Genomic DNA, 230,686 nt, shown 5'->3' on the forward strand with positions numbered 1-230,686 from the left:
AAAATCAGCGGCGAGATCCGCCTTCGAAAGCGCAAAACAGCGGTTCTTCGGTCATCTCCTGACTTCGATGAAGACGCCCTCGCTGATCCGCTCGATCGAGCGCGATATCGAGGCCGGCCATGCCGCCGTGATCCAGATCGTATCGACGGGCGAAGCGCTGATGGAGCGCCGGCTCGCCGAGATCCCGACCGAGGAATGGGGCGACGTCCAGGTCGACATCACCCCGCGCGAGTATGTGCTCGACTATCTCGCCCATTCCTTTCCGGTCCAGCTCTACGAACCGTTCACCGACTCTGAGGGCAACCTCTGCTCTCGGCCTGTCTATCGCGATGGCCAGCCGGTTGAGAGCCGGGAAGCCGTAGCACGACGCTGCCGCCTCATCGAGAAACTCGCCTCGCTGCCTCCGGTGCCTGGCGCGCTGGATCAAATCGTGCAGCGCTTCGGCACCGATATGGTCGCCGAAGTGACCGGCCGCTCGCGCCGTATCATTCGTAAGGGCGACCGGCTGCTGGTCGAAAACCGCGCCGCTTCGGCCAACCTCGCCGAGACCTCGGCTTTCATGGACGACGTCAAGCGGATCCTCGTGTTCTCCGATGCTGGCGGTACGGGGAGGAGCTATCACGCCGAACTGTCGGCCCGGAATCGCCGTCTGCGCGTCCATTACCTGCTCGAGCCCGGCTGGAAGGCCGACGCTGCGATCCAGGGGCTCGGCCGGACAAACCGGACCAATCAGGCGCAGCCGCCGCTGTTTCGTCCGATTGCAACTGACGTGAAGGCCGAAAAGCGCTTTCTCAGCACCATCGCCGGGCGGCTCGACACATTGGGGGCCATTACGCGCGGCCAGCGCCAGACCGGAGGGCAGGGCCTGTTCCGGGCCGAGGACAATCTCGAAAGCCAGTACGGGCGCGATGCGTTGCGTCAACTCTACACGCTGCTGGTGCGAGGCAAGGTCGAGGGATGCTCGCTCGAGAGGTTCGAGGATGCGACCGGCCTGAAGCTGACGGACGCCAATGGGCTCAGGGATGATCTGCCGCCGATCACGACCTTCCTGAACAGATTACTCGCACTCACCATCGACCTACAGAATGTCCTATTCACCGCCTTCGAGCAGCTCTTGACCGCTCGGATCGAGGGCGCTGTCGCGTCGGGCACGTACGACCTCGGGCTGGAAACGCTCCGCGCCGAAAGTTTTGTCGTCGCCGAGCGGCGGACGATCTATGTCCATCCGCGCTCGGGCGCCGAGACACGGCTGTTCACCATCGTCCAGCGCCAGCGTAACCATCCTGTTGGTTTGGATGACGCCCTTGCTCGTCTTTCCAATCATGCTGTCCTGCTCATCAATGAGCGCTCGGGACGGGCCGCCGTACAGGTCCCGGCCGCGAGCGTTATGCTGGACGATGGCGAGATCGAGCGGCGCGTCCGCCTGATCCGTCCGATGGAGCAGCACACGGTCTGTCTGACCATGATGGCGGACAGCCATTGGGCCGAGGCGGACCGCGAGCGCTTCGCCGGGGCCTGGCTGGCAGAGCTTGCCGAGATCCCCGAGTTCACGGAAAGCACGATCCATGTCGTGGCGGGCTTGCTGCTCCCGATCTGGAAGCGGTTGCCGAACGAATCGACCCGCGTCTATCGGCTTCAGACCGATGCGGGCGAGCGCATCATCGGCCGAAAGGTGTCTGCAACCTGGGTCGCAAGCGTCCTTGCGGTGGACGCGCCCGCGCTGACGCCGGACGCTGCCTTTGCCGCGCTGATGGAAGGACGCACCGCCCTGGACCTGGCGGAGGGGCTCCAGCTTCGCCGTGCCCGGGTGATGGGCGCATACCGCATCGAGCTGTCGGGATTCAATGACACGATGCGCGATCGCCTCCGCGCTTACGGGCTCTTTGGGGAGATCATCTCCTGGAAGCTGCGCATGTTCGTGCCAACGGACGCAAGTGGCGTCGGAATCCTGACAAAGGTGCTCGACAGCTATCCGGTTGCGAGCATCAGTGAGCGGGAGGCAGCGTGATGTCCCGCGATGCTTCCGAATTGGCACGCCGCCTCGCGCGCGAGGCCGAGGCGGTGTGCCGACATTATCTCTCCCATGGCAAGCGGGCCGGGCGGTACTGGGTGGTCGGCGACGTTCATAACACCCCGGGCCGCTCGCTGTTCGTGCGGCTCCAGGAGTCGCCGAAGGGGCCCGCCGGCAAGTGGACTGACGCTGCGACCGGCGAGCATGGCGACCTCCTCGACATTATCCGCGAATGCCGGGGTTTGCGCGACTTCAACGGGGCCGCCGAGGAAGCGAGGCGGTTTCTGAAGCTGCCTCGTCCTGAGCCGCAGTTGCCCTCGAAACCCGTTCGTTCGGTGGCGCCGGCTGGATCGCAGGAAGCCGCCCGTCGGCTCTTTGCGATATCCAGCCCGATCGAAGGGACGGTGGTCGAGACGTATTTGCAACGTCGCGGAATAGCCAACATCCACCATAGTGGCAGCCTCCGCTTCCACCCTCGTTGCTACTATCGTCCAGACGAGCATTTGCCGACCGAAACCTGGCCGGCGATGATTGCCTGCGTCACGGACCTTGAAGGGCGGATCACCGGCGCACACCGAACCTGGCTCGATCCAGACGGCTTTGATCGCATTCGTCTCGGCAAGGCTCCTGTCGACACGCCACGACGGGCCATGGGCGACCTGCTCGGCAACGCCGTTCGCTTCGGCGTGGTGGGCGACGTGCTCGCTGCCGGCGAGGGAATCGAGACCATGCTTTCATTGCGTTACGTCCTGCCGACTATGCCTATGGCCGCGGCGCTCTCGGCCAATCACCTCTCAGCGATGTTGCTGCCGTCTGGTCTGCGTCGGCTCTACATCGCCCGCGACGCCGATGCCGCCGGCGATGCCGTGCGGGCTACTCTCACCCAACGAGCGGAAAACGCCGGCGTTGAAGCGATTGCGTTGTCGCCCCGGCTGGGCGATTTCAACGAAGACATGCACATCTTCGGTCTCGAGACCCTCCTAGCAGCGTTGCGGCTTCAACTCGTACCAGAGGACGTCGTCCGCTTCCTGCATTCGTCGACGCTAGCCGCAGAATAGGCCAGTGCTTCGATCGACGTTGATAGGCCGGTCGCGGAAAGCATGTGCCGGAAGAGGACGCGACCACGGCCTTCTAGAGGGCGATCGGACGGCAAGCGGGTGCGGCCCGGCAATGGCTGCGTCCGGCTATTTTCCGCCGCGCGCCGGCGGTGAAAACACATCAGCGATCAGACCGGCGCGCTTTGCATCGCGAAGCAAAATAGCCGGCCTCCGCCATCCTCCGCTGCCGCTTCGGCCCTCCGCTGCGCTCCGGGTTCTGGCCCGCTCCGCCCGCCGTCTGAGTGATCGCCACGAAGGCCGCGATGGGCGCGGCCGATCCGGCAAAGGACCTCTTCCATGACCGACCACAACGACCTCGAACCGCCACACGCGTCTTCTCCAACGGATCACCTTCTCACCGAATTGCAGCTCTACGGTTATCGCCCCTTCAACGACCAGCCCGATCCACGGCCGCTTCCCGAGGGCAGGGTCGTCGCCGGCGCCGTCGCCGATATCTTCGACGCACTGGTCGCGACATTGAGCGATACGCGGCTCGAACCCGATCTTGACGATCTGCTCTGGTCGACCGTCAACCTGTTCCATCGCGCCGTCGACCGCATCGGACGCCAACTCGACGACAATGAGCAGGCGCAGCAGAAGAGCCAGCGCGAGCAGAACGGCTCCGAGGTACGATCGGTCGAACTCGAGCGCTTGACGGCCGAGGGCATCACTTTGATCGAGCGCCGCAACTGCCTGGAGCTCTTCCGCGACCAGGCCATCGAGCGCTTCGAGGCGCACACCAGTTCAACCTGGCGCCCTCGATCGGGATCATTGGTGAACCACCGCACATTGACCGCAGCGATGATCGACTCCCGCGACTTCATCGCAGCCAGGCGTCGCGCCGAGACCGAGGTCTTGCTGCCGGCAGGACCGAAGATCGCGCTCACCGGTGGGCTCGACTTCAATGACCACCACCTCATCTGGGACCGCCTCGACAAGGTTCACGCCAAGCATCCCGACATGGTTCTGCTCCACGGCGGCTCCCCAAAGGGTGCCGAACTGATCGCCTCGAAATGGGCGACCAACCGCAAAGTGGCTCAGATCGACTTCAAGCCCGACTGGACGAAGCACGCAAAGGCAGCACCGTTCAAGCGCAACGATGCCATGCTCGAACTCCTGCCGATCGGCGTCATGCACTTCCCGGGCACGGGCATCCAGGATAACCTCGCTGACAAGGCGAAGCGGCTCGGCATCCCCGTCTGGAGGTTCGGCGGCGCGTGAGGGCCGCCTTCTCGACTGAAGTCTTCGAGGCGAAATTGTTCACGCCGCAACTCCGCCTCGTTTCAGTCTCATATCCAGAGTTGCGCCGTGGTGGTGGTGGAAGGCGCGACTGGTAGATCTATGCACATGGAGCCACCACATGCTTGCCCTTGGGCTTGTTCTCAACACACTCGGAATCGGTTTGCTCTGCTGGGCGATCTTCGCGCTAGCGGTGTATGCATTGCCGTTTTTCGTCGCGCTGAGCATCGGGATGACGGCGTTTCAGAACGGCACCGGTGTGCTCGGTGCGCTGCTTATCGGAACGGCTTGTGGCGCGTTCACGCTTGCCGTCGGTCAGGCCGCCGTCGCCAATACTCGGTCCTTGACCTTGCGCATCGCCATCGCGACCGCATTTGCTGTCCCCGCTACCGTCGCGGGCTATCAAGTGGCGTTAGCCGTGTCCCAGATCGGGGTGCCGTCGCTGGCTTGGCGTGAGGCCTTCGCTTGCCTGGGCGCGGTTTGCATTGGCGTCACGGCGTTCACGCGCTTGACCGTTTTTGCGGAGACCCGCCCGTTCGAGCCGGGTGGGGTGGTGGAGAATCCGTCCTAGCCAGTTCTTACGGCCGCAAGGCCCGAGGCATGACCGTTTACCGCTGTCATCGTCGAACAGCTTCGCGTAGATCGGCGCACTGGATGGGCGATGATCGAAACCTAAGCGCGGGAAAGGCAGTCCTCCGCGTAACTTCTCGATCAAGCCGCCGCCATTCGGTCTGGCCCGCGGAGCCGCGGCAGAGCGATGTTACCCCGATCGGCTCTTGGGAGACGATACCGCCCTTTGCAGGAGATTGTTTCTCTTTCTGCGCTGAATCGTTCCGATCTCTTGTTCATCAAAACCGAGATAGCCACGCTTCTCCTGAGATTGTGGTTCAGCACGCGGACGCACGCGGCCTCGTTGATGGCTTGATCTGGCCGAAGACCGGCTTCGCCTCGATCGTCTGAGCCGCAACGCCGTTGATGCGACTTTCTTCCCCTGGGCTTCGCCCATTCCTCGCGAGACAAGAAAGTCGCCACAACGACGTCCTCCGCTGCGCTCCGGCCCGAGCGGGTGCGTCGCCGATCGTCCTCGGCCCTAGATCGCCATCGAGGCCGCGGTGGTCGCGGGCTCGAAACACAACAGGAGAAGTGACATGGCTAACATCGGTTCTTTCAAGAAGGTCGGCAACGATTTCCAGGGCGAGATCGTCACCCTGAGCCTGCAAGCCAAGGGCGTCCGCATCGTCGCCGAGACGAACCGATCCAACGACAACGCTCCCAGCCACCGGGTCTACGTAGGCCGGGCCGAGATCGGAGCCGCCTGGTCGAAGCGTTCCGGAGAGGGCCGGGACTACCTCTCGCTCAAGCTCGACGATCCCTCGTTCACCGCACCGATCTACGCGAACTTGTTCGACGACGAAGGTGGTGAGGGCTACACCCTCCTGTGGTCGCGGCCCCGCAAGGACGGCGAGTAAGAGCGCCCCACCGAGCCCCGTCCGGTCCGCCGGGCGGGGCGCTTCGCGGCAGGCCTGAGGCGGCTTACGATTTGCTAAGCCGCGCAACCCTTTTGAGCAGGTCTCCGGGTTCGACCCCTAATGCTTCAGCAATTTGCCCAAGCACGGTGACGCTTGCTGATACGTCGCCACGCTCGATGGCGCCGACATAACGGGCGCTTAAACCCGCACGCTCGGCCAGCTCCTCCTGCGTCATTTGTAGATCATGGCGTTTCCGACGCAGGTTCACAGCCATGATCTCTTTGAGATCCATGGCGATATGGGAACTGAGCCGGAACGATCGTTCTAGGAACGATCGTTCCTATTCGCATCCAAATGTGCTAATGATGGTGTCGCTATGCGCGGCCGATCTTCGTTGCGTACTTACCGGACGGATTCACAAGAAATCCGGGATTCTACCGGGCAACGCGGGTCTAGCTTGCGACCAGACCATGGCGTAGGTTCCTGGCATTCCAAAAGCGGGTATGATGCAGAAGCCATCCCTCGATCCAAACGTGGCGGACAGTGCGCCGAATGAGCCGGCGCTAACGGCCTATGACGAACAGCACGTCGTCACGTACATTCGGCTTCTGCAAGCGGAGGGTGAGGGCGCGGACTGGCGCGAAGTTGCTCGAGTGGTCTTGCATATGGACCCAGAGCGAGAGCCCGATCGTGCGCGGCGCGCATATCAGAGTCATCTCGCGCGCGCCAAATGGATGACCGAGCAAGGGCGCCTCTTGCGCGGCACCGGCTCGAGATAGAAGAAAATTGCCGGCTGGCGACTTGCAAGCAGAACTATTTTCTTTTGCTAACCAATGGTCATTCCGGAGCACCACGTGGTGCCAAACTAGGGGCTTCCTACAACCGCATCGTTCATACCTATTGCGCCGCAATCCTTGTTAGCTGCGTGCAATGGGACGGAAGCAATGCCTGAATTCGACTGGCGGTCGCCGGATTCCTACAAGAGCCTACTAGACGCGGAAGTCACCGACATCGCCTGGGAATGTCTCCGCCGCAACGCCGACTATCGGCGTGAGTACGAGGTGATGATTGCCAACAGTCCGAACGGCGAAGTGACTGACGAATTCAGGAGGAAATGGGGTATCTGCTTTCGCCCATGACCCGCAGAGGTCGTTCGACGAGCAGACGATCTTTTGGGCGCCTGAGGTTCTAGCGGCGGTCGTTCCGGTCAAGGTTGCTTGGGCCGCCGATCGCAGTTCAGCGTCTCAACCGTTGCTTGACCTTGCAGCAGGTCAAGTGCGGCGCGCCGCCGACGGCTGGCACGCCGTGCTGCACATCGGTTCGGCGGACCACCGTGTCTGGTCCATGGACCCGCCGGTGCTAGGCGCGTCATATGCAGCCGAACTGCCGTTTGACGGCTATTTCGAAGCGCGCGCGTATGCAGCCCGGCGGCTCTGGCGTGCGATCAATGGGCGCGCGCCAGGTCCGGCATTTCACACACTATCCAAACAGCGGCGCGCACGCCTGAGCGCCGCGATCCGCGCGCTCGATGCGCATAGCGCCGGCGGCAGTTATCGCGTTATCGCCGAAGCGCTGTTCGGCAGGAAGCGCATCCCAGATCGGGCCTGGAAGACGCATGACCTGCGCAATCGGACGGTCCGGTTGGTGCAAGGCGGCCTCGCGTTGATGCGCGGTGGTTACCGCAAACTCCTGCGGCCAGGGCGCAGGGACGAGTAGTGCAGTCCCCCGAGGGGTGCCGAAAATCATTCCCCCGATATTCGGCATCCCCCTTCGAGATCTTGCTCCTCCACGATGACCGCACACACGCCGGCCTAGCCAAGCGTAGTGCGCTGTCCTCTTGGAGTGCTCAAATGCCCGATCCGATGGCCGGTCTTCCTCCGCGATTCCTGCGTACACCTGAGGCCGCGCGCTATCTTGGCCTGTCCGGTCGCACACTCGAGAAGCACCGCACGTACGGTACTGGACCGACGTATCGGAAGATCGGTGGACGTGTCGTCTACGCCGTCGATGACTTGAAAGCGTGGGCCGACCGGGGCGCCAAGACGTCGACGTCCGATCCGGGGAAGGGGACCGTGCTGCCTGCCAAGAAGCATCCGACCCTGCGCCCGTATGCGGGCCAGGAACGCCGCTGATCGCCCGAAGAGAGCACTGGCGATGCGGCGCAAATACCATTCCGAGCGCGAACAGCTTGAACTCTTTCGGGCGCTACCCGGTGATCTTGCACCACGCGACGCACAGGATCTAATGGCTTATCCGTTCTTCTCCCTCGCAAAGACTAAGCGGACCGTACCGATCGATTTCCGTGCCGGTGCGATCGCAGTTCGGGTCGAGGCGGTGCCGGAACACGGCATGGCGACCATCTGGGATGCAGACGTTCTGATTTGGGCCGCGTCCCAGATCGTCGAAGCCCGTGACGCAGGCTTGAAGACCTCGCGCCTGATGGCTGCAACGCCTTACGAGATCCTGACGTTCGTCGGCCGCGGCACGAGCGCACGTGACTATGACCGCCTGAAGGCTGGTCTTGACAGACTTCAGTCAACGACCGTGCTGACGTCGATCCGCCAGCCGGCAGAGCGGCGACGACACCGCTTCTCCTGGATCAACGAATGGAAGGAGACGGCCGATGCAAACGGTAGTCCATTTGGACTCGAATTGATCCTGCCTGATTGGTTCTATGCCGGCGTCATCGACGACGCGCTCGTGCTGACGATCGACCGCGCTTATTTCGATCTCACGGGCGGACTTGAGCGCTGGCTGTACCGTCTCGTGCGCAAACACGGCGGCCGCCAGGACGGCGGCTGGAGTTTTGATCTTGTGCACCTCCATGCCAAGTCAGGCATCCTCTCGCCGCTCAAGCACTTTGCTTACGATGTACGCCAGATCGTCCAGCGCCAGACATTGCCCGGCTATCAGCTCGTGCTCACGCGCGACCCGAACGGTACCGAGCGGCTGAACTTCGCGCCTACGCCCGTGGATCCCTTAACGGTACGCCTGCGCCGGCGCGGTCTCATTCCAAATTCGGAGGATGGCCTGTGAATCAGCTCGTGCTATCGGGGACCGCAACCCTCGTGCTATCGGGGACCGGATCCTCGTGCTATCGAGGACCGAAATCGAGCCTAAGTGCTTGTTTATCGGCGCTTTCCAGCCGCTCTAACTTTACTAACCAGAAATCCTTCGGATTTCTTCTAACGGACCAAGCTGGAAACCGCATCGCAGGCGACAGGCAACCGCGGGCAGTCAACCCTCCTTCTCGGCAGAAGCTGCACAGGTGCTTCACCGCCGCCAATGCTTACGGCTCCCCAATCCCGTCTGCGGGAGCGCCGGCATGAGCGATCTCACCAAAGTGGAGGTGCTGTGGCTCGAGAAGCGTATCGAAAACCGCATTCGGTTCGGCCGCATCGTCGAGGAACGGAAGGTTGATCGTCACCGGCGCGTCATGTCATTCGCACCGGGCAGCATCTTTGCCTTCGTCCGATGGACCTCCAACGACTTTGGCACGGTCATTTCGCGGATCGATATCCTGCGGGCGGTCGCGCCGGGACAGCGCTGCTCCACCGTCCCTTATGTGACGCCGGGCGGGGAGATCCTGTTGCGTCTGTCCGGCTGGCCGAAGGTGGAGCGCGTGCTGCAGATGACTGATGCCGTTGAGGCACTCGGAATCGATCCAGCTGATGTCGCGCCTGATCATTGGCATCACGTTCATAACCGCCTGTCCGTCAACGAAAACCCGCGTCCATATACGAAAGCGCGCCATCAGGCCTGGCTACACCGGCAGAGGGTAATGCGATGACGGGACGCCTGAAGACGCTGGCCGGGACGTTCGGGGTCGCTGCTGCGCTGGTCGCGACGATCGTCCTGGAGCCGCTTCCGCTTTACATCTGGAACGCATCCGCGAGCGTGCCGATCGGTCTCTATCGCCTTCGACCAGCTGAACGCTTCCACGTTACTGAACTGGTCGCCGTGCAGCCGCCGGAGCCACTCGCGACCTTCCTCGACCTTAACGGCTATTTGCCCATCGGCGTCCCCATGCTCAAGCGGGTCCTTGCGCTGCCCGGGCAGACGGTCTGCAGAAGCGGGCTCACGATTTCGGTCGATGACAATGCAATGGGCGAGGCGCGGGATCGCGACGGGCGCGGCCGGCCGCTGCCGAAATGGCAGGGCTGCCGCGTTGTCGGCGACGGCGAGCTGTTTCTGATGAACTGGCAGTCGGACGACTCTCTGGACGGCCGATATTTTGGATTTCTTCCGGCATCTAGCGTGATCGGCGGTGCGGTCCCGGTGTGGACGTCGGAGGAGTGATCGTGCGCATTCGGCGTGTTCTCCTTGCCATGCCCCTGTCCGATCGATTGCGGGATCCGTCCTCCGTCTCGATCGATGTCTGCAAGGCTGGTGCGAGCCCGACCGCGTGCTTGAGCCGGTCGGGCATGCGCGTTTGTGCTGTCGTTCCCCTGATGCTTCTTCTGACCGCGTTCGACAGCGCTGCTTTGGCCCAGAGCGGATCAGCCGCCCAGCCAGCGATCAGTCAGACCGCTCACGCATTGGCCGGCTTCATCAATGAAGCCTCACGACGCTTTGCGATTGCGCCGAACTGGATCCGATCAGTCCAAAGCATCGAGAGTGCCGGTGACGTGCACGCCAGATCGCCAAAAGGCGCAATGGGCCTGATGCAAATCATGCCGGCAACCTGGGCGGAACTGCGTGAGCGCTACAATCTCGGGAACGACCCCTATGAGCCGCACGACAACATTCTCGCCGGCACGGCCTATCTGCGCGAATTGCTCGATCGGTATGGCTCGCCTGGCGTGTTTGCCGCATACAACGCGGGACCATCTCGCTATGAAGAGCATCTCGCAGGCGGCTCTTTGCCAGACGAGACGCGAGCATACGTCGCAAAGCTTGCAAATCTGCTTGCTATCGAACTGCCGCCGACGTGGACGTCCAGCGGACAGTCATCAGCAGCTGCGACGCTATTCGTCACGCGATCCGATCTCATGAAAGCGCACGATGGGTTGCGGGTGCTCATGCCGTCGAGCGGTGCCACCACCGCAATCTCGGCTCCCCATGTTTCGCCCATGGTCCCCCGGTCTATTGGCGTTTTCGTTCCTCGATCGGATTCGGGAGTATCGCAATGACCAAGTGTGCGGGTTCGCAAGCCATGGCGTGCTTCACCGAGCAAGTGGCACGTGCTGATGGCGTACGGGCGATGCCTTCGGCCCGCGCTCTACTCGTCGCTTCGCTCCTCACCGAGCCACCCTTCGGGTGTCTCGGCTCTTCGGGTAACGATCGCTATCGCAAGCGTTCGGAAGCATTGGGGGCTTCGCGAGTTGGCTGCCAAGTCGCGGCGGCTCTTTCGAGAACCGGCGACCGGGAGACAACTACGGCAGGACGGCTCTTCAAATCGGGCTTCGAGAAACCGGTGCACGACGATAGTCGCCGTGTGGCCGAATCCGGAGCCTGGTGCAACGACTTAGGTGGTCGTTGCCACACAGGAGAGCTCAGATGAAACTTTACCTTGGGTTGGACGTGGGTCTTGAAGAAACCAGTCTCTGCATCGTCGATGGCGAGGGTCTCACCGTTCGCGAGGTCAAGGTTATGACCGAGCCAGCGGCGATCCGCTCCGCAGGGCTACGCGGATCGCCTGGAGAGAGTGGGAGTCGAGGCGTCATCGCTTGGCATCTGGCTGTATCGCGAACTGCTGCCAGCGGGTCTCCCGATCATTGTCGTCGAAGCGCGTCACATGCGCGTTTCGCTGTCGACAATGCGTAACAAGACCGACCGGAATGACGCGCGCGGCATCGCGCAGATGATGCGACTGGGCTGGTACCGCGCCGTCCATGTCAAGAATATCGACATGCAGAAGATGCGTACGCTGCTGACCAGCCGGAAGCTGCTCAAGCGCAAACTGATCGACCTCGAAAACCACATTCGTGGTGCACTGCGGGCCTATGGATTGCTCGTCGGAGCCGTCGCCCGATGTGCCTACCAAGCACGCGTACGCGAGCTGATCGAGCGCAGCGATCCGATCTTCGTGATCACCATCGAGGCCATGTTGGATGTGCGCCGCGCCATCCTCGAGGGCTACGATCGGCTCCATCGTGTGCTGCTGCAAGTGGTCCAGCATGATGCTGTCTGCCGGCGGCTGATGACGGTTCCAGGCGTCGGTCCCGTTGCGGCCCTGTCGTTCAAGGTCGGCGTCGATGATCCCCGGCGCTTTGCCAGATCGCGAACGGTAGGCGCGCATTTTGGCTTGGCGCCGAGGCGGCACCAGTCCGGCACGTCGATCGATTACGAAGGGCGCATCAGCAAACAGGGCGACGCAGCAGTGCGCGAGGCGCTTTGCGAGGCGGCCGCAAGCCTGCTGCTGCGAGTCAGGAAATGGTCGGCACTGCGGGCGTGGGGCCTGCGGATCGCCAAACGGTCGAGCATGCTGTGCGCGATCACCGCGGTCGCGCGGAAGCTCGCGAGCATTCTGCACCGGATGTGGGTCAGCGAGACCGACTTCCACGTCGGATTCGGCGCCAAGATCACGCAACGGCTTCGGTTGAAACCTGCACGGTAGCCGCGAGGCAGATGATGACGGATTAGCGCTGGGTTCGCGCCCGGCATGTTGAGGAGGAGCGAAATTAGAGATCCGCGCGCGCGGTGAGCGTCCCCTGGCGGGGCCGCGAAACGGGGAATGTCCGCTATCTCTTGCCTGCTGCCGCCCTTCGGGGACGAGAGCGCCGGACTGCTTGGACAGCCCTGTTTACGAACCTGATGAAGAGCATGCGACGGCCGAAGTGCTGAACGCGAAGGAACGCATGGACCCCGCCTGGTGAATGCACGTCGCGTACGCGGCTGTGGTGAAGTTGCGCGTTGTTGATGCAGGGAGTCGGTAATGGCTGAAGTTCGAAGAGTCGAAGAAAAGCGTAGGAATGAGTTGACTTTGCCCGCCCGATTAGGAAGGCGAGATAAAAGGGGCTCGCCGGTCGAACCGCAAGCCATTGTCATGGCTTGGGTTCTGGCGTGCCGGTCGGTCGGGGCGCGTGCCGCGCCTTGGATTTTGCCGAATGCAATCAAAGACATTTTCGGCACTGTAGCTGCTTTAGCGCTGTTCGAGGCCCGGCCATGACCGTGGGCGACAGCGACCTGCGTATTCGGCCCGGGCGCATCCGCAGCACCCGCGTGCCGAAGCCGAAGAGTTTTATCAACCAGGTGCTACGCGCCGCGAAGAAGGCCGGCCACACCCCGGGTCAGACCGCGCCGGGCAAGCGTTCTGCGGCGTATGGGCGCTCGACCTTTGGCCGCGGCCGGCTCGCGTTCAGCCGGGGCCGGCTCTTCAGTTCGGCACGGCGCGTTGTGGTGAAGGCGCGTGTCGTGCGTCACAAGGGACGTTCGTTCCGCTCGGCGCCGCTGACAGCCCATCTTTCTTACCTAAAGCGCGATGGGGTGACCCGAAGCGGCGAGAGGGCCGAGATGTTCGACGCTGGCAGCGATCGTGCCGATGGTGCGGCCTTCGCCGAGCGGTGTCAGGACGATCGCCATCATTTTCGGTTCATTGTCTCGCCCGAGGACGCCGGCGACATGACCGACCTCAGGGCCTTTACCCGCGATCTCGCCAACCAGATGGCGACCGATCTCGGCACGCAGCTCGATTGGGTCGCCGTCGATCACTGGAACACGGATAACCCTCACGTCCATCTTCTCGTTCGGGGCGTTGTCGAAGACGGCGCCGACCTCGTGATCTCACGGGACTACATCAGCCGAGGTTTGCGCTCACGTGCCGAGGAGCTGGTTGGCATCGAGCTCGGTCCGAAACCGGAGCACGAAATCCGCAACTCGCTGGAGAGGGAAGTCACGGCAGAGCGATGGACTCGGCTTGATCGGGAGATCCGGCTGGCAGCCGACGAAACCGGCCATATCGATCTTCGCCCCGAGAAGCCCGGCAGCTCATATACCGAAATCCGGCGCCTGATGGTCGGCCGCCTTCAGCATTTGGAGAAGATGGGCCTGGCGGCATCTGCCGCGCCCGGGGAATGGATGGTGGGCCTCGAGGCCGAGCGTAGCTTGCGCGACCTCGGTATGCGCGGCGACATCATCAAGACCATGCACCGCGCCTTTACCGAGCGTGGAGAGGCGCGCGGCATCTCTGACTACGTGATCGAAGGTAGACAGCCGGCGTCCCAGATCATCGGGCGACTGGTCGATCGGGGTTTGCATGACGAACTGACGGGTGAGGCCTACGCCCTGATCGACGGAGCAGACGGACTTGTGCATCACGTCCGCTTCCGCGGAATCGAGGCCTTCGAACAAGCTCCGCCGGCGGGCGGCATCGTCGAAGTCCGACGCTTCGGCCAAGCCGGCGATCCACGCCCCACCTTGGTGCTCGCGACCCGTTCCGATCTCGATCTTGGTGAGCAGGTCACCGCGAAAGGTGCGACCTGGCTCGACCACCGGCTGGTCGAACGCGATCAGATGCCGCTCGCCATGGGCGGGTTCGGCCGCGAGACCCGTGACGCCATGGAAGCCCGCGCCGAGCATCTGATCCAGGAAGGTCTGGCGCGGCGGCAGGGTCAGCGCATCATCCTGCAGCGCGACCTCCTGAATACCTTGCGTCGACGCGAGCTGGACGAGGTGGCGGCAAAAGTCTCGGCCAACACCGGCCTGCCTCATGTGAAGTCGGCCTCCGGTGAACATATAGCGGGCACCTATCGCCAGCGCCTGACGCTCGTCTCGGGACGATTCGCCATGATTGACAACGGGCTTGGCTTCCAGCTCGTGCCTTGGTCGCGCGAGCTCGAACAGAGGCTCGGCCAACACGTCACCGGTGTCGTGAAGGACGGCGGTGGCATCGAGTGGGGTTTTGGTCGCAAGCGCGACCTGGGCCTCTAGCAATCTCGTTAACTCAGTTGCGGAAGGGCGTTCGGCATGTCCGGAACCAAGATCCTCTGGGGGCAGGTGATCGTTGTCGGCCTGATCGTTTTGCTCGCCATCTGGGGAGCAACCGAGTGGACGGCCTGGCGGCTCGCCTGGCAACCGGAGCTTGGGCGGCCCTGGTTCGAATTGTCAGGTTTCAAAATCTATGACCCCCCGATCTTCTTCTGGTGGTGGTTCGTCTACGACGCCTATGCGCCGCAGGTTTTTGTCGAGGGTGCCTTCATCGCGGCGTCGGGCACCTTCATTTCGATTGCGGTGGCGATCGGCATGTCGGTCTGGCGAGCACGTGAGGCGAAGAACGTCGAGACCTATGGTTCGGCGCGCTGGGCCAATCCTGAGGAGGTGAGAGCGGCTGGGCTTCTCAGTCCGGATGGCGTGGTGCTCGGCAAGCTTGACCATGACTACCTTCGCCATGACGGACCGGAACACGTGTTGTGTTTCGCACCCACCCGGTCCGGCAAAGGCGTCGGTCTTGTCGTGCCCTCGCTGCTGGCCTGGCCGGGTTCGGCCATCGTTCACGACATCAAGGGCGAGAACTGGCAACTGACTGCCGGCTTCCGCTCGCGGCATGGCCGCGTCCTGTTGTTCGATCCGACCAACCCAAAGTCCTCAGCTTACAATCCGCTCCTCGAGGTCCGGCGCGGGGAATGGGAGGTTCGCGACGTCCAGAACGTCGCCGACGTCCTGGTCGACCCCGAAGGCTCGCTGGACAAACGGAACCACTGGGAGAAGACCAGTCATTCGCTCCTGGTCGGCGCCATCCTCCACGTCCTCTATGCTGAGACCGACAAGACCCTGGGTGGCGTAGCCGCCTTTCTCTCCGATCCGAGGCGGCCGATCGAGGCGACGCTAAAGGCAATGATGACCACGCCACACCTTGGCGAACAGGGCGCCCATCCCGTGGTCGCCTCGACCGCGCGCGAGCTCCTGAACAAATCGGAGAATGAGCGCTCCGGCGTCCTGTCCACCGCCATGTCGTTCCTCGGACTCTACCGCGATCCCGTGGTGGCCCAGGTGACCTCCCGTTGCGACTGGCGGATCGCCGACCTGATCGCCGATCGCCGTCCGACCTCGCTTTACCTTGTGGTGCCGCCCTCCGATATCTCGCGGACCAAACCGTTGATCCGCCTGGTGCTAAACCAGATCGGCCGACGGCTGACCGAGGACTTGCACGCCCGTGATCGCCGGCATCGAGTCCTGATGATGCTCGACGAATTCCCGGCGCTGGGGCGGCTCGATTTCTTCGAGTCCGCGCTCGCCTTCATGGCGGGTTACGGCATCAAGAGTTTTTTGATCGCCCAATCGCTCAATCAGATCGAGAAGGCTTACGGGCCGAACAACGCGATCCTCGACAACTGCCACGTCCGCGTCAGCTTCGCGACCAACGACGAGCGGACGGCCAAGCGGGTGTCCGACGCTTTGGGTACGGCGACCGAGATGAGGGCGATGAAGAACTATGCGGGGCACAGGTTGAACCCCTGGCTGGGGCACCTCATGGTCTCGCGCCAGGAGACGGCGAGGCCGCTGCTAACCCCGGGAGAAGTCATGCAACTCCCGCCAATGGATGAGATCGTCATGGTGGCGGGCACGCCGCCGATCCGAGCCAAGAAAGCCCGCTACTATGAGGATCGGCGGTTTACCGAGCGGGTCTTGCCTCCCCCCGATCCGGCGTCGTCGGGGCGATCATCGCGTACGGATGGATGGTCAACGCAGGGAATGCTGACGCCGGCGACGGGGCCTACCGACAAATCCGCGCGAGCAGGGGAAGACACGGCGAACGGTGGTCTTCGCCGAGAGCCCGAACTGCCCGATCACGTTGCGATCGTCAAGGAGACGACCGAGCCGACGCCGGCAGAGGAGTTTGCGGTCGTTCTTGACGACGACGAGGACGCGGTCCGTCAGTCCCGGCTCATACGTCAACAAATGCGGGGTGTCGCCCGCCAAGTCGCGCTCGACCCGAATGACGGCATGGAGTTGTGAGAACTACCATGCGCGACCGGATGAACGTGTATTTCCCGCCGGAGCTTCTGAAGCAGATCTCGGATCTCGCCGATCGCAAGAAGCTCTCCCGGTCAGCGATCGTGGAAGCGGCCGTTGCTTCCTTTCTGTCACCGGATGGCGCCGACATGCGGGAGGCCGCGTTCACCCGTCGCCTCGATCGGCTATCGCGTCAGATGCAGAGGTTGGAGCGTGACGTTGGTTTGACGGCCGAGACCTTGGCCCTCTTCATCCGGTTCTGGCTGACGATTACCCCACCGTTGCCCAACGACGCGCAGGCGGCCGCGCAGATAAAGGGCAGGGAGCGCTTTGAAGGATTCGTCGAAGCCCTCGGGCGCCGTTTGCAAAAGGGGCAAAGCTTTCTGCGCGAGATTCCAGAAGATATCGTCCGTCAGGAGACGGGCGGCGAAACCTGACTGAGCCTTGTAAGCAAGCTGTCTCGCCGGTCCTTCTTTTTCTACGCCAGCCCACGATCGCAGCAATTTGGCCAAGCCGACGAAAGCCGGCTGCGCTATCGCCTCGAAAGAACTGAGCGCGGGGGAAGGGACAGCATGCAGATTTCAAATGAGCTGGCCGAGCGGCTAGAAACTGTTGCCCGTCTCAACGGAGTGGATCAAGCCGAAATCATTGAGCAGGCGCTCGATGGGCTTCTCGCCCTGAAAGGCGGCCCTGGCAACGCAAACCCGCTTCGGGGGCGCCTGAATTCGATTGAGGACCAACTCAATCGGATTGAGCGCAATCTCAAGATCGTGAATGAAGTTGCGGCGCTGCACGTCCGATATCATCTCACCGTTACGCCGTCCTTGCCTCAATCAGAGCAGCGAGCAGCCTGTCAGCTCGGCTTCGAGCGGTTTGAAGTGCTTGCTGAACGGGTGAGCAGGCGAGTTGAGCAGGATCAGCCGCTCTTACAGGAGACGATTAGTCGACTTGGCGCGACCAAGTTCGAGAGCTCTGAAGATGACGTTGAAATCCGCGTTACTTCCGTTGTCGCAGAAGACGAGCGCGTCACCGTAAAAGCAGAGTCCGAGCTAGCCGCTGTCGCCCAGGAGGGCGACGGCAATGGTAACTTTCGCACCGGGTTACAAAACCCGTTCTGCTGATCGATCCAAGGATACAGCAAGCTCTGGAGTTCACAGAGCGCCGGAGAGTTCCGCGCCAGCCAAAAATGGGCACGCTTCGACGCGGCAGCCGGCAGAAACGTGGCGCCTCATCGCGTACGTTTTCCTTCCGTTTGCCGCCGGATACTATCTTTCCTATCTGTTCCGAACGATCAACGCTCTGATCTCTGACCGTCTCACCTTGGAAACCGGGATTGGTACCGCCGACCTCGGATTGCTTACGTCCGTCTATTTCCTGATCTTCGCGGCTGCCCAAATCCCCATAGGCATAATGTTGGACCGCTTTGGTCCACGTCGCGTCCAGAGTGCGCTGCTGCTGGTCGCTGCTGCCGGTGCAGGACTATTTGCGATGTCAACAGGATTGCTGTCGCTCTTGATTGCACGAACAATGATCGGGCTCGGTGTGGCGGCGGCGTTGACAGCTGGCTTGAAGTCGATCGTCCTCTGGTTCCCTACGGAACGAGTGGCCCTGCTTAACGGCTATATGATCATGCTGGGGTCGCTCGGTGCGGTGACCGCAACGGCGCCCGCCGAGTACCTACTCGCCTGGATGGGGTGGCGAGAGCTCTTTGTAATCCTGGCGACCGCGACCGCTGCCACGGCCATGCTCATCTATGTTGTGGTTCCTGAGCGAGTTACCCTTCCATCAGCAGCATCAATGTCCGTCACCCTTAGCTCCGTTTTCGGCGATAAGCGGTTCTGGCGGATTGCCCCGTTATCGGCGACCTGCGTTGGGTCGGCTTGGTCTCTGCAGGGATTGTGGGCATCGCCGTGGCTGACGGACGTGGAGGGCTTTGATCGGGCAAGTCTCGTTGGACATATGTTCATAATGTCGGTCGTGCTGAGCGGCGGTGCCTGGTTGTTCGGTACGACGGTCCACTACTTCAGACGAAGAGGAGTCGGAGCGGAGACAATATTGGCGATGGTCGCAGTGCTGTTCATTGCAGCCGAGTTGGCCTTAATCCTGCGCGCGCCTCTCCCGTCCATCTTGCCGTGGTCCATTGTCGCAATTGTCGGCACGGCAACCGTGGTCAGCTTCGCGGTTATAGCTAATTACTTTCCGCCGGAGCTTACGGGTCGTGCGAATGGCGCCTTGAACGTTCTGCACTTCGGTTGGGCGTTTTTGGCTCAATACGCGACGGGCCTGATTCTGGAGCAGTGGTCCTGCGGGGACGACCATAGGTCCATCCTGGCGTATCAAGTCGCGTTTGGTCTCAACGTAGCACTGCAGATCGCAGCATTGGCCTGGTTTGCGCTACCTTGGTTCCGCTACTTCACCCGGTGGATCCGTTCATGTCCCTTCATTATGGCAGTGAACACTTCCGATGTAATCGGACCTGATCATTTGTCCGAGCAAACGGTCGGACAAATGCTCGTGGATGACGATGCGGAGTGGTGAGTAGCGACTCGTCAACGTGCTCAAGAAATTATGTTCCCGTCCGCTTGGTCCGAAGGCGAAGGAATTGCCCCGCAGCAGCGAAATATCGCGAAGGGCCAAAGGCCGGAAGCCTTCAATGGCTCGGGCCCTGTTCCGCGGGAGCGCGCCAAGGCCACGTGATCAAGGCGACCTGGCGGCGCTTTGCAAAGAATTCACGACTGTGAGCCGCTGCTCCCAAATTTATTCGCGGCCAGACGGGAATAGGACGCGCCCGCGCCACGTCACCTCCTCAACGCAACGCCCTACGGTGTTGCCGAAGTCGGCGCCGCGGTCGCCCTGTTTCCCATGAATGGAGAATCGAAATGCCCGTTGAAAAATCACGACGCACTGCTCTCGTACTCGCAACCTTGGTCAGCGCCATCGCACTTGGCGCCCAGCCCCCCCGCCGCATACGCAAAACCTATTCTTGACGCCCACGAGAGTATCGCCCGGTCTGGTGCGCAAGCACATCGAGATGGTTATGCCTTCTTTCACGCGCCTCGAGTCAGATCATTTACACCAGCGCCATGTATCAGGATGTCCTGAACAAGCTCGCAAGACTTCCCGGAGACCAGCGTGCCGTACTGCTGCTTGTTGCGGTCGAGGACCTCTCTTATGCGGATGCCGCCAACGTGCTCGACATTCCCGTGGGCACGGTGATGTCGCGGCTTTCCCGGGCGCGCGAAAGACTGCAACAGGAGATCGAGGGGATTACGGACAATATATCGGACCAACGTCGTATCACTATGGAGCGGGAAATGAGCCATCGGCCGATCACGGAAGATGATCTCCACGCCTATGTGGATCGTGTCCTCGAGCCGGAGCGCCAGGCAGAAGTCGTCGACTATCTGGGCGAGCATCCGGACGTCGCCAAACGCGTCGCCGCGTTCACTGGTCAGCGGGACCTGTTGCGCGCAGCACTCGCGCCGGTCGCCGAAGAACCGCTGCCGCCGGAGCTCAATCTGTCGCGAATCATCGAGAACCGCGCGCGACGGCCTTCGGTGATCCCTTGGGCGATGGCGGCAATGCTGTTGCTGAGCATCGGCGGTCTGGGCGGCTGGGCCGTACGCGGCGCGCTGCAGGCGTCTCCGGGCGGATTGGTTGCGCTCGCTCAGGAGGCGGCTGTTTCGTATAACGTCTACGCACCGGACCACGTCCGACCCGTCGAGATTCGCGCATCCGACTCTGGCCAACTCGTACAGTGGGTCTCCGACCGGCTGCATCGGCCTGTCAAGGTGCCGGATCTGACCACCTCGGGCTACCGGCTGATGGGAGGGCGCCTTGTCGCCACCTCGCACGGGCCCGCTGCGATGTTCATGTATGATGATGACCGCGGCAGTCGGATGGTCGTGCTGACTCGACCGATGAGCAGTGCGGACCAGAATGCGCCAATGACGTCCCAATCGCAGGGCGATGTTGGAGGCCTTGCCTGGTAGACGACGGCGTCGGCTATAGTCTAGTCGGCCACGCCGCCTCGGAGTCCTTGCGACCAATCGCGAACGAGGTGCGCAAGCAGGTTCGCGCGCTCTAAGCTTCGACTGACCCTTCCGAATCAGATGGCATGGCGCGGCATGGACCGGCAGGACCGACGTGACACGCGTTGCCGCAAGCACCCGATGGAGGCCGGACTTGAGCCGAGGCGGGATTGTTAAGGCCGATGCAACGGTATGCCTGGCGACGGTAGAATTTCGATTGGCTACTCCTAGAGAGCCGGGCCAGTTGCGGCGCGTCCGGACTTGGGTTTTTCGTTACTTTGGGGTTTTTCCTTACTTTCGTGGCATTTGGCGGGGGTTCGGAGCTGGCGCCGACAGCGCGATGCATTATAATATGGCTTATGCATTTTTGCGGGGAGGCGCAGGCGCGACATGGTCACGAAGGCCGGGCAACAAAGAGGTCGGACGGATGCGATGGACGTGTACGGTCTTGTGCGGGGAGAGATCCTCGCGTGCCGTATCCGTCCCGGAACGCGCCTAAAGATACAGGACCTATGTGCGCAGCACGACGTGAGCAATGGCGCAGTCCGGGAGGCGCTATCGCGGCTGGCGTCGGAGGGTCTCGTGTTGTTTGAGCCTCAAAAAGGCTACAGCGCGATGCCCGTCTCCAAACAGGAACTGCTGGATTTGACCGAGGCGCGGATCCAAATCGAAAGCCTTTGCATCCAGCTCGCTCTCAAGAACCGCACGGTAGATTGGGAATCAGCGATCGTGGCGGCATTCTACCGCTTGAGCAAAATTCCGGAGCGGAGTCCTGGCGACAACTCGCAATTGAACGAGCAATGGTCGATAGCCCATTCCGCTTTCCACCATTCTCTCGTGGCCGCCTGTCCCGTCATGCACCTGCTGCGCGTTCGAAGGCATTTGTTTGAGCAGTCCGAAAGATACCGGAGATTTTCGGTCCCGCTGCGACGGTCCGACCGCGACGTCGAGCAGGAACACTTGGAGATCAAGGACGCAGTGCTCGCTGGCGATGTCGGCCTCTCGACCGGACTGATACGCGATCATCTGTCCCGGACGACCCAAATCTTGCTCGATTCCGGGCAATTGGACGAGGAGGAATCGAGTCGCGCATTCGTGTTGGAAAGCGCAGGGGCCACCTAAGGGAGGGGTTGGTCCCGGCCGCCAGACGCCGAGATGGAACGATGCAAAAAAGACCCGACCTCTGATGAGGTCGGGTCAGAGGTGCGGCAGGTCGGGGAGGAATACTGCCGCGTGCGGCGTTGCTTGCGGGTCGGCTTGGATGTTCTTGGGCTGAGCGAGCGTCCTTACGCGACTTCGCTTAATTCCTCACTTTCTCCCACCGGCGCGAATTGTGGGACGCTAAGCAAGCATCAACGAGGGCGACGATGCGTTTTGCGTCGGCGAACGTCGGCCATTTCGGCTCCCCGTTAGCTACCGACCTGATGACCTCGCCGACCTCCAGCGATTTCACTTCGTTGAAGCCGATGCCGAAATTGGGAAGCGGCAAGAACCGCGCGTAGTCCGGCCACTCCGGGCCGACGTCGATCGCTCTGAAGCCTTGGCGGCCTCTTGCATCGGAGGAACTGAAGACGTTTAACCGAGCGATCTGGTCGTAGTCGTACGTGATCGAGCCTTTCGTTCCATAGATCTCGTAACGTTGGAGGAAGCGCCGCCCGCTTGCAATCCGGCTGAAGTCGACCGTGCCGACCGCGCCATTGGCGAACCGACAAATGACCATGCCGACGTCCGGGTTTGTGACCGCCCTTGTAGCATTCGTGGCATTTGCCTGGACCGGGTCTCCGTACCTTGCGCCGGCGAGGTGCGGTCGCTTCGAGTGGATAATCGGGCAATGCGCAATGACCTCGTCGACCGTTCCCACGAGATAGTCCATGAAGCTGAATATGTGGGAGCCTGTGTCGCCGACCACGCCTGTGGGAGCACGGTTTGCATCGAGGCGCCAGATAAAAGGAGCGAGCGGATCTGCCAGGCTGTCCACGTGCTGGGCGGCTTTGAATAATGTGACCTCGCCGATCTCCCCCGATGCCATGATGTCCTTTGCCAGGGCATGCACGGGATTGACGGGGAAGTTGTGCCCAACCCGTGTGACTACACCCTTAACAGCGGCGAGCGAGACCAACTCCTCAGCCTCGTCGAGCGTGTTGGTAAAGGGCTTCTCGCAATAGACATGCTTGCCTGCTTCCAGCGAGGCCTTCGCCACCTCGTAGTGAAGGGCGTCCGGAAGGCAGATGTCCACCAGATCGACCTGAGGATCCTCGATGGCCGCGCGCCAGTCGACGCCACGGCATTCTGCGCCGAATTGTTGTGCTACGTGCCGTGTACCTTGTTCTGAGTTGCCTACCAGCCAGCGAAGCGTGACTTCGACCGGGAGGTCGGGGAAGATCCGCGTTAGGTCCGCATAGACGCTGCAATGCGAACGTCCCATCCATCCGTAGGCACCGAGCACAGCAACCCCGATCCTCTTCATCTCCCTCTCCGTCGACCCGGATAGACATTGCGCCTTGGGCCAGAGCAAAAACGCCAGTGGTGGGGTCTGAGCCCTGATGCCTTCGTGCGCGGCGTAGTAGAGCGGAATCGAAGGAATGTGCCACGTCGATGCTCGGGTTCGTTGCCGGTCACGCCATCAACGGACATGTGGAACTGATCACAAACGCTTTCCGCGCTGCTGACGCTGGGCGCGATCATGATGACGACCTCGATATCGCCGCCGCGCGACCGCTTCGTAGTTGGTGTGAGTCTAGTGCTGAGCAATTCATCTCCACGGACGTCGCCGGATCCACCCTTATCGTCTGATCGAGCATGACCACCCCAAATTGTGCACTATCTTCTTTTTGATCTGCTTACAATTGAAAAACGCACTATTGACAACAAAATGCATTTCAGCGATTCTGCGTCCTGTCGGGGCTCGTTGCTGCGAGGCCGAATGGAGGCGACGACCAGTGCCAGGCCACGCGAAAACTGGAGGAAACCGTGATTTTCAGATCGGGCGATTTGGATGGCACGGTATCGACTGCCGCCGCGGACGCGGAGGGCGGAGTGCGAGCTGATGCTGCGGCCGCCAGGTTCGGGGGCGATCCAAGCGGGTCCGCGCTCACGACGGCCCGCGGCAGTAGCGCCGTGGGCCGTTCTCCTCGGCGTAGGCCAGATGTCGGCCGGGGAAGATCGACCGAGGAAACGGCGCGATGCTCTGGTTGTCGATCCCGTCAACTCCGATCAACCGATTCTTTTTCGGCTCGGGGTGACGAGACCGCTATGCGGCTAAAATCTTCGTCGGCTGACGGTCCGGCGCGGCGGAGGGGACGCACCTTTATGACGCGTCAGCTGCATAGCTGGTCACTTGCACAACCGCCGCCTCAAGACGGGCGGAAAAAGCAATGTAGGACCCGGCCCATGCAAGCATGGAAGACATGAGAGAGCAACGGAGGAACCATTCTATGCAGACAAAGCACGAGATGGAGGCGCTGCAGATTACAGCGCCCAACAAGATCTTGCACACCAAGCTCGCGGTGCCAGAGCCGAAGGACGGCGAAATTCTAATCAAGACAGCCTTCGTCGGCATCTGCGGAACCGACGTGCACCTGTGGCTAGGCAAGAGCTTCTACTATGACTATGGCTTTCTGAAATTTCCATTCGTCTTCGGTCATGAATACACCGGCACTGTAATCGCCTCGCGAGGCGTCAACGGCTTTCGCGAAGGCGACCGCGTCGTTGGGCACTGCATGGTGGAGTGCCATCTCTGCGACAATTGCCGGAAGGGAAGGCGGCATCTCTGTCGGAACCTGAAGGAAGTCGGGTTGCGCTACATTCCCGGAGCCGCCAGCGAATATCTTTGCGTTCCGGCCTACGCCGTTACGAGGGTCCCAGACAATCTTCCGCTCAAGGCAGCTACGCTGGTCGAACCGACCGTCACTGCCTATCACGCCGTTGAACGTGCGCAGGTCCGTACCGACGACAAGGTGGCCGTGATCGGTACCGGAACACTCGGTTTACTTGCTCTCATGATTGCGAAGCTGACGGCAGAGAGTGTCGACGTTATCGGCCTCGAACAAAGTGAGCTCGAATACGCAAAGGTGCTTGGCGCCGATCGCGCTCTTCGGCCCGAAGAGGCCCCAGAGAACGGCTACTCGGTCGTGATCGAAGCCTCCGGCGCAGCACCTACCCTCGGTCTCGCCGCGCGCATCCTCGATCTTGGAGGGCGCTGTTCGCTCATCGGCGTCATAAACAGGCCAGCGGTGGAGTTCATTCCATCTCTCGTGACGCTAAAAGATCAAACGTTCCATGGGATTCTTCATGGCTTGGATTACTATCCCCAGACTGTGCAACTCTTCGCATCGGGCCGGTTGGATCCTACCAAGCTGATCGCGGACGTGCGCCGGCCCACCGCCGCGCCGGGAATGTTCCAAGCAATGGTTTCGCCGAACCGCAGCAAGCCGAAGTACGTCATCGAATTCGCGGGAGAGAAGGTATGAGGCTTGCGGACAAAGTCGCGATTGTCACCGGCGCGGCTAGCGGGATCGGCAGAGCGGTCGCGGACCTCTTTGCCGAGCACGGAGCGACTGTTTACGCGACGGACCTCGATGAACGCGACGGGTCCGAACGCATAGTTTCGGTTCGGCAGGACGTCAGCGTGGAATCTGAGTGGTCCGCTCTCATCGCTCGGATCGAGCGCGAGCAAGGTCGCCTCGATGTGCTGGTCAACAACGCGGGCATCGTCGGCAGTTACGATTCGATTACTGACGTCGCGATGGCCGACTACCACCGCATTATCGCGGTCAACCAGACCGGCTTCTTTCTGGGCATGAGGTGCGCGATCCCGCTAATGCAACGCGGAGGGAAGGGCTCGATCGTCAACGTTTCGAGCATCTGGGGCCTCATCGGGGCCGTCGGTGTGGCGGCCTATCAGGCGAGCAAGGGCGCGGTGACTACGCTTACCAAGAATGCCGCCCTAACCTATGCACCGGTGATCCGGGCGAACTCGCTTCATCCCGGCGCGATCCTGACCCGCATCATAGAAAAGCAAGACCATGCGCTGAACCAGCAACTCATCGCCGACACACCACTCGGTCGCATGGCCGAACCTCGAGAAGTCGCTTACGCGGCCCTCTATTTGGCCAGTGACGAGTCCGCGTTCGTAACGGGAGCCGAACTCGTTATCGATGGCGGCTACACGATCCGATAATTGAACGAAATCGTAGGTGAAAAATGAAAAAGATTTCCGTCTCTGCCGCTCCGGCGTTGACTGACCTTCATCCGGACTTGACCGGCGCAGCAGTCCGTATGCTCATAAATGCGGACACGGTCGGTTCGCATCGCGGAATGTTGTCAATCGCGGAATTCCAGCCGGGCGGTCAGCACAAGCTTCACCGCCACCCCAACGCTGATCAGATATCCTATTTGTTAAGTGGCGAAGGCGAGCACCTGACCGCGAACGGACCGGTGCCGGTCAAAGCGGGAGATACGACACATGCGTCCCGTAACGAGTGGCACGGGTTTCGGAACACGGGAAGTGGTAACGCCGTGCTTGTGTCCGTCTATAGCCCTGCCGCAACGTCGGGCGATACCGGGTACGAGAGCTATGCTGGCGAAATCGACCGCTCACGCGAGCCGCAGGTTGCAAAGACGAGTCTTTCGAAGTTGCAAGGTGACGCGGCGCTTGACGCAGACGCGGGCTTTATTGGGCTCGGAGTGTTTTGGCTCGCCACGAAGGATACGATTGGATCGAAAGGCTTCCTACTGGGGGCCAGCACGTTCGAGCCCGGCGGCCTCCACGAGCATCATCGTCATCCCAACGGTGACGAATTTCTTTTCATCCTGGAGGGAGGCGGAGAGCACTTGACGCCCGACGGAGCTGTGCCGCTCGTCGCCGGCGAGATCGCATACATTCCGGCCGGCGAGTATCATGGCTACAAGAATAAGGAAGGCGTTTTGACAAAAACGCTGTTTGGATACTTCGGCCCGGGAAACCTGGAAGAAGCCGGGTATGAGGTTCGCGATGAGGGCGCACGATGACGCCCGTTGCTGTTGTAACCGGAGGTAGTTCCGGGATCGGCCGGGCCACGGCCGCAAAGCTCGCGAGCCGCGGTTACGACGTGGCGTTCACGTACAACAGAGGGCGGGAGCGAGCGTCGACGCTCGCCGAGGAGATTGGTCGCATCGGCAGGCGAGCCCTGCCGATCAATCTTGACGTGCGCCGCCCGGAACAGGCTGCTTCCGTCTTCGACGAGATTGCGACCAAGCTCGGTCATGTTGACGTGCTTGTTAACAACGCGGGCGTCAACCACAGGCGGAACTTCCTCGACCTTCCGCTTGGGGAGTGGCAAGAGGTCATCACGACGAACCTGACCGGCGCATTTGCATGCGCCCAGGCCGCTGCCAAACTCATGGTTTCCCAGAAGCGTGGCGGTGCGATCGTGAACGTCACAAGCATCCTGGAGCGTGAACCCCTCGAAGGCGGCGTCGCCTACTGCGTCTCCAAAGGTGGGCTCCGCCAGTTGACGCGTGTCATGGCTCTCGAACTCGCCCAATACGGCATCCGCGTGAACGGAGTTGCGCCAGGGGAGACGGCAACCCCCATGAACTTTGCGACCGCCGTGGACGCCTCGGAGATCCGACGGCCGGTTATTCCACTCGGCCGGCCAGCATACTCGGATGAGATCGCGTCCGTCATCGAGTTCTTGGTGTCTGACGCGGCCAAGTACGTCACGGGCGACGTTATCTTGGTCGACGGGGGGCTGGCGCTTCATTCAGGGCCGCAATCCTTGCAGAAGGCCGTTGGCCGTCCCGAATCCGCCGACGGCGGATTCAGCGGATCGGGTGTCTAGAAAAAGAGGGTTTCCAGGATGCGATTCGCAATCTTTAGGCGTGGAGACGTTCGAGGGACGGCGCTCATTGAGGCGGGCGTTTGGCGCGGACTTCTGGCAACGGATGCTCGGTATCCGGGCGATCTGGACGATCTCATGCGCGAAGGTGAAAGTGCTTGGGGCCGAGCCGCCGCAGTCCTCCGCGAGGCGCCCAAGATGACCGACGAGGGCGTCGTCTATGAGCCGCCGTTCTCGCGACCCGGCAAGATTATCTGCGTCGGGCTCAACTACAGCGACCACACGGCGGAAACCCACTACGAGCAGCCGAACTATCCGACGCTCTTCGCTCGCTTCACAACGAGTTTGATCGGACACGGCGTGCCGATCGTCCGCCCGCGCGTATCGCACGCGTTGGATTTCGAAGGTGAACTGGTGGCCGTCGTCGGCAAAGCTGGGCGCCATGTCGCCAAGAGCGACGCGCTCTCAGTCATTGCCGGCTATTCGATCTTTAATGACGGTTCGCTGCGAGATTTCCAGCATAAGACGCCACAATGGACGGTCGGTAAGAATTTCGACGGCACGGGAGCTTTCGGCCCCATATTCGTCACCGCCGATGAGTTGCCGCCTGGTGCGACAGGGCTAAAGCTGGAGACCCGGCTGAATGGCATGGTTGTCCAGTCCTCCAACACCGATCGGCTCATATTCGACGTTGCCACTCTCGTTGCCACCATCAGTGAAGCAGTCACACTGGAACCGGGCGATCTCATAGTGACCGGCACGCCCTCGGGTATCGGCCATTCGCGCAATCCCAAGCTCTACATGTGCCCGGGCGACGTCATCGAGGTCGAAATCGAGAGCATTGGCTTGCTTCGAAACGGGGTCGTTGATGAGATGCCCAGTCGCGCGCAAGTTGCCTCGGCTTGAGCCGGTGAGGAGGTTCGGATGACACAGATCAAGCGACAATATGGTCCCGCCCGGCGCCCGGGCGAACTCGGCGTCCATTCACTCGATCACTTCGCACTGACCGTCCCCGACATGGAAAAGGCCCGCGCGTTTTACGAGGCGTTCGGCCTAGACGCTCGATCCGAAGGAAATGCGCTGGGTCTTCAAACCTTCAACGGTTTGCAACGCTGGGGTTTGTTGATCGAAGGTCCGACGAAACGAATGCATCATCTGTCGTTCGGGGTCTTCGAGGACGAACTCGACCTTTTCAAGCGGCACGTCGAGAGCGTGGGCGTCGCATTGCTCGATCCACCCGCCGGCATACCGTCAAATGGCTTGTGGTTCCGCGACCACGATGGGATGTTGATCGAACTGCGGGCTGCGCCGAAGACATCCCCTGACGCGAAAAGCTCAGGTCAGTTTCAATCTTCGCCGCCAGGTGTTGCGGGAGCCCCGAAGCGGAGCCAATCGCCGTTCATCAGGCCCACGCGCTTGGCGCATTGCCTTTTGTTCACACGGGACGTTCCGAGTGCCGTCTCGTTCTACAGCCGGGTTCTCGGCCTGCGGCTGTCCGATCGCTCCGGCGACGATATTGCGTTCATGCATGGGATCCATGGCAGCGATCACCATCTGATCGCCTTCGCCCGATCGAACGCTCCGGGTCTTCATCATTGCAGCTGGGATGTACGGTCCCTTGACGAGATCGGCTTGGGCGCCATGCAAATGGTCGGCAAAGGGTATCGGGATGGATGGGGGCTGGGGCGCCACGTGTTGGGATCCAATTACTTCCATTACGTCCGGGATCCTTGGGGCAGCTATTCTGAATACTCCTGCGATATGGATTACATTCCGGTCGACCAGAATTGGATAGCCGGCAATCACGACGCGGAAGACGCGTTCTATGTTTGGGGTCCGAACCCGCCGCAGGATTGGACTCACAATCACGAAGCCGATCAGCAGAAGAGATGAAGGCCATGCTTGGCCCATCGTCGGGGCGATCGGCAGCCCCATTCGACATGCGACCATCGGCTCGACCGTTATCGGGTATGACCATCCTGGTCACCGGTGCCTCTAGCGGTATCGGTCGTGCGGTGTCCGCATCTGTTGCGGCCGCCGGCGGTGATCTCGTTCTGGTGGCGCGAAGCGAGGCGCAACTTCTCGAACTCAAGCGGGAGGTCGAGACCGAGTATGGAACTACGGCGGATACGTCGGTCGTCGACATCACCGACGTTAATGAACTGTCGCGCCGCCTAGCGGCGGTCCCTTCGCTCCACGGCCTTGTGAACTGCGCCGGCTGCAACATTCCTCAGGCGATCGAGTCGGTGACCGAAGACAGCTTCGACCAGATTTTCTCGTTGAATGTGAGGGCTGCTTTCTTCGCCGTTCAGGGCTGCCTAGATAAGTTTAAGGCGGCGGGCGGCGGCGCAGTGGTGAACGTATCGTCCCAGATGGGGCACGTCGGCGCTGCTCGCCGAACCGTCTACTGCGCGTCTAAACATGCAGTTGAAGGGATGACGAAGGCCATGGCGGTCGAACTTGCGCCTCACGGCATTCGGGTCAACTCGGTGTGCCCGACATTCGTGTCGACGCCGATGACGGAGTCCATGTTCAAAGATCCGCAGTTTTTGCGGGAGGTCACCTCAAAGATCCCCTTGGGGAGGATCGGCACGGCTGCCGAGGTGGCTGCCGCGGTGGTCTTTCTGCTTTCGCCTGCAGCAAGCTTGATCACGGGTGCCAGCCTTCTCTTGGATGGCGGGTGGACGGCTCAGTAACACGTCACTTGAAGCGAGCACCGCTCAAAAAGAAGGAGAGAACGTATGATCCGTGTCCTCAAACACGGCCGGGATCCATCGGCTGCCGCGAACGATGACGCTCGCGTAAAGGCCGCCGTAGAACAGATCCTCGCCGATATCGCCACACGGGGCGATGCGGCGGTCTGCGAGTACTCGAAGAAGTTCGACGACTGGTCGCCCGCATCATTTCGACTATCATCTGGCGAGATCGAAGCATGCATCGCCCAGGTGGAGCGTCGCGACCTCGACGATATCGCGTTCGCTCAAAAGCAGATACGCAACTTCGCAGAGGTCCAAAAGGCGGCTTTGAAGGACGTCGAGGTCGAGACCCTGCCCGGCGTAGTCCTTGGCCACAAAAACATCCCCATGAATTCTGTGGGCTGCTACATCCCAGGCGGGAAATACCCGCTGTTGGCCTCCGCCCATATGGGCGTGCTCACTGCCAAGGTAGCAGGCGTAAAGCGGGTTGTCGCGATGACTCCGCCGTTCAAGGGTAAGCCGGCTCCGGCCGTCATCGCGGCGATGGCCATGGCGGGGGCGGACGAAATCCACGTACTCGGGGGGATTCAAGCCGTTGCGGCTATGGCGCTCGGAACCGAGACGATCGGCAAGGTCGATTTCCTCGTCGGGCCGGGTAACGCCTACGTGGCCGAAGCCAAACGGCAGCTCTATGGACGCGTCGGGATTGACCTATTTGCGGGACCTACCGAAACGCTGGTCATCGCCGACGACAGTGTCGACGGCGAGATCTGCGCTACCGACCTGCTCGGCCAAGCCGAACATGGTCCAAACTCGCCGGCGATTCTACTGACAAATTCCGAGGCGCTTGCGCGCGCAACAATGGAGGAGATTGAGCGGTTGCTCGGGCTCCTCCCAACGGCGCCCATCGCTCGACAAGCATGGCACGACTACGGTCGCGTCATTGTATGCGACTCGATCGACGAGATGGTCCAGGAAGCCGATCGGATCGCTTCCGAGCATGTCCAGGTCATGACGAGGGATCCCAACTATTTCCTCGAGCGCATGACGAACTATGGCGCTTTGTTTCTCGGCTCACGCACCAACGTCGCCTATGGGGACAAGGTCATAGGTACGAACCACACACTGCCCACCCAAGGCGCCGCGCGATACACTGGCGGACTTTGGGTTGGCAAGTTCCTCAAGACCTGCACCTATCAGAAGGTTCTCACTGACGAAGCCTCTGCGCATATCGGCGAATACTGCTCCCGTCTGTGCATGTTGGAGGGCTTCGTGGGCCACGCGGAGCAGGCCAATGTAAGGGTACGACGTTTCGGACGGCGGAACGTCGGTTACGGCGAGGCAGCCGGCTACTAGAACGCTGCGACATCGATCTCCGCCGCCTGTCCGTCATCCGGTGGGTAGAGCTTAAGCTCCTGGCTTCGACGACGACGTCGAAGCCAAGGCCGGCCACGCAATGACGTGGCTACCACCCGCGGTTCGTTCCGCACTGTTCCGAGCATTCATCGATTTTCCAGGGCGCCCGTGCCCTTATTGCCCAGTCAAGGCAGTCAAACTCCCTTGAGAGAGGGTAACGCAATCGACCAAGCCTGCACTCGCGCGCCCGCGACCTACAATGTATAAAAAAGCTGCGCGATGAGGAGAACAGGCGTGAATGCGGTGCGGATTGGTCCAGTCACGCCGCGCAGAGAATCTTCGGAGCGTTTCGTGCGGCGTCTAGTCGTAGTCTGTTGGCAAATCCGGCGATCGGAGGTGTGTGAACATGCGTTCGATCTGGTAGTCAAGTACCCGATCGACTGATAGAGGCGGCAACTTGTCAGGATCAAAGAAGGCAGCGGACTCGGTCTCCGCACCAGGCGCCGTCGTCCCTCCGACAATCTCGCAAATGAAGAACATTTTGTAGATGTGAAAAGCATAGGGCGGGACATGAGGATGCCTCGCGCGATCATACACCGCCGCGAGCTTTCTAGGCACTACTTCCAACCCAGCCTCATCGAGCACTTCAGCAATCACACATTCTCGCGGAGACTGATTGACATCCGCCCATCCGCCAGGAAGTGCCCATCGGCCCGCGTCGGCGCGCTCCTGCACGAGAAGAATCTGCCCATTCTTGAAAACTGCGCCTCTGACATCGACTTTAGGTGTGGCGTAGCCAATCTGTTCACTGAACAGCCTATCCAAAAATTCCGGCTCGATACCGGCAGACTCCCCTATCATTCGCGCTGCGAGTTGGCGAAGGCGCTCGTAACGTTGATGATCGTGCGCGTCTTTCGCGTAAGCGAGCCCGATCTGCGCAATAGCTTGAATTTCTCGCCCCCAAACAAGCCACTTAGGCTCCATTTTTGCACTCCTCGTCGTAACGGATCCTACCGAGTCCCAACGTTCGCCTAGGGCTTCGACAATGGGCCCATCAGAGCTCCACGTTTAAAGGCACCATTGCATAGCTTGTCAATTTGATTTAGATCTCGACGGCTAACCGAAAGGGGCCCCTACTAGCCGCAAATCTTCGGAAATAAAGCACCAAATGGGCTACTCAGGGGAATGAACACCGTGCGGAATGGCGTCATTTTTTCCTTGCATAGGAATGCAAGGTGCCCTGGCGCTTGCCCGGCGCCTCGAAGTTTAAGGAGCCGTTCCATGGCGATTGAAGCAATTCGTTTCGGCATCATCGGATCGGGCTATATGCTCAAAGCGCACAGCCTTGCGCTTCGTAATATCGAGGGGTTTCTTTGGCCGAATGCACCCCGCATCCAGATGATGCGTGTGGTGGATATCAATACCAGAGCAGCAGAGGAGGCGGCGAAGCGTTGGGGGTGGCGCGAGTGGGCAACGGACCCGGAGGCGATCACGCGAGCAGACGACATTGATGTCGTTATCATCATCACCCCCAACGGTGCTCATGCCGAGGCGGCAGTGGATGCTCTCAAGCACGGCAAGCACGTCCTTTGCGAGAAGCCGCTCGCCGATACGGTCAAAGCGGCGGAACGCATGGTAGAAGCCGCTGCAGAAGCAGGCAAAGCCAACGTGGTGAACTTTGGATATCGAACGTGGCCGGCAATCGAGTTGGCAAAAAAGCTCATCGCCGACGGCGAGATCGGCGATATCGTTCATTTTCAAGGTCATTACTTTCAGGATTATGCGCGCGATCCGAAGATGCCGTTTAGTTGGCGGTTCGACAGGAGTGTCGCTGGCGCAGGTGCGTTCGGGGATATCGGTTCGCACATTATGGATATTGCCGTCGCCCTGGTCGGTCCCGTGTGGAGGATTTCAGCGAAGACGCGGCGCATCTTTGCTCGGCGTCCGGTCACCGAGAGTGGCCAAATCGTAACTGTCGACGATATGACCTGCACGCTCGTGGAGTTCGCGAATGGAGCTGTTGGATCCGTTCATGCGTCGTGGGCGGCGACCGGACATAAGTGCGACCTCGGATTTACCGTTATTGGCACCAAGGGGTCGATCAAATTCACTTGGGAGCGCAGCAACGAACTGCATTTCTTTTCGGATAAGGATGCCGCTGAAATCGGCGGATTTCGTCGTATTGTGATCGGCGGAATCCATCCTGAGGCGGCGCCGTTTTGGTTTGCCCAAGGCCAGGGGCTTGGTTACGGCGAGGCCTTTGTCATTATCTTGCGCCGACTGATCGATGCGATCACGACGGGAAAGCCAAGCACCTCTCCGAACTTTGCCGAGGCGTTGCATGTCAATCGTATAGTCGAAGCCGCATTGCGTGCGGCCGAAAGCGGCAATTGGGAGAATGTCTAATCCGGAGGTGCTATTTCCTAATGCAGGCCGTGCTATTTCTCTCGACGAGTTGCGAGGCAACGGTTCTGAGAGAGCCGCGTGCCTCGGGCGATCCTTCAATCATCGCATCGAGCATGCGCCAAGCTTCATCTACCATCTTGGGCGCATCCTGCTGGATCGTTGTCAGGCTGTGGCTCGGCCATTGGGCTGCGGGAATATCGTCGAAGCCCGCGATCTGGACGTCTTCAGGCACCCTCAATCTGAATTCATGCCGCGCGACTTCGATGGCGGCAATGCCCATAAGATCATTGGCGCAGAAGATCGCATCCGGCCGTTCCCTCGAGCTGAAGAACTCTCGCGCTATCCTTTGGCCGCCTTCATATCGAAAATCGCCATAACCGAAGCGGACGTTGCTAATGCCATCTTCGGCCAGGCGCCCCATATAGCCGGCGAGGCGATCGTCGTTCGCCAAGTTGCCCTTCGTGCCACCGATAAAGGCGAACTTCCTACAGCCGTGGCGTATGAACAGATCCGCAATCTCTCGTCCGCCGCCGACATTGTCGCAGCAGACCGAGCTCACCCAAGCGTTCCGGATTCGGCCGTTGAAGAGGACCACCGGAATTTGCATCTTGGCGCAAGCTTCTGCGGCTTCCTGCGACACAATCGAAAGTGCGGTTATAATTCCGTCCACGCGATAAGCTGAAATCTGGGGTACGATCTCGTCGATGTATTCGCCATGATCAACGGAGAAAAGAATAACGGAGCTTCCGGCCTCCTGAATTTTCTTCGCGAACCGATCGACGATATCGGTATAGTATGGATTGTACATTCCACCAATCACGATCGCGACGAGTGCCGATCGGTGCGTCAGCATGATGCGAGGAATGATGCTTGGTTGGTATCCAAGCTCCGCAGCCGCCGCAAGAACTTTTCGCTTTGTCTTCGCAGAGACGCTCGCACCGGGCGTGAACGTTCTCGATACCGCCGACTGCGAGACGCCGGCGAGCCGAGCTACGTCGATCGATGACGCATACTTCCGTTTCACCCGGAGGTCCATTTCACAGTCCTTTCGAGCATTGCATAGCATATGCAACGACCGAAGCCCCATAGAAAGCGGAGTTGGCTCACAGATTACTTGCCGAAGTTTCCAGCCTCACCCACATCTCATGCATGAAATACGACGGCATTTATCGGCAGTTAACGTTTCGCCATCGAGACGCTTCGATTCTTCGCATATCCATTTGTCTTCCGAAGACCGCCTCAGCGGTTGTCTAAGGCCCTTGCATTATGAATGCATCCTCTCGGTACCGGCTTTCCATCGGCGGTGGTCGACAAAAGTGCAATAATAATAGATAGTTATAACAAAGCTCAGCGGCGCGCGGCAAATAGACTAGCAATGCAAATTTCCGTTGCAGGCCACTCTTGACCACGCTAATATGCATTTAGAAACAAAAAATGCGAAATGAGGGATGGGCGCCATGGCTAGCTTTTCATACAGATTCGAAGCGCCCTGCCCGACCTGCGCAGTTCCTCTCAGCACGTCCGGCCTTGAGCGCGTGTGATGGGACTCGAGATCACTTGAGTAGCCTAGATGCGCGTGGAGGCACTGGCGCCGCGCGAAGGCTAGGGATGCGGGCAAGGAGAAGCGCGTCATGAAAAGGCACGTTGTTATAACTGGCGGTGGAGGCGAGATCGGTTTCGCCATGGCTCGGGAATTTGCGGCGGCGGGCGCGGCGGTGACGCTTCTGGATAAGGTTCTCCCCAGCGAGCTGAACCCTGAAGTGGAGGCGATCGGCGCGACCTTTAGGCAGGTGGACGTAACTGATGCAGACTCGGTTAATGCAGTAGTCGGCGGTCTCGACGAGATCGACGTTGCAGTGGCCAACGCAGGCGTGCATCGGGGCGCGCGCTTCCTAGATCTTTCGCCGGAGGCTTGGCGATTGATGTTTGATGTCAATGCCGGCGGAGTTTTTCTTTTCTGTCAAGCTGTCGCGAGACGTATGGTCCGAAGGGCGCGCGGTGGAAATATTGTTGTAACTGGTTCTTGGGTCCAAGACGTGCCGCACGTGGACAACACCGCCTATTGCGCTTCCAAAGCCGCCGCGGCGATGGTTGCGCGGTGTATGGCTTTGGAGCTGGCCGAGCATGGCATCCGCGTAAATGTCGTTGCTCCGGGCATCGTGAACGCTGGGATGGCTGCACGACAACTCAAAATCGATCCCGTATTCGCGGCTACCGCGACCCAAGGCATTCCGCTTGGCCGGTTGCAAACAGCTGAGCAGGTTGCGCGCGCCACGGCTTTTCTTTGTTCTGATGAGGCGGAGTCCATCACTGGCATGACCATGCTGGTGGATGGAGGATTATCCCTGTTTAAACGCTAAGCGGATTGCCAAAATGACCTCTTCTGCAGAAGAAGTAGTGATGCTCGTCGACAAGGGTGGCTCGCCGCGCAGTCAAGCTCGTTGGTCGATACCGCTTCTTAATCTTCTCGGTTTTGCTATCTGCTTCGCCGTCTGGTGGTTAGTCACTTCACTGCATCTGATAAGCCTTCCTACTCCGCTACAAGTCGGCGAAAAGGCCATCGAGCTCATTCGTAGCGGGCAGTTGCCCTCGGATGTCCTGGCCAGCATTCGTCGTGTTCTTATCGGTTTCGCGCTTGGTGTTGTGCTGGCTGTGCCTGTCGGTTTTCTGGTCGGGTGGTATCGGGTGGCGCGAGGACTTATTGAGCCGCCCTTGCAATTCCTCAGAATGATCCCCCCCCTCGCCATAATCCCGCTTGCCATCGTGACTCTGGGCATCGACGAGATACCCAAGATCTTTGTGATATTTTTGGCCAGCTTTCTCGCGACCGTCGTTGCGACGTACCAGGGCGTCATTACGGTCGACGCGACATTGATCAATGCGGCCCGTGTACTGGGTGCGAAGGATTTCACGATCTTCATTCGTGTCCTAATCCCAGCGTCAATCCCATTCATATTTGTCGGAGTCAGAATAGGAATGGGGTCGGCATGGGCAACGTTGGTGGCGTCTGAACTGATTGCGGCCCAGTCCGGGCTCGGCTTTAGAATGCAGCAAGCTCAGCTGTTTTACGACTTGCCGACGATCTTCGTCTGCCTGTTCGCGATTGGCTTCATTGGCCTCATCATGGACCGGGTCATCCTGGCGATAGAGCGCAAGCAGACAGCCTGGCAGGAGCGCGCATGAATCCGAAAATTTCCTTCCGGAACGTCACTCGCAGCTTCGGCTCGTTGCTTGCCTTGGATCGACTAAATCTGGACATCGCCGATGGGGAGTTTGTCACGGTAGTCGGTCCGTCTGGCTGTGGAAAGTCGACCGCTCTCAATGTCGCTGCAGGTCTGGTGCCAACGTCATCGGGGCAGGTTCTTGTTGACGGCGCGCCCGTTATCGGGCCTGGGCCCGACCGCGGCGTGATCTTTCAACAATACGCGTTGTTTCCCTGGCTAACGGTTCGTCAGAATGTTGAGTTTGGATTGCGATTGAAGGCCTTGCCAGCCAAGGAGCGCCGTTCGATTGTCCAGCGCTGTATCGCTCTCGTTGGTTTAACAGACTTTGCAGATGCACTTCCGAAGACCCTCTCTGGAGGGATGAAGCAACGGTGCGCAATCGCTCGAGCTTATGCCGTGGATCCGAAGGTCCTACTCATGGATGAGCCGTTCGGCGCCCTGGACGCCCTTACGCGAGTTAACATGCAGGATCAGCTTCTGCTCACTTGGAGCGGAGATCGAAGGACGGTCCTTTTTATTACTCACGATGTTGACGAAGCCGTTTATTTGGCCAACCGGGTTGTGGTTATGGCCGCACGACCTGGACGTCTACAGGAGGTCATACCAGTAGATCTTCCATACCCCCGCACTGAGGCTATTCGGCTCTCGGCTGAATTCACCGCAATTCGTAACCACGTCTGGCGCGCTGTCTACCACCAGGGCGAAGCGCACTAGAGATACTTAGGAGAGCAACTGTGAGCATTACTCGAAGAACCGTCTTGGCCGTTGGCGGCGCAACACTGGCAGCAGGATTCGTTTCAACCGCTCATGCTCAGAATAAGAGAGTCCGCATGGGCTACAACGTGGACTTTCATAGTGCAAGTCTGCCGATGATCGCTGACAGTTTGGGACTGTGGAAAAAAAACGGTGTCGACATAGAGCTGCTGAAGTTCACTAACGGCCCGCTTCAGGTTCAGGCGCTCGAAGCTGGAAGTCTTGAGTTTGGATATATCGGCCCAGGTGCGCTGTGGCTCCCCATGGCCGGCAGATCAAAAATAATTGCGCTCAACGCGCTCTCGTTCTCGGATCGCATCATCGCTCAGCCACCCCTCAAGAGTTTGAGCGCGCTCAAAGGCAAGAAAGTTGGCGTGCCAAGTGGAAGTACCGGCGAGATGATCTTGCGGCTCGCCTTAGAAAGCGAAGGAATGGCACTCACTGATGTCAATGTGCTCGCGATGGATCCGAGCACGATTGTTGCGGCATTCTCTTCCGGTCAGATAGATGCTGCCGGGATTTGGTATCCGCTTGCTGGCACGATTAAGAAGGCCGTTCCGGAGCTAAACGAATTGGCGAAGGACGCCGATTTTGCAAGCAAAGTGTCGTTTCCAAGCGCCTTCGTTACTCGGGACGTTATCATCCAGAAGGACTCCGAAATGGTCGCGAAAGTCGTTGGCGTGCTTAAGGAGGCGCAAGATTTTCGCGCAAATAACGTCCAGCGAGCAGTCGAGATCACTGGCGAGCGTCTTGGAATAGCGCCGGAGACTCTCAAATTGGAGGCGACCGGCCTTCTCACGTCGAAAGAATTGGAGAAGTTGACGAAGGACGGCACGGTTGAAAAATGGCTTAATGTGCTGGAAGCAATGTTTAGATCGTTTGGGCACTCAGAGAAGTTTTTGCCAGTGTCGGATTACTACAAGCGGCAGTTCTACGCCGAGTAGAGTACGGCTCGAATAGTAGTGCCGTTTTAACTTGCACGACCGAATGCGGAAAGTCCTATGAACATTATCTACTTCGATGTCGATAGCTTGAGGCCGGATCACTTGGGTTGCTATGGCTACCATCGGGAAACTTCTCCCATAATAGACGGTATCGCAGCTCAAGGGATGAGGTTCGACAATGTCTATGCGTCGGATGTGCCATGCCATCCCTCCCGAACAGCACTGTGGAGTGGCAGACATGGTATCAGGACGGGCGTCGTCGATCACGGAGGAACAGCGAGCGAACCGTTTCGAGAAGGACCTAGCCGCGTTTGGGCTGGCACTTTCTATGAAGATGGTTGGATGCGAGCGCTGAGGGGTCTGGATTTCTATACCGCGACAATAAGCAGTTTCGGTGAGCGCCACGGATGTTGGCATTGGTATGCGGGCTTTAATGAAATCATTAATCCTGGAAAAGTTGGCATGGAAAGTGCCGAGGAAATAACGCCACTCACGCTTGAATGGTTAAAACGCAATGGTTCGCGTGGAAACTGGTTTCTTCACGTGAATCTATGGGACGCTCATACCCCTTACCGGGCACCGGCTTCGTTTGGAGATCCGTTCGCCGATCGACCACTGCCGAACTGGATGACAAAAGAGGTGTTCGAGGCGTGTTACTCTGGCTTTGGTCCACACTGCCCTCAAGAACCATCCGGCTATACCGAGAATGCGTCGACCAAGTATCCGCGCGCGCCCTCGCGAATCGACAGCATGCAAAAAGTCGAGGCTTGGTTCAACGGCTACGATACGGGCATTCGATATGCTGATCATCACATCGGGCTGATATTGAAAGCCCTCGGCGATATGCATCTTCTCGACAAGACGATCGTCGTAGTAAGTGCTGACCACGGCGAAAACCAGGGCGAGCTCAATGTTTGGGGAGATCACCAGACAGCAGATCAGTTCACCTGCAATGTGCCTCTTATCATTCGTTGGCCCAGCAATCCGAATCTGAAGGGGGTGAATCGAGGATTGCATTATCACTTTGACTGGGCTGCAACGATTGTTGACATGCTCGGAGGCGCGGTTTCTAGCGCTTGGGATGGTCGTTCGTTCGCCGAAGACTTGGCGGCCGGTAGAGACGGAGGCCGTGATCATCTCGTTCTAAGTCAGGGAGCGTGGTCCGTTCAACGTTCGGTCAGGTTCAGAAGGGATGGTGGCGATTGGCTCATGATTCGCACCTTGCATGATGGCTACAAGAACTTCGAACCGTACGAGCTCTACGAGTTGACGAGTGATCCTCACGAGCAGAGAAATCTGGCGTCGGCTAAGCGAGAAATCGTGGCGGAGGCAAGTCGTCTCCTTGACGGTTGGTGGTCGGATTCAGTCGCACGAAGTGGTGTCGACGTGGATCCTTTGATGACCGTGCTGCGTGAGGGTGGGCCGTATCACTGTAGAGGTCGGCTGGCAGCGTATCTCGATCGCCTCGAAGCGACCGGACGTCCGCAACATGCTGCGCGTCTTCGAAGCCGCCATCCGCAACAGGAGAAATCCGAGAACTCCATTTTCAAGATATTGGGGTAAGGAAGTGGAATGATTGCCTGAATGTCAATACCGCGATGCCGTGCGATCTTGCGAGCTTGCTCGACTTGGGGAGACTCTGATCTTAGACGCACGGCGGGTATCCCAGTATCCCTCGCGTTCGCCAACGCTAGAAATACCTGAATGTTCGAGCGGATCAGGTACATTGTCGATCGCAAGGGAGCGAACAAGGGATCGAACCGGCTCCTGGTCCGCGTTCGCGCGCTGCTGCGCAGCAACGAATTCTACCTGATCCCGCTCGCGCTCGTGATCGGCACCATTGCGGGCGCGACCGTGACGCTGATGGCCGAGATCGCCCAGATCGCCCATGTCCTGATCTTTGGCATTCCCGTCGACGTTCGCCTCTCAGCCAACGATCGCGTCAGTCCCTGGGCGGCGCTGCTTGCCCCTGGCCTTGGCGGGTTGGCGCTCGGCATCATGGAATGGTCGCGACGGCGTCTGAAGCTCTCCAACGCGGTCGACCCGATCGAGGCCAATGCGCTGCGCGGTGGCAATCTCTGCATGCGCGACAGCGTGGTGGTGTCGAGCCAGGCGCTGATTTCCAACGGCTGCGGCGCCTCGGTCGGACTCGAGGCCGGCTATACCCAGATCGGCTCCGGTATCGCCTCGCTGCTCGGCCAGTTCTTCAATTTGCGGCGCAACGATCTCCGGCTGATCGTCGGCTGCGGCGCCGCCGCTGCAATTGCCGCTGCCTTCGGCGCCCCGATCACAGGTGCGTTCTACGCCTGCGAGCTGATCGTCGGCGTCTACGCCGTCGCCAGCGCCGCGCCGATCCTGGCGGCCTCGCTCGCCGGCGCCCTGACCGCGCAGTGGCTCGGCGGCGCGCCGTATTCGCTAGAGGTACCGCGGGTGGGCGCCGTCGGACTAGAACAATATCTGATCTTGATCGGGCTCGCGCTCGTCACCGGCGGCGTCGGCATCGCGGTGATGCGCAGTTCGACGCCCTTCGAGCGGCTGTTCAAATGGCTGCCGGTCTGGATCAGGCCGGTGATCGGCGGTCTGATCATCGGCGGCTTCGCGATTCTGACGCCGCAGGTCCTGGCCGCGGGCCACGGCGCGATGGTGCTCGACCTCCATCATGACATGACGATCAACCTGATCGCCATGATCATCGCGCTGAAGCTGACCGCCTGCCTGATCTCGCTGGCCTCCGGCTTCCGCGGCGGTCTGTTCTTCGCCTCGCTGTTCGTCGGCAGCCTGATCGGAAAGTTCTTCGCGGCCGTGCTCTTGCTCATCAGCCCCAGCTTCGCGATCGATCCGCTGGTCGCGATGCTGACGGGCATGGCAACGCTGGGGGTGGCCATCGTCGGCGGTCCGCTGACGATGTCGTTCCTGGTGCTGGAGATGACCCGCAATGTCGACGTTACCGCGGTGGTGCTGGCGGGCTGCATCGTCACCTCGATCTGCGTCCGCTTCATGTTCGGCCATTCCTTCTCGACCTGGCGCCTGCATCTGCGTGGCGAGACCATTCGCAGCGCCAACGATGTCGGCTGGCTGCGCAATCTCACCGTCGAGCGCATGATGCGCCCCGACGTCGGCAAGGTGCCGTCGTCGACGACAATCGCCGCGACCCGCCGCGAATTCGCGCTGGGGTCGCGGCCCGGCATCGTCGTCGCCAACAATGCCGACGAATATGTCGGCCTCGTCATGCTGCCGGACCTGTTCTCCAGCGACCTCGACACCATCGCCGACGACATCCAGGTCGTCGAGCTCGCCCGCTACACCGACATCGTGCTGTTGCCGGAGATGAACGTGAAGTCGGCGATGGCGGTGTTCGACGAGGCGGAAGCGGAGATGCTGACGGTGGTCGAATCCGCCGAAAGCCGCAAGGTGATCGGCTTTTTGACCGAATCCTTCGTCCGCCGCCGCTATGTCGAGGAGATCGACAAGGCGACGCGCGGCGTGCTGGGAGCGCTATAGGGATCGCATCAGTCTTGCAGCTAGCAGCCCTTTTAGGTCAATGACCTCCAGTTCCTCGACGCGCTGCCGCGCCAGGCCTCTGGGAAGATCTTCAGGCGCAAGTTGTGCGATCTCCATGCCGAGGTTGCCTGCGCCCCGCGGCCTGACAAGCCAACAAGTTTTCAAACGTTGGAGCTGATGCAAAGCGGATTCGATCGCCTATGGTTGGTCGTTAATGAGGCCCGGCTCTAATTCCGGTCTTTCCTTTTCTACGCTGGTCTACGATCGTCGAACGCGCTTGTTGCACCAAATCAATTGGTGGCATTTCTAATCATCCCCATCCGAGGACGCTGTCTAGACGTCCTCATTCGGTGGGGGCGGCGGTGGCGATCCATTCCTTTCAATCGGAAACAGCATCGCGCGGCGCACGAATGCTGCGTAGTGCACTTGGTACGGCGATTGCCGGTTATCTGGAAGATGAATCGATCATCGAGGTGATGCTCAATCCAGATGGCCGGTTGTGGATTGACCGGCTGTCGAATGGCCTTACCGATACCGGCGAAACATTGTCCGCAACAGACGGCGAGCGCATTGTTCGTCTGGTGGCGCACCACGTAGGCGCGGAGGTGCATGCCGGCTCCCCCCGCGTCTCGGCCGAACTACCTGGAACCGGCGAACGCTTCGAAGGTCTCCTGCCTCCGGTCGTCGCCGCTCCAGCCTTCGCGATCCGCAAGCCCGCGGTCGCCGTGTTCACGCTCGACGACTACGTCGTCAAGGGGATCATGACCGTGGGGCAGGCCAAGACTCTGAGGGGCGCTGTCTCCGCTCGCAAAAACATCCTTGTCGCCGGTGGCACATCGAGCGGCAAGACAACACTGACCAATGCACTTTTGGCTGAAGTAGCGAAGACCTCCGATCGCGTCGTGCTGATCGAGGATACGCGCGAATTGCAGTGCAAGGCGCCCAATCTCGTCGCGCTGCGTACCAAGGACGGCGTCGCCACGCTGTCGGACCTCGTCCGCTCCTCGCTCCGCCTTCGCCCGGACCGCATCCCGATCGGCGAGGTGCGGGGCGCCGAAGCGCTCGACTTACTCAAAGCCTGGGGCACCGGCCATCCCGGAGGCATCGGCACCATCCACGCGGGCACCGCACTCGGCGCACTGCGGCGGCTCGAGCAACTCATCCAGGAAGCCGTCATCACGGTGCCCCGCGCTCTGATCGCCGAGACTATCAACCTCGTCGCCGTACTTGCGGGCCGTGGCGCCGATCGTCGCGTCACCGAACTCGCCCTCGTCACCGGGCTCGGAGCAGCAGGCGACTACAGCCTTTCACAAGCAGGAGACTGACATGCGTCCACGATTTCGTTTTCTTCGAGAAGCCGCGTCTCTGGCTGCCTCCGGTACGGTACTTCTGACGACAGTGCCGGCATGGGCGGCTGGCTCGAACATGCCATGGGAGCAGCCACTCAATCAGATCTTGCAATCGGTCGAAGGCCCGGTCGCCAAGATCATCGCCGTCATCATCATCGTCGTCACGGGTTTGACGCTCGCATTCGGCGATTCGTCCGGTGGTTTCCGAAGGCTGATCCAGATCGTGTTCGGCCTCTCGATCGCGTTTGCTGCCTCGAGTTTCTTCCTGTCGTTCTTCTCGTTCGGCGGCGGCGTGGTGATCTGATGGATGAACCAGTCGCGGGTTTTGTCGTGCCCGTTCATCGTGCGCTCACCGAGCCGATCCTGATGGGTGGCGCGCCGCGGTCGGTCGCGATCGTCAACGGTACGTTGGCGGCCGCCCTTGGACTTGGGCTGCGGCTGTGGATCGCCGGTCTCGTCCTCTGGTTCATCGGCCACATGGCTGCCGTGTGGGCCGCCAAGCGCGATCCCGCCTTCGTCGATGTGGTGCGCCGACACCTGCGCATTCCCGGTCACCTCAACATCTGAGTTCGCGGTCATGATGAATCTCGCTGAATACCGTCATTCCAACGCGCGTCTGGCTGACTTCCTGCCTTGGGCAGCCCTCGTTGACGAAGGAATCATTCTCAACAAGGACGGTTCGTTCCAACGGACCGCAAAGTTCCGGGGACCCGACCTCGACAGTGCAGTGCCGGCTGAGCTTGTCGGCGTCGCTGGTCGTCTGAACAACGCCCTGCGTCGCCTCGGATCTGGCTGGGCCGTCTTCGTCGAGGCGCAGCGTCATTTTGCGGGGTCTTATCCACCGAACAGCTTTCCAGACGTCGCGTCAGCGTTGGTCGATGCCGAGCGCAGGGCTCAGTTCGAGGAGGCTGGCGCTCATTATGAGTCCAGCTATTTCCTGACGTTTCTCTACCTGCCGCCGGAGGAGGGTGCCGCCAAGGCAGAGCGGCTGCTCTATGAGGGCCGCGATCGCACCGTCGGAGCAGACGCGCGCGAGGTGCTCCGTGGATTCATCGATCAAACCAACCGCGTTCTTCAGCTCGTCGAGGGGTTCATGCCCGAATGCGGCTGGCTCGATGATCAGGACACGCTGACCTACTTGCACTCAACGATTTCGACCAGGCGCCATCGCGTTCGCGTACCCGAAATTCCCATGTACATCGATGCACTGTTGGCTGACCAACCGCTGACCGGCGGGCTCGAGCCGATGCTGGGTTCGGCCAATGTGCGGGTTCTGACGATTGTCGGCTTTCCAGGTGCGACGACGCCAGGAATTCTGGATGACCTGAACCGCCTGGCCTTTTCGTATCGCTGGTCGACCCGGGCAATCATGCTCGACAAGACCGATGCGACCAAGCTGCTGACCAAAATCCGCCGCCAGTGGTTCGCGAAGAGAAAGTCCATCGGCGCCATTCTTAAGGAGGTGATGACCAACGAGGCGTCGACGCTGCTCGATACCGACGCTCACAACAAGGCGATAGATGCCGACGCCGCGTTGCAGGAACTGGGCTCGGACCAGATCGGGCAAGCCTTTGTCACGGCAACTATCACGGTCTGGGACCGCGATCCCGGTGCAGCCGACGAGAAGCTGCGTCTCGTCGAGAAGGTGATCCAAGGCCGTGATTTCACCTGCATGATCGAAACGGTGAACGCCGTCGAAGCGTGGCTCGGCAGCCTGCCCGGGCACGTTTATGCCAACGTGCGGCAGTCACCGGTCTCGACCCTCAACCTTGCTCATATGATTCCGATGTCGGCCGTGTGGGCGGGCGAGGCGCGAGATCTGCACTTCAAGGGTCCGCCGCTCCTGTTCGGCAAGACCGAGGGATCAACTCCGTTCCGATTCTCGCTCCACGTTGGTGACGTCGGCCATACCCTTGTGGTGGGACCGACAGGGGCCGGAAAATCAGTGCTGCTGGCACTGATGGCGTTGCAATTCAGGCGCTATCCGAATTCTCAGGTCTTTGCGTTCGATTTTGGCGGTTCGATCCGGGCAGCCGCGCTCGCGATGGGCGGCGACTGGCATGATCTCGGCGGCGCATTGTCTGACGGGGGCGACAAGCCCGTCGCGTTGCAGCCGCTGGCCTGGATCGACGATTCCATGGAGCGGGGGTGGGCCACGGAGTGGCTCGGCGCGATCCTGGCACGAGAGAAGATTGAGATCACCCCAGAGGTGAAGGATCATCTGTGGTCGGCGCTGACGTCTCTCGCTTCCGCGCCGATCCAGGAACGCACCCTGACCGGTCTGTCAGTCCTGCTGCAATCCAACTCTCTGAAGCGCGCCCTGCAGCCTCACTGCCTGGGCGGTCCATCCGGGCGCCTGCTTGATGCCGAATTCGAGCGTCTTGGCGAGTCCTCGGTCCAGGCGTTTGAAACGGAAGGATTGATCGGAACGAGCGCGGCTCCGGCCGTGCTGGCCTACCTCTTTCATCGGATTGGAGACCGCCTCGACGGCCGGCCGACACTTCTTATTGTCGATGAAGGCTGGTTGGCACTCGACGACGAGGATTTCGCCGGCCAACTCCGAGAATGGCTGAAGACGCTTCGGAAGAAGAACGCATCCGTCATCTTCGCCACCCAATCGCTGTCGGACATCGACGGCTCAGCGATCGCGCCGGCGATCATCGAAAGCTGTCCAACGCGCCTATTGCTGCCAAACGAGCGGGCGATCGAGCCGCAAATCACCGCGATTTACCGCCGCTTTGGCCTCAACGATCGCCAGATCGAGCTTCTGAGCCGGGCTACGCCGAAGCGGGACTATTACTGCCAGTCTCGGCGCGGCAACCGAATGTTCGAGCTCGGCCTGGGTGAGGTTGCGCTCGCCTTCACCGCAGCCTCTTCCAAGACCGACCAGGCCGCCATTGAGCAGCTCCTCGCCGAACATGGGCGCGAGGGCTTCGTGCCGGCTTGGCTCCAGCACCGCGGCGTTGCCTGGGCCACGGACCTGATCCCCAATCTCGGCAATCTGGAGAGATCGCTATGAGCCGTCTTAGCTCTTTGTTCACCGCTGGGACCATCGCCCTTACGCTTAGTGTAACGGCGCCCGCGCGGGCGCAATGGATCGTCTTCGATCCAAACAATTACGTTCAGAACGTCCTGACTGCTGCGCGTGAGCTGCAACAAATCAACAACCAGATCACCTCGTTGCAAAACGAGGCCCAGATGCTGATCAACCAGGCGAAGAATCTGGCAAACCTGCCGTATTCGTCGTTGCAGCAGTTGCAAGCGTCGATCCAACGGACCCAGCAATTGTTGGCTCAGGCGCAGCGCATCGCTTACGACGTCCAGCAGATCGATCGGGCGTTCTCAACCAGCTACGCGCCGGCCACTGGCGGCCAATCGAGCCAGGTGCTGATCACCAACGCTCAAGCGCGCTGGCAGAATTCTTATGCAGCAACGCAAGACGCGCTCCGAGTTCAAGCTGGTATCGTTGGTAACCTCGATACCAATCGTGTCCAGACGTCGGCACTCGTAACGTCAAGCCAAGGCGCCGGCGGTGCCCTGCAGGCAACGCAGGCTGGCAATCAGATTCTCGCGCTGAACGCGCAGCAGCTCGCCGACCTCACCGCTGTCGTGACGGCCCAAGGCCGGGCGCAGAGCCTTGAAGCGGCGCAGCGTGCCGCGGCCCAAGACCAAGGCCGAGAACAGCTCCGGCGGTTTCTGACGTCGGGACAAAGCTATCAACCCTCCAACGTGCAGATGTTCCACTAATGAGCGACATAAAGGCTTTCAAGGCGCTGTCGCTGGCGGTGTCGATCGGTGTGTTCTTTGTCGCAGCCTGTACCATTCAGCTTCGTGGTAGAGAGGATGCTTCCTCGGCGCCAAAGGCAGAGCAGACCACGGACGTCGATCCTACGGATCTCGTCCGCTGCCGCACCGTCAAGCCGGATGAAACGGCCAGTTATCAGCACTGCCAGCAGGCCTGGGCCGAAAACCGGCGACGGTTCTTTGGCAGGAAAGACGGTGCTGCCGCATCTCACCGTCCCGATCCCGTCGCCGGTCTGACACCCGCGCCAAAGGACCAGAGTCGGCTGCCGCAGGGGTATCCATCCGAGACGTCACCCGAAGCGAGCAAGCCATGACCGCCACCGGGATTATCGATCAGTTCCTGGAGACGTTCACGCGTTACATCGATAACGGCTTCGGGCTTTTGGGAGGCGATGTCGGATATCTCGCAACGACCCTGGCAGCGATCGACATCACGCTCGCCGCGCTGTTCTGGAGTTGGGGCCCTGACGAGGACATTATCGCGCGCCTCGCCAAGAAGACGCTATTTGTTGGTGTCTTCGCTTACCTCATAAGCAACTGGAACAGTCTGGCGCGTATCGTCTTCGAGAGCTTTGCTGGTCTTGGGCTCAAGGCATCCGGCGCGAGCCTGTCTGCGTCAGACTTCCTGCGGCCGGGAAAGATTGCCCAAGTTGGCCTCGACGCCGGCCGGCCGCTACTCGACTCGATCTCGAATCTGATGGGCTACATCAGTTTCTTCGAGAATTTCGTCCAAATCGTCGTTCTCCTGTTTGCCTGGGTCGTGGTGCTACTCGCCTTCTTCATTCTGGCGATCCAGCTCTTTGTCACCTTGATTGAATTCAAGCTCACGACGCTGGCCGGCTTTGTGCTCATTCCCTTTGGCTTGTTTGGCAAGACCGCCTTCGCAGCGGAGCGGGTGTTGGGCAACGTCATATCCTCCGGAATCAAGGTTCTGGTCCTGGCCGTTATCGTCGGCATCGGCTCGACCCTATTCTCGCAATTTACCTCTGGCTTCGCTGGCGGCCAGCCGACGATCGAAGACGCGATGACGCTGGTGCTCGCCGCGCTCTCGTTGTTGGGCCTCGGCATCTTCGGTCCGGGAATCGCAAATGGCCTGGTATCCGGTGGACCGCAACTCGGTGCCGGCGCCGCGATCGGCACTGGACTTGCCGCGGGCGGTGTTGTTGCGGCCGGCGCGGGCCTTGCAGCGGGCGGTGCTGGTTTGGCGGGCGGTGCGATTGCAGGTGCCGCGCGCGGTGGCGGGGCAGTCTTGGGCGGAGCATCCGCGGCCTATCGAAGTGGCGGCCTTGCTGGCGTTGCAGAAGCTGGGGGATCGGCAGTCGTGAGCCCGTTGCGTCGCGCGGCGGCTGCACTCGACGGAGGCGGGCATGCGAGCGAACAGGCCGCCAGCACTTCGGCCGAAGGGCAGCCCGATTGGGCGCGACGCATGAAGCGTTCCCAGACTATCCGGCATGGCGCGTCGGCTGCTGGCCACGCAGTGCGCTCCGGCGATCACGGTGGCAGCGGCTCGTCGGTCGACTTGTCCGAAGGAGGACGCTGACACAGCCGAGCCTTCGCTTTCGCGACCTGCTGCCGGCGGCTCCGTCTCAAACCCGGCCGTCTCACGACTTCAAACCGACCGTTCGATCCTAGGGGCAATCATAAATGTTCAAACGACCTTCTGTCCATTACGGGCGCATGCCCGAGCCGATTACGCCTTATCAAAAGGCAGCGCAGGTATGGGACGAACGCATTGGGGCAGCGCGGGTACAAGCCAAGAACTGGCGCGTGATGGCGTTCGGCTGCTTGATGCTGTCCGCCGGCCTCGCCGGAGGACTTGCCTGGCAATCGAGCCAAGGTTCGATCACGCCATGGGTGGTCGAAGTCGATCATCTTGGCCAGGCCCAAAGGGTTGCGCCAGCCAACATCGACTATCAACCGACCGACGCTCAGATCGCCTACCATCTGGCGCGCTTTATCGAGGATGTCAGAGGCCTGCCGGCCGACGGCTTCGTTCTGCGCCAAAACTGGCTCCGGGCCTATGATTTTACGACCGACCGCGGCGCGGCCGCGCTCAACGACTTCGCGCGTAACAATGACCCCTTTGCCAAGCTGGGCACGGCGCAGATCTCCGTCGACGTCTCGAGTGTCATCCGCGCGTCCCCAGACAGCTTTCGGATCGCGTGGACCCAACGCACCTACGACAACGGATCGTTGAGTTCGACCGAGCGCTGGACCGCTATTCTCACAATCACGATCGAGACGCCGCGCGATGCCGAGCGCCTGCGCAAGAATCCTCTTGGCGTCTACGTCCGCGCCATCAACTGGTCAAAGGAGTTGGGTCAGTGACCAAGACAACGCCTGATAATCATTCGAAACGACTCATTCCGCACACCAAATTCAGCTCGACCTGGTTCGAACTCGTAACCTCAAAGCGAGCAGTCTTGTCCGCTCTTCTGCTTTGTTCGTCGACGTTGGGAGGATGCGCGACCTATATTCCGCCGCAGATTAGCTATGACGCCGAGGTCCCCCCATTGCCGGCGCCTCCAGTGCCTCTCGACGACAGAGCGCAGCCGCTTCACGTTCCGCCGCTGTGGAAACCAGCTCTCGGCGGCAAGTCGGGAGGCAAGGAAGAGCCCGAGCCCGAGAGCCGGGTCGAGACGGCAAACAGCGCCGCACGCGTCGAACCGCGCAAGCGGGGGTATTTCAACGCGGCGCAGATCTACGCATACAGCCCCGGGGCACTCTATCAAGTTTACGCCGCACCCGGTCAGATCACCGATATTGCACTTGAGGAAGGCGAGCAATTGACGGGATCTGGACCCGTCGCGGCCGGAGATACCGTGCGCTGGGTCGTAGGAGATACCGAGAGTGGCAATGGTGATACGCGGCGTGTCCACATCCTGGTGAAGCCGACCCGCGCATCAATCGAGACAAACCTTGTCGTCAATACCGACCGGCGTACTTACCTGATCGAGCTCCGTTCCCGCGAGCGGCCCTATATGCCATCCGTCGCCTGGTACTATCCCGAGACGGTGCGCGAAAAATTGCGTTCTGTTTCCCTGAGGCCGGTTGTTCCGGACCCATCGCGGCGCGTCTTCCGCTACGCAATTGAGGGTGACAGCCCACCCTGGCGGCCGCTTACCGCATATGACGACGGCCGAAAGGTCTATGTCGAATTCCCGCAAGGGATTGTTCAAGGCGAAATGCCGCCGCTCTTCGTCATCGGCCCCGACGGCAAGACCGAACTCGTCAACTACCGTGCTTACGGGAATGTCTTGATCGTGGATCGGTTGTTCGCAGCCGCAGAACTGCGGCTCGGCGGCGAACACCAGCAGAAGGTCAGAATTGTCCGGACCGACGGGAGGCCGTCGTCATGAACGCCGAGAATGGAAGCGATCGAGAGCAGGCGATTCCGCCGCAAACATCGGACGAGCAGTCAAGGAGCTTTCGGCTAAGAGCCGAACCCCCGCGCGTGACACGGCTGTCGCGAAAAGTTCTGGCGGGAGGAAGCGCAGTTGCCTTGCTTGTCATAGGCGGAACGGTGTTGTGGTCGCTACAAAGCAACCGTTCCCGAAACCAGGCGGCCGATGAGCTTTACAGCACGGACCATCACAACATCGCCGACGGCATTACCGCACTACCGAAGGACTATACCGCTGTCACTCGCCAGGCCGTCCCGCAGCTTGGACCACCGCTCCCAGGAAACCTTGGTCGGCCTATCCTTGCCGCTCAAGGCCAGTCTCCAATGATCAGCAGTGCGGCTCCTGATCCGGAACAGCAGCGTCGGGACCAGGAATACGAAGCAGCCCGCGTCAGCCATTTGTTCGCTCCGACCAATGGGAGAGAGGTGCATCCGCCGGCCGTCGCGGCTCAAGGGGGCGATCGCAATGCTCCGTCGAGTTCGACTACGGGCAGCGACGAAGGGTATGGGCAGAACGGTCAGGACAGAAAGCTTGTCTTTGTCAACGCATCCGTTGATCGCCGCACTGTAACCCCAGACCGCGTCACCAGGCCGGCTTCGCCGTATATCGTGCAGGCAGGAACGGTCATTCCGGGCGCCCTGATCACAGGGATCAGATCGGACCTTCCAGGCCAGATCATAGCGCAGGTGACGGAGAACGTGTTCGACACGCCGACTGGTCGTTTGCTCTTGATCCCGCAAGGGGCGCGCTTGATTGGGGTGTACGACAGCCAGATCGCATTCGGTCAGTCGCGCGTGCTTCTGGTCTGGACCCGTCTGCTTATGCCGAACGGCCGGTCGATCGTGCTAGAACGGCAACAGGGCGCCGACGCGGCGGGCTATTCTGGACTTGAGGACGAGGTCGACAATCATTGGGGCGAACTGTTCAAGGCTGCTGCCCTGTCGACATTCCTGGCCGTGGGCACCGAACTTGGTGCGGGTTCAGATACCAATAGCAACGACAGTGCGATCATCCAGGCATTTCGACACGGGGCCAGCGACTCATTGAACCAAACCGGTCAGCAGGTTGTTCGTCGCAGCCTCAATATTCAGCCGACGCTGACCATCCGGCAAGGATTTCCGGTGCGCGTGATCGTGAATCGGGACCTCATTCTAGAGCCATATAGAGGGTGAAGATGGCAAAGCTAAAGATCGGAACGCTTCCGGACGACAAGCCGGTGAAGGTGAACACGGAATTGCCGGCACCGGTTCATCGAGATCTCGTCGCATATGCGGAAGCGGTAGGACGACAAACGGGTCAATCGATAGATCCTGCCAAGCTAATTGCGCCCATGTTGGCGCGTTTCATGGCGACCGACAGAGGCTTCTCTCGGTTAAGACGCGGACTTCATCCACCAACGGACGGAAATGGGTAGCGCTCTGCCAAGAGAGATAGGAATCGCTGGAGTGCGGGGTTTTGGTTGTCCTTGCGCCAATGAGCATGAAAACTTATGAGGCTCGCACCCGTACCGTCCTGGATCTCCCGATAAGTCAGTCCCTCAAAGCTAGCACCGATATCGGACTCCAACACAAGACTGACTCCCAGTCCCATACTGATGAGATTCTTCAGGACGCCGCGGCCCACATCATGCCGTTTAATTGCGGGGCGCTTGTCCTCGGCTACTAGATTGGAGACAAGAATGTTCTCGATATCAGCGCTTGGGTCGTACTGGCTCATGAGAATAGTTTCATTGCGAAGATCGGTCCAGTGGATGTCATCGTGCGTCGCAAGCGGATGGTCCTTTGGAATCACGATCATGATGCGCTCGCTCCAAACCGGCAGGCGCTCGTTGTCCGGCGATTGACGTTGTCCTGGAACGAGCACTATATCGATTGCGTCGTTTTGAAGCGCGTTCATGAGACGGACGCGCGATCGCTCGATCGTTGCAATATCAACTCGCGGAGCGAGTCGTCGGAATTCGACCAGGCTCGCCCTCAGGTTTCCCGCCGAAATTGATGTACAGAAACCAATAGAAAGACGGCCACTTTCGCCTTTGCCGCTGGAGATCCCCGTCGCCACCAACGTTTCCACTTGCTCAAGGATAATCCGCGACAGTTGCAATATTCTGCGTCCAGAAGCTGTAGGCACGACTCCGCTGGTCGAACGTTCGAAGAGGGCAACGCCGATCAGGTGCTCGAATTGAGTTATGGAGCGGCTCAAGACTGAATGTCGAACGGAAAGGAGGTCGGCTGCCTGCCGAAGACTCCCGGAATCGGCTGCAGCGACTGCAAATCGCAAGTGATGCAGCCCGATATTGACGGATTTGGGGGCCATCATATTCAGTGGACGCCGGTGCGCGTTGAGATGCTTCGTTCTAGGCGGCCTTCAAAGCCGGCTCCCAAAGGACGGGTGACTGCAGCCCGCCTGCCTTGCAAACCTTCGTGAGACAGTGACTGGAGATCTCGAGGTACCCGGCAATGGCCATGGTATTTCCCAATCTCTTCGCCGGCCCAATACGACGCAGGGGCCATTCTGCGCGTCGCAAGATGCGCTCCATTCGGGCATCTGTGACCGTGATGATCTCCGTCAGCCCACGCGAAAGCCCAAACTCAATCATGCCAATGAAGAGTTCGTATGTTGCGTCATTAAGCCCGCGATTTGCATTGCGTGCGTCGGAATCAACATCGAGCGCGAAACGACTGCTCTCCCACACGAGTGGGCTGGGTTCAAAGCGATGATCATCCAGCAAGACTGGAAAAGTATCGCGCAACATTGTTGGTCCCGTGGACGGAAGCAAACGTACGCACCCCTGAACACGATAGTCGTTCGCGCGCTGAAGCAGATATACGGGCCTGAGCGCGTCGAATTCGTCGACCTCCAAGTCCCCGCTTGTCTGCACGTCCCAGTTCAAACGCTCTTTGAATACCCGGTACCTGAGGCGGTGCATTTTCGTGAGTTCTTCGACAAATGCTCCGTAAAAATCTGGCGTGATGACCTGCATCATGACTTATCCTCCAACGATTGCCAGCTCGAGCGATTGAAGAACATAGCGTTCTGAAGCGCATCCTCCTCAACTTAGGAGGTGTGAACGGTTGGTAAATCTACCGTGCGCAGTTCGATGCGGCCAAGCGTGCGACCGCCTGGATTGTCGACCTAACGCCGAGCTTGACCTTGGCGTTTTCGAGGTGAAACGCCACCGTATAGCGCGAGATTCCCATGATTTGTCCGGTGTCCCACGCCGACTTGCCTTCGGCGGCCCACTTGAGGCATTCGATCTCGCGAGGTGACAGTGCGCTTCCGTCAATCAGAGTTGTGGTCATTGTGGTTCGACGCACATGCGCGTGAAAGTACATCGCGATCAGCTCGAGCACGCGAGCATTTTTCTCTATCGACTGTTCGAATGAGGAACGACGCTCGTCCGCGGCAAATGTCACTGCCGCTATTGCGCCATATCCGTCGTGGACCGGAATGGTAAATCCGCAGCGGATGCCGAATCTCGCAGCCTCCTCGAACAACGCGCTTCCTGTCGTCAGAATCGGAGTTGGTTCGATGTCAAGCCCCCACCGAAACGGCTCGGGACGCCGCAGAGCTTGAATAATCACCGGATCCTGACGCTCGTAATGGTTCTGCAAATAGAATGAGGTCCAGGTCGAGGGATAGTTGGAAATCAGAACTGGTGCCGTCGAGGGCGGCCGCGGCAAAGCAAGATAGGCGAAGCAACGTAGCTGGAGCGCCGTGGCAGCTCCGGCCATACTTTCGCGGAGGCTTTCCAAGTCCTTGCTCTCAAAAAGATGATCAACAAAGGTCTGAAAAACTCGACGCACGTTGCCCCCAAGGCTCAACCAGTCTTGGTACGCGAATGGTCTGCCCTTTTGTCAAGAACTGCAATTGGAATACCATGGTCTCCGCTCAGAGCGGAGGTGGCGTCACGATCGACCGTGTCGAAGTGGCAATGGCGTCATCCCTGAGTCAATCCAAGAGTGAAAGCCGCAAGAGACGTTCAGCATTGCCGTGGAGGATCTTATCCATTTCCGTCGGGGGCAGTTCGACCCGTTTGAGGGCGTCCAGGGTCGCTCCGATGGGGGCGAATGGTGCGTCGGTCGCGAACGTAATGTGATCGGTACCGAAGAATTCCAACCCAGACGGCAGGCCAGCCGTACCGCCGAACAAGGCAGTGTCCGCATAGAACATGTGAAAGTAGTCCAGGTGTGGTTTCTTGAGCGAGCTGAGGACACTGCTGTAGTCCTCGTCATTGGTGCGGCTACCAAGGTAAGCCATACCTGCACCGAGGCGTCCGTCGAAATATGGGATCATTCCGCCCAGATGGTGGGTTATTATTTTGAGGGTCGGATGCCGGTCGAAGACCCCAGAGAAAGCAAGGCGCGCCATAGCTACCGAAGTCTCATAAGGCCAGCCAAAGCACCACCACATCTCGTACCGCGATCTCTGTTCTGACTTGTAATCCGTCATTGCGGCGGTCCGCGCCGGATGCAGCCAAATCGGAAGATCGTGGTCGGCCATGATCTCGAAGAGGGGCCGGAACTCGGGCAGGTCGAGCGGACGGCCGGCTACGTTTGTGTAGATTTGAATGCCCCGTGCCCCCAGACCTATCGCCCTGGTTGTCTCTTCCAAAGCCGCATCGACATCGTTGAGCGCCACGGTCGCCACCCAGGCAGGAAAACGGTCCGGATGACGCCCGGCAATTTCGGCCATCTCGTCGTTGGCCATCCGTGCAAGTTCTTGAGTCTCGGAAGGTGGGGCAACCTCCTCGATTACCGGGTGCGGAAGCGAGATGACTTGCACATAATCGCCGTGGCGATCCATTTCCACGAACCTCGCGTCGAGGTTTATGATCTGCGGCGTCCCTTTCATTCGCGTGGCGATGCCGCCTAGGGCGGATCCTGTACGCGACAAGCGCTCCAAGTATCGGGGCGGAAAAAGATGAGTGTATATATCAATGATCAAGTGCTGTCTCCTCGGATCCGTTCGGTGCAAGGGGTGACCGTGCGTCGAGCTACGCACGGTACTCCAATTGGGCCGTCTTCGTGAGCTATGGGCCCCCTATGCCACGCCTTTGTCAGCTTTCGCCGCTCGCATCTCGCGTGCCGCCGCGGCGTAAGGTGCCGATGCCACCGTGCAGCGCACCTGATATTGCCTGTGGAATTCCACATGCGGCTTGCGCGATCCGCTATCCGGCTCGCCCCACGTTAAAATGACTTCTGACCCTTCAACCGCGTGGTCTGCATCCACGGACGCGAGAGACAGCATGGCGGCTTCGTTTACGCTGTATCCACTGAAGCCAGCCATTCCAACGAGCTTCCCATCCTTGGCGCAGACCTTGTCGGTTTGGGGGAAACCGTAGGACGCTGTGGGAAATTCGATGTACTTGTACGGTATTCCAGCCTCGAACATCGAGCGCTGGATCGCGGCGACGTCGTCTTTGTTCCAAACAAGCGTTACCTTGCTGCGGTGCGGCCGATCAGCCATTTTCTCCAACGCTTCTCGACCCACAAAGTCGTGATCAAATTTCATGACGCGGTTTAGGCCGATATCCCAAGGCGAGACGTAATAATCCTCGATGTTTGACGAGATAAAGCTACCGGCGAGTTGAATTTGACCGGCCCAAGATGTCTCCGGCAACCACTCTCGGAAGGCGCGCATCCTTTCGTCGGTATAGATCGCTGGAATGGGGTAGGCCCACCAGCCACCTTCACCGCCCGTGCTGAAGTAGGCAAGACGGCCGCCCGGCTTAAGACCGTGCTTCTGACCGGCGGCCAGCAGCGCGGCTCGCACCATGGGGCCGGCAGCGTATGGCCCGGACAGCTCAACGCCGAAGTGCCCCGCCATTCCATGGCGCAGCGCCATCACTTGCGCGCCTGCGATCTCGACCATTGCGGTATGGAAAAACGAAATCTTCGGCGCTTCGCCGGTGATTACGTCATAGAAGATCCTCTCGGCATTTGGACCGTCCATGCCGAACCGGAAGTTGGTACGGCCTTCGGAGTTCGCGGATGTCTGATAATCCCGCTTGACACTTACGTCATATCCTCCGGTCTCCGCGTTGAAGGCAACCCAATCCTGCAAGTGCATGCCGCTGATCAGCTCGAACCGATTGCTCCCGAGGCAGTGCACGATGCTCTCGCCGATGATCTTGCCGGCGTGATTGACGCCTACATATTGTCGCGCCCGACCTGGCGCGAAATTAGCCAAACTGTTGACGCCGAGGTGACTGAGGAGCTTCAGCGCATCAGGACCCTCGAGAAATAGCTCCGGCATGTGGTGGGACTGATCGAAGAGGATGGCGGTTTCACGCCAGGCGCGTTGTTCGTCCCGCCAATTCGAGAATTCTGCAGGTACGGGCGACGGTCCCGGCTTGTTTCTGTTGTGAGGAGCGGCCGGCGTGCTGCGGAAATGAATAACGAGGTCTGGCACCCGGTCAATCATATCCTGAAGGGAACGACTCTTGCTATCTAGCATGGTAATCTCTCTTTCTCTCGGCTGGTTGCTAAGCGCTAAGCATGTCGACAGCCATTCGGCCGCAAAGCTCGTCGCGAGAGACGAGTTGTGGCAATTGGCGAACGCAGGCATGCTGTCCGTTTCGATCGGTCCGGGCCCGTTGAAGTGCGAATTTCCTCGGCTCTAACATCCGCTAACCGCTGCTGCTCCGGCCACGAACGTGCCTAGCCCTTGGATTGGTTTCTTTTCGCAACGGATCACAACCCTTGCCGAAGCGGTGCCATTTGAGAGCGCGCTGGGCTTTGTCACTGTCACGTCGACTTCAACGACATGTTTTCGTGTCAGCAGGCTATGCGCCAATCGTCCAGCGAAAGTCTCTATCAATGCGACATGTTCGCGGCCGAGTGCGGTCGCCTCGGCGACTATCTCGTTATAGTCGATTGTTTCGCTCAATCGATCATCACCGGACGAAGAAATGGCCAGACGCACGTTGAGCAGCAAAAGCTGCGAACGTCCGATCTCGTGCGTATCGACGCCGATATCGGCGGCAACTCTGATGTCTCGAACAAAAACGTCCTTTTGAATAATAGTCGTTTGATTGCTCGACATGCTTACGCTCGACGCAAAGTTGGTTGAGCACGATGCTGCTTTAGTGCTGCGCGCACTGTGTTGGCGAGAAGACAGGCGACCGTCATGGGACCGACGCCTCCGGGAACGGGGGTAATAGCCCTGGCGTGACTGAGCTCTTGGCGAGCACAGTCGCCGACCAACCGGGGCCGGCCATCCGGACCAGATACTCTGCTGATTCCAACGTCGACCACGACAGCATTCGCTTTGATCCAGTTACCTTTCACCAATTCCGGATGGCCTGCCGCGACGACGACGATTTCGGCAGATCTGGTTATATCTGGGAGATTGCGGGTCAGCTTATGCGTTATGGTTACGGTGCATGCCCTCTCGAGGAGCAGAAGCGATATTGGCTTGCCGACAATGTTGGATTTGCCGATCACTACCGCATGCAGACCCTTGAAATTGTGCACGACACTCTCCAGCAACATCATGCACCCCAACGGGGTACAAGGGACGAGAGCGTCCGTTCCGGATGACAGGCGACCGAAATTGACTGGATGGAAGCCGTCGACGTCCTTACGCGGGTCGATGCGATCGAGGATCGTGCTCGGGTCCAATCCGTGGGGTAACGGAAGCTGAACGAGAATTCCGTGAACGGCCGGATCTGAATTCAACTGGTCGATGAGCGAAAATAGTCCGAATTGTGAAGTGGTGGACGGCAAGCGATGTTCGACGGACGTGATCCCGATCTCTCGGCAGGCCGCCAGCTTTCTGGCTACGTACACGCAGCTGGCTGGATCATCGCCTAGCAATACCACGGCGAGCGTCGGGCGCGTTCCGGTTTGCTCCACGAAATCGATGACGTCGGCCGCTACTTCATGAGTAAGCCGCTTTGCTATCTTTTTTCCGTCAATCAAGCTCGCCATATTCGAATCACTTTGAGAAAATGACGGTCTTCGAACCGTTGAGCATTGCTCTGTCTTCCAAGTGGAATTGCACCGCGCGCGCGAGGACCCTGCGTTCGATGTCCCGACCCTTGCGAACCAGATCCTCGGGAGAGTCGGCGTGGCTGATCGCCTCGACATCCTGATGAATGATCGGGCCTTCATCGAGGTCGCCAGTGACGTAGTGGGCTGTGGCTCCAATCATCTTCACGCCACGTGCATGCGCCTGGTGGTACGGTCTCGCACCCTTGAAGCCGGGCAGGAAGCTGTGGTGGATATTGATGCAGCGCCCCGCTAGGAAGCCGGCCAGATCATCGGAGAGGATCTGCATGTAGCGCGCGAGAACGACAAGCTCGGCCCCCGTTCGATCGACCAACGATTTGATCTCGGCTTCCTGGCTCGGCTTTGTATCACCGGTAATGGGCAGGTAGTAAAATGGAATATCCGAAAGCCCTAGGACGTTCATGCCCTCGCGCGGATGATTCGAGATCACGCCAACGACATCCATCTTTAACTCGCCGATCCGTTGGCGATAGAGGAGATCTCCCAAGCAATGACCGAATTTCGACACCAATATCAGAACCCGCGAGCGTTGCTCGGCTGGTCGCAGCTTCCAGTTCATCCCATGCCATTCTGCCGTTTCGCGGAAGCGCGCTTTGAACGCATCGTTGCCATTTGAGCGAAGCTCGAACCGCACGCGCATGAAGAACTTCTCTGCGTCAGGATCGTTGAATTGCGATGCCTCGACGATATTGCCGTCGGAGGTCGCGATCTGCCGAGCCACTTCGGCAACCAATCCAGGTCGATCTTTGCAGGACATTGTCAGAGTATAGGTGGTCATATCGATCGTGTTCCCATGCCGCTAGACGTGCACGCTGTTCGATGCCGAGAACGCCGCTATCCACTCGGAGAGCTTTTCGACGCCTCCAAAGGGGTACAGGTGGGCCTTCACCGCTCCGTGGAGCACGGGATCGAGCTGCCGAGCCAGGTTGTTGACCAGGAGATCGGGCGTCGCTGTGCTCAGTAGCCGCCTGATCGAGATGCCGTACTTGGCAAACACGTTCGCTGAAGACTCGACACCACAGCGCGCAGCAAAGCGGATAAGCGACTTGACACTCGCGGGACCGGGAATGCCGATGCGAACGGTGGCATTGACGCCCAGGCGCCTAATTTGCAGAAGCCAGCTAAGGACATCTTCGGAATCGAACGAAAATTGCGTAACGATTTCCGCGGTTTGGCCCGAGCGAGCGATGGCACCAAGCTTGTCCGTCATTGCGCCTGTCAGCGCTGTGGAACTAATCTGCGGGTGCCCAGTTGGATAGCCCGCGATTCCTACGTGACGAATGCCAAAATCGGCAAGAAGGCCTGTATTGATGATGGCGAGCGCGTCCCCGTAGGGCCCAAGCGGCCGCGGTGGATCGCCGGCAATCACGAATACTCGCTCTACGGCGGCCTCGTCCTTCAGATCGGAAAGAAATCTGAAAAGTTCGCGGTGAGAAGTGATTCTGCGCGCAGAAATATGTGGGATTGGTACGTACCCCAGTCGGCGAACAGCTCCCGCGGTTCGAGCGAGATTGTCGACTTCATCACCCGGCAGAAATGTGATCGATACAGGTGTGCCCGACGCGATGGCCTTTCTCGCTGCCTGCAAACGGTGGACATCACCGGATGTAATCTCAAGTGAATAACCATTTAAGAATGGCATTGAACTCACGCGTGGAATCCCTTTTGCGAGAACAGCTTCGTGGCGACGAGTGAAGACGTCAGGTTGCTGCTGGCTGAATGTTCGATGCGCGCGTGACAATGATCGTAGCGAGCAGCGGCGAATGCGCTCATCATGGTGCAGCCATCTTGAGCCGCGGTCGCTCAATCGATTGACCGCAAACGGCCTGAAGGAGGTGGTGTGGATCTGCGCCGGAGCCTCTCCAGGCGACGAATTGATCGGGACGAATGAGAGCAAGTGGAGCTTCGTACAACGCCTCGATCGATGCCTCGTGCATGTCGACTCGTTGCAAGGGGATGAGCCCTGCGGCAGCCACTTGTTCAATGTCCGACGCTTCGCGTACTGCACTCTGGTTCAAAACGAGCAAAGTAAACCCGGACCCAAAATGATCGTAAAGCGACGAGCCGTCATCTAGCCACGCGTGCGGCGCAAGGCATCCGGGGTGTGCAGATGGTCGGTAGTTCGAGTGATGTTCCGTCGGTGGCTCGGTACCGTCATCGATTACGATTGGCGATTGCACATATCGCGATCCGAGTACAACGCCGAGCGTCGAGAACTCGCGCGTCTTTGTCTGGAGGATCTTCACTTCCAGTTCGGCGCGGGCGGATGCTGCTTGTGGAGTATCCTCTTCAAGTCCCTCGACCAGCAAGTCCGAGCTCAGAGTCCGATAGTTCTGAACCGCCTCGCCAATCGTACGCATATGAACCGGACGACGCTCAAGCTCGTAGGAATCGAGCAAGCCGTCTCTGCCCCACCCCTGAATGTTGGCGACGAGCTTCCAAGCAAGGTCGACGGCATCCCCTATGCCGAGATTCATGCCATACCCGCCGAAAGGCGGATGGAGATGACAGGCATCTCCGGCCAAGAAAAGGCGGCGATCACGGTAACGATCGGCGACGAGGCGGTGGGCCGCCCAGATGTCACGCTCCAGAAATTCGATCCGAACGAGTCGGCCGACCGCCGCATGCACGAGTCTGGTGACTTCAGCGTCATCAGGTTGTTCGGCGCCTGGTGGCAGGCTTATTCCGAATGCCCAGACGTTGTCCTCAAGGGGGCTCATCACGGAAGGAGCAATCGAATTGATCAGCCAGTACATGATGGCGCGTCGCTCCGGACCCTCAGTTTCGAGCTCGGGTATGCGCAGGATGAGGTTGTAGTGACGAGTCATCGCATGGTCACCCTGCATGCGAGCGCCCATGACCGTACGGACGCGACTGCGAGCGCCGTCGGCGCCAACGAGGTACCGAGCCTTGATCTCGTAGCGCGTGCCGGTGGTGACGTCCGATGCGAAGGCCGTGACGTCATTTTCGGATTGGATTGCGTCGTCGAGCAAGACGCCAGTTGAGAGTGATGCCGACGGCAACTCGGCCAGCCGCCCTCTCATGACTTTCTCTACCGTATACTGAGGGACCCACTGCGCGGCTTCCGGAAACCGCGGGTCACGCCGCTTTGCGCCTTCGAACGCATTTTCAATAACTGCAAGCGTCCGGCCGAGCAGAGTAGTCGCAAAGACGACATCTGTCGGATAGTCGAACGGTAGCGGAGATGCCTTACGCAGAGCGTCGGCTATTCCCCATCGCCGCAGATGCTGCATGGTACGGACGTTGGTGGTTTTTGCTCGAGGCTGGGCGCCTTCCCGTTTGCGTCGCTCAATCAACTGTACGCGAATGTTTCGCATGCCGAGTTCGATTGCCAAAGCCAATCCAACGGGGCCTGCGCCGACGATCAGCACATCAGTCTCTGCGCGAATGAGGTTTGCAGTCATGACTCTTCCCAAGAGGGTACCGGGGCCCCCTCGGAAAGGGGCGTTGATCTTCAAGTCTGCGTGTAGGGATAAAGGCCGAGCGACAGTTGCCGCAGTGAAGGTCGCTTCAGCGTCGTAACGAAGCGATCGGGCAGATATCCGATAGCGTTCCAGCAGCAGCGTTTATCGTGGCAGGAGATACGATCGCTCGCTTGGAAAGAGCGAAATAGAGTCGCTCGATGCGTGATATCAAACCCTCCTTAAGTAGCCTGCGACGAAGGTATTCATCAGCCGGTGCACCTCCCTAAGACTTATGTATTTGGAGGAGCGTTAGCGATGAGAAGTCAGCGCAGGAAGATGCTAAAAGAGTCTCTGCGTTCACATTAGATGATCGGTCGTGCTACCCGCATCCCTTCCATGACGAGAAGCTTTAGACAGGTCGCCTTTTGCGATACCCGATATTGATCGCCACGATGAATCTGCCATCTATCGGCAACTGAGAGAAGATTGCAGTCTGCGCGCGAAATTGGATGGTCCAGTGGGCGAGTCTAGATAGCTCGGTGGCTCTTTATTGTTGGCCGCCATTGCATCGATCGCTTACTAGACGACCGATTCCATGAAACCGATCATATGCAAAATGCCAGTTTTGCCGAATTTTCCGGCTGTTCTCGGAGGTCGCATATGATTCGAACTTTGGAAGCGCTCGACTAGGACGTCTGCGTGGAAGTATGTGAGATTCGATGATCTGAGCGAAGCTTTGCTCGACTATCAAGGCGATCCATGAATAGCGAAGCTCGTGAGCGTCCAGGTCGAGGGGCGATGGTTCTCTACCGCCAATCAAAGCTGGTGATCGCGCGGCAGGTTAAGGCCGCTAGATCCCTCCTTGGATGGCAGCAGTCCCGTCTTGCGGAGGCCTCGCAAGTTGCAATTTCCACGATCCGAAGAATCGAAGTGCTGAATGGTGCGATCTCGGCCAGGAAAAGGACCGTAAGCAAGCTGGCAAAAGCGCTCGAGGACGCGGGGATCGAATTCATTGGAGCCCCCGGCCCCGGTGTGAAGTTGTGTGCCGAACCTCACGAGGTGCATTCCATCGAATCGCGTGGAGTGCAGCGCATTGCGTGACCTCGGTTGAGAAGCAGACGGAGTACATATCTTGACCCTATTCGGGGTGGGGTGTTTCGCTCGAAAAAAACCAGTAGTGATCGTGGTTACGGAGTAGAGTGTTGCTTACGCGTACCCACGCATTTCGAAATTGGGTGCCTGTCCCGTTTTCTTGCCCTAGAATCCGATAGCGCTCGTGTACTCGAACGGCTCCGGAAATATCATCCAACGCAATGGACAAAGAGTTGACGGCAGCAAACCACGGCGCTGACAAGCTGTGTCTATAGATTGTGTACTCGGCAGGAAACGTCTCGCGGAGATTCACGAGCGTTTCATTGTCAGCGGAGAGCCATCCCATTAGGCCAAAAGACATTCCGTAGGGCACGGGAGCGCATTCGCCTTAGCCGTGACGATGATCGTATCGTCGGTTTCGCTGGCGGTCGGTGTGTGGCGATTTCTTCAGCCCAAAAAGCGGCCGCTACTTCAGAAATCGGCGGCCGCGCTCGTGACGTTGTACTCGGTGTAGCGATCTGGATCACGATCCCAATCTTGCAGTCCTGTGTCGTAAGCGTCGTTCCGCTCCCACCTTCTCGCGGCACATAGGATAGGCGAGTTTCACGATCTCTTTGAAGGGATCGGCTTGTGTCTATGCTTGACCATACGCTTAAGTCGGACGTGACGGCGCGCCGGCTGGAAGTGATCACGGAGACGGGACGCCGTCGTTGGTTCTCCAAGGACGACAAGGCCCGGATCGTCGAGGAGACGTTGGTACCAGGCGCGGTCGTTTCCGAGATTGCCAGGCGGCACGGGCTGAGCCCACAACAAGTGTTCACCTGGCGCCGACAAGCACGCCGGCTGCCGACGCCGATGGCTGACGATCCGCCGTTTGTACCGGCGGTGGTAGACGCCATGGCACCATTCGCGGTTGCTGGCCAAGAGCGCAAGACAGCGCGACGCAAGGCCAAGCCGGATGTCCGGGCTCGCCGTTGCGATGCCGGGGGCATCGAGATCGAAGCCGAGGGCGTCACGATCCGGGTCGGCCGAGGCGCGGACGTGGCGTTGATTGCGGCCATCGTCCATGCGTTGAAGGCAAGCCGATGATCGGCCCGTCCGGAACTGTCCGGGTGATGGTGGCAACCAAGCCAGTCGACTTCCGCAAGGGAATAGAGGGGCTCGCTATGCTGGTGCGCGAGCACATGAAGGCCGATCCGTTCTCGGGTGCGGTTTATGTGTTCCGTGCCAAGCGGGCGGACCGGATCAAGCTGATCTTCTGGGATGGTACGGGCTTGTGCCTGTTCGCCAAGCGGCTCGAGGAAGGCGTCTTCCGCTGGCCGAAGATCGAGGATGGCGTGATGCGTTTGTCGGCGGCGGAATTGTCGGCACTGCTCGAAGGGCTCGATTGGCGGCGTGTCCACGCGGTACGGGAGACGGTCGTCCCGACGCAAGCCGGATAATTGTGGGCCGCGCTGCGGCGAAGTGAATCAGGGGCATCGAGCACGTCGTCAGGCGGGCGCGAATATGTTCTGATTTGCCTGTGAGCGATAACCTTCCTGATGATCCCGAAACGCTGAAGGCGATGCTGCTTGCCGAGCGGCACGAGAGCGAGCGGCTGCGCCAGATCATCAAGGAATTGCAGCGTCATCGCTTTGGCCGGAAGGCAGAGTCGCTTCCTGAGGAGCAGATGCTGCTGGGCCTCGAGGACGTCCAACAGGTTGCGGCCTGTACGGAAGCCAGCCAAGACGAGACAGCTCCTGAAGGCCGGGCGGAGCGCGCACGCAAGCGCCGCAATAATCGCGGAGCACTACCGGCGCATCTGCCGCGGATCGAGGTCGTCGTCGACCTCGACGCCAGGACCTGTCCCTGCTGCAAGGGCGACCTGCACCAGATCGGTGAAGACAAGAGCGAGCGGCTGGACATGGTGCCGGCGCAGTTCCGCGTTGTCGTCACCCGGCGTCCCAAATACGCCTGTCGCGCATGCGAGGACGGCGTCCTGCAGGCCGAGGCTCCGGCCCGGCTGATCGAGGGCGGACTGCCGACGGAGGCAACGATCGCCCAGGTTCTGGTGTCCAAATATGCCGATCATCTGCCTCTCTACCGGCAGGCCCAGATCTATGCCCGCCAGGGCATCACTCTCGATCGATCGACGCTGGCGGATTGGGTTGGGCATGCCGCCTTCCATCTGCGCCCGCTGCATGAGCGCCTTCTCACGGTGCTTCGAGCAAGGTCTAAGCTGTTCGCCGACGAGACGACGGTGCCGGTGCTCGATCCTGGTCGAGGGCGCACCAAGACCGGCCAGCTCTGGGCCTATGCCGCCGACGACAGGCCCTGGGGCGGCCTCGATCCGCCAGGGATCGCCTATGTCTATGCACCCGACCGCAAGGCCGAGCGGCTGTTCAGCCATCTTGCCGGCTTCAAGGGCGTCCTGCAGGTCGATGGCTACAACGCCTATCCTAAGCTTGCCGAACGTGGCGCGGTCGAGCTCGCATTCTGTTGGGTGCACATGCGGCGCAACTTCTACGAACTCGCCACCGCCGGCCCCGCACCGATCGCAAGCGAGGCGCTGACGCACATTGCCGCATTCTACGCGATCGAGAAGGAGATCCGCGGCCGCAGCTCGGAGGCGCGTCGCCTCGTGCGGCAGCAGAAGAGCCGACCATTGGCCGATGCCTTCGAAGTATGGCTGCGCGCCAAGCTGGCTCTCATCAGCCAGAAGATCAAGCTCGCCGAAGCCATCCGCTACGCACTCTCGCGCTGGCAAGGCTTAACGCGCTTCATCGATGACGGCCGCATCGAACTCGACGACAATACCGTCGAACGATCAATCCGTGGCATCAAGCTCAGTCGCAAGAACTCGCTGTTTGCAGGATCGGATGGTGGTGCTGAACACTGGGCTGTCGTCGCCTCCTTGGTTGAGACCTGCAAGATCAACGACGTCGATCCGCTCGCCTATCTCACCGACGTCCTGACCAGGATCGTCAACGGGCATCCAAATCGCGATATCGACCAGCTACTGCCCTGGGCCTACAGCGCTCAAGCCCTCAAAGCCGTGGCCTGAGCACGACGCTTACCCTGTGTCGATACGGCGCCACGCTTGTTCCATCGCGTCGCCGGATGCTTAGCGCCCATCGCCAGAGGGGCGCCCAGCGGGAGTCATGGGGATGCCTATTCGCGGCCGCGGAACACCGCGGCCGATATCGGACGATCGAGCTCTGTCCCGAGATAGAAAGGCGCGGCGCGTCCTGCGCTCCGCTATATCACGCTACTTGCGGATTAGCGGGACTTTAGGCGTGTCCGGCTTGTCAAACGACCACAATCGGTAACTGAGCGAAGCAAAGACTGTGGTGCCATTTGGAGCGGAACCAAGAGCCGGCGTGGCTCCAACCACGTGCGTTGAAACCTCCTTGAGGCACCATACATTGAGAGCCACTGGGCCAAAGTCATAGCCCACGCGCGCTCCAACGCCCCAAATGTCGTAAGACCGCGTGTTGATGACATTGTTGTAGAATGCACTCGACTTGTCGCTCGTTACCTGGCCGGCGTAATAGCCGACACCGCCAACGGTCCACTTGTCGATCGTTTTAGCGACCGTAAACTCGGCGTGTAAAACATCGCCGCTTTGATACTGAGTGACACTATTACGCGTGTGCAACTCATCGAAGATATTTGCCGTCAGATTCCATCCATCCTTCAAATAAGAAACGATGAACTCGGGCTGAAACGTCCACCAAGGGTAGGCGGCACCGGACAAGCCTGCGGGTCCGAACGAGTCTCCATCGGGAAAATAGATTCCGAGCCCGGTCTTGATCTTGAACCCGCTGTCACCCAGGGAGCGGCTTAATTCGATCGGAACGACATATGAGTTGAACACGCCGACATTCTGAGAGCTGAAGGGAGGGCCTACAGATGTGGAGACAAACGGCTGCACGAAGACGGCGTCGTACTTAAATCCGAGGAACTCCCAGCCTGGCACGAACAGGAGCCCGACGCCTTCATTCGCCGAGCGTATCTGAAGAGGCGTGCCTCCGACCATTGGAGCCGACGGTCCTACGCGATGTGCCGAATAGCTCAAAAACTGGTCGAACTGGTAGATGCCCGGATCCGGAAGCCCTGCAGAGCCACCGCCGAGGGTGATTCCTGGTTTCTGCGTCCATCCGGAAGACCCGACTTCAAATGCCTGCGCGGCCACGGATGAAGCAATCAAGAGCGAAGCAACAGTAATCAATTTTGCAGAAGTCACGTATCCCTCCTTAGACGAGTGCCGTTTACATTCTCTTGATCCCTTCGCTTGCGTTACGCGTTTTCAGGATCTGTCTGCAGAAGGGGGTGGATCGTTTCGAACATCAATTGGAAACGTAAATGTCTGCGAATTATCTCGACAGCTCGTAGCGAGACGATCACATGTTGTATCTTAAATACAATTTGGCGGAAGCGTTACGCCTTGTCTGCTGCCGCGGGCGCAAGCTGAAAGCGATCCACCGATGTTCTCTGACTCGTCATGTCGGTGTACGACTCGCAGTCGGTCGAATGAAGATCATCGATCGCCTGGAGAGTCGAATTGAAATGAACTCGCTAGCTTGAGAATGGAGGCACCGATGTTTGGTTCGGTGCTTCAAGAAGGAGATGCTCTCATCCAGGTCGTCGCACCAATCGACTAATCCGGCTTCGCTTATGCGATTGTCAGAGTGTTTTGGTGTCAGGCGGTGAGCGCGCGGAAGCAAGAAATTGTATCGATACAGTCAATGCGACTGACTTGAGTGAAGGAACGCCGGCGGTCGGGACGTGAACACTTGCATCGAGCAGATGATGGTGATCGCGAATGGTCGCGATCGTACTGGGGCGCCAAACGCTCCCATTATCTCTGCGTCACTGGCTCTGGCCCGGTCGGTCGCGTCGGTAACTAGACGACCGATTCCATGAAACCGATCATATGCAAAATGCCAGTTTTGCCGAATTTTCCGGCTGTTCTCGGAGGTCGCATATGATTCGAACTTTGGAAGCGCTCGACTAGGAGCTGGCCCAGCCGCTTTCACGGGTGTCAATATAAGCGAGAAATGACCGTCTGGTCGATCGCGCCGAATACCGAAGTCCCCATTGCATCGAGCGTTTCGATTCGAACTTGATCGCCAAATCGGAGAAATGATGTTTGTTCGACCCCTGCCACGGCGTCGAGTGCACGGCGTTCTGCAATGCAGGCAGATCCAACGCGCGAAGCGTCGATATTCGAAACAGTTCCGGATCCGATAATCGTCCCCGCGGCAAGATCACGCGTCAACGCGGCGTGGGCAATGAGCGCGTCGAAGCCGTAACTCATTTCGCTGCCGACCGGAGACCCGAAGCGCTGCCCATTCCATTCAATGTTGACTGGCAAATGTAAGCGTCCCGTATGCCACGCAGAGCCGAGTTCGTCGGGTGTTACCGCGATCGGAGCAAAGGACGATGGTGGTTTTGCCTGGATGAATCCAAAGCCGCCCTTCATTTCGCTGGGCCCAAATGCGCGCAGGCTCCAGTCATTGAGAAGCACCAGCAACTTGACGTGATCAAGAGCGCGATCGGGAGTGGTACCGAGCGGTACGTTGTCGACGATGACTCCAAACTCTGCTTCGAAATCGATGCCGTCATCCATCGACCGAAACGGTACAGGCTGGAATGGACCATAGAAGCGGTCGGATAGGCCCTGATACATGAGAGGGCGATCTGCGGCAGTCCGTCGTTCGTAACCCCAAGCGTCCGCCAAAATGTGGTTGTGGGCAAGGAATGCGGAAGCATCCAAGAACTGGGGTGCACGCGGTAAGGGCGCTGCGAGACTGTGGAAGTCGAAAGGCCCTCCGCGTTCCCCTCGCTCAAGCGATTGGGCTTCCGTCTCGAGCATTGGAGAAATATCGTCCCATGATTTCAGGGCCGCTTGCAAAGTCGGCGCCGCCTTTGCTTCAACTGCTCGTGTCAAGTCGCGCGAGATAAGCAGAAGCGTGCCGTCTTCGTCGGCCGCTCGGGTCGCAAGCTTCATAGTCTGTGCCTGTCAGTTACCTGGGCGATCCTCAGCATCTACAACGTCGATGGCAAATTCTCATCGAGCCACCGATTGCTTGAATCGTGGATCGTGTGTTGCCGACGGCTCGAACCGGCTACCAGTAGCGTCTCGAAAAAGGTTGTGAGGCATACTGAGCCTCAAGCCAAATTCATATCTCGTACGAGCGAAATCAATCCGGTGAATAGACTGCGTCGATCTCAGCGTTCCATCCTGTTGGATGAGGCAGCAAAGTGTCGCCAAGTTGAAAATCGGTGCCGGGGGATGCCGTATGTGCCGGCCGTCGGTTTTGCGAAAGGAGACGTTTCCGGAATTGGGTCTATCGAATCGAGGGCGAACATCACCGCGCATAATCGGCCGGAAACGGATGTGACGCTAAACGCCCGCATTCGCAAATATGCTCCGCAACCAGCGGTGACCAGAATCTTCGGAATTGCGCTTGTGCCACCATTGATAGACGTGATTTGGTTCGATCGAGAAGGGCGTCGGCACGGCATGGAGCCCACCCGATGCACAGAGAGCCGTCGCGACGATTTTGGGTACTGTGGCGATCAGTTCGGTCTCCCCGATAATCATGGGAAGCACCGTGGTGTGTGGTATCGACAAGGCGATGCGCCGATTTGCTGCGCGCTCGAGGAGAGCCGTACCGATCGGATCGGGTGACGCCCCCCTTGGCTGGACCAGTATGTGGGGTGCCGCGACGTAATCGTCAAAACTGATGCGAGCCTCGCCATCCGCCGCGAATTGTAGCCGCGGATTAGACTGGCTGAGGAGTACGACAAACTCGCTCTTGTGTATCCATTGGGAGCACAAGGAATCGGACAGCTTAATTCTTCCGATGACCAAATCCGCCGCGCCGCTCTCGAGCATTTCCTCTGAGCTCGCAAGTCCCGACTCCATGACCACGAGATCAATATGTGGAGCGGACCGACCGAGTATCGAGAGAAGGGGCGGAAGAAATGCGATTTCTCCCGTATCGGTCATCAACAGAGTAAACCGCCGTTCCGAATTCGCAGGATCAAAATCCATACCGGATGCGAGACCCGCCCGAATTGTCGCCAAGCCATCATTGACGGCCTGTGCGAGACGAATGGCTTTCGGCGTTGGCTGCATGCCTGTTTTCGTTCGAACAAAAAGCGGATCATTGAACTGCTGCCTGAGCCGGTTCAGTGCACTACTGACCGCAGGCTGCGAAAGGCAAAGCTTCTCGGCTGCCTTTGAGACGCTGAGGTCGCTGCTGATCGCTTCGAAAACGCGCAGCAAATTCAAATCGAATGTCCGCAGATTGAGCATAGCCAGATCAATATAAATAGGATGAATTATTATGGCGCCCATTATTAATTTGTCAATGTGCCGAGGCTGCTTCAAATCTGCTGGCCGCAAACGTTGAATACGCTCGCCCCAGCCGAGCGACTGATCGGGTGCGACGTAAAGTTGTTTTAGGTCGGTCGGTGCGGCGGTGCTGAGCCCGACTAAGTCGTTGGCGCCCGTTCGATTCTCCCGGCCAGACTTCCGGGAAAGTCCGCGGTCGCTCTCCGATAAAGTCTAGGAGAAGACTGCATTGGCTTACGATCGGACTTCCTTGGTCGTTGTGGCGGCGGGCGTCGCGGCTGGCTTCTTGGTTGCCAATCTCTACTACGCTCAGCCCTTAATTGCCCAGATCGCCGCAGATTTGTCAGTACCTCCGCAGTTGGCGGGGGCGTTCGTGGGAATTACACAGGTCGGTTACGGTTTGGGGCTCTTCCTGGTGGTGCCGCTCAGCGACACGCTGGAGAACAAGGGCCTTATCCTTGCCTCCTTGACGGTTGCAGTTGTTGCCATCGGAGCCATAGTGGGCTTTCGGTCGCCGGTTTCTTTTCTATGCGCCTCCCTCGCGCTAGGTCTGTCTTGCAGCGCAGCCCAGATCCTTATCCCGTTCATTTCCCACATCGTCGCGGCAGACGCGCGAAACCGCGTGGTCGGCAACGTGATGGGTGGAATCCTGGCAGGCGTCACTCTGGCGCGGCCCGTTTCGCTTCTTCTAGCCAGTGTCCTGGGCTGGCGTAGCGCGTTCATCGCTTCGGCTGCTTTCATGGCTGCGATCGGTACCACGCTCTATCTCATCATGCCGGTTCGGCATTCAAATCGAAACGAGCCCTATCTACTGCTGCTCACATCAATGAAGACCCTGTTGTCGAAATACCCGTTAGTTCGGCGCAGAGCTGTCTATCAGGCATTGCTGTTCGGCGCGTTTAGCATGTTCTGGGGCGTCGCTCCCGTCATGCTCGCGGAGCGACTTGAACTGAGCAGCTACCAGATCTCTCTGTTCGCTCTGGTGGGGATTGGCGGGGTCTTTGCCGCGCCACTCACGGCCAGGTTCGCTGATGCAAAGTCAGTGTATGCCGGAACTTTGGCAGGCTGTTTTGCGATGGCAATCGCCTTTTTCCTCTCTATCGCAGCAGTTCAATTACGATCCGTAGCCGTCCTTCTAATCTCGGCGATCGTCATCGACGCGGCAGTGCACGTAAATCAGACCTTCGGTCGGTTGATCACGCTAACCGTCGACTCTTCCGTCCGCGGTCGCGTCAATAGCATCTACATGACAATACTGTTCACTGGAGGAGCCGTAGGATCGTTTGTCGGGCCAGCCGTCTACAAGGCCATGGGGTGGGACTCCGTGGCCATGTTAGGGGCAGGAACTGCGACGATCGTATTGTTGGCCACGGGACTGGACATTTGCCGCGAAAAACGTCGCAGGCTTGCTGATGAGGACCTCGCGCCGTCATTCAAGGCAATGCCTAGCCGTATCTCCCCGCCTTTTTCAGAGGCGTCACTCGATGTTGCTTCGGTAGGCGCCGACACCGGATAACCTTCGTCGAGAAATCATTCGGCATAGGCGTCTTTGGGACTGCTCTCCCAGGGAGGAGTATCGATCGAATCAATAATGGTCGGTAGCGATATCAATTTGGCGTCGATGTCGATTTCGTGCAGCATTCCGAAACCGCTTCAGACAATCCGACGAAGATCGGTCCTTGCCTCGCTTCCGCTTGATGAGAAGCCGGGCTTAACAGCGCCAGGGAGAGAAAATGAAGTCGATCTTAAAACGATATGTCGGGTCGAGGCCGCCGTCGCGGATGGGGCACGGCATGGCTGTCGCTCTTGTCGGAATTTTCGATCTTGCGCAACGCGGTGACTTCTCGGGATTCTTGACGCGATGAATCAGCTTACAAACATGGACTCCGGTTCTCTTGCCGTATCATCTAGTCTCGCTGCCGAAGCCGAGAGCTCCGCGGTGGCGGCGCGTGTCTCGTTTTCCGGGCGACATTCGTCGGGCGGCGCCAGGCCGACGATTGAAACGGCTCTCACAGGCCGGCAAGTCGGTACGATCTGCGCGGTCTTTTTGGGGATGGCCGTTGGTTACGCCTGCGCCTATGGAGCGACCTCGACCACGTTCATTTTGCCCCTGACGAAGGAATTCGGCTGGGGGCGGACCGTTCCATCTCTGATGTTCGTCTTTGCGATGCTCGGCGCGGCCCTCGCGTCCGCATTCCTCGGTCGTTTCATCGACCGGTTTGGTGCCCCGCGAGTCGCCGTGTTGTCTGGCCTTTGCCTCGCGCTGGTCATGATGAGTCTGTCGGTGATGTCGGGATCTCCCACAATCGCGGTTCTACTCGGTTTTCTGGCCGGTCTTTCGGGGGCGGGGACTGGTACTGGCCTCTATGTCTCGGTCTTGCCGGGTTGGTTCGACCGCCAATTGGGCAGGGCTCTTGGAATCGCCGTCGTCGGACAGAGCGTTGGATCGATGCTCATGCCGCCAATTTCGGTGGCAGTGATCTCGGGTTATGGCTGGCGAGCCGCTTATATGACTCTCGCGTTGCTCCAGCTGGCTCTTACGCTGTGCGCTGCACTGATCCTCGCCCGCATCGGTCGGCCTCCCGCTCCCGCGCCGGCAGTCGCTGCGGCCAAGGCGGCCAATGGTGATATCTCGCCCAGCGAAGCGATGCGCACACGACGTTTCTGGCTTCTTCAGGCGATGATCTTCTTTCAGTCCTTGGGCATGTTCGGAATGTCAGTGCACATCTTTCCAATTTATTCCGATCGCGGAGTGGCCTGGAGCATGTTGCCTTCGATCACCATCGTCCTCAGCGTCGGGATGATGGTCGGCAGGGTCGTATCGGGTTTTCTGCTCGATCGCTTCGATGCTCGAGCCGTGACCGCTGGGATGTTCGCTATCGGCGCAGCGGGGATTGCGTGGTTGGCGAGTGCCAGTGGCAGTCCGACATTGGCGTTGATCTACGTGCCGCCATTTGCAATTGGGCTCGCCTTTGGTGCCGAAACGGACATCTTGGCCTATCTGGCACGGCGCCTGTATGGCCTCACGCATTTCGCTACGATATTCAATCGTCTTCTGATCGGGTTCTTCGTGGGTTCCATGGCTGGTCCACCAATCGTAGGCTGGGCATTCGACCGGTTCGGACAGTCTCATTCTATCCTATGGGCCCTCTCCGCGAGTTGTATGCTGGCTGCGATCATAGCCCTTAGTCTGCCCCGTCCCTCTCTCTCAGTGGGAGAACGCCAGGCCTGAGATTCAGGACCAAGAAATCCGAGCCGACGCGACGCATCGCGGCGGATCGAGTGAACCTCCAATCTGGCTTTGCCGGAAAGTTATTGAGCATGTTGCATGAAGACTGACCCCGAGACGTCGCCGAGCGCGCGTGACTATCGCCCGTGCAATAACGAGGCCCATAAGCACGGAGCAGTCGGTCAGCCAATTTCGCGTCTGGATGGTCCGCTCAAGGTCCAGGGTAAGGCTCCCTTCGCGGCGGACGTATCGCTGAGCGGACTGCTGTTTGGAAGCCTGCTCTACAGTACTATCGCGCGGGGGAGCATTGCGACGATCGATACGATCGAAGCCGAGAGGGCGCCCGGAGTCGTTCTCGTCATGACCTACAAAAACGCGCCGCGAATGCATCCCCCGAGGCCGACGATGAGCGCGCCCAAGGCGGCTGCTCCGAGTGAGCTGCCGATCATGCAAAATCCCACGATTCACTGGAATGGCGAGGCTGTCGCGGTCGTGCTAGCCGAAACGCAGGAGCAGGCGGATCACGCCAAAAGCCTTATCCACATCAACTATAACGAACTTCCCGCGGTGACTTCCTTCGATGCAGCAAAGGCCAACTCGCGAACGCCGGCGATGGTCATAGGCCAGCCTCCGGTAGTTGAAATCGGCGATGCGGAGGCCGCGCTTAAGGAAGCACCATACAAAGTAGATCAGATTTATAGAACTCCACGACACAACCATAATGCCATCGAGCTTCACGCCGCGACGGCGTCATGGGTCGGTGATAATCTCACGATTCATGATGCGACACAGAAAGTAACGCACTCTGCCTGGACCCTTGCTCAGGTATTCGGAATAGAAGAGAGGCAGGTTCGGGTCATCTCCCCATATGTTGGTGGCGGCTTCGGAGGCAAGGGGCTCTGGTATCATCAAGTATTGGCCGCCGCCGCAGCCCGTCTAGCTGGTCGCCCCGTCCGAATCGTGCTCTCGCGCGAAGGAGTCTTCAGGATCGTCGGTGGAAGGACTGTCACCGAACAGCGTGTAGCTTTGGGTGCCAACGCCGATGGCCATTTGATGGCGCTGATTCATACCGGCGTCAGTGCCATGACCGCCCACAACAATATGGCTGAGCCGTTCACTCATTCGACGCGCCATCTGTACGCGGCCAAGGCGTTCAAGATTGTGCAAGAAGTAGCCGACATGAACATGATCGCCAATGCGTTCATGCGCGCGCCGGGCGAATCGGTCGGGACCTTCGCCGTCGAATCCGCAATTGATGAACTTGCGGAGACCATGCAACTCGACCCGATCGATCTCCGTGAGCGTATGGAGCCGACGAAAGATCCGACGTCGGGTTTGAAATTCTCGTCACGTCACCTCGTCGAGGCTTACAGACGAGGCGCCGAACGGTTTGGTTGGCAAAGGCGTCTTTCTCGCCCGCGAGCTCGCCAAGAAGGTGATTGGTTGGTGGGCTTGGGCGTGGCCACCGCGACCTACCCCTACATACGAATGCCAGGTGGTGCCGCCCGGATCAAAATCTATTCCGATGGTCGAGCTGTCGCCCAGATGGCAAGCCAGGAAATGGGTATGGGAACTGCGACCGTTCAAGCGCAACATATTTCGCAGCGACTTGGCCTTCCAATTGAAATGGTCACTTTCGAATACGGAGATAGCTCGTTACCGGACGGCACCATCGCAGGTGGATCATCGCAGACGGTCTCGATAGCCCGCGCGATCATGGCGGCTTGTGATGTGCTGGCGTCGGACTTGCTAAAGATCGCGGGCAATGACACCCCGCTTGCCGGTCTAACGGCGGACGAGGTAGAGTTTCAGAACGGCGGTCTTTCCAAGAAAGGGCAGCCCGAAATATTCGAGAGTTTCGTATCCATACTGCGCAGAGCGGGACGAGACGTCCTGGCGAGCGAAGCGGCGGCCCCTCCTCCGCTCGAAATGAAAGAATACTCGATGCACTCTTGGGGTGCGCATTTCTGTGAAGCACGCGTCAATACCCTGACAGGTGAAATTCGTATTCCGAGAATTCTCGGATCGTATGATTGCGGCCGTATCCTGAATCCCAAGACAGCAACGAGCCAATTCAAGGGCGGAATCATTATGGGTTTGGGACTTGCCTTGACGGAAGAGACGCTCTTCGACGAACGCTCCGGTCGGATCATGAACCGATCGCTCGCCGAATATCATGTGCCGGTCCATCTGGACGTCCCAGACATAGACGTTATCTGGACCGATATCCCGGACCCCTGCAGCCCACTCGGTGCGCGCGGGATCGGGGAAATCGGCATTACAGGGGTCGGCGCCGCAGTAGCGAATGCCATCTACAACGCGACCGGGAAACGGGTGCATGATCTCCCGATCACCCTGGACAAATTGTTGGACTAGACTGGACTGCGCTCCGATCCTTCTAGCCCTCGACTATTAGTTCGCAATAAGGCTTTGCCATGTCGATCCTCGTTAACGGAACCGAAGCACCATTGCCGAGCGATCCGCGAACATCGTTGTTGGATTTCATGCGCGAGCAACTCGGACTAACCGGTACGAAGAGAGGATGTGGTCAAGGGGCTTGTGGCGCCTGTACGATCCTTGTCGATGGCGAGCGGATCCTGTCCTGCCTTGCACTTGCGATCCAATATGCCGGGCGGGCGGTCACCACGATCGAGGGGCTTTCCAACGATGATGGGCTGCACCCGCTCCAGCGTGCTTTCGTGGAGTGCGACGGCTTACAATGCGGCTACTGTACGCCAGGGCAAATCTGCTCGGCGGTTGCAATGATGAGCGAGTTGAAACGGTTTGCTCCGAGCAACATCACACCCGTCCTTTCGGCGTCGCGCATCGAAATTACACGCGATGAAATCCGAGAACGAATGAGCGGAAACCTGTGCCGCTGCGGAGCGCACAACGGCATTATCGATGCAATTGAAAGCGTCTTGGGAGAAGTCGGATGACTCCATTCCAATACTCGCGCGCCATCTCAATTGATGACGCGATTCGTCTGCACGGCACTGTTGGAGCGAAATGTCTCGCTGGTGGAACCAACCTTGTCGATCTCATGCGCGAAGCGATCGAACGGCCGACGTCGCTCGTCGACGTGACCGGTCTGTCCGCAACCATTCAGGAAAGCGCGGGCGGCGGGTTGATAATCGGCGCAGCCGTCCGGAACAGCGCTGTTGCGGAAGATCCCGTTGTGAGAATGCGCTACCCCGCGCTCGCTCGCGCGATACTGGCTGGCGCTTCCGCGCAAATTCGAAATATGGCCACGGTCGGTGGCAATATCCTTCAGCGAACCCGCTGCATGTATTTCTATGATCAGGATGGATCGCGCTGCAACAAACGAACACCTGGACAGGGTTGCGATGCATTGGAGGGATTCAACCGTATGCATGCAATTCTGGGTTCTTCTCCTTCATGCGTAGCCACACATCCATCCGACATGTGCGTTGCTCTCGCGATGTTGGATGCGATCGTACATGTCAAGGGAATACGAGGAGAGCGTACAATTCCGTTGACGGAGCTTCATTTTTTGCCAGGCAACAATCCGGAGGTCGAGACACAGCTGGCCTACGACGAGTTGATAGTTGCAATCGAGCTGCCGGCGCTTTCGTTCGCGCAACAGTCGACGTACGTCAAGGTGAGGGATCGTGCAAGCTACGCCTTCGCTCTGGTTTCGGTTGCCGCGGCAGCCGACGTTCAAGATGACAAATTCAAGGATGTCCGTCTTGCACTCGGCGGGGTCGCACATAAGCCATGGCGCGCGTTCAAGGCCGAGAGCTTGTTGCGTGGCGAGACCGCAACAGTTGAATTGATTCGAGCTGCGGCTGAAGCGGAGCTTGCTGACGCAAAGCCATTGAGAGACAACGCGTTTAAGATCGAGCTTGCCAAGCGGACGATTGCTTCGGTTCTCAGTCAACTTCTGAATTCGAAGCAATAAGTTCTCTGGACTGGTCTCCGCTTCCGGCGCTGACGGCCAACATGATGTCGCCAACGTGTACGAGATTGGTGGTTAGCGGCTCTTTTGCTTTGGTTGTTGCTTGGGAATGGCACGCCGTAGTAGATCTAGAAAATGTTCGGCGGCTGGTGTCAGGGGTAGCCCTGCTCGCCGAACCGTCACCATCGCCGGAGCAGGCAGGGTCTCTCTTACGAGAATCGGCGCAATCGCACTGTTTGTTGCCATGAAGGTGCTCCACTGCACGGGTACCATCGCAAGCAGATCGGTGTTCGTGAGCGTGACCATCAGTGTAACCGCCGACTGGCTACGCAAGGCAAGCCGTGGCGCTCGAAGATTGTGCTGCGCAAAGAGTTGTCCCATCTCTTCTTCAGCTTGGAACGTAACGGACGTGGTAGCCCATTCGGCATCGACGAGGTCGCGCAGCGACTTGGCCTGCGCCAACGGATGTCCTTTCCTTCCTAATATGATCCGAAAATTGTCAAAAAGCTTTTCCTGGACGAGCTCAGATCTCGGGGGTCGCTCGGGTTCGGGTCCCACGTACAAATCGACGGAGCCGTCGCTAAGGCTCGCCTCCATCGTCGGATACCAGCCCTCCATGACGTGCAGCTCCACGTTCGGATAACGAGCCCGAAATGGCTGCAGCGCCTTCGGCAGTAATGCCACTAGACCAGCAGTCGAAAGACCAACGACCACGCGGCCTTGAGTCCCACCATTGAGCTGCTCGACTTCGTCGCGGGCACGCTTCACCTCGCTGAGTACGACCGCTGCGCGGCGGACGAATGCCTGCCCGACCGGAGTGAGTGCCATTCCCCGTGCGCGACGCTCGAACAGCGGCGCCCCCAGTTCGCGCTCAAGTTCGTGCACGCTTCGGGTCAATGCGGGTTGCGCGAGTCGGAGATGCCGTGCGGCCGCCCGCAAGCTCCCGCGCTCGGCAATCGCAACAACGTCCCGCATCTGGTTGAATTTCATTGGTCTACCGAAGGATAATAAATGGTGATCCCTTGGATCAATCTGACATCTGTTCGGAATAGGCGTCAACAGCTACCCATCCCGCAACGCCAGACGCGGCAGAAACTTGAAGACGGTTCGGCTGACTTTCAAGATCGGAGAGACGCGCCAAGCTACAAGGCGCCTGGAAAAGGTCGGAAGGTCCGAACTCGACTTCATCTCCGATGGGGTTGAGTACGAAGGGTAACCCGAGCTGATCAGCCTGCACGATCAATCCGAATCTCGCAATCGTTCACAATCGCCTCGCAGCCCGCGGGCTCGACTTCAGGGGTTGAGCAGTTTCATCAAGGAGAGCGCAATGACTGGGATACGAGGGCTTTCTGCAGCGCGTCGCCGGCCCGGCGTCCTTGGTGTCCACTCGCTCGATCATTTCAGTATGAGCGTGCCGGACCTGGAGAAAGCAAAAAACTTCTACGATGCGTTCGGGCTCGATGTCAGGCGAAATGGCTGCCATCTCACGCTCCATACGAATGATCACCCTCATTGTTGGGGAGTTCTGAGCGAAGGTCACAGGAAAAAGCTTCTCTATGTGTCGTTCGGCGCGTTCGAAGACGATTTGCCGCGCTTTCGTGAACACCTCGGCGCGATGAACATAGAACGCCTTCCGGCACCTCCAGGCTTCGAAAGCAACGGCCTCTGGTTCAGAAATCTAGATGGCCTGCCGATCGAGATCCGGGTGGCCGAGAAGGTCTCGCCCGACTTCAAGTCGAGATTCACCGCACCGTCCGCAGGGCCTGCAGTCCGTGGGACGATTTCTCGAAGCAAAGCGCCCACTACACGGCCTCGCCGACTGGCGCATGTGGCGACATACACTTCCGACGTCCCGCGCGCAGTCGAGTTCTATACGAGAGTCCTGGGACTTCGCTTGTCGGACTCGTCCGAAGGGAACGTAGCCTTTATGCACGGTGCGCACGGTAGTGATCATCATATGATTGCGCTTGCTCGTTCCGACGGTCCTGGCCTTCATCACTGTAGCTGGGACGTCGGCGGAATACAGGACGTGGGACTCGGTGCCATGCAAATGGCCAACAAGGGATACGATCAGGGGTGGGGAATGGGCCGTCACGTTCTCGGCTCGAACTACTTCCACTACATTCGCGATCCATGGGGAAGCTATTCCGAATACTCCGCAGACATGGATTACATCCCGGCCGACGTAGATTGGGCCGCGAGCGATCACCATGGCAACGACTCGTTCTATCTGTGGGGACCGAGTCCGCCTGCTGATTTTGTACGCAACTTCGAAACAGACAACCAGGCGTAGGAGGAGAACCAGATGCGGTTCATGATGTACCGGGACGAACAGACGACGGGCCTTGCCGTTCAGGTCGACGGTGGGGCATTCCGCTCGTTGTCGGCGGGTGATGCAAAGTTTCCTGGAACCCTTGATGAGATCGTCCGGCGAGGGCCGACAGCTTTCCGGGATGCTTCCTTGGCACTTGCAACTGGTAAATTGATCGATTCAAGCCAGCTCGAATTCCTGCCACCGTTTTCTCGGGCCTCGAAGATCATCTGCGTGGGGTTGAATTATGCCGATCACTCGGCTGAAAGCGGCATGAAGACGCCGGACTATCCGACGGTCTTTGCGAGGTTCAATTCGAGCTTGGTCGCGCACGGCCAGCCATTGATCTGCCCGAAGGTCTCGACGGCATTCGACTACGAGGGGGAGATGGTCGCGGTCATCGGGCAGGGGGGGCGTAACATTCCGGAAGAAGATGCGCTCGACCACGTGGCCGGCTACTCGGTCTTCAACGATGGTTCCGTCAGGGATTATCAGCTGCGTACGCCGCAGTGGACCATTGGCAAGAACTTCGATGGTACTGGTGCGTTTGGTCCATATTTTGTCACCGAGGATGAGTTGCCGCGCGGCGCCAAGGGCTTGCGCCTCGAAACGCGTCTCAACGGCCATACGATGCAGAATGCGAGTACGTCCGACCTGATTTTCGACGTGGCGCGCCTGGTGTCCCTGGTGAGTGTCAGCATGACATTGGAGCCGGGGGATCTGATCGTGACCGGCACACCTGCCGGCGTCGGCAATGCACGCAAGCCCCCTGTTTTCATGAAGCCGGGCGACGTCTGTGAAATCGAGATCGAAAAGATCGGTGTCCTCAAGAATCCGGTCATTGCCCAGCCTCAATGACCTAAGGCAAGGACATTGATCAACGGCACCGCGCGGCCAGTTGTCGATCCGACGACTGCGGTGGTCTTTGTTGGTGGGCGAGTACCTGCACCGAATTCAACAATAGACGTCTGTAGACGGTGATGAAGAGCGTCCTCTGACAAGGATCTTCGAAGTTCGACGAAGTTGTCCGCAAACGCGCGGCGTAAATTGACTTGGAGAAGCAAGATGGAGAATGTCGCAACAATCTCGCGTAAAGCCCGCCATTGGATCGGCGGTAAGTGGCGTGAGATCGGCTCGCAGATGTCGAGCTGCGATCCGGCCACAGGAAAAAGCATTGGGGTCTTTTTCGACGGTGGTGGTGAAGCCGCGAAGGCGGCAATTGAGGCAGCTCGCGCCGCGTTCGAGGCGAACGATGTCTGGCGCATGGATGGGACGCTGCGCGCAGCGGCGCTAGCCCGCCTTGCTGAAGCGTTCGCCGAGCGCAGAGACGAGCTCAGTCAGATCATATGTCTAGAGAACGGTAAGCTCAAATACGAAGCTGAACGTGAGATCTCCGGCCTCATTCGCCTGCTGCGATACACCATGGGCTTGTCGACCCAGACCCACGGGCGAGTTCTGGATTCCGCGCCGGGCAAGCAAGCGATGTGCTTGCGCCAACCCGTCGGCGTTGCGGGCCTGATAGTACCATGGAATGCACCAAGTTATCTTTCCATTCGAGCCATAGCACCTGCGCTGGCTGCGGGTTGTTCCACGGTCGTCAAGTTTCCCGCACAATCAGCTCAAACCGCTGACCTCTTGGCGCACATATTTGACTCGGTAAAGGACATTCCATCCGGCTTCGTGAATATGTTCGTCGAGGCCGGCAGCGCAGGCGCACAACTTCTGGTGCAGTCTCCGGTCGTGCGCGTCATTAACTTCACGGGGAGCACTCGCATCGGCATAGAAGTTGCGCGCGCCGCGGCAGTCCATCTCAAGCGCGTTGGGCTGGAGCTCGGAGGTAAAACGCCGAACATCATCTTCGCGGATGCCGATATTGATGCCGCGCTTCCGATTCTCGAAAAGTCGGTGACAACTTTTGCCGGTCAGTTCTGCATGACAGGGAGTCGTATCCTCGTGCAGCAGACGATCGCAAAGGACGTGGCTAGCCGTCTAGGGGCGCGCCTTAGCGCGGCCAAACCGGGGCCGGCGTCGGATCCGTCAAGCGACATGGGTCCGATGATCGACCGCGCCAACGTCGTTCGGGTCGATCAGATGGTCGAGCAGGCGATCGCTGCAGGGGCCAAGGTCATCGTACGGGGGGGGCCAGCCGTCGAGCCGAGCTTGCGGGACGGTGCGTTCTATCATCCCACCATGCTCGAGGTGACAGATAGTTCTCTGTCTATCGTGCAAGAGGAGATTTTCGGTCCCGTATTGACGCTGCAGACATTCGACACGGAAGAAGAGGCCATCGCGCTCGCAAATGACAATCCCTTCGGCTTGTCAGCCTCAATTTGGACGCGCGACGCGAGCCGTTCGCTCCGACTGTCGCGGCGGCTCGATGCTGGGCTCATCTCCATCAATAGTTGGGCCAACCTCGCGATGGAGATGGAGGAGGGAGGCTTCAAGAATAGCGGCTCGGGGCGTCTCGGCGGCATTGCGTCCTTGGATGACTTCTTGGAGTACAAGCAGATCACCCAGGATTACGCCTGACTTGCATTTCAAAGGGCAAGGGTCGACGCCGCGGAGAGCGGCTCGACCGTCCTTTGGAGGCGCGCCGCGCTGGGATCTTGACGACGACTAATGAACGCCGCAGCCATCGAGATACTGAGCACAAGTCTGATCTGGCCGGCCTGCGTCCCTTCACAAGCAGATAGGTTAGTATCACCATCATGATGCCGGCGGCCGACCAGGCGGTGCTCTCGCGCCGCGCCGAGATCTTGGCTGCTTTGCGGGCGATCGTGCCGGGCGAGGGCGTGATCGATAGCACCGCCGAGCTGCAGGTCTATGAGTCCGACGGGCTGACCGCCTATCGGCAGGCGCCGATGGTCGCGGTGCTGCCCGACACGACCGAGCAGGTGTCGCGCGTCCTCAAATATTGCCACGCGGAAAGGTGGTGCCGCGCGGCTCCGGCACCTCGCTTTCCGGCGGCGCGTTGCCGTGTCGCCAGGTATCGGTTGATAAAGCTGTCGCGGAGCTTTATGGCGCGCCAGTCGGGATCCGTGATTTCTGAATCAATTGCTGTCCGCGGCAGGATCAAAGAGCCAACGCCCCGCTTCGCGAGGAGCTTCATCTGCGGTATCCCATCCACCGCTGCTACAACGGTCAGGTGTTGGCCGCTACGTTTTGCGAGTTGCTCGTAGGCGTAGCGTTCGCGGTGCGGTCTGTGCGGGAGAATGAGTGGGAGCCCGATAACATCGGCGGCGTCGCACTCGTCGCGGAAATCGGATGGACAATTGTTGCTCGGTGCCAGAAAAAAGATCTGCTCACGGAAAAGAACAGCAAGATCGAACCCGGGCAACGTATCCGGAAACGTCAGCACGGCGGCATCCAACGTCCTCTAAGAAGATGTTCTTGCAGCGGCGAAGTTAGTTCCTGGTCCAGGTCGACCCTCACTCCCGGATAAAGTCGTCGCATCTGTTGGGTCAAATGAGGAAAGATGAACTGTCCGTCAGACGGGTGAGCGCCTATGGCCACGTCTTCGGCAATGCATTCGTCTTCGGCAAGCGGGAGGCCGCGCAAGGCATCGGCGTCCATAAGAAGCTTTAGCACTGCTGGTCTGAGGCGGCATTCTGCAGGGGCCAACTGTATCCGCTTGCCTGTCCTGAGAAACAGACTTACGCCCAGCTCCGCCTCAAGATTGCCGATCTGCCGGCTTAGCGCGGATTGGGCGACGTTGAGTCGGCTCGCAGCGGCGGTGAAGTTTCCCAGCTCCGCGACCGTTGTCTCAGATCCATTAAGCAGCGCCGGGAAAATCTTGTATGCCGGCGTCACGAGCGGAAGCGCAGGGTTGGCTTGAGACGGCCGGCCCATTCCCTGTAGCGTTCGCAGAACCACGCATAGCTGAAGCTGTCGGAATTGGCGTCGCAATACTCTTCCCACAACAGCATCAGCGTGACGTTCGGGCGCCGCAGCTCGCGATGTACGAGCGCCCAGTCGGGATGCGGACGCTCGTCGCTGGGCCGATCGGAAGGCGGAGGAAACAGGCGGTTCTCGAGCTGGACGTCGTCATCCAGCTCCGTTGGCAACGGCCAGGTCGGGCCGGCGCGGCGGGCTCGGTTGACGTATTTGCTGACCGTGCCCTGGGCCAGACGGAGGCTGCAGGCAACGGCGCGTTGCGACATGCGACGCTGAAGTGCAGGCGTAGAACTTCGCGAATGTGGCGCATGGACAGTCTCTCGGTCGGCATCTCGATCCTCTGCGGTTAGGCAAAAGATCAAGCTACCAGGTTGCAGACTGTCAGCGGTGCGCCTCCTCCTGGTTGCCCCGATCGCGATCGACTGGAAATGGTGATCACGATGCTCTGGAATGGGCGATCACGATGGCCTGGAATCGGTGATCACGATCGGCTGGAACGCGCAATGTAAGGAGCTTCCTGTTGCATAGTCGGGCCCGTAGCCTCGGCAACCAGAGGATCGACGGCATGCTCTTCGACGCAGATGAGCTTTAGCATTGCATTTCTCTTCGCGTTTGGCCGAGCGCGTCACGGCTTCAGGGTAGCGACGAGCACATCGCGCATCGTCTGGGGGCGGCGGCCTAGCAGGCTTTCAAGCGCCGGATTGATCGTCGCAAAATCACCGCGCCGAGCCGCTTTGAAGAGACCCACCAGGAGGTCTGCCTGCGCGGCAGGCATTCCGTGGGAGACCAGGTTTTCGCGCCAGCGCTCATCCGTGACCGTGATGCGCTTGATCTGGCGTCCGGTGATCTCGGTTGCGATCGCCGCGAGGCTGTTAAAGTCGAACGCTTCAGATGCCGTCAGGGGCGGCGTAATGCCGTCAAACCGACTTTCGCTCGCAAGTACGGTCGCTGCCGCTTCCGCCAGGTCGGCATGAGTGGTCCATGAAACTTTGCCATCCTCCGGCAGATAGAGTTCTCCTGTTTGAAGGCCGCGCTCCATCAGTCGCAGCGCGTTGGCAGCGTAAAAGCCATTGTGCAGCGAGGTGAAGGCCAGGCCGCACCCGTGTAGCAGCGCCTCGGTGGCGGCGTGGTCAGGCATCGGCGGGAAGGATGAATCCAGTCGTGCTCCCATGTGGCTGGTGTAGAGGACGCGCTGCGCGCCCGCGTTTCGCGCCGCCTCGATAGCCTGAGCATGCAGGCGCACCGCTTTTTCGCCAGTGGTGTCGACGGAGATCACCAGAACTTGGCTGGCACCTGCAAATGCTTCCGCCAAGCTCTCTGGGTCGTCAAAGTCGCCTCGCCGGACCCGGACGCCTTTCTCTGTCAAGGCAACGATCTTTTTAGGATCGCGCACAACCACGCCCAGCTGGCTCGCCGGGATGCGCAAAAGGAGCTGCTCGACGATCGCCCGGCCGAGCTGGCCGCTTGCTCCGGTTACAATGATCATTTCACACCTTTCGGGTATCAACGATATCAACAAGGTTGTATCATTGATATATCGTCGATAGCAAGATACTGCTGTCATTGATACGAATGTGAGTGTGTCCCCGTGCGCCAAGTGAGCGGAGTTGAGGAAAACGGGGAGGGCGGCACAGGTACGCGCGAGAAGATTGTGGCGCGTGCCGCCGAGCTACTCGCGGATGCAGGCCGCGAGTCACTCACGACGCGGGCGGTAGCGGCAGCCTCGGGCGTTCAGCAACCCACCATCTATCGCTTGTTCGGTGATAAGGACTGCCTGCTTGAGGCCGTGGCCGAGTATGGCTTTCTCGCCTATTTGAAGCAAAAGGATCTCGGTGAGCCCAGGCAGGATCCCGTGGATGCTCTACGAGAAGGATGGGACCTGCACGTCGGCTTCGGACTGGCAAATCCCGCTATCTTTTCGATCATGTACGGTAACCCCTGTCCGGGAAAGATGTCGCCGGCCGCAGCTAAGGCTGTCAACATGCTCCGTCAGCGGATGCGAGCGATCGCCGCTTCCGGCCGGCTACGTGTGACCGAGCAGCGGGGCGCCGATCTGGTCAGAAGCGGGGGATGCGGAACAGTGTTCACCCTGCTGGCGATGCCGGAAGCCGAGCGCGATCTCGCATTATCAATCGAGGCGCGCGAGGCAATCATCGCCGCCATCACTACGGAAAAGCCCATTCTTAATGCGCCTAGCGCCGCAACGGCCGCGATCACGCTTCGAGCCGTCCTCTCTGACGTAACCGCATTGACGGGAAGCGAGCGGCAACTTCTCCAGGAGTGGCTCGACAAGATCGCTGCGCATGCTGATCAGACCAGAGGTGAGTGACAAATCCTAGGTTGGGCGAAACCCATTCTCCGGTTGTAGCTCAAATGGTGCGTTTTGGCCCGGAAAGGACGAAAATGCTTTATCCCTTCGATGGGAGTTGAGTGACACTCTCTCCAGGACATCTTACTCTTGATTTTTGAGCCCCCGGATGTGCTCTTCGTATCTTCGCGATATGAGCTACCGCGCGCAGACCGATCGGATACGGGTCAATCCGATGCACGTCGCAAAATAGAATATCAGGGCGAGAGAAGCAGTATCAACCGGAAGCTGAAATCGTCTTTGCGACGAGGAGCGATTCTGCCCGCTGCGGTGTGTTGCGGGACGTCGCCGCGGTGGGTTTCTGCGTCCGACATGCCCTTCGAGAGACTTCAAAGTCGCGCTACGGACCGGCGGGAAGTAGACTCGACCGGTTGAGACTCAAGCGAAGAGGCTTGACGGCTGAAGAAGCCGACAGGTCACAGAAGCACTAGATGCAGGCGAGCGGCCTCGAAGACCTTCTTCCTCCTCCCTGCCAATCCCGTGAGCGGGTTCGAATATCCCTGAACAGGATGGCCGCCATATGCGGCCATCGCCGGACGATCTGACGGCAAAGCAAAACGGCTTTGGTCCGAGCCTCTTCATCCGCGCTAGGAATGCTCGACCGAATTGCGATCGGGACAGGGCTGCTTCCGCGGGACAGCCCGGCCTCCGCAGTCCTGCGGTTCGGGCGAAATCAAGCAAAAATCGATGAGACAATCGAATCTGAGGGGAGGATGGCATCTGTGAAAACACCCAGCTTGCAAGATGGCTTGGACCAGGCCGGAAGCGCCGTAAAGCTCCTGTGGAAACCGAATACTCCATCCGTCGCGAACCCGGTGGTTCCGCCGGAATATAGTGGCTGGCGCGCCGAGCAGCGGTCGTGGGAAGAAGGAACGGCGCTATTCAACCTCTGCCATCAGATGTGCGATCTAGTGGTGGAGGGACCGGACGCCTTGCGCCTCTTGTCGGACGTCAGCGCCAACAACTACGAGAAGTTCGCGGTCGGTCAGGCAAAGCAGCTCGTTGCCGTTACACATGAGGGGTACCTCATCCAGGACGCGATCATGTTCCGTCTGGGAGAACAGCGGTTCAATCTGGCTGGTCTTGGCGGAGCCCACAAATGGGTCATGTATCATGCCAAGCGCGGTAACTATGACGTCCAACTGACATTCGATCCGGCTTCGGACCACCGCGAGGGCAATCCTCTCTTTTTCCGCTATCAGATCCAGGGGCCGACCGCGATGGGTCTGTTGAACAGACTCTTCGACAATAAACTGGACGACATCAAGTTCATGCGCTTTCGCGAGCTGTCGGTGGCCGGCCGGCCAGTATCCGTGCTCCGCCACGGCATGGCGGGCCAAATCGGCTTCGAATTCTTCGGCGACTGGGAAAATGAAGAGACATTCAGGCAGACCGTGCTCGAAGCCGGGAAGGAGTTTGGCCTCATCCAAGTAGGTGGCCTAGCCTATTACACCACAGCGGCGGACAGCGGCTGGGTGCCGATCCCGATTCCGGGGATTTATACGGATCCTGCCCTCGAAGATTATCGGCGCTACGTGGGACTTTATTCTCTCGAGGGCCAATTTCCTCTGCAGGGAAGCTTCTACTCTCCCGACATACGGGACTACTACTGCTCTCCCTTCGAAATGGGATATGGCCGCTCGGTCTCATTCAATCACGAGTTCATAGGGCGCGAAGCGCTGCTCAAGGCCAAGGATGCGGCCGCGCGAACGAAGGTAACGCTTGTGTGGAATGCCGATGACGTGAAGCGCGTGTTTGGCGCTGATCATGGCTTTCTCATGCACATGACGTTCGACCGCGTAGAAAAAGACTCAGAAATGGTCGGCTTGTCCCAGTATAGCGCCTACATTGACCCGGACAACACCATCCACTCCTTGGCTCTGGTGAAGAAGGAATTTGCGCAGCCGGGTACCGAAGTGACGGTGATCTGGGGACAGCACCCCGGACCGGCGGCCGAACCAGGCATCACGGTCGCATTCGAGCGCATCCGGGCGATCGTGCAACCAGCGCCCTTCAACGAGTTTGCTCGCACCGCGTACCGAGTGGACTGAAGCCGACTCCACATTTTTTGCAGTCTGGGCTCCGCGGTCGCGCGCGGCGCGATGGGACAGCTGTACCTGAGAGGCCTTCGGGCCTCTATCGTCCATGGGAGAATATCGTGACTGTGCCGGTAAAGCACGCAGGCTGGGCAGATAATAGCACCACAATCGTAGATGGCTTCTCGCTGGAGATGACGGCCAAGGACGTCTTGTCTCTCCGTGAGGCTGCCTCGCACATTCCCCGTGGAGCTTCGGTCGCCGTTACGTTTCTGGCAGGAGAGACATTCGAAGCGCGCCTGGATGCAATCAGGGAGTTGCGCGCTCTGGGTTTCGAGCCGATGCCCCACCTTTCCGCCCGCCGCATTCGGTCTTCCTCCGAGTTCGAAGGCTTTTTGGTCTCTGTGGCGTCCGGCTACCGCGTGAAGCAGTGTTTCGTCATCGCCGGCGATGCGGCGGCGCCCGAGGGTCCCTATTCCGACAGCATGGCGCTCCTCACGTCCGGTGCGTTCGAGCGAAGCGGAATATCCGCCATCGGAATCGGGGGTCACCCGGAAGGAAATCCCAGAATGTCGGGGGAGCAATGCTGGACCGTCCTCCAGCAAAAGTGTTCAGAGATTGCGAGCAGGGAGATGGAGCCATTTATCGTGACCCAGTTCGCGTTCGACGCCGAACGTGTACTGGCTTGGCTCTCCCAGTTGCGCGCCCGTGGTATTGACGCTCCGGTTCGCATAGGTGTGCCGGGTCCCGCCGGAATCAAGGTTCTGCTTAGATTCGCAGCGCGGTGTGGCGTCGCCGCGTCCGGCGCCGTGTTGGCAAAATACGGCATATCGCTCACCAATCTATTCGGGACGGCCGGCCCGGAAAAGATGATCAACACGCTGGCGGCTGGCCTGAGGCCCGAGCACGGCCCGGTCAGCCTGCACTTCTATCCCTTTGGCGGTCTCGCGAAGACAGCGAACTGGGTCAGCGAATACGCGCGATCGCGCTGATGGGCGCTACCGCAAAGGGGACGGGGAGCCTTGGATGAACGATATCAATATCTTGAAACTGCAATGCCCAAACCGTCCGGGTCTCGTCGCGGAAGTGGCGGGCTTTCTGGCCGATCGCAATTGCAACATCGTTGACGCGCAACAGTTTGACGACCCGTTCAGCGGTCGCTTCTTCATGCGTGTGGCGTTTCAGCCCGGCCAACGGGACAGCCTTGCGTCATTGGGACGGGAGTTCTCAGTGATCGCAGAAAACTGTAGTATGGAATGGTCCCTACGCGACTCGAACGAACGGAAGAAGGTTCTCCTGATGGTCTCCAAGTGGGACCATTGCCTTGGTGACCTGCTGTATCGCACTCGTATCGGAGAGCTGCCGATGGATGTCGTGGCGGTCGCCTCGAACCATCCTCGCGAAGCGATGCGAACGTTCGGTATCCTCGATATTCCCTTCCATTACTTCCCGGTAACAAGAGATTCAAGATCCAACCAGGAAGCACAGATCAGGCAGCTCGTAAACCAGACCAAAGCCGATCTCATCGTACTGGCACGCTACATGCAAATCCTATCGGATGACCTTGCCGCGTTTCTGTCCGGCCGCTGCATTAACATTCATCACAGCTTCCTGCCTGGCTTCAAAGGCGCCAAACCCTATCATCAAGCGCATGAGCGTGGCGTGAAGATGATCGGAGCAACCGCTCATTACGTGACGGCAGATCTCGACGAAGGGCCGATCATCCACCAGGACGTAGAATCTATCAGTCATGCCGACAGCCCGGACGACCTGGTCCGCAAGGGTCGCGATATCGAGCGGCGCGTATTGGCGGAGGCGGTACGCCTCCATCTGAACGACCGTGTACTGTTGAACGACAGCCGCACCGTTGTCTTCAGGAATTGACGCGTGGCGCAGTTGATTGACGGTCGGGTGATGGCCCGCATCATCCACGGTGAAACAGCGGTCCGCGTGAGGAGGCTGAACGCGGAGGGTACGAATCCAGCTCTCGCTGTGGTGCTTGTTGGCGATGACCCCGCCAGCGAGGTGTACGTCAGTCGCAAAGTGGCTGAATGCCGGAAAGCGGGCATCACGTCGGTCGAACATCGTATGCCTGCAGACAGTGACGAAACCAGCGTACTCGTATTGATCGATGCCCTGAACGAGGACCCATCCATCCACGGGATTCTTGTTCAGTTGCCGCTGCCGATCCAAATCAATGCGACCAGTGTGCTTGATCGCATTGCACCGGCAAAGGATGTCGACGGCTTTCACCCTGTCAATGTTGGACGCTTGTCAACGGGCATGGGTGGTCTGGTTCCATGTACGCCCCTCGGCGTCATGCGGTTGCTCGACAGCGTGATCGCCGACTATCGGGGACTCAACGCCGTCGTGATCGGCAAGTCGAACATCGTCGGAAAGCCGGTCGCGATGCTACTGCTCGAGCGCGAGGCGACCGTCACGGTCACCCATATCCAGACGCGCAATCTTCCCGATATTGCTCGCACCGCCGACATCATTGTGGCGGCGGCGGGGGCACCGCTGCTGGTGCGAGGCTCCTGGGTGAAGTCGGGCGCTGTCGTCATCGACGTCGGCATCACACGGATGGTGCAAGCGGACGGCACGACGAAATTGGTGGGAGATTGCGCGACGACGGAGCTCGATCACGCACGTGCCGTAACTCCGGTGCCTGGCGGTGTCGGCCCGATGACTATCGCCTGTCTGCTCAGCAACACCGTTCAGGCCGCGGAGGCCGCACAACATCCGTAAGAATGTCCGCACAAGCGATGTCAGGGTGTGTGTTAGCGACCTGAGACTGATGGCCCTGGTCGGCGTTCATTCGCACGAAATCGAACGCTCGCAGCCCATCATTGTTTCGGTCGAGCTGTCTCTCATCGGAGAAGCTCCCGAGGCCCTTTGCGATACCATCGACTATCGCCAGATTATTCAGGTGGCCGAGGCTCTGTCCAAGATGCATATTCCGCTTATCGAGACCTTCGCGGACAGACTCGGGCGGGCGTGCATCGAATGGAACGGGGTCGAGCAGGCCCGGGTCAAGATCGTAAAGCCGCATGCCCTTGAGAAAGGGATTGCGAGCATTGAAGTCACGATCCGACGTGAAGACGAAATGACACTCTAGCCTCCTCCTTCCGAAGAAAGATTGTGGGTATCTGGTAGACGTTGCGTGGCTGGGAGAGAAAAAGAATCTCTGTCTATTCAGAAAAGGCGTGAAGCTTCGTATCCCCGAATCCAGAATAGAAGATCACGTCGCCAATTGCGGCTCGTTCATATCCGGCTTGAGCAGTTAACGCCACGTCCACTGCGACGCCGTCCGGCGAGGAGGCTTGTTGCAGCTTGCAAACCCTTTCGGCGAAGTCGTTCAGGCGTCGTGGTCGATCGCGAACAATCTGTCTTCGCTTTGATGCATGCGGGCAATGAGGATACACTCGTCAAAGCCCGCCAATTGCCGCTGAAAGGAACGAAATCGTGGTACGCCGAAAAGGCGGGAAGACTTGGATAGCCAAAATCAATACCGCGGTCGAATAGCTTGCTCGCCGGCTCATCAAGAGTCCGCCCACAATCACCTGGCTGAAGCCCGGTTCGCGCTGACAAGCTCCGGGCTCCGTATGCAACACCTCGATATCTAGAGACAGCTAGAGCCAGACGACAATTGAGACGTCTGGCCCTAGCGCTAGAATTTTACGGTTATGCCGGAATAGAGCGAGTTTTCTGTGCAGGTATGATTGTTGACACCATTAGTGTAGCACAAAAAGTTGGCCGGGTTGCTGTCGTCGAGACCGAACTTGTTTTTCCAGTATCTGTAGGCGACCCAGACGTCGACAAAGTGCGAATATTTCTCTCCCCAGATGGCCTTGCTGGCGTCGAACGTTAGCCGTATCGGCTCACTCTCTATCTGGACTGTCGTGTTGAATGACGCGGGAACCGAGTACGGACCCGGTCCGCCCGTTCCGCCCGGCCCATAGAAACCAGCGCGACCACTGATTGCAAAGTATTGGAGCTCGGCAGGAAGGAAACCGAGGTCCATATAATAATTGATTTCCAGTGCCCAAGACGGATGATAGTTGAGCTCGCCATCGGGAAGACCGGTCAGCCCGGGTGGCACAAACTGAGATCCGGTCTGAAGATATCCGTCGTGGGTCCACTCCTGATAAATAAGTGGAGCCACGTTCACATAGCCCTTATAGGGCAATGCAAACTGAAATTGCAGGCCCGCTAAGAGTTTCCTCGTATCAGAGGCATAATATGAATTTTCCGTGCCAACGTCCGCGCCCACTTCAAATGAGATATTATTCAGAGGACCGAGATTGAACGCCTTGGTGTCGAAAATCTGGTTCCAGCCAAAGGTGCTTCGCGCGACGGCGTAAAATTCTGTTCGGCCGGCGCACCCAGTGGGGATAGCCAGCACAGGAGTGCAAGGTACGGCTGGATCGCTGTGGCTGGACTTGGAATAACCGAGATTGATGAAGTTGGTCCCGTAAGCCCACGCGTCAAAGTGCGTGAATGCAACCGTTTGTCTCGAGGTAAGATTCGTGACCCCAGGAAATGTCCCCGTGAATAAGTAGGCGTACGTCAATCGGTTGTCGTTGACCAAAAAGAACGGAAGTTCGGGAGGAGGCGAGGTCTTTTTTACCGGCTTGGCCGGCACATCGGCCGCATAAACAGAACCTGCAATTGATGCGGTAAACACCGCGGCAAGCACCAGCGAGCTGCGCTTCATCGAAATATCCCCCCTGGAAAGGCATTTTGTGAGCAGCACCACTAGCGCGGATGAAGAGGCCCGGACCAAAGCCGTTTCGCTTTGCCGTCAGATCGTCCGGCGATGCCCGCATATGGCGGCCACATGTTCAGGGATATTCGAACCGGCTCACGGAATCGGGCAGGAGAAGGATGTCTTCGAAGCCGCTCACCGAGAGCTATTCGCTTCTGTGAGCCATTGGCGTCTTCGGCCGCCAAGCTTTCTTTGCTTGAGTCTCAACCGGGCGAGTCTGCTTCCCGTCGGTCGGTAGGGCGACTTTGAAGTCGTCCAAAGGACAAGATCTCGCTCTCACCTGAGGTTCAATCGGCCAAGGCAATTTCTCGATGGAGTTCGAGAAGATCGCCGATCGTTTCGGGTGGCCGACGCCCAAATCCGCATTCGGTCGCTACCCCAAACTCCGTTCTGACCTGTCTTGCGGCGTTGAGACGGCGCTTTGCGCCTTCAATGCCGTCCGAGCGATGGATCAGTCCGAGATACAACTCCGCCGTTGCAGGAAGATCAAGCGCACGCAGCGGAGCGAAGTAGGACGCATCGTCCCGGTTTGCGGGGACCGGCATATGAACCCAGTGGATGGGGTGCGAGAGACCGTTGACCAGAGCGTTGGTGAACTCGACCATAAGGCCCATATCCTTCGGGTCGACGAAATGCTTTTCATCGCCTGGATCACCGTAGCAAAGATGAAACCCAAGCTCGACTTCGGGAGGTATGTCCGCGCTCACGCGCACGATCGAGTCGACCAGTCGGTCCATCGGTAGCGCCTTGGCAAGCTCTGCATTCTCCAGAATGTACCAGAATTCGACCGCGACATCGAATTGAAGTGCGAGCTCAGTCGAGGGAATGTGGCTCACAATCTGCGAGATCTCTTCGCACAAGCGCATCTCATAGGCTGGCCACGCGACAGGTAGAGAATCGAGCTCGCAGAAGGAGGAGATTACCGCGATGGGCGTCGGCAAGCTGACCTGGAAGCGCGTTTCCGGCGCAATGTTGCCGGCAGCTTTCGCAGTTCGGAAGTCGCGATAAGACGTCAGCGCGGCTTCGGCGTAGCCCAAGGCGCCGAACTGGACCTCTCCGGTCGCGCGAAAGACGGGAAACTTGAAGCCGCCTTCGATTTCTCGTATCGCGGCCACTTCGAGACCCCTGGTTTTGGCAAGGACGTCTGTTTGCCACAATATCCAGTTCCTGCGCACGCCCGTCTCGCCGTCGGGGATCCGCTTGATCCGCGCCCCCAGTGTGGTTCCGATCAGGTCGAACACAGCCGAAGCAGACTCGAGAGGAACGCTCCCAACAAGAGCGATCGGTCTTCCTGTCTTCTTAGCCAACCCAGCCTCCTTTGAACGGTGTCACGCGAGACCCGATTTCTGAGCCAGGCCGGTGCGCTGGAGCTTACCCCTGGGGCCCTTCTGGATCTTTGTCAAAATAACGATTTTGCGTGACATCTTTCAACTCCAGACGACCACCAATGCGACCGGGCACTGAACCATCTCCATCGCTCGGCTGCATCTGTTCTTCCTCAATGAATGCGAACCCCTCGCTCACGCCATGCCGGTATCGGACCCACAATGTCTCGCAGTTGCCCCTCCTAGGCCTAGGATCTGGACGCTGAAATCCCACAATCTCCGCCATACCGCTCAAGCATTTTCGGTCTGCCCTCGAACAGTTTTTGTTCTTCGAAAGGGGAAGAGGGGGCCGGTAATAGTGCCGACGATATCGGCGCCGTACTGGGATTGTCGATAATAAGGCTTCAGCAACATTACAGGAGAGGGTCGCAATGCGTTCCAAGGAAATGACGGCTGTTGACGTGGCTGCATCTGCTCCACCGAAGATTGAGCGCTTCGCCCATGTCAGCTTGCCTTGCCGGGATCTCAAAGAAGGCGTGGCGTTCTACGCCGATGTTTTCGGTGGGCAGCTTCGGGTCATGACGGAGATCTTCGCCGGTTTCGTGATCGGCGAAGTGAATATTGGTCTTGGCACGGAAGGCGTATCGTTCCCCCAAGGTGGGGCGGAGTACCCTCATATCGCCTTTTACATCGCTGCGTCGGAAGTTCAGCCGTGGCGGCAATGGCTGTCTCAATGGGACATTCCGATAACGAAAATGTGGACCCGCCTCGGCAAGGAGGCGCTGATGTTCCTGCGCGATCCGTCTGGGAACGTCATCGAAATGTTCTGCCGCGAGGGGTTCGAGGGCGCGGAAAGCCTCGCCCGCGGGACAGCGCGTGGCGGCGGGATCGCGGTGGATCTGGATACGCTGCGCTATGACACGTGGAAGCGGCCACCCGAGCGCTCGCGGACCATTGTCTGGAGTACATGAACGCCTCCGGCTGCGGCGCGTGGCGAACCGTCAGAGTCGGCGCGCACCGCGCCTGCGACGCCAGGAGGGCGTTGCGGGCTCGCAGGCCTTCGAATTTGAACGCAGGCGGTAAGGCTCGTAGACTGACGAGCATAGCGCGGATCGCCTGAGAGACTATTACAGAGCGGGAGTGGAGTATGGTGCGAGAATTCGACGGCATCGTAGTTGGCGGTGGTCACAACGGGCTCATCTGCGCCTCATATTTGGCCAAGGCCGGCTGGAAGATGGCCGTCGTCGAGCGCAATCAGGTAATGGGCGGCGGCTGCTCCACCGAGGAGATCGCTGCGCCTGGTTACCGGCACAATACGCACAGCTGTTACCACTTCATCGGCGAAGGTCCCGTGCTGGATGATCTCCAGCTGCACAAGTACGGTCTGTCCTACATCTATCCCGAGGTCCAGCACGCGCAGATCTTTCGCGATGGGAAAGCTGTAACCATTCATCGTGACTTCGAACGGACCGTGCAATCGATAGCGCGGTTCTCGCGTGCGGACGCAGAGCGCTATCGCGAGGTATATCATCGTTTCGGGCACAAGATGGGTCCTCTCATGACCCAGTTCATGTACTCTGATCCTCTTTCTCCAGCTGAGCTTGCCGATCGGTTCTCCGGGCCGGACAGCGATGAGCTGTTCTCCTACGCGCCGCTCACACTGCATCAGGCGGTCGAGCGGAACTTCGAGAATGAATATGTCCGCATGTTCTTCAATTGCATTTTGCACGCGGTGGCTGTGGAGAATATTCCGGGCGTCGGATTGCTCTTTCCCCGACTACTGACCCGCCTGAACAAGCTGGGCCTTCCCGTTAACGGCGCCGTTTCAGTTTCTTTGGCTCTGGAGCGGTTGTTGGAAGAGCATGGCGCGACGTTGATCCGCGGGCGACATGTCAGCGCCATCACGTCCGACTCGGAAGGTGTAACCGGCGTTCGGCTGGATAATGGCGACATTCTTTCATCGCGCCTGGTCGCGAGCTCGATTGACGCCCCCCAGACGATTCGCATCGCAGGTGAGGAGAACTTTCCGGGCAAGGTCGTCGAAGGTCTTCGGAACTATGAATGGTGCGCGCACAGCTTGGTAACCTTGCACGTCGCCTTGAACGAGCCCCCCCGCTATGAAGCGGCGGAGAAATTCGATCCCGACGTAGCGCGCGCTTGGGACACGGTGTTCGGGGCGGATACCACTGCGGAGATCGACAGGGTCTTCGATGAGGTGCATGAAGGCAAGCTGCCGACGCGACTGGCAGGAAACAGCTGTTGTTCCTCCAAGTTCGATCCGTCACTGGCCCCGGCGGGAAAGCACGTGGCCTTCTGGTGGCCCTGGGCACCTTATGAACTGGATGGTGACCCTGCGAATTGGGATGTCCGCGAGGATGAAATCTCCGAGACCATGCTTTCGCAATGGCGCGAGTTCGCTCCGAACATGAATGAGAAGAATGTCGTCGCGAAAGCGATATTCTCACCGGTCGATATCGAGCGACATTGCATCAACATGGTACGTGGGAGCCACCACTCGGGTGCCTACACGCCGACGCAGCTTGGCGCCAATCGCCCGATCCCTGAACTTGGCCATTACGGTACGCCCCTGAAGGGGCTCTACCTCTGCGGTGCGAGCAGCCATGCGGGCGGGGCGGTGACGGGTAGTCCAGGGTACAATGCGGTCCGGCGGATTGCGCAGGATTATGACGTCAAGAAGTGGTGGAAGCCCGTGCCTCGACCAGCTTGGCCTCCAAGGTCGGGCGAGCATGGCTAATGCTTCGAGGAGGCCGCGTCTCGTGCCGGACGAAGTCCTCTTCGTTTAGGACAAGCTTTTTCAAGGAGGACCGGGAGCGTCCGATCCTCTCGCAATCGAACTATGGCGAGCAGTGCTGGTCGCGAGCCGGCTGTCGTTAGCACGGCGTCCCGTCGCAGCCGCTCATGAACCTGGCCGGACATGATCAAAGGAGCAGCGCAGGTGGTTATGGAGACAGTGGGGGTCGTCGGTCTCGGAAAGATGGGCTTGCCCATAGCCGCGCATATCAAAAAAGCGGGCTTCAAGGTGCTCGGCTACGACGTGGTCGACGCCGCTCGCCAGGCCGGTTCGGCGGAGGGCATCACGATCTCCGATGATTTGTCAAAGCTTGCCCGCGAGTCGGATCTCGTCATCATCTTCGTGGCTTACGACAGCCAGGTGGAGGAGGTATTGTTCACCTCCGGCGGGCTCGTTGACCATGCGCGGCCGACCACTATCTTCGCGGTCGGTTCTACTATTGCGCCCAGCGCGATGCTGTCCTTCGCAAAGCGCTTGGCCGCGGCAGGGTTCGTCGCCATCGATATCCCCAATTGCCGAGGCGAGGCGGCAGCCAAGGCGGGCACGTTGCTCATTACCGGTGGGGGAGAGGAAGAAGCATTCGAGCGTTGTCGCCCGGTGCTCGAGGCGTTTTCAGACTCGATTCACCGCTTGGGTCCCGCCGGCGCGGGGCAGGTGGGCAAGATGATCAACAACCTCACTATGTGGGCCTGCATTTCGATCAACGCAGAGGCGGCGAAGCTCGCCTCCCTCTACGATATGGACCTTCTCTCGCTGCGCAGCATGTTACTCGAGAGCAGCGCCCAGAATTGGGCGCTGCGAAATGTCGAGGCGAGCCTACCCCTTCCGTGGGCCGAGAAGGACATGATGATGGTACTCGACGAAGCCGACAAGCTTCGGCTCAGCGTGCCGCTCAGTGGCGTGATCAAGGAAGTGATCAAGGCGGTGAAGATCGAGCGCGGGGACCAGCGCGCGTGAGTGTAGATCTTTCCGGGTGTACTGAATTGCGCGAGGACGAGGTTGAGATGCCCAAGGGCCCGGTGATCTGGGGTGAGTACGATCAGGCTGGTCTGGATCGCGCCTATGATCAGATGGCCTGGGCACCCAACTTCAAACAGCTTCACGCGCGGCGGCTCGCTCTGGCCGCCGCCGCCCGCGATCGCCTCGGGACGCCGTTGCGGGCCAGTTATGGCCCGGGTCCGATCGAGGGGATCGACATCCATCGATCGAAGGCGACCACGGCTCCGGTAATCGTTTTCGTGCATGGAGGGGGCTGGATGAACGGCAGTGCGACTGATTATGCGCACTATGCCGAAGTCGCGACGCAGGCTGGCGCCCACTACGCCATTCCTGACTTCGCCAGCGTCGCGGACACGGGCGGCGATCTCACGGTGCTGGTCCGTCAGGTGCAGGCTGCCATCGCGTGGCTATATCACCATGCCGGCGACTTTGGTGGCGATCGCGAGCGATTTTACCTGTGTGGTCACTCGTCAGGTGCGCACCTTGCGAGCTCAGCGCTTGTTGCTGGATGGGATGACTTCCCGGGTATATCGGCGGAAATCGTCAAGGGAAGCGTCCTTTGCTCGGGAATGTACGACCTCGCGCCAGTGCGTCATACGAACCGGTCGCGGCAGGTCGACTTCTCCGACGCGGTCATAGACGGCCTCAGCGCCGTTCGTCATGTGGATCACCTGTCGAGCCCCGTCACCCTGCTTTACGGCACGGCGGAGTCGCCTGAGTTCCAGCGTCAGTCGCAGCATTTCGCGGAGCTGATCCGGATGGCGGGCAAGTCCGTCTCGTTGCGGGCCGCGCCGCATTACAATCACTTTGAGATGACCGACAGCTTCGCCCATCCCTACGAGGCGGCGGGTCGAGCGCTGCTTGAGATGGTCGGCCTTGCTCCCGGCGGTGCGCTATAAAGCTCGCGGCATCATCATGCGGCGGCCAGTCCCGTTGCACTTTGCGACTTCGGCAAGTCAGGGCAGGGCTTTGCTGCCACGCGATCCCGGCAGGCAGTCCTGAACGCCGACGATCCTGGCCCATCGGGGCGGTCGCTCTGGTAGGCTGCACCGCTTCCCGCCAACTGGGTGCGAAGGGGTGTGGCCTGCCGCAAGATCAGGTGTCGAGCAGGTCGGGGTGGAAGATCTCGTCGAAGCATATCAACCTCTTGGACAGGCCCTGCTCATAGTGATGACGCAGGAAGGTATCTATGACCTTACGATTGGCGCCGATGCCATAAGGCCACCAGTCGTCCGGAAATATCTTGCTGTTCTCTTCGAAAAGCTTCCCAAACCAGGGAACCATGGACACATTCTGCTGATCGACGCGGCCGGAGCGGTACTGCCCAATTGCCGAGTCTTTCGATCGTAGATAGGCGTTGTAAATCGCCTGCGTGAGCGCGGGATGCGCGTCCAGCACCTCCTTTCGCACAGCGAGGAGGTGCATAATCGGGAAGATCCGCGTCCGTTTATAATATTGGCTTTCAACGATGTCATAGTCGGGAAAAAGCCGGTCAACCTTTGGCGAGCCGCGGACATAGCATTGCGGGACGTGCGCTGAAATCAGCGCGTCGATTTCGCCTGCTTCGAGCATGTCGGAAAGGGTCCGTCCTTCCGGCGCCGGTCGGATGTCGACATTTTCGGGATGGATTTGCGGAATGAAGTCGAAGGGCTTCATCGGATGGTTGGGGCCGCCGATCACCCAGCGACACTGATCTGGCGTCACCCCGTAATCATCTGCGAGGGCACCCTTCGCCCAGACGCCGGCGTCATGGCCGAAGGCGCCGAGTTCGCCGATCGTCTTGCCGGCTAGATCCTGCGGGCCTCGGATACCGCTTGCCTTGTTGATGAAGACTGACGCATGACGGAATTTGCGGGCCGGAAAGACGGGCAATGCGATGATCGGGGAATTGCCCTGCTCGAACAGCCTTACAAAGAAGCTAAAGCCGAACTCGGCGATGTCATAGGCCTTCTGCTTCAGCATCTTGTCAAAAACGTCCGATACGATTGCACCGGATTCGAAGCTGCATTCCGCTCCCTCGACGCCGATGTCCCCGTCGAACAAGGCACGGGTGTGATCGTATCGCTGACCGCCGATCCGCAGCTTGATGGTGCTCATCGTTAACCTTTCATCCTTGTAACAGACGCGGGAATCGACCTCAGCCGCCCGTCGCGCCGGTTCGATCGCGAACCTCGGTTCCTGGAATTTGCCCAAAAGCCGCAGGCCATGGGCTAGTCGTATCGTCCGGTATCCTCGCGGGCACTCCGGTCCGGAGTAGATGAAGAACGAGGGCATAGCCGTGCGATCGGTCCGCAACCATCGGGGGTGTCTGCTTGTCGCAAGGTTGCCAAGGTGTGTTGATTTCTCTCCCCGGGCCACTTGTCTCCTTAGACCGTTGATGATGAGCGAGCTAAAGCCATTTCGGGTTAGCGTCAGACTGGGTCTGCATGGGCTCACTGAGCAAGCCGTGGCTACGAGCCTTTGGGGCAGCCTGGATCGATATGGCCTCAGTCTCAGACGGTATGAGCTGCCCTCACATCCCTCGTAATAGGCTGACCAGCGTCAATGGCTGAGCAGAGCACCGGCTAGAGTTCTGGTCTTGCTCAGGCGCTCTGTCTTTTGTGCCGGTTGACAGGGAGAAATCGGCGAGCCGACGCGTTTCGGTTTGAGCAATCATAATGAAGCGAGCAGAACCTAGGCAATGTGGTTGTGTCAGTTCAATGAAAGAGGTTTCGGGCTCGTCGAGGGGAACGAGATCGTCGACCTGACTCACTTGCTGGAAGAGCTGCCGGCTACGGGCTATCCCTATCCAACTCACGATACCATGATCGCGGCCTTGCCCGACCTTCTGCCTCGCATCGCCGATGCGAAGATGGGGCCGCGCCTGCCACTCGCATCAGTTCGCTTGCAGGCTCCGGTTCGCAACCCGGGCAAATTTGTCGCGGCGCCGGTCAACTATGCCAAGCACCATGAAGAGACGATCGCCGATCCTGCAACGTTTGCGCGCGAGCACGTCCGCAAGATACAGGAAACGGGACTTTTCCTCAAAGCAACGAGCTCGAGCAGCGGTCCGTCCGATCCGATCCGGACGCGCTTTCCGGACCGGCGCACCGACCATGAGATCGAGCTTGCGGCGGTGATTGGTCGCGCCGGCAGCAATATAGCGGCCGCCGATGCCTTGTCCTATATCGCGGGGTATTGCATTGGTCTGGACATCACAGTTCGCGGGCCTGAGGAACGCAGTCTTCGAAAATCCATCGACAGCTACAGCGTGCTGGGCCCTTGGCTGGTAACCGCAGACGAAATTCCAGACCCTTCGGGGTTGAACTTCGAGCTAAGCGTCAATGGCGAGATCCGCCAGAAGGCCAATACGAGCGACTTGATCATGTCGGTGCCTGAGCTCATCGAGTTCGCGTCGCGCTACTACACGCTTCATCCCGGGGATGTGCTGTTTACAGGCACACCGGAGGGCGTAGGGCCGATCCAGCCAGGTGACAAGGTCCATGCGAATATCGAGCGGATTGGTTCAATCTCTATTTCCGTCGATTCGTCGGAGTGATGATGGACCCGTCAACGGTGGGATTACTACAGACCAAAAGAACCGCCCTGGCGAAAAGATGGAGTGGTGCAGCAGAGGAGATGAGCGTGAACTTTCAGCGGAACGCCTGGTATGTTTGTGCGCAACCGAATGAGGTCGTTCGCCAAGCGGTACGTCGGGCCATTCTCGACAAGCTGGTTTTGCTCGCTGGCGACCGGGCCAGGTGATGACTTTCGAGTTGAGGACCGTGCCTCTGGACGGCGCGCGCGAGCATGTCGGGGTTCTCCGCTTCTGCAAAATAGCCACCCCGGAAACAGCCGGCTCAGCACAGTATTTCATGTCAATAACGCGCGATTTCGCGCCGGACCCAACGGTCGACGGCGCCTTCTCCGCCCGGCGGTTGGACGTGGTCCGCTCGGACGACAGCCCGATGCAGGAGGCCGTCGACCGGGAGATGAAAGGACGAGACCTGCTTACGATGCCGTCCGTTATCCTGCCGACGGATGCCGGCGCTCTCGCGGTGCGAGGGGTCACAAGCCGTCTGATTAGGCCAGCCGAAACCAGTCCGGAACTGCTCTGTCCGATCTCGCGTCATAGGTCGTGCACTGAATGACGCTCGACCAATCGACTCAGGAGATTGTCGATGCCAGTCATATTCTGGCGGCTGAAGATATCCTAGACGCATTCGGCCACGTCAGCCGACGCAGCCCCACGCGGAGCGATCGATTTCTGATGTCGAGGTCGCTGGCGCCTGCACTCGTCACAACGGACGACATCGTCGAGCTGGATTTTGACGGAACATGCGTGAGCGATCCTTCGGCTCGCGTTTTCCTCGAGCGCTTTATCCATAGCGAGATTTACCGCTCTCGACCGGATGTCGCGGCAATCGTTCATAGCCACGCGCTCTCGGTCATTCCTTTCACGGTCCTCGACGCGGCTCCTGTGCGACCGGTCTTTCACATGTGCGGTTTCCTCCATGGCGCACCGGCCCCCTTCGACCTCGCCGACCATGCCGGGCCAGCCAGCGACCTCCTGGTTCGAGACCCCCGCCTGGGGGCGGCCTTGGCAGACCACCTCGGCGCGGCTGCTATTGTCCTGATGCGAGGCCATGGCTTCACGGCTGTGGGCGATGGCGTGGCCCAGGCCACCTATCGCGCGATCTATGCGGCCAAGAACTGCACTGTTCAGTCGGCAGCTATGGCCATGGGGACGCCCCTTTATTTGACGGGTCCTGAAGCAGAAGCCTGCGACAGGGCAGTTACTTCCCAGCTCGATCGAGCCTGGGATCTCTGGCGCAAAGCGCTTGGCCGCGAGAAGTAAGCCGCGCGCCAGCTTGTTCCCATTTGAGAATGACGTAAAGTCGGCGTTTGTCCTCCCTCACGCACGGGAGTAAAAGATATGCAAGCGAACCAGGCAACACTGGTCACATTGATGGAGAGGACGTCCCGTGAAACTGCGCCAGCTCGATTGTTTCATTCATGTCTGTGACGTTGGCAGCATAACTGGAGCCGCGCGAGACTTGAACATCGCTCAACCGGCGCTGGGCCTTCAGATCCGCGGCCTCGAACATGAGTTCGGTGCAACTCTTTTGGTCCGCAGCTTCCGTGGCGTGACCTTGACCCCTGCCGGGGAGGAGGTTCTGCGCTGGGCTCGTTCGATACGAGAGCAGACCGAAGAAGTGCGTCAGCGATTGTCGGAAATGGCTGGTGCAGACCCCACGACATTCACGATTGCCCTGACACCAAGTCTGACGAACCTGATCTCGGGCGATCTCGTCGAGCGGGTGCGCGCACGTTTTCCGGACATGCGCCTCAGGATTGCGGAAGGCATGAGCTATTCCATTGCGCAGTGGGTTGACGACCGATCTGTCGATATCGCGATCGCCTCGGGGCCATTCGAAACCGAACAAGTCGAATATACTCCCGTAGTTTCGGAGCGCCTGTTCTACATCTGCAAGAATGAAGGTGTGGAAGGACCGATCAAACTGAGTGATGTGCTGCAACGTCCGCTTGCACTTCCGGCGCAATTTCACTCGGTTCGCAGCAAGCTTGAAGAAGCGGCGGCGACGATCGGAATTCCCGTGCAGGCCAGTCTTGAGACCGCATCCGTTTACGCTGCGCTTGATCTTGCCTCGCGAGGCATCGCGGGATCGGTTGGGCCCTATGCATCGATTGCCGAGCGCTGGTCGGGGAATCTCACGGTGCGGCCGATAGTCGAGCCCATCGTCGAACGCACCTTGTACATCATGCGGCCGACCAGCCGGCGGATCGGTGCCGCCGAGCAGCGCTTGCTCCAAATTCTCCGCAACATGCTCCATTCCATCACAGCCGAGGAGAGCGCCGGGGCCGGATACCGACTTCTGACCAACAAGGAAGAGCCCGGGCGCGAGCCGGCCTCTCTCGCTGCGGCTCGGAAAAGCTCGGGCGGCTTCTCGTCCTACGCCGTGCGGCGATCGCCGCAACGGCAGATGGCAAGGTCTCGCGCTGCTCCCTAAAAATGGGCAGCGGCATTCCCCACCGATGCCGCACCCCGATCCGACGAGCACGAGTTCTGCTGAGGATCATTCCGACAATGTCTGACGACAAATCGAAACGGCTTTAGCGCGCCGGCTACGTGCGAGCTACAGAATGGAGGAGCAAAACAGAGAGGGGAGAGGACATGGTGGCGTTTCGATCGATCGAGGATTTGAGTCAGGCTGGTGCGTTCGGAGTTTCGCTATGAGCCAAGCGGAAATCGTCGTCCCCACGCAAAAAGGCCTGTTCTTTGGTGGTCGTTGGCAGACGCCGGCCGAGGCCAAGCCGGTTGAGATCCGCAGCCCGGCGACCGGCGCGCTTCTGACCAGTATCGTCGAGGCGTCCGAACGGGACGTGGATGCGATTGTTGCGTCGGCACGCAAGGGGTACGCGATCTGGCGCGACGTCCACCCATTTGAGCGGGCAAAGATCCTTCGCGAGATGGCGGCCATCGTTCGCGCTAACATAGAGGAACTAGCGCTTCTCGAGGCGATCGACTGCGGAAATCCGGTGGATGAGTTGCGGCGTGACGTGGAGATGTCCGCCTGGCTGCTCGACTTCTTTGCGGGTCTGGTCACCGAAATGAAGGGATCGTCGGTGCCGGCCGGCCCGAACGGACTCAGTTTCTCTGTTCGCGAGCCCTATGGGGTGGTGCTCCGGATCGCACCCTTCAATCATCCCTTCATCTTCAGCATTGGCCGCACCGCCGCGCCTCTTGCTGCGGGCAATTCAATCATCGTCAAACCGCCCGAGCAGGCCCCGCTATCGGCGCTGCGCACGACCGAACTGGTTGGCCATCTGTTTCCGCCGGGCGTCCTTAATATGATACCGGGAGATCGCCATCTGGGCGCCGCGCTCACCGCACATCGCGACGTCGCGCTAGTCGCTGTGACAGGGAGCGTGCCCACCGGAAAGGCGGTGATGCGCAGTGCGGCGGACAGCCTCAAGAGAGTTCTTCTCGAACTCGGCGGCAAGAATGCACTCGTCGCCATGCCTGATTGTGATCCGGAAGCCGTCGCGTCCGCGATGGTACGGGGCATGAACTACACGTGGTGCGGCCAGTCCTGCGGCTCCACAAGTCGGGCGTTCGTCCATGCCGACATCTATGACGCCGTGATTGAGCGACTGCCGGCGCATGCGGCACGGTACAAACCCGGTGTCCCCACTGATCCCGGCACGACGATGGGCAGTCTTGTGAGCCAGGCCCAACTCGACAAGTCGCTGGCCTATATCGAGGGGGCAAAGGCCGAGGGAGCCCGGCTTGTCTGCGGCGGAAGCCGGCCAGTCCATGACGGTCTTGACAAGGGATTCTTCCTTGAGCCGACAATCTTTGCCGATGTCACGATGGATATGAAGGTCGCGCGGGAGGAGATCTTTGGACCTGTCATGTCCGTGCTGAGATGGACTGACGAGGATGAGATGATGCGGCAGGTCAACCAGGTCGAATATGGGCTGACCTTTTCAATTTACACGCGCGACATCGTCAAGGCGCACCGTCTCGCGGCGCGCGCCGAAGCTGGGTATTGCTGGGTAAACGAGGTCTCCCGACACATCGTCGGCTCTCCGTTCGGAGGATTCAAGCAATCCGGCATAGGCCGCGAAGAATGTCTCGATGAACTTCTCTCCTATACCCAGGAGAAGAACATTTTTGTCAATCTCGGGATCTGAGTTGTGCGGTACGAAGAACAACATCGTGCGAGGACGTGAGGTGCGTTGATGGAAGGGCCGTTGGCAAATGATCGGCAGGTCGCGTTCGAGGCGCTTTACGCCGACATGGAGCAGGAGCATCTTTATCCGCTCTGGAAGGCGCTGGGCACAATGGTCACTCCCGTCCCGCGCGGGGGCGGCACGGGAGTGAAATGGCGCTTCTCCGATATCCGTCGCCATCTCATGCGCGCCGGTGACCTGATCAGCGCCGAAGAGGCCGAGCGACGTGTCTTGATCCTGGAGAATCCGCAGTTACCAGGCAGCCGGGGGATCACCACCAGTCTGTACGCCGGCCTTCAACTGATTCTTCCTGGTGAGGTAGCACCTTGCCATCGGCACAGCCAGTCAGCGTTGCGCTTCGTTCTGGAAGGGGAGGGGGCTTTCACCGCGGTCGACGGCGAAAAGGCCTTCATGCACGAGTTCGATCTTATCCTGACGCCCGGCTGGCAATGGCACGATCATGCCAATCCGTCGTCCAGGCCCATGATCTGGCTCGACGGCCTGGATGTCCAGACGGTCAAGACATTCGACGCGAGCTTTGCCGAAAAAATGGGAGAGGCCTCGCATCCCGAGACGGTGCCAACCGGCGATAACGTGCTGCGCTATGGCCGAAATCTTCGTCCAATGCGCGGGACGAGTGCCGAGCGCCGGCCCCGTGCTCTGCCGTTGTTCTACTACCCCTATGCGCAATGGCGTGAGAGCTTGGACCGTTTGGCGCGGAGCGACGAGCCGGACCCGCATTTCGGCTTTGCTCTGGAATTCACGAATCCAGCAGATGGTGGCTCCATTATGCCCACCATGTCGGCCCACGTGCGGCTGATGCCGCGAGGTTTTGCTGCCGCGCCGCGCCGCGCCAGCGATGCGACGGTGTTCGTCGTTGTTGAGGGCCACGGGAGCGCGCGCGTCGGTGATATGGAGCTCACTCTCTCCGGGAGCGACATATTCGTAGTGCCGGCCTGGCATCGTCTGACCCTGACGGCGAACAGTGATCTTGTGCTCTTCGGCTATTCGGATCGGGCTGCTCAAGAGAAGCTAGGCCTATTCCGCGAGGCGCGCGGTGACTGAGCGCTGCGCGTCATCATTCCTCCGCTCGGTCTGATGCGAAGGTCATTGCCACGATCCGAGGCCATCCGCATAGCGAAACGCTCGTTCGCGAAGGGGAAATGGACCTTAATCGCAGGTGCTTTTGTGCATTCGGCAATGCCAGATGTCGCGGGGAACCGTCGTTGAAAAATGCTGCAATTCTAGACGGGGTCCGGATCCTCGAAATCGGGCATTTTGTGGCAGCCCCCTTCTGTACGCGGCTCCTCGGCGATCTCGGTGCGGACGTTATCAAAATCGAACCGATGGCGGGTGATCCGGTACGGCAATGGGGAGAGGCGGTCGACGGGCATTCATTATGGTGGTCCATGCATGGCCGCAACAAGCGCAGTATGACCCTGGACCTCAAGTTGGACAAGGGACGAGCCATCGCGCTCGATCTTGTTTCTCATTGCGATGCGGTTGTCGAGAACTTCAGACCCGGGCAACTCGCGCGCCTGGGACTAGGACCGAACGTGCTGCGCAAAGCGAAGCCTGATCTCGTGATCGCCCATATCTCGGGCTATGGCCAAACCGGTCCGGATCGCGATCGAGCGGCATTTGGCCTGATCGGAGAGGCCGTTGGAGGTTTGCGCTATCTCACCAATCACCCGCCTGGTACGACCGACCTCCCACCCGTCAGGGTAGGGGTCAGCATCGGAGACTCGATCGCTGGTCTCTATGCCGCATTCGGCGTGATGAGCGCGCTATGGCAACGTGACCGACGCGATGGCGACGGGCAGGGGCGCACAATCGATGTCGCACTCAGCGAGAGCATTTTGAGCATGATGGAGGGCATGCTTCCGGAATATGGAGCGTTGGGAAAGATCAAGCAGCCGACCGGCGGTCGTATCGCGACCGCAGCTCCTACCAACGCCTATATGACTCGTGACGGATTGTGGGTCTTGATTGGAGCCAATTCGGAGCCCCTGTTTGCCAAGCTCGCGCGGTTGATGAAACGCGAGGATCTGGTGGAGGCGCGCGACTATCAGGGCAACCGGGCTCGCGTCCGCAATGCCGCGACGCTTGATGCGATTATCGGTGAATGGACGCGACGACATGATGCCATGGATCTGATCGCGCTGCTTGACAGTGCGGACATCCCCAACAGTAAAGCCTATACCGCCGAGGATTGCGTCAAGGACCGTCAATATCGCGCGCGCGGCATGGTGCGAGAAGTCAGCGATCCTCTTTTTGCCAAACCGGTGCTCCAGGCCGGTGTGGTTCCTCACATCGCAGAGACGCCCGGCGAGGTGCGTTGGGCAGGTCCCCGTATCGGTGAACATAATGAGGAGATACTTGGGGGCCTGCTCGGCCTGACTAGGAGCGAGATAGCGCAGCTGCGAGTTGAAGGAGTGATATAATGCAGGCGGGCGTCGAAATCGTCGAGGTGGGTCCACGCGACGGCTTCCAGGCGATCACAACGATCATCCCCACCGATCGGAAGATCGAACTCGTTCAGGCGCTCTACTGCGCCGGGGTGCGACGCATCGAGGCGACATCCTTTGTCAGCCCTTCGGCCTTGCCGCAGCTTGCGGACGCGGCCGAGATCGTGAGGGCAGCGAATGCGTTGGACGGACTCGATGCGCAGGTGCTCGTGCCTACGCTCCGGCATGCCGAGCGCGCTCTGGCGGCGGGAGCGAAGCATCTCGCCTTCGTTCTCTCTGTGAGCGAGCGGCACAACCGCGGCAATGTTCGTCGATCGCCGGAAGAGTCAGCGGGACAATATGCCGAGATCGCGCTTCTTGCGCCCGCCAATGTCAAACTGCGCGTCAACGTGGCCACCGCATTCGACTGTCCGCACGATGGCTTCGTCCGGGACGATGCGACCTTGGCCTTGCTCAACCGCGTTGCCGTTGCCTCGCCCCGAGCGGAGATCGCGCTGTGCGATACCTCTGGGCGCGCTGGTCCCGCCCATGTCAGCCGCTTGTTCAATGCCGCCATGGCGCGCTTTCCCGAGGTCGAGCGATGGGCCTTCCACGCACATGACACCTATGGGATGGCTGCGGCCAATGTGCTCGGCGCTTGGAACGCTAACGTACGTGTCTTCGACGGAGCGGTTGCGGGACTTGGCGGTTGTCCGTTCGCACCGGGAGCCACCGGCAATGTCGCAACCGAAGATCTCATCTGGATGTTTGAAGGCATGGATGTGGGTACGGGCATCGATCTTGATGCGCTGGTTCGGGTTGCGAGAGATGTTACATTGCTGCCCGGTGCTCAGACCGGCGGCCGCGTGCGTGACGCGCTCGGCGCACGGATGCGCATCCGACCGGGGCGCCCGCCCGCGCCGATCTGAAGATTCACTTCCAGCCCCTCGAGCAGCTCCGCGGCGACCTTAGCGGGTATGAATGCGCCTCCTTCCTTGACCCCGCCGGAGATCGCGTGAGGCTGCACACTGCCGCTAGCGCGAGAAGCCAGAGATCACTGCAGCCATCGCTATTCTGCCCCGCAGATAGTGCGGGTAGCAGTTGACACGCGGGATGGCAACCACTGCCTGAACGAGGTCTGCTTTGCGGCTCACTCTACCGGGACTGAGCCGGCTGTGCAGGCGGGAGTCCTGCATCATACCGGCCTGAGGATCGTGCAGGATTGTAGGAGTCAAATACGACACGCTTCACTTGAGTAGCTGTCAAGCTCTGCGTGACGGCAGGCTTTCGCCTTACATTTTCAGACTTGAGATGAGTTTGGGTGAATGCCGCAGTCGAAAGCTGTACCGCAATTACCCCAGAAACAACAAAGCTGACCGTGTGGTACAACACTTTAGTTCGATGGTTCATGGACATGATCCTTCTATGATCGAAGGGCACGTCTTCAGGAGAACCCGAAAGCCACGCGCCCCTTTGAGGCGCCGTGGTCCCGCAAGCAGCAAGTGATCCCGCTAGATGATGCGAGCCGCCGGAGTACCAACCGGCCGTTCCTTTTCGGCTAGTTGCTACATATGAGTCTTTAGGAAGCAAGGCAAGTAAATTGACTGCAAGAAATGACGCCAAATAAAGGAAATCTGGAAATCGTTCTTTTCGGCGGACGCGGTTATCCGTGTGACGGAGTTGATCACGAGGTCGACCGACGGAGCTTCCCGGCCGAGGATGGAGAGCAGCGACGAAGCTAACGCCATTGTCGTGAAGTCGTTGGCAGCCAAAGTGAGTTGCTTGGTCGCCTGGACGATCGGTGATGGCGTCGAACGGTCGGTGAAGCCGGTAACGGGCGCGTTGCTGGATGTTATGATCAGTTTCGGCATCTGGAATCTCCTAGGCGGTTTGTGGTTTTTGGTTCGTGATGATCGCCAGCTTGAGCGTGAGGATCACGGCTTGTTTCGTGTTGCTCCTTTTTGCGATATCCGACGGCCTTGAGTGAGTCGCTGGCGCGCCGCAAGATATCATGAAGCCATTCTTGCGAAGGATCGCCTTCGACGCGCTGGTGCCAAAGCATTCTCACTTCCAGCGGAGTGGTCGGATACGGCAGTTCATGCGTTGCGATGGCGTGTCGTTCGGCGAATGCCCTGGCTAACGGTCGCGGGACGATCGCTGCCAGTTTCGTGTTTTCGAGCAGCGCCGGAAGTGCGAGGAAGTGTGGCAGGGAGACGGCAGTTCGCGGCGGACGATCGCTGTCGCCAAGCGCGCGTTCCAGTGCGGCGCGATCATACATTTCCGATCTTCTTGCGAGCCCGCGTTCCGAGATGAAGCCGTCAATCGCGCCTTCCTGCTCACCGCCGAAAGAGACCACGACCAGCGGAAGTGCCGCCAGCCGCTTGTTGTCGAGCCTGTCAAGCTTGTGCTTTGCCGCTACGACCAGGACGTCATCATATTCGAACAGGAAACTCGACCGGAAACGATCGGGAAGCGCTGAGAATACGCCGATGGCGACGTCGACGCGTCCGAGGTCTATCTGTTCGGCCAGGTCTATCCGTGTGACGGGCTTGATCACGAGGTCGACCGATGGAGCTTCCCGGCCGAGGATGGAGAGCAGCGACGAAGCCAACACCATTGTCGTGAAGTCGTTGGCAGCCAAAGTGAATTGCTTGGTGGAGTTTGTCAGGTCGAATTTGGGAAGCTCGACTGCAGCCTTCAGGGACCGCAGGGCGTCGCGGACAAGCGGGGCCATCGCGAGAGCCCGGCTGGTTGGCTGCATGCCTGTTGCTGTACGCACGAACAAGTCGTCTTCGAGCATTTCGCGCAGCCGGGCGAGGGAGTGGCTTACTGCGGATTGGCTGAGCGCAACTTTCTGACTCGCGCGCAAGACGCTGCGTTCCTCCATCACTGCGTCGAATACCTTCAGCAAATTCAAGTCCAAGGTCTTGAACGAAACGGACACGGCTGCAATCTCTCGATCGTGAAGCGCAAGCCTCGGCGAGGCTGCACGCGGGTTCGATGTTAGAGCCAAGCGCTCCGGGGTCGCAACTCCCTGTCAGGATGAATACCGCTCGAAGGGACGCGGGCAGCCTTTGTAGGCTCGCGGCTGTCGGGTTGGTCGTCAATGGCAAGCTGAATCTCGCTCATTCTCAAGCTGCAATGTTTGCACTTCCGTAGGACGGCGGCGGGTCATTATTGAATGCCGGTTAGAGGAGGGTGGGGATGATCTTTTGGAAGACGATCGGAGTCGGCCAGCGTGGCGCTATCCGGTTGGCCTTTGCTGCGGCTGTCATCTACGATTCGTGTGGCCAGCCCGAGGTGGCGACGCAGGCAAACGGAAGCGTGTTCCAGCCTGCGCCCAAACCGGACATCGACCGCTTATTACATCAACGGGTATCGGGGGCTTAAGAAGAGCGAGAAAACGATCATGATCAAATTGAAGATTAACGGCCAGCAACAAAACTGGGACGGCGACCCGGATCTTCCCCTGCTTTGGTTTCTCCGCGATGAAGTGGGATTGACCGGCACAAAGTTCGGCTGCGGCCAGGCCTTGTGCGGCGCCTGCACCGTCATCGTCGACAAGGAAGCGGTGCGCTCCTGCATCACTTCGGTCTCCGACGTGGTCGGCCGCGAGATCACCACCATCGAAGGCCTCCACCCCACCGGCGATCACCCCGTGCAAAAGGCCTGGCGTCAGGTCAACGTGCCGCAGTGCGGCTACTGCCAGGCCGGCCAGATCATGCAGGCGGCCGCGCTGCTGAGCGAGAATCCCAAACCCTCGCATGACCAGATACGAGAGGCGATGGCAGGCAATATCTGCCGCTGCGGCTGCTACCAGCGCATTGAAAACGCCATCCATCTCGCTTCGACAGGGGTGTGACCATGAATATTCCCACCAACCCCAAGAAACTCCGCGGCTTTGAGCAGTCCATCCGAACGATCAAGGTCGAAAACGTTTCTCGCCGCAGCATCCTCAAAGGTCTCGGGATTGCCGGCGGCTTCGTGCTTGCCGCGCCCGTGATGAGCCGTCGTGCTTTCGCCGCCTATGAAACCGGCGCCGGCAAGATGCCGCATGGCACCGTAGTCGATCCGCGTGTGTTCGTGGCGATCGCCCCAGATGGCACCGTCACCATTGTCGCACATCGCGCCGAAATGGGCACCGGCGTCCGCACCAGCCTGCCGCTGATCGTTGCCGAGGAAATGGAGGCCGACTGGTCGCGCGTTCGCGTCCAGCAGGCGCATGGCGATGAGGTCAAATACGGCAACCAGGACACCGACGGCTCGCGCAGCACGCGGCATTACCTGATGCCGATGCGCCAGATCGGTGCGTCGGCCCGCACGATGCTGGAGCAGGCCGCGGCGAAGCACTGGGGCGTTCCAGTCGTCGAGGTGAAAGCCAATAACCACGAGGTGGTCCACGACGTGAGTGGACGGAAGATCGGATTCGGGGATCTCGCCGCCGATGCCGCTAAGGAACCCGTGCCGGTCTTCGGCAGTCTCAAGCTTAAGGACCCGAAGAACTTCCGTTATCTCGGCAAGGGCGAGATCAGCATCGTCGACCTGCACGACATCACCACCGGTAAGGCCGGCTACGGCGCGGATATCCGCCTGCCTGGGATGAAATACGCCGTGATCGCTCGTCCGCCGGTGACCGGCGGCAAGCTGGTGGCGTTCGATTCGACGGACGCCATGAAGGTCTCCGGCGTCGAGAAGGTCATGGAGGTCCAGGGATGGCCGTGGCCTTCGAAATTCCAGCCGCTCGGCGGCGTGGCCGTGATCGCGCGCAATACGGGGGCCGCGATCAAGGGTCGCGACGCGCTGAAGATCACCTGGGACGACGGCACCAACGCCAAATACGACTCGGTCGCCTACCGCGCCGAGCTTGAGGAGGCCGCGCGCAAACCGGGGCTCGTCGTGCGCAAGGAAGGCGACGTCGACGCCGCCTTGAAGAGCGCCGACAAGGTGATCGTCGGCGAATATTATCTGCCTCATCTCGCCCATGTCAGCATGGAGCCGCCGGTCGCGGTCGCCGACGTCAAGGGTGACAAGGCCGAGGTCTGGGCGCCGTTGCAAAGCCCGGGCGGCACGCGCGAGGACGTTGCCAAGACGCTTGGCATCCCCGAGGACAATGTCACGGTCAACGTCACGCTGCTCGGCGGCGGTTTCGGCCGAAAGTCGAAATGCGACTACGCGCTGGAAGCGGCCCTGCTCTCGAAGGCGCTCAATGCGCCGGTCAAGATGCAGTGGACGCGCGAGGACGACGTGCAGCACGACTTCCTGCACACGGTGTCGGTCGAACGGATCGAGGCGGGCCTCGACAAGAACGGCAAGGTGATCGCCTGGCGCCACCGCAGCGTCGCGCCCAGCATCGCCTCGACCTTTGCGGCCGGTATCGTCCATGAAGCGCCGTTCGAACTCGGCATGGGTCTGATCGACAATCCTTTCGAGATGGCCAACCTCCAGTGCGAGAATCCGCAAGCCGCGGCGCATACAAGGATCGGCTGGTTCCGCTCAGTGTCCAATGTCCCGCATGCCTTTGCGGTCCAATCCATGGTCGGCGAGCTCGCGCAGGCCACCAACCGCGATCAGAAGGAGATGCTGCTCGAGCTGATCGGCTCGCCCCGGATCGTCGATCTGTCGTCGGTCAAGGATCCCTGGAACTATGGCGAGCCCTATTCCAGTTACCCGATCGACACGGCACGGCTGCGGCGCGTGGTCGAACTGGTTGCCGACAAAGGCGGCTGGGGACGGTCGGTGCCCAAAGGCCATGGACTGGGGATTGCCGTCCACCGCAGCTTTGTCAGCTATATCGCGACCATCGTCGAGGTGGCTGTCGACGATAAGGGCAAACTGACGGTGCCGCAGGTCGACACTGCCATCGATTGCGGAACCTACGTCAATCCGGAGCGGATCCAGTCCCAGATCGAGGGTGCGGCCATCATGGGGCTGAGCCTCGCCAAATATGGCGAGATCACCTTCAAGGACGGCAAGGTGCAGCAGAAGAACTTCGACGACTTCCCGGTGGTCCGGATCGACGAGGCGCCGCTGGTGACGAACGTCCACATCGTCCGGCCCGGTCCCGACACGCCGCCCAGCGGCGTCGGCGAGCCCGGCGTACCGCCGTTCGCACCGGCCCTGATCAACGCCATCTTTGCCGCGACGGGAAAACGTATCCGCGCGCTGCCGATCGGCAAGCAGCTCGAGACGTGAGGGGAATATCAATCGCCAGAAATCGTTTTCATTGATCTGACCGGAGACGGATCGATGAACTTCAGGCATCGGGCGCTCACCGCGTCGCTGGTGGTGGGCGCTCTTTTATCAACACCCAAGCCATCAGCGCTGAGGACGGATCTGCGGCGCCGACGACCGCGACGAGGCCGGCAAAAACGTTGCCGCAGCAGTCATCCATCCCTAACAACAATGATCCGGCGGCCACGACGACACAGACGACAGGTCAGGCCAATCCTGATGCGACTGTCAAGCAGATGAACGATGACCCGAAGCGAAAGCTCGAGATTGCTAGGGAGACATTTTCGAAAAACCACGGGATTTTGCGCTCGCTGCTGTCGATCCCCGAGGAGCAAATATTGGTCTGCGGGATGTCGGTCGGCTTCGCGAGGAACCCGCCCGAGAGGCGGCTGATGCCACGAGCGGGATCCAGGAATTCGTATCGTTCGTCGGATTTAAATGAACGGCCTTGAGGGAGGAAGCACTATGGGCAGCAGAGAAGACCTTATCCAGCGCAGCATTCGGTTCTTGCGGGAAGTCAAGGACATGACGCCCGGCGCAGAGATGGAGAAATGGCTCAATGACGAGTATGGCGAAGAGAGCGAGCTCTATCAGGAGCTGTCACGTTTGATAAAGATCGGTGTTGCGGAGGGCTGGGCGGCCAATCAGGAGCTGGAAGGTCCCAATTATCGCCGTAGCCGGATCCTGGAGCCGGTGCCAGAGACGTTCCAGTTCAGCATCACGGCCGTGTACATGAACAGCAAGGACGCGCGACGTTTCAAGGACGAAGACGAAAGGGACGTGCTGCGCGGCCAATACCACGGGCACCCATACGGCGAGCTCAACCTGGTCGTCCCGCTGGACAAAGGAGCGCAACTGAAGGGCTTACAACGATGGCAAGGCCCAGGTTGGACCGCACCCGATCCCGGCAGCCGGCACTTTCCGGAAGTCAGAGGCGGTGCAGTCATCGCGCTGTTCTACCTTCCGGCTGGCCGTATCTCGTACGAGTTTCAGGCGCCCTCTTGACCGCGCGCGCTCGCCAGGGGTAACGCGCATTCCTGCAGCGCTGTGAACGGGTTCGATCAAGTGGGGCTACTCGCTCGATCGGGCGGCCTTTTTGGCGGCAGATCAGAACAAATTTGTCCTTTGTACCAGTCGAGTATCTGTTCGCCCCTCCACATCAAGACCGAGTCGTGCCCAAGAATGTAGTCGTAAAGCATTTCAAGATATTTGATGCGGTGAGGAACGCCGGTGAGATAGGGATGGATTGAAATTGCCATAATACGAGGGGCCTTTGCGCCCTCGATATAAAGCCGGTCGAACTGATCGCGGCCGCGCCGGTAGATTTCATCCGATGGCTGCTGCTGCACGGCGCTCAGCACGACGTCGTTGATTTCGACGGAATAGGGCACGGAGACAATAGCGCCGGAGCGGGTCTTCAACGACACTGGCTGATCATCCAATACCCAGTCTGCAACATATTCGATACCGGCCTCAGCAAGAAAATCGAGTGTTGCGTCGGTTTCGGTGAGACCAGGGCTCTCCCATCCGCGCGGCGCGTGCCCGGTGATCCCGGCGATTGCCCGCATCGTAGCTACGATCTCTGCCCCTTGATCGTCGACCATATGCATCGGCTTTTGGGCCAAGCCGTGCCCCATGAACTCCCAACCGGCCCGATGTGCCGCCTCGCAGGCTTCGCGGTAGTCCGCGCATGCGGAGCCATTGACCGCCAATGTGGCGTTCAGATTGCGCTCGCCGAGCGCTTCGAGAAACCGCCAGAAGCCGACGCGCATCCCATATTCGTACCAGGCCCAGTTCGGAAGATCGGGCAAGAGTGGCTGCCCCATGGGTGGCGGGAGGATGGTGCGGGGCATCGCGCCAGATGGGCTCCAGTTCTCCAGATTGACGATCGTCCACACGGCGACTCTGGCATTACCAGGCAGGGTCAGCGCTGGGCGGTTGTAGATCGAGGCGTAGTTCAGGCGATTGCGGAAACTGCTGCCGAACTCACTGTTCATGAATGATTTCCTTAACAACTGCGGTCCGTTTCGTGCCGCGAACGGCGGATGTGTCGAGAAACAGCATCGCAACGATGGCGACGAGGGGGACGAGGCAAAGTTGCAGGAGGGCTGCATTGCCCCAGCCCGAATGATTGACCAGAAGCGCAAACAGGTAACCTGCTAGGCTGGCCGGCAAATAGAGGCAGGTAATCATCACACCGGATGCACGGCCGACCTGCGCGGGTCGTACACAGCGCTGAATCAAGGCATAGGTATTAATGAAAACGAAGCCGCTTCCGATCGCGCCTGCGAGCAACGCCAACATGCCTTGGGCTGCTGCTGATCTAGCGAGATTGAAGATCGAATAGTTGTTTACCATCATCACGATGGTCGCAAAGATCGCAATCCAGCGCTGGTTGAAGCGGTCTGCTACGTAGCCGGCGGGTATCCCGAACAGGGCGCCGGCGCCGAACAAACTCGCCGCCAAGCCGGCTTCGGTGACGCTGAAACCCAGCTCGCTGCGCAGGAATGTGGGATAAAGACCGAGGAAGCCGTAGCCTGCGACACCAAGCGTGACCGCACTGATCGCGCAAATGACTACATTCCAATTGAGAACATTAGGCGGAAGGTTTTCCGTTGAATCCTGCACTACCATATCGACGAGCTCGCCTGCTTGCTCGGTAAACGAAGGCGAGACCGCAGCGACGGTGGCGATGATAATGACAAGGCCCAATAGACCATAGCTGATCAGGGGAACGCGCCAGTCACCACTCCAGAACAGCAGGTACGCCGCCAGCATAGGTCCCACAAAGGAGCCGACGCCATAGGCGAAATTCATCGACCCGAGCGCCACTGCGCGGTTGTTGGCGAAGTAGGCGCCCACGGCAGTGAAGAGTGCTGCTTGTTGCATGCCCTCGCCGACGCCGGAAAGTGTCCGATAGAACGCCATGTCGTAAAAGCCGATAGAGAAGGCCGACATGATTGTCAGGACCGAGTAGAGCGCGACCCCGATGACAAGCACCTTTAGTCGCGTCAGCCGATCCATCAGGAAACCCGTCGGAAGGCCGGAGAGGCCGATTCCCAGCGTGAAGATAGTGGATAGAAATCCACCCTGTTCGAGAGAGAAGGCGAAGGACTTATTGATGTTTGGCAGCAGTACCGGAAAGACGATGCGGTCCATGGCATTGATCGCGTAGGTGATGCCGAGCATACCTAGCATCGTCAGCGCGACCTTGATTGGCAGCCGCGCTCGCGATGTCGTATGGATTTCGAACGGTTGGGTCATGGCGCCCCGGGCACATATAGTTTCAAGCTGTGGGCTGAACGGTCCAGGTCCCGTCGACCGGGTCTGGAATGCTTCAAATGAGAGGCGCCACGGGGGATTCTCTCCTCAGAACCTTCTCGTCGATGCCGAATGTTTTGCAGAGCCAGTCGCCGATGATTTCCTGGCCCAGCGTCGGATTGTCGTGCTGACAGTGATCCGCGCCCGTCTCTTCCTCGCTGACCAAGTGAAATGTCACGTCGACTCCCTTGGACACAGCATAGTCCCTGACGATCTGCGCCTGTTTCACGCCGAGGACGTCGTAGCCACCATGAACGATCAAGTACGGGCATTTCATATTGTCGAGCGCGCCTTCGAGCCGAAATCGCTTGACCACCTCGGGAAGCTCTTTCATCGACTTCGCGCCTGTGACCCACAACAGATGCTTCGCGAGCGGGTGATCCTCGGACCGCTCTCCGATTTGAGCCGCAAAATCCCAGATTGCGCCGTGCGAGATGCAGGCGGCAAGACGCGGCTCAAAGCTGCCAGCCCGGGCCGCGTAGTAGCCGCCAAGGCTGGATCCGCACACCGCGATCCTTGACGCGTCCACGTCGTTGCGCGTCGCCAGATAGTCGATGCAGCGGCCGATCGGGACTTCATAATCATAGCGGCTGACGACCCCGTGGCGGCGCAGTGTGCCGCCCTGACCCGGCCCGTCAACCATCAGAACGGAAATGCCGCGCTGGAGGGCGCCGCGTGCCTGCATGAACCACATTTCGTCCTTGATCGAGTCGAGGCCGCCCATCGAAATAAGCACCGGCTGCTTTCCGGCACCATGTGGCGAGCGCACGAAATAGGCGCAAAGAGACACGCCTTTCTCGTACGGTACATCAACGACCTCGCCAGCGGGCGCGAGATAGGAGATGAACTTCTTGGAGCAGGCTTCCATCAACTCGAACGTTGCTAGACGGCGCGGATCATTCGCAGGCAACCAGAATTCGGCCTGCCGGTAATATCCAGCTGCCCGCAGCCAACAGTTCTGAGCGGTCTGGATATGACCTGCCTCCTCGGCCCTGGTAGCTCGCTCGCGATTCCGCTCTGCGACGCCCATCCACTCCCGATGCCAGCTTTCGTCATCACCCGGCTTCATTCTTGAGGCCGCCAGGAAGACTTCGCTGATGGCGCCGGCACCTTCCTGCGTCTCTCCAAGGCCGCGTCGAAATTGATACGACCACCACGGATGATCCGGCCAATGCTGCCATCCGTACGGTTCGTAATGCGGATTTGAGTTCGTCGCCTGCGTTTCGATCAACGTGGTTTCGCGAGCCATAAGGGCACCCTCAAATACATAAGGTTAGAGCACGCTTTTACGTGGTACCGCAATGTCGTTCAAGTACCTTGAATGACATTCACGTACAATTCAAGCCGCGGCGGCATAATTTCTAAGGCGCTGGAAAGTTTCGGCTTTTAGCTTAAGGTCCTCGATTGGGTCCAACCGAGAATCGGATGTGTCTACGAGAAACAAAAAGCGGCCTTCGGCCGCCCCGAAAAGCGCGAAGGCGCCGCAACGCGAGGAGGACGCGCATATCGGGCTTCGGCTTCGGCACGCGCGCATGACTCGTCGAATGACGTTGCGCGAACTCGCGGAGCGAGCGGGTTGCTCCGAGAGCCTCCTGTCAAAGGTGGAGAACGAGCGAGCGATGCCGTCGTTATCAACCTTGCACCGGCTCTGCCGGTGTCTCGATCTTACGGTCATGGAGTTGTTCGCGCGGCCGAACGCACCACCCGGCATCGTATCGCGGGCGGGAGAACGGCCCGTGTTGAAAATTCATCCGCTCCGGCCGAATAGTAACGTGACGGTCGAACAGCTCATTCCTTTCAAGGCAACCAACCTCTTGGAGGGCAGTATTCACCTCATTCCGTCTGGCACGGGAGGACGCGACCTCATCTCCCACCAAGGCGAGGAGGTCATGTATGTTTTGGAAGGTACGCTCGAGGTGACGGTTGGATCGGAGAAGTACATCTTGCACGAAGGTGACTCCGTGCATATCCGATCAGAGCTGCCGCATGGCTACCACAATCCGGGTCCTACGCCGGCACGGGCACTCGTCGTCAATACGCCTCCAACCTTTTAGAGGTTTCGAACCTCATCCGGAATCAGGCGTTGAAGGGGGCCGCGCCGCTGTTTCGACGAAGCAATTGGAATTTCTGCCTTTCCGCTTGCCACGTCGATGCCGACATCGACTAGGATGCGATCCTTGCCACCAGCCGTTATGATTGGGCTGACCGCACCGGGCGGCCCGTGCTGCGGGCCTCTCCGAGATGCGGCGGCGGATAAGCTTTCGCCTGAGGCGCTCGAAGCCGCCGCCGATAACGCATCGTCGCTCAACGGTCGAACCGTGGCCACGCCGGCTTCGCGCAAGGAGGTGGCATGAGCCGGGGAAGTTGAATGACACCCCCTGCCGAACTCGAACTGAACGTCCGGTTGGTTTCAAGGATGTGAACCGCGTGGTCACATCCACTTTGACTTTCTCGGCTTCCAGTCTTGAGCCCGAAAGATCATGTGGGTAACGCCGGACAGGCGCATGTTCGCCCAAAGTTTTCAGCGTGCCGCCAGCCCGAAAACTTTGACCCGAATCAGCGGAGAGATTCGCAGCTAGGCGCTCGGAATGGTCAAGTTCCGCAGCTTGGCGACGGCTCTGCGCGGCTCCGTTCTCCGCATGATCCGCTTTGTCCTCAATGCGGTCGTTCATTACCGCCCTCGCGCAAACCTCAGCCTGCTTCGCAGGCTATGGCCCCGGCGATCTCAAGCGTCCCCGGGGCCAAATCTGATTAAATTAGACGCAACGCTGGCGTGTTCACGCGGCGACCGCCGACTTAGTCAACGGCTTGCGCAACCCGGCCTGCTCCAGAAGGGGCATGACCTTGGCGTTCCAGTATGGAAGCTCGTGGTTGTAGTCGACCATCGAGATCAGAGTGCCATCGATGCCGGTCCGCGCCAAATCAACTAGCCTATCAGTGACCTGCTCCGGCGTCCCCACAAGCGGATAACCGCCCCATCCCGCAATGAAGTTTTCGCGGAACTTGTCGAAGTATTCGGGAGTATAACTTCCGCTTTGCACGCCGAACACCTTGCAGATGTTATCACACGCCTCCCAATCGCCCTTCTCGTGGACGTAGTAGTTGAAGTACTCGCGCGCCTCCTTCTCCGTATCGCGTACCACCGCATACGAATAGGTGAACGTCCCCACCTCGCGCTTGTACTGCTCCCATGCGAGCTTCTTCATGGTCTCCACCCACTTCGTGCCCTTCTCGACGTCTTCGACTACCGAGAAGTTGATGTCGCAAAATCGAGCGGCGAACTCGCGTCCCTTGCTGGAAGATCCAGCGCTGATCAACACCGGGCGAGGCTTCTGATATGGTTTCGGATCGGAGAAGCCTTGATTGATAGCAAAGAATTCGCCCTTGTGATCGAACCATTTCTCGGTCCAGAGCTTCTCAAGAACTTGGACCCATTCGGTGGCATATTCATAGCGGTTGTCGTGCTCCATCATTTTCACCCCGAACATTTCCATTTCGGGGGTGAACCAACCGCATACCATATTCAGGCCAAAGCGACCCTTCGATATCCGGTCGATCGTGGTCGCCATTTTTGCCGCAACGATCGGATGCAACGTAGGCACATGGGACGTGGCGAAAAGGAAGATCTTTTGGGTTCGAGCCGCAAGGGCCGACGCCCACGTGTAGGTCTCCATACAGTTGCCGTTGAAATTCGATGGCCCGCCAAAACCACGCCAGCGCGCGATCGGTACGATGCATTCGAAGCCAGCATCCTCGAGCATCCCGACGATCTCGAGATTCTTCTCGAAGGTCGGTTCGAAGGTCGTCTCTGCTAGTGTGATGGCGCAAGCATTCGAACAGTTCGGTCCAAATATTCCGAGCTTGAGCTTGTTCTCGTTGAACAAGGGGTTGCCGGCACTGCGATATGCGTCGAGATTGCTCAAGGTTTCCTCCTCATTGGTTTACGTGGTCGAGCAGTTGTGCTCGTTATTGTTTTGTCGGTTTGGGCGTGGGCTAAGAGAGTGCAATTGACTTGTAAAGGGCCCCCTCCTGATAAAGTAGAGGCGACGGCTCGCCGAACAACACGACCTTTTCGACATTGCCGATGAAGACCGAGTGGCTACCGTGAGCCAAGGTCTCTGAGACGCTGCAGAAGACATTTGCTTGGGCATTTGCCAGGTAGGGGATCTCGAACTCGCCAATCGCCCAATCGCCGGAGCAAAATCGCTCCTCGCCCGTCATCTTCCCGCTGAATATCGGCACAAGATGGCCATGTTCGCACGCCAGCAGATTTACACAGAATTGACGACTTCTGATGATCGGCTCATGGATGCTGGCGGATCGATTGATGCACACCAAAAGAGAAGGCGGTGTTGTCGTCAACGAGGTTACCGCGGTCGCCGTCATGCCGTGCCGTCTCCCATCGCTCTGGCTGGTGACGATCGCCACCGTGGCCGCGAGACGTCTCATGGCCGCCTTGAAGTCGCCGACCACGTCGTCCGAATTCGGATGTTGCATGTCGCTCTCCCAAGTTGTCCGCGAGAACCTCAACCCATGACGAATGGATTGGGAACGTCCGGGTTGCCGTTGATGAACACGCTCTTGGTTTCGAGGTACTCTTTGATGGCTTCGATGCCGTTCTCCCGTCCAATGCCAGAACCCTTCACGCCACCGAACGGGGCGAGGTAGCTAACGACTCGATAGGCGTTGACCCAGACGGTCCCGGAATGCAGACGCTTGGGCATCTTCACAACTCGCTCGAGGCTTGTCGTCCAGATGGCCGCTGCGAGGCCGTACGGCGTGTCGTTGGCGATTTCCACCGCCTCATCATCACTGTCGAATGGAATAACGGTGAGCACCGGCCCGAAGATTTCCTCGCGAGCAATCCTCATCGAGTTCTTCACGCCGGTAAAAATCGTCGGCTCCACGAACCAACCGTCACCGCACGCCTCCCCCGATCCGCGGCGGCCACCTGTGGCGCACTTGGCACCTTCGCTCCTGGCGATCTCGATATACTTCATGACGCGTTCGAGTTGCGGCCTAGTGGATACTGGCCCCATGTTCGTTTCGGGCCTGCTCGGATCCCCAAGCTTTGCCGCGGATACGAATGCGACGAGCTTGTCCACGAACCGGTCGTGAATGGATGAGTGCACCAGGAGGCGAGAGCCGGCCATACAAGTCTGTCCTGTTGCCGCGAACACGCCGGAAATCACTCCCTTGACTGCAGCATCCAGGTTGGCATCTGCAAAGACGATGTTTGGGGATTTGCCGCCCAATTCCAGAGAGATGCGCTTGAATGTTTTTGCAGCGGCGGTCGCGACTGCTTTTCCGCCGACGTCGCCCCCGGTGAATGCAACTCGCCTAACCAGAGGATGCGTGGTCAATACCTCTCCCACTTCCGCACCGTAGCCGGTCACCACGTTCACGACTCCGGGCGGGAACCCTGCCTTTTCGAAGAGCCGTGCAAATTCGATCACTGACGTCGAAGCGAATTCGGATGGCTTGATGACCACGGTGTTGCCTGCAGCAAGAGCCGCGGCAACCTTCATCGTCGTAAGAAGGAGGGGCGAATTCCAAGGAACGATGCAGGTAACGACGCCGAGAGGCTCGTACGCTACATAGTGAAACATTCCTGGCTTATCGATCGGAGTGACGGAACCCTCGATCTTATCCGCCAAACCGCCGTAGTACTGGTACCAGCGGGGCAGATATCTGAGATTGCCGAGCATTTCGGCCTTGAGTTTCCCTGTGTCGCGGACTTCCAATTCGGCAAGATGCTCGGCATCCGCAGCCATGCAATCGGCGAGCTTGTAGAGGAGCAGACCTCTATCGGCCGGGCTCATGCGGCTCCAGGGGCCCTCGGTGAAGGCTTCATGAGCGGCCAGTACCGCAGCCTCCGCGTCGCGACTCGTTCCGCGGGGCACCCGCGCCCACGGCTTACCGGTATAGGGATTTTCGGACTCAATCCATTCGTTTGACGTCGCCGCCTGCCAACGGTCGCCGATACGCATGAGAAACTCTTCCATGCCATTTCCTCCTTGGAAGTCCCGAGGCGAAGTCTTTGTGCGCCTCGTTCGCTTGCGGTCGTTGTCTGCCGCTGAGTTTCGATACTTACACGAGCGAGGGCCGTCGTAAAGCAAAAATTCCACTATAGAGGATTTCCGTTTGGCGTGTGAGGGCTTTTGAGCGGCGCTCGTCGGTCCTTCAGACCATGCCCTCGACGTGCGTTCGGGTTTAAGGTCAAGGCTGTAGCCGTCTGTAGGGAGCAATGATTAAACTTGCTGAGCTTCGAGGGCGCGGCAATTTCTCAGGCTGGTTCACAAGGCCAGGATGAACGGACGGAATGTTTGCGTTTCAAGCGGCCCGCAATATGCGCGCGGCGCTCCACGGAAACGGAGCAACGGAAGCCGGATCGCTCGCGGCCCGCGATTCCGGCAAAGTCTTGAGGCACGCAATTAAAGCGCTTTGAACACCGGGTCAGCTCGCTACGCGCTGATGAATCATAAAGATGTAATATCGACAGCGACTAGGGTGCGTATTCCTGAAGCGGTACTCGCCAGTTATCTCGAACGTTATGCTGTCCTCGGCATCAAGCGTGTACACGACGTTGCCGATCTCCAACGTCAATTGGCCTTCAATCACAACAACGCACTTGCTGGTTCGTATTCCGGCGTAGGGAAGCCCCTCAAACGTTTGTCCGTTTGGGAGGACATGCTCGACGACTTCCATGCCTGTATCGAGATGCGTCGGAGAAAGAAGATGCCGCTCGATGCCGGTCTGCTCATCCCGGTAAATGAGCCGGTTTCGCCGGGGAGTGGCAGATGCGACAACCGACGGCGACTGCTCCCCCATGAGTTCGGATATCGTAACTCCCAACCCCGCCGCCATTCTGGCAAGAACTGGCAGGGTCGGATTCTTATCCCCACGCTCCACGCTCGACCACATAGCACGGCTCACGCCTGACGACTCCGCAACTTGCTGCAGCGTCAAGCCGGCGCGCCGGCGAAGTTTTCGGACGATGGGGCCAAGTCCTTTATTGACGGGGCGCGTTTCGATGGCCGCGCTGTCGACTTCCGCGCGAGGTTTAAGTGTTTTCGAGCCCTTCTGCGTCACGTCTTGCTGCCTCTTCTTTCAGCTCAATCCGACTGATCGGGTGCACCCTCCGGTCAAGGGCTGGATAGTCCAAACCTCAGTGGTAGCGATCGCGCCCGCGAAGTTCGCATCGTCGAACCGCTCAGTGCGTCGCGAGTGTTCCCGAGATCGATTCTGTCCCCGGGTTTTGTTCGGTCTTTCCGGATCTCGCTGAGCATTCGTGCCAATTTTCTCAAAAGCGGAGCCGCATTGCAACACGTTGGGTCGGCGCCATGGGTTTTGGTGCCGGCGCTGGCCGAAATAGCGAGAGACTTGCTCTGCCGGTTGAGCAACTTAGGCGTCCCCCGCTACCAATGTACTATTTTTCCTCTATAGAGGAAAGAAGCAATCTTTGTCCGACCTTAGGGATGAGGCAACGCCCGCTACGAGCAGCGAATTGCAGCGGACATTTTTCGTACGGCGACGGATTACCTGTCTCTCTCACAAGAGCGGGGGTGTGGACTTACCGCACTTTGGCGCTCGCAGCACCGGACTCAGATGTCCCCGTTTCGGCTGCGAACGACGAAAAGCGAAACTGAGGAGACACGAATGACTGCAATCAAAGGACATGACTCTAGCGGCAGCTGCTGTGCTTACGGCGAGTAAGGGCGCGAGCTGCTGAGAGACCGATCTTGTATCCGCGGCGAAGGTCCTGATCGAACAGGCGAAGTTGGGGCTCGTCGCGGCCAAAGATCCCAAGAGGCCCGAACTGAAGTTGATCAGCGCCCTTTGCGCCCGTTATCAGTTGAGGGTCTCCAAAGAGAGCAGAAAGTGATTGTCCACGGCTGCCGACGAGCGGGTCCTTAGAGCTTGCTCCTCAGCAAAGCGCAATTGCTTGACGAATGCACGTTCCGTAGGTTGCCGCTTCCATTCGAATGCTTCGCGTTCACAGGAAGCCCTTTCTTACGAATGAACTATCTCCTTCGCTGCGGCTTGGGATGAGACGCCAAGCGCTCCCGATCCTGTCGCGTCGGCCTCGTCGTAGGTATATTGATCGGCCGGGTGTACGGTCACCGGTGCTTCGGCCATATCGCCCGGACTGAGGTGGCCCTGCATCCAGTCCGCCACCAACGAGTCCGGCCTGTCAATAAAGGAGATCGGGAATACAATCGGCCGGATTTCGGGAGTCGCTGCCGCGATCGCGTCGGCTATCGAGCAACAGGGAGCAGCGACCCAAGAAATATCTCGAAACGTTCAAACAGGCTGCCACCCGGTCCCGTCAAAGGTCGAAAAGCATCAGAGATGGCGCGACGGCGCGGAAGAGACCGGGCTGGCTTCCCAGGGGCTTTAGCCGCAAAGGCGTTGTCAAACGAAAGCGATCTGTTGAAGGGCGAACTTGGTCGGTTCCTGAGTACAGTCAGGGCAGTAGACAACGACATCGCGCTCATTTCGGCTGACAGGCCCCTTGCCTGGTGAGTCGTATGGAGTAGCGATAGCGATCCGCCGGGTGGACGCTGAGCGATACCTCTACCAGGGAGCTAGGACTCTGGTAGTACTGCCGTCGAATCTCCAAGGCATAAGATCCAGTCTCCGCCCTCATGGCGGAAGCGATGCGACCCGGTACTCCGCTTGCGCAGATATCCTGACGGATTTCTGTGATCTGCCTGCCGGAGATTTGCTCGACCAAGGTGCTAAAGATGCCTGCGTGGTCTTTCATCCGGGCCCGAACGTCCGAAGCGAAGGCCGCGTCGATGTAGATGTCGGTCCAGCAGATCGGCAATTTGGTCTCGTCTCCTGGGATCAGCCGCACGCTTGAGATGCGCAACCAGCGGCGGCCAGCGCGGCACCCGAGCCGAACGGCGAGCTCGTCGTCCGCCACTTCGTCTGCGACGTCCTGAATGTCGCGCACCGTCTCCCTTCCGAACTGTTGGACGGCCTCGATAGAGCCGAGAGCCTGGACGAAACCGCTTCCACCGTGGGGGGGAGAGGACGCCTCTACCTTGGTCCCGGCGCTCTTTTTCCGGCTGACCAAGCCCGATGTCTGCAGCTCCCGCATTGCCGCGCGGATGGTCGATCGGCTTACGGAAAACCGCTCGGCAAGTTCGAGTTCGTTCGGAAGCAATGATCCTACCGGATACCGCCCAGTTGCGATCGCCTCGGTTAATTCCTTGGCAACATTAGCATATCTCGTTCCCAAGGCTTTTCCTTTCAACCCGTTGGCTTTGAAATCTCAGGCTGTGCCTGACCGAAATCAAGATAGCCGTTGACCTTGGACTATGTTCGAACATATTATTATGTACGAACATAAGCTCAAGGGAGGTGATCGTGGGAAGCACTGTGTTTGATTCTGCGCTTTTCCGCGACATGTTCGGTACGGCCGAAATGCGGAGAGTGTTCAGCGATGAGGGCCTGATCGAGCGCTATTTAGAGGCGGAAGCTGCGCTCGCTCGCGCTCAAGCTCGGGCCGGAGTTGTGCCGGCCGAGGCCGCGGCTGCTATTCACGAGGCAAGTAAGACCGTCGAAATAGATTTCGAGCGACTCCGGCACGAGACCGAAATCGTCGGCTATCCGATCCTGCCGCTTGTCCATCAACTTGCCGAGGCGGCCGGGGAGGCCGGCCGCTACGTACATTGGGGCGCGACCACGCAAGACATCATGGATACGGCCAACGTGCTGCAGATCCGCGCTGCCCTCGGAATTGTGGTTCGCGATCTGAAGGAACTGCACAAAACACTCGCTCACCTCGCGGACAAGCACCGCGCGACGCCGATGGCGGGTCGGACACATCTTCAGCAGGCGTTGCCTGTAACCTTCGGTTACAAGGTTGCGGTCTGGTTCTCCTCTATCGATCGGCATATTGAGCGGCTGGACCAGGCCTTGCCTCGCATCCTGGTTGGTGAATTCGGAGGTGCCGCCGGAACGCTCGCTTCGATCGGTGAAGGCGGGCTGGAGATCCAACGGCTCTATTGCGAAGAACTTGGCCTCGCTCAGCCGACGATCACCTGGCATGTAGCGCGCGACGGCATTGCGGAAGCGGTAACGTTACTCGGTCTGATCACGGGCACGCTCGGCAAGATTGCCACTGACGTGATGCTGATGTGCGCGACCGAGTTCGGCGAGCTCTCCGAGCCCTTCGTGTCGGGCCGCGGCGCCTCATCTACCATGCCGCAGAAGCGTAACCCGATCTCAAGCGAAATCATGCTTGCGGCGGCCAAGGCTGTACGGCAGCACGTCGCGACCATGCTCGATGCCATGATTCATGATTTCGAGCGTGCGACCGGACCGTGGCACCTCGAATGGATATCGTTGCCGGAATCCTTTCTCCTCACTGCGGCATCGCTTGCAAGCGCCAAGTTCCTGACGGCTGGCCTTGTGGTTCATGAGCGGCGCATGCGGGAGAACCTCGCGATCACGCATGGTCTGATCGTCGCTGAGGCCGTCATGATGGCGGCGGCGCCGAAGCTCGGACGGCAGCGGTCCCACGACATGGTGTACGAGGCCTGCGGTCAGGCGATCGAGAGTGGCGACGAACTGGCCGACGTCCTAGCCGAAAAGCCGGAGATCGTCGCCGCCCTAGGTGGAGTCGACGTGATTCGCCGGCATTGCGACCCCACCCGGTATCTTGGGCTGGCCGGCCAAATGATCGATCGAGCGTTGGCCTCAGCCAAAGAGACGGGCGCAATGAGTACCGACTGAACGCGCGAGCAAATATTCCATGAGGCATCGAGAAGCCCGAACGAAACCACACGCAATGGAGGAGATCATGTCCACGACGGCAACGACGGATGGCGAGAGAACGCGTTCCGACAGCGACAGAGAACACTCGCTCTGGACCAATCTCGGCTTCCAGGTTGCCGTGAGCATGGTGCTTGGCATCGCCGTTGGGCTTATCTGGCCTGAGTTCGCCTCGTCTCTCAAGATTCTTGGCGACATTTTTCTGCGGCTGATCAAGACCGCGGTCGCTCCGCTCGTGTTTCTCACGGTGGCTGTCGGGGTCATGGCCGCCGGGGATATAAGGCGGGTCGGCAAGGTGGGTCTGATTGCGATCATTTATTTCGAGATCGTATCGACCTTGGCGCTCGCGCTTGGTGTCTTGTTCGGCCATCTATCCGGCGTCGGCCTCAACCTCGGTCACATAACTGCGTCGGTGGACGCGACGAAAGGTGCCGCGGCGGCTGCGAAGGCCGCAGAAGCCTCGCACACGACCTTCACGGAATTCTTGCTCAACATCTTCCCTGACAATTTTTTCGGAGCATTCGCGCGGGGAGAGTTGCTACAGGTGCTCGTTATCGCGCTCATCTTTGGCTTTGGCCTTATGGCGATCACCCCGTCAAAGCGCGTACCGATCGAGAACGGCCTTAACAGCATTTCGACCACATTCTTCGAGTTCATCCACGTGATCATGCGGCTCGCCCCGATCGGTACCTTCGGCGCGATCGCCTATGCCGTCGGCTCGAACGGAACGGCCGTTCTACTGTCGCTCATCTACTTCGTGATGGCCTTCTACGTTCTCGTCGGCATGTTCATAGTCGTTGTGCTCGGGTCGATATGCGCTCTATTCCGTTTCAATCTATTCGACCTGCTGCGCTACGTACGAGACGAGATCATGATCATGCTCGGGACTGCGTCTTCGGAGAGCGTCCTGCCACGGTTGCTCGAGAAGCTTCCGGCCTACGGCGCCTCGAGGCAGACCGTAGGCTTGGTGTTGCCGACGGGATATGCGTTCAACCTGGACGGTACCTCGCTCTTCATGTCCATAAGCTTCATTTTCCTTGCGAATGCCTATGGCGTTTCGCTGACTTGGCAGCAGGAACTCGGCAGTCTCGCCGTCATGCTGCTGACCTCGAAAGGCGCGGCAACTGTGTCGGGTGGCTCCTTCGTGGTTTTCGCCGCCACGGTCACGACGACCGGTATTCTGCCGATCGAAGGCCTTGCTTTGATATTCGGCGTCTATCGTTTTCTCTCCATCGCGCTCTCCACTTGCAATGTGATAGGCAATGCGGTCGCCACCGTGGTGGTCGCCAAACTCGCGGGAGAATTCGAGAACGAGGCGCTCAGCCGGCAACCCGGCGCTCGTGTTTGAGAGGTGGATATGTCGCCCAAAATTAGGATCGAAAACGACGCGTTCGGTTCGGTCGAAATCCCGGATGGGGCGTACTGGGGAGCACAAACCCAACGTGCCCTTGCGGTATTCGAGATCGGCGAAGAGCGGTTTCCCGCTGAGGTGATCCACGCGTTCGGTATTCAGAAGGCCGCGGCCGCCCGAGCCAACAAGCGTCTTTGCGCACTGGACCCTAACTTGGCTCAAGCCATAGAGAATGCGGCTACGGAACTGCGGGAAGGAAGATTCGACGGTCATTTCCCTCTTACGATTTGGCAGACAGGATCCGGCACGCAAACCAACATGAATGCCAACGAAGTCATAGCCAACCGCGCAAACGAGATGCTTGGAAAGCCGTTGGGCGCTCGCGCACCGATCCATCCCAACGACCATGTGAATCGGTCCCAATCGTCCAATGACAGCTTTCCGACCGTGATGCACGTGTCTACCGCTCTGGCTTTGCGCGAGCGGCTGCTGCCGGCTCTCTCGATCCTTCAAGCGGAGCTGGCCGCGAAGGCGGAAGTCTACTCCGACGTCGTCAAGATCGGCCGTACCCATTTGATGGACGCGGTGCCGATGACAATGGGACAGGCGTTTGGCGCATTCGCTCGCCAGATCGAGAATGGCATCCAACGTATCGAAGCGACCAAGTCGCGTCTGCGGATGCTGCCTCAGGGCGGTACTGCGGTAGGCAGCGGTCTCAACGCTCCCGCAGGTTTCGACGGCGCGTTTTGCGAGGAAGTTACCAAGCTTACGGGGATCGAGTTTGTACCGAATCCGAGCAAATTCGAAGGCATGGCAGCACATGACGCGCTGGTAGAAGTGAGCGGGGCCCTCAACGTGCTTGCGGTCTCGATGATCAAGATCGCCAATGACATCAGGTTTCTCGGATCCGGACCGAGCTGTGGCTTAGGTGAGCTCGTGATCCCTGACGACGGCCTCACCTCGTCGATCATGCCGGGCAAGCGTAATCCAACAATAGCTGAGGTCGTTGTTCAAGCGGCATTTCAAGCCGTCGGTAACCACGCAACCATTTCGGCGGCAGCGGCCTCGGGCAATTTCGAGCTCAACGTGGCCAAACCCGTTCTGATCTACAATGTGCTTCAATCCGTCCGGATACTGGCGGACAGCGCGCGCGTCTTCGCTATCCGGACAATACGCGATATCGACGTGAATCGCGAACGCCTAAGATTGAATATGGCGAACGCCCTGTTGCATGTGACCGCTCTCAATCCGATACTCGGCTATGACAAGGTGGCCGAGATCACGGCGAAGGCGCTCAGAGAGGGGATTGGGCCACGGGAAGCTTGTGTTGCGCTGGGCCTTCTCACTGCCGAGCAATACGACTTGCACATGGGTTCAAAGCTATGAGGTTATCGTCCGAGCGGACTCAATTTGTCCGCCTTCTCGAGGTTAGACCCTTCGCGTTTCCCTAAGTGCGTAAATGACGAGATACCATGGCGTGCTCGGCAACGGCTTTCACCATCGCAAGCCTTCGGGTCAGCAATGCTGTCTTCCGCTTCGACAAACTTGAGCTGGCGCCGCGGAGCAGACTCCTCAAAGAGCACGACGCTCCAGCAAGACAGAACCTGAAGTCGGAGCGCGGTTGACGCACGGCGACGCTCGCCAGCGTGCTCGAGCAGCTGAGCTATGCCGCAGCCAGAATCCTGTCCTTTGCCGCCTTCATGTCGCGAGCGGGCGGCGAGCCGAACATGCGTCCGTATTCCCTGGTGAACTGAGAGACGCTTTCGTACCCCACTGCATAGGCGGCGCCACTTACTGTCGCGCCTTCCGAGAGCATCATGCGTCTTGCTTCGATCAGGCGCAGCTGCTTCTGAAATTGGAGAGGCGTCAGCGATGTGATCGATCGGAAGTGCTCGTGGAAGGCAGATGGGCTCATGCCGGCGACGTCCGCGAGACGCTCGACCTTCAAAGGCTCCGCAAATTCGGACCTGATGAGCGCGACGGCACGCGAAATACGTTGCGCATGGCTTTCCGCGACGCCGAGCCTACGGATTGCCGAACCATGCTGGCCGGCCAATAGCCAATAGTGCATTTCCCGCACCAATTGGGCCTGCAATACTGGCAGTGCAGAGGGACGATCAAGCAGGCGGACGAGCCGCAACGCCGCGTCGGCGACCTCCGACTCCGTAGGCTCGACGGAAACGGGAGTGCTCCGGGCTGCCGGCGAGGCTCGCATTTCCGCGGCGAGGTGTTCGATGACCGCAGGGTCTAATTCCAGCACAAGCGAGAGATAAGGCTGATTTACGTTGGCACGTGTGATCTGGCTGACGGTTGGCACATCGGCAGTGATCAGCAGCGACTCGCCCGCTCCAAAATCGAACGTCCGATTCCCCATCGTTACTCGCTTGCTCCCCTGCAGCACTAACGCAACCAATGGGCGAGAAATTGCATACTGCAACGCGCTCGGCATCGTCGCCCTGATCGCCGTCAATCCTGGGACAGCTGTGGGAGCGATGCCATTCCGGTCGGAATGTGCTTCGGCGTAAGGGCGGACCGCTTTAATCAGATCATTGGTCATGTCGTCAGCTTAGTCTGGCAAACCCCTACCACACAAGTCGTTTGGAGGATCAGGCAGAAAAGGTAGAGAATCTCGCTAAGCTCCCGGCGTTGCATTCACCACGTTGAGACGGTCACTGCGCCCAAGTTGCGGCGCGAACTGGGAACTCGACTTGGACGGAGGCACGAATGGCTTTTATCAGACAGCGGAGGCTCACGTACAGGGACCTGACGCAGACGCCATCTCTTACCCATCATCGAACCACCGGGCTAGATGATGCCGATTAGCTCTCTCTTGATTCAAGCCTGTTACATGCTGCCAATCCTGCAAGTAGTCGCATGCAGGGTTCGGCTGACCTGCGCCGCGAAGATTAGGGCCGTGGTGGTGCGGACGGGTTTTGCCTCCGGTTGGGGCAGTTCGGCGCTCCAATGACGGTGTTGGCGCATTTCTTCCGCGGCGATGGCACCTAGCTCCCGCCGCGCGCCCGTTTTGATACATAGTTCTTCATCGCATTCTTCACCGCGCCCGGTGCTTGGGTTCCGGGCAGGTGAAGAGCCGCGTTTCGGTCTCAGATCGCAAGTGGAGAAATAGGCAAATATTGCGGAGGAATCGGCAACATAGGCGAGCAGCTTGGGTCCATATTGCGTCTATCTCAATGGTCATGGACAGGAGTTGGAAGCGATGACCACAATCAGCCTCATTACAGGAGCCAGCCGCGGCCTTGGCCGCAACACCGCGATTAGCATCGCCCGCCATGGCGGCGACGTTATCCTCACATGCCGCAGCGGGGCGGATGACCTTCGAGCGGCCGTCGCGGAAATCGAAGCCCTGGGACGCAAAGCCGTCCCGCTCAGACTCGATGTAAGCAACCTCGGCACATTTCCCACTTTCGTGGACAGATTGCGTTCCGAACTGAAAAAGGTTTGGGGGCGCGATACCTTTGACCACCTTGTCAACAATGCCGGACATGGCGAGATGGCAGCCTTCGCCGAGACGACCGAGGCACAATTCGATTCCCTGTTCAACGTTCACGTCAAGGGCGTGTTCTTTCTGACGCAAGCGCTGCTGCCGGTCCTCGCTGATGGCGGCCGGATCGTGAACTTCTCGTCGGGTCTCACGCGCGTATCGTTCCCCGGTTTTTCCGCCTACTCGGCGGCCAAGGGCGCAGTCGAAGCCCTGACCACTTACATGGCCAAGGAACTAGGCAGCCGTGGGATAACGGTGAATACCGTTGCGCCGGGTGCGATCGAAACCGACTTCCTCGGAGGAGCCGTTCGCGACATGCCCGACCTCAACAAGCAATTCGCCGATATGACTGCACTTGGCCGCGTCGGCGTACCGGACGACATCGGGTCGATGGTCGCGAGTCTCTTGGGGCCTGATAACCGCTGGATTACGGCACAGCGGATTGAGGTCTCTGGCGGTCAGACCATTTAAGCGCACTGCTTGACGCCACAATGGCAACGCGGGTGAAACGTCATCCGCGTTGCGTCTCGGGTCAAGCGCCTGAAAGAGGCACGCACATGTCGCCTTCTGCAATTGGTCGCGGCTCAAACAAGACCAACGGAAAACTGGTCTACCACGGATCTGTCGCAAGCAGGTTTGATCAATCAGAGTTCTCGTAATTGTGTGTCTACACAACGGGATAATTTTGTATCGATGCAACGGGTGAAGAATGGGCTTCGAGACTGACAGGGAAATCGAAGTATCTGCGTTGGACGCGCGGCTTGCCAACATCCGGCTCGGCGGGGCGCTGACGCTCGCCGCGGAGTCCGAGGATGGGGTAATCGATGTTACGGCGACCGCGGCTAAGCTCGGCTTGCCCGCTCCCCGCGACATCGATGATCTTTTGCAGAACAAGCGAGCGGCTGAAGTGCGCGCGGTGCTTGCTGCCGTCAAGCGCTCCAAGGCAAATGGGATCGTAGTTCCAAACGCCGAAGTGTCGTTTGCGCCCGTGGTGACGCGGCCCGAAAAGATCATCTGCGTCGGCTTCAACTACCGCGAACATGCGGCGGAAACGAATACGCCGATTCCCGAGGCTCCCCCGCTGTTCAACAAGTTCAACAATGCCCTCAATCATCATGAGGGCAGGGTGCAGCTACCGACGCGGGTTGCACGGCAATTCGACTATGAGACTGAATTGGTCGTCGTGTTCGGACGCGACTGTCGCGATGTAGCCGAGGTCGAGGCTCTGGATGTCGTAGCGGGCTATGCGACGGGTAATGACATTAGCGCGCGCGAATTGCAAACGGCGACATCTCAATTTCTTGCGGGCAAGACCTCGGACGGTTTCGCCCCACTGGGGCCCTGGTTGGTGACCCGTAATAGGGTGCCCGATCCCAACGCCCTGCGTCTACAGACGTGGGTAAATGGCAAGGTTCGCCAGGACTGGAACACGCGGGACATGATCTTCAATTGCCGGCAGCTGATTAGCTACGCCTCGAACATCATGACCATCAAGGCTGGAGATATTCTCTTCACCGGTACGCCGCAAGGCGTAATCCTGGGAGAGAAAGGGCCACGCGAGCAGCGCCAGTGGCTTAAGTCGGGTGACGAGGTGGTCTCCTCGATCGAAGGCCTTGGCGAGTTGCGCGTGCGCCTTGTCTGAGCAACCACGGGCGAGACGATGAAAAACACAACCACAATCGAAAAGATCTTCATCCTCGACGGTGGAATAGCTCGGGTTGACGATGGTTCGATCTATTCGCCAGGCATCAATGTCGGCATACCTATGACGCTGAGCTGCAACGCCTATCTTATTCGGCATCGAGAGAAGTGGCTATTGTGGGATACCGGCACCGAAGATGATCTTGTCTCGGAGCCGCAAGGGCGCATCGTAGCGCATGGCATCCGTGGGATCGTACGAAGGACCGTGGCTTCGCAGCTCGATGAGATCGGGGTAAGGCCAGATGAGATCGCAATGATAGCCATCTCCCACGCTCACTTCGATCATGTCGGCAATTGCCGACTGTTCCGAAATGCCAAATGGATTGCACAAAAGGCCGAGTACGAAGCCATGTTCGGACCGGATCCGGCGCAATTTGGCTATTTGCCTGAACTCTACGCGACGATGCGCCAAAATGATGTCGAGCTCGTCGACGGCGATCACGATATTTTTGGCGATGGTGCTGTGCGCATAATATTTACGCCTGGGCATACCCTTGGCCACTGTTCGCTGCTGGTGCGACTGCCGAAAGCCGGCCCGGTTCTGCTCAGCGGAGATGTGGCTCACAATCGCGAAAACTTCGATTGCCGACGGGTGCCATCCTTCAACGCGGATAAACAGGCCACCGAGGCCTCGATGGACAAGGTCGACGCAATTCTTCACACGGAGATGGCAACGATGTGGGTAAACCACGATACAGCGCAAAGCGAAGGTTTGCCGCATGCGCCGAAGTGGATTGCATAGACGCATTCGTTGGGAGCTGCCGGAGATCTCGATTTGAGCCGTCGCCTTCCTCGGCAATATAGTCCAATCGAACATTTGCAAGCGCGCCGACGTGATCCCGATCCTGGTCGAGGTAGTACGTCAAAGTTGCTAGTCTTTCGATCGACGCAATTGCAGACCGTCTTCTCCAGCTGATCGGCCGAAGAGCGCCGATACTCTCGGCTGAATTGCGATGGGCTTTCATATCTGACAGCAAAGCCCACCACAGCTACATCGGGCGCGCCGGATCGAAGGCGGGTCCGTGCGGCCTGTAACCGAATCTGCTTCTGTTACTGAATCGGCGTCATCGAGGTAATTCTACGGAAGTACCGATGGAACGATGTGAAAAACCGCAGCCGGAGTGACCTCGACAGGAATCGGTTCTGCACCGGACTGTCCGAAGTCGATCCAGCCGGAATTGAATCCGCCGGCGCGTCATCGCAGGTGCGGGCAGCAGTATCGGTGGGGCCATCGCGGAAAAGCTCAGGTACGGTCGGCTATCGCCAAGTGCTCGGCGACATGTCGGAAATAGTGCCAAATGCGGGGACTCTCGCGAAATGAGGAGTCGAGGCACGAAGCGGCTTGGGCTTGTGGAGATGCTTGTCGCGGCGATAGGTCTCGGCCCCTCGAAGATAGGAAGATAGCGATCGAGGTAGTAGAGGATTCGACCTCTCCTTGACGCCAACCTCAAAGTAGCTGGCCCCCGCAAAGTGCATGTTTCAGCAGATGGACGAACTCGGCCGCGGTTCCGTCCCTTGTTGGTCCGCTTCCAGGCTTGCGCTGCTCGCCCCTGTACTTTGTCCCGCAATCTTGCGTGGATTTCACCCTGAGTCGCGCTCGCGCGCGGCCTTATTCGCCCAATATGCAGGCATATACGCGCAGTCGCGACCGCCCAGTCCGGCTGCACTTGCCTCGTCAAACGCCCTTAGAGTCTGGGCCGCCAGTGGCAGGGCGATGCTATGTGCGTCGCCCTCAGCCAGCATCGTCCGCAAATCCTTACGCATGGAGTCGATGTCGAACGTCGGCTGAACGTCTTGGTCACCCCCTAGGATCGCCGCGATTGACTTCGCCTTCACCTTCAAGACGTTCGGTGCGCCCGCCGTCTCGGCGAAGAGCTGCACAAGCCACTCCGGATCCTTCCCCAGGTAACGAACAAGCGCTAACGCCTCGCCGAAGCTCTGCCAGAATACAAGCAGGGGCAGGTTGATTGCTAACTTGGCCGATGCGCCAGCGCCCACCGGGCCGATGTGCTCAATCCAACGGCAAAGCTTCTCCAGCACCGGACGGGCACGCTCCACATCCGCGGCATCGCCGCCAGCTAGGCCAAGTAACAGACCTGCGCGGGCGGGCGCGGTGGTGCCGCCCACCGGACACTCCACGAATGCGCCGCTCGTTCGCCTCACCTCCAACGCCAGCGCCTGCTGCGTCTCTGGCCGAAGCGTGCTCATCTCGATGATGAGCTTGTTCGGTGCCGCACTAAGCAATCCGTTTGGGCCGTGATAGACAGCCTGCACGGCCGTAGCATCGAACAGCATCGAGATGATCGTATCCGTGCGATCGGCCAACTCGCGCGGCGTGTCGGCCACCGGTAGCCCGGTGGCCTCCGCCTTTTCGCGCGACCGGTTCCAAACTATAACGTCCTCGCCCATCTCGTGCAGCCGCGCTGCTATTGCGGTCCCCATCTTACCAATTCCAGCGATACCAACGGGCATAACGTAATCCTCTTTCCGACAACTCATCATCTCTCATGGAGTGACCAGCCCCATTATCGGGTCGGAAGGCCAGCCCCTGTTGCTCGATTCTCGGACTTCTTTGCTTGATCCTACAAAAGGGGTGCCGCCGCCGGCCGCGGCATTCCGCCATTCCATGGCACGGCGCCTGTCGCTCAATCCGTCTACAACTCAGGAGGGACATGTCTCAAAAAAAGCCGGCCATGAAGCCGTGCTCAACCCGGAAGAGCCGATTCTGGAGGGTTACCGAGCTTGCATCGTTGAGCAGAGGGTGCGGGCATTGAACTTCTTCACTGCCCGCAAAGAAGCGGCTCCGTGAATGAGACGGATCAGCGTCGATTGGGCGCAACGCGGTGCTGAACGCCTATTTTGTCTTTTTCTTGGTGCGTTGTTCGTGCTTCGCACCTGAACGATTGTCACAACCCAATCTCTTCATATCCGCCGTGAGGAACTGCGAGTGCGTTGTGATTAATTGAACGGCAAACCGGCCATACAGTTGAACGAAAAGTCCCCTTGACCGCCTCGTAGTACAGATACGGAGCAATAATTGGAACTCCTTGTAGAGGCGCACGATGCTCACTGAGAGATCCGCGACTGCGCAACGAGGAGCCACTTTTGTCTGAGAAACCGCGCGTCGCCGGTAGAGCAGCCATCGGCACCGTAACGGCCCGGGGCACCGGCGAAAGCATTGCCGAGCTATTCGTCTCAGAAGGCGCCAAGGTGCTTCTCGTCAACGTAAACCCAGACGTGGAGGACACCGCACGGCACTTCGGGCAAGCGGCGATCGTGAAGAGTGTAACCAATACGGATGCTGGAACCAGATCGTTGCTGCAGCACTGAAGTCCCTCAGTCGGATGGTCACCCCTGTCAACAACGCCGGAATTGGCGGCTCCAAGACGCTGCCGGAGTCCCGACGCTCTCATCGATCGGTTTCTCCAGACCAATCTCGCGTCGCCGCTCAGAATCACCCGATCCGTTTTGCCTCACCTCACACGTCCAAGCGGACGTATCATCAACATATCCTCGATCTCGAACCGACGGGATATCCTGGCACTACCGCTTATGGCATCCGCGGCTCTCGCTCCCCGCGTAGGGACCGCGATCTTTAGGCCTCACGCTGCTTCTAGTCGAGCAGAACGTCGGTATAGGGCTCGATATCGCCGACTACATCTATGCAATCGGGGCCAGACGCATTGCCTACGAACGAGAAGTTGGAAGTGGCATCGCAATGGAGGAGCTTCAAGAGTTCTATCTCGGCGGCGAAGCATTGACCCGCTCGCTATCGATACGACTAGGCGGTCCTTGAAAGACATGAAAGCAATAGTGCCTCGGCGGTTCGAGGGACGAGTGGTTGTCGTTACAGGCGCCGCCGGTGCGTTGGGGCGCGCTTGTGCAGCGTCGCTGGCCAGCGAAGGTGCAGAATAGCTCCTGTTCGCGCGCGATCCAAAGGGGTTGCGGAAACGGCCAGAATGTGCCCGGACACGGAACCAGTCGCGGGGACGTGAGGTACGCGGCAGACGGTTCGGCGTGGTTGAGTTAATTGTCGCGGCGGCCGGTATCGCAGGTCCATTAAAAAATGCCATCGAACTGGAGGAAGACAAGTTCGACCTGCTCTTCGACGTGAACGTCAAGGGGGGTGGGCTCGCCGCAAAATATCTGATTTCCGCAAATGCGCGAGCTCGGTCGTTGTTCGGTCGGGCTGTTTTCTTTGGCGGCCGGTCTGCGCGGTTCACCCGTGTTGTCGGTTTATTCGGCCACGAAGGGTGCCGTAACGCTCCTGACGAAGAGCCTTGCGCTCAATCACCCGACCGAAAACGTCCGCGTTAATGCGTGTGTCCCGGGACGATCGAGTCTCCGATGGTTCGTCAGTCGATCGCGGAAGCCGGAGATGCGACCGCTCAATCGGCGCGTGAAGATCCGCAAAAATCCTTGCAGCCGATGCAGCGTTTTGGTTTTTCCTCGGAAGTCGTCGGAGCTGTGCTGTACCTCCTCAGCGCCGAAGCCTCGTTCCCACCGAAATCGCCCTGCCGATCGCGGCGCCTCGCTTAGTGGCCGCGACGACGAACAGCGCTTGCCGGTGTGATGAAGCCGAGCATGCCCACAGGCGGCGAGAGGAGATCGCTACGCAAGCCTCCTTGGATGGCAAGGGCGCCGGATTTTGGAATGTGCACTCAAAATGAGGTGCCATGATACCATTTCGGCCTTCGTCCCCACGAGGCTCGGGGAACCTTCTGAGAGCGTATTTTATCGTGTAGCCATAAGCAAAAAACATCGACGTAATGTTGTAAGACGATTTGACGAGCATATTATCAATCATGTTAGGATGTGTGAGGTCGAGGCCCGAAGCCGAACTTCGGCTTCGGGTGCGCACCGGGAGAAACGATGCAAGAGTTTGAATTTTCCAAAACAGGAAGCGCCCGGAAGCCCAAGTGCTGGGACGGCAGCATGCGCTTCGGCATTTTTTGGCCTGGGACAAAGACGAAGCTTCCTTCCGAGCGCATCGCGGAGCTCAATCCCGATCCTCTTGATATCGAGAACCACCTCTCGTTGGCGAGAGCCTGCGAGCAAGTTTCACTCGATCTCGTGCTGCTGGGCGACGGATATGCACCGAGTTCTGAAGAAGGCACTCGCATCGGCTTTCAGGATCCGGGGTTGCACGCCCTCATTATCGCGGCTCCGATCATCATGGCCACGCAGCATCTAGGGGTCATCTCCACGCTTCACACGACGTTCTTCCACCCGGCTCACATCGCGAGGTTCGCCGCCAATTTGGATTGGTTGAGCAACGGTCGCTGGGGATGGAACATCGTCAACGGCTATCGAGACTACGAGGCAAGTTTGTTCGGCTTCGAAACGCTGCCCCACAGCGCTGCTCTCTACGACGCGGCTGCCGAAGCCATCGCCGTCATTGAGTCTCTCTGGGACGGCTCGCGCCGAACCGAATACGACGGTCGCCATTACAAAAGCCATGGCAAGATGAAGGGCCCATATCCGTCGGAGCGACCCGTTTTCGTCTGCGCAGCGGCCTCCGACCGAGGGCGTCGATTCACCGCAACTCACTGCGACTACTTGTTCGCTTCGCCAACCGAGCTATCCGATCTGCCGGCGATCAAACAGGACGTCAGCCGCTATGCGCACGAAGCCAGTCGGCCGGCGCCCGAGATACTCGTTGTGATCGACCTTCACATTCGCGAGCAGCAGGGTGAAGCCAGGCGTGTCTTCGACGATCTAATGGGCAGCATGGAAACCAATGAGGCCGGTCGGAAGTGGTCGGGACAGATCGGACGACTGCGCAACGAGCAGAAGAGCCCGTTCAAGTTCCCGGCCTTCGTCGGAACGTCGCGAGAGGTGGCAGATCAGATCATCGCCGCGCGTGAACAATGGGGCCTGAACGGCGTCTTGTTTCGGCCTCTAATTTGCTCGGCCGAAGAAGTGCTTCGCCTGGCGCCAGTCATGGAAATCCTCGAGCGCGCCGGCGTTCGCAAGAATCCAAAGGCTAGAAACTATTCCTGGTAGCAAGCTGCGGATTCTTCCCAGGAGCCGTCCGAGTTCAAAGAAATAGGGCAGATCATGGTCGATCAGGCAAGTGCCACCCAACTGCATCTCGCCGGCGCGACGATGGATCGATCCGAGCCGCGACCAGCGTTCAGGAAGTTCATCGCCGCCGCGACGGTCGGCAACATCTTCGAATGGTATGATTGGGGCGTCTTCGCTTTCGTCGTCACCTACATCGCGCGAAATTTCTTTCCTTCGCAAGATCCCACTGCTGCGTTGCTATCAACCTTCGCAACTTTCGGTGCAGGTTTCGTGGCACGACCAGCCGGAGCTCTATTGATCGGTTCGATTGGCGACCGATTCGGCCGCAAAACGGCGCTCATGGCGACGATCTACGTCATGGCAATCGGAACGGTCGGCACTGCCCTTATCCCGACCTTCAACACTATCGGTGTCTGGGCTCCCGTCCTGCTTGTATGCGCTCGCCTGCTGCAAGGCATCTCCACGGGAGGCGAGCTTGGTGGTTCTCTCGCGTTCATCATCGAGTGGGCGCCGCGTCATCTGCGCGGTTTCTACGGAAGCTTCCAGCAGGCATCCACCATCGTCGGTTTGCTGATCGGCTCGGCGGTTTCCGCCGTGTTGAATAGTATTTTGACCCCGGATCAGATGGCCGAATGGGGGTGGCGCGTCCCATTCATCATAGGGGGCGTCCTGCTCCCCATCGGCATCTGGATGCGCCGCGACCTTGAAGACACTCCCGCCTTCCTGGAGTCGAAAACGTCGAAAGCCGAGCAAACGTCTTTTCAGACGGGTGCCATCATGGTCCTGCGGGCCGTTGGGTTCGGAATTTGTTGGACGACATGTCAGTATCTGATCCTTAGCTACTTGGCGACCTTTACCGCCATGCAGGGAGGATTGACCGAGAGCCAGGCGCTCTGGTCGCACACGACCGGTCTCATCTGCGCAATCGTCTTTACGCCTATATGGGGCTTCCTGTCCGACAGGATCGGACGCAAACCGCTTCTCGTCGCCGTGAATCTGTTCTTCTCGATCGTGGGCTATTTCATCTTTTCGTTCATCTCGTCTGCTCCCGGGTTGGCCTGGATCGTTGCAGTACAGTGCGTCATTGGAGCCGTCATGGCCATTCATACCGGCGTGGGCCCCGCCGCCATCACGGAAATCTTTCCCACCAAATCCCGTTCGTTCTTGAACTCTCTCGCCTTCGCGTTGGTCGTGACGATCTTCGGCGGATTTTCGCCCTACGTGGCCACTTGGCTGATCCACACGACGGGATCTCCGATCTCGCCTTCATACTTGTTGATCGCAACCGGCCTGATCGCCGCTGCTACGGTTGCAGTGTCGAAAGAGACGGCTCACGAAGAGCTGTCGTAGCGGCGGGCGCAAAAATGATTGATCGGGTTTGCATCTGGGGAGCGGGCGCAATCGGAGGCATTGTGGGGGCCCACCTCGCACGCGCCGGACAAGATACGCTCCTGGTCGATGTGGCCGACGAGCACGTGGAGCGGATCGCTTCGAAGGGGCTTACGATAGATGGCCCGTTGGGGCACTTCTCGATCGACATTTCCGCTACCAAACCGGAAAGACTGAACGGAAAATTCGGTGTCATCTTGCTCGCCGTCAAGTCGCAGCATACGAAAGATGCTTGTCTGGCGTTATTCCCGCATCTCGCATCGGACGGCTACGTCGTTTCACTCCAGAACGGACTGAACGAGCCGATAATCGCCAATATCGTCGGTCGCGATCGCACTGTCGGCGGCTTCGTCAATTTCGGCGGAGACTATCTGGAACCGGGGCGAATCACTTATGGACTTCGCGGGACAGTTGCTGTCGGAGAGCTCGATGGCACGATCACGCCGCGCCTCGAAGATCTCAATCAGTGCCTTAGGCTGTTCGAAGAAAGTGCGATAATAAGCCCCAACATCATGGGCTATCTCTGGGGTAAGGCGGCTTATGGCGCAATACTTACCGCTTCCGCGCTGACCCATGCTCCGATAGCCGACTTCATTGGCAGTCCGAAGCGGCGCGTACTCCTGAAAAAGCTCGCCCAAGAAGTGCTGGATGTCGCTCTGGCGGAAGGTGCTTCCCCGCTTGGATTCGATACCTTCGAGCCCGCGGCCTTTATCGCGCGCGATGATATCGCGATGAACGCAAGTCTCGATGCGTTGGCCGCCTTCAACCGTGGAACCGGGAAGACTCACAGCGGAATCTGGCGCGATCTCGCGGTCCGAAAGCGGCCGACCGAGGTAGCTGCGCAGTTCCAGCCCATCGAACAAATCGCGCGGCGGCACGATCTAGGGGTGCCACTTTTCAAGGCCCTTGTTGAGTTGATCAACACTGTCGAGATCGGTCACCGCGAACAGGGGGAAGAGCTTGCCGATGAACTCTGTCGTCGTTCGGAAATCCCGTTAAGCGACCTTCGATCGGCACCAGCTCGATCTTCGAAACAATCATCTGAGGCTTTGAAATGACTTCTTCTCGTGATGCAGCGATCAGTGCGGCGAAAGCAAGCTACGACGCCGGCGAGTTTCTTAGTCGCCTCAAAGACCTCGTTGCTGTGCCGACCGAAAGCCATCCTCCGGAGCACAAGGAGGATTTGGTTCGTTACTGCAGCGAGGTGCTCGGTCCATTGGTCGAGTCGTTGGGGTTTTCGGTCTCGATCCTCGATAACCCGGAGCACCACCACGGGCCCGTGATGCTCGGGACCCGTATAGAGGATGCATCGCTTCCAACCGTGCTGATCTATGGGCACGGAGATGTCGTGCGAGCCATGCCGCAGAGGTGGAGGTCCGACCTGGATCCGTGGACTGTTAAGGTCGAAGGCGACAAGATCTACGGTCGGGGCGTGGTGGACAACAAGGGTCAACATCTGCTTGCCATCGAGGCCTTGCGCGCGGTGCTCTCGGTTCGTGGACGATTGGGCTTCAATGCGAAGATCTTCGTCGAGACAGGCGAAGAGGCCGGTTCTCCGGGCCTGCGCGGCATACTCCAGCGTCATCGGAAGGCTTGCGCAGCGGATGTCTTCATAGCTCTCGATGGTTTACGCCAAGCGATCTCGATACCGGAGGTAACCCTCGGGACTCGAGGAGGCGTTGCGATGGATCTAGTCGTGAATCTCCGCGAGGGCGGGTTTCATTCAGGCCATTGGGGAGGGCTTCTCACCGATCCTGCGGTCATTTTGTCGCATGCAATCGCGAGCATCATTTCGCGAGACGGCCGAATTCTGGTGGAGGGATGGACTCCGGCCGCGATCCCCGCAGATGTGCGCAACGCATGTGCCAAGATCGTGGTCGATGAGCTGCCGAATGGACCATCGCCGGATCCTCAGTGGGGCGAACCCGGCCTCACCCGCGCAGAGCGCATCTTCATGTGGACCAGCGCAGTCATACTCGCGAGCGTGTCCGGGCAACCTGATGCTCCAGTGAACGCTGTATCGGGTAGCGCGCGCGCCCGGATCCAGGTGCGGCATACAGTCGATGTACCGGCCGATGGACTTGTGAGTGCGCTTCGAAAGCACCTCGACAAGGAGGGGTTCGACAACGTGCAGGTTTTAGCGGTCCAGGAACGAGACGCGTTTCCGGCATCGAGGACATCGTCCGAGAATCCCTGGGTGCGGCTTGTCGTGAGATCGATGGCAGAGACAGCACGCCGACCTCCCAACGTCGTTCCCAATATCGGCGCATCGGGTCCTTCCGAGCTGTTTCGACAAGAACTCTGCACGCCCGTCTTGTGGCTCCCCTTCTCGTATGGCGGCTGCAATCAGCATGGTCCGGACGAGCACGGCTTGGCCTCGCTGTTTCGCGAAGGGATCGGTCTGATGGCCGGCGTCTGGTGGGACATCGGGAGCGCGGATCGCGCGTCGCTGCGTCGCTGAGCAAGAGCGACCTCTGGTTTTGCAGGCGCAGAGAGAACCGTTTGGAGTGCAGTCAATTGCCCAATAGTAGTCGCAGTGAACGCTCATCATTTCGATGGATTGCTGATTGGTTGGGCAAAGTCCTGCGGAAACCCATTTCCAAAAACTCGTTCGCAATATTTGCGGATGGAGGTGGCGCCTTCACGCTCGATGAGCAGCAAAGATCACAGGACAAAGGTCAGGGTCCTACGGATAGGGACGTCGAGTAGAGAGCATCACCATTCATGCGAATGGCTGACGGAGTATGTTCTGGCGCTGCGATTTTCGCTGCACCCGATCCACCGGATGCGGAATAACTACGTATTTCGTGACAATATCGGAACATAATTGCTATTCTGCTCACTGCAGGATTATGTTTGTTTCGCCGTAAGCCGGCTTAGTGTGCGACTTGAAGCGCCCAGGCGCAGGTTGGCATCTTTCTTGCGACGCGATTGGAATGCCTATCAAGCTGGAGGTCGTGATGGAATTTCGTCAGCTTCGCTCGTTCTGCAAGATCGTCCAGCACGGCAGCTTCACTCGCGCCGCCGAAGCCTTAAGAATTACTCAGCCCGCTCTCGGGCTTCAGATTCGAAATCTAGAGGAAGAACTGCGGGTACCGCTGCTCGTGCGCCATTCGCGAGGAGTCGAGTTGACGCCTGAGGGCAAGATATTGCTCGAACGCGCGCAGGTCATTCTGAGCAATGTCGATCAGGCCGTGCGAGCTGTCGGTGATTGCAGGACGCTTGAGAAAGGCGAAATAAGGCTCGGTCTTGCACCAAGCATGGCGGCTATGATGGCAATCTCCCTTGCGCGGAAGGCCAACGAAAAATTGAAGCATGTCCGCTTTGAGTTTCTGGAGGCGCCCACGCCGATTTTAGCCGACTGGGTATCGGAGAAGCGGGTGGATATTGCTATCGCGTGCGAGGGTCCGCTCGATCCGAACATCATAAGAGAAGAATTGCTCCAAGAATGGCTGTATCTGGTGCAGAAGCCAATCGCCGGGGAACCGCTAATTGGTCCGTCGATTGAATTCGGCGAGCTTTCAACGATTCCGCTCGCCATTGCCGACCCTATGCTGACCAAGCTGCTCTACCACAAGCTCGTCGCGGCCGCCGAAACGGCAGGAATCACGTTGGATATCCAAAACGTGCTTCCGTCAACGGATCTCGTCAAGACGCTCGTCGAGGAGGGGCACGTCGCCACGGTGATGCCGTATGCGAATGTCCGCCGCGAATGCCAGCAGAGAACCTTGCGAGTCCGCAAGATCACGAGCCCGACCCTTACTCGGAACGCGTATCTACTCTCGCACCGTGAGGCCTCTCCGAACAAGGCCGTGCGGGAGCTGATCCGACATGCGGTCGCGGAAGAAATCCGGGACATGCCGGAGTGTGCGACCTTGTCGGAATTCGCGCTCTAGAGGTGGGACCGAAAGCGGAAATCGGCTCTAGATGGCGGCGGCTGGCTCGTTCGGCAAAGCGTAGCCCGACTCAACGATCGCCCTGGCCAGGACAGCTATTCTGTCGAGGTGTTCGGTAACGATCCGCTCCGCGCCTTCCTCGTCGCCGGCGACAATCGCGTCGCTCAAGATTCGAAGTGACTCGATGCCCTGTGCGCGGCCCTTTTTCTGCAACGAGATGAAGCGAATCAGCTTGATCCGGTTGTGGAGTGTACCGAGAGCCTGAGCGAGATACGGATTGCCGCTGCCAGCCGCAATCGCGCTATAGTATGTCGTGCCGGCCTCCAGCAGCTCAAACGGGGAGCCGGTCGCCTCGATTTCGTTGAGCCGCTTCACCGAACGCTGCAATGCGGCGAGATCATCCGGCCGGCGTCGGCGGGCGAACTCACGGGCCGCGAAGCTCTCGAGCAGCCGCCTAAGCGCATACAGGTGCCCCACTTCGTCAACGGTCATTGCCGTGACGACCGGGCCTCGATGAGGCGCAGTGGCAATAAGACCTTCCGCCTCCAGCAGCCTGAACGCTTCGCGCAGCGACGGTCGACTTACCCCGGTCAATTCGCAAAGCTCGCGCTCGCGCAATTGACTGCCCGGCGGGAAGCGCCCGGTGACGATTGCTTGACGGAGACGATCAGCCACCAAGCTGCGCAGGCTGATCGCCTGACCAACCACGGAGAGGTCGTCGACTTTCATCCCGGTCATCTTCGCGTGCTCCTTCGACATGCACAGCGCTTATCTCGCTCGCGATAAGCACGCAACAAAATTACCTTACAAGATTTTTGTATTACAATCTGGTCATAAGCTATAATGATGATATAACATTGTACAACGGGCCGTTTCAGTCAATAGCGGAGTTTTCATGCTCAAGACCGCTCGCCGAGGCGTTGTTTCTAGCCCGCGCAAGCCGAAAGCATTCGATGGCTCGATGCGCTTTGGCCTGTTTTGGCCAGGGACGCGTACGTTGTTACCGTCAGAGAAGATCGCGGCTCTCAATCCTGATCCGCTCGACCTCAGCATCCAATTAGACCTCGCAAGCGCTTGCGAGCATGTGGCACTAGATCTCGTGCTCCTCGGCGATGGCTACTCGCCGAGCTCGGAAGAAGGGACACGCTTCGGATTTCAGGACCCAGGGCTCCACGCTTTGACTTTGGCGGCTCCCCTGATCATGGCAACGGAGCATCTCGGCGTCATATCGACGCTCCATTCGACGTTCTTCCACCCGACGCACATAGCACGCTTCGGTGCCAATATGGATTGGCTGAGCGGCGGTCGCTGGGGTTGGAACATCGTCAACGGCTATCGCGATTACGAGGCGAGCCTCTTCGGCTTTGAGACGCTTCCGGATAGTGCCGTTCTCTACGACGCTTCCGACGAGGCGGTTCAGATCATCGAATCGTTGTGGGACTCCTCAAAGCGCACCGAATTCTCCGGAGCGCACTATAAGTGCCATGGTAAAATGAAGGGACCGTATCCGGAAGAGCGCCCCGTGTTCGTCTGCGCCGCTGCATCGGAACGCGGAAGACGTTTTACGGCGAAGCACTGCGAGTACATGTTCGCATCGCCGACCAAGTTGTCGGACCTGCCGCCGATCAAAGAGGATTTGGCTCTTCATGCCGCCGAAGCCAAGATCGCTCATTCGCCCGAAGTACTCGTCGTCGCGGACCTTCTGATTCGGGACGAGTCTGGGGAAGCCAGGGAAATGTTCGACAGCCTGATGGCGAGCATCGAGACCAACGAGGCGGCCCAGAAGTGGTCGGGACAAATCGGCCGCCTCAGAAATGAAAAGAAGACGCCCTTCAAGTTTCCCTACTTCGTCGGAACGGCGACCGAGGTTGCAGAGCAGCTGATCGAGGCAAAATCCGATTGGGGCCTCAACGGCGTGCTGTTTCGGCTTCCAGTCTGGTCTCCGCAAGAAGTCCTGCGGCTCCATCCAGTCTTCGATATCCTGGAGCGGAAGGGCGTTCGCGTCCACCCGCAGGCAAGAAATTATTCTTGGTAACAGCAGTCATCCATTCATTTCCCAACAAGCAAGGTCCAACGGAAGATGACAGCAAGCGAGCGTGAAGCTACGTCAGTACTCAAGAAAATCTGCGCTTCCGTCCAGGACACGTCGATGATGCGGCATCTCGAAGAGTTTTCTCGCCGCGTGAAGTTGTCTGGTAGCCGGGAGGAGCTCGAGAGCTTCGGGTATCTGCGCAACCAACTCGAAAGCTACGGCATCAGTACAAATCTTGTGCTGCATGATGCGTATATCAGCCTGCCGGGACAGGCACGGATCGCGATCGGAGATTGGGCGCCCGACTGCATCACCCACTCGTTCTCTCGCTCCTCTGGGCCGCGAGGCGTGGGCGGCGAGCTGATCTATGCGGGCGCTGGTGGGCCCGACGACTTCGCGAGAACGGATGCGCAAGGAAAGATCGTTCTGCTCGAAGGAATCGCAAATCCAGCCGCGAGCCTACGCGCATCCCAAGCCGGCGCCATAGGGCAGATTCATATTTCTCCGGCAAAGCACCTCTATGAGATGTGCATTTCGTCGGTCTGGGGAAATCCAACTCCGGATCAGCTTGAGCTGCTGCCTAGGACCGTCGTGCTAAGCGTACGAAATAGCGACGGCGAGGCCCTCAAAAGTCGATTGTTGAATGGGGAAGCCGTCTCGGCGGTTCTGACGGCCGAAGTGGATACTGGCTGGCGGAAGACGCCGATGCTCGAGGCCAATCTAGAGGCTGACCATCCATTGGATGACAGCTTCGTCCTGTTCTCGGGTCATCACGACACGTGGTACTACGGTGTAATGGACAACGGGAGTGCTAACGCTGCCATGCTGGAGGCGGCGCGCATCTTCGCGTTGCATCGCCAGGATCTCCGTCGTCATCTAAGGCTCTGCTTCTGGTCCGGTCATTCGCACGGACGCTATTCGGGCTCATCCTGGTACGCGGACGTCAAGTTCAAGGAGCTCTCGACCCGTTGCGTTGCGCACGTGAATATCGACTCCATCGGAGCTCGAGGCAACACCGTGCTCTCCGATGCGCTTTCGTCGAACGAACTCTACGCGCTCGCGGCAGAAGCAGTCAGCGCACAGGCCAACCAGAAGATCGACGGACACCGGATGAGCCGCGCCGGAGACCAATCCTTCTGGGGCATTGGCATTCCTTCTATCTTCATGGCGATGGGCGAACAGCCGGCCGGGAACGGCGGGAGCGTCATGGGGCCTGCCATCGGCGGCGGCGGTGCTCGCAAGGGTGCCGGTTTCGGCTGGTGGTGGCATACTCCCGACGATACCCTCGACAAGATCGATCCCGAGCTCCTCGTAAGGGACACCTCGATCTACGTACATGCCATTGGACGGCTCCTGACCGACGAGATTCTGCCACTGGACATTCAGAGGCAGGTGAATGCTTTGCAGGGGGAATTGACATCGCTCGCACAAGCGCTCGAGGATCGCATGGACATCAAGCCGGTCCTCCAAAGCGCCGGAATGTTGGGCGTCGCGGTAAAGCGCTTTCAAGAAGCGGCGAAGGTTGCTTCCCGCGATGATGCCACGAGCATCAATCGGGCTCTTATCGGCGTTACCCGAGCCTTGGTGCCGATCGACTACACCCGCGGTAGCCGCTTCGATCCTGACCCAGCCCTCCGACAGAACCCATACCCGGTACTCGATCCGCTCCGTTCCGTCGCAACTGCGACAGTAGGATCCGATCAGTTTCTCTTCGCGAGCGTGGCTGCCCGGAGGGCCGTGAATCGTGTCGCGGTCGCCATCGATGAGGCGCTTGCGGCGTTAGGTGCCACGGATAAAGATTGAATTGGATAGAAAATGGACATCAGATTCGACGGAAGGGTCATCATCGTCACCGGCGGCGCGCAAGGGATTGGACAGGCAATAGGAGCTGCCTTCCGAGATTCAGGAGCGCGAGTGCATCTCGTAGACCGCGATCCTAGGATCGTCGAAGTTGGCCACGATCTGAAAATGGCCGTTCATGTAGTGGATCTGTCCAAACGTGATGCGTCGACAGAGTTGGTGCATTCCGTCGTCGCGGAGGAGGGGCGGCTGGACGTCCTGGCTCTCGCGGCGGGAGGCATTGCCGGTCTTGCCGGTCTGCCCCTAGATGGGATAACCGATGAGAATTGGGATCGCATAATGGGCGCGAATGTGAAAAGCGCGCTTTGGCTATCACAGGCCGCGGGTCCGATAATGACGAAGGCCGAGTGGGGCCGGATCATCGTCATTTCGTCGGGAGCAGGCCTTCGACCGAGCCTCACCGGTCTTCATGCTTACACCGCCTCCAAGCACGCCGTCATTGGACTGATGAAGCAGCTATCAGTCGGCTTGGCCGGCGCTGGTGTAACCGTCAATTCTGTCGCCCCGGGTTTTATCCTTTCCAGTCCGGATGCACGTAACCAGTGGGAAGGATGGACGCCGGAGCGACGGTCGCAGGTCCTGGCGCAAATTAATACCGGACGGTTGGGTACGGCCGAGGATATAGCCAACGCGACTCTCTTTCTCGCTAGTGAGCAGGCGAGCTGGATTACGGGACAGGTCATTTCGGTAGATGGTGGCCGGGCATAAGCGCTCACCAGGTACTGTCGGCCGGCGTTCGCGACCTGCAGCGCCAAAGCCACGCGCGTCCGCCGGCGGAGGCTTGATGGGTCCTGATGCTCCTCTCAAGAGGGCAGAATGATGTTCCCATTCAATCGCGGCGTTGCTTCGTTTATCTGAATGGCTGAGTGCCGAGCCGCGCGAGACCAGGGGAGACCGAGATGCCAACCTCATTTCCAGCGATCGAACCGAAGGCGTTCTGGCGCGTACTCGGAATGCGCGCGATCGGAGGAGCCGTCGTCACCGCACGCGGTCCTGATGGCGATGCGGGGTTCCTGGCGCTATCGGTCACGCACCTGACGCAAAACCCACCGACGCTGATGTTATCGATAGGAAAAAGCACGTCCGCATTGGCAGCGGTCAGAGCCGCCGGCCATTTTGCGGTGAACTATCTACCGTCTTCGTTATCGGAGTTGGCCGACGTATTTGGAGGTCGCACGGGTCTGAAAGGACCCGATCGCTTTGTGGACGGGCAATGGGACCAACTCCTCACGGGAGCACCGATCCTGAAAGACGCGGTCGGCGCGATAGAGTGCCGGGTAGCCGAGGAAATCGAGCGCTACGACAGCGTAATAGTGATCGGAGAAATCGTCAACTGGACCTTCAATGAAGGCTTGCGTCCTCTGATCTACTTTTCAGGTAAGACATTCGACTAACGTAAGCCTCGCTCAGACGTCGCGACGTATGGTCGCGCGACCGAGTTCGAATGGTGATAGCGCTCGATCGGATCCCGTCCAATGGCGGTCGCGTCGAGTGCTCGCGTCGATCGCCCCCCATTTTTCTTGGTGCACCAGGCGTCAAAAGTTTCGCTTACCGCTGACAAAAGGATTTCGGATTGGATTCGCATTTCGCTAAACCTTAGCGTCGGGCATCTCAACGAACGGGAATGCCATCATGAGCGAGACCGCCCGCAGCTTGGAACCGTGGCAATGGCCGGAGAAGCACTGGCGAGGGCTCGTCTCCAGAGTTCGCGCAGGGCGCTCTCTCAAGCCGAAGCAATGGAAAGGCGGCGCGAAGTGTGCCATCGCTCTTTCGTTCGATTCCGATCATGACACGAGCGAACTACGCGAAGGCGGGAAGTCGATCGGCAGGCTGGCCTGGGGGCAGTACGGCAACCGCGTAGGAGTGCCCAGAATATTATCGCTCCTGGAGAAGTACGAGACACCTGCAAGCTTTTACGTGCCTGCCGTCACTGCCATGTTGTATCCGGACGAGCAGAAGCGCATCGTCGACGGCGGCCACGAGATCGGAATTCACGGCTGGATTCACGAGCTCAATTCAGTTCTGGCCATCAACGATGAGCGCGACCTGATGCTGCGTTCCATCGACACCATCGAATCCATTACGGGACAGCGTCCCTACGGCCTACGCAGCCCGTCCGCCGATTTCAGCGAAAACACTCTGCGTCTGCTGCAAGAAACTGGCCTCGAGTACGATTCGTCGCTCGGCGCAGACGACGATTGCTACGAGCTGCTGATAAACGGCGAGCCGTCCGGGATCGTAGAGGTGCCCTTCGAGTGGGTACGCGACGACGCGGTCTACTTCATGATGAACCGCTTCCAGGGCTTGCGGCCATACACGCCTCCGGCCGACGTTTTCGACATCTTCAAGCGTGAGCTGGATGCCGCATACAACGAAGGCGGTATCTTCAATCTGACCATGCATCCGCACATCATCACATATCGATCGCGCATCTGGATACTCGAGGAGATCATTCGATATGCCAGATCGCTGGGTGACGTTTGGTTCGCGTCGCACGGCGAAGTCGCGAGATGGGTACGCGACAACTCATGAAGATGAACCAGACAAATCATCTCGTTGGCCGAGCGCTGCCAACCAGGGAAGCCGCCATCGCTGCCGCCGAGGCGGCGTTGGATGGCGGGACGCTTTTCGAGGAGTTGTCCCGGGCGATAGCTTGCCGCACCGAAAGTCAGCGGGCGGATTCACGCGATGCACTTGTCTGGTATCTGACCGAGCTTGTCGTCCCGTACCTAGAGGCCCTGGGATTCGCCTGTCAGCTCATTGAGCACCGTGAAGCAAAAGGTCCTTTCCTGGTCGCGCGAAGGCAGGAGCATGAGTCGCTGCCCACCGTAATGTGCTATGGACATGGCGATGTAGTGGAAGGGTTGGACGGCTGGCTTGAGGGACTGACGCCCTGGAAGCTCACTGCTGCCGAGGGGCGCTGGTACGGCCGAGGCGTCGCTGACAACAAGGGCCAGCATTACTTGAACATGGCCGCGATGCGGGCGGTGCTGGAGACCCGAGGCTATCTTGGCTTCAATTCGGTGTTTCTGATCGAGACCGGCGAGGAGGTTGGATCGCCCGGCTTGCGTCACATGTGCGCCGAAAACAGAGATCTTCTACGCTCGGACATCCTCGTTGCCTCAGATGGCCCGCGCATCTCGGCCGATCGGCCGACCATGTATCTGGGCGCGAGAGGCGCCATCAGTTTCAAGCTTTCCATCGACGCGAGAAGCAGCACCTATCACTCCGGAAATTGGGGCGGATTGCTTAGCAATCCGGCGCTTCAGCTTGCTCACGGCCTGGGCTCGATCGCCTCCGCGACAGGTCAGATCCGAATCTCTGAGTGGCTTCCTCCCGAGATTCCGGCCGCCGTTCGCGCGGCGCTCCGCGAATGCGTCGTTTCGGACGATGTGCAGGGTCCGAAGATCGACCCTGGTTGGGGCGAGCCCGGTCTGAGCGCGGCAGAGAAGGTGTACGGTTGGACGTCTTTCGAGGTGCTGGCGTTCGAAGCCGGGCGTCCCGGGTCGCCGATGAACGCAGTCCCAGCCTCCGCCTTCGCGGTGTGCCAGCTCAGGTTCGTCGTAGGCGTGGATGAAGGCAGGATTCTTCCTGCGCTCCGGGAGCATCTCGATCGCTGCGGTCTGGGAATGATCCAGGTCTCGCAGACGGATGACGAGGTATTCCACGCGACGCGTCTCGATCCTAGCGACCCCTGGGTCGGCTGGGTCCGCGAGTCACTTGAGCGATCGATCGGAAAGTCGGTCGCTGTCCTTCCGAATGTCGGTGCCTCGCTTCCGAACGACATTTTCAGCGACCTGCTGAACATGCGGACGATCTGGATACCGCATTCCTATCCGGCCGCCGCAAACCACGGCATCAACGAACATGTGCCCATCTCGGTGATACGGGAAGGGCTGCGAGGAATGGCGGGATTGTACTGGGATCTCGGAGAAGGCACGGGCCTTCCTGCGACCGCGAGCAACGAGAGGAGGATCTGATGAAGGTTTCTGGACTGAATTCCACGTCTAAATCGATCAACAGGCGCACGATCCTCAAGGGGCTCGTTGCCTTGGGGGCGGCGGGAAGCGATCTCGCGACCTTCGCCGAGGCACTGGCGCAATCTTCCTCGGAAGATGTGGGCCAACTGACAGTCCTAATTCAGGGCGGCCCCGTAGCGGATACGATCAACAACGTCGCCCTTCCGATTTTCAAGAGCCAGTACCCCGGCGTCGCCATTCAGTTGGAGGTTTCCGCCAACGCCGCCGCATATCCGAAGATGCTTGCTCAGAGGAACAATCCTGTGATCAGCGGCGGAATGTTCAACGACCTATTCTCCGCGCGAGGGTCGATCGACAAGATGTGGGCAGCGATAAACCCGGACTTTATGACAAACGCGAAGCGGGTCCCTAAAGACCTCCTGCTGCCCGGAGGTGACGGTGTCACGTTCCAGCAGACCCCGTTCGGGATCATGTACAACCCCGATCGGGTCGAGCCGCCAACGACTTGGACGGATCTCTGGAATCCGAAGTACGAAGGACGCGTAGCGATGTGGGACGCGTATTTCGATGCCTATGCAATGGCGGCCGTCGCGACGGGCAAGTCCCCGTCCGTGGAAGATGGCGTCAAGGCATGGGAGCCCTATCGCAAGAACATCGGCGTGTGGTCCACGTCGCCCATCGCCGAAGAAGATATGGTTCATCGGGGTGAAGTGTGGCTCGCGCCTCATTGGGGGGCCTGGTGCGAGCAGGCGCGTCTTCAAGGAAAACGCGTCGCGTTCGCCTTTCCAAAGGAAGGAGCGACCCTGTGGTCCAATCAGTTGCAGTCCTGCGCGGGATTCTCGCCGAAGATCACGGAGCTCGTTCAGCGGTATCTCAATGTCTGGCTGTCTGACGAGTGTCAGACGGCCTGGCTGAAGAACGCTCTCATTTCGCCCGCGATCGGATCATTGGCAATTCCGCCTGAGCTTCAAGCCAATCCCGCGGTTCTCTCGGCCGCGGACGCCGGCAAGAGGCTCGTCAGGTTGGATGCGCGGCAGGTCGCCACAAAGTTTGCGGCGACGAAGGCACTCATCGAACGAACCCTAAAGTCGTAAGACGATGATGCTCGGACAAATCGCGATAGCCGCGCTCAGCGTTCACTCGGTTGCCAAAAGTTTGGGCGGCGCGAGAGTGGTCAAGGACGTTTCTCTCGCGATCAAGCCCGGGGAGTTCATCAGCTTGCTCGGTCCCAGCGGTTGCGGAAAAACGACCTTGCTCCGCATGATCGCGGGTCTAGAGATGCCGGATTCCGGAACCATTGCGCTGGGAGACAAGGACATCACCACCGTCCCCGTCTGGGAACGCAATATCGGAGTCGTCTTCCAGAACTACGCCTTGTTCCCGCACATGACGGTGGCCGAGAACATCGCTTTCGGGTTGCGGACGAGAAAGGTCTCCAAGACCGCGATTGAAGCGAAGGTCCGAGATGCGCTCAAGCTCGTTCGTCTCAACGATTTCGGCCCGCGATCTACGGACAAGTTGTCGGGAGGCCAAAAACAACGTGTCGCGTTAGCCCGGGCGTTGGTGACCGATCCCAAGTTGCTCCTGCTAGACGAGCCTCTGGGAGCGCTAGATCGTAAGCTGCGCGAGCAGATGCAAGTCGAACTGAAAATGCTTCAGCGTGAGATCGGTATCACTACTTTGATGGTGACGCACGACCAAGAAGAAGCGCTTACGCTTTCTGACAGAATCGCCGTAATGAGTGATGGGAAAATCCTGCAGGACGATAGCCCCAAGGAGATCTATGAGCGTCCCCGCGACGCATTCGTGGCCGATTTCATTGGAATGTCGAATCTTATGAAGGGTAGGGTCGCCGAGCTCGACGGGAAGAAGCGGCTTGCGGTTTCAGAGAAGGTGATCCTGGATCTGCCTTCCGAAGTGAACTCTGCAACGGACGTCTCGATATTTGTCAGACCAGAAAAGCTGTCGCTCGCTGAAGTCCCCGGTGCTGCAGGAAGTTCGCTTCCGGGAAGGATCGTCCATGTGTCCTATTCTGGCTCCGTAACTCATTGTTTCGTCGACGTTGGTCTTCAGGAGCCCCTGACCGTGCTGATAACGAACAAGTCGAACCATGAAGATGCAGGCCATCGGATCGGCGAGCCGATCTGGGTGCATTGGGACGCACGCAACATCGTAGTTCTTTGAAAATAGCTGCAGCCCTTCGAATTCAACCGCGTGCGGCTAGACGCCGTAAGAGAGCCATAGATGATCAAGCCCCCTTCCGAAAAACCCGTTGCCGTAGTCACCGGAGGAGCCAAAGGAATAGGTTTCGCGTGCACTGCGCGATTGATGGCCAGCGGCTTTCGTGTCGCGATCACCGATATCTCCGAGCCTGATCTGAAGAGCGCGACGGCTTCTTTGAGAGCCGAGCAAGGCGACCTAATCGCACTGACGGACGACGTTCGATCCTTTGACGGCGTACAGTCAAACGCAAAGCGGATTTTCGATGCCTGGGGGCGATTCGACGTCCTGGTCAATAGCGCCGGCGTATCTCAGCCGAAGGGACTGCTCAACATCACCGAGCAGGAGTGGGACCTGGTGATAGCAGTAAATCTCAAGGGGACATTCAACTGGTGCAAGGCTGTCGCGCCCCATATGGTCGGAGCCGAGGCCGGACGCATAATCAACATCTCTTCGGTGAACGCTCACACGGGTGGCACGCCATCAGCCGTGAGCAAATTCGCGTATGCCGCCTCCAAGGCCGGGATTTTGGGACTGACCCGTGGATTGGCCAAGGAGCTCGCGCCGGACGTCTCGGTAAATGCCGTATGTCCTGGTCTCATCGAGACCGCGCTAACTCTGAAGATGATCGGCGAACAGGGGAAGGAGATGATCGCTCGGGGAATCCCGTTGGGGCGCATCGGAACTCCGGATGACATCGCGGTTATCGTTCAGTTCATCGCGACGGTACAGCCCAACTACCTGACTGGTGAGATCATCGACGTCGATGGTGGCGCCTTCATCAATTGAGAATGCGGCGAATGACCACAGCAACCAAAGACACTCCACTTTCGGTCTTGTTGATCCCGGCATCGGTGATCGGCTGCCTCATGGTGCTGTCTGCCGTGTTGATGCTAGGCATCTCTGTTCTTGATAGCTTTCCCGGCTGGACTGGCCTTACACTTGAGCACTATCGCGACTTTTTCGAGAACAGATTTCTGCTGCAGGCAGGGCTACGGACAATCTCGCTTGCGACGGTGGTGACCCTGATTTGCCTGTTGTTAGGCTATCCGGTGGCCTGGTTCCTTGCGCTCGGCCGTTCGAAAATCGCGCATCTTGTGTTTCTAGCCGTTCTTACTCCGCTGATCGTCAGCATCGTAGTTCGGATGTTCGGGTGGACCATACTGCTCGGTAACGAAGGACTGCTCAACAAGGTTATGGTCGGATTGGGGATCGTCTCCGCGCCCGTGCAGATGATGCGTAGCTTTTGGACGGTCGCGATCGGTCTGATCCATATCTTTCTTCCGTTCATGATCCTGTCGCTCACCTCCACGCTCGGCCGGATCGACCCGTCACTCGCCGAAGCAGCGGCGACGCTGGGTTCGCGCCCCGTCCGATCCTTCCTTCAGATCATTCTTCCGCTATCCGCGCAGGGAATCGCCACGGGCAGCATCATCGTGTTCTGCCTGACCACGGGTGTGTATCTTACGCCCCTTTGGTTGGGCAGAGGCAACGTGACAGTCCTGGCTACGGCGATCCAGCAACAGATACTCGAAACCGGCGACTGGCCCACGGGAGCGGCATCCGCAATGCTACTCACGTTCTTCACGCTGCTCCTCGTGGCCGGATACAGCGTTCTTATTCGTCGATTGGGAAGGCGCTGATAATGGATTCCGCTCGCTCGCTTCCGTCCGTCTGGAGGATCCTCAATGCTTGGATCGTCGGGATCGTAGTCGTTTTCCTCTTGCTGCCGATCCTCATCGTCATCCCAAGTGCATTCAACACCGATCCGACCGTCACGTTTCCGATCCATGGCTTCACGTTCAAATGGTTCGCGAATGCGATTTTTCGCGCGGAATTCATCAGGTCGTTCTTTCTGAGCGCTGCCGTTTCGGTTGTCGCAACTCTTATCTCTCTCGCCGCCGGCGGGCTGGCCGCCTATGCGATTGTGCGCCGGTCGTTTCGCGGAAAAGCGATATTGGAGCTGGTGCTCCTGTCGCCACTGATCTTCCCTTCTATCGTGCTTGCGATCGCGTTGACGATGGTCTTAGGCTCGCTGGGCCTCTTGCGTACCTTTCCCGGATTGATCGTCGCACATACGATCGTGACGCTCCCCTATGCGGTGCGAGCGATGGTCGGCACCTTCCACAGCATAGACCCAGACCTGGAGGAGGCGGCAGCCGTTCTTGGAGCGCGCCGAGTGTTCGTTTGGCGTGAAGTACTTGTTCCCCTGCTGCGGCCAGGGCTTCTCGCGGCAGCAATCTTCAGCCTCATCATGTCTTTTGACGAGTTCGCCGTGTCATTTTTCGTTGTCGGTCCCGGTATGACCACGCTGCCGATCGAGCTCTTCAACTACACGGAGTTCTACGCGGATCCGACGATCTGCGCGGTATCGACCATCTTGATTTTTCTATCGGCTCTAGCGGTCTTCGCGATCGAGCGAACCGTGGGCTTGGCGAAACTGCTGAGCTGAACATGGGATCCTGGCTCATCGAAACCTCAAGGAGGGCAGAGTGACAAACTCAAATCAGCATGGCGCTCTGGAAAGCGGCGCTCCAAAGGGCAATTCGGACGCATTTCGGCGGGCGTTGGGACACTTCTCCACGGGCGTAACCATCATAACCGCCGAATCCGCGGGCGTGCGAGCGGGTATCACGGCCAACTCGTTCAATTCCGTCTCTCTCGATCCGCCTTTGGTGCTCTGGTCCGTCAAGAAGACGTCTACCAGTTGGCCCATCTTTTCGGCGGCAAAGTCGTTCGCGATCAACGTCCTCGCGTCTGACCAGGCCCAGTTGGCCTCCCAATTCGCGAAGTCAGGGACGGACAAATTCAAGGATGTTGATTGGAAGCCGGGCGCGACTGGCGCGCCGCTGTTGGCCGGGGTGACGGCCCAGTTCGAATGCACTCGCAGCGTGGAATACGAGGGCGGCGATCATCTCATCGTGGTCGGCGAGGTAAGCTACTTTGCTCGCTACGAGCGACGGCCGCTTGTGTTCACTCAAGGAAGGTTCAGCTTAGCGATCGACAACGTGGACGCGGCCCCGAGTAACGCAGGCCTGCGAGACGACCCGTATCCGACCTTTCTTACCATGTTTCGAAGAGCTTTTTTGCAAAGGGCGTCGGAGTTTCGCGAGGAGGCGCACTCGGTCGGCTTCACCATGAACGAGAGCCGCTTGATGTACCACCTTGAACTCAGTCCGGGGCTCAATCTCGAGGGGCTCGCACGCGTCTCGCTGCTAGATCTCGATGCTGCAACGGATGGAGTCGCATCCCTGGAACGGAAGGAATGGATTGGTCGCGGCGCCGGCGGTTCGTTGCAGCTAACCGTGCTTGGTCTTGAGCAAAATGCGAAACTTGGCCGCCTAGCGCACGGGGCCGAGGCCGAAAAACTGATGCGCTTCTCTGCAGCGGAAATCGGTAAGGCGCGGGAGATCATTGAAGCGTTCGGCGGCCGACTAGACAATGTGCCGGCTTATCGAGAGCCGCAATAGTGAATGAAATGCAGTTAGCGGAGTCGAAACAGATGACAAATCCTCTCAGGAACAGCAACAAATTCAAACTCGGCATATTCGGAACGAACGGGAAGGGAGGTGCGCAAACCAAGGTCCCTGAACTCTATCAGCCGACTTGGGCCAACTCCGTTCGAACCGCCCAAACGGCTGACGCCGCGGGCTTCGAGGCGATCGTAGCTTATGCGCGATGGAAGGCTTACATGCCGGGCAAGCCCGATCACACCAGCGGGATCGTCCTGGATCCGTTCACTTGGTGCGCCGGAATTGCGCAGGCGACCCGCTATTCGGCGATCATGCCGACTTCACATGCACCAACGATCCATCCGATAACGTGCGCAAAGCAATGCGCCACCATCGACATCATCTCGAACGGCCGCCTGGGGTTGAACGTGGTAGGCGGATGGAACAAGCATGAACTAGAGATGTTCGGCGCGCCGATGCGGGAGCATGACGATCGTTACGAGCAGCTCGAGGAGTGGCTGACCGTCATCAAGAAGATGTGGATGGAGACGGAGGAGTTCGACTACGAAGGCAAATTTTATCGCGTCTCGCGGGGAGCGTCGATGCCGAAGCCTGTGCAGAAGCCGCATCCACCGATCATGAATGCAGGCGGATCGCCACGCGGTATGAAGTTCGCCTGCCAGCACGCCGACATGTGTTTCGTCATCCTGCAGTCGGACGATCCGAACGAATGGAAGCGACAGATCGACATGTACAAAAGCACTGCGCGCTCCTTCGGGCGCGAGGTGCAGGTCTGGACCTATTGTCCGGTGGTTCAACGCGACACCCAGGAAGAGGCCGAGAATTATCTGAATTATTACGCAGTGGAAATGGAAGACGTCGAAAGCGTCGACGCATGGTCGGCCGGGGTCGGCGCCCAGTCGCAAATTGCTTCGCCGGAAAAGATGAAGGAGTTGCGGCGACGGATTGCGGCCGGTGCCGGAGGCAACATTCTGGTGGGTACCGCCGAAACGATCACGCAGAAGATGAATGGACTTTCCGACGCCGGCCTGGATGGGGTGCTATGCTCGTTCGTCGATTTCGACGATGGACTCCATCGTTTCATCTCGCAGGCGCTGCCCCTTCTGGAGCAACGAGGCCTCCGCGCGCCGTTCAAACGCACCGTCGACCGCGAAGCAGCGGCGTAAACAACACAAGGAGGCGGCCGGCCATTGCGTATGGTCGGCCGCCGAAGGGGCCTTTACGCTGCCATCTCTTTACGGAGCAGGGCAGCTCCTTCGACCATGGCTCGCATCTTTGCATCGGCGACCTCTCTTGAGAGATACTTCATGCCGCAGTCCGGGGCCACGACAATGCTTTCCGCCGAAACATACGGCAACGCACGCCGGATACGCGAAGCCACTTCCTCCGGAGTCTCGATCTTGTCGGTGGAGAGGTCGATCACGCCCAGCAGGATCTTCCTTGCAACTCCTTCAGAACCGAACAATCCAGCGAAGACTGTGCCGTCTCCAAAGAGATCTGCTTGCAAGTGCAGCCTTTCAGTTGGGGTAGAAAAGAGTAGCCACTCGGTCGGGAATGGATAATCGCGGCGTATCCGAAGCAGATGTGGACGGCAGTCGTTCCAGCGACGCCGTCGAGAGCCCTATTCAGCGCGGCGAGACCATACTTTTCCGCCTCTGCAGGTCGAGCCTGCATATAGGGTTCGTCGATCTGGACGATGTCGGCGCCAGCCGCGAAAAGATCTCTTATCTCTTCGTTCACGGCTGCCGCATAGTCCATGGCGGCTTCTTCAGGCGTCGGATAGTAGTCGTTTTGCGCTTGCTGCAGCATCGTAAAGGGCCCCGGCACGGTAATCTTCACCTGCCGAGCGGTGTGGCGTTTGAGGAACTTCAAATCCTCCACCTCCACTTGGGCTATTCGGCGTATCCGGCCTACGATGCGGGGAACCGGATTTGCGTGTCCAGAGCGGTCGAGCGCAGTGCCCGGATCGTCCAAATCGATTCCTTCCAGAGCCGTAGCAAATCGGTTCGAATAACTCTCCCTCCGAATTTCTCCGTCGGTGATGATGTCAAGCCCGGCCGCCTCCTGGGCCCTGATCGCCAAGAGCGTCGCATCGTCCTGAGCCTGGCTCAAAAAAGGGCTCGAGATCCTCCACAACTCCCTGGCACGAACGCGCGGCGGAAAACGCGCGCCCAGCTTTTCGCGGTCGATGAGCCAGTCCGGCTGAGGATAGCCTCCGACGAGAGTCGTGGGAAAGAGCACATTGCTATCATTCATTTGCGGCTCCATGGATTTCTTGGACAGGCAGTTGTTTCGTCACAGGTAGGCCCCGTCGACAGGAAGAGCGACGCCGGATATGTAGCCGGCCGCCTCCGACACCAGGAAGTCCACCGCGGCGGCCACGTCGTCGGACGTCCCGGCGCGTCCGGAGGGATAACCTTCCAACATGCGAGCTTGCTCGTGATCCGGCAGTGCGTCGAAGCGCCCTCTGACGCGCGTGCCCGGTTGCCCGAGGATCAGTCCGGGCACGATGCAGTTCACTGTGATGCCGTCCTTGCCGACGTCCTTGGCGAATTGTGAGGTGAATCCGATCAGGGCGGCCTTCGCGGTCGCATAGGCTAGACGCCCCGGCACCGTGGTGGGGGGTCCTTTTTCCCCGAACGCCAGAATGGACGAGAAGTTGACGATGCGTCCGAAGCCTCGCTCCCTCATCCCAGGCGCCACGGCTTGCGAGAACAGGAAAGTACTGGTCACATTGAGAGCTATGACATGATTCCAAAGCTCTAGATCGATGTCTTCGATCCCGAGCGTGCGTTTGGGGCCTCCACCGCCAGCGATGTTGATGAGCGTGTCGACCATCCCGAAACAGGTGAGCGCTTTGTCGACCGCGCCCTTCACCTCATGAGGGTTCGTTACGTCCGCAACGAAGGAATGGACGGCTGCTTTTGCGGTCGCGGCAACGACTTCCTTCAGGGCCTCTTCATCTCGATCCACGAGGAGAATGTTGAAGCCAGATGCAACCAGTTTTTGAAGGGTGGCTCGGCCGATTGCACCAGCGGCCCCCGTTACGATGGCAGAACGCTCCATTTTTTCCTCGCGTGTAGTCTAGCGAGAGCGAAGCTTTTCACGAATTGCACCGATCGTCAATTTATGATGCGACTGTATCGCATTGCAATTCAAGCCGACGAAATGGCGCGAGCTGCGTGGACTGCGAGGGGAGCGAACCGTTTTTCGAAATCGGCCGGTGTCCATTCGGCTAGGGAGCCTGCGACATGAACCGCCCCGACGGGCTCGCCGGTGTCATCCAAGATGGCGACGCCGCACGCGATTTCGCCGACCATCATTTCTTCGACGACGACGGCGTAGCCTGCCTCCCGGGCTTCGTGAACGCGTGTAAGGATATGCTCTTTGGCAATGGTGGTCTTCGGCGTCGCCTTGACGAGTTCGGAGCGGTTGAGGATGTCCTTTACCTGCTCCAACGGGAGTCTCGACAACACGGCTCGACCTCCCGATGTGCAAAAGGTCGGAACGCTTCTCCCGCTGAGATATCCGTAGAGACTGTCGCGTTTGCTCTGAAGGCGGACGAGATACAACATGGCAGTATCGTCGAACAGGCTGAGATCAATTCGCTCCTGGGCATCGCGCCTCAGCTCAGCCAGAATGGGGAGCGAGTGTGTGACGAGCGGATGTCCACGCAGATAGTCGAACGATCTCTGCAGCATCCGACGTCCCGGCCGATGGCCAAGGCTTGTCCGCTCCAAGTATCCCAGCTTCACCATGGTATGGACCAGCCTTTGGGTGGCACTCTTGTCGAGATCCGCAGCTTCGGCCAATTCCGATAAGGATAGAGCATTGGTGGAGTCCGCAAACCCTTCGAGTATTCTAAAAGCCTTGCCGACCGACTTTACGTAAAGCTTGTCCTCGCGATCATCCGATCGGATCGTCTGCTTTCGTCCGGCCGTACGCTTGGCCATTCTCTCAGTCTCCCTGTTTTTTGAACCCAGTTTGCGCCAGCGTTGACGTCGTCCGCATGGCGCGACATGATACGATCCGATCGTATCGTATTGCAATACGAGTGAAGGAACTCAAGGGGTCGTCCATTGTGCGCGCAATATAGTCCGGCCGAATTTCGGCCACTCACCTTCCACGATGCAGTGCCTGCATTCAAGGAGGGACGAAGCAACCCACGAAAATACCTGGAGAAATGTCTGGAAGTAATTGAGGCGCGAGAGCCCGTCGTGCGTGCCTGGGTCGAGATCAACACTCAGGAAGCGAGATTGGCGGCGGATGCGTCGACAAAAAGGTACGAACAAGGCCGGGCGCTCTCAGCGATCGACGGTATGCCTATCGGAATCAAAGATCTTTTGATGACCAAGGACATGCCCACCCGCATGGGCTCTCCCCTTTACGAAAATAATTTTCCGAAGCAGGACTCGGCCTGCGTTCAAGCCCTCAGAGCGGCCGGGGCGGTCGTGCTGGGAAAGACAGTCACCACCGAGCTCGGCATGTCCCACCCTGGGCCGACCACGAACCCGTTCAGTCCCGAGCATACCCCTGGGGGATCTTCGAGCGGATCCGCGGCTGTGATTGGCGCTTGCATGGTTCCCGCCGCAATCGGAACGCAGGTCGTTGGATCCGTGATCCGCCCGGCCAGCTTCTGTGCCAATTACGCGCTTAAGCCTACGATGGGCGCCCTGAATCGTGGTGAGCGCCAAGGATTCAGCCAGAGTCACATCGGCGTCCATGCCGGCTCTCTTACGGACATGTGGCGAGTAGCTACCGAGATCGCAAAGCGCTCGGGTGGCGATCCGGGATATCCTGGGCTGTTCGGCGGACCGGAGCTCCACGCCGCCGTGCGTCCGGCCCGGCTTGTCGTGATGGAGGCGCAAGGGTGGTCCGAACTCGACGCCGATACGAGAAGCGCCTTCGAGGAGCTCTTGTCCGATCTTAGCGGGGCCGGCGTCGAAATTATTCGTCGTTCCAGCCACTCTATGGTGGAACTGTTCGAACGAGCCATCGGTGAGAGCCTGGAAATAACACGGGACGTGTGTGCTTACGAGATGCGCTGGTCTCTCGAGAATTTGGTGCAGCAGTTCGGCGGCGGCCTAAGCGACAGCCTTACGTCGCGCCTCGACATCGCGCGACAAATGACTATCGACGACTATCGGCTGGTGCTTTCGAGGCGCGAGGCGGCGAGAACCGCGCATGCGCTGATCGCTCACATTGCCGATGCCATCATCTCGCCGGCCTCGATCGGTCCCGCGCCGCGACTGGATAACAAGGGCGTGGATTCAGGCGTGGTGCATACGACCGGGCTTCCAAACTATAACGCCGTGACCTCGCTGCTCGGAGCACCGACGATTACGATCCCGCTGCTTGCTGTGGGCGGGCTTCCCGTGGGTATCCAGGTGGTCGGGCAGCAGCACACGGACGATCGTGTGGCGGGTATCTCCCGCTGGATCGCGGAAACAATCCCCGCGCGCTCCATTTGACTTCTTAGGGACGCGCGCATGGCGTGCGTCCCTTCCTCTGCGCAAGGGCGCCCCTGGCGCGCCGGGTTGCTTAGCTGCTCGCGATTTAGCGGTTTGTTGGCTATTCGCTCAGCACGCGCAGAGCATGGGAACTGCGGCAAAACCCCGGGCGATCCGCATAGCGTGAACCTTTTGTGTTGCAAGCCTCGTCGCGCTACGCTTTAATAAAAAAATTCGGTCGTATCGCATTGCAATTCGAACGACGTAACCGTCGCGTTCATCATCTTGAGCATCCAATGGAGGACCAATGCGTACTCGTAGAGAGATCCTTGCCGCCGCCGCGGTCGGAGTTGCGGCACCGGCACTGCTTCGGCAGGCTTGGGCACAGCAAGACGCGATCGAAGTCGGCAGCCTCGTGTCTCTCTCAGGTACTTTCGCCAATATCGGCGAACAGGTCGACATCGGCAGCAAGGTAGCCTTCGAGTACTACAAAACCGCCGCCGGGAAACCGCTTAGATACGTGCAGTTGGACGATCAGGGGGACCCGGGGCGAGCAGTCAGGCTAACGCAGGACGCGATGCGCGATCGCGGAATCCGCTTCTTCATGAACTGCACGAACAGCGCTATCGCTTTGGCAGTCGCGAAAGAGGCTGCAAGCGGCGGAGGCGTCTATATCAACCAGGCCGGTGCCGACGAGATGACCGGTTCGCTCTGCAACAAGAATACGTTCCGGTGGCCCGTTGCGACCTATAGCGCGGTAAACACCACCGTGCGCCCCTTCATGAAGCAATTTCCGGATGCCAAGAAGTGGTACACGATTACGGGCCAGTACGTCTTCGGCGATAGCCTTCTGAAGAATTTGAAGGATGTGCTGGGCGAAGTCGGCGGGCAACACATCGGCAACAGCTATCATTCTCTCAGCGATCGCGAGTACAGCGGCTTCATCACGGCCGCTATCGCCGCGCAGCCGGACGTTCTATGCATCTGCAATTTCGGCAGCCAAACCATCGACGTGTTGCGGCAAGCAGTCAGCTTCGGAATGAAGCGCAACACGAAGATCCTCGTCGTTTGGTCAACCGGACTCGATCAATTCCAGTCCCTGGGTCCGGACATCTGCGAAGGCGTGTATTTCGGCGCGAATTACTGGCACGGGGTGGATGCGCCCGGCAATCGGTTGCTCACGGGCGTCATCAAGGCAAAGCTCAAAGTAACTCCGAGCTATCTGCTGACGGCCGGATGGGCCTGCACGCAGGCAACGGTCGAAGCGTTGAACAAAGCGGGCACGACCGACGTGCCTGCCGTCATCAAGGCCTTCGAAGGCCTAAGCTACGAAGGTCCGACCGGACTGGAGAAGGTTCGGGCCGAAGATCATCAGGTCCTCAAGGACTATTATCTGTTGCTGGGGAAACCGAAAGCCAGGATGCGAGACAAGGACGACTACGTCGACGTCGTTTCGGCAGAAAAGGCGTTTCTCTCGCCCGACAAGACAGGCTGCAAGCTGTAACCGGTCGTATGTCCGCTCAAGTCCTCCTATTTGGTGCGCTCAACGGCATCGGCATCGGGATGATCTACTTCATCCTTTCTGTCGGATTGACCATGATCTTCGGCCTCATGCAGTTCGTTAATTTCGCTCATGGCGCCTTCTACATGGTCTCTGCCTACGCAGCGTTCGCCATCGCGCAGTGGACCGGAAGCGTTCTTCCGGCCTTCCTTATCAGTCCGCTTCTGGCAGCTGCGTTCGCGCTCGTCTCCGAACGCGTGCTGCTGCAGCGGACCTACAGCTTGCCGCACGAAGCGCAGATCCTGATTACGTTCGCTCTCGCGATCCTCGCGCAGGAGTCGGTGACCATGATCTTCGGAACCTCGGGAAAGAACGTGCCGGTCCCCGACCTGTTCAGCGGCGTGGTCGTCTTGGGAGGCTTCGTCTATCCTTCATATCGACTATTCGTAGTCGCGGTAGCTGCAGCGGTCGCGGTTCTGATGTGGATCGCCATCGAGCGCACGCGGTTCGGAGCCATGGTGCGAGCCGCGGCGGAGAACGCCGAGATGGTGGGACTGCTGGGTTTCGATTCACGAAAGGTCTTTATGGCGGCCTTCGCGTTCGGCGGCGGGCTTGCGGGTCTGGCGGGAGCTCTAGCGGCGCCCTTGCGCGGCGTCGAGCCTCTCATGGGTCGGGAGGCCCTGGCGATCGCATTTGTCGTGGTCATTCTCGGCGGGCTCGGCAGTTTCAGCGGCGCTCTCTTGGCGGCACTGCTGATCGGCATCACTCAATCCTTGATGAGCATGATCTGGCCAGGAGGCGCTCATCTCATGATCTACGGAGTGATGACGCTGATTTTGGCTTTTCGGCCAACCGGCCTTATGGGGCGGTCATGATGCCGAACGAGGCGCTTCGCTTCCCTAACGGCACCACGATTGCGATCGCCGCAATTCTAGTGACAATGCCGTGGATTCTACCCTCGCTAACTTTAGCGTGCGAAATCGTGGTGGTGTCCACCGGCGCCTTGAGCTGCACCTTGCTGCTCGGTTCGGTTGGTCTGCTTTCGTTTGGTCAGGGTCTGTATTTTGGCTTGGGCGCTTACGTCTGCGCTACTCTCATCCGCGACTTCGGAATGACCGCCCTGCCGGCCACGATCACAGCGGTGGTCGCCGGTGGGTTGCTGGCGGCTATCGCGGGTCTTCTGATCGTGCGCCGCCAGGGCGTGTATTTCGTCATGCTGACATTGGCGTTCGCGCAAATGGGGTTCTTTCTTGCATTGGCGTTTCCGAAGCTGACGGGAGGCGAAAATGGATTTGGGAACGTGCCTCGCACAACTGTCGCCTTCGGACAGCTGCCGCTGTCCCATCCGATAGTGCTTTACGCATTACTCGCGCTGCTATGCTTCGTAGCGTTCGCGCTTGTTCAAAGAATAATTGCATCGCCGTTCGGAACCGTCCTGAATTCGATCCGCCAAAACGAGAGTCGTTCCGAGGCCTTGGGATACGACGTGCGGCGCTTCAAATTGGCCGCCGTGACGATCGCCGGCGGGCTCGCCGCGTTGGCCGGCGCAATGAACACCCTAATGCTTAGTTTCGTGCCTCTAAGTGCCGTCGACGTCGAAACGAGCGAACGCCTGTTGATCGCCGCGCTGATCGGAGGGGTCGGATCTCCTTTGGGGGCCCTGGTCGGCGCATCGGTTCTGAGCGCCATGTCCGATTTCCTTTCACCGATCTGGCCGAGATGGTCGACTATCGTCGCCGTGCTTTTGATTGTGACGGTGCTGTTCCTGCGCGATGGCCTTTTGGGCCTGGGAAGACTGCTGGGCGGCGCCGTTCGAAGCGAGCGCTGAATGGCTGAAGTTCTTCTTTCGGCAAAAGGCCTAGGTGTTCGATTTGGCTCCTTCCAAGCCATCGAAGATCTCGACCTGTCGATAATGCAAGGCGCGCTGCATTCCGTGATCGGCCCTAATGGAGCGGGAAAGACCACCCTATTCAACGCCTTGAGCGGAGCGCGGACTCCCACGCAGGGCGAAATCAAGTTTCGCGAGATCGGGATCACGAACGTTCCTGCGCATCGCCGCGTCCATTTAGGACTTTCAAGGTCGTTTCAGCTCACCAACATTTTTCGCGATCTCTCCGTGGCCGAGAACATCTGCTTGGCACTCCAAGCTGTGGCCGGCCGCGAAGCATGGGCGTTCTGGCGCAGCCGCGATCCTTCCAAAGTCTCGCGTGAGCGCGCCGCAAAACTGGCCCATACTGTCGGGCTGTCGGCGCGCTTTGAGGCGAGGGCAGGGGACCTGTCCCATGGAGCGCAACGAGCACTGGAAATCGCAATGGCTCTGGCTTCCGATCCTAAGCTGTTGTTCCTGGACGAACCTCTAGCGGGAATGGGATTGGACGACGTGCACCGGACAAAGCTTCTCATCAAGAGTCTCACTCCCGAGCGCACGGTAGTTCTGATCGAACACAATATGAGCGTGGTGCTGGATATTTCGGACAGGATCACCGTGCTGGCACAGGGTAAGAAGATCGCCGAGGGCTCCCCGCAGCAGATCCGAACGAATGTCGACGTCAAAAACGCCTATCTTGGATCAGCGGCATGACCGGGCTTGTCGTTCGTGATCTCCATGCATGGTATGACAAGAGCCACGTTCTGCAGGGAGTGGATGTAGAGGTCCCCACGGGTCAAACCGTAGCTATTCTTGGCCGCAACGGCGCCGGGAAGACGACAACCCTGAGATCGATCATGGGGCTCGTTCGCGCACAAGGGACGGTCACTTTTGAAGGCCAGTCACTGTCGGGACTTCCCACCCACGAAATCGCTGGCCGCGGCATCGCACTCGTGCCCGAAAATAGAGCGATCTTCACCACGCTCGACGTTCGCGAAAACCTGACAATCGCTTACCGCAAGGGCTCACCATGGACGCCCGATGCGGCTGCCGAACTATTTCCTTCACTCCGAAAACGATGGAAATCGGCCGCCGGCCGGCTTTCCGGAGGTGAGCAGCAGATGCTGGCGATCGCTCGCGCTCTGATGACCAATCCACGCCTATTGTTATTAGATGAGCCGACCGAGGGGCTTGCGCCTGTGATCGTTGATCATCTCGTTGAGCTTATGCTTTCTCTGAAGTCAAGAGGGCTGACCATCCTTCTGGTCGAGCAGAGCATCCAGGTGTGCCGCGCGGTCGCCGATACACATGCGATTCTGGACGAAGGATGCGTGGTTTGGACTGGAACAACCGCCAGTTTGTCGTCTTCGGCAGATGTCTTAGCGAGGCATCTCACCTTGGAAAATGCGTAGCCTATCGGAATTGTCGAGAGTCGAATGGCGCGGCACATCTTATTGAAGGCAAAAGCTCATCAGCATTTCTTTCGACCAGAGTGTGCCGACGAGATTTCGATCGCAAGTAGTCGATTTCGAGCGTTGGCGCGACAAGGTTATCTGGCCGTCGTCAAGGAAGAAGGTGGGCTTGCGATCAGCGGAGAGTTCAATCCTGCCGCGGAGGAAACGATCTTCATTCGCACTGGACGAAATCACGGGTCGCCGACTGCCGCGCTGACTTCGGCCCTGGCGACCCTGCATGAGCGGATTGGTAACGCGCTGGCGGCAAGTGGTTCGGTCATCGACCCGAGGGTTCTGCTGGAAAACTGGCTTGCGGCCGATCAGCGGCTCCAGTTCGAAGCTACGAGGACGTTCACCGCGGTCGGCGCGCGCACCGGGGCGCGATTTCGCATTTCGTCGGGACCTCCACCGACCGTGATAAGGCTCGATCAAGCCGGCGGCCCGGAAGACCGTTCGTTCGCCCTTCCTGATGCAAAAGCGTCTCCGGAAATCAACATGCTGATATGGAAAGTCGTTTTGGAGTTGGACCAGCAAAGCCTCCTTGACGAAATCGATGCCTCGGCAAGCTCCGCCGTGGAATGCATCCCAGTACTCTTCCCGCCTGGATAGACCGAGCCTCTACGATATTCCCATACCATTTGAAAAGCAGAAAATGACGAGTTCAATCGAGCACTACATTAGTGGCCGTCGCGTCCCCGGGAATGGCACGAGGACGTCGGGCGTTTGCGATCTAGCGACCGGACGGCAAACGGCCTTGGGTCTTTTTGACTACACTGCCAAGCTCCCCTGCAGGGGATCCCCACGCTACCATGAAACTCGCTCCAGTGGGCTGGATGTCGAAGACATCTGCCTCATGTACGAAGGTCGCTCCGCGTCTCTTGCAGGCTTCCGCGAGACCGCGGGTGAACTTGTGAATGTCGCCCGTTGCATCAGACTCGGTGAAGAAGCCCCCATAATACTGCCCATGGAGCGCAGGCTCGATCTTTCTGAGTTCTTCCGGAGTGACAGCACGGCGATCAAGTCCGCCTAGACGAAGCAGGGTATTGACCCGTTCTGCCGACTCGAAGCTCGCCCGGTCGTCGTAGATGTGTAGAATTCCCCTTTCCTCGAGATCGAAGGCGATCTTCTCTCGCTCAGCTATTGTGAAAAGATGGCGGCGGGCCTCGATGGCCATACGTGTCGTCTCGACAGTGTTTCGCCCGTAGTGTCTTATGTTCCAGAGACGGGCCTTCGGCCAATGATGCCGAACATGATGCCCATCGTGCGTCGGGGACGAAAAGCCGGTGTCTTCTACAACACTGGGCACGGGCACCTAGGTTGGACGCTCTCAGCCCTCACGGCCGAGATCGTCGCCGGCCTCGTGGCAATGGAGAATTCCCGCCCTTAGTCGGCTGAGGACAGGCGCAAATTGTTGCCTTACGGCAGGGACAGCCGACGCGCCCGGCAACATCAGCTGCTGCGCTAGAGACCGCCTCGTAAAATCTATCCGTGCGCGGGGACGACCCGGAAGAGAGCACGAAGGGTTTGACTATGTCTCCTCGACACGAAACACTACCCTCAGGGCCGTATCGCATAGCGATGCGGCTCTCCTATCCGGAAGTTGGCCAATTGCGGGAAGTTTCTCGATACAATGAGCCTCTGCATGCCACGCGCTGATCGCAATGGGCGAGCAGACATCGGTGCTCTGGCATAGAACTTGCGTCACTTGCTCCGCTTACAGGTCTGCCGTCGTTCGGGGGTGACAAGCGTGTTGGTTCAGAAGCGGCAATCCGTCACCCCGAATTATCTTCGGCGTCTTGAGGCCGCAGACATCGGATCCCTGCGAATATTCTGCGCGGTCGTCGAAACGAGCAGTTTCTCCGCGGCGGCGCGCCTGCTCAATCTGGCGCCTTCAACGATTAGCAAACACGTCGACGCCTTGGAACACGCGCTTGAGCGGCCGCTGATACAGCGAACGACAAGACAACTCAGCATTACGGAGGCCGGCAGGGTCTTTTTCGACCAATGCCAAGTGGCGCTTAGCGCGCTTAGCGCAGCTGTCGACTACAAGAACGGCGAAGCGTCCCACAACGTGACCGGAAAACTTCGAGTTACCGCTCCACCCGCTCTTTCGCAAACCATTCTGGCGCCGCGGCTCTCAGAGTTCGTGCGCCTCAATCCCGGCATAACGCTCGACTATTGCGTGACCGCAGCGTCTGCTGATCTGATTGCCGAACAGATCGACATCGCGATACGGATAGATGACCAGCCCTGCACAAAATATCCGTCGATCTATCTCGGAGAGGAGCGTCGCGTCTTTTGTGCGTCGCCGTCTTTCATCGACCAAAACGGCTGCCCGGATGCACCCGAGGATTTGAAAGGCTTCAACTGTCTTGTCAATGTCTATACCGCGCATCAGCATGCCTGGCCTGTCCGCATACAAGGCCGCGACACGGCCGTCGATATCAACGGAACGTTCGCCTGCAATAGCGGAGATATACTCAGACGGCTATGTCTGGACGGTGTAGGGATCGGTCTGTTCTCGCTGTCTCACGTGCGGCAAGACATCCTTCGCGGCCACCTCGTCGAAATTCTCAGCGATTACCAGATGCCCACCCGAAGCATATTCGCCCTGGTACCCCATAAGAAATATCTCAGTGAATGCGCCAAGGCATTCCTCGACTTCGTGCAGCGCGCGATCGCGCTCAGTAGCGCATCTTGAAATAGCATCGGCCTCGTGCCGCCTTTCGCATATTGGAAAGAGTGACTTTCTAACCTGGCCATTGCGAACATCCGGGTGGCCCGCCACGCTCCCCTCTGCGGTCTTCACAGGCATCTAGAGCGGCAGACAAGAAGCAGAACGACCTATCCATTGTGCCAGCGGGTTCTTTTTGGGACGGACTGCGGCACTGGTTCGCGGGCCATCTCAATCGAGCTGCTGTCGTCCCTGCGAAGTCGTGGCCCGCTCCGGCCGTCGCCCATTCATGCGGCGGTGAAACGAACAAAATGACACGCTTAGCCGCGCGTCGATGCAGGAGAATTCGATGCAATTCGGAATTTTTCTTCCCAACGGAAGCAACGGCTACATCCTTTCAAAGGCGAGCCCAATCTACATTCCGACCTACGAGCATCTCCTGCAGATTACTCAGGAGTCCGAGCGGTACGGCCTCGACTTCGTGATTTCCATGATCAAGTTCCGCGGTTTCGGCGGTCCGACAGGGTTTTGGGACGCCTGCCTCGAGTCGTTTACGTTGAGCGCCGCGCTCGCCGCATCGACCCAGCGCATCCGCATTTTCGCGAGCGCCGGAATTCCGAGTCTCCATCCGGCGATCACAGCGCGCATGATATCGACCTTGGACAGCGTAAGCGGCGGTCGGTGCGGGTTGAACATCGTCACCGGATGGAACCGCCCGGAGTACGATCAGATGGGCCTTTGGCCGTCAGATACGTATCACGACGATCGGTACGACTACGCCTCGGAATACTTCGAGATCGTGAAAGAGTTGTGGGAGCGCGGGAGAGTGACCCGCAAGACATCTCGTTTCACGCTGGACGATTGCACTTGCTACCCCATACCCAAGAATCGCATCCAGGTCGTGAGTGCAGGGCAGTCGCCCAAAGGAGCCGACTTCACCGCCCGATACGCGGACTACAATTTCGTGTTCGCGCCCAAGGAGCGCCTCAGATCCCTTACCGCAGCGCTCAAAGCGCAGGCGGCCAAGCACAATAGAGATGTCGGGACATTGGCCTGCTTCACTCTGATCTCCGCCGAGACGGACGCGGCGGCCGAGGCCATGACCCAAAAGATCATCGATGAGGCCGATCTGACGGCAATCGGAAATATGGTCTCGAGCGCGACGATGGACACCAACAAGGGCGGCTCGAGCGAGAATCTGAGAGCGGCGCTGTCGCAGTCGGCGGCAGACGGCAACATGGCCTATATGAGTATTCCCGTGATCGCCGGCTCATATGAAACCTGCGCGAGGAAGATCGACGCGATAGCTGCCGAGTCGGGAATTTCGGGCATGCTCTGGTCCTTCCCAGACTTTGTTCAAGGGGTCCGATCGTTCGGAAACGAGATCATGCCACGCCTCGCCTGCATGAAGGATAAGAAGCAGCGCGAACCGGCGTGAGCATACGAGGGCGCTCACGATCAAGGCGAACATAGCAGATGATTGCTCATTCGGCAGTCGAGCGCGCGAGTTCATCGCGGGTATCGCGCGGAAGTGCGTGCACTTAGCAGTGCGCTTGTCTTTCGAAGATCGGAAAGAGTGAGTTTCTTAGGTGGCGATTGCCATGCGTGCGGGCGTCGCCCATCGTCGCCAAGTTGATGTACCGGTACTGCGGAAGGGGAGTCATGAGCGTCGTTAGGCAGGCACACGAACTCGAAGATTATCGAGCGCGCGGGTTCGCGAATAAAATGGGCTTCGGAAAGAAGCCTGCCTTGGTCGTTATCGATCTCACGAACGGTTTTACCGATCCCAGACTACCGCTCGGTGCGCCGGCGGAAGAGACGATCAGCCAAGTAAATATTCTGGTTGATGCGGCCCACGAAGCCGACGTCCCCGTGTTCTTCTCGACCATAAGCTACGATGGGCCGGGAATGAGCGATGCCGGGGTGTGGCTCCTCAAGATGCAAGGCTTGGCGACATTACGAGCCAAGACGGCGGCTGTAGAGATCGATCAACGCTTGCATCGGGCGAACTACGACACCGTCCTGGAGAAGCGATACGCCAGCTGCTTTTTCGGAACGGAATTCGCCTCTCGATTATGGAGCCAAGGCGTCGATACTCTGATCATCGCAGGATGTACGACAAGCGGATGTGTCCGCGCGACAGCCGTCGATGCATGTCAGAGTGGCCTTCGAACAATCGTCGTACGCGACGCCGTAAGCGACCGATCCAAGTCGGCGCACAATCAAAGTTTGATCGACATCGAAGCCAAGTACGGCGATATCGTGACCGTGAGAGACGTGATCGCACATTTATGTGAAAGACAAGGATCCCAGCGTGCGACCGAACCCCAGGTTGCGAAATGAGCAAGATCTCGAATCGAGTCCAGCCCGGCACAACGGGGCCTGAATGAACGATCACCCCACCAAGATGTTTTCGCAACTCGATGGTGCTGAGCCATCCGAGATCGATGGTCTGGGGCTATCCCTGCGGGGCATCAGCAGGGAGATCGGAGGCAGGCGGATACTCGAGAATATAAGTCTTGAGATCCACAGAAGCGAGTATGTGGCTGTCGTCGGTCGAAGCGGGTCCGGCAAGACGGTCCTGCTCCGAATGATCGCGGGCTTCGAGGAAACGAAAGAAGGCAAACTACTCCTGGATGGGATCGACGTAACCTCCAAGAAGGCTGCCGAGCGCGGCGTAGGCGTGGTGTTCCAATCTTTCGCGCTTTTCCCGCATCTAAATGTGTCCCGGAACGTGGCTTTTGGCCTCCAGTACGGCGGGCGGACACCGCAATCCAAGGACAATGTCGCCGAGGCGGTTCGCTGGGCATTGGAACTGGTAGATCTCGGCGACCTCGGCGATCGTCAGATCCAGCAACTCTCGGGCGGTCAGAAGCAACGCGTGGCGCTCGCAAGGACGCTCGTTATCAGACCGCGTGTACTGCTCCTGGATGAACCGCTGGGCGCACTCGATGCGGGCCTTCGCGCAAGAATGCAACGAGAGCTCGTGGCGTTACAGAGGCGACTCCAAATCCCATTTATCCATTTTACCGGCGATGACGCGGAAGCTCTGTCGGTCGGCGACCGGATCGTCGTATTGGATGCTGGACATATCGAGCAGGTCGGAAGCCCATCGCAGATCCTGTCGACGCCACGCTCGGAACGCGTAGCCAGGGTATTCGATCGCTTCAACATCGTTAGTTCGCGCGAACTTGGGCGCGGCTCGTATCCAGGCATGCACCCCGATTGCCTGGCTTGTTTTCCCATTCAATCGACGAAGGTCGAAGAAACGCAGCCGACGCCGCCCGGTACGAGCGGTCAATCTGCTATCGAAGCGAGCTTCATTGCGTCGGAGCGGCTGGATGGAAAGATTCGCGGCTTCTTCGCGTCAGGCGACGGTACGATTCTGCAGACCGAGCGGGACGTCGACGAGCATACCGAGCCACTGGTGCCGCGACGCACTTATCGACTGACCTGGCCGGCCACTGTCACGCAGGTATTCGAATCCACGGCCCCTCAGGACGAACCGTCGACATTACAGCAGGTAAGGTCGCCGCCGTCGGCTCGGACAGCACGGTCAGGGCTCCTTGTGTTGCCCGCGGTCCTCTGGATGATGCTATTTCTTCTACTGCCGCTGGCTGCCATAGTCATCGTAAGCTTTTGGACGCAGACGACCTTCGCCATTCGCCCCATTCCGACGCTTTCGAACTGGACCAACTTCCTAACGACGCGGACGTATCTAGAGGCCACGCTCACCACACTCAGGTTGTGGGGAATCGTTCTGACTGCCTCGTTCATATTGAGCGTTCCTGTAGCGGTCTACATCGGCCTCTTCGTCAGAAGCCGGACGGTCCAGACCGCTCTCATCGTCGCGTGCATCATTCCATTTTGGACATCCTTTCTTATTCGAGTTCTCGCATGGCGTCCGATGCTCGGACGAGAGGGAGCTGTGAACGAGATCCTGCAGTGGCTTCACGTGACGAGCGCGCCGCTCGATCAGTTGCTGTTCTCAGAGCTGAGCGTTCTTATCGGAATGACTCAGGTCTACTCGGTATTCGTAGTAGGGCCGGTCGCGTACATGGTCTCACGTATCGATCGTAATCTTATCGAGGCGGCGCGAGACCTCGGCGCGAGCTTCTTAGCAGTTCTGTTTCGGATCGTGTTGCCGTTGAGCAAGCCGGGATTGTTGGTTGGGGCCATATTCGTCTCCGTGATGGTGCTCGGAGAGTTTGCGACCTCAGCCGCGTTGTCAGGACGTCAGGTCAACCTCCTTGGAAACGTCATAGTGAACCAGGTCGGCACCCTTCGATGGGCGTTAGCCTCAGTCGTGGGCTGCGTCCTGACGATGCTGGCGGTGCTGGTGGTCGGTGGGCTGTTCAGGATTGCCGCCATCAAGCGGGGGTTCCGCTGATGGAGGGGCACAATCTGATCAGAACGGCGCTTCTCGTTTGGTGCGCGGCATTCTTGGCCTTCCTGTATTCGCCACTGCTCGTGATGGGGGTCCTTAGTTTTCAGACTGGGCCCGATGGCGGACCACAGTTCCCCATCGTTGAGTGGTCGCTCTATTGGTATCGGCACCTGTTCGGTCTGACGCCGCCGTCGCGCGTCGCGCCGCTTCCGATCGGCGACGCTTTGTTGAGGTCGTTGACGTTGGCGTGTCTCACGATGGTGATCTCGACCATCTTGGGCGTGCTGGCCGCCAATGCCTTCCGCCGTCGGTTCCTCGGCGATCGCGTGGCCTTCGGGTTGATCTTGCTCGGGATGCTCACTCCAGGTGTCCTTGTCGGTCTCGGGATCGCGCTCCTGGCGAACGGAGCGGGAATACCGCGTACGTGGTGGGGTACCGGGCTTGCAGCGCACGTCGTGTATACCCTGCCATTCTCGTTTCTCGTTATGACCGTCGTGTTTCGCCGCTTCGATCCAGTGCTTGAGGACGCCGCGGCGAGTCTCGGCGTATCGCCGGCGCGGACATTTAGGCGTGTGACGTTCCCCCTGATCAGTCCAGGCATCGTGAGCTCGATGCTGTTCGCTTTCACACTCAGCTATGACGAATTCGCGAGGACGCTGTTTTCCGCCGGCGCCGATGCGACATTGCCGCTCGCAATCTACGGCACTTTCACGACCGAGATTCATCCGAATTTGTTCGCATTCGGTGTCATCACCACTCTGTTCTCTCTCTCCTTGCTGGCTGTCTACGGGGCGTTGATGGCGATCACCGTGATGCGAACTAAGCGGCACGCCATTCAGGAGGAAATCGCATGAAAGGCGCGCCGATATCCGACCAGACCGCTATCGTTACGGGCGCAGCAAGCGGAATCGGAAAGGCGATCGCCGAGAAGCTCTGTGCCTTGGGTTATCGGCTCGTGCTCGGCGACAAGTCGGAGTCGGTGAGAGACGTCGTAGAGTGTCTAAACTCTAAGGAGGGACAGGCGACGGCCGTGATCGGCGATGTGGCCGACCCTCATCATGCGCATTCGCTTATCGCGGAAGCGCAGCGCTATGGAGGCGCATGCGCGCTAGTGAACAACGCCGGATATCTGGTCCAGTCGCCGTTCACCTCCCTGACGATCTCCGAGTGGGATCGGATGATAGCGGTCCACCTGCGCGGGACGTTTCTCTGCTGCGCCGCCGCGATTCCGCTGATGTTGGCTCGTGGAGGCGGGACCATCGTGAACATGGCATCTCAGCTTGGCCAGAAAGGCGGGATCGAGTTGGCGCATTACTCGGCCGCTAAAGCCGGCATCATAGGACTGACGAAATCGCTCGCCCTCGAGCTCAGCTCCAAGAACATCCGCGTGAATGCCGTCGCGCCGGGGCCCATCAATACGCCTCTTACCTTGGAGGCGTCCAAGGCATGGCGCGATCGAAAGCTTGATGAACTCCCGTTGGGTATCTTCGGCGACCCGTCGGACGTAGCGGAGACAGTTGCGTTCTTACTTTCTCCTGCGGCCCGCCTTTACGTCGGGCAGACGCTCGGACCGAACAGCGGAGACGTGATGTTGTGAACGTGCCGGCCGACGCCGCCGTACGGCTGGCGTCGCTCAAAGAGTTGAATCGAAACCAAAGGGGCAGCTGCTATGGATCTGATGAAGTCGACACGACGCAACGTTCTTAAGTCTACTGCCGGCGCGATTGCGCTCGCGGCCGGTGGCGGTACGCCCTTCCTCAAATCCTCGATTGCATGGGCAAAGGCCAACGATCTCGCGAAGCAGAAGCTAAGCACTATCGGGGTCTCGGTGTCCGTCCAGGAGCGCATACTTTCGGCATTCAAGGCGGAAAGCGGCGTAGGCGCGGTTTCAGGCACGACCGCGACTTTTCCGGACGCTCAGACGAGGATTCTCTCGGGGTCGACCGAATACGACTGCTGGGAAACGATGGGTGAGCGCGTACCCGCGCTGGTTTCTACAAGCAATGCGGTGCCGATCGAAATCTCGGCCATTCCACATTGGCGCGACATTCGAGAGACGTTTCTCAAGCCGGATCCGAAATTCTCCCCCGATGCTCAGGTGTTCGGACAGATATGGGCGGATAAGGCCCAGACCAAGTTGTGGATGGTACCTACGATCTACAATTTCGATAGCGTCGGCTACAACCCCGACGCGGTCGCCGCGGAGGAGGCCGGAAGTTGGGCGGCGATCTTCGACGAGAAGTGGAAAGGACGCTCGGGATTGAATACCGATCCACTGATGGCGATGGGAGAGGCGCTCCTGGCCATGAACACGACTGGCCTCTTGGAAGTGAAGAACCCCGGCAACCCCAGCAAGAAGCAGATCGACGAAGCCATCAAGTTTTTGATTTCGAAGAAGAAGGGACGTCAGTTCCGCGCGCTCTGGGGTGATTTTGGAGAGCTGGTCAATTATCTTGCGTCCGGCGAGATAGTGATCAGTGATGCTTGGCAGCCGGCGATCATGGCCGTACGTGCGCAAGGCAAGCCCGCTCGATACGCGATTCCCAAAGAAGGCTATCGCGCCTGGGCCTACGGCGTCTCACAGTTGAAAGTGTCCCGCAATCCCGAGGCGGTGCTCGCGTATGCCGATTACTGGTTGTCCGGCCCTCCATCCGCCGTGGTCTCGGAACAAGGTTATTATTCTCCGACCCGAACGATCAAGAACGCGATGAAGCCGGAAAAGTACGCGTTCTGGTACGAGGGAAAGTCCTGGATCGGCCCGCCGGAGCGGGGAATTGTCGAAGGCGAAGTGCGTGACGGCGGATCGCTTGAGGCGCGATCCTCGCATGTCGCCTTCTGGCACCAGTGGCCCGACGAGTATGACTATCTCGTTCAACGCTGGGATGAGTTCTTGACTGCGTGAGGCATCGATCATGGTCAGCCTCGCGCTGGAGAATCTGAGTAAGGTCTATCCCAACGGCGTAGTCGGCGTTCGAAGGGTTGACCTCGATGTCCAAGCGGGCGAGTTCATCGCTCTGGTAGGCCCCTCGGGCTGCGGGAAAACCACCACTTTGCGGATGGTCGCTGGCTTCGAAAAATGTTCCGCGGGGCGGGTTCTGATCGAGAGGCGTGACGTTACGCGCTTGCCCCCCGAGAGGCGTCCTACCGCAATGGTATTTCAAGACTATGCGTTGTTCCCACATCTCAATGTTCGGGAGAACATCGCCTTCGGGCTACGTTTCCAAAGTCGGGGGCGGCCAAGCGAACGGATAGCCGATCTGGCTCGGATGCTTCGTCTGGAGGACGTTCTCAATCGGCAGATCGACTCTTTGTCGGGCGGGCAGCGGCAACGCGTAGCATTGGCAAGAGCGCTTTCGGTCGAACCTTCGATCCTCCTATTGGACGAGCCGCTTGGTGCATTAGATGCGAGCCTCAGAAAGGAGGTGCAATCCGAGCTCAAGATACTGCAACGGCGTCTTGGGCTGACGTTTCTTTTCGTGACGCATAGCCAGGCGGAGGCATTGGCTCTTTCCGATCGCATCGTCGTGATGAACGCCGGCTGGGTTGAACAGGTCAGTACTCCCGAAGATCTTTGCGCCCGGCCAACGTCCCGGTTCGTGGCCAAGTTCGTAGGAAGAAATCTTGTTCTCGACGCCGATGTAATCGATCGACGTGGAGGTGAAGTCCAAGTCGAAACCCGGCTCGGGACGTTTGGCGCAAAAGGCGAGCTCCGAAGCGGAAATGCGGCATTGTCCATCAACCTCGACCGCATCGACATCGCTGGGGTCGCGAATCGGCGCGAAGTCGAGGCGAACTATAATTCCTTGGAGGCTCGAGTGGTCACAAGCTGCACGGTCGCCGGCCGAATAAGCCTCTCGCTTGGCCTGGCCGACGGCTCCGAGATCCGCGTCGATCGGCGAGCAGATCGCTTCGATACCGGCGCTCTCGAAGCGGGCGCTTCCGTAAAACTGACCTGGAAGATCGAGGACGCGACATTGGTGACTGCGTGACGGTGCGTCAGTCGCAACAGGAGGAGTGAGCATGGGAATTCTGATCAAGAACGGCACTGTTGTGAATGCACATCAGACATTGAGCGCCGATGTTTATTGCGACGCAGACAAGATCACCGCGATAGGCAAGGATCTGGAGGTTCCCGCGGGAACGCAGATTATCGATGCCGATGGGAAGCTAGTCATGCCTGGCGGCATCGATCCGCACACGCATTTCGAGTTGTTGTTCATGGGCACGGTTAGCCGAGATGACTTCTTCTCTGGCACGGCCGCGGGCCTGGCCGGTGGAACTACGACAACTATCGACATGTGCATCCCCGATCCGGGACAATCGCTCTTGGAGGGGGTATCCGTCTGGAAGCAGCGGGCAGAGAAAGCGGCTGCCGACTACTCGTTTCATGTGGCAGTCAGCTCATGGTCAACACGTGTCAGCGAGGAGATGGGAGAGGTCGTCAAGACGCACGGAATTCCAAGCTTCAAACACTTCATGGCGTACAAGGGCGCCTACATGGTCGATGACGAAGCCATGCTCCATAGCTTTGCCCGCGCCAGGGAGCTTGGCGCGATCGTCAATGTGCACTGCGAAAACGGCGATGCCGTAGCTTATTTGCAAGCAGATCTTTTGAGGCGCGGCGTGACGGGGCCGGAAGGCCATCCGTTGTCTCGGCCGATCGAAGTCGAGGCTGAAGCCACGAACAGGGTCATCTCGATCGCTCAAATCACGAAGACACCCCTGTATATCGTCCACGTTTCGTGCAAAGAAGCGCTCGAGGCGGTATCACGAGCGAGACTTTCCGGTCAGAAAGTGTACGCAGAAGCTCTTGGAGCCCATCTTACGATCGACGACAGCGTCTACAAGTCCGCGGATTTTGACGAAGCTGCGGGTTTTGTTATGAGCCCTCCGTTCAGGTCGAAAGGACATTGCCAGGCACTGTGGAATGGGCTTCAGGCCGGCCACATTCAGGTCGTGGCAAGCGACCACGTCACATTCAACAAGGAACAGAAGAGGATGGGGCGCGATAATTTTGCGGCCATTCCGAACGGAACCGGCGGAATCGAAGATCGAATGTCGCTCGTTTGGGATGGAGGGGTGCGTCGTGGTCTATTGTCGCCGGAAGAGTTCGTCGCCGTCACATCGGCGAACGCAGCAAAGATCTACAATATGTGGCCGCGAAAGGGATTGGTCGCCCCTGGGGCAGATGCGGACATCGTCGTGTGGGATCCGCATGCAAGTAAGACCATCAGCGCAAAAACGCATAATCACGCGACGGATTTCAGCATCTTCGAAGGCAGAACCGTTACAGGCATCCCGAGCGCTACAGTCGCACGGGGACGTATCGCCTACCTGAACGGGCAGCTTCGCGCAGAGCGAGGCGCAGGACGTCTTGTCAAGAGATACGCGTTTGGTGTCGCATATGCCGCAAATCACGCGTAGCGTGCCGGCTAGTGGGTGGAATCGACCCGAAATACGGAACAACGTCATGTACGACGTTTATCTCAGCGGAATTGGCGCGGGCATCGCGAAACGGTTGGCCAGCGAAGGAGCCAACGTACTTGCTGTAGACCGCGATGCCGCTGGGCTCGCTACATGGGGTGGACGTAAAGCGGGGCAGCGTCATTGCGCATCAGCGCCATGTACGCGCCGAACGGCGGTCTGAATCCCAGCATATCCATCGAGGAATGGGAGCTGTTCTTCTCACGGATCGGCGCGGCCTCGGATTTTAGTGACGACTGGCTCAGTTACTCAGGCGTCAAACTGCAAGTTGACGGAGGCATTGACGCTGCGAACAGCCGCGATGCGGGACGGCTATCCCGACGATCGCGAATACAAGGGCACCATCGTCATAGAGCCCTCTAGGTTCAATGCCCTCGTTGCGACCGCCAACCGCTACGGCTGGCGTGTCGGCGTTCATGCGGTCGGCGACACCGCTATCGACCGCGTTCTGGATGCCTATGAACTGGCAGACGCGGAGCGGTCCATCAAAGGCAGGCGCTTTATCGTCATCCATGGCAGCCTGATGCGACCAGACCAAATGCAACGCGCAAAACTGGACTTGCGCGTCGACGCGCAGACCTCGTTCCTTTGGGACAAGGCAGCCTTCGTGGCGAAATTTCTCGGAAAAGAGACTGCGGATCGGGCTTTCCCCATGCGGACAATGATCGACATCATGGGTTTGAATGCGGTCGGGCAGGGAACGGACTACCCGATCAATCTCCTCAATCCCTTCGCCAACAAGTACGTCATGGTCACGCGCCGCGAGCTGTTCAGCACCGAAGCAGCGATTTACGCGCGACTGGTCTCCGAGACCATTCCGCGGGCACGCATCGCGGTGCTCTATCAGAACGACGACTATGGGCGCGAATACCTTCGCAGCTTCAAGGCTGAGCTGGCGTGGCTCGATCCGCAGGCTGAAATTGTCGCTACCGCGCCTTACGAGGTGACGTCGCCGACGGTCGATTCGCAGGTGGTATCGCTAGCCAGCACCGACGCCAATGTCTTTCTGAATGCGTCGACCGGCAAGTTCACCTCGCAGGCGATCCGCAAGGCAGGTGAACTTGGATGGCACGCACAGCAGTTCTTGCCGATCGGAAGCAACTTCGTTGCGACAACTCTCAAGCCGGCGGGGCTGGAAAATGCGAAGGGCGCGATTTCGGCTACGCCGACAAAGACCGTGGGCGATCCCGAATGGGCCCACGACCCTGCCTATCTCGAGTGGTTGGCTTTCATGAAGAAGTATTATCCGGAAGGCGATATCGAGGACCAGCTAAACTTCACGGGATGGAACGTCGCCGTTCTCATGACCAAGGTGATCGAAGCCTGCGGTTCCGACCTTTCACCGCAGAACCTGATGAAGCAGGCCACGGCACTTAAGAACGTGACGCTTCCCGGCCTGATTCCCGGCATCACCGTCAATACGATCCCTGACGACTACTGCCTTATCAAATCACTCAGGCCGCAACGCTTCGATGGTGAGCGTTGGGTCCCGATTTTCGGCACTATGGCAGCTCGATAGGGCACGGAGCCGTCGGCCTGAGCGAAGCGAGCTATCCGCTAACGCCCGCGCCTGAGGTCCTCGGTCGCGCGCCGGAGAATTTCGTGAAGCCATTCGTGCGATGGCTCGCCCTCGACACGTTCGTGCCACAGCAGCCGGACCTCGACGGGCGTAGTGGTGTAGGGCAGCTCGTAGGTCGTGATGGCATGGGTTTGCTCGAGCGCTCTCGCCAACGGACCCGGGACGATCGCCGCCAGTTCGGAATCCACGAGCAGGGCGGGCAGGGCAAGAAAATGTGGCAGCGAAACCGCTATTCGCGGCGGCCGGTCGCATTCGGACAGCGCCCGTTCGAGCGCCGGGCGGTCGTACATTTCGGACCGCCTGGCGAGACCCCGCTCGGAAATGAAGCCTCCGACAGCGCCCTCCGGCTCGCCGCCAAAGGAGACGACGACAAGCGGCATGCGCGCCAGCTTCGCCTTGTCAAGCCGGCCAAGCTTGCGCTTCCCGCCGACGATCAGCACGTCGCTATATTCGAACAGCAGGGCGGTGCGAAAACGGCTCGGGGGGACTGCGAAGACGCCGATGGCGACATCGATGCGGCCAAGGTCGATCTGCTCGGCAAGGTCGATCCGCGTCACCGGTTTGATGGTCAGGTCGATGGCTGGCGCCTCGCGGCCGAGGATCTTCAGGAGCGGAGACGTCAACACCATGGTGGTGAAGTCGTTGGCGGCCAGCGTGAACAGCTTGGTGGAGGACGCCGGAACGAAGGTCGGCAACTCAACCGCCGCCTCAAGAGAGCGCAGGGCTTCGCGAACCTGCGCAGCCATCATCAGCGCGCGCGCCGTCGGTTGCATGCCTGTTGCCGTGCGCACGAACAGGTCGTCTTCCAGCATCTCGCGGAGCCGGGCGAGTGAGTGGCTTACCGCGGACTGGCTCAGCGCGACCTTCTGGCTGGCGCGCAGCACGCTTCGTTCCTCCATGACGGCGTCGAAGACCTTGAGCAGATTCAAGTCCAATGTTTTGAAGGAAATGGACACGATACGAATCCAATCGATAGGGGGCCGCACAGCCAATGTGTTGCTGCGACCGATTCCAGTTAAAGCCAGACGCGCCGCGGACGCAACCGCGCGGGCGCTCAAGACATGCCGCGGCGTTGTCGGCGCCGGCAATCTGAAAGCGGTTCAGGACCAATCTGCAAGTGTTTCACTTCCGCAAGCGAGCGATCCCATCATTATCCACCGTGTTTGGAGGAGACGGGCAATGAGATATTGCGTGATATCGCTCGGAGCTGTCAAAGGCAACGCTATCGGGGCGGTCTTGGCGTCGGCACTTTTCGCGACGTCTGCGATGGCGCAGGACGGTCCGGTCAAGCTCGGGGTCCTGACCGACATGTCCTCGATTTACGCCGACAATGGCGGCCAGGGCTCGGTGGTTGCGGCGCAGATGGCCGTTGACGATTTCAAGGGCAAGGTGCTGGGGCGTGCCGTCGAGGTCGTCGCCGGCGACCATCAGAACAAGGCCGATGTAGGATCGGTCATCGCACGGCGTTGGCTGGAGAATGAGGGCGTCGAAGTCATACTCGACGTGCCCAATTCCGCCGTTGCCTTGGCGGTGCAGGGCATCACGCGAGACAAGAAGAAGCTGTTTCTCGCTACAGGCGCCGCGACGTCTCGCCTGACCGGCGACGGATGCTCGATGACCGGCATCCACTGGACCTATGATACCTACGCACTGTCGCAGGGCGCAACCCGGGCGATCTCGCGCCTCGGCGCAAAAAGCTGGTTCTTCCTTTCGGCAGACTATTCTCTCGGCCCGCAACTCGAGGCGGATAGCCGCCAGGTCATCGGCGCGACAGGCGGCAAGGTCGTCGGTGCCGTAAAACATCCGATCAACACGCCTGATTTCTCGTCTTTCCTGCTGCAGGCGCAATCCTCCAAGGCGGACGTGATCGCGCTCGCCGATGCCGGCGGTGATTTCATCAACGCCGTCAAGCAGGCTGGGGAGTTCGGCATTACGCGGGAGCAAAAGCTTGCCGGTCTGATCGTCTTCATCGCCTACATTCACAGCCTTGGGCTGCAAAGCGCCCAGGGCCTGATGCTCAGCTCGGCATTCTGTTGGGGCCTTAATAGCGAGACGCGCGCGTGGTCGAAGCGTGTCATCGAGAAGACCCACAAAGTCCCGACCATGATCCACGCCGGCACGTATGGTGCGGTGATACACTATCTCAAGGTGGTCGAAGCCGCAGGCACGCGCGATGGACCGACCGTTGCCGCCAAGATGCGCGAAATGCCCGTGAACGATTTCATGACCCGTAACGGTAAGATCCGGGAAGACGGCCGGTTGGTCCGCGACATGTATCTGTTCCGCGTCAAGTCCCCGGCGGAGTCCAAGTACAAGTTCGACTACTACACCCTGCTCGCGACAATTCCAGGAGAAGAAGCCTTCAAACCGATGGAGGAAGGAGGATGTCCGCTCTTGAAGAAGCCGTGATCGCCGAGCGCTGCCGTGAGACCCGTAGCCGCTGTGCCGGTGGATATGCTCTTAGCATAGGTTCGGGTTTTTCGCTGACCCGGACCAGCCCGGAGCTATGCTATGCGTTGCGGCAGCATCCTGAATGTGCCGGTGTGCTGGCAGGGCGTGGTGCTCGGTCAGATCAACTTCCTGCATAAATCTCGGCATTTCCGGGAATACCATCTCCCGATCGTCGACGCGGCGGCGCAGATAGCGGTGCCCGCCTCTTACTGCTGCCGCGCATGAGCAGTGAGTTGTCGATGACCTCGATCAGTCTCGCCTATCGCAGTAGGGTCGCACTCGCTCACAAGCTGATGCGGCCGGGCGGGAGCACTCGCAGATTCAAACGGAAACTTGACCGACTTCAACAGATCTCAGGGAATAAGTCATGCTCGCCAGTTGTATTGTTCCTCACGTCGTACCACGTAAGCGATCTCAAATTCCGATACTTGGCACTCCAAATTTTGAATTTCCATTCCACGAGCGTCCGGGGGATGTTGCACGGTCTTCGTTTGTGGAGAGCGTATGAGCACCGTCGAAAATAAGAATCTCGTGCAGCAAATCTTCATCGATTCGGCAAATGGGAGCGGTACCACGCTCCTCGATCATCTGGCGGACGACGTTTCTTGGATCATAACCGGTCAGTGGTCGTGGTCTCGGACATTCCAGGGCAGAGATGCGGTGGTGAACGGATTGATGAAAAACGTAGCATCGCTATTTGATAAGCGACTTCGTACCGTAGCGTTCAATTTCGTCGCCGAAGGAGACACGGTTGTCGTTGAAGCAAAGGGCGACAACGTCACGAAGGCCGGGCTGCGCTATGATAACGACTATTGCCTCATTTTCCGTCTCGAGAACGGCCGGATCAAGCAGATCAAGGAGTACCTGGATTCTGCTCTGGTCGAGCGAGTGCTGGGCTCATTTCCGCAAGTGACGAACTGATCCACAACTCCGCTCGAGTTGCTCGAGTGCTCTGCATCATTCAACAGGAATTAAGGACATGATAAGGGGCATCGCTTCTCTGGCAGCGTTCGCATTCGTGCTTTCGGTTTCGCATGTCAGTGCACAAAAGAAATACGACGTCGGCGCGACCGATACCGAGATCAAAATCGGACAGACAAATCCGTTCTCGGGACCGGCTTCTGCTTATGCCACGATTGGCAAGAGCGAAGCAGCGTACATCAGAATGATCAATGAGTCGGGCGGCGTAAATGGTCGAAAGATAAGCCTGATTCAGTATGACGACAGCTACAGCCCGCCAAAGACGGTAGAGCAGGTACGAAAGCTGGTCGAGAGCGATGAAGTTCTGACCACCTTCCAGATCGTGGGAACGGCTCCTAATGCGGCGGTACAGAAGTATCTTAACGCCAAGAAAGTGCCGCAGTTGTTGGCTGCTTCCGGTTCATCGAAGTTCACCGACCCGCAACATTTTCCCTGGTCGATCGCGTTTAATTTGAGTTACTTCGTGGAAGGTCGCATTTACGGTCAATACATCGCAAAAAACCATCCCGACGCCAAAATCGGGGTCCTTTATCAGAACGACGATCTCGGCAAAGACTATCTCAGCGGCATCAAGTCCGGCCTCGGCGACAAGGCTGCTAAAATGATCGTCGCTGAGGCCTCCTATGAGGTGTCGGATCCAACGATCGACTCGCAGATCGTCAAGATAAAGGATGCCGGCGCGGATCTTTTTTTCAACGCGTCGACGACAAAGCAGGCGGCGCAGGCGATCAAGAAGATTGCCGAACTGGGCTGGAAGCCCATTCATTTCGTTGACACCACAGCGACTTCGGTTGGAGCGGTCCTGCAGCCGGCCGGCCTCGAGGCGTCCAAGGGGCTGATCAGCATCGGATACATCAAGGATCCTCGCGATCCGACCTGGAAAGACGATCTAGGGATGAAGAAGTATATCGAGTTCATGGCCAAATACTATCCGGACGGCGACAAGGACTCGAGCCTGAACACCTTCGGCTATATGGCCGCCGAACTACTGATCCACGTGCTGAAAGCGTGCGGGGACGACCTGACGCGGGAGAACGTGCTTAGGCAGGCAATGAACATCAAGAACTTCCGTTCTGAACTCGCGCTACCTGGGATCGTCGTCAACACGTCGCCGACGGACTACCGGGTCAACAAGCAGTTGCAAATGATGAAGTTCAACGGCGAGCGGTGGGAGCTCTTCGGGCCGATTCTGGAAGATGTGGGCCCTGCGTTGTGACAGATGCATTGGAGTGCACCATGGATTGTTCTTCGCGCGGTGATGTGATCGCGCGCTCGTTGTTCGAATGCCTGGGTCGCTTCGCGCTGCTGCTTGTCATCCTGTGCGGGTCGTACGGCTACGCCTTACCTGCCGCCGCGCAAAGCACCAAGGCCGTTCGCGTGGTCATGCATGCGCCACTGCGCGTTACCGATCCCGTTGCCTCGGGCGCTTACATCTCTCGAGACCACGGCTACATGATCTATGATACGTTGGTCGCTCTCGACGAAAATATGGAGCCTCGGCCGCAAATGGCCGACTGGACGATTTCGGACGACAGACTGACTTATACGTTCAAACTGAGGGACGGGCTGGCCTGGCACGATGGTGAACCCGTAACCGCGGAAGATTGTGTCGCGTCGCTCAAACGATGGTGGCAACGCGATACAATGGGGCAGGTTCTAGCGAGCTATACGTCTTCGCTCGAAGCAACCGATGCGCGGACCATCACGCTGAAGTTGAAGCGGCCTGTGGGATTTGTGCTGGATGCGCTTGGAAAGCCGTCCTCCTATGTGCCCTTCATGATGCCGAGGCGCGTTGCAGACACGCCTCCAACCCAGCCCAGTACAGACACTATCGGATCAGGACCGTTCCGCTTCGTTAAAGAGGAATTTCGCCCCGGCGTTCGCGCGGTTTACGTCAGGAACGACAAATATGTCCCTAGGACCGAGAAGCCGAGTTGGGCGTCAGGCGGCAAGGTCGTAAAAGTCGATCGCGTCGAGTGGGTTGTGATACCGGACGCCCAGACCGCCATCAATGCGCTCTTGAATGGCGAAATCGACTACATCGATGAACCTCAATATGACCTGCTCAAGATACTCGAAGGCGAGAAGAACATTGTCATCAAGAACAACAACAGGTTCGGCCTTCAGGTCATGGCGAGAATGAATTTCCTCGTGCCTCCGTTCAACGACGAGAAGATTCGACGCGTAGCTATGCTCGCTTTCAAGCAAGAGAACTTCCTGGCTGCTATGGTCGGAGATCCCAGCGGTTATACGATTTGTGGTGCAATGTTCGTCTGTGGTGCCCCCTTGGCGACGGACGTCGGATCGGAAACTCTGATTCGAGGAAACGGAATGGCGGAAGCACGGAGGCTCTTGAAAGAAGCAAATTACGACGGAAAGCCCATTCGGATCGTCCAGGTGACCGACGTCAACACGCAGAAGGCCCAGCCGGTCGTGGGCGCACAACTGTTACGACAGGCGGGATTCAACGTCGAGCTATTGCCAATGGATTGGCAGACGGCATTGGCGTTGCGGAGCAATCCAAAGACAGCACAGGATGGCGGGTGGAATATATTCTTTTCCGCTTTCGCCGGCGTGGACGTGTCAAATCCACTCAGCAGCCTGCCGCTGAATGCTTCGGGCATGAACGGCTATCCCGGTTGGGCGGAAGACGCTGACATTCAAGCATTGCGGGGGCGCTTTGCCGAAGCGGAAGACGTCTCAGAGCGCAAGCGACTGGCGGCCGAGTTGCAAAAGCTGGCGTATGAACGCGTCATCTATGTGCCGCTTGGCCAGATCGCAACGCCGGCGGCCTGGAGTTCAAAACTCACCGGTGTGCTGGATGGTCCGACCGTGCCGTATTTCTGGAACCTGGAGAAGCAATGACTTGCGTGAATTGTGCTCCTAATGGGAGCGCTGCAAATATTCAGGCGACACGGGCCGATCGTCGACGTAGCCGATGCGAAAGCGGCCGGTCCGGACTAAAGTCACGAATCAATTGCCGGAAACTTTCGGCCCGCTCCGGGATCGCGGAACTGCGGCGCCACGCTAGTCCGACGTCGATGGCAATTTCATTGCCGCGGATCGGCCTGACCTCAAGACGGTCACGCTCAAGGGACCACGGCCGGTATGCGATGTCGGGCATGATAGCCCACCCGGCGCCGGTGGCAACCAAGCTGCGAACAGCTTCAACGGAGGATGTCGTCAACGTGGAACTCGGGCGCGAATGAATTGAACTCCAGGCCGCGACGACGGATCGAGGCATTTCGTCGATCGACAATTCAATCAGCGGTTCACGCACCAGCGTGCTCAGAGCAATTGCGTCTTGTGAAAGAAGAGCGTGTTCCGCCGGCAACCAGATTCGACATCGCGAGCGTGCCAAGGTGCCGAATTCCAAGGCGTTTTGGTTCTCTATATTGGAGACCAACATAAGTGCAACATCGAGTTCTCCCTTGATGAGAAGATCTTCGATGGCGGCGCGCTCGTGCTCCAGGACATTGATGGAGAAGTTGGGGAAGAGCCGTCGAAAGTGGACAAGGAGATCGGCCAGAAAATATCCAGACACCAGGCTCGTGACGCCGACACTCAAGCTGCCGGAAACTGCCTCAGGATTTGCTTTCAACACACGTCCTGCATCGGCAACCGTTGCCAGTATCAACCTCGAGTGTTGCAAGAATCGCTGGCCGTCGTAGGTCAGCGTTACTCCTTTCGAATTTCGATGGAAGAGCGTCGCCCCGATTTCGGCCTCGAGGTCTCGCAGGCTTTCCGTGATCGCGGATTGCGAAATATTCAAATGTACTGATGCACCCGATATCGACCCTGCGTCAGCGGTGGCTACAAAGTAAGAGATTTGTCTGAACGTCAAATGCATGGAATCCGTCCACTCCTTCGGGGCGCCGAGAAGTTGCTCGCATTATCAGGCGCAGATTGGCGGTAGGCGATCCTTCCAGGGCCGCGCTGTCTCAAGTTGAGACGCAAGACGAAACAACATGGCTTCGTCGCCGAAATGCGCGGTGAACATCATGCCTAGAGGTAGTTCCGCGGCGCTCCAAGCCAACGGTACGGACATCGATGGCTGGCCGGTCATATTGAACATGCTTGTGCCCGGCACGTAGCGCCTCAGCAAAGATCGAATTTCACCGGGATCTTCCGACATCGTGTCTATTTCGCCGAGGCGCACGGGCGGCAAGCACAATGTCGGCGAGAGGAAGATGTCGCAGTTCTCGAAAAAGTTCGTCATACTGCGTTTGATCAAAAATGCATTTTGCAGGGCGACGACGTAGTCTGTCGCGGTCGCGTTTTGCGCGTTTCGCATGTTGAAGAGAGTCAGGTTTTCAAGGTCATCCGGCGTCGCGAAGCGGCCGAATGCTTTTTCGGCCGCCCGCACAGTGGCAGCGGTATTGGCGGCGACAACGATGGGGGCGACCGTCGAGGGATCTGCGCCCAACTTTGGGGCCCGCTCTTCAACATGATGGCCTAAGACTTCGAGCAGACGGGCGACATCCCGCACGGCGGCAGCAACCTCGGGATCGATTGCCTCGCCTTGAGGTGTCTTGTCTGTAAAGAATACCCGCAGACGGCCGGGGTCTCGACCGACTTCGTCGAGATAAGGACGCTCGGGTTTGGGAGCGTGATAGAGGCTCGTTGGCTCTGGACCGTGCGTTGCGTCCAGCATCGCTGCACTGTCACGCACGCTTATGCTGGCTACATGCCCGCAGGAGAAGCCGCCCCAGCCTTCCCCCTTATCGGGCCCCACCGGAGTACGGGCCCGCGTCGGCTTCAGGCCGAACACGCCGCAAGCAGAAGACGGAACGCGAATGGAGCCGCCGCCATCTGTCGCGTGAGCAACCGGAACGATCCGCGCCGCAACAGCCGCCGCGGCGCCTCCGGAAGAGCCTCCCGACGAGTGATCCAAATTCCAAGGATTGCGGGTTGGACCGTGTAGCCGGCACTCGCTGGTTACCATCTGACCGAATTCAGGGCTGGAGCTCTTGCCGAAGATCGTGACACCAGCGGCCAGGTAACGCCCGGCCAATGTACCGCTGTGGTCAGCCACGAAATCGCGAAACAGGTTGGAGCCGAAGGTGGTGCGTGTCCCCTCGAGCAGGTCGAGATCCTTGAGCAGGAACGGTACGCCGGTAAATGGCCCATCGGGCAGGCCCCTTTCGATCTGGAGCCGAGCATACTCGTCGTGGCGTACTACGACGGCATTTATCCTGGGGTCTACCCGCTCGGTCCGAGCCACGGCCTCATCGAGCAATTCGCGCGCGCTGACCTGCTTGCCGCGCACCAATTCGGCTAGTCCCAGCGCATCGTAAGCGCCGTATTCCTTGAAAGACATAACAGACCTCTAAACCCGTCTTGGAACGTTCTTTGATCCGGCGAGCGCAGGGTAGTCGATTGGCGACAATCGTCAATAGGGCGATTGCGGATCAAAGTGGCGTCCGTGATCGCGCTTGAAATCCGGAAGTATGTAGCCTTGTCCGCTACGTGGCCGGAGCCCGCTTTCGCGCCGAACGGGGTGCCGCAGCCGAAGTCTTAGCTGGCTCCTGCTTCTCTAAGCGCTTGAGATGAGCCAGGTGCTTCTCGCCCTCGGCGAGATGGTGTTGCTCCGACAGCCGTCCCGCTAGATCCGCCTTGCCCGCGCAGATGGCTTCCACGATCGGTCGATGGTCTTCGATGATTCTCTTCGGCGAAGGTATGATCGCGTAGCTGGAACGAATGTGCATTCGCGTCTGCTGTTCGATCAATCCATACTGAAATCCTAATCGTCCATGGTCCGTCAGCAACACGATGGTCTTGTGGAGTCCGAAATCGGCCTCCGCGATCCGCGCCGTGTCTCCCCGCTTGCATTCCTGGATCAGCACGTCGAGCGCCTCGGTCAGGCGTGCGGCTTTCGCGGGCGTAATAGTCGACGCCACCAATTGGGCTGCCAATCGTTCCACGGCCGACCGTAGCGTATAGAGTTCCCAGACATCTTCGGCGGAAAGGGAGACGACTGTCCATCCCGTATACGGAACAAGTGTCAGCAGGCCTTCTTTAGCTAATTGATGAAGTGCGGTCCGCACCGTCGCTCGCGAGAGATTCATCTGCTGCGAGATCTGAATTTCCGTGATCCGTTCGCCGGCGCGAATTGCGCCGGAAACGATCGCATTGCGCAACGCAGTGGTCGCCTGCACTTCGATCGGCATCTTAACAACGGGAGAAATCTTTAAACGACCCACGGGAGCGCTCCGGTCAGTTCAATTGCCATGGTTTGGATGTATCCCAAATTCAAGGCGCTGGCTATTGTCGCCAATCGACACACCCCCTGGCCCCTGTTGATCCCCACCGGCGCATCTGCGCGAGCGAACTCCAGCGGCCCGGCGAATGGCGCCGCACCGCAACAAGTTTGGGCACGCGCGTCCAAAGCGTGTGTTGACAATTGTCGCCAATCGTCCATTATTCATTCGGTCGACACTCGATGCTCCGATGTTCTTTGAGAAGGAAATCGTCATGTTCGCGTTGCCCTGGGGAGTCCGGCGGGCAGCCTGTATCGGTGTCGCAGGCGTCGTCGCCGCACTTGGCGCGTTTCCGGCACTTGCGCAGACCACAGTGACTGCGGTGATGCACGCGCCACTGCGTGGCCTCGATCCGGTAATCAACAGCCAGTATATCGTCCGCAACTATGCTTACATGGTCTACGACACACTACTGGCGCGTGATGCGGCCAACAAGATCAGGCCGCAAATGGCCGAGAGGTGGACTGTTTCGTTGGACGGCAAGTCGATCACATTTGTCTTGCGCGACGGCCTGAAGTGGCACGACGGCACCGATGTGAAGGCGGAGGATTGCGTAGCTTCCATCCGCCGGTGGTCGGCCATGGATACCATGGGACAGGTGATGAACACGCTGCTCGAAGGCATGACGGTGGTCGACGACAAGACCTTCGAGATGAAGTTCAAGGAGCCAACCGAAATCGCTCTGACGGCGTTATCCAAGCCGAGCGGCTTGGCGGCGTTCATGATGCCGAAGCGCTTGGCCGACACCCCGGTTAGTGAACCGATCAAGGAGGAGTTGGGATCGGGGCCTTTTCGACTGGTGATGTCCGATTTCAAACCCGGCGTCCAAGCAGTCTTCGAGAAGTTCAAGGACTACGTCCCGCGCAGTGAACCGGCGAGCGGGATGGCCGGCGGCAAGATCGTGTCGGTCGACCGAGTGAAGTGGGTGACAATGCCCGATCCCATGACCGCGGTGAACGCGTTGCTCTCGAAGGAGATCGATCTCATCGAGTACGTCCCTTATGACCTGTTGAGCATTCTCGAAGCCAACCCGGGCGTGGTCGTGAAGGAGTCCAAGCTTCGTGGCAATCAGAGCATTGCCCGGCTGAACTTCTCGCAGTCGCCCTTCGACAACAAGTTGCTCCGGCAAGCGGCTCTCCTGGCCATCGATCAGAAGGACCAGATGCAGGCTCAGGTCGGAAACCCGAAATACTACAAACTTTGCGCGGCCGCTTTCGGATGTGGCGGCGCTTACGCCAGCGATATCGGCGCGGACAAAGTGATCAAGGGACAGCCAGAGAAGGCCGCCGAGCTTCTGAAGCAGGCCAAATACGATGGCGCGCCCGTCGTGATTTTGCATGCGACAGACGTACCTGCCTTTGCTGCAATGGCGCCGGTCGTCGCGCAGGCACTCCGCAAGGCCGGCTTCAACGTGCAGATGAGATCAATGGATTGGCAGACCGTTGCGGTAAGCCGGGCGTCTCGCGCGCCCGTGACCAACGGCGGATGGAGCATCTTTTGCACGATCAACGGCCTCGTCGATGTCGGGGAGCCGCTCGGGTACAATGCGGCGTCGGCCAGCGGCAAAAGCGGCTATTTCGGCTGGCCCGACGTTCCCGCCATCGAGGAGGCGCGCGCCAAATTCGCTCGGACGAAGGATCCTGAAGAACTGAAGACGATCGCCACCGATCTCCAGCGTCGGATCCTGGACGAGGTTCTCTTCATACCTTTGGGGGAGGCATACAGCGTTTCCGCATGGCGGACAGATATGGCTCCGCCGTTGGACACGCCGGTCGCGGTTTTCTGGAATTTCACGAGAACAGGAAAATAACGCGTGGCAAAGTATCTGTTCCGACGAGTTTTGGCCTCCGTTCCCGTCCTGTTTGTGGTGGCTTTCATCGTATTCGCGCTGCTACGCCTTTCGCCGGGCGATCCGGCGATGATCTTGGCGGGTGATGGTGCAACGCCCGCGCAGCTCGATGCCATGCGTCACAGCATGGGGCTCGACCGGGGCATAATCGAGCAGTTTGTCATCTGGCTATCTAAGGTCTTGCGCGGCGATTTTGGGGTGTCTCTGATTACGGGGCTGCCGATGCGGGACCTGGTGCTCGATCGGCTCGGTCCATCATTCGCGCTTTGTCTTTCGACGATCACGTTGGCTGTGGTGGTCGCGATACCAGTCGGAGTCGTCGCTGCCTGGAGGCAGGGGCGGGCGCTGGACCGAATTATCATGTCCGGCTCCGTGATGGCGTTCTCCGTTCCCGTCTTCATCATTGGATATGTGCTGATCTTGCTCCTATCGCGCGGCCTTGGCTGGTTCCCGGTGCAGGGGTATCGGCCGCTCTCCGAAGGAATCGGTGCATTTGCCTTGCACCTCACGCTACCCACTCTCACCATGAGCGCACCGTTCATCGCCGTAATATCGCGGATCGTGAGATCAAGCGTCATAGAGGTGATGGGCGAGGACTATATTCGCACGGCGAGGTCGAAGGGCCTGTCTGAAAGGGGAGTGCTGTTCAAGCACGCCCTCGGAAATGCGGCTGTTCCGATCGCGACCGTCGTTGGCTTGAGTATCGCCCTGCTGCTCGGCGGGGCTGTGGTCACCGAATCCGTCTTCAACATTCCAGGTCTCGGACGCCTCGTTCTCGAAGCTGTGCTTTCTCGGGATTTCACCGCGATCCAGACCCTGATCCTACTGTCCTCCGTGACGTACGTCGTGATCAATCTCGCGATCGACGTCCTCTATTCGATCCTCGATCCGCGCATTCGATACTGACCGCATGACTCTGACCCAGCTCGCCACCAGCCCGCCCGCCACCGGCCCAGACCGGTCTGTGAACGATCCCCCGTCTCCCTCGGAATCGTTCGCGCGCGCTCAGCTACGACGTGTGTTCAGGTCCTGGCCGGTCAGGATGGCGTTAGGCGCGCTCGTCGGTCTGGTTTTGATCGCCATCTTCGCTTCCTGGCTTGGAACGTCCGACCCAACCGAGTTGTCGCCCGGCGCAAGACTTAAAGGCGTAAGCGCCGCCCACTGGCTGGGAACAGATTCGCTCGGCCGGGATGTCTATTCTCGCGCGATATTCGGGTCGCGCGTGTCGCTGGTGGTTGGATTGGGCGCGGCTACCATAAGCATCGCCATTGGCCTCCTGATCGGCGTGATCTCGGGTTACTCCCGGTCGGCGGACGCCATCATCATGAGGTTCATGGATGGCGTCATGGCTATTCCCGGAATTTTGCTGGCGATCGCATTGGTCTCCTTGGTGGGTGCCAACCTCCTTACGGTGCTCATAGCCATCTGTATTCCAGACATACCTCGCGTGGTTCGCTTGGCGCGCGCTGTCGTCTTGAGCGTTCGTAGCGAGCCCTATGTGGAAGCCGCCACTACGCTAGGTACCCGGTTTCACGTCATGATCTGGCGACACATAGTTCCCAGCACTGTAGCGCCGCTAATCGTGCAGGGAACGTTCATATTCGCGTCCGCCATTCTCGCCGAATCTGTCTTGAGCTTTCTAGGAGCTGGGATCCCGCCGGAGACGCCGTCTTGGGGCAACATCATGGCAGACGGTCGTGTGTACTTTCAACTCCAGCCAGGCCTCATCCTCTTTCCAGGTCTGCTGGTCTCGATGACGGTGCTTAGCATCAACCTGTTGGGAGATGCGATGCGCGACGGGCTCGATCCCCGCCTCTCGGGACGACTCTGATCGGAGCGATGATGACCACCTCTTCCAGGCCCGATTCGTACCGCGTACGCGTTCTCACGGTATCTGAACTGAAAGTGGAGACGTCGCCCGCCTTAGAACGACCTCCCCTGGTTAGCGGCATTTGCTTCGATGTCTGTGCCGGCGAGACGGTTTGCATCGTCGGCGAGTCTGGTTCCGGCAAGTCGGTGACGTCGCTGGCCATCATGGGTCTGTTACCGAAGGGAGCCCTCGAAGTCACCCGCGGCTCGATTCTGATCGATGGGGAGGATGTGCTTTCCGCCAGCGAGACGCGGCTGCGGCAGATGCGGGCTTCCAAGATGGCGATGGTCTTTCAGGAGCCGATGACCGCGCTTAATCCGGTTCAGAGGGTGGGACGGCAGATCGAAGAAGTGTTGCGATTGCACACATCTCTGACAGCCAGACATCGACGTAACAGGATCATGGAAATGCTTGAAGCCGTCCATCTCCCGGACATCGAGCGCATCTATCGCGCCTTCCCACATGAATTGTCGGGTGGCCAACGCCAGCGGATCGTTATCGCAATGGCGTTGATCCTGAAGCCCAAGGTGTTGATCGCCGACGAACCAACGACCGCGCTCGACGTCACGACGCAGAAGCAGATATTGAACTTGATCCGCGAACTGCAGCAGTCACAGCAGACGGCCGTGGTTTTCATCACGCACGATTTCGGAGTGGTCTCCGAGATCGCCGACCGTATCGTGGTGATGAACCGTGGGAGGGTCGTCGAGACCGGAACGCGCGACCAGATTCTTGCCCGACCGTCTGAGGATTATACGCGCACGTTGGTATCTTCCGTCCCGAGCCTCGTGCCGCGACACCGAAGCGATCCCGCGGCACATAAGGTGCTTGAGGTCGTGGGTCTAGGAAAGACCTACGAGAAACCTCAATTTTTCGGGCGCGCTCGGGCCGTGGCGGCTGCCAAAGACGTCAATCTGACGGTCGCGCGTGGCGAGATCACCGGTATCGTCGGCGAGTCCGGATCCGGCAAATCGACTGTCGCGCGTTGCATCGAGTTGCTCATCGAGCCCAGTTCCGGGAGTGTGATGCTCAACGGCGACGATCTCACGAAAGTACGAGCACGTGATCTCCATTCGGTGCGTCGGCGCGTTCAATTCGTCTTTCAGGATCCGTACAGGTCGCTTAACCCGCGACGCACCGTCGGAGACTCGGTGATGGAAGGGTTGATCAACTACGGCATGCCGCGCCGCGATGCCTTCGGCCAATCCGCGGAATCGCTCGAACTCGTGGGGCTCGATCGTGCCGTCATGAGCCGGTATCCGCATCAGTTCTCCGGCGGACAGAGGCAGCGAATATGCATTGCCCGCGCGTTGGTCATGAAGCCAGAACTGCTAATCGCCGATGAAGCTGTCTCGGCGCTCGACGTCTCCGTTCAGGCCCAAGTGCTAACCCTGATCGATGACATCCGAGTTCGCACCGGTGTGTCTATCCTCTTTATTACGCACGACCTGCGGGTCGCCGCGCAGATCTGCCACAAGATCCTCGTGATGCGCAGGGGCGAGGTCGTCGAGGTGGGCGACGCCATGACGGTCTTGGCGAATCCGCTTCATGAGTACACGCGAACATTGATCGAGGCCGCGCCCGGACGCGATTGGGACTTCCAGAACTTCAGACCGATTCACGCTCCATCCGCAACAATAAACTGAAAACCTGACGCGAACCGCATCCCAACGGCACGCAGGCTCCTTCGAGGCTGTCATCGTGAAATACGATCAATCCATTCAGAAATCTGCCTTGCTGGGCGGATTGGCGACGGAATTCGTCACGATGAGCGAATCCGAAGCAGTGCAGATCGCACGTACCCACTTCGGCATCGAAGGGAGTGCGACGCGATTTGCTGCGGAAAAAGACGACACTTTCCGGATATCATCGACGGGAGGGTCGCGCTACATCCTAAAGGCGGCGAATCCGGCCGAAGACCTTTCCGCCATCGATCTGCAGTTGTGCGTTCTAACGCATCTAGCCGCCCGGTCTGCTAGTCTTCCGGTCCCTGGTGTGATCTCAAGCGCACGTGGGGAGCAGCAGTTCGAGTACCGCGACCGGGCGGGGCAACATCGTCGAATTTGGATGTTGACCTATCTGGAAGGGCAGCCGTTGAGCGAAGTTCGATCGACAGCTGCTGGACGTGAGCAGATCGGCAAGGTGTTGGCTCGCCTCCGCTTGGCTTTGGCGGATTTCTACCATCCTCATGATTCTCGCGTCATCGCTTGGGACATCAAGCATCTGCTGAGTTTGGAATGCCTTCTCGGCGAGGTCGCTGACGCTGGCAGACGAAAGCGCCTCGAGGCCGGGCTCGCACGTTTTACGAGCATCGAAAGGCACTTGGCGCAGTCTCGCTCCCAGGTCCTTCACAACGACTTCAGCACGTCCAACATCGTCGTGGACTTGTCTACGAGCGACTTCGTCAGCGGCGTGATCGATTTCGGAGATGTGGTTCGTACATCTATCGCGATCGATGTTTCGACCGCTCTTCTGAGTCAACTCCCGACCGAGCCGGTCGAGGGCGATATATTCGCCAATGGCCGTGATCTTCTAAACGGCTATATCGCGGCGGCCGACCTGACTGCGCAGGAACTAAGCATCATTCCTCATCTTGTCATGGGCCGGATCGTAGCGAAATCTCTCCTGTCGACCTGGCTTGCCAATTCGGTGCCGTCGAACGCCGCTTACTTTCTCCGGAATACCAAGCAAGGTTGGCATCAACTGGAATGGTTTCTGAGCCGCTCGGAAGCGGAGGTATCGGAGCAATTTTTGAATCTGGTCATGTGACGGCAATCGAACCCCGAAGCTAAGGAAACGAATATGAACAAAGTCGACGTCGCGCAGCGCGGCAAGATGGTCAACGCCTTCGACCCTGCAAACGTTACCGGCCTCAACGAGAAGGCGAGGACGCTTATTCAACGCCGATCGGCGCTGCTCGGGCCGGCGTATCGGCTCTTTTACAACGATCCGGTGGAGGTCAAGCGCGGCAAAGGCGTGATCCTCTACGACTCTGAGGGAAACGAGTATCTCGACGCATATAACAACGTCGTTTCGGTGGGGCACTGTCACCCTCGGGTCGTAGAGGCGACGAGCGAGCAGCTGCGTACACTTTGCACGCACACACGCTACGTCCAGGAAGGTATTCTGAACTATGCAGAGGATCTGCTCGGCACCTTCGGGGGCAAAATCCAGCACGTCATGTTCACCTGCACGGGATCCGAAGCGAATGATTTGGCGTTGCGCATCGCCAAACATCAGACTGGAAAAGACGGCATCATCATCACCGAAGAAGCCTACCACGGCAATTCGGATCTGGTCGCGGGACTCTCTCCCTCGTTGGGTCCGCATTCGCCGTTAGGCACTTGGGTCCGGCGGATTCCAGCGCCAGATTCCTATCGCGTGCCGATCGAGACGATCGGGCAATGGATGGCCGATCAGGTGTCCGCCCAGATTCATGACCTCGAGCGTCGCGGCCAAGGGCTGGCCGCGTTCATCGCCGATTCGCTCTTTTCCTCGGACGGCATCTTCGCTCACCCGACCAACCTATTCGGACCTGTCATCGACGTGGTTCACAAGGCCGGCGGCCTCTTCATTGCGGACGAGGTGCAGTCCGGTTTCGGTCGCACCGGAGAGAAGTTGTGGGGTTATCAGCGGCACGATATTGCCCCCGACATCGTGACCATGGGCAAACCCATGGGTAATGGGTTCCCCGTGGCCGCCGTCGCCTTGGCACCCGAAGTCGTTCAAGGCTTCGGCCGCGATGTCCGATACTTCAACACGTTCGGCGGCAATACGGTAGCCATTGCTGCGGCACAGGCGGTGCTGGATGTGATCCGCGATGAGAAATTGATGGAGAACGCCAACCGCATAGGCAAGTTGATACGCGATGGCTTCACAGAATTGGCCAAGCGTCACGAACAAATCGGGGACGTGCGAGGCGCCGGTCTCTATGTCGGCGTCGAGTTGGTCAGGAATCGTAACACCAAGGAACCCGATTCGGCCGCTGCATCAGCAATCATCAATGGGCTTCGTGCCCGCCGCATCCTGATCTCCGCAACGGGCGCAGCAGCCAATACATTGAAGATCAGACCGCCACTGGTGTTCTCAGAAGGCCACGTCGATCGACTGCTGAGCGAAGCCAAAGCCGTTCTGAATTCACTTTGAGAGGATGTTCTTCGTATCAGGACCGCTGTGGAGCGACTCGCAGCGGTTGAAGCGTTAAACTGCCAATTGGCGGGAGTTGGCCGCAGAGACGAAGATCGTTTCGCCGGAGCAGATGCAAGACTTCCGCATCCAGTTTGCCGCCGGCGCTGAAGGAAACATCCTGCTCGGCACTGCGGACGACATTGCCGATCAGATGTTCAACCAGGCGGGACTAGATGGTATGCTATGCACATGGGTCGAGTTTCACGACGGATCGCGCGTTTCGCGCGTGATGTCATGCCTCTGTTGGAGAGCCGCGGTCTTCGCGTGCCGTACGAGAAGATGTCCAGATCGCCCACAAGGCTTCGCTACCCTGTCATTGGGCCCGCGCCTCCGGCGCTGGCTGGATAGCCGTCTTGGCCGAAAGCCGGCTGCAGGAGACTGAGCGGGGATCGACCCCAACATAATATCGCGAGGTCAAGGAGGATCTTGTGGGTAGGCGTCCGCCAGCTCCTGCTCGAGCATCCCGTTCGCCACGGTGAGCGCGATTATGGTCGCCGGCAGATCGCCCTCGCGCGCTCGATGGCCTGGTCGGCGACAGCCTCGAGCTCCGCGGCAGCGTCAGCGGGTCGCTCGGACGCCGCCTCACCGGCCATCTCGGGGCCTCGAATCGCTCCCTCTTTGCCGGCGCCCTTCCCCGGCACTTCGCCGCGGACATATCGTCACTCTGCCGGTTGCGGCGCCGGGGAGACATCGTAAGCGGCCGCGCGAACGGAGCGGCCGGCGCGGCAGAACCAAGGATAGAGAGCTGGGAGCACCAGCAATGTGAGCAAGGTCGCGCTGATCAGGCCGCCGATAACAACGGTCGCAAGCGGGCGCTGCACTTCGGCACCGGAGTTCGTGGAAAGCGCCATCGGCAGGAAGCCGAGGCTGGCCACGGTTGCCGTCATCAGCACCGGGCGCAGCCGCGTCATCGCTGCGTGCCAGGCCGCGGCGGCAGCAGCAAGCCCCTCCTTGCGCCGCTCCTCCATGTAGCTCACCATCACGACCCCGTTCAAAATCGCAATCCCGAACAAGGCTATGAAGCCGACCGCGGCCGAGATGCTGAACGGCATGCCGCGCAATGCGAGCGCAAAGATGCCGCCGACTGCCGCAAACGGCACGTTGAAGAAGATCAACGTGGCGAGCCGTGCGCTCCCGAACATCAGATAGAGTAGGAGGAAGATGACGCCGAGCGCGACCGGCACCACGGTCGATAGCCGCGCGATGCCCTCTTGAAGGTCCTGGAAACTCCCGGTCCATGAAATCGTATAGCCCGGCGGCAGGTGGACCTGGGCTGCAACCGCCTGCTGCGCGTCGGCCACGAAGCTGGCGAGCGGCCGCGCGCGCACATTGGCCTGCACCTTGACCACGCGCCTGCCCTGCTCGCGCTCGATCTGGGCAGGGCCAGGCTCCCAGTTGATGTCGGCGAGATCGCCGAGAGCAACCGATACCCCAGCGCCGTTGCTGACGCGCAGCGAGCGGATGCGCGAGATGTCGTCGCGGTCCTGCGGGGCCAATCGGACGCGGATGTTGTACCTCTCTTCCCCGTCCTTCATGGTGCCCACGGTGCGTCCGCCCAGTGCCTCCACAACGTCGAGCACCTGGGTAGCGTTGAATCCGTATCGCGCGATGGCTTCGCGATTGACCGCCACCCGAAGATAGGGCTGGCCGACGGTTTGCTTGGCCTGCACGTCGGCTGCGCCGGGAACACCGGAAACGACACGCGCCACCTGGTCGGCGAGGTCGTGGAGTGTTGCCGTGTCGGTCCCGTGGATCACGATGCCGAGGTCAGCCATCACGCCCTGCAAGAGATCGTCCATGCGCATCTCGATCGGTTGTGCCCAGCTTTGGGTAATGCCGGGCACACTCTGGTCCAGAGTCTCCTTGTAAGCCTCAATCAGCCCAGCCTCGGTCTGCGCGGTGCGCCACTCCGATTTCGGCTTGAGAATGATGAAGGTGTCGCTTTGTTCGACACCCATCGGGTCGGTCGGGATTTCCGAGCTGCCGCCAAGCGTGACGACAGTCTCGACCTCGGGGAATTTCTTCAGCGTCTTCTCGACCATGGTCTGGGTGGCGATCGCTGATTCGAGCGAGATGCCGGGCAGCTTGGTGGTCGTAACTGTGAGCGCGCCTTCCTCCAGGCGAGGCAGGAACTCCGCACCCAGTCGGGAGCCGATCACCAGGGCGCTCCCCAGCATCACGGTCGCTAGCAGCATCGTAATCCCTGGATTGCGCATGGTCCTCGTGAGCACCGGCGCATAACCGCGACGGGCAAAGCCGATGATGCGACTATCGCGTTCGGCGATCGGCTTGCGCAGGAGAAACGACGCGAGCACCGGCATCACGGTGAGCGTGAGGGCCAGCGAAGCGCCCAGCGCGAACATGACGGTCAGCGCCATCGGACGGAACATCTTGCCCTCCACGCCCTGCAAACTGAGGATCGGAACATAGATCAGCGTGATGATCGCGACCGCAAACGCGACCGGCCGGGCAACATCGTGCGCTGCCTCGCGCACCGCCTGCGACGCCGGAAGTGAGGGCGCCTCCGCGCGACGGCGCACGATGTTCTCGATCATGACGACCGCACCGTCGACCAAAAGCCCAAAGTCAATGGCGCCGAGGCTCATCAGGTTGCCCGAGAGACCCGTGAAGTACATCGCGGTCACAGCCGCGAGCATCGAGAGCGGAATGGCCAGCGCGACGATCAAGGCAGCGCGGAAATTGCCCAGCAAGAGCAACAACACCATGATCACCAGGAACGCGCCCTCGGCGAGATTGTGGGCCACCGTTTCCAGAACGCGATCGATCAGACCGGCGCGATTGTAGTACGGAGTGACACTGACCCCGGGCGGGAGCGTCTTATTGATCTGCCCGACCGCCGATCCTAGTCGCTGCGCGACGGCCCGCGTGTTTTCGCCCAAGGTCATCAAGGCAACGCCGACCACGGCCTGACCGTTGCCCTGGCTCGTGACCGCGCCGAGCCGCGGCATCGGTGCCTCGACGACTTCGGCCACGTTTTTGACGTAGAGGGGCGAGCCGCCGGCCGCGGTGCGCAGGACGATATTGCCGATGTCGCCCATCGACTGCAGCAGCCCTTCGCCGCGGATCACAGCCTGTTCGCCGTTCCGCGCGATGGTCGCACCGCCAGTGGCACGATTGTTTTGCGACACCGCATTATAGATGTCCCCGATCGACAGACCGAAGCGTGTCAGCGCGCTCTCGGAGACGCGGACCTCGTAGGTCTTGAGTTCGCCGCCGTTGACATTGACCTCGGTAATGCCCGGAACTTGCTTGAGCTGCGGTGCGACCTGCCAGTCCAGGATCGAACGCAACTGCATCAGTGAGTAGCCCTTGCCCTCGACCTTGAACTGATAGATCTCGGAGAGGCCATCGGAGAGTGGGCCCAGCATGGGCGTGCCGGTGCCGGCCGGTAACGAGGTCTGGCTCAGGCGCTGCGCCACCAGCGCGCGGTCGGTCAAGATGTCGCTGCGGTCGGCGAACTTCACGTAGATGACGGAAAGCCCATAGCGCGAAATCGAGCGGTAGCTCGTCATCCCCGGCAAGCCCTGCAGAGCGAGTTCGATTGGCGTGGTGATCGAACGCTCCACGTCGGGGGGAGCGAGCCCTGGCGCTTGGGTCGTGACCAGCACCTGCAGCGGTGAGATGTCCGGATCGGCGTCGAACGGCAGGCGCTGCATGCTCAACAGACCAACGCCGACCAGGGCGGCGATCAGGACAAGCACGAGCATGCGGTTGCCAAGGGCGGCATCAACAATACGATTGATCATGGCCGTGTGTCCTTCAGCCCTGGTCCGGAATGGTGGATTGCATCAGCGCCGCCTTGAGCCAATAGCTGCCCTCGCCGACGACCTGGGTCCCGGCAGCGAGTCCGCTCGTGATCTGCGTCTTTCCATTTGCAGCCAGCCCGGTATGGACTGCGCGCCAGGCGAACTCGCCATGGCCTGCCGGGACGAATACGGCGCTCTGCCCATTGACGTCCTGCAGGCTGCTGCTCGGCACCAGGACGGCGTCGCCGCCCTGCTGCGAGAGGATGGTGACGGTCGCGAACATGTTGACGCGCAGCGCGCCGTTCGGGTTGGGCACCTCACAGCGCACCTTCGCCATCCCCGTTCCCGACTCGATCTGATCGGGGATGTAGGTGACGCGGCCAGCAAAAACGCGGCCCGGGAAGGCGCTCACCTTCACCTCGACTGCATCGCCCACCTTGACTGCACCAAGGTCTCTCTCTGCTACGTCAGCCTGCACCCAAACGGTTGAGAGGTCGGACACGGTGAAGATCGGCATCGCCGGATCGACGATCTCCCCTTGCGCGACCGACACCGAATCAAGCACGCCGTCGAATGGCGCGACAATCGCGCCCCGTGAGTCGAGCGCCCGCTCGTCACTGGGGCTTGCGCCCGCGGCAGCGGGGCGCATGGGCAAGAGCCGCGCCTCTTCTTCCTGGTACTGCCGCAATTGGGCTTCCTTGGTGCGGAGATCGGCTTCCATGGTGGCCGCGGTGGCGCGACGGGCCTGGACCTCGGCTTGGGTCACGAGGTCAGTGCGAATGAGGTTTGTTGCGCGGTCATAAGCGGCGTTTGCCGCAGTGAGTTGCGCCTTTGCCTGATTGAGCGCCGCCTCGGCGCCCAGAACCTTGCTGTGGGCGGCACTGAGGTCGAAATTGTCGAGAACGGCCAAGCGTTGACCTGCAACGACCCGATCGCCGGCGTTGACGTCGAGCGCCTCGATCCGGCCGCGTGCCATCGGCCTGATGCGGGCAAGATGGAGCTGATCATATCCGACGCTACCGGTCGCAGTTACGGCGCGCATCAGCGGAGCGGCCTTCGCCTCCTCGACCTGCAATTGCAGGTTCGCCAATTTCGGCTCGGAGAGAGCAATAGTCGCGGGGAGCTGCGCATCTGTCGCGGTGACTGCGGGGGCGCTCACAGGCGCGGGAGCAGAAATTGAAGAGGTTGAACGACCGGCCGCGAATCCCAAGACTACGGCGATACCGAATGTCGCGACGCTAATGAGCAGTCGCCGCTTCATGACCGACGATGTGCCTGGATGCCACGACCGGCGAGGACCGGACTCCGACCAATTCATCGCGAATACGTGAGCTGTGCGTGATGGGCTTGTATGATTCATTTCGCGCTCCGGACCAAAACCGTTGGTCGGCATCGTTAGCGGGCTTTTCTGACGCCGACCTGAAGCCTATCTGTATGACGTTCAGTTTGGCGTCAGCTTCTTCCTGCAATTTCCCTTCATGACGACGAGCGGGTCCATGCGAGTATTGCTGGTTGAAGACGAGCCGCATCTTGGTTCGGCTGTGCAGGAGCATGTTAGAGCGGCCGGACACGCCGTCGACTGGTTCGAGCGGCTGGAGCCGGCGGAGCACGCGGTGCGCACGGTATCTTATGACGCATTGCTGCTTGATCTGCACCTGCCCGATGGGCGCGGTTTGGATTTCCTGCGCAAACTTCGCCGCCGCGGCGATGCGCTGCCGGTCGTCATCCTCACCGCGCGCGATCTCGTCAGCGACCGGATCGAGGGGCTGAAAGCGGGTGCGGACGACTACATCGTCAAGCCCTTTGATCTCGACGAAGTGAATGCGCGTTTGGAGGCGGTCAGCCGCCGGTATTTTGGCAAGTCGGTGCCCGTCCTTCAGGTCGGCCCGGTGGAGCTGGAATGGGAATCGAAAGCCGCGCGGCTGGACGGGCGACCGGTCGAACTGAGCGCGCGGGAGTGGGCCGTCATCGAAGTGCTGGGGCGGCGGAAGCAATCGACGGTGTCGAAAGAGCAGATCGAGGATGCGCTGTACGCGTTCGGCGAGGAGATCGAGAGCAATACCATCGAAGTCTATGTCAGCCGCATTCGCCGCAAGCTCGGGCGGGATTTCATTCGCACGATACGCGGTCTCGGCTACCGCCTGGGAGATTAGCACGTGGTGCGCGGGAGTCTGGTTTCTCGGCTGATCTGGATGCTGGCCTCGTCGATGGCGGGGTTGTGGCTGCTGGGGAGCATCGCCGCCGGCATGCTGACGATTTTCGAGGTCAACGAGAGGCTCGATGACGCGATCGAGGAGGTGGCGCAGCGGCTGCTACCCGCCACCTATGATGCCGTCCAGCAACCACAGGCCATGCAGCAGATGGCCAAGCACCTGGTTGCGACGCTAGATCCGAAGGCTCTGGCCTACCAAATCATCGGTCCGACCGGCGATATCGTCATGCGCTCCGACAACGCGCCCGAGAGGCCGTTTGCGGTGCCGCGCCAGGCCGGATTTCATGACGCCCCGCAATACCGGATCTATTCCCAGCCCGCGGCTGTCGACGGCTATTTCATCGAAGTTGCCGAGCCGGCTATGCACCGTTCCGAGTCGCTGAGGCGGGCAGTCGCGCTTACGGTCGGACCGCTGTTGCTGTTCCTGCCGCTGTCCTGGTTCTTGATCCGCTGGGCCGTCTTCCGAAGCATGCGATCACTGGAGGAGCTGCGGACCGAGATCGGTCGGCGCGACGGCTCAAATCTGTCGCAGATCCCCGATATCGGCCTGCCGACCGAACTCGCTTCGATGCTGGCGGCGGTGAACCGGCTTTTGGAGCGGCTGGAGCGTGCGCTGGCCACGGAGCGCCAGTTCGCAGCCAACAGCGCACACGAATTGCGGACGCCGATCGCAGCCGTGCTGGCGCAGATGCAATTGTTGTCGGCGCAGCTCGCCGGCACGCAGCATGCGGAGCGTGCCGCGCGGATCGTCAACCAGATCAAAGGGCTCAGCAGTCTTGCCGAGAAATTGCTGCAGCTGTCCCGGGCGGGGGCCGGCGCCGGCATGCAGCGGGAACGTATTGACGTGATGACCGTCCTGCAAGTTCTGGTCGACGAGTTTCGCCGACGCGAGGATGTGGGAGACAGGCTGGTGGTCACTGCGCAATGTCCCGACGAATTCATTGTGCAGGGAGAGTTGGATGTTCTTGGCATCACGCTCCGCAATCTGATCGAGAACGCCGTCCGCTATGGCGCTCCCGATGAGCCCATCGAAATCGTCATCGAGCGCGACCGGCAAATTCGGTTGCTAAACGGCGGCGCTCCAATTCCACCCGAGACGCTCGAAACGCTGAAAAAGCCTTTCGTTCGCGGATCATCGGTCGGCGCAGGCGGAGGTCTCGGGCTCGCCATCGTCGACAATGTCATGAAGCAGATCGGCGGCAGCCTGACACTCACTTCTCCGATTATGGGTCGGCCCGCCGGCTTTGAGGCGCGTCTGGTCTTTCCTGAAGCCACATGAAATCTTGGGTATCCATTTCATTCGGCGTCGGCGCACATTCCGGGAAGTGTCGATCGAATCCCGAGTTGTTGCGCGAGAGAGTTGCCACGCAGCAAGGCGAGTGGCGCGGCTGCCGTAAATCCCGGACATCATCAATGCGTGACGGCTCTCATCGCAAAAATCACGCAATCGGACAGGACGGTAAGCAGCGTATCAAGGCGCGTAACGGACAAATTCATTGGACATTCCGATGACCATCCTGCCAAGTCTTCAACAACTACGCTTTCTATGTGCCCTGGCCGAGCGATGCCATTTCGGCCGTGCAGCAGAAAGTTGTGCCGTCACGCAATCGACGTTGAGCGGAGGAATTAAGGAGCTCGAGGCGCGGCTGGGCATCGCGCTGTTTGAACGCAGCCATCGCCAGGTGATGCTGACGCCTTTGGGGAAAGAGATCGCGATGCGCGCCCAGCGTCTACTGGTCAACGCTGAGGAACTGGTCGGCTTGGCTCGCAGCGCGCAGGAGCCACTATCCGGGCCGCTCCGGTTCGGGGTTATTCCAACAGTCGGGCCCTATGTCCTGCCCTCCTTGCTTCCGCATTTGGGCACTGCGCTACCGAAGCTCAGGCTCTACGTGCGTGAGGCGCAGACTACGGTACTTCTGGATAAGCTTGCCCAAGGCGAGCTTGATGTTTTGCTCGTGGCCATTCCCTACGAACTTGGCGACGTCGAGACGATGGAAATCACGCGAGACCCGATCGTCGTCGCAATGTCGCGCAACCATCCTCTTAGCCGTCACAGCGCGGTGAGCCGTGATGATCTCTGTCGTGAGCGGCTGCTCCTGATCGAGGACGGACATTGCCTGCGCAGCCACTCACTGCAGGCATGTCGGGTGCCTGATCCAATTCGCAACGAGATCTTCCAGGCGACAAGCCTGCGAACGCTGGTCCAGATGGTGGCCGCGGAGCTTGGCATCACGCTAATGCCCCAGATCTCGATAGATTCAGAACTGGCTTCAAACCCCGACGTTGTGGTTCGGCCGCTCTCTCCAGACAAGCCGTTCCGGACCTTGATGCTGGCCTGGCGGTCGACCTCTGCGCGCGGCGCCGAATTCGGGATGCTCGGAACACTTATCCGAGAATGTCTGGCCGGTACTAGGAGAGCAGTTGCCTAATCGGAATACCGAAGCACAACGAACGCAGTGATCCGGCGCGTTATTCGGCATTCGCGCTGGCGATGCGCCTGCCAGGCGCGTCCATCAATATTCTTCGATCCTGCGCGGCGTCCTTCCCCGTGCTGATGCCGGCTTCATCGGTCTCTCCGATTACTGCCTTCGAAACTTCCCGTTAGCGATTGGGCTCAAGGTGGCTGCGTATGGCGCCGGGGACGAACCGTCGGTGCCGCCGAATTTTCTATGGCACCACGACGTCGTACCTGGGAGCGATTTATCTGACGGAGATGGTGATGTTGCGCAAAACGGTTATCGTGTTGTTGGCAGTTGCATGCGTTGGCTCGGTCTCGTCAACGGTGGCGCTGGCCCGTGGCGGTGGTGGTGGCCACGGCGGGGGGCTGGGTGGCGGAGGCGGTTTTGGCGGCGGCGGTTTCCACGGAGGTGGATCCGGCGGTAGCAGTTTCCATAGTGGCGGCTTCGGCGGTGGTTACCATGGTAGTGGCCTCGCCGGTGGAGTCCATGGTGGCGGTTTCCACAACGGTGGATTTCATGAGCACGGCTTCAGGCACCGGTGGGCCTATGGCTACGGCTTCTACCCGCATGGCTATAACTACTACGGTTACGACGATCCTTACGCCTACAACACCTACTACCACGGTTCTGATGGCGACAATGGTGGTTGCTCTGTGGTTCGCCGACGCGTGCACACCGCTCATGGTTGGCGCCTGCGCCACGTTCAGGTGTGCGGTTGATCGACCGTTCCACGTCCATTCCAATCACAATTTGAGACGATCGGCTGGCTGACTGCGTGATGGTGGCCGTGAGTTCACCTGTTGGTCTCAGCGTATTCTCGCGCTGAGATCAATTCGCCAACGCCAAACGATAAGCGCGCTCAGGTCAATCGATCGTGCGCAGCTGATCGCATCGCCATGTCCGTGTCGGTGCCGGCTTCATCGACTTCTCCGATCACCGCCTTCGAAATTTCCTGTTAGCCATGGGGAGCGATACGGCGCATATCCCGCGGCGAGCGGCCGGCGCTCCCGCATTTTCCGCAGCATCCGCCGCCATAAAATATCATTGGAGACTTCATCATGCGCGTGTTCCCAATAGCTTGTGTGATGGGACTGTTGTCTACGACCGCACTAGCCGCACCTGCCGCGATGACACAGGATTCGGGCGCGCCTGTCGGCGATAACGAAAACTCGAAAACTGCCGGACCGGACGGCCCCGTGCTTCTGGAGGACTTCCACCTCATCGAGAAACTGGCCCGCTTCGACCGCGAGCGAATCCCCGAGCGTGTGGTCCATGCACGCGGGACCGGAGTGCAGGGCATGTTCGTAGCCTCGGAGGATTTCTCTCGCTACACGAAGGCATCGCTGTTTGCCAAGCCGGGCAAGGAGACGCCGGTCCTCGTTCGCTTCTCGACAGTTATGGGGTACCGTGGTTCGCCCGAGGCCGCGCGCGATCCGCGCGGGTTCGCCGTCAAGTTCTACACGGATGAAGGCAACTGGGATCTGGTCGGTAACGATCTCCCTGTCTTCTTCATCAGGGATGCGATCAAATTCCCAGATTTCGTCCACGCCAACAAGCCATCGGCCGTCACCAATATCCAGGATCCGAACCTCGCGTTCGACTTCTTCTCCCGCACGCCCGAATCGACGAACATGCTGACGTATCTTTATTCCACTCAAGGCATGCCGGAGAGCTATCGCGAGATGGACGGATTCGGGGTCCATGCGTTCCGGCTCGTCAGCGCCCAGGGACAGCAGATCTTCGCCAAATTCCACTGGAAGAGCGAACTGGGATTGCACAACCTGACCTTGGAACAACAGCAGACTGCTGATCCGAACTATGCGACCCGGGATTTGTATGACAACATTCGTGCTGGCCATTTCCCGAAATGGGATCTGTACGTGCAGGTCCTGACGGCGGAACAGGTCGCACAGCTTCCCTATGACGGCTTCGACGACACGAAGACCTGGGAGAACGTGCCTGAAGCCAAGATCGGCACAATGACCCTGAACAAGGTGCCGGACAATTATTTCCAGTACACCGAACAATCGGCGTTCGCGCCGGGCGTCATGGTTCCCGGCATAGAACCGTCTCCGGACAAGATGCTGCAGGGCCGCCTGTTCGCCTATGCGGATACACAGCGCTACCGCATCGGGACGAACTATCAGGAATTGCCGGCCAATCGTCCGCTGGTGAAGGTCACCAACAACAATCAGGACGGCACCATGAGTATCGCTCCGCAAGTTGGCGAAGTGAACTATGAGCCTTCCACCGCGAAGAAGGTGGGCGCTGTCACTCCGCAGCCTTCCTTCAAGTTGGGCGAGTACCCGGTGTCCGGGGTCGTGCAGCAAAAGGCGATCGCCAAGACCGATGATTTCGGCCAAGCCGGCAACCATTGGCGCTCCTTCAGCAAGGATGAGCAGGCTTATCTCGTCAAGGCCATGGCGGCCGATTTGAACCGTGTCACCGATCATGGGATCAAGCTTCGGCAAGTCAGCTATTTCTATAAGGCCGACCGGGACTACGGCACGCAACTGGCGGAGGCGACCCATCTTGACGTGAACGAGGTTGCTGCCCTCGCCGCCAAGGTAGTCTCGTACTAGGGGCTGCAAGTTGTGCCATGTGTGAATGAGCTGCCGCGAGACAACCGCGGCGGCGATTATCAAGGACCCCAGATGAAACGCATACGAAACGCTTTCCTGCTCACCGCAGTGTTGCTTGCGCCTGCCGCATTGGCGGTCCCTGCATCGGCCGTCATTCGCATGGCGGAATCGCAAGACGGCGCGGCGAACACACTCGTGCAACACGACGCTGGCAGCCCGAGCCAGGAACATATCAAGGAATTATTCTTCGATGCCGCACGGAGTGGGCGCGACGACCTGCTCGACGGCCTAATCCAGTCCGGTATGGATCCAGATGAGAGGGATCCGCGTGGCTACACGGCGTTGATCCTCGCCGCATACAATGGAAAGGGCGCCACGGTCGACTTTCTGATCCAGAAGGGGGCAAATCCTTGTGCAACAGACGCCAAAGGCAGCAGTAGCCTGATGGGTGTCGCGTTCAAGGGAGAGACCGAGATTGCACAGCGCCTGATCGTCGCTGGTTGCGATGTAAACGCGCGCAACAATGCGGGCCAAACTGCATTGATGATGGCGTCCATGTTCGGTCAATTCGAAGTCGTGAAGCTGCTGCTCAAGAACGGAGCAAATCCGACGCTCCAAGATAACGCCGGCAACACGGCAATGATCTTGGCACAGCAACAGAGTAATCCGCGAATGGTTGCTCTGCTCACGAGGGTAGCCAAAGGCCAGTGATCACTACAATGAACATCACGTGGCGATTTGCATTCAACGATGAGGAGAGCCAATGGCCGAACGCAAGGCTTCATCAAACAGGAACGAGACCCTCCATGCATAAGCCTATCTCAAAGGTGCATCTCGTCGGCATGGCCGGAAGCCTGCGCAAGGCGTCCTATTCATCCGCCATATTGTCCGGCCTGAGGGATCATGTTGCCGCGATCGCAACGCTCGAAATCCGTGATCTGCGTCTTCCACTCTATAGTGAGGATGACGATGGGGCGGCCACGCCAGAGGACGTGCGCGACTTTCGGCAAGCCATAGGCGCCAGCGACGGCCTTGTCATTGTTACGCCGGAATACAATCATGGCATTCCCGGCGTGCTGAAAAACGCGTTGGACTGGGCGTCGCGCCCGTTCGGGAGTTCCGTGCTGATCGGCAAGCCTGTCCTGGTCATGTCTGTTTCACCGGCCTTCACAGGTGGCGTGCGCGCCCATGCACAGGTCAACGAGACGCTGCTCGCGATCCAGGCGCGCATTGCTCCTGGTCCACAGGTCGTGATTGGCAGCGTCGCCGAGAAGTTAAGAGACGGCATTCTGGTCGACGAATCCTGCCAGCGCTTTTCCCTGGCAGCTCTCGATCGTTTGACCGAGATGTCCCGAAGCCTGGAAGGTTCTTTACAGGCCTAGATGCGGTGCGCTCGCGCTGTCGGAAGCTGATCGCCGGTGGCGACCTGTGCGATGAGGATTGGTTTCATAGGATCGGGCCAGATGGGCTTCGGCATGGCACGGCCTGCCGCAAATCTGGAATGAGAGAGACTCATCATAGCTCGGAGCCAGCGTTGTTCACGCCGGCGCAAGCGCCTTCGCGGTACGTGGAAGGCTTCTCCGGTTTGATTGTTCTTGAGCGTCGAACTCTGGACGTCATGCCGACCTTGGCCGCCCAGATCGCCGTGGCGTTCGGGCCGGCGCCTCGTCCTGCATCGGCGAAAGCGGTGGGTGAGAGTTCCACTCTCTCCGCCGCAGATCATGCGCCGGAAAATTCGCATGCAAGATCCGCAACAGCCAGATCAGGCTCTTAGCCCCATCACAGGAGCTCTGGCAGTCGACGTGTTCGGGTTGGCGCTCTCGCCATCGTTCTTGCGGGCCATCTGCTCGATTCCATCATTCGGAAATAGCAAAATTCGTCGTGAACGTTTGGTCCCCGATAGCAAAATACCAACAAAACGGACTGCTGCCGCGAATTTCTACGCGTCTTTTCAATGCGTCGCGAATAAATGAGGAATCGAACTAAGGACGTAAATTATTGTTATTACTAGTAATTTCTGTCTGGTGCCCCTAGCCGGAATCGAACCGATATAAGAAAGATTCGTGTTCCCGGCCTTAAGTAGGCGTCGCGCTGGCATCTACACGCCAATCGATTCTTGGGGGGAAAAGATCGTTGCCATAAAAGGTGATGCGCCCGACGCGATTCGAACGTATGATCGTGCCTTCCCTGTCTGGGCGGCCAATCGCGGAACGCTTCCACAAACCGCACGAATGGCGTACGGGATCCCTACAAGTGCCGGTGTTAGTCACGCAATGAAGGTGCAGCCGGTCGGGCTAAAACCGCGCGCCGATAAGAGAACAGGGCCTCTAAAATAGTGGGTTTCGCGATGTAGCGCACCCCCGCTACCAAGCGTGACCCACTATCCCCAAAAGTGGGTTTCGGACTGTAGCGGTCTCCTGACTTGAACCCCCGACGATTCACGATCGACCTTCCCCGCGCTCTGGCCAACCGAGACCCCGCATTCCGACAGCTAGAAAACCTATTGCGTGTTCAATGCAGGTTTGACAGCCCGCCTGTCGGAATAGGCGCTGATTCTCCAACAAATCCTAAGCCTCTTAATCAGCGGCTCCATCGGGATGTCTCAGGGACGGCGATCGCGCGACGGTATTGGCGCATTGCATCGGTCCGATCGATTTCTGAACCAACGATGCAACTGGCCAGACCATTGCATCCGTAGGTAGGCTTCCATGAGCACACCCATCCGAGAGAGAAGCGAGCTGAGTTCAAATCACGCGGGGAGTGACGCCAGTGATCGTCGTTCTCAATCCAGAACGCCGCAATGAAATCGCAACGAATTGGGTGAAACGACCGTGAACGAAACGTGTCGAAAACACCTGCCACCAATAGAAAAATCAATAACTTCGAAGATACTCACTGCGTTCGGGACGCAGAGCCCAATCAAGCCACCGCCTCAAAAAGCAATTTGAGATGGTTGCACGTCCCCGATAAGTTGCGGACGCGCTAGCGAGCCTCACCAATGAGGCTTCCCCAGCGGTGTTCGAACAGCGCTGGACACAGAGCAGACCGGTTGATTCCGTCTCCAGCAACGATCTCACTATTGCCTCGATTCTTACATTACTCCCCTCTCTCAAGCGCCGACCATTCATGGTCGCTTCGCAAGCGCTCGAGCCTCGCGGGGCAGAATCTGGTAAGCTTGCTTGAAGCGCCGCCCAAAATGGGTCAGGTCTGAAAATCCCCAGCTATAGGCTATTTCGCTGACGGTCCGGTTTGCCTGGGCGGGGTCTTCGAGGGCGCACCGGCATCGTGCAAGCCGCCGCGCCAGAATCAAGCGCGAGAGTGATGTATTATGTTCCTCAAGAACCTCATTCGCATATCGCACGCTGACGCCAACGCTATCGGCTACGGTCTGTGGATTTAGACTTGGGTCACTTAAACTAGCATCGACAACAGCTCGTATATTCAATAGCAAGAGTGCCTTTGAGCGGGAGACGCGAGGGCGGGCACCTTCTACGGCCTTGGCAAGCGACATGGCGATCAGGTCGAGGACATGGTTGCCGACTAACTGATCGCTGATCGAGCTCATTTGGCTCGCAAGCGAAGGCAACATTCCCATCACCACTGACGTCAAGCGGTCCTCCGCCCGCGCCGGCTTTATCAGGCGTGCAACCATGTTCCGGATTTTGCCCAAACGCGTTTCCAATTCGCGACGCGGAACCTTGACGACAAGCATCTTGGAACCTTGCAAGAACTTCCCGCTGTAGGGCAGCAAAGGATCCAAGAGCACTACACTGCCAGCGTCTAGCGCAATCTCGCGAGTCTCCTGTTCAAGTAGAACGCTGCCCGACAACTGGCGGCACACAAACAGGTGGTCGGACTTGGTACGAGAAGCATGCGCTACCGTATGTGAAATCTGCATCGGAGAATTGTTAAACAAAATGAGCTCAAAATTGCCGAGCGCATCCAACTCGATCTCAGCATCAAAGCTGAGTCGCGCCTCCGGTCGTGAGTCGTGATCTACGATCTGTTTGCAGGCGACGCTATGCCAGTAATCGAACTTGTCGCGGCGATGAATCCGTTGGGTCGAGAAGATGGTTTCCACCGGGCATCCTCCTTACGCTCGGCCGGCCGAACAATTGTTCCTAGACAGCCGATACCGCAGCCGGGAAACGCATTATGGCCTGCTTTTCGGCTCTCGTAAGGGCAATCACTGGATGCGGTACTTCTTTCACGTCTTGGGCGACGGAATAGCGGTGGAGGATGAGACAGGTACTGTCCTGTCAGGCCCTGAGGCTGCGAGGCTTCATGCCTCAGTCATCGCCGCTGAACTTGCTCAGGATGGGAACCAATATTGCGGCTGCGAAGTCTATGGCATCGATGAAGGTGGCAATGAGATCGCCCGCCTGCCGGTCGTTGTTCCGAGCTGAAGGGCGCTCGGACCGAGAGGGCCTCTTTACAGCGGGGCCAGAAAGCCGACCGAAGGCTCCTACCTGCCGCGCAAGATGCGAGGGATTTATGGGGTCAACTATCTGCCGCCATGACGGGCCAGCAATGAAAGATACCTCTGCAACGGCTGCGCTATTCATTGAGGGCGCCAACCTTCACCTTACGGTGAAAGCGCTTGGCTTCGAGATCAAATATCTTGGCAGCACGCACCGATGTGCTCTCGCCTCGCATGTTGCTCTTCATCGATGGCCTGACGGAAGACTGGCGCCGGCTGGATGAGCGTATCGAGGATCGATCTAGCGAGATCGAAACACCAACCCGTCACTACCAGCGACTGATGACGGGCTTGGCATTGGCCTGATCATCTCGAGCGCAATGGTCGCCGCGATCGGCACTGGAAACGCGTTCTCGAAAGGCGGCGACTTCGGCGCCGGGCTTGGACTTGTTCCGAAGCAGATATCGTATATCGAGGCGCGGCAATCGCTACCTGCGTGCGTTGTTCGTGCAAGCCGCGTGGGTTGTGCTGGCCAAGGTAGGGTGTTGGGAGCGCTATGGCCTTAACTCCTGGATCGAAGCAGCGCAGAAGCGATTGCGCCACAACGTGCTGGCGATTGCGCTCGCCAACAAGCTCGCCCGGATCGCTCGGGCGGTCCTCAATAGGGACGTGCCTTCGCGTGCGTCAAGACGGGGGAGACGGCGGTGTCCCGAGCTGCTTGATCCTCACGCCGTGCGCGGGGCCGTCAAGGCGCAGCCTGGCAGCAGGAGAGCAAGACGTCAGGACAGCAGCACGACGGCTGGCCTTGACCGGGATGATCCGTGTAGATCTCTCCGAGGCGTCCAGGAACTCCCAATCCACCGCCTGCGAAAGCCGCACCAGCGATGCTTCATGTCGATGATGTGATCGAGCCGGGAGCGGAACAGATCCTCCTCACCCGTCTCTCGCCGCCCCCATGGCTGCATCGCGTCCCTCCCGCCAAAGCATTCCAAAGCGAGACAATCGCGAGTCAAGTTTGCAAGGAATCCCTTCCGCAGGCCCGCTTTCCGGCAAATGCGATTGCCCCAAAGCCCCGTTTCCAGATTCCAAATCAATGACTTGGGAATTCCTCACGGACGACCAATTAGTTTGCCTTCCTGGCTTGCATCGATGAACGTTTCGCCGGGGTTCGCTTGTGTCCCTCAGTGACACGCCGATGATGTGTTAACGGCGTGCTGCGGCCACCTGTTGCGCTTTGGCGCAATGCTTCCATCAGGTCAATAACCTCAGCCGAGGGTCGCTCCTTTGGTTTATCGATCTTTTCGCCGCGTTGTTTCCTTTTAATTAGCGCTCGCAGCGCTCGCTCGTAGTGATCTTCGAATTGTTCGGGATGAAAGTGACCAGCCTTCATCGCGAGCAGTTTCCTCGCAAGCTCAAGCATTTCTCTCGGTACCCGCTCCTCTGGCAGATCGCCGAAATAATCCCTTTCGTTCCGGATTTCATAGGGATATCGCAGCGTCACGCCCACTAGGCCGTTGCCACGCGGCTCAATCGCTATGACATGTTCGCGCGTCGTGAGCACCACCCTGCCGAGCGCTACCATACCCTCTTTCCTGATCGCCTCTCTGATGATCACGTATGCCTGCCGGCCGATCTCCCCCGCCGGGGTCATGTAGTAGGGACGGCTCAAATAGAGATCGTCAATCTCGTTTCGTGGCACGAACTGGTCGATCTCGATTGTATGCGTCCCCTCGATCTCGATCGTCTTGAGCTCCTCCTCGGTGAGGGCGACATATTGCCCCCTACCGGCTTCGTAGCCCATGACGATGTCTTCCGGGTCGACCTGCTTCCCGGTCTCGGCATCAAGCTTGCAGTATTTGATCCGGTGTCCGGTCTTCTTGTTGATCAGATGAAATCGGATCTTGTCGCGGTCAGAGATCGCTGGAAACAGCTGGATCGGACACGACACTAGCGACACACGCAGATAGCCCTTCCAGTAAGCACGCGGCGCCATCAGCCTCTCCACTCGCCAGTCTATCGTGCGTCGGCCGGTTGCGACGAGTCTCTGGCTCGGCTGCCTACTTTGCGACAGGGCCAGACGACGCCCAGGTGACCGGCCAAAGTGCGCGGATCTCCTTCGGCAGAGACTGAACCACGTCGCCGATTTCTCCTGCGGAGACATGATTCTCAAGGGTCTGGAACACGGCACGTACGGCATCTTCGCGGTTGATGAGCGCCGTGTAGGGGAGGCGCGTGTCAATCCAGTTGAGGAATTCTTCCCGCGACCGAATCTTTTCCGGCTTCCCGGCCGGACGCCACGCCTCGTAGTAGATACCGCGTATTAGCATCGGAAGCTGTCCGCCGAGATGAGCCGCCTCATCGGTTGTCAAGCGGTCGCGCAGGCAATGCAGCACCGCTCGCAACGCCTGATAGGCCTCGTGACGATCGGAGCCTAGCATCTCCGCGATTTCCTTGAGCCACGTGTTCGTCTTGTGAAGCGTTTCATCAAACACTTCTAGGCCGGTCAAGCTCATGGTCACACCTTCCGGATCGAATGCGGACAACTCCAAAAGTGGGGCGAGCCCGTCGAGTGGCCGGCCACGGCCCCTAAAGATTTGCAAGATCTTGCGCGCGACCGCCTAGGCCGCCTTGATGGGCGTCAATTCGCTGCATTTTCGTTCAGATCGAAAACACGCGCGCAGTGCGCAGTGATGGTTTTGCAAAGAGTTCTAGGTCACGCCCGGCCTGCTCCTCCATAAGCCACACAAGCAATGTGCAACGAGCCAGCAACTCAGGTGCATGTATTTCTTACCTTAGTTGACAAGTATCAATGTTCCCGCAATCAGATAAGCAATCAGATAAAAAGTTGCGCGTTTGACGCCGCAGGAACGATGGCGCGCAAAGCCGATTGACAGGGGAGTTCTTCTGAAGGAGTTTCCTGATGGATCTGAAAGGCAAGAAGATCGCGATCCTGGCCACCCATGGTTTCGAGCAATCGGAACTTGAAGTGCCTCGCGACCGCTTGAAGAAAGCGGGTGCAACCGTCGAGGTAATTTCGTTGGCTGCCGGCGAAATCAAGGGATGGGACATGAAAGACTGGGGTCGGCCGGTGAAGGTCGACAAGTCGCTCGATCAGGCCTCATCGTCGGACTACGACGCCATCGTGCTACCGGGCGGGCAGATCAATCCCGACCTGCTGCGGGTCGAACCGAAAGCCCTCAAATTCATCAAGGAGGTTTTCGACGCCCAGAAGATCGTCGCCGCAGTCTGCCACGCACCGTGGCTGTTGATCGAGACCGGGATCGCGAAGGGGCGGAAGATGACGTCCTACAAGTCGATCAAGACCGACGTCATCAATGCTGGCGCGAAATGGGAGGATTCACAGGTCGTGGTCGACAGGGGCGTGATCACCTCGCGCAATCCGGGTGACCTCGAAGCGTTCAGCGCGAAGATCATCGAGGAGTCAAGGAAGGCCGTCACGTCAGGCGGAGCGTAGCCTAGCTGCCGTGTTGGTGCGAATTCGCCGCCTTGGCGGGAACGACGTCGTTCTAGACCGATCAATTGAGAAGTCGCCCTAAGCGTGGTCGGGAATAAAAGATGAAAGCAAAATCCGTCACTGTCGGTTCGGAGCGGACCTTTGTCCTCGTCCTCGACCAGGGAGAGGAGGCGTTCGGGGCCATCACCGATTTCGCGAACAAGGAGCAGGTCGGCGGCGCCGCGGTGACGGCGATCGGTGCATTCGCGCATGCCGAGGTTGGCTGGTTAGACCTCGCGGCAAAAGGCTACAAGCGGATCGCTGTCAACGAACAATGCGAGGTCCTCAGCCTGATCGGCGATGTGGCGGAGAGCGATAACGGCAAGGCCAGCCTTCACCTCCACGCGGTGCTTGGTCTGCAGGATGGCTCGGTGCGCGGTGGCCACTTCCTGTCAGGTTCAGTGCGGCCGACGCTGGAAGTCACCATCAACGAAACAGTCAAGCATATGCGGCGGAAAAAGCGCCCCGACCTCGGGATCGCCCTCCTCGATATCTGAGCGGCAGGATGAATCTGTCGACAGAGATCGAGCGTCTTGATCGCACTTTGATTCAGTGGTTTCTGATGCGAGAGAAATTAGTGCGGTACTGAGATCTTGCGCCGGACTCACACGCGTCCAGTTGCGCAAATTCGGAAGCTGACCATCTGAGGCGTCTTTTGATCGCCGAAGACGGCGTCGAACTTTGCTATCGCGCGATAGATAACAAAGACGACGTCGGATTCCTCGATTGCGACAGTCTGGCCGCGCCCCCATCTTCTATTCTCTTTGTCCTTCTTCGGACCATGCCTAAGCCAGTCGACGATCTCGTTAACCTCCGTCTTCCCTGCTAATTCGCGAAAATGGGGTTCGTCGGTGGGAGGCAAGATTCCTTCGCCTGCGGCGGCGAGCGTTATCGCACACTCAAAGTCGCCCCGCTGCAGATGCTCTATGGCCGCATGTATCTGGCGCATCGAAGCGTATCGGACGCAAGTTTCGATGTGGTGAGGGTTGCCTATGGCTCGCCCCCCGCGACGCCAAGCTCGCAATGCGCCGCTCTCGGTGGACGCAATTTACCATTGAACAGATTCCATACCTCTAGCCAGCGCATGAGATCGTCACTCCTGTAAGCGGCACATCGAACTCTGCGCTCGATCGGTTCGGCGGCGATAAAGCGCATCAGTTGCCGCATTCCGGACAGGAAGGAGAGCGCGCGTCTATTTAGATCCATCTCATCAAGCATATGGGCGCGATAGAATGCGTTGACGATCGTCAAGGACGTCCCAGAAAGTTGACGCCGAATTCAGTCGCGCGGTGCAGCGATCTCTGCGCAGCGGGTTCACCGATAGGAACCGCAGATCGGAACGTCTCTAGCTTGGTTCTTGAGATGATCGAGGTTTGGCTTTGACGGGAAGCGTCGTGCTAGCAGTGCAAACTTCGTGGAAAAATTGATCGTTGTCAGCGCGGAGAAACCGGCTGCCAGCTAGTGGCGTCGAGAATCCCGGCGGAATCCAACTCGGAGACTACGAACAATGGCGAAGAAGCTCGAAAAATCGCAGTGGAGTATCTATTTCGATCTCATATCGAAAGCACTGGGCGGCAAACGTGCCGAGATCGAGGTGGCGTCGCTAAAGCTCGGTGATCAGATCGAGGCGGAATGGCTACCGTTCTTCGGGATTTCCTATGATCCAAAGGATGACGTAATCGCGCTCGCTCTCGAAGGACACGGCCATCTGATCCACAAACCCAGAGAAATATACATCGAAGGAGAAGGTCTGGAGTTGTCCAGCTTCGAGATTATCGACGCGAATGGCGAGCGTCAGATCGTCGTTCTCAGAGATCCCCTGATGCTGCCGGCGCCATCTGCGGCAAAGGCGCTCTGATCGTTCCGCGAATCCGAAGAAACAAGCGAATGCTCATGTATTGGAGCACACAGAAATGCTGTGATCATCCACGGGCATCTTTTCGCGATGAGAACCCCAGTCCGGCGCGTTTGATCGGAACACCCACAACTAAGGAGCAAGCGATGCCCGAGCTAGCCATTTCGCGCGAAAAGATCAGCTTTCTGATCGAAAAAGCGCATGAGTTTGATGTCAAGGACTTGCCGGCGGATGAGGAGTCCGGATCGAATCCCACTGACGATGCTGAAGTCGATGTATTGCAGGACGATGGCTGTGATTCTGTCGCTGCCGAGATGGCGAGCTTCATCAGGGCCTTGAACGAGGACGAACAGATCGACCTGGTCGCGTTGATCTGGCTCGGACGGGGTGATGGCACGATCGACGAGTGGGAGGAACTGCGTAGCCGGGCGGCTGAACGGCGGGACGGATACCGCAACCCGCGTTGGGAGACCGTACGTTACCTGCTCGGCGAGCCGCTGTTGGGCGATTTCCTGGCCGAGGGCCTGGATAAGTTTGGAATATCCTGGGTCGATGAGGCGCCCACACCCTGATAAGCACAATGAGCAGCCGAAATAGGTATGATCGCAATGATGCGTCCTGCCCCGGTACGCAGATAGCAGAGTGAAGGAAATACGTGACAGGGATCAAACTTCCTTTGTTCACGAAAGCCGAAGGAACACTTGCGATCTTGAGGAGGGTCAGGTTCAGTTTGGCGCGTGCTTAGTAAATGTCGGACATAAAAGTGACCTGGCTGGCCTAGCCCAGTGCATCGCTGATTGTGTTAACTAGGTCGTCTTCCGTGAAGGGCTTCGAGATTGTTCGCGAATCGTTGAACTTCCTCGGGATGTCGAGATCATGGTATCCGGTCATGAGGATGACTGGCAACGTGGGCCGCATCGCGCGGATCGCTTTCGCAAGCTCCCCGCCGCTCATTTCCGGCATCGCGAAGTCAGCGAGAACCAGGCCTATTTCCTGATTGCTTGCGAGGACCCGGAGCGCTTCACTGCCGCTCTCCGCCGACGCTGTTGCATAACCGAGAAAATTGAGCATCCTGACCGTGGATTTGAGGACGGCTTTGTCGTCATCCACGACCAGAACACGCAAGCTCTTCACGGTCGGCAGACGTTTGCTTGCATCAACGGAGTATGTTCCGTGATCAGCAACGTCGCCCAGAGCTCGCGGCAAGAAGACCTGCACCGTGGTACCCCGGCCGAGACGTGTTTCAATACGCACTCCGCCACCTGACTGTTTGGCAGAACCGAAGACTTGCGCCAATCCGAGGCCTGACCCCTTACCCGGTTCCTTCGTCGTAAAGAAAGGCTCGAACACGTGCGGCAGCATGTCGTCGGGAATACCGGTGCCGGTGTCCTTGACGGCGAGACCCACGTAAGGTCCCGGAGGCGGCTCTTCCGGGCGGAAGGCTTCGCTTTCGATGATCGTGTTGAACGTCTCAAGAGTGAGCGTTCCCCCCGGCTGCATGGCATCCCTGGCGTTGATGACGAGGTTGAGAACGATCATCTCGATCTGGTTTGGATCAACCAGGGCGGGCCAGAGATCCGGAGCAAGCGTCGTTTTGAGTTGTACCGTGCCGCCCAAGGTGACGCTGAGCAGATCGCTCATCCCAACGATCTTGCTGTTTAGATCGACCTCGCGGGGTTCAAGCTGCTGTTTCCGCGAAAAAGCGAGGAGTTGCGCAGTGAGCTTCGCGCCCCGGTCAGCAGCGGCACAGATCAGTTCGAGGCCTTCCTGCTCGTGAGGCCCCTGCACTGTGCGGGAGAGCAAACGCGCGTTGGTGAGCACGACGCTGAGCAGGTTATTGAAATCGTGCGCCACGCCCGTCGTGATCCGCCCGATTGCATCAAGTCGCTGCAATTGCTGAACGGCGGCTTCGGCCGTCTGCCGTTGAACGATCTGCGCGCGCAGCGCGTTATTGGCCTCTTCCAGCTCCCGAGTTCGCGCTTCAACGCGACGCTCGAGCGCCTTCTCGATACGTTTTCGATCGGTGATATCGAGCGCGACGCCATAAAACCAAACGGGCTTGCCATCCTCGAAATGCGTCTGGCCACGCGTCGCGATCCAGCGCTCTCCGCCGTCGTATCCGCGCACCCGATACTCGACGTCGTAAACACCCTGGCCCTGTGGGTCGCTACACCGTTGAATAGCAGACTCGACGGCTCCGAGATCGTCCGGATGCACCGCAGTGCGCCAGGTGTCGTAATCCACGGTCGCATCCGCCGGAAGGCCCCACATCGCCCGGCACTTTTCGTCCCAGCCCAGCTCATTAGTTTGTGGGTTCCAGGAGTAGCGGCCCAATTTTACCAAGTCGACCGCAGCCTTTAGCCGCGCTTCGCTTCCGCGCAGGTCCCGTTCGGTCCGGTCCCGCTCCTCCTTTTCCTTTACGGCGTTAGTGGTTTCGAAAGCAATGGCGAGATTGGCGACGACCGCGCCCATCTCATCGCGGATGGGCGTAAAATACGACGTGAAAAACGCTTCCGCGGGACCGCCGTTGCGCAGGAGCGTCCAGGGTTGGTCTTCCAGCGTAACGGTCTCGCCCGCGAAAACTCGGTGGTGGATCGCCGCCTCGGCCGCCTCCCATACCTCGCCCCAGACTTCGCGCCCCGGTCGGCCGAAGGCACGAGGATGCTTCGTCCCCATGAAGGCCCGATGGAGCTCATTGTAGATTAGGAGCCGCTCGGGACCCCAGATCAGATTCATCGCGAGCTGCGATGCCATCATGAGGTCAATGGTGGTCTTGAGGCTCTGGGGCCAACTGGAAATCGGCCCAAGCGGAGTCTTCTCCCAATCGAACGCGCGAACGCGCTCGCCCATCTCGCCGCCGCTCGCGGGCCAAGCTGATGGTCCTGGGTGAAGGTCCTTGCCCACTGAGCCTCTCGCGTGCGCCGGGGAATAGGCCGCCGTTGGGCTGAAGTACGATAGTTTAGACTAGCCCAAGCAATGAGCTTCAAAAAGCACCTTCCTCAGGTTGATTGGCGTGGTGCCCTTAAGTCCGCCTCGGGTCATTCGCATCGGTATGCCTGCGATAACGTCCGGTCTGCCCCTGGCAGCCGGCGCTAAGTTGACCGTCGCGGTTCGACGCTGAGGGCCAAGAACCGACCTTTAGCCTGCTTCGTGCGCACCAAATAAGGCCGATCAGGCTAGAAACTACACGCCCACTACCACGTTTGTTCGACGGGAGCATGCCATGAATCGTCGCTATGTCGTTGTTCTCGCCGCGCTCGTGGGCATGCTGTTGGCATATGCCGCAGTCCTCAACATCCGTCAGGCGCCCTGGATCGGCTCGAACGCCCGTGCCGTGGAGCAGCGCGGACCGTTATCCGACGCCGAGCGGGCCAATATCGAGATTTTCGAGAAGGTATCGCCGTCGGTCGTGCAGGTCGTAGCGGCGCAATCCGCTGCCAATCCGCTCAGCGAGGAATCCGAGGGCGGCGTAGCCTCCGGCACGGGCTTCGTCTGGGACAATAGCGGCCACGTCGTCACAAACAACCACGTCGTACAGAATGCAAACGAGGTCGCGATTCGCTTCGCTTCCGGCGAGGTGACGCGCGCCGATATTGTCGGAACGGCGCCCAACTACGACCTCGCGGTATTGCGGATCAGAAGCGCCCGCGGGCTACCGTCGCCCGTGGCGGTCGGGAGTTCTTCCGACCTCAAGGTCGGCCAATTTGCATTCGCGATCGGCAACCCTTTCGGGCTCGACCAATCCATGTCCAGCGGCATCATCAGCGCGCTCAAGCGCCGGCTGCCAACCAGCAGCGGAAGAGAAATCGCCAACGTGATCCAGACCGACAGCGCGATCAATCCCGGCAATTCTGGCGGCCCATTGCTCGATTCCGCCGGCCGGCTGATCGGCGTGACGACGGCGATTTTATCCCCATCGGGCACTAATGCCGGGATCGGCTTTGCCATCCCGGTCGACATCGTCAATCGCGTGATCCCCGACCTGATACGCAACGGCCGAGTGCCGACGCCCGGCATCGGAATCGTTTCGGCAAGCGAAGCGGATGCCGCCCGTTTGGGTACGGAGGGGGTGATAGTCGTGCGCACCGTGCCGGGCTCTCCGGCCGAGCGCGTCGGAATTCGGGGTGTCGATCTCGCCTCAGGCAAACTCGGCGACATCATAACGGCGGCCGACGGTAAACAGGTTCGACGGCTGTCTGACCTCACTGATCAACTTGAGCGGGCCGGGGTCGGAAAAACAATAGAACTCACTCTGAAGCGGGGCTCACAGTCGCAAAATGTCAATGTCGACATCGTCGATATCGGACGCGGGCAATAAATTGTCAGCCCGCCGACATGGCGGGGTGACCGGAGAAGGGGCTTCGGAGTCCGATTGGGGTTCATCTCTACCGAATTCCGACGTCCGCGATGCGTCCGGCTTACCTCTGACAGCGACCGAAATAGCGGACATCGCGGGACGTTCCAAGCGGGCCAGAAGGCGACACGTCCTTCCATTCGATCAGCTCATCGGTGCGTAGTAAATCGGGCTATGGCCAGGCTGTCCGCCACGAATGGCCCACCCTAAACCACACCTCGTCGGCGGGTCCATCGTCCCCGCGGACATTCCATCCGTCGATCATGAATACGACGCGGGCTTCGCTGGCTGGGTCGCCGACGGTAAGGGCAGCAGCTTAGTGACCGGCGCAATGGCGAGGAGAGCGGTGCCGGCAATAAAATCGCGCCGGTCGATCATCATGCGGCTGTTCCTTCCCGTTTCTCTAACCCTTTTTTCGCCAGCTTCGACGCACGAAAAAAGCCAGTATCGCCCAACGTCTTCTTAGTCTCTAGAAGCGGCTCTGATGCCGCATCTCAGTCGCCAGCGTGAACGGCTATTGTGTGCGCTTGCTCGAACGCCCGCAACGTCGGGCGGTTCACCGCATTCACGCGAGCGAGGTTGATGGCTTTGCCGGGGTTATCGCCGCTGTCGGCGTAGAACTCCGCGCCGTGTTTCCCTTCGCGTCCGGCCTTGCTGGGAGTGCCGCCTATCTTTGCGGCCCATATCCCGCGTGGCTGCTCGGCTGGCTCTGGATCAGCTACACAATACTGTTTCTCGGCGAGTTGCGGGCGTGGTGGATTCCATACCTGCTCCTTTCAGAGCCTGCGCGTGCTGCCCGCTATCAAGCGTGTTCGGCCCCACCCACGCCTTCCTACCCGAGCGCAACGGCATCAGGCCGAATACGCTACGCGTGATCTTGCACGTGGCAACGCTTACAACTCTGGTTTTGCTTGGCACGGTGACCGTCGAACAAGCGACTTCCGCTTGGTGTGAAAGGGCTAATCGGCGAGGAGTGGACCGCTATCAAGCCTATGCTGCCGAACAAGCCGCGCGGTATGCCACGGGCGAACGACCGCCGGGTCCTCAACGGCGTCTTCGGGATGTTGCGGTCCGGGGCGTCTTGGCGGGACCTCTTGACCTGGTCCCCCGCGCTGGTTCGGAGTGTTAACCCGCCGGCCGTTCGCGTTAACCGCGCTAAGCCGAACTTTTCGGCTTTTGCGCGCCATTAATCTCACACCGCCGTCAATCTTGTCGACCCAGATTGTCTTTCAAGCTTCGGCTGCCGAGATGATGACCTTGAGAGCGTTCGTCTTGGCCGCCTGGCCGAACGTCGCATAGGCGTCCATGATCTTGTCGAGCTTGAAGTGGTGCGTGATCAGTCGCTTGGGATCGATCTTGTGTGATTGTACGGTCTTGAGCAGCATCGGCGTTGTGACGGTATCGACGAGCCGTGTCGTGATGGCGATGTTACGGTCCCAGAGGCGTTCCAGATGCAGATCTACCTTGACGCCATGGACGCCAATGTTGGCGATGACACCACCAGGCGCCACGATGTCCTCGCAAGTGACAAAGCTCGAGGGAACACCGACGGCTTCGATCGCGGTATCGACGCCACGACCGTCGGTCATCTTCATGATTTTATCGACCGCCTTGCCGTCCCTGTTGTTGATTGTTGTCGTCGCACCGAAGCGAGACGACATTTCCAGCCGGTTGTCATCAAAGTCGATCATCATGAGTTCCGACGGCGAGTAGAATTGCGCCGTCAGCAACGCCGCAAGCCCGATCGGGCCGGCCCCGACGATCGCGACGGTCGAGCCGGGTTGAACCTTGCCGTTGAGCACGCCGCATTCGAACCCCGTGGGCAGGATATCGCTCAGCATCACTAATGCTTCCTCATCCATCCCGGCGGGGATGCGATATAGGCTGGTTTCGGCGAAGGGGATGCGGACATACTCGGCCTGGGTGCCGTCCGTCGTGTTGCCGAGGATCCAGCCGCCATTGATACAATGCGAGTACATTCCGCGGCGGCAGTAGTCACATTTTCCGCAGGACGAGATGCAGGACACGATCACGCGGTCGCCGGCATGAAAGGCGGTAACGGCGGCGCCGACTTCTTCGATGACGCCGGTGCCTTCGTGACCAAGTATACGGCCTGGCGTACAGGTCGGCACGTCGCCTTTAAGGATATGCAAATCGGTTCCGCAAATCGTCGTCCTGACGATCTTGACGATGGCGTCCGTCGGCGCGGCAATCTTCGGCCTTGGGCGATCCTCAAGCGCCTTCTTTCCAGGTCCTTGGTATACCAGCGCCTTCATGACTATTCTCCAAAGTTCGCTTCAGTCAATCGAGTGAAGCGTATCGAGCATCAGGCGATGCTCCAGCGCCCACCAATGCACGCGACTAAGGCTGTTACTTCCCCGATCCCTTGATAGCCATCAATTGGTCCGTATTTTTCGGCGAGCAGGAGGGGCTGGTACTATGAGCTTGTCCATCACAGGCTGTGGGATTGCGCCCCGGCCGAGGCCATACTGATCGACATCACCGTCGACGGAAGACGCATCAAGCCTGCGCCGATTGACATTCGAGGCGCCCCGTGACGAGGACCTGTTCATTGACGATGGTCAATGCCTGAGGCCGTTGTGGAGCCCATGTTTCTTTGCAATGCCAGCGCAGGGATGCGTACGCGCATAAGCCTGCTCAGATATTTATGAACGGTCTCGATTGTTAAGTCGTCGACGCCGACATCGCGAACCGGCGTTCGCTGCGCGATCGACGAATGATGCACTCGTGTTGCGGCATCGGTTGACGGTCTTTGGAATGCAGGTTCGATCATGAAAGTCGGAATCGTTGGGGCAGGCAGGGTAGGGTGTTCCTGTGCTCTTGCCATGGTGGTACGGGGGAGCGCTCGGACGATTGTGATCGTGGACCGAACGCCTGAGCGCGCGAAGGCGATCGCCACCGATCTTCGTTACGGAGCGCCGCTCTGCCCAAAGATCACCGTTATCGATGGCGACTATGAAAAGCTTGCAGATGCCCAGCTGGTAATGATTACCGCCGGCATCAATGAAAAGGCCGGCGGCGCCAC

Annotated in this window: 207 protein-coding genes and 9 pseudogenes (1 of these 216 cut by a window edge); 158 read left to right on the top strand and 58 right to left on the bottom strand. The window is 59.2% G+C overall.

Annotated elements, in window-relative coordinates:
* The 5 genes from YUA_RS0116005 to YUA_RS0116030 form a co-directional block, all read left to right on the top strand.
* A partial coding sequence (locus YUA_RS0116005; RefSeq protein ID WP_027531626.1) for a strawberry notch C-terminal domain-containing protein occupies nt 1-2,008 on the top strand: 2,008 nt, incomplete at its 5' end.
* Complete coding sequence (locus YUA_RS0116010; RefSeq protein ID WP_027531627.1) at nt 2,008-3,069, top strand: toprim domain-containing protein; 1,062 nt, start codon at nt 2,008-2,010, stop codon at nt 3,067-3,069. The genes YUA_RS0116005 and YUA_RS0116010, both read left to right, overlap by 1 nt.
* Nucleotides 3,070-3,405: 336 nt before the next feature.
* Nucleotides 3,406-4,329, top strand: a complete 924-nt coding sequence (locus YUA_RS0116015) for a DUF2493 domain-containing protein (RefSeq protein ID WP_027531628.1) — start codon at nt 3,406-3,408, stop codon at nt 4,327-4,329.
* Nucleotides 4,330-4,468: 139 nt separating this feature from the next.
* Nucleotides 4,469-4,918: a hypothetical protein gene (locus tag YUA_RS0116020; RefSeq protein ID WP_027531629.1), complete on the top strand. Its 450-nt coding sequence runs from the start codon at nt 4,469-4,471 to the stop codon at nt 4,916-4,918.
* A 577-nt stretch (nt 4,919-5,495) separates the two neighbouring features.
* A complete protein-coding gene (locus YUA_RS0116030) occupies nt 5,496-5,816 on the top strand; it encodes a DUF736 domain-containing protein (protein ID WP_027531630.1) in 321 nt (106 codons plus the stop codon).
* Nucleotides 5,817-5,880: 64 nt separating this feature from the next.
* Here YUA_RS0116030 and YUA_RS0116035 read toward each other — a convergent pair whose 3' ends face one another.
* Nucleotides 5,881-6,108 (bottom strand): helix-turn-helix domain-containing protein, encoded by a 228-nt coding sequence (locus tag YUA_RS0116035; protein WP_027531631.1) that lies wholly within the window; start codon nt 6,106-6,108, stop codon nt 5,881-5,883.
* A gap of 214 nt (nt 6,109-6,322) precedes the next feature.
* On the opposite strand from YUA_RS0116035, the gene YUA_RS51650 reads away from it, so the two are divergent.
* From YUA_RS51650 to YUA_RS44060, 16 genes and pseudogenes are all read left to right on the top strand, one after another.
* Complete coding sequence (locus YUA_RS51650) at nt 6,323-6,595, top strand: DUF2285 domain-containing protein (RefSeq protein WP_027531632.1); 273 nt, start codon at nt 6,323-6,325, stop codon at nt 6,593-6,595.
* Nucleotides 6,596-6,760: 165 nt separating this feature from the next.
* Nucleotides 6,761-6,955, top strand: coding sequence for a transcriptional regulator domain-containing protein (locus YUA_RS0116045; RefSeq protein WP_027531633.1), 195 nt, complete (start codon nt 6,761-6,763; stop codon nt 6,953-6,955).
* Between the two features lie 136 nt (nt 6,956-7,091).
* Nucleotides 7,092-7,532 (top strand): DUF2285 domain-containing protein, encoded by a 441-nt coding sequence (locus YUA_RS0116050; RefSeq protein WP_371259886.1) that lies wholly within the window; start codon nt 7,092-7,094, stop codon nt 7,530-7,532.
* 134 nt (nt 7,533-7,666) lie between these two features.
* Nucleotides 7,667-7,948 carry an AlpA family transcriptional regulator gene (locus tag YUA_RS0116055; RefSeq protein WP_027531635.1) on the top strand — a complete coding sequence of 94 codons (282 nt, stop codon included), beginning with the start codon at nt 7,667-7,669 and terminating at the stop codon, nt 7,946-7,948.
* Between the two features lie 22 nt (nt 7,949-7,970).
* A complete protein-coding gene (locus tag YUA_RS0116060; protein ID WP_027531636.1) occupies nt 7,971-8,852 on the top strand; it encodes a replication initiator protein A in 882 nt (293 codons plus the stop codon).
* Between the two features lie 289 nt (nt 8,853-9,141).
* Entirely contained in the window at nt 9,142-9,606 is a 465-nt protein-coding gene (locus YUA_RS0116065) for a DUF2840 domain-containing protein (protein WP_027531637.1), read from the top strand.
* Nucleotides 9,603-10,115, top strand: coding sequence for a S26 family signal peptidase (locus YUA_RS0116070; RefSeq protein ID WP_027531638.1), 513 nt, complete (start codon nt 9,603-9,605; stop codon nt 10,113-10,115). The genes YUA_RS0116065 and YUA_RS0116070 overlap by 4 nt, the downstream gene beginning before the upstream one ends.
* A gap of 2 nt (nt 10,116-10,117) precedes the next feature.
* Nucleotides 10,118-10,948, top strand: a complete 831-nt coding sequence (locus YUA_RS0116075) for a lytic transglycosylase domain-containing protein (RefSeq protein WP_027531639.1) — start codon at nt 10,118-10,120, stop codon at nt 10,946-10,948.
* 367 nt (nt 10,949-11,315) lie between these two features.
* Nucleotides 11,316-12,375: pseudogene (locus YUA_RS44050) on the top strand (IS110 family transposase).
* Nucleotides 12,376-12,923: 548 nt separating this feature from the next.
* Nucleotides 12,924-14,687 (top strand): DUF3363 domain-containing protein, encoded by a 1,764-nt coding sequence (locus tag YUA_RS0116085; RefSeq protein ID WP_027531640.1) that lies wholly within the window; start codon nt 12,924-12,926, stop codon nt 14,685-14,687.
* 36 nt (nt 14,688-14,723) lie between these two features.
* A complete protein-coding gene (locus YUA_RS0116090) occupies nt 14,724-16,712 on the top strand; it encodes a conjugal transfer protein TraG (RefSeq protein WP_027531641.1) in 1,989 nt (662 codons plus the stop codon).
* An 8-nt stretch (nt 16,713-16,720) separates the two neighbouring features.
* Complete coding sequence (locus YUA_RS0116095) at nt 16,721-17,146, top strand: CopG family transcriptional regulator (protein ID WP_027531642.1); 426 nt, start codon at nt 16,721-16,723, stop codon at nt 17,144-17,146.
* A 135-nt stretch (nt 17,147-17,281) separates the two neighbouring features.
* The gene (locus YUA_RS49995; protein ID WP_156947138.1) at nt 17,282-17,830 is read left to right on the top strand and encodes a hypothetical protein; all 549 of its coding nucleotides are present in this window, start codon (nt 17,282-17,284) and stop codon (nt 17,828-17,830) included.
* Entirely contained in the window at nt 17,790-19,247 is a 1,458-nt protein-coding gene (locus YUA_RS0116105) for an MFS transporter (protein ID WP_084292624.1), read from the top strand. Before YUA_RS49995 ends, YUA_RS0116105 begins: the two co-directional genes overlap by 41 nt.
* A 545-nt stretch (nt 19,248-19,792) precedes the next feature.
* A complete protein-coding gene (locus YUA_RS44055) occupies nt 19,793-20,701 on the top strand; it encodes a sigma factor-like helix-turn-helix DNA-binding protein (RefSeq protein ID WP_371259887.1) in 909 nt (302 codons plus the stop codon).
* A 429-nt stretch (nt 20,702-21,130) separates the two neighbouring features.
* On the top strand, nt 21,131-21,862 hold the full coding sequence (locus YUA_RS44060) for a GntR family transcriptional regulator (protein ID WP_051383193.1): 732 nt from the start codon (nt 21,131-21,133) through the stop codon (nt 21,860-21,862).
* Between the two features lie 178 nt (nt 21,863-22,040).
* Here the strand turns inward: YUA_RS44060 and YUA_RS0116120 are convergent, their stop codons facing one another.
* Complete coding sequence (locus YUA_RS0116120) at nt 22,041-23,207, bottom strand: Gfo/Idh/MocA family protein (RefSeq protein ID WP_027531645.1); 1,167 nt, start codon at nt 23,205-23,207, stop codon at nt 22,041-22,043.
* A 967-nt stretch (nt 23,208-24,174) separates the two neighbouring features.
* Between YUA_RS0116120 and YUA_RS0116130 the strand changes: the two genes are divergently transcribed.
* The 8 genes from YUA_RS0116130 (at nt 24,175) to hisD (ending at nt 31,610) form a co-directional block, all read left to right on the top strand.
* The gene (locus YUA_RS0116130) at nt 24,175-25,209 is read left to right on the top strand and encodes a zinc-binding dehydrogenase (protein ID WP_051383194.1); all 1,035 of its coding nucleotides are present in this window, start codon (nt 24,175-24,177) and stop codon (nt 25,207-25,209) included.
* Entirely contained in the window at nt 25,206-25,919 is a 714-nt protein-coding gene (locus YUA_RS0116135) for a glucose 1-dehydrogenase (RefSeq protein ID WP_027531648.1), read from the top strand. Before YUA_RS0116130 ends, YUA_RS0116135 begins: the two co-directional genes overlap by 4 nt.
* Before the next feature lie 23 nt (nt 25,920-25,942).
* The gene (locus YUA_RS46880) at nt 25,943-26,749 is read left to right on the top strand and encodes a cupin domain-containing protein (protein WP_051383195.1); all 807 of its coding nucleotides are present in this window, start codon (nt 25,943-25,945) and stop codon (nt 26,747-26,749) included.
* On the top strand, nt 26,746-27,561 hold the full coding sequence (locus tag YUA_RS44075; RefSeq protein WP_051383196.1) for an SDR family oxidoreductase: 816 nt from the start codon (nt 26,746-26,748) through the stop codon (nt 27,559-27,561). Before YUA_RS46880 ends, YUA_RS44075 begins: the two co-directional genes overlap by 4 nt.
* A gap of 195 nt (nt 27,562-27,756) precedes the next feature.
* Nucleotides 27,757-28,464 (top strand): fumarylacetoacetate hydrolase family protein, encoded by a 708-nt coding sequence (locus YUA_RS0116155; RefSeq protein ID WP_245285179.1) that lies wholly within the window; start codon nt 27,757-27,759, stop codon nt 28,462-28,464.
* An 18-nt stretch (nt 28,465-28,482) separates the two neighbouring features.
* Nucleotides 28,483-29,451 carry a VOC family protein gene (locus YUA_RS0116160; protein ID WP_027531650.1) on the top strand — a complete coding sequence of 323 codons (969 nt, stop codon included), beginning with the start codon at nt 28,483-28,485 and terminating at the stop codon, nt 29,449-29,451.
* 77 nt (nt 29,452-29,528) lie between these two features.
* Entirely contained in the window at nt 29,529-30,254 is a 726-nt protein-coding gene (locus tag YUA_RS0116165; RefSeq protein ID WP_245285180.1) for an SDR family NAD(P)-dependent oxidoreductase, read from the top strand.
* A gap of 45 nt (nt 30,255-30,299) precedes the next feature.
* Complete coding sequence (gene hisD / locus YUA_RS0116170) at nt 30,300-31,610, top strand: histidinol dehydrogenase (RefSeq protein ID WP_027531652.1); 1,311 nt, start codon at nt 30,300-30,302, stop codon at nt 31,608-31,610.
* Between the two features lie 360 nt (nt 31,611-31,970).
* Here the strand turns inward: hisD and YUA_RS0116175 are convergent, their stop codons facing one another.
* On the bottom strand, nt 31,971-32,594 hold the full coding sequence (locus YUA_RS0116175; RefSeq protein ID WP_027531653.1) for an NUDIX hydrolase: 624 nt from the start codon (nt 32,592-32,594) through the stop codon (nt 31,971-31,973).
* Nucleotides 32,595-32,891: 297 nt separating this feature from the next.
* Here YUA_RS0116175 and YUA_RS0116180 point away from each other — a divergent pair, with 297 nt between their 5' ends.
* Complete coding sequence (locus YUA_RS0116180) at nt 32,892-34,016, top strand: Gfo/Idh/MocA family protein (RefSeq protein ID WP_035971078.1); 1,125 nt, start codon at nt 32,892-32,894, stop codon at nt 34,014-34,016.
* Nucleotides 34,017-34,026: 10 nt separating this feature from the next.
* On the opposite strand, the gene YUA_RS0116185 is transcribed toward YUA_RS0116180, so the two are convergent.
* Nucleotides 34,027-35,052 (bottom strand): LacI family DNA-binding transcriptional regulator, encoded by a 1,026-nt coding sequence (locus YUA_RS0116185; protein WP_035971082.1) that lies wholly within the window; start codon nt 35,050-35,052, stop codon nt 34,027-34,029.
* A gap of 595 nt (nt 35,053-35,647) precedes the next feature.
* On the opposite strand from YUA_RS0116185, the gene YUA_RS0116190 reads away from it, so the two are divergent.
* The 17 genes from YUA_RS0116190 (at nt 35,648) to YUA_RS48225 (ending at nt 52,409) form a co-directional block, all read left to right on the top strand.
* Complete coding sequence (locus YUA_RS0116190; RefSeq protein WP_027531656.1) at nt 35,648-36,376, top strand: SDR family NAD(P)-dependent oxidoreductase; 729 nt, start codon at nt 35,648-35,650, stop codon at nt 36,374-36,376.
* 40 nt (nt 36,377-36,416) lie between these two features.
* The gene (locus YUA_RS0116195; protein WP_051383197.1) at nt 36,417-37,199 is read left to right on the top strand and encodes an ABC transporter permease; all 783 of its coding nucleotides are present in this window, start codon (nt 36,417-36,419) and stop codon (nt 37,197-37,199) included.
* A complete protein-coding gene (locus tag YUA_RS0116200; RefSeq protein WP_027531658.1) occupies nt 37,196-37,954 on the top strand; it encodes an ABC transporter ATP-binding protein in 759 nt (252 codons plus the stop codon). Before YUA_RS0116195 ends, YUA_RS0116200 begins: the two co-directional genes overlap by 4 nt.
* Nucleotides 37,955-37,980: 26 nt before the next feature.
* Entirely contained in the window at nt 37,981-38,937 is a 957-nt protein-coding gene (locus tag YUA_RS0116205; protein ID WP_027531659.1) for an aliphatic sulfonate ABC transporter substrate-binding protein, read from the top strand.
* Nucleotides 38,938-38,994: 57 nt separating this feature from the next.
* Complete coding sequence (locus YUA_RS0116210; protein ID WP_027531660.1) at nt 38,995-40,500, top strand: sulfatase; 1,506 nt, start codon at nt 38,995-38,997, stop codon at nt 40,498-40,500.
* A 141-nt stretch (nt 40,501-40,641) separates the two neighbouring features.
* Nucleotides 40,642-42,438 carry a chloride channel protein gene (locus tag YUA_RS0116215; protein WP_027531661.1) on the top strand — a complete coding sequence of 599 codons (1,797 nt, stop codon included), beginning with the start codon at nt 40,642-40,644 and terminating at the stop codon, nt 42,436-42,438.
* Nucleotides 42,439-42,848: 410 nt separating this feature from the next.
* On the top strand, nt 42,849-43,763 hold the full coding sequence (gene trbB / locus YUA_RS0116220) for a P-type conjugative transfer ATPase TrbB (protein ID WP_027531662.1): 915 nt from the start codon (nt 42,849-42,851) through the stop codon (nt 43,761-43,763).
* A gap of 1 nt (nt 43,764) precedes the next feature.
* Nucleotides 43,765-44,091 carry a TrbC/VirB2 family protein gene (locus YUA_RS0116225; RefSeq protein ID WP_027531663.1) on the top strand — a complete coding sequence of 109 codons (327 nt, stop codon included), beginning with the start codon at nt 43,765-43,767 and terminating at the stop codon, nt 44,089-44,091.
* A complete protein-coding gene (locus YUA_RS0116230; protein ID WP_027531664.1) occupies nt 44,091-44,354 on the top strand; it encodes a VirB3 family type IV secretion system protein in 264 nt (87 codons plus the stop codon). The genes YUA_RS0116225 and YUA_RS0116230 overlap by 1 nt, the downstream gene beginning before the upstream one ends.
* A gap of 10 nt (nt 44,355-44,364) precedes the next feature.
* Nucleotides 44,365-46,806, top strand: coding sequence for a conjugal transfer protein TrbE (trbE, locus tag YUA_RS0116235; RefSeq protein ID WP_027531665.1), 2,442 nt, complete (start codon nt 44,365-44,367; stop codon nt 46,804-46,806).
* A complete protein-coding gene (gene trbJ, locus YUA_RS0116240) occupies nt 46,803-47,534 on the top strand; it encodes a P-type conjugative transfer protein TrbJ (RefSeq protein ID WP_027531666.1) in 732 nt (243 codons plus the stop codon). Before trbE ends, trbJ begins: the two co-directional genes overlap by 4 nt.
* Entirely contained in the window at nt 47,534-47,905 is a 372-nt protein-coding gene (gene trbK-alt / locus YUA_RS0116245; RefSeq protein ID WP_027531667.1) for a putative entry exclusion protein TrbK-alt, read from the top strand. Before trbJ ends, trbK-alt begins: the two co-directional genes overlap by 1 nt.
* Nucleotides 47,902-49,131: a P-type conjugative transfer protein TrbL gene (trbL, locus tag YUA_RS0116250; protein WP_027531668.1), complete on the top strand. Its 1,230-nt coding sequence runs from the start codon at nt 47,902-47,904 to the stop codon at nt 49,129-49,131. Before trbK-alt ends, trbL begins: the two co-directional genes overlap by 4 nt.
* A 104-nt stretch (nt 49,132-49,235) precedes the next feature.
* Nucleotides 49,236-49,919: a conjugal transfer protein TrbF gene (gene trbF, locus YUA_RS0116255; RefSeq protein ID WP_027531669.1), complete on the top strand. Its 684-nt coding sequence runs from the start codon at nt 49,236-49,238 to the stop codon at nt 49,917-49,919.
* The gene (gene trbG, locus YUA_RS0116260; RefSeq protein WP_027531670.1) at nt 49,916-50,950 is read left to right on the top strand and encodes a P-type conjugative transfer protein TrbG; all 1,035 of its coding nucleotides are present in this window, start codon (nt 49,916-49,918) and stop codon (nt 50,948-50,950) included. The genes trbF and trbG overlap by 4 nt, the downstream gene beginning before the upstream one ends.
* Nucleotides 50,947-52,167 carry a TrbI/VirB10 family protein gene (locus YUA_RS0116265; protein WP_027531671.1) on the top strand — a complete coding sequence of 407 codons (1,221 nt, stop codon included), beginning with the start codon at nt 50,947-50,949 and terminating at the stop codon, nt 52,165-52,167. The genes trbG and YUA_RS0116265 overlap by 4 nt, the downstream gene beginning before the upstream one ends.
* A gap of 2 nt (nt 52,168-52,169) precedes the next feature.
* Nucleotides 52,170-52,409, top strand: coding sequence for a DUF2274 domain-containing protein (locus YUA_RS48225; protein ID WP_084292630.1), 240 nt, complete (start codon nt 52,170-52,172; stop codon nt 52,407-52,409).
* Here the strand turns inward: YUA_RS48225 and YUA_RS0116270 are convergent.
* The 11 genes from YUA_RS0116270 to YUA_RS44085 all read right to left on the bottom strand — a co-directional run bounded on the left by YUA_RS0116270 (nt 52,382) and on the right by YUA_RS44085 (nt 62,432).
* The gene (locus tag YUA_RS0116270; RefSeq protein ID WP_371259888.1) at nt 52,382-53,311 is read right to left on the bottom strand and encodes a LysR family transcriptional regulator; all 930 of its coding nucleotides are present in this window, start codon (nt 53,309-53,311) and stop codon (nt 52,382-52,384) included. The genes YUA_RS48225 and YUA_RS0116270 overlap by 28 nt on opposite strands.
* Nucleotides 53,312-53,348: 37 nt before the next feature.
* Complete coding sequence (locus YUA_RS0116275; protein WP_027531673.1) at nt 53,349-53,978, bottom strand: acyl-homoserine-lactone synthase; 630 nt, start codon at nt 53,976-53,978, stop codon at nt 53,349-53,351.
* A 97-nt stretch (nt 53,979-54,075) separates the two neighbouring features.
* Nucleotides 54,076-54,798, bottom strand: a complete 723-nt coding sequence (locus tag YUA_RS0116280) for a LuxR family transcriptional regulator (protein WP_035971126.1) — start codon at nt 54,796-54,798, stop codon at nt 54,076-54,078.
* Between the two features lie 145 nt (nt 54,799-54,943).
* Nucleotides 54,944-55,939, bottom strand: a complete 996-nt coding sequence (locus YUA_RS0116285; protein ID WP_027531675.1) for an amidohydrolase family protein — start codon at nt 55,937-55,939, stop codon at nt 54,944-54,946.
* 96 nt (nt 55,940-56,035) lie between these two features.
* On the bottom strand, nt 56,036-57,451 hold the full coding sequence (locus tag YUA_RS0116290) for an aminomethyltransferase family protein (RefSeq protein WP_027531676.1): 1,416 nt from the start codon (nt 57,449-57,451) through the stop codon (nt 56,036-56,038).
* A gap of 162 nt (nt 57,452-57,613) precedes the next feature.
* Entirely contained in the window at nt 57,614-58,039 is a 426-nt protein-coding gene (locus YUA_RS44080) for a dihydroneopterin aldolase (RefSeq protein ID WP_051383198.1), read from the bottom strand.
* A 2-nt stretch (nt 58,040-58,041) separates the two neighbouring features.
* Nucleotides 58,042-58,926 carry a bifunctional methylenetetrahydrofolate dehydrogenase/methenyltetrahydrofolate cyclohydrolase FolD gene (gene folD, locus YUA_RS0116300; protein ID WP_027531677.1) on the bottom strand — a complete coding sequence of 295 codons (885 nt, stop codon included), beginning with the start codon at nt 58,924-58,926 and terminating at the stop codon, nt 58,042-58,044.
* A 7-nt stretch (nt 58,927-58,933) separates the two neighbouring features.
* Nucleotides 58,934-59,785 carry a formyltetrahydrofolate deformylase gene (gene purU, locus YUA_RS0116305; RefSeq protein WP_027531678.1) on the bottom strand — a complete coding sequence of 284 codons (852 nt, stop codon included), beginning with the start codon at nt 59,783-59,785 and terminating at the stop codon, nt 58,934-58,936.
* A 21-nt stretch (nt 59,786-59,806) separates the two neighbouring features.
* Entirely contained in the window at nt 59,807-60,658 is an 852-nt protein-coding gene (locus YUA_RS0116310; protein ID WP_027531679.1) for a methylenetetrahydrofolate reductase, read from the bottom strand.
* The gene (locus YUA_RS52320) at nt 60,655-60,783 is read right to left on the bottom strand and encodes a hypothetical protein (RefSeq protein WP_256375369.1); all 129 of its coding nucleotides are present in this window, start codon (nt 60,781-60,783) and stop codon (nt 60,655-60,657) included. Before YUA_RS52320 ends, YUA_RS0116310 begins: the two co-directional genes overlap by 4 nt.
* On the bottom strand, nt 60,780-62,432 hold the full coding sequence (locus tag YUA_RS44085; protein ID WP_051383199.1) for an FAD-dependent monooxygenase: 1,653 nt from the start codon (nt 62,430-62,432) through the stop codon (nt 60,780-60,782). Before YUA_RS44085 ends, YUA_RS52320 begins: the two co-directional genes overlap by 4 nt.
* A gap of 798 nt (nt 62,433-63,230) precedes the next feature.
* On the opposite strand from YUA_RS44085, the gene YUA_RS44090 reads away from it, so the two are divergent.
* The 4 genes from YUA_RS44090 to YUA_RS0116340 all read left to right on the top strand — a co-directional run bounded on the left by YUA_RS44090 (nt 63,231) and on the right by YUA_RS0116340 (nt 66,567).
* Complete coding sequence (locus YUA_RS44090) at nt 63,231-63,533, top strand: helix-turn-helix transcriptional regulator (protein ID WP_035971086.1); 303 nt, start codon at nt 63,231-63,233, stop codon at nt 63,531-63,533.
* A gap of 654 nt (nt 63,534-64,187) precedes the next feature.
* The gene (locus tag YUA_RS0116330; RefSeq protein ID WP_245285181.1) at nt 64,188-64,613 is read left to right on the top strand and encodes a transposase; all 426 of its coding nucleotides are present in this window, start codon (nt 64,188-64,190) and stop codon (nt 64,611-64,613) included.
* The gene (tnpB, locus tag YUA_RS0116335; protein WP_027531681.1) at nt 64,610-64,966 is read left to right on the top strand and encodes an IS66 family insertion sequence element accessory protein TnpB; all 357 of its coding nucleotides are present in this window, start codon (nt 64,610-64,612) and stop codon (nt 64,964-64,966) included. Before YUA_RS0116330 ends, tnpB begins: the two co-directional genes overlap by 4 nt.
* 122 nt (nt 64,967-65,088) lie before the next feature.
* Nucleotides 65,089-66,567 carry an IS66 family transposase gene (locus YUA_RS0116340; RefSeq protein ID WP_051383243.1) on the top strand — a complete coding sequence of 493 codons (1,479 nt, stop codon included), beginning with the start codon at nt 65,089-65,091 and terminating at the stop codon, nt 66,565-66,567.
* A gap of 204 nt (nt 66,568-66,771) precedes the next feature.
* Here YUA_RS0116340 and YUA_RS0116345 read toward each other — a convergent pair whose 3' ends face one another.
* The 3 genes from YUA_RS0116345 to YUA_RS44095 all read right to left on the bottom strand — a co-directional run bounded on the left by YUA_RS0116345 (nt 66,772) and on the right by YUA_RS44095 (nt 70,830).
* Entirely contained in the window at nt 66,772-67,749 is a 978-nt protein-coding gene (locus tag YUA_RS0116345; RefSeq protein ID WP_156947140.1) for a transporter, read from the bottom strand.
* A gap of 798 nt (nt 67,750-68,547) precedes the next feature.
* The gene (locus YUA_RS0116350) at nt 68,548-69,516 is read right to left on the bottom strand and encodes a fumarylacetoacetate hydrolase family protein (protein ID WP_027531684.1); all 969 of its coding nucleotides are present in this window, start codon (nt 69,514-69,516) and stop codon (nt 68,548-68,550) included.
* Nucleotides 69,517-69,912: 396 nt separating this feature from the next.
* Nucleotides 69,913-70,830 carry a LysR family transcriptional regulator gene (locus YUA_RS44095; RefSeq protein ID WP_198029428.1) on the bottom strand — a complete coding sequence of 306 codons (918 nt, stop codon included), beginning with the start codon at nt 70,828-70,830 and terminating at the stop codon, nt 69,913-69,915.
* Between the two features lie 268 nt (nt 70,831-71,098).
* Between YUA_RS44095 and YUA_RS44100 the strand changes: the two genes are divergently transcribed.
* From YUA_RS44100 to YUA_RS0116385, 5 genes are all read left to right on the top strand, one after another.
* Nucleotides 71,099-72,385: an MFS transporter gene (locus tag YUA_RS44100; RefSeq protein WP_084292631.1), complete on the top strand. Its 1,287-nt coding sequence runs from the start codon at nt 71,099-71,101 to the stop codon at nt 72,383-72,385.
* 345 nt (nt 72,386-72,730) lie between these two features.
* Complete coding sequence (locus YUA_RS0116370; protein WP_027531685.1) at nt 72,731-74,101, top strand: MFS transporter; 1,371 nt, start codon at nt 72,731-72,733, stop codon at nt 74,099-74,101.
* A gap of 96 nt (nt 74,102-74,197) precedes the next feature.
* Nucleotides 74,198-76,474 carry a xanthine dehydrogenase family protein molybdopterin-binding subunit gene (locus tag YUA_RS0116375; protein ID WP_027531686.1) on the top strand — a complete coding sequence of 759 codons (2,277 nt, stop codon included), beginning with the start codon at nt 74,198-74,200 and terminating at the stop codon, nt 76,472-76,474.
* A gap of 59 nt (nt 76,475-76,533) precedes the next feature.
* Nucleotides 76,534-77,037, top strand: coding sequence for a (2Fe-2S)-binding protein (locus YUA_RS0116380; RefSeq protein WP_027531687.1), 504 nt, complete (start codon nt 76,534-76,536; stop codon nt 77,035-77,037).
* Entirely contained in the window at nt 77,034-78,020 is a 987-nt protein-coding gene (locus tag YUA_RS0116385) for a xanthine dehydrogenase family protein subunit M (protein ID WP_027531688.1), read from the top strand. The genes YUA_RS0116380 and YUA_RS0116385 overlap by 4 nt, the downstream gene beginning before the upstream one ends.
* A gap of 72 nt (nt 78,021-78,092) precedes the next feature.
* Here the strand turns inward: YUA_RS0116385 and YUA_RS0116390 are convergent, their stop codons facing one another.
* Nucleotides 78,093-79,007: a LysR substrate-binding domain-containing protein gene (locus tag YUA_RS0116390; protein ID WP_027531689.1), complete on the bottom strand. Its 915-nt coding sequence runs from the start codon at nt 79,005-79,007 to the stop codon at nt 78,093-78,095.
* A 337-nt stretch (nt 79,008-79,344) separates the two neighbouring features.
* Between YUA_RS0116390 and YUA_RS0116395 the strand changes: the two genes are divergently transcribed.
* The 4 genes and pseudogenes from YUA_RS0116395 to YUA_RS51660 form a co-directional block, all read left to right on the top strand.
* Nucleotides 79,345-80,310, top strand: coding sequence for a VOC family protein (locus tag YUA_RS0116395; RefSeq protein WP_027531690.1), 966 nt, complete (start codon nt 79,345-79,347; stop codon nt 80,308-80,310).
* A gap of 12 nt (nt 80,311-80,322) precedes the next feature.
* Nucleotides 80,323-81,186: a fumarylacetoacetate hydrolase family protein gene (locus YUA_RS0116400; RefSeq protein WP_027531691.1), complete on the top strand. Its 864-nt coding sequence runs from the start codon at nt 80,323-80,325 to the stop codon at nt 81,184-81,186.
* Nucleotides 81,187-81,393: 207 nt separating this feature from the next.
* Entirely contained in the window at nt 81,394-82,857 is a 1,464-nt protein-coding gene (locus YUA_RS0116405) for an aldehyde dehydrogenase family protein (protein WP_245285182.1), read from the top strand.
* 170 nt (nt 82,858-83,027) lie between these two features.
* Nucleotides 83,028-83,305 (top strand): annotated as a pseudogene (locus YUA_RS51660) (FAD-binding protein); the annotation flags it as partial.
* A 42-nt stretch (nt 83,306-83,347) separates the two neighbouring features.
* Here YUA_RS51660 and YUA_RS51665 read toward each other — a convergent pair.
* The 4 genes and pseudogenes from YUA_RS51665 to YUA_RS0116425 form a co-directional block, all read right to left on the bottom strand.
* Nucleotides 83,348-83,686: pseudogene (locus YUA_RS51665) on the bottom strand (LysR substrate-binding domain-containing protein); the annotation flags it as partial.
* A complete protein-coding gene (locus YUA_RS52555; protein ID WP_084292632.1) occupies nt 83,680-84,177 on the bottom strand; it encodes a LysR family transcriptional regulator in 498 nt (165 codons plus the stop codon). The gene YUA_RS52555 and the pseudogene YUA_RS51665, both read right to left, overlap by 7 nt.
* On the bottom strand, nt 84,135-84,488 hold the full coding sequence (locus YUA_RS0116420; protein ID WP_027531694.1) for an IS21 family transposase: 354 nt from the start codon (nt 84,486-84,488) through the stop codon (nt 84,135-84,137). Before YUA_RS0116420 ends, YUA_RS52555 begins: the two co-directional genes overlap by 43 nt.
* Nucleotides 84,489-84,847: 359 nt before the next feature.
* Nucleotides 84,848-85,708, bottom strand: a complete 861-nt coding sequence (locus tag YUA_RS0116425) for an SDR family oxidoreductase (RefSeq protein ID WP_027531695.1) — start codon at nt 85,706-85,708, stop codon at nt 84,848-84,850.
* 102 nt (nt 85,709-85,810) lie between these two features.
* On the opposite strand from YUA_RS0116425, the gene YUA_RS0116430 reads away from it, so the two are divergent.
* The 6 genes from YUA_RS0116430 (at nt 85,811) to YUA_RS0116455 (ending at nt 91,744) form a co-directional block, all read left to right on the top strand.
* Nucleotides 85,811-86,551, top strand: a complete 741-nt coding sequence (locus tag YUA_RS0116430; RefSeq protein WP_198029430.1) for a TetR/AcrR family transcriptional regulator — start codon at nt 85,811-85,813, stop codon at nt 86,549-86,551.
* Between the two features lie 752 nt (nt 86,552-87,303).
* Nucleotides 87,304-88,641 (top strand): aminomethyltransferase, encoded by a 1,338-nt coding sequence (locus YUA_RS0116435; RefSeq protein WP_035971134.1) that lies wholly within the window; start codon nt 87,304-87,306, stop codon nt 88,639-88,641.
* Nucleotides 88,642-88,748: 107 nt separating this feature from the next.
* Entirely contained in the window at nt 88,749-89,618 is an 870-nt protein-coding gene (locus YUA_RS0116440; protein WP_051383203.1) for a methylenetetrahydrofolate reductase, read from the top strand.
* Nucleotides 89,619-89,652: 34 nt separating this feature from the next.
* A complete protein-coding gene (purU, locus tag YUA_RS0116445; protein WP_027531699.1) occupies nt 89,653-90,510 on the top strand; it encodes a formyltetrahydrofolate deformylase in 858 nt (285 codons plus the stop codon).
* A gap of 3 nt (nt 90,511-90,513) precedes the next feature.
* The gene (locus YUA_RS0116450; RefSeq protein ID WP_027531700.1) at nt 90,514-91,374 is read left to right on the top strand and encodes a bifunctional 5,10-methylenetetrahydrofolate dehydrogenase/5,10-methenyltetrahydrofolate cyclohydrolase; all 861 of its coding nucleotides are present in this window, start codon (nt 90,514-90,516) and stop codon (nt 91,372-91,374) included.
* A 25-nt stretch (nt 91,375-91,399) separates the two neighbouring features.
* Complete coding sequence (locus YUA_RS0116455) at nt 91,400-91,744, top strand: dihydroneopterin aldolase (RefSeq protein ID WP_051383204.1); 345 nt, start codon at nt 91,400-91,402, stop codon at nt 91,742-91,744.
* A gap of 552 nt (nt 91,745-92,296) precedes the next feature.
* On the opposite strand, the gene YUA_RS0116465 is transcribed toward YUA_RS0116455, so the two are convergent.
* Nucleotides 92,297-93,349, bottom strand: coding sequence for a hypothetical protein (locus YUA_RS0116465; protein ID WP_027531702.1), 1,053 nt, complete (start codon nt 93,347-93,349; stop codon nt 92,297-92,299).
* 332 nt (nt 93,350-93,681) lie between these two features.
* Nucleotides 93,682-94,701 carry a hypothetical protein gene (locus YUA_RS0116470; protein WP_027531703.1) on the bottom strand — a complete coding sequence of 340 codons (1,020 nt, stop codon included), beginning with the start codon at nt 94,699-94,701 and terminating at the stop codon, nt 93,682-93,684.
* Between the two features lie 449 nt (nt 94,702-95,150).
* On the opposite strand from YUA_RS0116470, the gene YUA_RS0116480 reads away from it, so the two are divergent.
* The 4 genes from YUA_RS0116480 (at nt 95,151) to YUA_RS0116495 (ending at nt 99,429) form a co-directional block, all read left to right on the top strand.
* A complete protein-coding gene (locus YUA_RS0116480; RefSeq protein WP_027531704.1) occupies nt 95,151-95,690 on the top strand; it encodes a VOC family protein in 540 nt (179 codons plus the stop codon).
* Nucleotides 95,691-95,866: 176 nt separating this feature from the next.
* Nucleotides 95,867-97,474: an NAD(P)/FAD-dependent oxidoreductase gene (locus tag YUA_RS0116485; protein WP_027531705.1), complete on the top strand. Its 1,608-nt coding sequence runs from the start codon at nt 95,867-95,869 to the stop codon at nt 97,472-97,474.
* A gap of 180 nt (nt 97,475-97,654) precedes the next feature.
* On the top strand, nt 97,655-98,488 hold the full coding sequence (locus tag YUA_RS46885) for an NAD(P)-dependent oxidoreductase (RefSeq protein WP_051383205.1): 834 nt from the start codon (nt 97,655-97,657) through the stop codon (nt 98,486-98,488).
* A gap of 47 nt (nt 98,489-98,535) precedes the next feature.
* Nucleotides 98,536-99,429, top strand: a complete 894-nt coding sequence (locus YUA_RS0116495; protein ID WP_156947142.1) for an alpha/beta hydrolase — start codon at nt 98,536-98,538, stop codon at nt 99,427-99,429.
* Between the two features lie 196 nt (nt 99,430-99,625).
* Here the strand turns inward: YUA_RS0116495 and YUA_RS0116500 are convergent, their stop codons facing one another.
* On the bottom strand, nt 99,626-100,627 hold the full coding sequence (locus YUA_RS0116500; protein WP_027531707.1) for a 4,5-dihydroxyphthalate decarboxylase: 1,002 nt from the start codon (nt 100,625-100,627) through the stop codon (nt 99,626-99,628).
* 583 nt (nt 100,628-101,210) lie between these two features.
* Here YUA_RS0116500 and YUA_RS0116505 point away from each other — a divergent pair.
* From YUA_RS0116505 to YUA_RS0116550, 8 genes and pseudogenes are all read left to right on the top strand, one after another.
* Complete coding sequence (locus YUA_RS0116505) at nt 101,211-102,068, top strand: fumarylacetoacetate hydrolase family protein (protein ID WP_027531708.1); 858 nt, start codon at nt 101,211-101,213, stop codon at nt 102,066-102,068.
* A 175-nt stretch (nt 102,069-102,243) separates the two neighbouring features.
* A pseudogene (locus tag YUA_RS52560) lies at nt 102,244-102,660 on the top strand (hypothetical protein); the annotation flags it as partial.
* On the top strand, nt 102,657-103,367 hold the full coding sequence (locus YUA_RS44110; RefSeq protein ID WP_035971093.1) for a class II aldolase/adducin family protein: 711 nt from the start codon (nt 102,657-102,659) through the stop codon (nt 103,365-103,367). The pseudogene YUA_RS52560 and the gene YUA_RS44110, both read left to right, overlap by 4 nt.
* Before the next feature lie 127 nt (nt 103,368-103,494).
* Complete coding sequence (locus YUA_RS0116530) at nt 103,495-104,541, top strand: LysR family transcriptional regulator (protein WP_084292634.1); 1,047 nt, start codon at nt 103,495-103,497, stop codon at nt 104,539-104,541.
* 223 nt (nt 104,542-104,764) lie between these two features.
* Entirely contained in the window at nt 104,765-106,228 is a 1,464-nt protein-coding gene (locus YUA_RS0116535; protein WP_027531712.1) for an aldehyde dehydrogenase family protein, read from the top strand.
* Between the two features lie 48 nt (nt 106,229-106,276).
* Complete coding sequence (gene gtdA, locus YUA_RS0116540; protein WP_035971094.1) at nt 106,277-107,332, top strand: gentisate 1,2-dioxygenase; 1,056 nt, start codon at nt 106,277-106,279, stop codon at nt 107,330-107,332.
* Between the two features lie 161 nt (nt 107,333-107,493).
* On the top strand, nt 107,494-108,711 hold the full coding sequence (locus tag YUA_RS0116545; protein WP_027531714.1) for a CaiB/BaiF CoA-transferase family protein: 1,218 nt from the start codon (nt 107,494-107,496) through the stop codon (nt 108,709-108,711).
* A complete protein-coding gene (locus YUA_RS0116550; RefSeq protein WP_027531715.1) occupies nt 108,711-109,643 on the top strand; it encodes a hydroxymethylglutaryl-CoA lyase in 933 nt (310 codons plus the stop codon). Before YUA_RS0116545 ends, YUA_RS0116550 begins: the two co-directional genes overlap by 1 nt.
* A 636-nt stretch (nt 109,644-110,279) precedes the next feature.
* Here YUA_RS0116550 and YUA_RS51035 read toward each other — a convergent pair.
* Both YUA_RS51035 and YUA_RS44115 read right to left on the bottom strand, forming a co-directional pair.
* Entirely contained in the window at nt 110,280-110,585 is a 306-nt protein-coding gene (locus YUA_RS51035) for a hypothetical protein (RefSeq protein ID WP_027531716.1), read from the bottom strand.
* A complete protein-coding gene (locus tag YUA_RS44115; protein ID WP_084292636.1) occupies nt 110,573-111,658 on the bottom strand; it encodes a LysR family transcriptional regulator in 1,086 nt (361 codons plus the stop codon). Before YUA_RS44115 ends, YUA_RS51035 begins: the two co-directional genes overlap by 13 nt.
* Nucleotides 111,659-111,918: 260 nt before the next feature.
* Between YUA_RS44115 and YUA_RS0116565 the strand changes: the two genes are divergently transcribed.
* The 4 genes from YUA_RS0116565 (at nt 111,919) to YUA_RS0116580 (ending at nt 115,950) form a co-directional block, all read left to right on the top strand.
* Nucleotides 111,919-112,104: a hypothetical protein gene (locus YUA_RS0116565; protein ID WP_027531717.1), complete on the top strand. Its 186-nt coding sequence runs from the start codon at nt 111,919-111,921 to the stop codon at nt 112,102-112,104.
* A 19-nt stretch (nt 112,105-112,123) separates the two neighbouring features.
* Nucleotides 112,124-112,576, top strand: a complete 453-nt coding sequence (locus tag YUA_RS0116570; RefSeq protein ID WP_027531718.1) for a (2Fe-2S)-binding protein — start codon at nt 112,124-112,126, stop codon at nt 112,574-112,576.
* A 2-nt stretch (nt 112,577-112,578) separates the two neighbouring features.
* Nucleotides 112,579-114,906, top strand: coding sequence for a molybdopterin cofactor-binding domain-containing protein (locus tag YUA_RS0116575; protein WP_027531719.1), 2,328 nt, complete (start codon nt 112,579-112,581; stop codon nt 114,904-114,906).
* Between the two features lie 504 nt (nt 114,907-115,410).
* Complete coding sequence (locus YUA_RS0116580) at nt 115,411-115,950, top strand: DUF4863 family protein (protein WP_027531720.1); 540 nt, start codon at nt 115,411-115,413, stop codon at nt 115,948-115,950.
* 56 nt (nt 115,951-116,006) lie between these two features.
* On the opposite strand, the gene YUA_RS0116585 is transcribed toward YUA_RS0116580, so the two are convergent.
* From YUA_RS0116585 to YUA_RS0116595, 3 genes are all read right to left on the bottom strand, one after another.
* Nucleotides 116,007-116,942, bottom strand: a complete 936-nt coding sequence (locus YUA_RS0116585; protein WP_051383206.1) for a polysaccharide deacetylase family protein — start codon at nt 116,940-116,942, stop codon at nt 116,007-116,009.
* Nucleotides 116,932-118,209 carry an MFS transporter gene (locus tag YUA_RS44120; RefSeq protein WP_051383207.1) on the bottom strand — a complete coding sequence of 426 codons (1,278 nt, stop codon included), beginning with the start codon at nt 118,207-118,209 and terminating at the stop codon, nt 116,932-116,934. The genes YUA_RS0116585 and YUA_RS44120 overlap by 11 nt, the downstream gene beginning before the upstream one ends.
* Nucleotides 118,210-118,282: 73 nt before the next feature.
* Nucleotides 118,283-119,515 carry a S9 family peptidase gene (locus tag YUA_RS0116595; protein WP_027531722.1) on the bottom strand — a complete coding sequence of 411 codons (1,233 nt, stop codon included), beginning with the start codon at nt 119,513-119,515 and terminating at the stop codon, nt 118,283-118,285.
* 178 nt (nt 119,516-119,693) lie between these two features.
* On the opposite strand from YUA_RS0116595, the pseudogene YUA_RS52565 reads away from it, so the two are divergent.
* A pseudogene (locus tag YUA_RS52565) lies at nt 119,694-119,942 on the top strand (helix-turn-helix domain-containing protein); the annotation flags it as partial.
* Between the two features lie 60 nt (nt 119,943-120,002).
* Nucleotides 120,003-120,320 carry a cupin domain-containing protein gene (locus tag YUA_RS51670; protein ID WP_245285183.1) on the top strand — a complete coding sequence of 106 codons (318 nt, stop codon included), beginning with the start codon at nt 120,003-120,005 and terminating at the stop codon, nt 120,318-120,320.
* Nucleotides 120,321-121,043: 723 nt separating this feature from the next.
* Here the strand turns inward: YUA_RS51670 and YUA_RS0116605 are convergent.
* From YUA_RS0116605 to YUA_RS0116630, 5 genes are all read right to left on the bottom strand, one after another.
* The gene (locus YUA_RS0116605) at nt 121,044-122,189 is read right to left on the bottom strand and encodes an LLM class flavin-dependent oxidoreductase (protein WP_027531724.1); all 1,146 of its coding nucleotides are present in this window, start codon (nt 122,187-122,189) and stop codon (nt 121,044-121,046) included.
* A 70-nt stretch (nt 122,190-122,259) separates the two neighbouring features.
* The gene (locus tag YUA_RS47460) at nt 122,260-122,763 is read right to left on the bottom strand and encodes a flavin reductase family protein (RefSeq protein ID WP_063627792.1); all 504 of its coding nucleotides are present in this window, start codon (nt 122,761-122,763) and stop codon (nt 122,260-122,262) included.
* A 29-nt stretch (nt 122,764-122,792) separates the two neighbouring features.
* Entirely contained in the window at nt 122,793-124,271 is a 1,479-nt protein-coding gene (locus YUA_RS0116615; RefSeq protein WP_027531726.1) for an aldehyde dehydrogenase, read from the bottom strand.
* A gap of 451 nt (nt 124,272-124,722) precedes the next feature.
* Complete coding sequence (locus tag YUA_RS0116620; protein ID WP_051383210.1) at nt 124,723-125,358, bottom strand: helix-turn-helix domain-containing protein; 636 nt, start codon at nt 125,356-125,358, stop codon at nt 124,723-124,725.
* A 1,402-nt stretch (nt 125,359-126,760) separates the two neighbouring features.
* Entirely contained in the window at nt 126,761-127,513 is a 753-nt protein-coding gene (locus tag YUA_RS0116630; protein WP_027531728.1) for a GntR family transcriptional regulator, read from the bottom strand.
* A 167-nt stretch (nt 127,514-127,680) separates the two neighbouring features.
* On the opposite strand from YUA_RS0116630, the gene pcaB reads away from it, so the two are divergent.
* The 3 genes from pcaB to YUA_RS0116645 all read left to right on the top strand — a co-directional run bounded on the left by pcaB (nt 127,681) and on the right by YUA_RS0116645 (nt 131,788).
* Nucleotides 127,681-129,012, top strand: a complete 1,332-nt coding sequence (gene pcaB, locus YUA_RS0116635) for a 3-carboxy-cis,cis-muconate cycloisomerase (RefSeq protein ID WP_198029449.1) — start codon at nt 127,681-127,683, stop codon at nt 129,010-129,012.
* Nucleotides 129,013-129,079: 67 nt separating this feature from the next.
* Nucleotides 129,080-130,399, top strand: coding sequence for a cation:dicarboxylate symporter family transporter (locus YUA_RS0116640; protein ID WP_027531730.1), 1,320 nt, complete (start codon nt 129,080-129,082; stop codon nt 130,397-130,399).
* 9 nt (nt 130,400-130,408) lie between these two features.
* Complete coding sequence (locus YUA_RS0116645; RefSeq protein WP_027531731.1) at nt 130,409-131,788, top strand: lyase family protein; 1,380 nt, start codon at nt 130,409-130,411, stop codon at nt 131,786-131,788.
* 277 nt (nt 131,789-132,065) lie between these two features.
* Here the strand turns inward: YUA_RS0116645 and YUA_RS0116650 are convergent, their stop codons facing one another.
* Nucleotides 132,066-132,959 (bottom strand): AraC family transcriptional regulator, encoded by an 894-nt coding sequence (locus YUA_RS0116650; protein ID WP_027531732.1) that lies wholly within the window; start codon nt 132,957-132,959, stop codon nt 132,066-132,068.
* A 660-nt stretch (nt 132,960-133,619) separates the two neighbouring features.
* Between YUA_RS0116650 and YUA_RS0116655 the strand changes: the two genes are divergently transcribed.
* The 3 genes from YUA_RS0116655 to YUA_RS0116665 all read left to right on the top strand — a co-directional run bounded on the left by YUA_RS0116655 (nt 133,620) and on the right by YUA_RS0116665 (nt 136,347).
* Nucleotides 133,620-134,375 (top strand): SDR family NAD(P)-dependent oxidoreductase, encoded by a 756-nt coding sequence (locus YUA_RS0116655; protein WP_027531733.1) that lies wholly within the window; start codon nt 133,620-133,622, stop codon nt 134,373-134,375.
* A 238-nt stretch (nt 134,376-134,613) separates the two neighbouring features.
* Complete coding sequence (locus YUA_RS0116660; RefSeq protein WP_027531734.1) at nt 134,614-135,546, top strand: fumarylacetoacetate hydrolase family protein; 933 nt, start codon at nt 134,614-134,616, stop codon at nt 135,544-135,546.
* Between the two features lie 18 nt (nt 135,547-135,564).
* Nucleotides 135,565-136,347, top strand: coding sequence for an N-acyl homoserine lactonase family protein (locus YUA_RS0116665; RefSeq protein ID WP_027531735.1), 783 nt, complete (start codon nt 135,565-135,567; stop codon nt 136,345-136,347).
* Between the two features lie 839 nt (nt 136,348-137,186).
* Here the strand turns inward: YUA_RS0116665 and YUA_RS0116670 are convergent.
* The gene (locus YUA_RS0116670) at nt 137,187-138,077 is read right to left on the bottom strand and encodes an NAD(P)-dependent oxidoreductase (RefSeq protein ID WP_027531736.1); all 891 of its coding nucleotides are present in this window, start codon (nt 138,075-138,077) and stop codon (nt 137,187-137,189) included.
* Between the two features lie 40 nt (nt 138,078-138,117).
* Here YUA_RS0116670 and YUA_RS50005 point away from each other — a divergent pair, with 40 nt between their 5' ends.
* From YUA_RS50005 to YUA_RS0116705, 10 genes are all read left to right on the top strand, one after another.
* Nucleotides 138,118-138,414: a hypothetical protein gene (locus tag YUA_RS50005; RefSeq protein ID WP_156947143.1), complete on the top strand. Its 297-nt coding sequence runs from the start codon at nt 138,118-138,120 to the stop codon at nt 138,412-138,414.
* A gap of 296 nt (nt 138,415-138,710) precedes the next feature.
* Nucleotides 138,711-138,935, top strand: coding sequence for a hypothetical protein (locus YUA_RS0116675; protein ID WP_027531737.1), 225 nt, complete (start codon nt 138,711-138,713; stop codon nt 138,933-138,935).
* A 42-nt stretch (nt 138,936-138,977) separates the two neighbouring features.
* Entirely contained in the window at nt 138,978-139,520 is a 543-nt protein-coding gene (locus tag YUA_RS52570; RefSeq protein WP_198029432.1) for an SDR family NAD(P)-dependent oxidoreductase, read from the top strand.
* Between the two features lie 102 nt (nt 139,521-139,622).
* On the top strand, nt 139,623-139,922 hold the full coding sequence (locus tag YUA_RS51675; protein ID WP_245285184.1) for a hypothetical protein: 300 nt from the start codon (nt 139,623-139,625) through the stop codon (nt 139,920-139,922).
* A complete protein-coding gene (locus tag YUA_RS52575; RefSeq protein WP_371259893.1) occupies nt 139,831-140,178 on the top strand; it encodes an SDR family NAD(P)-dependent oxidoreductase in 348 nt (115 codons plus the stop codon). Before YUA_RS51675 ends, YUA_RS52575 begins: the two co-directional genes overlap by 92 nt.
* A 299-nt stretch (nt 140,179-140,477) precedes the next feature.
* Complete coding sequence (locus YUA_RS0116685) at nt 140,478-141,611, top strand: LLM class flavin-dependent oxidoreductase (protein ID WP_027531739.1); 1,134 nt, start codon at nt 140,478-140,480, stop codon at nt 141,609-141,611.
* A gap of 54 nt (nt 141,612-141,665) precedes the next feature.
* Nucleotides 141,666-142,982, top strand: coding sequence for an MFS transporter (locus tag YUA_RS0116690; RefSeq protein ID WP_027531740.1), 1,317 nt, complete (start codon nt 141,666-141,668; stop codon nt 142,980-142,982).
* A 14-nt stretch (nt 142,983-142,996) separates the two neighbouring features.
* Nucleotides 142,997-144,079, top strand: a complete 1,083-nt coding sequence (locus YUA_RS44125; protein WP_084292639.1) for a ketopantoate reductase family protein — start codon at nt 142,997-142,999, stop codon at nt 144,077-144,079.
* A complete protein-coding gene (locus YUA_RS0116700) occupies nt 144,076-145,482 on the top strand; it encodes a M20/M25/M40 family metallo-hydrolase (protein ID WP_027531741.1) in 1,407 nt (468 codons plus the stop codon). Before YUA_RS44125 ends, YUA_RS0116700 begins: the two co-directional genes overlap by 4 nt.
* Before the next feature lie 475 nt (nt 145,483-145,957).
* Nucleotides 145,958-146,917, top strand: coding sequence for a LysR family transcriptional regulator (locus tag YUA_RS0116705; RefSeq protein ID WP_027531742.1), 960 nt, complete (start codon nt 145,958-145,960; stop codon nt 146,915-146,917).
* Between the two features lie 27 nt (nt 146,918-146,944).
* Here YUA_RS0116705 and YUA_RS44130 read toward each other — a convergent pair whose 3' ends face one another.
* Nucleotides 146,945-147,655 (bottom strand): GntR family transcriptional regulator, encoded by a 711-nt coding sequence (locus tag YUA_RS44130; RefSeq protein WP_198029434.1) that lies wholly within the window; start codon nt 147,653-147,655, stop codon nt 146,945-146,947.
* 157 nt (nt 147,656-147,812) lie between these two features.
* Between YUA_RS44130 and YUA_RS0116715 the strand changes: the two genes are divergently transcribed.
* The 13 genes from YUA_RS0116715 (at nt 147,813) to YUA_RS44140 (ending at nt 161,648) form a co-directional block, all read left to right on the top strand.
* A complete protein-coding gene (locus tag YUA_RS0116715; protein WP_084292640.1) occupies nt 147,813-148,952 on the top strand; it encodes an LLM class flavin-dependent oxidoreductase in 1,140 nt (379 codons plus the stop codon).
* A 114-nt stretch (nt 148,953-149,066) separates the two neighbouring features.
* The gene (locus YUA_RS0116720; RefSeq protein WP_063627795.1) at nt 149,067-150,752 is read left to right on the top strand and encodes a M28 family peptidase; all 1,686 of its coding nucleotides are present in this window, start codon (nt 149,067-149,069) and stop codon (nt 150,750-150,752) included.
* Nucleotides 150,753-150,764: 12 nt separating this feature from the next.
* Nucleotides 150,765-151,517: an SDR family NAD(P)-dependent oxidoreductase gene (locus YUA_RS0116725; RefSeq protein WP_027531745.1), complete on the top strand. Its 753-nt coding sequence runs from the start codon at nt 150,765-150,767 to the stop codon at nt 151,515-151,517.
* A 191-nt stretch (nt 151,518-151,708) separates the two neighbouring features.
* Complete coding sequence (locus YUA_RS0116730) at nt 151,709-152,203, top strand: flavin reductase family protein (RefSeq protein WP_027531746.1); 495 nt, start codon at nt 151,709-151,711, stop codon at nt 152,201-152,203.
* 238 nt (nt 152,204-152,441) lie between these two features.
* Nucleotides 152,442-153,341, top strand: a complete 900-nt coding sequence (locus tag YUA_RS0116735) for a polysaccharide deacetylase (protein WP_027531747.1) — start codon at nt 152,442-152,444, stop codon at nt 153,339-153,341.
* On the top strand, nt 153,338-154,789 hold the full coding sequence (locus tag YUA_RS0116740) for a M20 family metallopeptidase (RefSeq protein WP_245285185.1): 1,452 nt from the start codon (nt 153,338-153,340) through the stop codon (nt 154,787-154,789). Before YUA_RS0116735 ends, YUA_RS0116740 begins: the two co-directional genes overlap by 4 nt.
* The gene (locus tag YUA_RS0116745) at nt 154,789-155,883 is read left to right on the top strand and encodes a PotD/PotF family extracellular solute-binding protein (protein ID WP_027531749.1); all 1,095 of its coding nucleotides are present in this window, start codon (nt 154,789-154,791) and stop codon (nt 155,881-155,883) included. The genes YUA_RS0116740 and YUA_RS0116745 overlap by 1 nt, the downstream gene beginning before the upstream one ends.
* Nucleotides 155,884-155,890: 7 nt before the next feature.
* The gene (locus YUA_RS0116750) at nt 155,891-156,973 is read left to right on the top strand and encodes an ABC transporter ATP-binding protein (protein WP_035971169.1); all 1,083 of its coding nucleotides are present in this window, start codon (nt 155,891-155,893) and stop codon (nt 156,971-156,973) included.
* A gap of 60 nt (nt 156,974-157,033) precedes the next feature.
* Nucleotides 157,034-157,798, top strand: coding sequence for an SDR family NAD(P)-dependent oxidoreductase (locus YUA_RS0116755; protein ID WP_027531751.1), 765 nt, complete (start codon nt 157,034-157,036; stop codon nt 157,796-157,798).
* 11 nt (nt 157,799-157,809) lie between these two features.
* Nucleotides 157,810-158,652: an ABC transporter permease gene (locus YUA_RS0116760; RefSeq protein ID WP_063627796.1), complete on the top strand. Its 843-nt coding sequence runs from the start codon at nt 157,810-157,812 to the stop codon at nt 158,650-158,652.
* Nucleotides 158,653-158,654: 2 nt separating this feature from the next.
* Nucleotides 158,655-159,461, top strand: coding sequence for an ABC transporter permease (locus tag YUA_RS0116765; protein WP_027531753.1), 807 nt, complete (start codon nt 158,655-158,657; stop codon nt 159,459-159,461).
* Nucleotides 159,462-159,501: 40 nt separating this feature from the next.
* On the top strand, nt 159,502-160,479 hold the full coding sequence (locus YUA_RS46900; RefSeq protein WP_198029435.1) for a flavin reductase family protein: 978 nt from the start codon (nt 159,502-159,504) through the stop codon (nt 160,477-160,479).
* An 8-nt stretch (nt 160,480-160,487) separates the two neighbouring features.
* On the top strand, nt 160,488-161,648 hold the full coding sequence (locus YUA_RS44140; RefSeq protein WP_035971098.1) for an LLM class flavin-dependent oxidoreductase: 1,161 nt from the start codon (nt 160,488-160,490) through the stop codon (nt 161,646-161,648).
* Nucleotides 161,649-161,701: 53 nt separating this feature from the next.
* Here YUA_RS44140 and YUA_RS52580 read toward each other — a convergent pair whose 3' ends face one another.
* The 4 genes from YUA_RS52580 to YUA_RS0116790 form a co-directional block, all read right to left on the bottom strand.
* Nucleotides 161,702-161,905: a hypothetical protein gene (locus YUA_RS52580; protein WP_371259889.1), complete on the bottom strand. Its 204-nt coding sequence runs from the start codon at nt 161,903-161,905 to the stop codon at nt 161,702-161,704.
* Nucleotides 161,902-162,738 carry a 5-methyltetrahydropteroyltriglutamate--homocysteine methyltransferase gene (locus tag YUA_RS44145; RefSeq protein ID WP_371259890.1) on the bottom strand — a complete coding sequence of 279 codons (837 nt, stop codon included), beginning with the start codon at nt 162,736-162,738 and terminating at the stop codon, nt 161,902-161,904. The genes YUA_RS52580 and YUA_RS44145 overlap by 4 nt, the downstream gene beginning before the upstream one ends.
* A gap of 39 nt (nt 162,739-162,777) precedes the next feature.
* Nucleotides 162,778-163,548: an SDR family NAD(P)-dependent oxidoreductase gene (locus YUA_RS0116785; protein WP_027531754.1), complete on the bottom strand. Its 771-nt coding sequence runs from the start codon at nt 163,546-163,548 to the stop codon at nt 162,778-162,780.
* A gap of 89 nt (nt 163,549-163,637) precedes the next feature.
* Nucleotides 163,638-164,435: an IclR family transcriptional regulator gene (locus YUA_RS0116790; RefSeq protein ID WP_027531755.1), complete on the bottom strand. Its 798-nt coding sequence runs from the start codon at nt 164,433-164,435 to the stop codon at nt 163,638-163,640.
* Between the two features lie 180 nt (nt 164,436-164,615).
* On the opposite strand from YUA_RS0116790, the gene YUA_RS0116795 reads away from it, so the two are divergent.
* From YUA_RS0116795 to YUA_RS0116830, 7 genes are all read left to right on the top strand, one after another.
* Nucleotides 164,616-165,953 (top strand): amidase, encoded by a 1,338-nt coding sequence (locus YUA_RS0116795; protein WP_198029436.1) that lies wholly within the window; start codon nt 164,616-164,618, stop codon nt 165,951-165,953.
* A 286-nt stretch (nt 165,954-166,239) separates the two neighbouring features.
* The gene (locus tag YUA_RS0116805; protein ID WP_027531757.1) at nt 166,240-167,436 is read left to right on the top strand and encodes an ABC transporter substrate-binding protein; all 1,197 of its coding nucleotides are present in this window, start codon (nt 166,240-166,242) and stop codon (nt 167,434-167,436) included.
* A gap of 8 nt (nt 167,437-167,444) precedes the next feature.
* Nucleotides 167,445-168,308 carry a branched-chain amino acid ABC transporter permease gene (locus YUA_RS0116810; RefSeq protein WP_027531758.1) on the top strand — a complete coding sequence of 288 codons (864 nt, stop codon included), beginning with the start codon at nt 167,445-167,447 and terminating at the stop codon, nt 168,306-168,308.
* Nucleotides 168,305-169,261: a branched-chain amino acid ABC transporter permease gene (locus YUA_RS0116815; RefSeq protein WP_084292642.1), complete on the top strand. Its 957-nt coding sequence runs from the start codon at nt 168,305-168,307 to the stop codon at nt 169,259-169,261. The genes YUA_RS0116810 and YUA_RS0116815 overlap by 4 nt, the downstream gene beginning before the upstream one ends.
* A complete protein-coding gene (locus YUA_RS0116820; RefSeq protein WP_027531760.1) occupies nt 169,262-170,014 on the top strand; it encodes an ABC transporter ATP-binding protein in 753 nt (250 codons plus the stop codon).
* The gene (locus tag YUA_RS0116825) at nt 170,011-170,712 is read left to right on the top strand and encodes an ABC transporter ATP-binding protein (RefSeq protein ID WP_035971100.1); all 702 of its coding nucleotides are present in this window, start codon (nt 170,011-170,013) and stop codon (nt 170,710-170,712) included. The genes YUA_RS0116820 and YUA_RS0116825 overlap by 4 nt, the downstream gene beginning before the upstream one ends.
* Nucleotides 170,713-170,736: 24 nt before the next feature.
* On the top strand, nt 170,737-171,363 hold the full coding sequence (locus tag YUA_RS0116830; RefSeq protein ID WP_156947144.1) for a hypothetical protein: 627 nt from the start codon (nt 170,737-170,739) through the stop codon (nt 171,361-171,363).
* Between the two features lie 121 nt (nt 171,364-171,484).
* On the opposite strand, the gene YUA_RS0116835 is transcribed toward YUA_RS0116830, so the two are convergent.
* Nucleotides 171,485-171,928 (bottom strand): FAD-dependent oxidoreductase, encoded by a 444-nt coding sequence (locus YUA_RS0116835; RefSeq protein ID WP_027531763.1) that lies wholly within the window; start codon nt 171,926-171,928, stop codon nt 171,485-171,487.
* A gap of 33 nt (nt 171,929-171,961) precedes the next feature.
* Here YUA_RS0116835 and YUA_RS50015 point away from each other — a divergent pair.
* From YUA_RS50015 to YUA_RS51695, 11 genes and pseudogenes are all read left to right on the top strand, one after another.
* Nucleotides 171,962-172,141 (top strand): annotated as a pseudogene (locus tag YUA_RS50015) (FAD-dependent oxidoreductase); the annotation flags it as partial.
* Between the two features lie 360 nt (nt 172,142-172,501).
* Nucleotides 172,502-173,455 carry a LysR family transcriptional regulator gene (locus YUA_RS0116840; RefSeq protein ID WP_198029437.1) on the top strand — a complete coding sequence of 318 codons (954 nt, stop codon included), beginning with the start codon at nt 172,502-172,504 and terminating at the stop codon, nt 173,453-173,455.
* 322 nt (nt 173,456-173,777) lie between these two features.
* Nucleotides 173,778-174,866 carry an LLM class flavin-dependent oxidoreductase gene (locus YUA_RS0116845; protein WP_027531765.1) on the top strand — a complete coding sequence of 363 codons (1,089 nt, stop codon included), beginning with the start codon at nt 173,778-173,780 and terminating at the stop codon, nt 174,864-174,866.
* Between the two features lie 224 nt (nt 174,867-175,090).
* Nucleotides 175,091-175,771, top strand: coding sequence for an isochorismatase family protein (locus YUA_RS44150; protein WP_035971176.1), 681 nt, complete (start codon nt 175,091-175,093; stop codon nt 175,769-175,771).
* Nucleotides 175,772-175,814: 43 nt separating this feature from the next.
* Entirely contained in the window at nt 175,815-177,818 is a 2,004-nt protein-coding gene (locus YUA_RS52585; protein ID WP_084292645.1) for an ATP-binding cassette domain-containing protein, read from the top strand.
* Between the two features lie 254 nt (nt 177,819-178,072).
* Nucleotides 178,073-178,669 (top strand): ABC transporter permease, encoded by a 597-nt coding sequence (locus YUA_RS0116860; protein ID WP_245285186.1) that lies wholly within the window; start codon nt 178,073-178,075, stop codon nt 178,667-178,669.
* Nucleotides 178,666-179,412: an SDR family NAD(P)-dependent oxidoreductase gene (locus YUA_RS0116865; RefSeq protein ID WP_027531767.1), complete on the top strand. Its 747-nt coding sequence runs from the start codon at nt 178,666-178,668 to the stop codon at nt 179,410-179,412. The genes YUA_RS0116860 and YUA_RS0116865 overlap by 4 nt, the downstream gene beginning before the upstream one ends.
* A 72-nt stretch (nt 179,413-179,484) precedes the next feature.
* The gene (locus YUA_RS0116870; protein ID WP_027531768.1) at nt 179,485-180,717 is read left to right on the top strand and encodes a PotD/PotF family extracellular solute-binding protein; all 1,233 of its coding nucleotides are present in this window, start codon (nt 179,485-179,487) and stop codon (nt 180,715-180,717) included.
* 10 nt (nt 180,718-180,727) lie between these two features.
* A complete protein-coding gene (locus YUA_RS0116875) occupies nt 180,728-181,804 on the top strand; it encodes an ABC transporter ATP-binding protein (protein WP_051383218.1) in 1,077 nt (358 codons plus the stop codon).
* 31 nt (nt 181,805-181,835) lie between these two features.
* Nucleotides 181,836-183,239 (top strand): dihydropyrimidinase, encoded by a 1,404-nt coding sequence (hydA, locus tag YUA_RS44160; protein ID WP_156947145.1) that lies wholly within the window; start codon nt 181,836-181,838, stop codon nt 183,237-183,239.
* Nucleotides 183,240-183,567: 328 nt separating this feature from the next.
* Nucleotides 183,568-184,818 carry an ABC transporter substrate-binding protein gene (locus YUA_RS51695; protein WP_156947146.1) on the top strand — a complete coding sequence of 417 codons (1,251 nt, stop codon included), beginning with the start codon at nt 183,568-183,570 and terminating at the stop codon, nt 184,816-184,818.
* A 38-nt stretch (nt 184,819-184,856) separates the two neighbouring features.
* Here YUA_RS51695 and YUA_RS0116895 read toward each other — a convergent pair whose 3' ends face one another.
* Nucleotides 184,857-185,936: a LysR family transcriptional regulator gene (locus YUA_RS0116895; RefSeq protein ID WP_245285187.1), complete on the bottom strand. Its 1,080-nt coding sequence runs from the start codon at nt 185,934-185,936 to the stop codon at nt 184,857-184,859.
* Nucleotides 185,937-186,057: 121 nt separating this feature from the next.
* Here YUA_RS0116895 and YUA_RS0116900 point away from each other — a divergent pair, with 121 nt between their 5' ends.
* The 5 genes from YUA_RS0116900 to YUA_RS0116920 all read left to right on the top strand — a co-directional run bounded on the left by YUA_RS0116900 (nt 186,058) and on the right by YUA_RS0116920 (nt 191,175).
* The gene (locus tag YUA_RS0116900) at nt 186,058-187,287 is read left to right on the top strand and encodes an ABC transporter substrate-binding protein (protein WP_027531771.1); all 1,230 of its coding nucleotides are present in this window, start codon (nt 186,058-186,060) and stop codon (nt 187,285-187,287) included.
* A 102-nt stretch (nt 187,288-187,389) separates the two neighbouring features.
* A complete protein-coding gene (locus tag YUA_RS50020) occupies nt 187,390-187,554 on the top strand; it encodes a GAF domain-containing protein (protein ID WP_156947147.1) in 165 nt (54 codons plus the stop codon).
* A gap of 279 nt (nt 187,555-187,833) precedes the next feature.
* Nucleotides 187,834-188,250, top strand: coding sequence for a nuclear transport factor 2 family protein (locus tag YUA_RS0116910; RefSeq protein ID WP_027531772.1), 417 nt, complete (start codon nt 187,834-187,836; stop codon nt 188,248-188,250).
* A 58-nt stretch (nt 188,251-188,308) separates the two neighbouring features.
* The gene (locus YUA_RS0116915; RefSeq protein WP_084292646.1) at nt 188,309-189,526 is read left to right on the top strand and encodes an ABC transporter substrate-binding protein; all 1,218 of its coding nucleotides are present in this window, start codon (nt 188,309-188,311) and stop codon (nt 189,524-189,526) included.
* 20 nt (nt 189,527-189,546) lie between these two features.
* Nucleotides 189,547-191,175 (top strand): ABC transporter substrate-binding protein, encoded by a 1,629-nt coding sequence (locus tag YUA_RS0116920; protein WP_084292647.1) that lies wholly within the window; start codon nt 189,547-189,549, stop codon nt 191,173-191,175.
* 40 nt (nt 191,176-191,215) lie between these two features.
* Here YUA_RS0116920 and YUA_RS0116925 read toward each other — a convergent pair whose 3' ends face one another.
* The 3 genes from YUA_RS0116925 to YUA_RS44170 all read right to left on the bottom strand — a co-directional run bounded on the left by YUA_RS0116925 (nt 191,216) and on the right by YUA_RS44170 (nt 194,513).
* Nucleotides 191,216-192,160, bottom strand: a complete 945-nt coding sequence (locus YUA_RS0116925) for a LysR substrate-binding domain-containing protein (RefSeq protein WP_027531775.1) — start codon at nt 192,158-192,160, stop codon at nt 191,216-191,218.
* A 45-nt stretch (nt 192,161-192,205) separates the two neighbouring features.
* Entirely contained in the window at nt 192,206-193,630 is a 1,425-nt protein-coding gene (locus YUA_RS0116930; RefSeq protein WP_027531776.1) for an amidase, read from the bottom strand.
* Between the two features lie 145 nt (nt 193,631-193,775).
* Entirely contained in the window at nt 193,776-194,513 is a 738-nt protein-coding gene (locus YUA_RS44170; RefSeq protein ID WP_027531777.1) for a GntR family transcriptional regulator, read from the bottom strand.
* Nucleotides 194,514-194,760: 247 nt separating this feature from the next.
* Between YUA_RS44170 and YUA_RS0116940 the strand changes: the two genes are divergently transcribed.
* The 6 genes from YUA_RS0116940 to YUA_RS0116965 are packed head-to-tail and all read left to right on the top strand — an operon-like array spanning nt 194,761 to nt 202,435.
* Nucleotides 194,761-196,380 carry an ABC transporter substrate-binding protein gene (locus tag YUA_RS0116940; RefSeq protein ID WP_084292660.1) on the top strand — a complete coding sequence of 540 codons (1,620 nt, stop codon included), beginning with the start codon at nt 194,761-194,763 and terminating at the stop codon, nt 196,378-196,380.
* Between the two features lie 3 nt (nt 196,381-196,383).
* Entirely contained in the window at nt 196,384-197,325 is a 942-nt protein-coding gene (locus YUA_RS0116945; protein ID WP_027531779.1) for an ABC transporter permease, read from the top strand.
* A 4-nt stretch (nt 197,326-197,329) separates the two neighbouring features.
* On the top strand, nt 197,330-198,250 hold the full coding sequence (locus YUA_RS0116950) for an ABC transporter permease (protein ID WP_084292648.1): 921 nt from the start codon (nt 197,330-197,332) through the stop codon (nt 198,248-198,250).
* 11 nt (nt 198,251-198,261) lie between these two features.
* Nucleotides 198,262-199,935 carry an ABC transporter ATP-binding protein gene (locus tag YUA_RS0116955; protein ID WP_198029439.1) on the top strand — a complete coding sequence of 558 codons (1,674 nt, stop codon included), beginning with the start codon at nt 198,262-198,264 and terminating at the stop codon, nt 199,933-199,935.
* A 55-nt stretch (nt 199,936-199,990) separates the two neighbouring features.
* The gene (locus tag YUA_RS0116960) at nt 199,991-201,058 is read left to right on the top strand and encodes a phosphotransferase (RefSeq protein WP_156947149.1); all 1,068 of its coding nucleotides are present in this window, start codon (nt 199,991-199,993) and stop codon (nt 201,056-201,058) included.
* Nucleotides 201,059-201,091: 33 nt separating this feature from the next.
* Nucleotides 201,092-202,435 (top strand): aspartate aminotransferase family protein, encoded by a 1,344-nt coding sequence (locus YUA_RS0116965; RefSeq protein ID WP_027531783.1) that lies wholly within the window; start codon nt 201,092-201,094, stop codon nt 202,433-202,435.
* A gap of 701 nt (nt 202,436-203,136) precedes the next feature.
* On the opposite strand, the gene YUA_RS0116980 is transcribed toward YUA_RS0116965, so the two are convergent.
* Nucleotides 203,137-206,244 (bottom strand): efflux RND transporter permease subunit, encoded by a 3,108-nt coding sequence (locus YUA_RS0116980; protein WP_027531785.1) that lies wholly within the window; start codon nt 206,242-206,244, stop codon nt 203,137-203,139.
* Between the two features lie 13 nt (nt 206,245-206,257).
* Nucleotides 206,258-207,637, bottom strand: coding sequence for an efflux RND transporter periplasmic adaptor subunit (locus YUA_RS0116985; RefSeq protein WP_084292649.1), 1,380 nt, complete (start codon nt 207,635-207,637; stop codon nt 206,258-206,260).
* Nucleotides 207,638-207,740: 103 nt separating this feature from the next.
* Here YUA_RS0116985 and YUA_RS0116990 point away from each other — a divergent pair, with 103 nt between their 5' ends.
* From YUA_RS0116990 to YUA_RS44185, 7 genes are all read left to right on the top strand, one after another.
* The gene (locus YUA_RS0116990; protein ID WP_027531787.1) at nt 207,741-208,397 is read left to right on the top strand and encodes a response regulator transcription factor; all 657 of its coding nucleotides are present in this window, start codon (nt 207,741-207,743) and stop codon (nt 208,395-208,397) included.
* A 39-nt stretch (nt 208,398-208,436) separates the two neighbouring features.
* Entirely contained in the window at nt 208,437-209,735 is a 1,299-nt protein-coding gene (locus tag YUA_RS44175) for an ATP-binding protein (protein WP_051383222.1), read from the top strand.
* A gap of 229 nt (nt 209,736-209,964) precedes the next feature.
* Nucleotides 209,965-210,885: a hydrogen peroxide-inducible genes activator gene (locus tag YUA_RS44180; RefSeq protein ID WP_035971102.1), complete on the top strand. Its 921-nt coding sequence runs from the start codon at nt 209,965-209,967 to the stop codon at nt 210,883-210,885.
* A 290-nt stretch (nt 210,886-211,175) separates the two neighbouring features.
* Nucleotides 211,176-211,634: a hypothetical protein gene (locus YUA_RS50025; protein WP_156947150.1), complete on the top strand. Its 459-nt coding sequence runs from the start codon at nt 211,176-211,178 to the stop codon at nt 211,632-211,634.
* 339 nt (nt 211,635-211,973) lie between these two features.
* Nucleotides 211,974-213,497, top strand: a complete 1,524-nt coding sequence (locus YUA_RS0117010; protein ID WP_035971103.1) for a catalase — start codon at nt 211,974-211,976, stop codon at nt 213,495-213,497.
* Between the two features lie 72 nt (nt 213,498-213,569).
* On the top strand, nt 213,570-214,208 hold the full coding sequence (locus YUA_RS0117015; protein ID WP_198029441.1) for an ankyrin repeat domain-containing protein: 639 nt from the start codon (nt 213,570-213,572) through the stop codon (nt 214,206-214,208).
* Between the two features lie 95 nt (nt 214,209-214,303).
* Nucleotides 214,304-214,879, top strand: coding sequence for an NADPH-dependent FMN reductase (locus YUA_RS44185; protein ID WP_035971104.1), 576 nt, complete (start codon nt 214,304-214,306; stop codon nt 214,877-214,879).
* Between the two features lie 1,742 nt (nt 214,880-216,621).
* On the opposite strand, the gene YUA_RS0117030 is transcribed toward YUA_RS44185, so the two are convergent.
* Entirely contained in the window at nt 216,622-217,578 is a 957-nt protein-coding gene (locus YUA_RS0117030; RefSeq protein WP_027531791.1) for a helix-turn-helix domain-containing protein, read from the bottom strand.
* On the opposite strand from YUA_RS0117030, the gene YUA_RS50030 reads away from it, so the two are divergent.
* Both YUA_RS50030 and YUA_RS48260 read left to right on the top strand, forming a co-directional pair.
* On the top strand, nt 217,568-217,903 hold the full coding sequence (locus YUA_RS50030; RefSeq protein WP_156947151.1) for a hypothetical protein: 336 nt from the start codon (nt 217,568-217,570) through the stop codon (nt 217,901-217,903). The two genes, YUA_RS0117030 and YUA_RS50030, sit on opposite strands and share 11 nt — an antisense overlap.
* A gap of 212 nt (nt 217,904-218,115) precedes the next feature.
* Nucleotides 218,116-218,639, top strand: a pseudogene (locus tag YUA_RS48260) (transposase); the annotation flags it as partial.
* Nucleotides 218,640-219,040: 401 nt separating this feature from the next.
* Here the strand turns inward: YUA_RS48260 and YUA_RS0117050 are convergent.
* Nucleotides 219,041-219,910, bottom strand: coding sequence for a Ku protein (locus YUA_RS0117050; protein WP_027531794.1), 870 nt, complete (start codon nt 219,908-219,910; stop codon nt 219,041-219,043).
* A 64-nt stretch (nt 219,911-219,974) separates the two neighbouring features.
* On the bottom strand, nt 219,975-220,430 hold the full coding sequence (locus YUA_RS44195) for a DUF2267 domain-containing protein (RefSeq protein WP_051383249.1): 456 nt from the start codon (nt 220,428-220,430) through the stop codon (nt 219,975-219,977).
* Between the two features lie 407 nt (nt 220,431-220,837).
* Here YUA_RS44195 and YUA_RS44200 point away from each other — a divergent pair.
* Both YUA_RS44200 and YUA_RS0117065 read left to right on the top strand, forming a co-directional pair.
* Nucleotides 220,838-221,397, top strand: a pseudogene (locus tag YUA_RS44200) (type 1 glutamine amidotransferase domain-containing protein).
* A 96-nt stretch (nt 221,398-221,493) separates the two neighbouring features.
* On the top strand, nt 221,494-221,928 hold the full coding sequence (locus YUA_RS0117065) for a PPC domain-containing DNA-binding protein (protein ID WP_027531795.1): 435 nt from the start codon (nt 221,494-221,496) through the stop codon (nt 221,926-221,928).
* 107 nt (nt 221,929-222,035) lie between these two features.
* Here the strand turns inward: YUA_RS0117065 and YUA_RS0117070 are convergent, their stop codons facing one another.
* Both YUA_RS0117070 and YUA_RS0117075 read right to left on the bottom strand, forming a co-directional pair.
* Nucleotides 222,036-222,380, bottom strand: coding sequence for a hypothetical protein (locus YUA_RS0117070; protein WP_027531796.1), 345 nt, complete (start codon nt 222,378-222,380; stop codon nt 222,036-222,038).
* Nucleotides 222,381-222,421: 41 nt separating this feature from the next.
* Nucleotides 222,422-222,682 carry a hypothetical protein gene (locus tag YUA_RS0117075; RefSeq protein WP_027531797.1) on the bottom strand — a complete coding sequence of 87 codons (261 nt, stop codon included), beginning with the start codon at nt 222,680-222,682 and terminating at the stop codon, nt 222,422-222,424.
* A 256-nt stretch (nt 222,683-222,938) separates the two neighbouring features.
* On the opposite strand from YUA_RS0117075, the gene YUA_RS0117080 reads away from it, so the two are divergent.
* Complete coding sequence (locus YUA_RS0117080; RefSeq protein WP_027531798.1) at nt 222,939-223,289, top strand: DUF5335 domain-containing protein; 351 nt, start codon at nt 222,939-222,941, stop codon at nt 223,287-223,289.
* Between the two features lie 143 nt (nt 223,290-223,432).
* Nucleotides 223,433-223,858, top strand: a complete 426-nt coding sequence (locus tag YUA_RS0117085; protein WP_027531799.1) for a DUF3775 domain-containing protein — start codon at nt 223,433-223,435, stop codon at nt 223,856-223,858.
* 205 nt (nt 223,859-224,063) lie between these two features.
* Here YUA_RS0117085 and YUA_RS44205 read toward each other — a convergent pair whose 3' ends face one another.
* Nucleotides 224,064-226,136 (bottom strand): hybrid sensor histidine kinase/response regulator, encoded by a 2,073-nt coding sequence (locus YUA_RS44205; RefSeq protein ID WP_051383223.1) that lies wholly within the window; start codon nt 226,134-226,136, stop codon nt 224,064-224,066.
* Between the two features lie 373 nt (nt 226,137-226,509).
* Between YUA_RS44205 and YUA_RS0117095 the strand changes: the two genes are divergently transcribed.
* Together YUA_RS0117095 and YUA_RS48265 are read left to right on the top strand one after the other, a co-directional pair.
* Nucleotides 226,510-227,604, top strand: a complete 1,095-nt coding sequence (locus tag YUA_RS0117095; protein WP_027531800.1) for a S1C family serine protease — start codon at nt 226,510-226,512, stop codon at nt 227,602-227,604.
* Nucleotides 227,605-228,590: 986 nt separating this feature from the next.
* Nucleotides 228,591-228,734: pseudogene (locus tag YUA_RS48265) on the top strand (transposase); the annotation flags it as partial.
* Nucleotides 228,735-228,869: 135 nt separating this feature from the next.
* Here the strand turns inward: YUA_RS48265 and YUA_RS0117100 are convergent.
* Both YUA_RS0117100 and YUA_RS50035 read right to left on the bottom strand, forming a co-directional pair.
* Nucleotides 228,870-229,916: a zinc-dependent alcohol dehydrogenase family protein gene (locus YUA_RS0117100; RefSeq protein WP_027531801.1), complete on the bottom strand. Its 1,047-nt coding sequence runs from the start codon at nt 229,914-229,916 to the stop codon at nt 228,870-228,872.
* Between the two features lie 293 nt (nt 229,917-230,209).
* Complete coding sequence (locus tag YUA_RS50035) at nt 230,210-230,434, bottom strand: hypothetical protein (RefSeq protein WP_156947152.1); 225 nt, start codon at nt 230,432-230,434, stop codon at nt 230,210-230,212.
* Here YUA_RS50035 and YUA_RS0117105 point away from each other — a divergent pair.
* Nucleotides 230,433-230,686, top strand: partial view of an NAD(P)-binding domain-containing protein gene (locus YUA_RS0117105; protein ID WP_027531802.1) — the beginning only. It continues 676 nt past the right edge of the window; only the first 254 of its 930 coding nucleotides appear in the window; its start codon is at nt 230,433-230,435; its stop codon lies beyond the right edge, outside the window. The two genes, YUA_RS50035 and YUA_RS0117105, sit on opposite strands and share 2 nt — an antisense overlap.

Origin of the sequence: Bradyrhizobium sp. WSM3983, from assembly GCF_000473045.1 — a bacterium.
Taxonomy (GTDB): Bacteria; Pseudomonadota; Alphaproteobacteria; order Rhizobiales; family Xanthobacteraceae; genus Bradyrhizobium.

What these genes read in the sequence shown, in the direction of transcription:
- YUA_RS0116010 (WP_027531627.1), top strand. Translation starts at nt 2,008, where the DNA reads ATGTCCCGCGATGCTTCCGAATTGGCACGCCGCCTCGCGCGCGAGGCC.
- YUA_RS0116015 (WP_027531628.1), top strand. Translation starts at nt 3,406, where the DNA reads ATGACCGACCACAACGACCTCGAACCGCCACACGCGTCTTCTCCAACG.
- YUA_RS0116020 (WP_027531629.1), top strand. Translation starts at nt 4,469, where the DNA reads ATGCTTGCCCTTGGGCTTGTTCTCAACACACTCGGAATCGGTTTGCTC.
- YUA_RS0116030 (WP_027531630.1), top strand. Translation starts at nt 5,496, where the DNA reads ATGGCTAACATCGGTTCTTTCAAGAAGGTCGGCAACGATTTCCAGGGC.
- YUA_RS0116035 (WP_027531631.1), bottom strand. Translation starts at nt 6,108, where the DNA reads ATGGATCTCAAAGAGATCATGGCTGTGAACCTGCGTCGGAAACGCCAT.
- YUA_RS51650 (WP_027531632.1), top strand. Translation starts at nt 6,323, where the DNA reads ATGCAGAAGCCATCCCTCGATCCAAACGTGGCGGACAGTGCGCCGAAT.
- YUA_RS0116045 (WP_027531633.1), top strand. Translation starts at nt 6,761, where the DNA reads ATGCCTGAATTCGACTGGCGGTCGCCGGATTCCTACAAGAGCCTACTA.
- YUA_RS0116055 (WP_027531635.1), top strand. Translation starts at nt 7,667, where the DNA reads ATGCCCGATCCGATGGCCGGTCTTCCTCCGCGATTCCTGCGTACACCT.
- YUA_RS0116060 (WP_027531636.1), top strand. Translation starts at nt 7,971, where the DNA reads ATGCGGCGCAAATACCATTCCGAGCGCGAACAGCTTGAACTCTTTCGG.
- YUA_RS0116065 (WP_027531637.1), top strand. Translation starts at nt 9,142, where the DNA reads ATGAGCGATCTCACCAAAGTGGAGGTGCTGTGGCTCGAGAAGCGTATC.
- YUA_RS0116070 (WP_027531638.1), top strand. Translation starts at nt 9,603, where the DNA reads ATGACGGGACGCCTGAAGACGCTGGCCGGGACGTTCGGGGTCGCTGCT.
- YUA_RS0116085 (WP_027531640.1), top strand. Translation starts at nt 12,924, where the DNA reads ATGACCGTGGGCGACAGCGACCTGCGTATTCGGCCCGGGCGCATCCGC.
- YUA_RS0116090 (WP_027531641.1), top strand. Translation starts at nt 14,724, where the DNA reads ATGTCCGGAACCAAGATCCTCTGGGGGCAGGTGATCGTTGTCGGCCTG.
- YUA_RS0116095 (WP_027531642.1), top strand. Translation starts at nt 16,721, where the DNA reads ATGCGCGACCGGATGAACGTGTATTTCCCGCCGGAGCTTCTGAAGCAG.
- YUA_RS49995 (WP_156947138.1), top strand. Translation starts at nt 17,282, where the DNA reads ATGCAGATTTCAAATGAGCTGGCCGAGCGGCTAGAAACTGTTGCCCGT.
- YUA_RS0116105 (WP_084292624.1), top strand. Translation starts at nt 17,790, where the DNA reads ATGGTAACTTTCGCACCGGGTTACAAAACCCGTTCTGCTGATCGATCC.
- YUA_RS44055 (WP_371259887.1), top strand. Translation starts at nt 19,793, where the DNA reads ATGTATCAGGATGTCCTGAACAAGCTCGCAAGACTTCCCGGAGACCAG.
- YUA_RS44060 (WP_051383193.1), top strand. Translation starts at nt 21,131, where the DNA reads ATGGTCACGAAGGCCGGGCAACAAAGAGGTCGGACGGATGCGATGGAC.
- YUA_RS0116120 (WP_027531645.1), bottom strand. Translation starts at nt 23,207, where the DNA reads ATGAAGAGGATCGGGGTTGCTGTGCTCGGTGCCTACGGATGGATGGGA.
- YUA_RS0116130 (WP_051383194.1), top strand. Translation starts at nt 24,175, where the DNA reads ATGCAGACAAAGCACGAGATGGAGGCGCTGCAGATTACAGCGCCCAAC.
- YUA_RS0116135 (WP_027531648.1), top strand. Translation starts at nt 25,206, where the DNA reads ATGAGGCTTGCGGACAAAGTCGCGATTGTCACCGGCGCGGCTAGCGGG.
- YUA_RS46880 (WP_051383195.1), top strand. Translation starts at nt 25,943, where the DNA reads ATGAAAAAGATTTCCGTCTCTGCCGCTCCGGCGTTGACTGACCTTCAT.
- YUA_RS44075 (WP_051383196.1), top strand. Translation starts at nt 26,746, where the DNA reads ATGACGCCCGTTGCTGTTGTAACCGGAGGTAGTTCCGGGATCGGCCGG.
- YUA_RS0116155 (WP_245285179.1), top strand. Translation starts at nt 27,757, where the DNA reads ATGACCGACGAGGGCGTCGTCTATGAGCCGCCGTTCTCGCGACCCGGC.
- YUA_RS0116160 (WP_027531650.1), top strand. Translation starts at nt 28,483, where the DNA reads ATGACACAGATCAAGCGACAATATGGTCCCGCCCGGCGCCCGGGCGAA.
- YUA_RS0116165 (WP_245285180.1), top strand. Translation starts at nt 29,529, where the DNA reads ATGACCATCCTGGTCACCGGTGCCTCTAGCGGTATCGGTCGTGCGGTG.
- hisD (WP_027531652.1), top strand. Translation starts at nt 30,300, where the DNA reads ATGATCCGTGTCCTCAAACACGGCCGGGATCCATCGGCTGCCGCGAAC.
- YUA_RS0116175 (WP_027531653.1), bottom strand. Translation starts at nt 32,594, where the DNA reads ATGGAGCCTAAGTGGCTTGTTTGGGGGCGAGAAATTCAAGCTATTGCG.
- YUA_RS0116180 (WP_035971078.1), top strand. Translation starts at nt 32,892, where the DNA reads ATGGCGATTGAAGCAATTCGTTTCGGCATCATCGGATCGGGCTATATG.
- YUA_RS0116185 (WP_035971082.1), bottom strand. Translation starts at nt 35,052, where the DNA reads ATGGACCTCCGGGTGAAACGGAAGTATGCGTCATCGATCGACGTAGCT.
- YUA_RS0116190 (WP_027531656.1), top strand. Translation starts at nt 35,648, where the DNA reads ATGAAAAGGCACGTTGTTATAACTGGCGGTGGAGGCGAGATCGGTTTC.
- YUA_RS0116195 (WP_051383197.1), top strand. Translation starts at nt 36,417, where the DNA reads ATGCTCGTCGACAAGGGTGGCTCGCCGCGCAGTCAAGCTCGTTGGTCG.
- YUA_RS0116200 (WP_027531658.1), top strand. Translation starts at nt 37,196, where the DNA reads ATGAATCCGAAAATTTCCTTCCGGAACGTCACTCGCAGCTTCGGCTCG.
- YUA_RS0116210 (WP_027531660.1), top strand. Translation starts at nt 38,995, where the DNA reads ATGAACATTATCTACTTCGATGTCGATAGCTTGAGGCCGGATCACTTG.
- YUA_RS0116215 (WP_027531661.1), top strand. Translation starts at nt 40,642, where the DNA reads ATGTTCGAGCGGATCAGGTACATTGTCGATCGCAAGGGAGCGAACAAG.
- trbB (WP_027531662.1), top strand. Translation starts at nt 42,849, where the DNA reads ATGCTGCGTAGTGCACTTGGTACGGCGATTGCCGGTTATCTGGAAGAT.
- YUA_RS0116225 (WP_027531663.1), top strand. Translation starts at nt 43,765, where the DNA reads ATGCGTCCACGATTTCGTTTTCTTCGAGAAGCCGCGTCTCTGGCTGCC.
- YUA_RS0116230 (WP_027531664.1), top strand. Translation starts at nt 44,091, where the DNA reads ATGGATGAACCAGTCGCGGGTTTTGTCGTGCCCGTTCATCGTGCGCTC.
- trbE (WP_027531665.1), top strand. Translation starts at nt 44,365, where the DNA reads ATGATGAATCTCGCTGAATACCGTCATTCCAACGCGCGTCTGGCTGAC.
- trbJ (WP_027531666.1), top strand. Translation starts at nt 46,803, where the DNA reads ATGAGCCGTCTTAGCTCTTTGTTCACCGCTGGGACCATCGCCCTTACG.
- trbK-alt (WP_027531667.1), top strand. Translation starts at nt 47,534, where the DNA reads ATGAGCGACATAAAGGCTTTCAAGGCGCTGTCGCTGGCGGTGTCGATC.
- trbL (WP_027531668.1), top strand. Translation starts at nt 47,902, where the DNA reads ATGACCGCCACCGGGATTATCGATCAGTTCCTGGAGACGTTCACGCGT.
- trbF (WP_027531669.1), top strand. Translation starts at nt 49,236, where the DNA reads ATGTTCAAACGACCTTCTGTCCATTACGGGCGCATGCCCGAGCCGATT.
- YUA_RS0116265 (WP_027531671.1), top strand. Translation starts at nt 50,947, where the DNA reads ATGAACGCCGAGAATGGAAGCGATCGAGAGCAGGCGATTCCGCCGCAA.
- YUA_RS48225 (WP_084292630.1), top strand. Translation starts at nt 52,170, where the DNA reads ATGGCAAAGCTAAAGATCGGAACGCTTCCGGACGACAAGCCGGTGAAG.
- YUA_RS0116270 (WP_371259888.1), bottom strand. Translation starts at nt 53,311, where the DNA reads ATGATGGCCCCCAAATCCGTCAATATCGGGCTGCATCACTTGCGATTT.
- YUA_RS0116275 (WP_027531673.1), bottom strand. Translation starts at nt 53,978, where the DNA reads ATGATGCAGGTCATCACGCCAGATTTTTACGGAGCATTTGTCGAAGAA.
- YUA_RS0116290 (WP_027531676.1), bottom strand. Translation starts at nt 57,451, where the DNA reads ATGCTAGATAGCAAGAGTCGTTCCCTTCAGGATATGATTGACCGGGTG.
- YUA_RS44080 (WP_051383198.1), bottom strand. Translation starts at nt 58,039, where the DNA reads ATGTCGAGCAATCAAACGACTATTATTCAAAAGGACGTTTTTGTTCGA.
- folD (WP_027531677.1), bottom strand. Translation starts at nt 58,926, where the DNA reads ATGGCGAGCTTGATTGACGGAAAAAAGATAGCAAAGCGGCTTACTCAT.
- purU (WP_027531678.1), bottom strand. Translation starts at nt 59,785, where the DNA reads ATGACCACCTATACTCTGACAATGTCCTGCAAAGATCGACCTGGATTG.
- YUA_RS52320 (WP_256375369.1), bottom strand. Translation starts at nt 60,783, where the DNA reads ATGATGAGCGCATTCGCCGCTGCTCGCTACGATCATTGTCACGCGCGC.
- YUA_RS44085 (WP_051383199.1), bottom strand. Translation starts at nt 62,432, where the DNA reads ATGACTGCAAACCTCATTCGCGCAGAGACTGATGTGCTGATCGTCGGC.
- YUA_RS44090 (WP_035971086.1), top strand. Translation starts at nt 63,231, where the DNA reads ATGGTTCTCTACCGCCAATCAAAGCTGGTGATCGCGCGGCAGGTTAAG.
- tnpB (WP_027531681.1), top strand. Translation starts at nt 64,610, where the DNA reads ATGATCGGCCCGTCCGGAACTGTCCGGGTGATGGTGGCAACCAAGCCA.
- YUA_RS0116340 (WP_051383243.1), top strand. Translation starts at nt 65,089, where the DNA reads ATGCTGCTTGCCGAGCGGCACGAGAGCGAGCGGCTGCGCCAGATCATC.
- YUA_RS0116350 (WP_027531684.1), bottom strand. Translation starts at nt 69,516, where the DNA reads ATGAAGCTTGCGACCCGAGCGGCCGACGAAGACGGCACGCTTCTGCTT.
- YUA_RS44095 (WP_198029428.1), bottom strand. Translation starts at nt 70,830, where the DNA reads ATGCTCAATCTGCGGACATTCGATTTGAATTTGCTGCGCGTTTTCGAA.
- YUA_RS0116370 (WP_027531685.1), top strand. Translation starts at nt 72,731, where the DNA reads ATGAATCAGCTTACAAACATGGACTCCGGTTCTCTTGCCGTATCATCT.
- YUA_RS0116375 (WP_027531686.1), top strand. Translation starts at nt 74,198, where the DNA reads ATGAAGACTGACCCCGAGACGTCGCCGAGCGCGCGTGACTATCGCCCG.
- YUA_RS0116380 (WP_027531687.1), top strand. Translation starts at nt 76,534, where the DNA reads ATGTCGATCCTCGTTAACGGAACCGAAGCACCATTGCCGAGCGATCCG.
- YUA_RS0116385 (WP_027531688.1), top strand. Translation starts at nt 77,034, where the DNA reads ATGACTCCATTCCAATACTCGCGCGCCATCTCAATTGATGACGCGATT.
- YUA_RS0116390 (WP_027531689.1), bottom strand. Translation starts at nt 79,007, where the DNA reads ATGAAATTCAACCAGATGCGGGACGTTGTTGCGATTGCCGAGCGCGGG.
- YUA_RS0116395 (WP_027531690.1), top strand. Translation starts at nt 79,345, where the DNA reads ATGACTGGGATACGAGGGCTTTCTGCAGCGCGTCGCCGGCCCGGCGTC.
- YUA_RS0116400 (WP_027531691.1), top strand. Translation starts at nt 80,323, where the DNA reads ATGCGGTTCATGATGTACCGGGACGAACAGACGACGGGCCTTGCCGTT.
- YUA_RS0116405 (WP_245285182.1), top strand. Translation starts at nt 81,394, where the DNA reads ATGGAGAATGTCGCAACAATCTCGCGTAAAGCCCGCCATTGGATCGGC.
- YUA_RS52555 (WP_084292632.1), bottom strand. Translation starts at nt 84,177, where the DNA reads ATGGGCCGGCCGTCTCAAGCCAACCCTGCGCTTCCGCTCGTGACGCCG.
- YUA_RS0116420 (WP_027531694.1), bottom strand. Translation starts at nt 84,488, where the DNA reads ATGTCGCAACGCGCCGTTGCCTGCAGCCTCCGTCTGGCCCAGGGCACG.
- YUA_RS0116425 (WP_027531695.1), bottom strand. Translation starts at nt 85,708, where the DNA reads ATGATCATTGTAACCGGAGCAAGCGGCCAGCTCGGCCGGGCGATCGTC.
- YUA_RS0116435 (WP_035971134.1), top strand. Translation starts at nt 87,304, where the DNA reads ATGGCATCTGTGAAAACACCCAGCTTGCAAGATGGCTTGGACCAGGCC.
- purU (WP_027531699.1), top strand. Translation starts at nt 89,653, where the DNA reads ATGAACGATATCAATATCTTGAAACTGCAATGCCCAAACCGTCCGGGT.
- YUA_RS0116480 (WP_027531704.1), top strand. Translation starts at nt 95,151, where the DNA reads ATGCGTTCCAAGGAAATGACGGCTGTTGACGTGGCTGCATCTGCTCCA.
- YUA_RS0116485 (WP_027531705.1), top strand. Translation starts at nt 95,867, where the DNA reads ATGGTGCGAGAATTCGACGGCATCGTAGTTGGCGGTGGTCACAACGGG.
- YUA_RS46885 (WP_051383205.1), top strand. Translation starts at nt 97,655, where the DNA reads ATGATCAAAGGAGCAGCGCAGGTGGTTATGGAGACAGTGGGGGTCGTC.
- YUA_RS0116495 (WP_156947142.1), top strand. Translation starts at nt 98,536, where the DNA reads ATGCCCAAGGGCCCGGTGATCTGGGGTGAGTACGATCAGGCTGGTCTG.
- YUA_RS0116500 (WP_027531707.1), bottom strand. Translation starts at nt 100,627, where the DNA reads ATGAGCACCATCAAGCTGCGGATCGGCGGTCAGCGATACGATCACACC.
- YUA_RS0116505 (WP_027531708.1), top strand. Translation starts at nt 101,211, where the DNA reads ATGTGGTTGTGTCAGTTCAATGAAAGAGGTTTCGGGCTCGTCGAGGGG.
- YUA_RS44110 (WP_035971093.1), top strand. Translation starts at nt 102,657, where the DNA reads ATGACGCTCGACCAATCGACTCAGGAGATTGTCGATGCCAGTCATATT.
- YUA_RS0116535 (WP_027531712.1), top strand. Translation starts at nt 104,765, where the DNA reads ATGAGCCAAGCGGAAATCGTCGTCCCCACGCAAAAAGGCCTGTTCTTT.
- gtdA (WP_035971094.1), top strand. Translation starts at nt 106,277, where the DNA reads ATGGAAGGGCCGTTGGCAAATGATCGGCAGGTCGCGTTCGAGGCGCTT.
- YUA_RS0116550 (WP_027531715.1), top strand. Translation starts at nt 108,711, where the DNA reads ATGCAGGCGGGCGTCGAAATCGTCGAGGTGGGTCCACGCGACGGCTTC.
- YUA_RS51035 (WP_027531716.1), bottom strand. Translation starts at nt 110,585, where the DNA reads ATGCCGAAACTGATCATAACATCCAGCAACGCGCCCGTTACCGGCTTC.
- YUA_RS0116565 (WP_027531717.1), top strand. Translation starts at nt 111,919, where the DNA reads ATGATCTTTTGGAAGACGATCGGAGTCGGCCAGCGTGGCGCTATCCGG.
- YUA_RS0116570 (WP_027531718.1), top strand. Translation starts at nt 112,124, where the DNA reads ATGATCAAATTGAAGATTAACGGCCAGCAACAAAACTGGGACGGCGAC.
- YUA_RS0116575 (WP_027531719.1), top strand. Translation starts at nt 112,579, where the DNA reads ATGAATATTCCCACCAACCCCAAGAAACTCCGCGGCTTTGAGCAGTCC.
- YUA_RS0116580 (WP_027531720.1), top strand. Translation starts at nt 115,411, where the DNA reads ATGGGCAGCAGAGAAGACCTTATCCAGCGCAGCATTCGGTTCTTGCGG.
- YUA_RS0116585 (WP_051383206.1), bottom strand. Translation starts at nt 116,942, where the DNA reads ATGAACAGTGAGTTCGGCAGCAGTTTCCGCAATCGCCTGAACTACGCC.
- YUA_RS44120 (WP_051383207.1), bottom strand. Translation starts at nt 118,209, where the DNA reads ATGACCCAACCGTTCGAAATCCATACGACATCGCGAGCGCGGCTGCCA.
- YUA_RS0116595 (WP_027531722.1), bottom strand. Translation starts at nt 119,515, where the DNA reads ATGGCTCGCGAAACCACGTTGATCGAAACGCAGGCGACGAACTCAAAT.
- YUA_RS47460 (WP_063627792.1), bottom strand. Translation starts at nt 122,763, where the DNA reads ATGCAACATCCGAATTCGGACGACGTGGTCGGCGACTTCAAGGCGGCC.
- YUA_RS0116615 (WP_027531726.1), bottom strand. Translation starts at nt 124,271, where the DNA reads ATGGAAGAGTTTCTCATGCGTATCGGCGACCGTTGGCAGGCGGCGACG.
- pcaB (WP_198029449.1), top strand. Translation starts at nt 127,681, where the DNA reads ATGTTCGGTACGGCCGAAATGCGGAGAGTGTTCAGCGATGAGGGCCTG.
- YUA_RS0116640 (WP_027531730.1), top strand. Translation starts at nt 129,080, where the DNA reads ATGTCCACGACGGCAACGACGGATGGCGAGAGAACGCGTTCCGACAGC.
- YUA_RS0116645 (WP_027531731.1), top strand. Translation starts at nt 130,409, where the DNA reads ATGTCGCCCAAAATTAGGATCGAAAACGACGCGTTCGGTTCGGTCGAA.
- YUA_RS0116650 (WP_027531732.1), bottom strand. Translation starts at nt 132,959, where the DNA reads ATGACCAATGATCTGATTAAAGCGGTCCGCCCTTACGCCGAAGCACAT.
- YUA_RS0116655 (WP_027531733.1), top strand. Translation starts at nt 133,620, where the DNA reads ATGACCACAATCAGCCTCATTACAGGAGCCAGCCGCGGCCTTGGCCGC.
- YUA_RS0116660 (WP_027531734.1), top strand. Translation starts at nt 134,614, where the DNA reads ATGGGCTTCGAGACTGACAGGGAAATCGAAGTATCTGCGTTGGACGCG.
- YUA_RS0116665 (WP_027531735.1), top strand. Translation starts at nt 135,565, where the DNA reads ATGAAAAACACAACCACAATCGAAAAGATCTTCATCCTCGACGGTGGA.
- YUA_RS0116670 (WP_027531736.1), bottom strand. Translation starts at nt 138,077, where the DNA reads ATGCCCGTTGGTATCGCTGGAATTGGTAAGATGGGGACCGCAATAGCA.
- YUA_RS0116685 (WP_027531739.1), top strand. Translation starts at nt 140,478, where the DNA reads ATGCAAGAGTTTGAATTTTCCAAAACAGGAAGCGCCCGGAAGCCCAAG.
- YUA_RS0116690 (WP_027531740.1), top strand. Translation starts at nt 141,666, where the DNA reads ATGGTCGATCAGGCAAGTGCCACCCAACTGCATCTCGCCGGCGCGACG.
- YUA_RS44125 (WP_084292639.1), top strand. Translation starts at nt 142,997, where the DNA reads ATGATTGATCGGGTTTGCATCTGGGGAGCGGGCGCAATCGGAGGCATT.
- YUA_RS0116700 (WP_027531741.1), top strand. Translation starts at nt 144,076, where the DNA reads ATGACTTCTTCTCGTGATGCAGCGATCAGTGCGGCGAAAGCAAGCTAC.
- YUA_RS0116705 (WP_027531742.1), top strand. Translation starts at nt 145,958, where the DNA reads ATGCCTATCAAGCTGGAGGTCGTGATGGAATTTCGTCAGCTTCGCTCG.
- YUA_RS44130 (WP_198029434.1), bottom strand. Translation starts at nt 147,655, where the DNA reads ATGACCGGGATGAAAGTCGACGACCTCTCCGTGGTTGGTCAGGCGATC.
- YUA_RS0116715 (WP_084292640.1), top strand. Translation starts at nt 147,813, where the DNA reads ATGCTCAAGACCGCTCGCCGAGGCGTTGTTTCTAGCCCGCGCAAGCCG.
- YUA_RS0116720 (WP_063627795.1), top strand. Translation starts at nt 149,067, where the DNA reads ATGATGCGGCATCTCGAAGAGTTTTCTCGCCGCGTGAAGTTGTCTGGT.
- YUA_RS0116725 (WP_027531745.1), top strand. Translation starts at nt 150,765, where the DNA reads ATGGACATCAGATTCGACGGAAGGGTCATCATCGTCACCGGCGGCGCG.
- YUA_RS0116730 (WP_027531746.1), top strand. Translation starts at nt 151,709, where the DNA reads ATGCCAACCTCATTTCCAGCGATCGAACCGAAGGCGTTCTGGCGCGTA.
- YUA_RS0116735 (WP_027531747.1), top strand. Translation starts at nt 152,442, where the DNA reads ATGAGCGAGACCGCCCGCAGCTTGGAACCGTGGCAATGGCCGGAGAAG.
- YUA_RS0116740 (WP_245285185.1), top strand. Translation starts at nt 153,338, where the DNA reads ATGAAGATGAACCAGACAAATCATCTCGTTGGCCGAGCGCTGCCAACC.
- YUA_RS0116745 (WP_027531749.1), top strand. Translation starts at nt 154,789, where the DNA reads ATGAAGGTTTCTGGACTGAATTCCACGTCTAAATCGATCAACAGGCGC.
- YUA_RS0116750 (WP_035971169.1), top strand. Translation starts at nt 155,891, where the DNA reads ATGCTCGGACAAATCGCGATAGCCGCGCTCAGCGTTCACTCGGTTGCC.
- YUA_RS0116755 (WP_027531751.1), top strand. Translation starts at nt 157,034, where the DNA reads ATGATCAAGCCCCCTTCCGAAAAACCCGTTGCCGTAGTCACCGGAGGA.
- YUA_RS0116760 (WP_063627796.1), top strand. Translation starts at nt 157,810, where the DNA reads ATGACCACAGCAACCAAAGACACTCCACTTTCGGTCTTGTTGATCCCG.
- YUA_RS0116765 (WP_027531753.1), top strand. Translation starts at nt 158,655, where the DNA reads ATGGATTCCGCTCGCTCGCTTCCGTCCGTCTGGAGGATCCTCAATGCT.
- YUA_RS44140 (WP_035971098.1), top strand. Translation starts at nt 160,488, where the DNA reads ATGCAGTTAGCGGAGTCGAAACAGATGACAAATCCTCTCAGGAACAGC.
- YUA_RS44145 (WP_371259890.1), bottom strand. Translation starts at nt 162,738, where the DNA reads ATGAATGATAGCAATGTGCTCTTTCCCACGACTCTCGTCGGAGGCTAT.
- YUA_RS0116785 (WP_027531754.1), bottom strand. Translation starts at nt 163,548, where the DNA reads ATGGAGCGTTCTGCCATCGTAACGGGGGCCGCTGGTGCAATCGGCCGA.
- YUA_RS0116790 (WP_027531755.1), bottom strand. Translation starts at nt 164,435, where the DNA reads ATGGCCAAGCGTACGGCCGGACGAAAGCAGACGATCCGATCGGATGAT.
- YUA_RS0116805 (WP_027531757.1), top strand. Translation starts at nt 166,240, where the DNA reads ATGCGTACTCGTAGAGAGATCCTTGCCGCCGCCGCGGTCGGAGTTGCG.
- YUA_RS0116810 (WP_027531758.1), top strand. Translation starts at nt 167,445, where the DNA reads ATGTCCGCTCAAGTCCTCCTATTTGGTGCGCTCAACGGCATCGGCATC.
- YUA_RS0116815 (WP_084292642.1), top strand. Translation starts at nt 168,305, where the DNA reads ATGATGCCGAACGAGGCGCTTCGCTTCCCTAACGGCACCACGATTGCG.
- YUA_RS0116820 (WP_027531760.1), top strand. Translation starts at nt 169,262, where the DNA reads ATGGCTGAAGTTCTTCTTTCGGCAAAAGGCCTAGGTGTTCGATTTGGC.
- YUA_RS0116825 (WP_035971100.1), top strand. Translation starts at nt 170,011, where the DNA reads ATGACCGGGCTTGTCGTTCGTGATCTCCATGCATGGTATGACAAGAGC.
- YUA_RS0116830 (WP_156947144.1), top strand. Translation starts at nt 170,737, where the DNA reads ATGGCGCGGCACATCTTATTGAAGGCAAAAGCTCATCAGCATTTCTTT.
- YUA_RS0116835 (WP_027531763.1), bottom strand. Translation starts at nt 171,928, where the DNA reads ATGGCCATCGAGGCCCGCCGCCATCTTTTCACAATAGCTGAGCGAGAG.
- YUA_RS0116845 (WP_027531765.1), top strand. Translation starts at nt 173,778, where the DNA reads ATGCAATTCGGAATTTTTCTTCCCAACGGAAGCAACGGCTACATCCTT.
- YUA_RS44150 (WP_035971176.1), top strand. Translation starts at nt 175,091, where the DNA reads ATGAGCGTCGTTAGGCAGGCACACGAACTCGAAGATTATCGAGCGCGC.
- YUA_RS52585 (WP_084292645.1), top strand. Translation starts at nt 175,815, where the DNA reads ATGAACGATCACCCCACCAAGATGTTTTCGCAACTCGATGGTGCTGAG.
- YUA_RS0116860 (WP_245285186.1), top strand. Translation starts at nt 178,073, where the DNA reads ATGGTGATCTCGACCATCTTGGGCGTGCTGGCCGCCAATGCCTTCCGC.
- YUA_RS0116865 (WP_027531767.1), top strand. Translation starts at nt 178,666, where the DNA reads ATGAAAGGCGCGCCGATATCCGACCAGACCGCTATCGTTACGGGCGCA.
- YUA_RS0116870 (WP_027531768.1), top strand. Translation starts at nt 179,485, where the DNA reads ATGGATCTGATGAAGTCGACACGACGCAACGTTCTTAAGTCTACTGCC.
- YUA_RS0116875 (WP_051383218.1), top strand. Translation starts at nt 180,728, where the DNA reads ATGGTCAGCCTCGCGCTGGAGAATCTGAGTAAGGTCTATCCCAACGGC.
- hydA (WP_156947145.1), top strand. Translation starts at nt 181,836, where the DNA reads ATGGGAATTCTGATCAAGAACGGCACTGTTGTGAATGCACATCAGACA.
- YUA_RS0116900 (WP_027531771.1), top strand. Translation starts at nt 186,058, where the DNA reads ATGAGATATTGCGTGATATCGCTCGGAGCTGTCAAAGGCAACGCTATC.
- YUA_RS50020 (WP_156947147.1), top strand. Translation starts at nt 187,390, where the DNA reads ATGCGTTGCGGCAGCATCCTGAATGTGCCGGTGTGCTGGCAGGGCGTG.
- YUA_RS0116910 (WP_027531772.1), top strand. Translation starts at nt 187,834, where the DNA reads ATGAGCACCGTCGAAAATAAGAATCTCGTGCAGCAAATCTTCATCGAT.
- YUA_RS0116915 (WP_084292646.1), top strand. Translation starts at nt 188,309, where the DNA reads ATGATAAGGGGCATCGCTTCTCTGGCAGCGTTCGCATTCGTGCTTTCG.
- YUA_RS0116920 (WP_084292647.1), top strand. Translation starts at nt 189,547, where the DNA reads ATGGATTGTTCTTCGCGCGGTGATGTGATCGCGCGCTCGTTGTTCGAA.
- YUA_RS0116925 (WP_027531775.1), bottom strand. Translation starts at nt 192,160, where the DNA reads ATGCATTTGACGTTCAGACAAATCTCTTACTTTGTAGCCACCGCTGAC.
- YUA_RS0116930 (WP_027531776.1), bottom strand. Translation starts at nt 193,630, where the DNA reads ATGTCTTTCAAGGAATACGGCGCTTACGATGCGCTGGGACTAGCCGAA.
- YUA_RS0116940 (WP_084292660.1), top strand. Translation starts at nt 194,761, where the DNA reads ATGTTCTTTGAGAAGGAAATCGTCATGTTCGCGTTGCCCTGGGGAGTC.
- YUA_RS0116950 (WP_084292648.1), top strand. Translation starts at nt 197,330, where the DNA reads ATGACTCTGACCCAGCTCGCCACCAGCCCGCCCGCCACCGGCCCAGAC.
- YUA_RS0116955 (WP_198029439.1), top strand. Translation starts at nt 198,262, where the DNA reads ATGACCACCTCTTCCAGGCCCGATTCGTACCGCGTACGCGTTCTCACG.
- YUA_RS0116965 (WP_027531783.1), top strand. Translation starts at nt 201,092, where the DNA reads ATGAACAAAGTCGACGTCGCGCAGCGCGGCAAGATGGTCAACGCCTTC.
- YUA_RS0116980 (WP_027531785.1), bottom strand. Translation starts at nt 206,244, where the DNA reads ATGATCAATCGTATTGTTGATGCCGCCCTTGGCAACCGCATGCTCGTG.
- YUA_RS0116985 (WP_084292649.1), bottom strand. Translation starts at nt 207,637, where the DNA reads ATGCCGACCAACGGTTTTGGTCCGGAGCGCGAAATGAATCATACAAGC.
- YUA_RS0116990 (WP_027531787.1), top strand. Translation starts at nt 207,741, where the DNA reads ATGCGAGTATTGCTGGTTGAAGACGAGCCGCATCTTGGTTCGGCTGTG.
- YUA_RS44175 (WP_051383222.1), top strand. Translation starts at nt 208,437, where the DNA reads ATGCTGGCCTCGTCGATGGCGGGGTTGTGGCTGCTGGGGAGCATCGCC.
- YUA_RS44180 (WP_035971102.1), top strand. Translation starts at nt 209,965, where the DNA reads ATGACCATCCTGCCAAGTCTTCAACAACTACGCTTTCTATGTGCCCTG.
- YUA_RS50025 (WP_156947150.1), top strand. Translation starts at nt 211,176, where the DNA reads ATGTTGCGCAAAACGGTTATCGTGTTGTTGGCAGTTGCATGCGTTGGC.
- YUA_RS0117010 (WP_035971103.1), top strand. Translation starts at nt 211,974, where the DNA reads ATGCGCGTGTTCCCAATAGCTTGTGTGATGGGACTGTTGTCTACGACC.
- YUA_RS0117015 (WP_198029441.1), top strand. Translation starts at nt 213,570, where the DNA reads ATGAAACGCATACGAAACGCTTTCCTGCTCACCGCAGTGTTGCTTGCG.
- YUA_RS44185 (WP_035971104.1), top strand. Translation starts at nt 214,304, where the DNA reads ATGCATAAGCCTATCTCAAAGGTGCATCTCGTCGGCATGGCCGGAAGC.
- YUA_RS50030 (WP_156947151.1), top strand. Translation starts at nt 217,568, where the DNA reads ATGGTTTCCACCGGGCATCCTCCTTACGCTCGGCCGGCCGAACAATTG.
- YUA_RS0117050 (WP_027531794.1), bottom strand. Translation starts at nt 219,910, where the DNA reads ATGGCGCCGCGTGCTTACTGGAAGGGCTATCTGCGTGTGTCGCTAGTG.
- YUA_RS44195 (WP_051383249.1), bottom strand. Translation starts at nt 220,430, where the DNA reads ATGAGCTTGACCGGCCTAGAAGTGTTTGATGAAACGCTTCACAAGACG.
- YUA_RS0117065 (WP_027531795.1), top strand. Translation starts at nt 221,494, where the DNA reads ATGAAAGCAAAATCCGTCACTGTCGGTTCGGAGCGGACCTTTGTCCTC.
- YUA_RS0117070 (WP_027531796.1), bottom strand. Translation starts at nt 222,380, where the DNA reads ATGCGCCAGATACATGCGGCCATAGAGCATCTGCAGCGGGGCGACTTT.
- YUA_RS0117080 (WP_027531798.1), top strand. Translation starts at nt 222,939, where the DNA reads ATGGCGAAGAAGCTCGAAAAATCGCAGTGGAGTATCTATTTCGATCTC.
- YUA_RS0117085 (WP_027531799.1), top strand. Translation starts at nt 223,433, where the DNA reads ATGCCCGAGCTAGCCATTTCGCGCGAAAAGATCAGCTTTCTGATCGAA.
- YUA_RS44205 (WP_051383223.1), bottom strand. Translation starts at nt 226,136, where the DNA reads ATGGGCGAGCGCGTTCGCGCGTTCGATTGGGAGAAGACTCCGCTTGGG.
- YUA_RS0117095 (WP_027531800.1), top strand. Translation starts at nt 226,510, where the DNA reads ATGAATCGTCGCTATGTCGTTGTTCTCGCCGCGCTCGTGGGCATGCTG.
- YUA_RS0117100 (WP_027531801.1), bottom strand. Translation starts at nt 229,916, where the DNA reads ATGAAGGCGCTGGTATACCAAGGACCTGGAAAGAAGGCGCTTGAGGAT.
- YUA_RS50035 (WP_156947152.1), bottom strand. Translation starts at nt 230,434, where the DNA reads ATGATCGAACCTGCATTCCAAAGACCGTCAACCGATGCCGCAACACGA.